The organism is Mycobacterium sp. 236(2023), from assembly GCF_029623955.1.
Taxonomy (GTDB): domain Bacteria; phylum Actinomycetota; class Actinomycetes; order Mycobacteriales; family Mycobacteriaceae; genus Mycobacterium.
This window is the reverse complement of sequence record NZ_JARSBP010000003.1, coordinates 904,460-1,133,268: the sequence shown is the minus strand read 5'-3', so window position 1 is coordinate 1,133,268 and position 228,809 is coordinate 904,460. Positions and strand designations below refer to the sequence as shown.

General features: G+C 66.7%; 227 protein-coding genes and 1 pseudogene (2 of these 228 running past the window's edge). 107 read left to right on the top strand and 121 right to left on the bottom strand.

Going from position 1 to position 228,809, the window contains the following annotated elements:
- The 3 genes in view from P9A17_RS16820 to P9A17_RS16810 are tightly spaced (at most 11 nt apart) and all read left to right on the top strand, a layout consistent with a single transcriptional unit that may run on beyond the window.
- Nucleotides 1-112 carry the 3' portion of a heavy-metal-associated domain-containing protein gene (locus tag P9A17_RS16820; protein WP_278039755.1) on the top strand. The gene continues 92 nt to the left of window position 1, outside the view, so the window shows 112 of its 204 coding nt (coding positions 93-204); its start codon lies beyond the left edge, outside the window; it ends in the stop codon at nt 110-112.
- Nucleotides 113-123: 11 nt separating this feature from the next.
- Entirely contained in the window at nt 124-276 is a 153-nt protein-coding gene (locus P9A17_RS16815) for a hypothetical protein (protein WP_278039754.1), read from the top strand.
- Nucleotides 273-2,483 (top strand): heavy metal translocating P-type ATPase, encoded by a 2,211-nt coding sequence (locus P9A17_RS16810; RefSeq protein ID WP_278039753.1) that lies wholly within the window; start codon nt 273-275, stop codon nt 2,481-2,483. Before P9A17_RS16815 ends, P9A17_RS16810 begins: the two co-directional genes overlap by 4 nt.
- Nucleotides 2,484-2,963: 480 nt before the next feature.
- Here the strand turns inward: P9A17_RS16810 and P9A17_RS16805 are convergent, their stop codons facing one another.
- Together P9A17_RS16805 and P9A17_RS16800 are read right to left on the bottom strand one after the other, a co-directional pair.
- Nucleotides 2,964-4,397, bottom strand: coding sequence for an HNH endonuclease signature motif containing protein (locus tag P9A17_RS16805; protein WP_278039752.1), 1,434 nt, complete (start codon nt 4,395-4,397; stop codon nt 2,964-2,966).
- A gap of 378 nt (nt 4,398-4,775) precedes the next feature.
- A complete protein-coding gene (locus tag P9A17_RS16800; protein WP_278039751.1) occupies nt 4,776-5,894 on the bottom strand; it encodes an adenylate/guanylate cyclase domain-containing protein in 1,119 nt (372 codons plus the stop codon).
- 25 nt (nt 5,895-5,919) lie between these two features.
- On the opposite strand from P9A17_RS16800, the gene P9A17_RS16795 reads away from it, so the two are divergent.
- Nucleotides 5,920-6,408: a DNA-deoxyinosine glycosylase gene (locus P9A17_RS16795; protein WP_278039750.1), complete on the top strand. Its 489-nt coding sequence runs from the start codon at nt 5,920-5,922 to the stop codon at nt 6,406-6,408.
- Here the strand turns inward: P9A17_RS16795 and P9A17_RS16790 are convergent.
- On the bottom strand, nt 6,386-7,222 hold the full coding sequence (locus tag P9A17_RS16790; protein ID WP_278039749.1) for a helix-turn-helix domain-containing protein: 837 nt from the start codon (nt 7,220-7,222) through the stop codon (nt 6,386-6,388). The two genes, P9A17_RS16795 and P9A17_RS16790, sit on opposite strands and share 23 nt — an antisense overlap.
- Nucleotides 7,223-7,248: 26 nt before the next feature.
- Between P9A17_RS16790 and P9A17_RS16785 the strand changes: the two genes are divergently transcribed.
- The 3 genes from P9A17_RS16785 to P9A17_RS16775 are packed head-to-tail and all read left to right on the top strand — an operon-like array spanning nt 7,249 to nt 8,632.
- A complete protein-coding gene (locus P9A17_RS16785; protein ID WP_278039748.1) occupies nt 7,249-7,722 on the top strand; it encodes a VOC family protein in 474 nt (157 codons plus the stop codon).
- 9 nt (nt 7,723-7,731) lie between these two features.
- The gene (locus P9A17_RS16780; RefSeq protein WP_278039747.1) at nt 7,732-8,169 is read left to right on the top strand and encodes an HIT family protein; all 438 of its coding nucleotides are present in this window, start codon (nt 7,732-7,734) and stop codon (nt 8,167-8,169) included.
- Nucleotides 8,170-8,173: 4 nt separating this feature from the next.
- Nucleotides 8,174-8,632, top strand: a complete 459-nt coding sequence (locus P9A17_RS16775) for a nitroreductase family deazaflavin-dependent oxidoreductase (RefSeq protein ID WP_278039746.1) — start codon at nt 8,174-8,176, stop codon at nt 8,630-8,632.
- A gap of 10 nt (nt 8,633-8,642) precedes the next feature.
- Here the strand turns inward: P9A17_RS16775 and P9A17_RS16770 are convergent, their stop codons facing one another.
- Together P9A17_RS16770 and P9A17_RS16765 are read right to left on the bottom strand one after the other, a co-directional pair.
- A complete protein-coding gene (locus tag P9A17_RS16770) occupies nt 8,643-9,692 on the bottom strand; it encodes an LLM class flavin-dependent oxidoreductase (RefSeq protein ID WP_278039745.1) in 1,050 nt (349 codons plus the stop codon).
- A gap of 26 nt (nt 9,693-9,718) precedes the next feature.
- The gene (locus P9A17_RS16765; protein WP_278039744.1) at nt 9,719-10,558 is read right to left on the bottom strand and encodes a uracil-DNA glycosylase; all 840 of its coding nucleotides are present in this window, start codon (nt 10,556-10,558) and stop codon (nt 9,719-9,721) included.
- A 112-nt stretch (nt 10,559-10,670) separates the two neighbouring features.
- On the opposite strand from P9A17_RS16765, the gene P9A17_RS16760 reads away from it, so the two are divergent.
- A complete protein-coding gene (locus P9A17_RS16760; protein WP_278039743.1) occupies nt 10,671-11,348 on the top strand; it encodes a sensor domain-containing protein in 678 nt (225 codons plus the stop codon).
- 53 nt (nt 11,349-11,401) lie between these two features.
- Entirely contained in the window at nt 11,402-12,661 is a 1,260-nt protein-coding gene (locus tag P9A17_RS16755) for an MFS transporter (RefSeq protein WP_278039742.1), read from the top strand.
- Here P9A17_RS16755 and P9A17_RS16750 read toward each other — a convergent pair.
- Nucleotides 12,636-12,980 carry a hypothetical protein gene (locus tag P9A17_RS16750; RefSeq protein WP_278039741.1) on the bottom strand — a complete coding sequence of 115 codons (345 nt, stop codon included), beginning with the start codon at nt 12,978-12,980 and terminating at the stop codon, nt 12,636-12,638. The genes P9A17_RS16755 and P9A17_RS16750 overlap by 26 nt on opposite strands.
- Nucleotides 12,981-13,042: 62 nt before the next feature.
- Here P9A17_RS16750 and P9A17_RS16745 point away from each other — a divergent pair, with 62 nt between their 5' ends.
- The 5 genes from P9A17_RS16745 to P9A17_RS16725 all read left to right on the top strand — a co-directional run bounded on the left by P9A17_RS16745 (nt 13,043) and on the right by P9A17_RS16725 (nt 17,505).
- A complete protein-coding gene (locus P9A17_RS16745; protein ID WP_278039740.1) occupies nt 13,043-14,404 on the top strand; it encodes an FAD-linked oxidase C-terminal domain-containing protein in 1,362 nt (453 codons plus the stop codon).
- 39 nt (nt 14,405-14,443) lie between these two features.
- Complete coding sequence (locus P9A17_RS16740) at nt 14,444-14,971, top strand: helix-turn-helix domain-containing protein (RefSeq protein WP_278039739.1); 528 nt, start codon at nt 14,444-14,446, stop codon at nt 14,969-14,971.
- Nucleotides 14,972-15,067: 96 nt separating this feature from the next.
- Nucleotides 15,068-15,586, top strand: coding sequence for a DUF302 domain-containing protein (locus P9A17_RS16735; RefSeq protein WP_278039738.1), 519 nt, complete (start codon nt 15,068-15,070; stop codon nt 15,584-15,586).
- Nucleotides 15,587-15,646: 60 nt separating this feature from the next.
- Nucleotides 15,647-16,885, top strand: a complete 1,239-nt coding sequence (locus tag P9A17_RS16730; protein WP_278039737.1) for a cytochrome P450 — start codon at nt 15,647-15,649, stop codon at nt 16,883-16,885.
- Complete coding sequence (locus tag P9A17_RS16725) at nt 16,885-17,505, top strand: TetR/AcrR family transcriptional regulator (protein WP_278039736.1); 621 nt, start codon at nt 16,885-16,887, stop codon at nt 17,503-17,505. The genes P9A17_RS16730 and P9A17_RS16725 overlap by 1 nt, the downstream gene beginning before the upstream one ends.
- On the opposite strand, the gene P9A17_RS16720 is transcribed toward P9A17_RS16725, so the two are convergent.
- From P9A17_RS16720 to P9A17_RS16710, 3 genes are all read right to left on the bottom strand, one after another.
- On the bottom strand, nt 17,490-18,206 hold the full coding sequence (locus P9A17_RS16720; RefSeq protein ID WP_278039735.1) for a siderophore-interacting protein: 717 nt from the start codon (nt 18,204-18,206) through the stop codon (nt 17,490-17,492). The genes P9A17_RS16725 and P9A17_RS16720 overlap by 16 nt on opposite strands.
- A 72-nt stretch (nt 18,207-18,278) precedes the next feature.
- Entirely contained in the window at nt 18,279-19,379 is a 1,101-nt protein-coding gene (locus tag P9A17_RS16715) for an acyltransferase (RefSeq protein WP_278039893.1), read from the bottom strand.
- 47 nt (nt 19,380-19,426) lie between these two features.
- Nucleotides 19,427-21,115 carry a DEAD/DEAH box helicase gene (locus tag P9A17_RS16710; protein WP_278039734.1) on the bottom strand — a complete coding sequence of 563 codons (1,689 nt, stop codon included), beginning with the start codon at nt 21,113-21,115 and terminating at the stop codon, nt 19,427-19,429.
- 108 nt (nt 21,116-21,223) lie between these two features.
- Between P9A17_RS16710 and P9A17_RS16705 the strand changes: the two genes are divergently transcribed.
- The 3 genes from P9A17_RS16705 (at nt 21,224) to P9A17_RS16695 (ending at nt 26,709) form a co-directional block, all read left to right on the top strand.
- Nucleotides 21,224-21,784, top strand: coding sequence for an LppP/LprE family lipoprotein (locus tag P9A17_RS16705; protein ID WP_278039733.1), 561 nt, complete (start codon nt 21,224-21,226; stop codon nt 21,782-21,784).
- A 104-nt stretch (nt 21,785-21,888) separates the two neighbouring features.
- Nucleotides 21,889-25,299 carry a TM0106 family RecB-like putative nuclease gene (locus P9A17_RS16700; protein WP_278039732.1) on the top strand — a complete coding sequence of 1,137 codons (3,411 nt, stop codon included), beginning with the start codon at nt 21,889-21,891 and terminating at the stop codon, nt 25,297-25,299.
- 18 nt (nt 25,300-25,317) lie between these two features.
- Nucleotides 25,318-26,709: an FAD/NAD(P)-binding protein gene (locus P9A17_RS16695; protein WP_278039731.1), complete on the top strand. Its 1,392-nt coding sequence runs from the start codon at nt 25,318-25,320 to the stop codon at nt 26,707-26,709.
- A 44-nt stretch (nt 26,710-26,753) separates the two neighbouring features.
- Here the strand turns inward: P9A17_RS16695 and P9A17_RS16690 are convergent, their stop codons facing one another.
- Together P9A17_RS16690 and P9A17_RS16685 are read right to left on the bottom strand one after the other, a co-directional pair.
- A complete protein-coding gene (locus tag P9A17_RS16690) occupies nt 26,754-28,481 on the bottom strand; it encodes an MFS transporter (protein ID WP_278039730.1) in 1,728 nt (575 codons plus the stop codon).
- Nucleotides 28,482-28,571: 90 nt separating this feature from the next.
- A complete protein-coding gene (locus tag P9A17_RS16685; protein WP_278039892.1) occupies nt 28,572-29,783 on the bottom strand; it encodes a multidrug effflux MFS transporter in 1,212 nt (403 codons plus the stop codon).
- Between the two features lie 216 nt (nt 29,784-29,999).
- Between P9A17_RS16685 and P9A17_RS16680 the strand changes: the two genes are divergently transcribed.
- Both P9A17_RS16680 and P9A17_RS16675 read left to right on the top strand, forming a co-directional pair.
- On the top strand, nt 30,000-30,743 hold the full coding sequence (locus tag P9A17_RS16680) for a hypothetical protein (protein ID WP_278039729.1): 744 nt from the start codon (nt 30,000-30,002) through the stop codon (nt 30,741-30,743).
- A gap of 210 nt (nt 30,744-30,953) precedes the next feature.
- Nucleotides 30,954-34,733 carry a multifunctional oxoglutarate decarboxylase/oxoglutarate dehydrogenase thiamine pyrophosphate-binding subunit/dihydrolipoyllysine-residue succinyltransferase subunit gene (locus tag P9A17_RS16675; RefSeq protein WP_278039891.1) on the top strand — a complete coding sequence of 1,260 codons (3,780 nt, stop codon included), beginning with the start codon at nt 30,954-30,956 and terminating at the stop codon, nt 34,731-34,733.
- A 67-nt stretch (nt 34,734-34,800) separates the two neighbouring features.
- Here the strand turns inward: P9A17_RS16675 and P9A17_RS16670 are convergent, their stop codons facing one another.
- Nucleotides 34,801-35,205, bottom strand: coding sequence for a hypothetical protein (locus P9A17_RS16670; protein WP_278039728.1), 405 nt, complete (start codon nt 35,203-35,205; stop codon nt 34,801-34,803).
- 111 nt (nt 35,206-35,316) lie between these two features.
- Here P9A17_RS16670 and P9A17_RS16665 point away from each other — a divergent pair, with 111 nt between their 5' ends.
- The gene (locus tag P9A17_RS16665; protein ID WP_278039727.1) at nt 35,317-35,739 is read left to right on the top strand and encodes a DUF4188 domain-containing protein; all 423 of its coding nucleotides are present in this window, start codon (nt 35,317-35,319) and stop codon (nt 35,737-35,739) included.
- Between the two features lie 10 nt (nt 35,740-35,749).
- Here the strand turns inward: P9A17_RS16665 and P9A17_RS16660 are convergent, their stop codons facing one another.
- Nucleotides 35,750-36,103 (bottom strand): DUF732 domain-containing protein, encoded by a 354-nt coding sequence (locus P9A17_RS16660; protein WP_278039726.1) that lies wholly within the window; start codon nt 36,101-36,103, stop codon nt 35,750-35,752.
- A 172-nt stretch (nt 36,104-36,275) separates the two neighbouring features.
- Here P9A17_RS16660 and P9A17_RS16655 point away from each other — a divergent pair, with 172 nt between their 5' ends.
- Nucleotides 36,276-37,853 carry a PE family protein gene (locus P9A17_RS16655; RefSeq protein WP_278039725.1) on the top strand — a complete coding sequence of 526 codons (1,578 nt, stop codon included), beginning with the start codon at nt 36,276-36,278 and terminating at the stop codon, nt 37,851-37,853.
- Between the two features lie 140 nt (nt 37,854-37,993).
- Entirely contained in the window at nt 37,994-38,824 is an 831-nt protein-coding gene (locus tag P9A17_RS16650; protein WP_278039724.1) for an SDR family oxidoreductase, read from the top strand.
- 89 nt (nt 38,825-38,913) lie between these two features.
- On the opposite strand, the gene P9A17_RS16645 is transcribed toward P9A17_RS16650, so the two are convergent.
- Together P9A17_RS16645 and P9A17_RS16640 are read right to left on the bottom strand one after the other, a co-directional pair.
- Complete coding sequence (locus P9A17_RS16645) at nt 38,914-39,771, bottom strand: glycine betaine ABC transporter substrate-binding protein (RefSeq protein WP_278039890.1); 858 nt, start codon at nt 39,769-39,771, stop codon at nt 38,914-38,916.
- Nucleotides 39,768-40,937, bottom strand: a complete 1,170-nt coding sequence (locus tag P9A17_RS16640) for an NADP-dependent malic enzyme (protein ID WP_278039723.1) — start codon at nt 40,935-40,937, stop codon at nt 39,768-39,770. Before P9A17_RS16640 ends, P9A17_RS16645 begins: the two co-directional genes overlap by 4 nt.
- Before the next feature lie 146 nt (nt 40,938-41,083).
- On the opposite strand from P9A17_RS16640, the gene corA reads away from it, so the two are divergent.
- Nucleotides 41,084-42,208 carry a magnesium/cobalt transporter CorA gene (gene corA, locus P9A17_RS16635; protein WP_278039722.1) on the top strand — a complete coding sequence of 375 codons (1,125 nt, stop codon included), beginning with the start codon at nt 41,084-41,086 and terminating at the stop codon, nt 42,206-42,208.
- Here corA and P9A17_RS16630 read toward each other — a convergent pair.
- The 3 genes from P9A17_RS16630 to P9A17_RS16620 form a co-directional block, all read right to left on the bottom strand.
- Nucleotides 42,205-42,798, bottom strand: coding sequence for a suppressor of fused domain protein (locus tag P9A17_RS16630; protein WP_278039721.1), 594 nt, complete (start codon nt 42,796-42,798; stop codon nt 42,205-42,207). The two genes, corA and P9A17_RS16630, sit on opposite strands and share 4 nt — an antisense overlap.
- Nucleotides 42,795-43,967 carry a sn-glycerol-3-phosphate ABC transporter ATP-binding protein UgpC gene (gene ugpC / locus P9A17_RS16625; RefSeq protein ID WP_278039720.1) on the bottom strand — a complete coding sequence of 391 codons (1,173 nt, stop codon included), beginning with the start codon at nt 43,965-43,967 and terminating at the stop codon, nt 42,795-42,797. The genes P9A17_RS16630 and ugpC overlap by 4 nt, the downstream gene beginning before the upstream one ends.
- An 86-nt stretch (nt 43,968-44,053) precedes the next feature.
- Nucleotides 44,054-44,584, bottom strand: coding sequence for a general stress protein (locus P9A17_RS16620; protein WP_278039719.1), 531 nt, complete (start codon nt 44,582-44,584; stop codon nt 44,054-44,056).
- A 124-nt stretch (nt 44,585-44,708) separates the two neighbouring features.
- On the opposite strand from P9A17_RS16620, the gene P9A17_RS16615 reads away from it, so the two are divergent.
- On the top strand, nt 44,709-45,461 hold the full coding sequence (locus tag P9A17_RS16615; RefSeq protein WP_278039718.1) for a DUF4190 domain-containing protein: 753 nt from the start codon (nt 44,709-44,711) through the stop codon (nt 45,459-45,461).
- A 7-nt stretch (nt 45,462-45,468) separates the two neighbouring features.
- Here P9A17_RS16615 and P9A17_RS16610 read toward each other — a convergent pair whose 3' ends face one another.
- Nucleotides 45,469-46,425, bottom strand: a complete 957-nt coding sequence (locus P9A17_RS16610; protein WP_278039717.1) for a CoA ester lyase — start codon at nt 46,423-46,425, stop codon at nt 45,469-45,471.
- A gap of 38 nt (nt 46,426-46,463) precedes the next feature.
- On the opposite strand from P9A17_RS16610, the gene P9A17_RS16605 reads away from it, so the two are divergent.
- The 4 genes from P9A17_RS16605 to P9A17_RS16590 all read left to right on the top strand — a co-directional run bounded on the left by P9A17_RS16605 (nt 46,464) and on the right by P9A17_RS16590 (nt 50,932).
- Entirely contained in the window at nt 46,464-47,762 is a 1,299-nt protein-coding gene (locus P9A17_RS16605; RefSeq protein WP_278039716.1) for a CBS domain-containing protein, read from the top strand.
- Nucleotides 47,759-48,292, top strand: coding sequence for a DUF1003 domain-containing protein (locus P9A17_RS16600; RefSeq protein WP_278039715.1), 534 nt, complete (start codon nt 47,759-47,761; stop codon nt 48,290-48,292). The genes P9A17_RS16605 and P9A17_RS16600 overlap by 4 nt, the downstream gene beginning before the upstream one ends.
- Nucleotides 48,293-48,379: 87 nt before the next feature.
- Nucleotides 48,380-49,753 carry a lytic murein transglycosylase gene (locus tag P9A17_RS16595; protein ID WP_278039714.1) on the top strand — a complete coding sequence of 458 codons (1,374 nt, stop codon included), beginning with the start codon at nt 48,380-48,382 and terminating at the stop codon, nt 49,751-49,753.
- A gap of 51 nt (nt 49,754-49,804) precedes the next feature.
- Nucleotides 49,805-50,932, top strand: coding sequence for an Mrp/NBP35 family ATP-binding protein (locus P9A17_RS16590; protein ID WP_278039713.1), 1,128 nt, complete (start codon nt 49,805-49,807; stop codon nt 50,930-50,932).
- Here P9A17_RS16590 and tatB read toward each other — a convergent pair.
- The 4 genes from tatB to sigE form a co-directional block, all read right to left on the bottom strand.
- The gene (gene tatB / locus P9A17_RS16585) at nt 50,929-51,348 is read right to left on the bottom strand and encodes a Sec-independent protein translocase protein TatB (protein WP_278039712.1); all 420 of its coding nucleotides are present in this window, start codon (nt 51,346-51,348) and stop codon (nt 50,929-50,931) included. The genes P9A17_RS16590 and tatB overlap by 4 nt on opposite strands.
- A gap of 2 nt (nt 51,349-51,350) precedes the next feature.
- On the bottom strand, nt 51,351-52,841 hold the full coding sequence (locus P9A17_RS16580) for a trypsin-like peptidase domain-containing protein (protein WP_278039711.1): 1,491 nt from the start codon (nt 52,839-52,841) through the stop codon (nt 51,351-51,353).
- 89 nt (nt 52,842-52,930) lie between these two features.
- On the bottom strand, nt 52,931-53,326 hold the full coding sequence (rseA, locus tag P9A17_RS16575; RefSeq protein WP_278039889.1) for an anti-sigma E factor RseA: 396 nt from the start codon (nt 53,324-53,326) through the stop codon (nt 52,931-52,933).
- Between the two features lie 97 nt (nt 53,327-53,423).
- Nucleotides 53,424-54,158, bottom strand: coding sequence for an RNA polymerase sigma factor SigE (gene sigE / locus P9A17_RS16570; protein ID WP_278039888.1), 735 nt, complete (start codon nt 54,156-54,158; stop codon nt 53,424-53,426).
- Between the two features lie 257 nt (nt 54,159-54,415).
- Here sigE and P9A17_RS16565 point away from each other — a divergent pair, with 257 nt between their 5' ends.
- The 7 genes from P9A17_RS16565 (at nt 54,416) to P9A17_RS16535 (ending at nt 60,307) form a co-directional block, all read left to right on the top strand.
- Nucleotides 54,416-55,096, top strand: coding sequence for an O-methyltransferase (locus P9A17_RS16565; RefSeq protein ID WP_278039710.1), 681 nt, complete (start codon nt 54,416-54,418; stop codon nt 55,094-55,096).
- Nucleotides 55,097-55,284: 188 nt separating this feature from the next.
- On the top strand, nt 55,285-55,944 hold the full coding sequence (locus P9A17_RS16560) for a TetR family transcriptional regulator (protein WP_278039709.1): 660 nt from the start codon (nt 55,285-55,287) through the stop codon (nt 55,942-55,944).
- A complete protein-coding gene (locus P9A17_RS16555; RefSeq protein ID WP_278039708.1) occupies nt 55,937-56,839 on the top strand; it encodes an ABC transporter ATP-binding protein in 903 nt (300 codons plus the stop codon). The genes P9A17_RS16560 and P9A17_RS16555 overlap by 8 nt, the downstream gene beginning before the upstream one ends.
- Nucleotides 56,836-58,455, top strand: a complete 1,620-nt coding sequence (locus P9A17_RS16550; RefSeq protein ID WP_278039707.1) for an ABC transporter — start codon at nt 56,836-56,838, stop codon at nt 58,453-58,455. Before P9A17_RS16555 ends, P9A17_RS16550 begins: the two co-directional genes overlap by 4 nt.
- Nucleotides 58,456-58,463: 8 nt before the next feature.
- Nucleotides 58,464-59,138: an isoprenylcysteine carboxylmethyltransferase family protein gene (locus tag P9A17_RS16545; RefSeq protein ID WP_278039706.1), complete on the top strand. Its 675-nt coding sequence runs from the start codon at nt 58,464-58,466 to the stop codon at nt 59,136-59,138.
- 36 nt (nt 59,139-59,174) lie between these two features.
- Nucleotides 59,175-59,789 carry a DUF4126 domain-containing protein gene (locus P9A17_RS16540; protein WP_278039705.1) on the top strand — a complete coding sequence of 205 codons (615 nt, stop codon included), beginning with the start codon at nt 59,175-59,177 and terminating at the stop codon, nt 59,787-59,789.
- A gap of 35 nt (nt 59,790-59,824) precedes the next feature.
- Nucleotides 59,825-60,307: an MSMEG_6728 family protein gene (locus P9A17_RS16535; protein ID WP_278039704.1), complete on the top strand. Its 483-nt coding sequence runs from the start codon at nt 59,825-59,827 to the stop codon at nt 60,305-60,307.
- On the opposite strand, the gene P9A17_RS16530 is transcribed toward P9A17_RS16535, so the two are convergent.
- Nucleotides 60,300-61,487 carry a sensor domain-containing diguanylate cyclase gene (locus P9A17_RS16530; RefSeq protein WP_278039703.1) on the bottom strand — a complete coding sequence of 396 codons (1,188 nt, stop codon included), beginning with the start codon at nt 61,485-61,487 and terminating at the stop codon, nt 60,300-60,302. The genes P9A17_RS16535 and P9A17_RS16530 overlap by 8 nt on opposite strands.
- 38 nt (nt 61,488-61,525) lie before the next feature.
- The gene (gene glgC / locus P9A17_RS16525) at nt 61,526-62,740 is read right to left on the bottom strand and encodes a glucose-1-phosphate adenylyltransferase (RefSeq protein ID WP_278039702.1); all 1,215 of its coding nucleotides are present in this window, start codon (nt 62,738-62,740) and stop codon (nt 61,526-61,528) included.
- 128 nt (nt 62,741-62,868) lie between these two features.
- Here glgC and glgA point away from each other — a divergent pair, with 128 nt between their 5' ends.
- Nucleotides 62,869-64,032: a glycogen synthase gene (gene glgA / locus P9A17_RS16520; RefSeq protein ID WP_278039701.1), complete on the top strand. Its 1,164-nt coding sequence runs from the start codon at nt 62,869-62,871 to the stop codon at nt 64,030-64,032.
- Between the two features lie 13 nt (nt 64,033-64,045).
- Here the strand turns inward: glgA and P9A17_RS16515 are convergent, their stop codons facing one another.
- From P9A17_RS16515 to P9A17_RS16480, 8 genes and pseudogenes are all read right to left on the bottom strand, one after another.
- Nucleotides 64,046-64,213, bottom strand: a complete 168-nt coding sequence (locus tag P9A17_RS16515; protein ID WP_003406247.1) for a DUF3117 domain-containing protein — start codon at nt 64,211-64,213, stop codon at nt 64,046-64,048.
- A gap of 313 nt (nt 64,214-64,526) precedes the next feature.
- Nucleotides 64,527-64,643 (bottom strand): annotated as a pseudogene (locus P9A17_RS16510) (SAM-dependent methyltransferase); the annotation flags it as partial.
- A gap of 68 nt (nt 64,644-64,711) precedes the next feature.
- Nucleotides 64,712-65,314, bottom strand: coding sequence for a DNA-3-methyladenine glycosylase I (locus tag P9A17_RS16505; protein ID WP_278039700.1), 603 nt, complete (start codon nt 65,312-65,314; stop codon nt 64,712-64,714).
- A complete protein-coding gene (locus tag P9A17_RS16500) occupies nt 65,311-65,673 on the bottom strand; it encodes a DivIVA domain-containing protein (RefSeq protein ID WP_278039699.1) in 363 nt (120 codons plus the stop codon). The genes P9A17_RS16505 and P9A17_RS16500 overlap by 4 nt, the downstream gene beginning before the upstream one ends.
- A 34-nt stretch (nt 65,674-65,707) precedes the next feature.
- On the bottom strand, nt 65,708-66,667 hold the full coding sequence (locus tag P9A17_RS16495; RefSeq protein ID WP_278039698.1) for a glucosyl-3-phosphoglycerate synthase: 960 nt from the start codon (nt 66,665-66,667) through the stop codon (nt 65,708-65,710).
- A complete protein-coding gene (folP, locus tag P9A17_RS16490; RefSeq protein ID WP_278039887.1) occupies nt 66,664-67,488 on the bottom strand; it encodes a dihydropteroate synthase in 825 nt (274 codons plus the stop codon). The genes P9A17_RS16495 and folP overlap by 4 nt, the downstream gene beginning before the upstream one ends.
- A 94-nt stretch (nt 67,489-67,582) precedes the next feature.
- Nucleotides 67,583-69,388, bottom strand: a complete 1,806-nt coding sequence (fadD6, locus tag P9A17_RS16485; protein ID WP_278039697.1) for a long-chain-acyl-CoA synthetase FadD6 — start codon at nt 69,386-69,388, stop codon at nt 67,583-67,585.
- A gap of 34 nt (nt 69,389-69,422) precedes the next feature.
- Nucleotides 69,423-69,986: a TIGR00730 family Rossman fold protein gene (locus P9A17_RS16480; RefSeq protein WP_278039696.1), complete on the bottom strand. Its 564-nt coding sequence runs from the start codon at nt 69,984-69,986 to the stop codon at nt 69,423-69,425.
- 31 nt (nt 69,987-70,017) lie between these two features.
- Here P9A17_RS16480 and P9A17_RS16475 point away from each other — a divergent pair, with 31 nt between their 5' ends.
- Nucleotides 70,018-72,009 carry an AAA family ATPase gene (locus tag P9A17_RS16475; protein ID WP_278039695.1) on the top strand — a complete coding sequence of 664 codons (1,992 nt, stop codon included), beginning with the start codon at nt 70,018-70,020 and terminating at the stop codon, nt 72,007-72,009.
- On the opposite strand, the gene P9A17_RS16470 is transcribed toward P9A17_RS16475, so the two are convergent.
- Nucleotides 72,006-72,206 (bottom strand): hypothetical protein, encoded by a 201-nt coding sequence (locus P9A17_RS16470; RefSeq protein ID WP_278039694.1) that lies wholly within the window; start codon nt 72,204-72,206, stop codon nt 72,006-72,008. The genes P9A17_RS16475 and P9A17_RS16470 overlap by 4 nt on opposite strands.
- Nucleotides 72,207-72,281: 75 nt before the next feature.
- On the opposite strand from P9A17_RS16470, the gene P9A17_RS16465 reads away from it, so the two are divergent.
- Nucleotides 72,282-73,001, top strand: a complete 720-nt coding sequence (locus tag P9A17_RS16465) for a type VII secretion target (protein WP_278039693.1) — start codon at nt 72,282-72,284, stop codon at nt 72,999-73,001.
- Here the strand turns inward: P9A17_RS16465 and P9A17_RS16460 are convergent.
- From P9A17_RS16460 to P9A17_RS16440, 5 genes are all read right to left on the bottom strand, one after another.
- The gene (locus tag P9A17_RS16460) at nt 72,998-74,614 is read right to left on the bottom strand and encodes an ABC-F family ATP-binding cassette domain-containing protein (protein ID WP_278039692.1); all 1,617 of its coding nucleotides are present in this window, start codon (nt 74,612-74,614) and stop codon (nt 72,998-73,000) included. The genes P9A17_RS16465 and P9A17_RS16460 overlap by 4 nt on opposite strands.
- A gap of 77 nt (nt 74,615-74,691) precedes the next feature.
- The gene (dapE, locus tag P9A17_RS16455) at nt 74,692-75,756 is read right to left on the bottom strand and encodes a succinyl-diaminopimelate desuccinylase (protein ID WP_278039691.1); all 1,065 of its coding nucleotides are present in this window, start codon (nt 75,754-75,756) and stop codon (nt 74,692-74,694) included.
- A gap of 224 nt (nt 75,757-75,980) precedes the next feature.
- Complete coding sequence (locus P9A17_RS16450) at nt 75,981-76,988, bottom strand: aminotransferase class IV (protein ID WP_278039690.1); 1,008 nt, start codon at nt 76,986-76,988, stop codon at nt 75,981-75,983.
- A gap of 13 nt (nt 76,989-77,001) precedes the next feature.
- On the bottom strand, nt 77,002-78,504 hold the full coding sequence (locus tag P9A17_RS16445; protein ID WP_278039689.1) for an APC family permease: 1,503 nt from the start codon (nt 78,502-78,504) through the stop codon (nt 77,002-77,004).
- A 105-nt stretch (nt 78,505-78,609) separates the two neighbouring features.
- Nucleotides 78,610-79,503 (bottom strand): LysR family transcriptional regulator, encoded by an 894-nt coding sequence (locus tag P9A17_RS16440; protein ID WP_278039886.1) that lies wholly within the window; start codon nt 79,501-79,503, stop codon nt 78,610-78,612.
- 93 nt (nt 79,504-79,596) lie between these two features.
- On the opposite strand from P9A17_RS16440, the gene dapD reads away from it, so the two are divergent.
- Complete coding sequence (gene dapD, locus P9A17_RS16435) at nt 79,597-80,550, top strand: 2,3,4,5-tetrahydropyridine-2,6-dicarboxylate N-succinyltransferase (RefSeq protein ID WP_278039885.1); 954 nt, start codon at nt 79,597-79,599, stop codon at nt 80,548-80,550.
- Between the two features lie 79 nt (nt 80,551-80,629).
- On the opposite strand, the gene P9A17_RS16430 is transcribed toward dapD, so the two are convergent.
- The 3 genes from P9A17_RS16430 to P9A17_RS16420 all read right to left on the bottom strand — a co-directional run bounded on the left by P9A17_RS16430 (nt 80,630) and on the right by P9A17_RS16420 (nt 83,033).
- Nucleotides 80,630-81,157 (bottom strand): M15 family metallopeptidase, encoded by a 528-nt coding sequence (locus tag P9A17_RS16430; RefSeq protein WP_278039884.1) that lies wholly within the window; start codon nt 81,155-81,157, stop codon nt 80,630-80,632.
- A gap of 116 nt (nt 81,158-81,273) precedes the next feature.
- Nucleotides 81,274-81,624, bottom strand: a complete 351-nt coding sequence (locus P9A17_RS16425) for a VOC family protein (protein WP_278039688.1) — start codon at nt 81,622-81,624, stop codon at nt 81,274-81,276.
- On the bottom strand, nt 81,615-83,033 hold the full coding sequence (locus P9A17_RS16420; RefSeq protein WP_278039687.1) for an acyl-CoA synthetase: 1,419 nt from the start codon (nt 83,031-83,033) through the stop codon (nt 81,615-81,617). Before P9A17_RS16420 ends, P9A17_RS16425 begins: the two co-directional genes overlap by 10 nt.
- 41 nt (nt 83,034-83,074) lie before the next feature.
- Here P9A17_RS16420 and P9A17_RS16415 point away from each other — a divergent pair, with 41 nt between their 5' ends.
- Entirely contained in the window at nt 83,075-83,611 is a 537-nt protein-coding gene (locus tag P9A17_RS16415; protein ID WP_278039686.1) for an NUDIX hydrolase, read from the top strand.
- Here the strand turns inward: P9A17_RS16415 and P9A17_RS16410 are convergent.
- The 6 genes from P9A17_RS16410 to P9A17_RS16385 are packed head-to-tail and all read right to left on the bottom strand — an operon-like array spanning nt 83,608 to nt 89,543.
- Nucleotides 83,608-84,381 (bottom strand): TauD/TfdA family dioxygenase, encoded by a 774-nt coding sequence (locus tag P9A17_RS16410; RefSeq protein ID WP_278039685.1) that lies wholly within the window; start codon nt 84,379-84,381, stop codon nt 83,608-83,610. The genes P9A17_RS16415 and P9A17_RS16410 overlap by 4 nt on opposite strands.
- Nucleotides 84,363-85,424, bottom strand: coding sequence for a D-alanine--D-alanine ligase (locus tag P9A17_RS16405; protein ID WP_278039684.1), 1,062 nt, complete (start codon nt 85,422-85,424; stop codon nt 84,363-84,365). The genes P9A17_RS16410 and P9A17_RS16405 overlap by 19 nt, the downstream gene beginning before the upstream one ends.
- On the bottom strand, nt 85,417-86,769 hold the full coding sequence (locus P9A17_RS16400; RefSeq protein ID WP_278039683.1) for an ATP-grasp enzyme: 1,353 nt from the start codon (nt 86,767-86,769) through the stop codon (nt 85,417-85,419). Before P9A17_RS16400 ends, P9A17_RS16405 begins: the two co-directional genes overlap by 8 nt.
- A complete protein-coding gene (locus P9A17_RS16395; RefSeq protein WP_278039682.1) occupies nt 86,766-87,626 on the bottom strand; it encodes a class I SAM-dependent methyltransferase in 861 nt (286 codons plus the stop codon). The genes P9A17_RS16400 and P9A17_RS16395 overlap by 4 nt, the downstream gene beginning before the upstream one ends.
- A complete protein-coding gene (locus P9A17_RS16390) occupies nt 87,623-88,846 on the bottom strand; it encodes a sedoheptulose 7-phosphate cyclase (protein ID WP_278039681.1) in 1,224 nt (407 codons plus the stop codon). The genes P9A17_RS16395 and P9A17_RS16390 overlap by 4 nt, the downstream gene beginning before the upstream one ends.
- 31 nt (nt 88,847-88,877) lie before the next feature.
- Nucleotides 88,878-89,543, bottom strand: a complete 666-nt coding sequence (locus P9A17_RS16385; RefSeq protein WP_278039680.1) for an HAD-IA family hydrolase — start codon at nt 89,541-89,543, stop codon at nt 88,878-88,880.
- 203 nt (nt 89,544-89,746) lie between these two features.
- On the opposite strand from P9A17_RS16385, the gene P9A17_RS16380 reads away from it, so the two are divergent.
- The 3 genes from P9A17_RS16380 to P9A17_RS16370 all read left to right on the top strand — a co-directional run bounded on the left by P9A17_RS16380 (nt 89,747) and on the right by P9A17_RS16370 (nt 92,766).
- A complete protein-coding gene (locus tag P9A17_RS16380; protein ID WP_278039679.1) occupies nt 89,747-90,322 on the top strand; it encodes a TetR/AcrR family transcriptional regulator in 576 nt (191 codons plus the stop codon).
- 179 nt (nt 90,323-90,501) lie between these two features.
- Nucleotides 90,502-91,002, top strand: a complete 501-nt coding sequence (locus P9A17_RS16375; RefSeq protein WP_278039678.1) for a hypothetical protein — start codon at nt 90,502-90,504, stop codon at nt 91,000-91,002.
- Between the two features lie 102 nt (nt 91,003-91,104).
- The gene (locus tag P9A17_RS16370) at nt 91,105-92,766 is read left to right on the top strand and encodes a nucleobase:cation symporter-2 family protein (RefSeq protein WP_278039677.1); all 1,662 of its coding nucleotides are present in this window, start codon (nt 91,105-91,107) and stop codon (nt 92,764-92,766) included.
- Between the two features lie 2 nt (nt 92,767-92,768).
- On the opposite strand, the gene P9A17_RS16365 is transcribed toward P9A17_RS16370, so the two are convergent.
- Nucleotides 92,769-96,182, bottom strand: a complete 3,414-nt coding sequence (locus tag P9A17_RS16365) for a bifunctional proline dehydrogenase/L-glutamate gamma-semialdehyde dehydrogenase (protein WP_278039676.1) — start codon at nt 96,180-96,182, stop codon at nt 92,769-92,771.
- A gap of 72 nt (nt 96,183-96,254) precedes the next feature.
- Between P9A17_RS16365 and P9A17_RS16360 the strand changes: the two genes are divergently transcribed.
- Together P9A17_RS16360 and P9A17_RS16355 are read left to right on the top strand one after the other, a co-directional pair.
- Nucleotides 96,255-97,178, top strand: coding sequence for a LysR substrate-binding domain-containing protein (locus P9A17_RS16360; RefSeq protein ID WP_278039675.1), 924 nt, complete (start codon nt 96,255-96,257; stop codon nt 97,176-97,178).
- An 84-nt stretch (nt 97,179-97,262) separates the two neighbouring features.
- The gene (locus tag P9A17_RS16355; protein ID WP_278039674.1) at nt 97,263-98,072 is read left to right on the top strand and encodes an endo alpha-1,4 polygalactosaminidase; all 810 of its coding nucleotides are present in this window, start codon (nt 97,263-97,265) and stop codon (nt 98,070-98,072) included.
- A gap of 3 nt (nt 98,073-98,075) precedes the next feature.
- Here the strand turns inward: P9A17_RS16355 and dapC are convergent, their stop codons facing one another.
- The 3 genes from dapC to P9A17_RS16340 all read right to left on the bottom strand — a co-directional run bounded on the left by dapC (nt 98,076) and on the right by P9A17_RS16340 (nt 100,490).
- Complete coding sequence (gene dapC / locus P9A17_RS16350; RefSeq protein WP_278039883.1) at nt 98,076-99,182, bottom strand: succinyldiaminopimelate transaminase; 1,107 nt, start codon at nt 99,180-99,182, stop codon at nt 98,076-98,078.
- Nucleotides 99,183-99,193: 11 nt separating this feature from the next.
- Nucleotides 99,194-99,517 carry a ferredoxin gene (gene fdxA / locus P9A17_RS16345; protein ID WP_278039673.1) on the bottom strand — a complete coding sequence of 108 codons (324 nt, stop codon included), beginning with the start codon at nt 99,515-99,517 and terminating at the stop codon, nt 99,194-99,196.
- Nucleotides 99,518-99,737: 220 nt separating this feature from the next.
- Nucleotides 99,738-100,490, bottom strand: coding sequence for a glycoside hydrolase family 16 protein (locus P9A17_RS16340; RefSeq protein WP_278039672.1), 753 nt, complete (start codon nt 100,488-100,490; stop codon nt 99,738-99,740).
- Nucleotides 100,491-100,576: 86 nt separating this feature from the next.
- Between P9A17_RS16340 and P9A17_RS16335 the strand changes: the two genes are divergently transcribed.
- Complete coding sequence (locus P9A17_RS16335) at nt 100,577-101,122, top strand: YceI family protein (RefSeq protein ID WP_278039671.1); 546 nt, start codon at nt 100,577-100,579, stop codon at nt 101,120-101,122.
- Between the two features lie 42 nt (nt 101,123-101,164).
- Here P9A17_RS16335 and P9A17_RS16330 read toward each other — a convergent pair whose 3' ends face one another.
- The 4 genes from P9A17_RS16330 to mshB all read right to left on the bottom strand — a co-directional run bounded on the left by P9A17_RS16330 (nt 101,165) and on the right by mshB (nt 106,370).
- Nucleotides 101,165-102,073, bottom strand: coding sequence for a fumarylacetoacetate hydrolase family protein (locus P9A17_RS16330; protein ID WP_278039670.1), 909 nt, complete (start codon nt 102,071-102,073; stop codon nt 101,165-101,167).
- A 140-nt stretch (nt 102,074-102,213) separates the two neighbouring features.
- On the bottom strand, nt 102,214-104,793 hold the full coding sequence (locus tag P9A17_RS16325; RefSeq protein ID WP_278039669.1) for a bifunctional FO biosynthesis protein CofGH: 2,580 nt from the start codon (nt 104,791-104,793) through the stop codon (nt 102,214-102,216).
- Between the two features lie 96 nt (nt 104,794-104,889).
- Nucleotides 104,890-105,372, bottom strand: a complete 483-nt coding sequence (locus P9A17_RS16320; protein ID WP_278039668.1) for a hypothetical protein — start codon at nt 105,370-105,372, stop codon at nt 104,890-104,892.
- 143 nt (nt 105,373-105,515) lie between these two features.
- On the bottom strand, nt 105,516-106,370 hold the full coding sequence (gene mshB / locus P9A17_RS16315) for an N-acetyl-1-D-myo-inositol-2-amino-2-deoxy-alpha-D-glucopyranoside deacetylase (protein ID WP_278039667.1): 855 nt from the start codon (nt 106,368-106,370) through the stop codon (nt 105,516-105,518).
- A 61-nt stretch (nt 106,371-106,431) separates the two neighbouring features.
- On the opposite strand from mshB, the gene P9A17_RS16310 reads away from it, so the two are divergent.
- Nucleotides 106,432-107,661: a chloride channel protein gene (locus P9A17_RS16310; protein ID WP_278039666.1), complete on the top strand. Its 1,230-nt coding sequence runs from the start codon at nt 106,432-106,434 to the stop codon at nt 107,659-107,661.
- Here P9A17_RS16310 and P9A17_RS16305 read toward each other — a convergent pair.
- Nucleotides 107,645-109,507 carry an ABC transporter substrate-binding protein gene (locus P9A17_RS16305; protein WP_278039665.1) on the bottom strand — a complete coding sequence of 621 codons (1,863 nt, stop codon included), beginning with the start codon at nt 109,505-109,507 and terminating at the stop codon, nt 107,645-107,647. The genes P9A17_RS16310 and P9A17_RS16305 overlap by 17 nt on opposite strands.
- 107 nt (nt 109,508-109,614) lie before the next feature.
- Nucleotides 109,615-111,522, bottom strand: a complete 1,908-nt coding sequence (gene typA / locus P9A17_RS16300) for a translational GTPase TypA (RefSeq protein ID WP_278039664.1) — start codon at nt 111,520-111,522, stop codon at nt 109,615-109,617.
- A gap of 278 nt (nt 111,523-111,800) precedes the next feature.
- Between typA and P9A17_RS16295 the strand changes: the two genes are divergently transcribed.
- A complete protein-coding gene (locus P9A17_RS16295) occupies nt 111,801-112,073 on the top strand; it encodes a hypothetical protein (RefSeq protein ID WP_278039663.1) in 273 nt (90 codons plus the stop codon).
- Here P9A17_RS16295 and P9A17_RS16290 read toward each other — a convergent pair whose 3' ends face one another.
- From P9A17_RS16290 to P9A17_RS16275, 4 genes are all read right to left on the bottom strand, one after another.
- Nucleotides 112,074-112,358 (bottom strand): hypothetical protein, encoded by a 285-nt coding sequence (locus tag P9A17_RS16290; RefSeq protein ID WP_278039662.1) that lies wholly within the window; start codon nt 112,356-112,358, stop codon nt 112,074-112,076.
- The gene (locus P9A17_RS16285; RefSeq protein ID WP_278039661.1) at nt 112,339-112,644 is read right to left on the bottom strand and encodes a hypothetical protein; all 306 of its coding nucleotides are present in this window, start codon (nt 112,642-112,644) and stop codon (nt 112,339-112,341) included. Before P9A17_RS16285 ends, P9A17_RS16290 begins: the two co-directional genes overlap by 20 nt.
- A 9-nt stretch (nt 112,645-112,653) precedes the next feature.
- Nucleotides 112,654-113,730, bottom strand: a complete 1,077-nt coding sequence (locus tag P9A17_RS16280) for a hypothetical protein (protein ID WP_278039660.1) — start codon at nt 113,728-113,730, stop codon at nt 112,654-112,656.
- Between the two features lie 111 nt (nt 113,731-113,841).
- Nucleotides 113,842-114,234, bottom strand: a complete 393-nt coding sequence (locus P9A17_RS16275) for a (deoxy)nucleoside triphosphate pyrophosphohydrolase (protein ID WP_278039659.1) — start codon at nt 114,232-114,234, stop codon at nt 113,842-113,844.
- Between the two features lie 27 nt (nt 114,235-114,261).
- On the opposite strand from P9A17_RS16275, the gene P9A17_RS16270 reads away from it, so the two are divergent.
- The gene (locus tag P9A17_RS16270) at nt 114,262-114,543 is read left to right on the top strand and encodes a 4a-hydroxytetrahydrobiopterin dehydratase (RefSeq protein WP_278039658.1); all 282 of its coding nucleotides are present in this window, start codon (nt 114,262-114,264) and stop codon (nt 114,541-114,543) included.
- Here the strand turns inward: P9A17_RS16270 and P9A17_RS16265 are convergent.
- Nucleotides 114,491-115,690: a mannosyltransferase gene (locus P9A17_RS16265; protein WP_278039657.1), complete on the bottom strand. Its 1,200-nt coding sequence runs from the start codon at nt 115,688-115,690 to the stop codon at nt 114,491-114,493. The two genes, P9A17_RS16270 and P9A17_RS16265, sit on opposite strands and share 53 nt — an antisense overlap.
- Before the next feature lie 177 nt (nt 115,691-115,867).
- Here P9A17_RS16265 and P9A17_RS16260 point away from each other — a divergent pair, with 177 nt between their 5' ends.
- Together P9A17_RS16260 and P9A17_RS16255 are read left to right on the top strand one after the other, a co-directional pair.
- Entirely contained in the window at nt 115,868-116,479 is a 612-nt protein-coding gene (locus P9A17_RS16260) for a hypothetical protein (RefSeq protein ID WP_278039656.1), read from the top strand.
- A 58-nt stretch (nt 116,480-116,537) separates the two neighbouring features.
- Nucleotides 116,538-117,542, top strand: coding sequence for a hypothetical protein (locus P9A17_RS16255; protein WP_278039655.1), 1,005 nt, complete (start codon nt 116,538-116,540; stop codon nt 117,540-117,542).
- Between the two features lie 81 nt (nt 117,543-117,623).
- Here the strand turns inward: P9A17_RS16255 and P9A17_RS16250 are convergent, their stop codons facing one another.
- Nucleotides 117,624-117,770 carry a DUF1059 domain-containing protein gene (locus tag P9A17_RS16250; protein WP_011893038.1) on the bottom strand — a complete coding sequence of 49 codons (147 nt, stop codon included), beginning with the start codon at nt 117,768-117,770 and terminating at the stop codon, nt 117,624-117,626.
- Nucleotides 117,771-117,820: 50 nt separating this feature from the next.
- On the opposite strand from P9A17_RS16250, the gene P9A17_RS16245 reads away from it, so the two are divergent.
- Complete coding sequence (locus tag P9A17_RS16245) at nt 117,821-118,486, top strand: nitroreductase family protein (RefSeq protein WP_278039882.1); 666 nt, start codon at nt 117,821-117,823, stop codon at nt 118,484-118,486.
- On the opposite strand, the gene P9A17_RS16240 is transcribed toward P9A17_RS16245, so the two are convergent.
- Complete coding sequence (locus P9A17_RS16240; protein WP_278039654.1) at nt 118,446-120,680, bottom strand: glycoside hydrolase family 3 C-terminal domain-containing protein; 2,235 nt, start codon at nt 120,678-120,680, stop codon at nt 118,446-118,448. The genes P9A17_RS16245 and P9A17_RS16240 overlap by 41 nt on opposite strands.
- Nucleotides 120,681-120,765: 85 nt before the next feature.
- On the opposite strand from P9A17_RS16240, the gene P9A17_RS16235 reads away from it, so the two are divergent.
- Nucleotides 120,766-121,158, top strand: a complete 393-nt coding sequence (locus P9A17_RS16235) for a recombinase family protein (RefSeq protein ID WP_278039653.1) — start codon at nt 120,766-120,768, stop codon at nt 121,156-121,158.
- A gap of 44 nt (nt 121,159-121,202) precedes the next feature.
- Here P9A17_RS16235 and P9A17_RS16230 read toward each other — a convergent pair whose 3' ends face one another.
- Nucleotides 121,203-121,787, bottom strand: a complete 585-nt coding sequence (locus P9A17_RS16230) for an HhH-GPD-type base excision DNA repair protein (protein ID WP_278039652.1) — start codon at nt 121,785-121,787, stop codon at nt 121,203-121,205.
- 236 nt (nt 121,788-122,023) lie between these two features.
- On the opposite strand from P9A17_RS16230, the gene P9A17_RS16225 reads away from it, so the two are divergent.
- From P9A17_RS16225 to P9A17_RS16165, 13 genes are all read left to right on the top strand, one after another.
- Complete coding sequence (locus P9A17_RS16225) at nt 122,024-123,238, top strand: histidine kinase (protein ID WP_278039651.1); 1,215 nt, start codon at nt 122,024-122,026, stop codon at nt 123,236-123,238.
- Between the two features lie 7 nt (nt 123,239-123,245).
- Nucleotides 123,246-124,037, top strand: coding sequence for a LytTR family DNA-binding domain-containing protein (locus tag P9A17_RS16220; protein ID WP_278039650.1), 792 nt, complete (start codon nt 123,246-123,248; stop codon nt 124,035-124,037).
- Nucleotides 124,024-124,398 (top strand): hypothetical protein, encoded by a 375-nt coding sequence (locus P9A17_RS16215; RefSeq protein ID WP_278039649.1) that lies wholly within the window; start codon nt 124,024-124,026, stop codon nt 124,396-124,398. Before P9A17_RS16220 ends, P9A17_RS16215 begins: the two co-directional genes overlap by 14 nt.
- Nucleotides 124,395-126,137: a cation acetate symporter gene (locus P9A17_RS16210; protein ID WP_278039648.1), complete on the top strand. Its 1,743-nt coding sequence runs from the start codon at nt 124,395-124,397 to the stop codon at nt 126,135-126,137. Before P9A17_RS16215 ends, P9A17_RS16210 begins: the two co-directional genes overlap by 4 nt.
- A 124-nt stretch (nt 126,138-126,261) precedes the next feature.
- Nucleotides 126,262-126,636: a DUF485 domain-containing protein gene (locus tag P9A17_RS16205; protein WP_278039647.1), complete on the top strand. Its 375-nt coding sequence runs from the start codon at nt 126,262-126,264 to the stop codon at nt 126,634-126,636.
- Nucleotides 126,633-128,264, top strand: coding sequence for a cation acetate symporter (locus P9A17_RS16200; RefSeq protein ID WP_278039646.1), 1,632 nt, complete (start codon nt 126,633-126,635; stop codon nt 128,262-128,264). Before P9A17_RS16205 ends, P9A17_RS16200 begins: the two co-directional genes overlap by 4 nt.
- Before the next feature lie 124 nt (nt 128,265-128,388).
- Nucleotides 128,389-129,708: an acyltransferase gene (locus tag P9A17_RS16195; RefSeq protein ID WP_278039645.1), complete on the top strand. Its 1,320-nt coding sequence runs from the start codon at nt 128,389-128,391 to the stop codon at nt 129,706-129,708.
- 80 nt (nt 129,709-129,788) lie between these two features.
- Entirely contained in the window at nt 129,789-130,805 is a 1,017-nt protein-coding gene (locus P9A17_RS16190) for an amidohydrolase family protein (RefSeq protein ID WP_278039644.1), read from the top strand.
- A complete protein-coding gene (locus P9A17_RS16185; RefSeq protein WP_278039643.1) occupies nt 130,802-131,935 on the top strand; it encodes a Gfo/Idh/MocA family oxidoreductase in 1,134 nt (377 codons plus the stop codon). Before P9A17_RS16190 ends, P9A17_RS16185 begins: the two co-directional genes overlap by 4 nt.
- 12 nt (nt 131,936-131,947) lie before the next feature.
- Nucleotides 131,948-133,024 carry a Gfo/Idh/MocA family oxidoreductase gene (locus tag P9A17_RS16180; protein WP_278039642.1) on the top strand — a complete coding sequence of 359 codons (1,077 nt, stop codon included), beginning with the start codon at nt 131,948-131,950 and terminating at the stop codon, nt 133,022-133,024.
- Nucleotides 133,021-134,094, top strand: coding sequence for an amidohydrolase family protein (locus P9A17_RS16175; RefSeq protein ID WP_278039641.1), 1,074 nt, complete (start codon nt 133,021-133,023; stop codon nt 134,092-134,094). The genes P9A17_RS16180 and P9A17_RS16175 overlap by 4 nt, the downstream gene beginning before the upstream one ends.
- On the top strand, nt 134,091-135,143 hold the full coding sequence (locus tag P9A17_RS16170) for an Ldh family oxidoreductase (RefSeq protein ID WP_278039640.1): 1,053 nt from the start codon (nt 134,091-134,093) through the stop codon (nt 135,141-135,143). The genes P9A17_RS16175 and P9A17_RS16170 overlap by 4 nt, the downstream gene beginning before the upstream one ends.
- On the top strand, nt 135,140-136,012 hold the full coding sequence (locus P9A17_RS16165; RefSeq protein ID WP_278039639.1) for a fumarylacetoacetate hydrolase family protein: 873 nt from the start codon (nt 135,140-135,142) through the stop codon (nt 136,010-136,012). Before P9A17_RS16170 ends, P9A17_RS16165 begins: the two co-directional genes overlap by 4 nt.
- 130 nt (nt 136,013-136,142) lie before the next feature.
- On the opposite strand, the gene P9A17_RS16160 is transcribed toward P9A17_RS16165, so the two are convergent.
- The 4 genes from P9A17_RS16160 to P9A17_RS16145 form a co-directional block, all read right to left on the bottom strand.
- The gene (locus P9A17_RS16160) at nt 136,143-136,886 is read right to left on the bottom strand and encodes an ABC transporter ATP-binding protein (RefSeq protein WP_278039638.1); all 744 of its coding nucleotides are present in this window, start codon (nt 136,884-136,886) and stop codon (nt 136,143-136,145) included.
- The gene (locus tag P9A17_RS16155) at nt 136,879-137,946 is read right to left on the bottom strand and encodes an ABC transporter permease (RefSeq protein WP_278039637.1); all 1,068 of its coding nucleotides are present in this window, start codon (nt 137,944-137,946) and stop codon (nt 136,879-136,881) included. Before P9A17_RS16155 ends, P9A17_RS16160 begins: the two co-directional genes overlap by 8 nt.
- Nucleotides 137,943-138,782, bottom strand: coding sequence for an ABC transporter permease (locus P9A17_RS16150; RefSeq protein WP_278039636.1), 840 nt, complete (start codon nt 138,780-138,782; stop codon nt 137,943-137,945). Before P9A17_RS16150 ends, P9A17_RS16155 begins: the two co-directional genes overlap by 4 nt.
- Before the next feature lie 63 nt (nt 138,783-138,845).
- Nucleotides 138,846-139,901, bottom strand: a complete 1,056-nt coding sequence (locus P9A17_RS16145) for an ABC transporter substrate-binding protein (protein WP_278039635.1) — start codon at nt 139,899-139,901, stop codon at nt 138,846-138,848.
- A gap of 281 nt (nt 139,902-140,182) precedes the next feature.
- On the opposite strand from P9A17_RS16145, the gene P9A17_RS16140 reads away from it, so the two are divergent.
- From P9A17_RS16140 to P9A17_RS16130, 3 genes are read left to right on the top strand one after another with little or no spacing between them, the layout of a single operon-like run.
- Entirely contained in the window at nt 140,183-141,271 is a 1,089-nt protein-coding gene (locus P9A17_RS16140) for an LLM class flavin-dependent oxidoreductase (protein ID WP_278039634.1), read from the top strand.
- Complete coding sequence (locus tag P9A17_RS16135) at nt 141,268-141,816, top strand: carboxymuconolactone decarboxylase family protein (protein WP_278039633.1); 549 nt, start codon at nt 141,268-141,270, stop codon at nt 141,814-141,816. The genes P9A17_RS16140 and P9A17_RS16135 overlap by 4 nt, the downstream gene beginning before the upstream one ends.
- On the top strand, nt 141,813-142,541 hold the full coding sequence (locus tag P9A17_RS16130; RefSeq protein ID WP_278039632.1) for an alpha/beta fold hydrolase: 729 nt from the start codon (nt 141,813-141,815) through the stop codon (nt 142,539-142,541). The genes P9A17_RS16135 and P9A17_RS16130 overlap by 4 nt, the downstream gene beginning before the upstream one ends.
- Here the strand turns inward: P9A17_RS16130 and P9A17_RS16125 are convergent.
- Complete coding sequence (locus P9A17_RS16125) at nt 142,528-143,832, bottom strand: helix-turn-helix domain-containing protein (protein WP_278039631.1); 1,305 nt, start codon at nt 143,830-143,832, stop codon at nt 142,528-142,530. The two genes, P9A17_RS16130 and P9A17_RS16125, sit on opposite strands and share 14 nt — an antisense overlap.
- Before the next feature lie 76 nt (nt 143,833-143,908).
- Nucleotides 143,909-144,910 carry a Gfo/Idh/MocA family oxidoreductase gene (locus P9A17_RS16120; protein WP_278039630.1) on the bottom strand — a complete coding sequence of 334 codons (1,002 nt, stop codon included), beginning with the start codon at nt 144,908-144,910 and terminating at the stop codon, nt 143,909-143,911.
- 138 nt (nt 144,911-145,048) lie between these two features.
- On the opposite strand from P9A17_RS16120, the gene P9A17_RS16115 reads away from it, so the two are divergent.
- Entirely contained in the window at nt 145,049-146,197 is a 1,149-nt protein-coding gene (locus P9A17_RS16115) for a flavin reductase (RefSeq protein WP_278039629.1), read from the top strand.
- Between the two features lies 1 nt (nt 146,198).
- On the opposite strand, the gene P9A17_RS16110 is transcribed toward P9A17_RS16115, so the two are convergent.
- Both P9A17_RS16110 and P9A17_RS16105 read right to left on the bottom strand, forming a co-directional pair.
- Nucleotides 146,199-146,384 (bottom strand): DUF5302 domain-containing protein, encoded by a 186-nt coding sequence (locus P9A17_RS16110; RefSeq protein ID WP_278039628.1) that lies wholly within the window; start codon nt 146,382-146,384, stop codon nt 146,199-146,201.
- A gap of 44 nt (nt 146,385-146,428) precedes the next feature.
- A complete protein-coding gene (locus P9A17_RS16105; protein ID WP_278039627.1) occupies nt 146,429-146,872 on the bottom strand; it encodes a PPOX class F420-dependent oxidoreductase in 444 nt (147 codons plus the stop codon).
- Nucleotides 146,873-146,915: 43 nt separating this feature from the next.
- Here P9A17_RS16105 and P9A17_RS16100 point away from each other — a divergent pair, with 43 nt between their 5' ends.
- Nucleotides 146,916-147,746, top strand: a complete 831-nt coding sequence (locus P9A17_RS16100) for a class I SAM-dependent methyltransferase (protein ID WP_278039626.1) — start codon at nt 146,916-146,918, stop codon at nt 147,744-147,746.
- Between the two features lie 22 nt (nt 147,747-147,768).
- Entirely contained in the window at nt 147,769-148,614 is an 846-nt protein-coding gene (locus P9A17_RS16095; protein ID WP_278039625.1) for a class I SAM-dependent methyltransferase, read from the top strand.
- Nucleotides 148,615-148,662: 48 nt separating this feature from the next.
- Here P9A17_RS16095 and P9A17_RS16090 read toward each other — a convergent pair whose 3' ends face one another.
- On the bottom strand, nt 148,663-149,028 hold the full coding sequence (locus P9A17_RS16090) for a GntR family transcriptional regulator (RefSeq protein WP_278039624.1): 366 nt from the start codon (nt 149,026-149,028) through the stop codon (nt 148,663-148,665).
- 36 nt (nt 149,029-149,064) lie between these two features.
- Here P9A17_RS16090 and P9A17_RS16085 point away from each other — a divergent pair, with 36 nt between their 5' ends.
- Entirely contained in the window at nt 149,065-149,781 is a 717-nt protein-coding gene (locus P9A17_RS16085) for an NAD-dependent deacylase (protein ID WP_278039623.1), read from the top strand.
- 250 nt (nt 149,782-150,031) lie between these two features.
- Nucleotides 150,032-150,955: a DUF4436 family protein gene (locus P9A17_RS16080; RefSeq protein ID WP_278039622.1), complete on the top strand. Its 924-nt coding sequence runs from the start codon at nt 150,032-150,034 to the stop codon at nt 150,953-150,955.
- A 1-nt stretch (nt 150,956) separates the two neighbouring features.
- On the opposite strand, the gene P9A17_RS16075 is transcribed toward P9A17_RS16080, so the two are convergent.
- From P9A17_RS16075 to P9A17_RS16065, 3 genes are read right to left on the bottom strand one after another with little or no spacing between them, the layout of a single operon-like run.
- Complete coding sequence (locus P9A17_RS16075) at nt 150,957-151,598, bottom strand: class I SAM-dependent methyltransferase (protein WP_278039621.1); 642 nt, start codon at nt 151,596-151,598, stop codon at nt 150,957-150,959.
- A complete protein-coding gene (locus tag P9A17_RS16070; protein ID WP_278039881.1) occupies nt 151,579-152,259 on the bottom strand; it encodes a TetR/AcrR family transcriptional regulator in 681 nt (226 codons plus the stop codon). The genes P9A17_RS16075 and P9A17_RS16070 overlap by 20 nt, the downstream gene beginning before the upstream one ends.
- A gap of 2 nt (nt 152,260-152,261) precedes the next feature.
- Entirely contained in the window at nt 152,262-154,523 is a 2,262-nt protein-coding gene (locus P9A17_RS16065) for an MMPL family transporter (RefSeq protein WP_278039620.1), read from the bottom strand.
- An 82-nt stretch (nt 154,524-154,605) separates the two neighbouring features.
- Here P9A17_RS16065 and P9A17_RS16060 point away from each other — a divergent pair, with 82 nt between their 5' ends.
- Together P9A17_RS16060 and P9A17_RS16055 are read left to right on the top strand one after the other, a co-directional pair.
- Entirely contained in the window at nt 154,606-155,160 is a 555-nt protein-coding gene (locus P9A17_RS16060) for a DoxX family protein (protein WP_278039619.1), read from the top strand.
- 107 nt (nt 155,161-155,267) lie between these two features.
- The gene (locus P9A17_RS16055) at nt 155,268-155,399 is read left to right on the top strand and encodes a hypothetical protein (RefSeq protein WP_104863957.1); all 132 of its coding nucleotides are present in this window, start codon (nt 155,268-155,270) and stop codon (nt 155,397-155,399) included.
- A 68-nt stretch (nt 155,400-155,467) separates the two neighbouring features.
- On the opposite strand, the gene P9A17_RS16050 is transcribed toward P9A17_RS16055, so the two are convergent.
- Genes P9A17_RS16050 through P9A17_RS16040 form a run of 3 tightly spaced genes read right to left on the bottom strand, consistent with a single transcriptional unit; the run spans nt 155,468 to nt 158,325 of the window.
- On the bottom strand, nt 155,468-156,460 hold the full coding sequence (locus P9A17_RS16050) for a nitronate monooxygenase family protein (protein ID WP_278039618.1): 993 nt from the start codon (nt 156,458-156,460) through the stop codon (nt 155,468-155,470).
- Complete coding sequence (locus tag P9A17_RS16045) at nt 156,457-157,209, bottom strand: 3-hydroxyacyl-CoA dehydrogenase (protein WP_278039617.1); 753 nt, start codon at nt 157,207-157,209, stop codon at nt 156,457-156,459. Before P9A17_RS16045 ends, P9A17_RS16050 begins: the two co-directional genes overlap by 4 nt.
- Nucleotides 157,210-157,230: 21 nt before the next feature.
- A complete protein-coding gene (locus P9A17_RS16040) occupies nt 157,231-158,325 on the bottom strand; it encodes a CaiB/BaiF CoA-transferase family protein (protein WP_278039616.1) in 1,095 nt (364 codons plus the stop codon).
- A gap of 123 nt (nt 158,326-158,448) precedes the next feature.
- Between P9A17_RS16040 and P9A17_RS16035 the strand changes: the two genes are divergently transcribed.
- Both P9A17_RS16035 and tet(V) read left to right on the top strand, forming a co-directional pair.
- Nucleotides 158,449-159,267 (top strand): enoyl-CoA hydratase, encoded by an 819-nt coding sequence (locus P9A17_RS16035; RefSeq protein WP_278039615.1) that lies wholly within the window; start codon nt 158,449-158,451, stop codon nt 159,265-159,267.
- Between the two features lie 109 nt (nt 159,268-159,376).
- Nucleotides 159,377-160,642: a tetracycline efflux MFS transporter Tet(V) gene (gene tet(V), locus P9A17_RS16030; RefSeq protein ID WP_278039880.1), complete on the top strand. Its 1,266-nt coding sequence runs from the start codon at nt 159,377-159,379 to the stop codon at nt 160,640-160,642.
- Here tet(V) and P9A17_RS16025 read toward each other — a convergent pair.
- The 3 genes from P9A17_RS16025 to P9A17_RS16015 are packed head-to-tail and all read right to left on the bottom strand — an operon-like array spanning nt 160,639 to nt 163,058.
- The gene (locus P9A17_RS16025) at nt 160,639-161,349 is read right to left on the bottom strand and encodes a type II CAAX endopeptidase family protein (protein ID WP_278039614.1); all 711 of its coding nucleotides are present in this window, start codon (nt 161,347-161,349) and stop codon (nt 160,639-160,641) included. The genes tet(V) and P9A17_RS16025 overlap by 4 nt on opposite strands.
- Complete coding sequence (locus tag P9A17_RS16020; protein WP_278039613.1) at nt 161,346-162,491, bottom strand: NAD(P)H-binding protein; 1,146 nt, start codon at nt 162,489-162,491, stop codon at nt 161,346-161,348. The genes P9A17_RS16025 and P9A17_RS16020 overlap by 4 nt, the downstream gene beginning before the upstream one ends.
- 39 nt (nt 162,492-162,530) lie before the next feature.
- Nucleotides 162,531-163,058, bottom strand: coding sequence for a gamma carbonic anhydrase family protein (locus P9A17_RS16015; protein WP_278039612.1), 528 nt, complete (start codon nt 163,056-163,058; stop codon nt 162,531-162,533).
- A gap of 78 nt (nt 163,059-163,136) precedes the next feature.
- Here P9A17_RS16015 and P9A17_RS16010 point away from each other — a divergent pair, with 78 nt between their 5' ends.
- The 3 genes from P9A17_RS16010 (at nt 163,137) to P9A17_RS16000 (ending at nt 165,579) form a co-directional block, all read left to right on the top strand.
- Complete coding sequence (locus P9A17_RS16010; protein WP_278039611.1) at nt 163,137-164,093, top strand: SDR family NAD(P)-dependent oxidoreductase; 957 nt, start codon at nt 163,137-163,139, stop codon at nt 164,091-164,093.
- The gene (locus P9A17_RS16005; RefSeq protein ID WP_278039610.1) at nt 164,090-164,680 is read left to right on the top strand and encodes a TetR/AcrR family transcriptional regulator; all 591 of its coding nucleotides are present in this window, start codon (nt 164,090-164,092) and stop codon (nt 164,678-164,680) included. The genes P9A17_RS16010 and P9A17_RS16005 overlap by 4 nt, the downstream gene beginning before the upstream one ends.
- A gap of 158 nt (nt 164,681-164,838) precedes the next feature.
- On the top strand, nt 164,839-165,579 hold the full coding sequence (locus tag P9A17_RS16000) for a fasciclin domain-containing protein (protein ID WP_278039609.1): 741 nt from the start codon (nt 164,839-164,841) through the stop codon (nt 165,577-165,579).
- Between the two features lie 65 nt (nt 165,580-165,644).
- Here P9A17_RS16000 and P9A17_RS15995 read toward each other — a convergent pair whose 3' ends face one another.
- From P9A17_RS15995 to P9A17_RS15980, 4 genes are all read right to left on the bottom strand, one after another.
- Entirely contained in the window at nt 165,645-166,787 is a 1,143-nt protein-coding gene (locus P9A17_RS15995) for an acyl-CoA dehydrogenase family protein (RefSeq protein WP_278039608.1), read from the bottom strand.
- Nucleotides 166,788-166,809: 22 nt separating this feature from the next.
- Entirely contained in the window at nt 166,810-167,556 is a 747-nt protein-coding gene (locus tag P9A17_RS15990; RefSeq protein WP_278039879.1) for a crotonase/enoyl-CoA hydratase family protein, read from the bottom strand.
- Between the two features lie 47 nt (nt 167,557-167,603).
- Nucleotides 167,604-168,749 carry a thiolase family protein gene (locus tag P9A17_RS15985; protein WP_278039607.1) on the bottom strand — a complete coding sequence of 382 codons (1,146 nt, stop codon included), beginning with the start codon at nt 168,747-168,749 and terminating at the stop codon, nt 167,604-167,606.
- Between the two features lie 94 nt (nt 168,750-168,843).
- On the bottom strand, nt 168,844-170,160 hold the full coding sequence (locus P9A17_RS15980) for an acetyl-CoA hydrolase/transferase C-terminal domain-containing protein (protein WP_278039606.1): 1,317 nt from the start codon (nt 170,158-170,160) through the stop codon (nt 168,844-168,846).
- Nucleotides 170,161-170,239: 79 nt separating this feature from the next.
- On the opposite strand from P9A17_RS15980, the gene P9A17_RS15975 reads away from it, so the two are divergent.
- The 4 genes from P9A17_RS15975 to P9A17_RS15960 all read left to right on the top strand — a co-directional run bounded on the left by P9A17_RS15975 (nt 170,240) and on the right by P9A17_RS15960 (nt 175,439).
- Entirely contained in the window at nt 170,240-171,337 is a 1,098-nt protein-coding gene (locus P9A17_RS15975) for an AMP-binding protein (protein WP_278039605.1), read from the top strand.
- 14 nt (nt 171,338-171,351) lie between these two features.
- The gene (locus P9A17_RS15970; RefSeq protein ID WP_278039878.1) at nt 171,352-172,713 is read left to right on the top strand and encodes an aldehyde dehydrogenase family protein; all 1,362 of its coding nucleotides are present in this window, start codon (nt 171,352-171,354) and stop codon (nt 172,711-172,713) included.
- 280 nt (nt 172,714-172,993) lie between these two features.
- Entirely contained in the window at nt 172,994-174,475 is a 1,482-nt protein-coding gene (locus P9A17_RS15965) for a hypothetical protein (RefSeq protein ID WP_278039604.1), read from the top strand.
- Nucleotides 174,476-174,647: 172 nt separating this feature from the next.
- Complete coding sequence (locus tag P9A17_RS15960) at nt 174,648-175,439, top strand: GntR family transcriptional regulator (RefSeq protein ID WP_278039603.1); 792 nt, start codon at nt 174,648-174,650, stop codon at nt 175,437-175,439.
- 66 nt (nt 175,440-175,505) lie between these two features.
- Here P9A17_RS15960 and P9A17_RS15955 read toward each other — a convergent pair whose 3' ends face one another.
- Genes P9A17_RS15955 through P9A17_RS15945 form a run of 3 tightly spaced genes read right to left on the bottom strand, consistent with a single transcriptional unit; the run spans nt 175,506 to nt 179,356 of the window.
- On the bottom strand, nt 175,506-177,263 hold the full coding sequence (locus tag P9A17_RS15955) for a DUF3556 domain-containing protein (protein WP_278039602.1): 1,758 nt from the start codon (nt 177,261-177,263) through the stop codon (nt 175,506-175,508).
- 56 nt (nt 177,264-177,319) lie between these two features.
- A complete protein-coding gene (locus tag P9A17_RS15950; protein ID WP_278039601.1) occupies nt 177,320-177,853 on the bottom strand; it encodes a DoxX family protein in 534 nt (177 codons plus the stop codon).
- Nucleotides 177,854-177,904: 51 nt separating this feature from the next.
- Nucleotides 177,905-179,356, bottom strand: coding sequence for a carotenoid oxygenase family protein (locus P9A17_RS15945; protein ID WP_278039600.1), 1,452 nt, complete (start codon nt 179,354-179,356; stop codon nt 177,905-177,907).
- Nucleotides 179,357-179,425: 69 nt separating this feature from the next.
- Between P9A17_RS15945 and P9A17_RS15940 the strand changes: the two genes are divergently transcribed.
- Entirely contained in the window at nt 179,426-180,091 is a 666-nt protein-coding gene (locus P9A17_RS15940) for a TetR/AcrR family transcriptional regulator (RefSeq protein ID WP_278039599.1), read from the top strand.
- On the opposite strand, the gene P9A17_RS15935 is transcribed toward P9A17_RS15940, so the two are convergent.
- A complete protein-coding gene (locus P9A17_RS15935; protein ID WP_278039598.1) occupies nt 180,088-181,350 on the bottom strand; it encodes a WS/DGAT domain-containing protein in 1,263 nt (420 codons plus the stop codon). The genes P9A17_RS15940 and P9A17_RS15935 overlap by 4 nt on opposite strands.
- A 24-nt stretch (nt 181,351-181,374) precedes the next feature.
- Between P9A17_RS15935 and P9A17_RS15930 the strand changes: the two genes are divergently transcribed.
- Nucleotides 181,375-182,184: an SDR family oxidoreductase gene (locus P9A17_RS15930; protein WP_278039597.1), complete on the top strand. Its 810-nt coding sequence runs from the start codon at nt 181,375-181,377 to the stop codon at nt 182,182-182,184.
- Between the two features lie 53 nt (nt 182,185-182,237).
- On the opposite strand, the gene P9A17_RS15925 is transcribed toward P9A17_RS15930, so the two are convergent.
- From P9A17_RS15925 to P9A17_RS15870, 12 genes are all read right to left on the bottom strand, one after another.
- Entirely contained in the window at nt 182,238-182,891 is a 654-nt protein-coding gene (locus P9A17_RS15925; protein WP_278039596.1) for a hypothetical protein, read from the bottom strand.
- A complete protein-coding gene (locus P9A17_RS15920) occupies nt 182,888-183,502 on the bottom strand; it encodes an Mce protein (RefSeq protein ID WP_278039595.1) in 615 nt (204 codons plus the stop codon). The genes P9A17_RS15925 and P9A17_RS15920 overlap by 4 nt, the downstream gene beginning before the upstream one ends.
- On the bottom strand, nt 183,466-184,926 hold the full coding sequence (locus P9A17_RS15915) for an MlaD family protein (protein WP_278039594.1): 1,461 nt from the start codon (nt 184,924-184,926) through the stop codon (nt 183,466-183,468). The genes P9A17_RS15920 and P9A17_RS15915 overlap by 37 nt, the downstream gene beginning before the upstream one ends.
- A 1-nt stretch (nt 184,927) precedes the next feature.
- Nucleotides 184,928-186,073, bottom strand: coding sequence for an MCE family protein (locus P9A17_RS15910; protein WP_278039593.1), 1,146 nt, complete (start codon nt 186,071-186,073; stop codon nt 184,928-184,930).
- Nucleotides 186,070-187,428 (bottom strand): MCE family protein, encoded by a 1,359-nt coding sequence (locus P9A17_RS15905; RefSeq protein WP_278039592.1) that lies wholly within the window; start codon nt 187,426-187,428, stop codon nt 186,070-186,072. Before P9A17_RS15905 ends, P9A17_RS15910 begins: the two co-directional genes overlap by 4 nt.
- Nucleotides 187,425-188,795 carry an MCE family protein gene (locus P9A17_RS15900; protein ID WP_278039591.1) on the bottom strand — a complete coding sequence of 457 codons (1,371 nt, stop codon included), beginning with the start codon at nt 188,793-188,795 and terminating at the stop codon, nt 187,425-187,427. The genes P9A17_RS15905 and P9A17_RS15900 overlap by 4 nt, the downstream gene beginning before the upstream one ends.
- Nucleotides 188,792-189,823 (bottom strand): virulence factor Mce family protein, encoded by a 1,032-nt coding sequence (locus P9A17_RS15895; protein WP_278039590.1) that lies wholly within the window; start codon nt 189,821-189,823, stop codon nt 188,792-188,794. The genes P9A17_RS15900 and P9A17_RS15895 overlap by 4 nt, the downstream gene beginning before the upstream one ends.
- 36 nt (nt 189,824-189,859) lie before the next feature.
- Nucleotides 189,860-191,326 carry an MCE family protein gene (locus tag P9A17_RS15890; protein WP_278039589.1) on the bottom strand — a complete coding sequence of 489 codons (1,467 nt, stop codon included), beginning with the start codon at nt 191,324-191,326 and terminating at the stop codon, nt 189,860-189,862.
- Nucleotides 191,327-191,329: 3 nt separating this feature from the next.
- Nucleotides 191,330-192,184, bottom strand: a complete 855-nt coding sequence (locus P9A17_RS15885) for an ABC transporter permease (protein ID WP_278039588.1) — start codon at nt 192,182-192,184, stop codon at nt 191,330-191,332.
- Nucleotides 192,181-192,948: an ABC transporter permease gene (locus P9A17_RS15880; protein WP_278039587.1), complete on the bottom strand. Its 768-nt coding sequence runs from the start codon at nt 192,946-192,948 to the stop codon at nt 192,181-192,183. The genes P9A17_RS15885 and P9A17_RS15880 overlap by 4 nt, the downstream gene beginning before the upstream one ends.
- 157 nt (nt 192,949-193,105) lie before the next feature.
- Nucleotides 193,106-193,579, bottom strand: a complete 474-nt coding sequence (locus tag P9A17_RS15875; RefSeq protein ID WP_278039586.1) for a VOC family protein — start codon at nt 193,577-193,579, stop codon at nt 193,106-193,108.
- Between the two features lie 58 nt (nt 193,580-193,637).
- Complete coding sequence (locus tag P9A17_RS15870) at nt 193,638-194,204, bottom strand: TetR/AcrR family transcriptional regulator (protein ID WP_278039877.1); 567 nt, start codon at nt 194,202-194,204, stop codon at nt 193,638-193,640.
- Nucleotides 194,205-194,344: 140 nt separating this feature from the next.
- On the opposite strand from P9A17_RS15870, the gene P9A17_RS15865 reads away from it, so the two are divergent.
- On the top strand, nt 194,345-195,208 hold the full coding sequence (locus tag P9A17_RS15865; RefSeq protein ID WP_278039585.1) for an alpha/beta hydrolase: 864 nt from the start codon (nt 194,345-194,347) through the stop codon (nt 195,206-195,208).
- Complete coding sequence (locus tag P9A17_RS15860; protein WP_278039584.1) at nt 195,205-198,135, top strand: aminotransferase; 2,931 nt, start codon at nt 195,205-195,207, stop codon at nt 198,133-198,135. Before P9A17_RS15865 ends, P9A17_RS15860 begins: the two co-directional genes overlap by 4 nt.
- A 16-nt stretch (nt 198,136-198,151) precedes the next feature.
- Here the strand turns inward: P9A17_RS15860 and P9A17_RS15855 are convergent, their stop codons facing one another.
- A complete protein-coding gene (locus tag P9A17_RS15855; RefSeq protein ID WP_278039583.1) occupies nt 198,152-198,793 on the bottom strand; it encodes a TetR family transcriptional regulator C-terminal domain-containing protein in 642 nt (213 codons plus the stop codon).
- 87 nt (nt 198,794-198,880) lie between these two features.
- Here P9A17_RS15855 and P9A17_RS15850 point away from each other — a divergent pair, with 87 nt between their 5' ends.
- Both P9A17_RS15850 and P9A17_RS15845 read left to right on the top strand, forming a co-directional pair.
- Nucleotides 198,881-200,302, top strand: coding sequence for a cytosine permease (locus P9A17_RS15850; protein WP_278039582.1), 1,422 nt, complete (start codon nt 198,881-198,883; stop codon nt 200,300-200,302).
- Nucleotides 200,299-200,673, top strand: coding sequence for a limonene-1,2-epoxide hydrolase family protein (locus tag P9A17_RS15845; protein WP_278039581.1), 375 nt, complete (start codon nt 200,299-200,301; stop codon nt 200,671-200,673). Before P9A17_RS15850 ends, P9A17_RS15845 begins: the two co-directional genes overlap by 4 nt.
- A 2-nt stretch (nt 200,674-200,675) precedes the next feature.
- On the opposite strand, the gene P9A17_RS15840 is transcribed toward P9A17_RS15845, so the two are convergent.
- Entirely contained in the window at nt 200,676-201,611 is a 936-nt protein-coding gene (locus tag P9A17_RS15840) for a hypothetical protein (protein ID WP_278039580.1), read from the bottom strand.
- A gap of 25 nt (nt 201,612-201,636) precedes the next feature.
- On the opposite strand from P9A17_RS15840, the gene P9A17_RS15835 reads away from it, so the two are divergent.
- Entirely contained in the window at nt 201,637-202,437 is an 801-nt protein-coding gene (locus P9A17_RS15835) for an adenylate/guanylate cyclase domain-containing protein (protein WP_278039579.1), read from the top strand.
- Here P9A17_RS15835 and P9A17_RS15830 read toward each other — a convergent pair.
- Nucleotides 202,404-202,565, bottom strand: a complete 162-nt coding sequence (locus P9A17_RS15830) for a hypothetical protein (protein ID WP_278039578.1) — start codon at nt 202,563-202,565, stop codon at nt 202,404-202,406. The two genes, P9A17_RS15835 and P9A17_RS15830, sit on opposite strands and share 34 nt — an antisense overlap.
- 42 nt (nt 202,566-202,607) lie before the next feature.
- Between P9A17_RS15830 and P9A17_RS15825 the strand changes: the two genes are divergently transcribed.
- Both P9A17_RS15825 and P9A17_RS15820 read left to right on the top strand, forming a co-directional pair.
- Nucleotides 202,608-203,285 (top strand): guanylate cyclase, encoded by a 678-nt coding sequence (locus P9A17_RS15825; RefSeq protein WP_278039876.1) that lies wholly within the window; start codon nt 202,608-202,610, stop codon nt 203,283-203,285.
- Nucleotides 203,286-203,387: 102 nt separating this feature from the next.
- Nucleotides 203,388-204,026: a hypothetical protein gene (locus P9A17_RS15820; protein WP_278039577.1), complete on the top strand. Its 639-nt coding sequence runs from the start codon at nt 203,388-203,390 to the stop codon at nt 204,024-204,026.
- A 3-nt stretch (nt 204,027-204,029) separates the two neighbouring features.
- Here P9A17_RS15820 and P9A17_RS15815 read toward each other — a convergent pair whose 3' ends face one another.
- Both P9A17_RS15815 and P9A17_RS15810 read right to left on the bottom strand, forming a co-directional pair.
- Complete coding sequence (locus tag P9A17_RS15815; RefSeq protein ID WP_278039576.1) at nt 204,030-204,500, bottom strand: SRPBCC family protein; 471 nt, start codon at nt 204,498-204,500, stop codon at nt 204,030-204,032.
- A gap of 2 nt (nt 204,501-204,502) precedes the next feature.
- Nucleotides 204,503-204,910 carry a hypothetical protein gene (locus P9A17_RS15810; RefSeq protein ID WP_278039575.1) on the bottom strand — a complete coding sequence of 136 codons (408 nt, stop codon included), beginning with the start codon at nt 204,908-204,910 and terminating at the stop codon, nt 204,503-204,505.
- Between the two features lie 453 nt (nt 204,911-205,363).
- On the opposite strand from P9A17_RS15810, the gene P9A17_RS15805 reads away from it, so the two are divergent.
- Both P9A17_RS15805 and P9A17_RS15800 read left to right on the top strand, forming a co-directional pair.
- Nucleotides 205,364-205,594 (top strand): hypothetical protein, encoded by a 231-nt coding sequence (locus tag P9A17_RS15805; protein ID WP_278039574.1) that lies wholly within the window; start codon nt 205,364-205,366, stop codon nt 205,592-205,594.
- 29 nt (nt 205,595-205,623) lie between these two features.
- Nucleotides 205,624-206,118 (top strand): nitroreductase family deazaflavin-dependent oxidoreductase, encoded by a 495-nt coding sequence (locus tag P9A17_RS15800; protein WP_278039573.1) that lies wholly within the window; start codon nt 205,624-205,626, stop codon nt 206,116-206,118.
- On the opposite strand, the gene P9A17_RS15795 is transcribed toward P9A17_RS15800, so the two are convergent.
- Together P9A17_RS15795 and P9A17_RS15790 are read right to left on the bottom strand one after the other, a co-directional pair.
- Entirely contained in the window at nt 206,119-206,973 is an 855-nt protein-coding gene (locus tag P9A17_RS15795) for a DUF4344 domain-containing metallopeptidase (RefSeq protein WP_278039572.1), read from the bottom strand. It abuts the gene before it with no gap.
- 32 nt (nt 206,974-207,005) lie between these two features.
- Nucleotides 207,006-207,140, bottom strand: a complete 135-nt coding sequence (locus tag P9A17_RS15790) for a hypothetical protein (RefSeq protein WP_278039571.1) — start codon at nt 207,138-207,140, stop codon at nt 207,006-207,008.
- A gap of 133 nt (nt 207,141-207,273) precedes the next feature.
- Here P9A17_RS15790 and P9A17_RS15785 point away from each other — a divergent pair, with 133 nt between their 5' ends.
- Nucleotides 207,274-207,531: a dihydrofolate reductase family protein gene (locus tag P9A17_RS15785; protein WP_278039570.1), complete on the top strand. Its 258-nt coding sequence runs from the start codon at nt 207,274-207,276 to the stop codon at nt 207,529-207,531.
- Between the two features lie 95 nt (nt 207,532-207,626).
- Here the strand turns inward: P9A17_RS15785 and P9A17_RS15780 are convergent, their stop codons facing one another.
- From P9A17_RS15780 to P9A17_RS15760, 5 genes are all read right to left on the bottom strand, one after another.
- On the bottom strand, nt 207,627-208,136 hold the full coding sequence (locus P9A17_RS15780; protein ID WP_278039569.1) for a hypothetical protein: 510 nt from the start codon (nt 208,134-208,136) through the stop codon (nt 207,627-207,629).
- Nucleotides 208,137-208,229: 93 nt separating this feature from the next.
- Nucleotides 208,230-208,736: a hypothetical protein gene (locus P9A17_RS15775; protein WP_278039568.1), complete on the bottom strand. Its 507-nt coding sequence runs from the start codon at nt 208,734-208,736 to the stop codon at nt 208,230-208,232.
- Nucleotides 208,737-209,384: 648 nt separating this feature from the next.
- Nucleotides 209,385-210,047 (bottom strand): hypothetical protein, encoded by a 663-nt coding sequence (locus P9A17_RS15770; protein WP_278039567.1) that lies wholly within the window; start codon nt 210,045-210,047, stop codon nt 209,385-209,387.
- Between the two features lie 2 nt (nt 210,048-210,049).
- Nucleotides 210,050-210,703, bottom strand: a complete 654-nt coding sequence (locus P9A17_RS15765) for a transcriptional regulator (RefSeq protein ID WP_278039566.1) — start codon at nt 210,701-210,703, stop codon at nt 210,050-210,052.
- Nucleotides 210,704-210,710: 7 nt separating this feature from the next.
- A complete protein-coding gene (locus P9A17_RS15760; protein WP_278039565.1) occupies nt 210,711-211,628 on the bottom strand; it encodes a TIGR04255 family protein in 918 nt (305 codons plus the stop codon).
- A gap of 286 nt (nt 211,629-211,914) precedes the next feature.
- Here P9A17_RS15760 and P9A17_RS15755 point away from each other — a divergent pair, with 286 nt between their 5' ends.
- Nucleotides 211,915-212,643: a hypothetical protein gene (locus P9A17_RS15755; protein ID WP_278039564.1), complete on the top strand. Its 729-nt coding sequence runs from the start codon at nt 211,915-211,917 to the stop codon at nt 212,641-212,643.
- A 987-nt stretch (nt 212,644-213,630) separates the two neighbouring features.
- Here P9A17_RS15755 and P9A17_RS15745 read toward each other — a convergent pair.
- Both P9A17_RS15745 and ychF read right to left on the bottom strand, forming a co-directional pair.
- On the bottom strand, nt 213,631-214,080 hold the full coding sequence (locus P9A17_RS15745) for a hypothetical protein (protein WP_278039563.1): 450 nt from the start codon (nt 214,078-214,080) through the stop codon (nt 213,631-213,633).
- Between the two features lie 70 nt (nt 214,081-214,150).
- Entirely contained in the window at nt 214,151-215,224 is a 1,074-nt protein-coding gene (gene ychF / locus P9A17_RS15740) for a redox-regulated ATPase YchF (protein ID WP_278039562.1), read from the bottom strand.
- Nucleotides 215,225-215,306: 82 nt separating this feature from the next.
- On the opposite strand from ychF, the gene P9A17_RS15735 reads away from it, so the two are divergent.
- The gene (locus tag P9A17_RS15735; protein ID WP_278039561.1) at nt 215,307-216,383 is read left to right on the top strand and encodes a DUF6542 domain-containing protein; all 1,077 of its coding nucleotides are present in this window, start codon (nt 215,307-215,309) and stop codon (nt 216,381-216,383) included.
- A 75-nt stretch (nt 216,384-216,458) separates the two neighbouring features.
- Here P9A17_RS15735 and P9A17_RS15730 read toward each other — a convergent pair whose 3' ends face one another.
- Together P9A17_RS15730 and P9A17_RS15725 are read right to left on the bottom strand one after the other, a co-directional pair.
- Complete coding sequence (locus P9A17_RS15730) at nt 216,459-218,225, bottom strand: penicillin-binding transpeptidase domain-containing protein (protein WP_278039560.1); 1,767 nt, start codon at nt 218,223-218,225, stop codon at nt 216,459-216,461.
- 18 nt (nt 218,226-218,243) lie between these two features.
- Nucleotides 218,244-219,245 (bottom strand): 4-hydroxy-3-methylbut-2-enyl diphosphate reductase, encoded by a 1,002-nt coding sequence (locus P9A17_RS15725; RefSeq protein ID WP_278039559.1) that lies wholly within the window; start codon nt 219,243-219,245, stop codon nt 218,244-218,246.
- 52 nt (nt 219,246-219,297) lie between these two features.
- Here P9A17_RS15725 and P9A17_RS15720 point away from each other — a divergent pair, with 52 nt between their 5' ends.
- The 8 genes from P9A17_RS15720 to P9A17_RS15685 all read left to right on the top strand — a co-directional run bounded on the left by P9A17_RS15720 (nt 219,298) and on the right by P9A17_RS15685 (nt 226,672).
- Nucleotides 219,298-219,882 carry a lipid droplet-associated protein gene (locus P9A17_RS15720; RefSeq protein WP_278039558.1) on the top strand — a complete coding sequence of 195 codons (585 nt, stop codon included), beginning with the start codon at nt 219,298-219,300 and terminating at the stop codon, nt 219,880-219,882.
- Entirely contained in the window at nt 219,879-221,138 is a 1,260-nt protein-coding gene (gene xseA, locus P9A17_RS15715; protein WP_278039557.1) for an exodeoxyribonuclease VII large subunit, read from the top strand. Before P9A17_RS15720 ends, xseA begins: the two co-directional genes overlap by 4 nt.
- The gene (locus P9A17_RS15710) at nt 221,125-221,337 is read left to right on the top strand and encodes an exodeoxyribonuclease VII small subunit (RefSeq protein WP_278039874.1); all 213 of its coding nucleotides are present in this window, start codon (nt 221,125-221,127) and stop codon (nt 221,335-221,337) included. The genes xseA and P9A17_RS15710 overlap by 14 nt, the downstream gene beginning before the upstream one ends.
- 51 nt (nt 221,338-221,388) lie before the next feature.
- Nucleotides 221,389-222,513 carry an NAD-dependent epimerase/dehydratase family protein gene (locus P9A17_RS15705; RefSeq protein ID WP_278039873.1) on the top strand — a complete coding sequence of 375 codons (1,125 nt, stop codon included), beginning with the start codon at nt 221,389-221,391 and terminating at the stop codon, nt 222,511-222,513.
- A gap of 45 nt (nt 222,514-222,558) precedes the next feature.
- Entirely contained in the window at nt 222,559-223,269 is a 711-nt protein-coding gene (locus tag P9A17_RS15700; RefSeq protein ID WP_278039556.1) for an alpha/beta fold hydrolase, read from the top strand.
- Nucleotides 223,270-223,356: 87 nt separating this feature from the next.
- Nucleotides 223,357-224,907, top strand: a complete 1,551-nt coding sequence (locus P9A17_RS15695) for an arylsulfatase (protein ID WP_278039555.1) — start codon at nt 223,357-223,359, stop codon at nt 224,905-224,907.
- A complete protein-coding gene (locus P9A17_RS15690) occupies nt 224,908-225,801 on the top strand; it encodes an HAD family hydrolase (protein WP_278039554.1) in 894 nt (297 codons plus the stop codon).
- A complete protein-coding gene (locus P9A17_RS15685) occupies nt 225,794-226,672 on the top strand; it encodes a formylglycine-generating enzyme family protein (protein ID WP_278039553.1) in 879 nt (292 codons plus the stop codon). The genes P9A17_RS15690 and P9A17_RS15685 overlap by 8 nt, the downstream gene beginning before the upstream one ends.
- Nucleotides 226,673-226,677: 5 nt before the next feature.
- On the opposite strand, the gene P9A17_RS15680 is transcribed toward P9A17_RS15685, so the two are convergent.
- Nucleotides 226,678-228,809 carry the 3' portion of an arylsulfatase gene (locus P9A17_RS15680; protein WP_278039552.1) on the bottom strand. It continues 229 nt past the right edge of the window, so only the last 2,132 of its 2,361 coding nucleotides appear in the window; its start codon lies off the right edge, out of view; the stop codon is at nt 226,678-226,680.

The following is a 228,809-nucleotide window of genomic DNA, read 5'->3' as shown; positions in this document are numbered from 1 at the left end:
CGTCGATGTGGACGTGTCCAGCGGCACGGTCACGATCGCCAGCGAAACCCCCGTCGACGACGATGCGATCCGGGCGGCCGTCGAAGAGGCCGGCTACACGCTGGCGGGCTGAGGCGTCACGCCATGACCGCTCCTGCCAAGATCGCCGCGTTCGTCGCGCTGCTCGTCGTCGTGTTCGCCGCGTCGCTGTGGGTCGGCAACGCGGTCGGCCCCGGCCCCGATGTCGCCGTGCCCCATCCGACGGGAGTTCATCCCCACGAGGGTGACGGGCAATGAACACCGTCGAACTGACCATCGGCGGTATGACGTGTGCGTCGTGCGCCGCCCGGGTCGAGAAGAAGCTCAACAAGCTCGACGGTGTCGCCGCGACGGTCAACTTCGCGACCGAGAAGGCGCGCGTGGAATTCGGTGACAGCATCTCCCCCGACGAATTGGTCTCGGCCGTCGAATCGGCGGGCTATCAGGCGGCACTCCCCGCGGTCGTCGACGAGCCTGACGACGCGCCCGATCCCACCGCGGCGCTGCGGCAGCGGCTGCTGATCTGCGTGGCGCTGTCCGTCCCGGTGATCGCGATGGCGATGGTGCCCGCGTGGCAGTTCCCATACTGGCAGTGGCTGTCGCTGACTTTGGCTGCACCGGTGGTGGTTTGGGGTGCGCTGCCGTTCCACCAGGCCGCATGGGCCAACCTGCGGCACGGCGCTGCGACGATGGACACGCTGATCTCGGTCGGCACGCTGGCGGCGTTCGGCTGGTCGATCTACGCCTTGTTCTGGGGCACCGCGGGCGTGCCGGGGATGGTGCACGCCTTCGAGCTGACGATCGCCCGGACCGACGGCAGCGGCAACATCTATCTCGAAGCGGCGGCCGGGGTGACGACGTTCATCCTGGCGGGCCGGTACTTCGAAGCACGAGCCAAACGCCGCGCCGGTGCGGCGCTGCGGGCATTGCTCGATATGGGCGCCAAAGACGTCACTGTTCGCAGAGATGGTGTAGAGCAACGCATTCCGATCGACCAGCTGGCGATCGGGGACGAGTTCGTGGTGCGTCCCGGCGAGAAGATCGCCGCCGACGGCGTGGTCGTCGAGGGCGCATCGGCGGTCGATGCGTCGATGCTGACGGGTGAGTCGGTGCCGGTCGAGGTGGCCGCGGGCTCCCAGGTCGTCGGCGCGACGGTCAACGTCGATGGCAGGCTCGTGGTGCGTGCCGAGCGCGTCGGCGCCGATTCTCAGCTCGCACAGATGGCGCGGCTGGTCGAGGACGCCCAGAACGGAAAAGCTCAGGCGCAGCGGCTTGCCGACCGGATTTCCGGGATCTTTGTGCCGATCGTCCTTGCGCTCTCGGTGGCCACGCTGGGGTTCTGGATCGGCAGTGGAGTTTCTGTCGCGGCGGCGTTCACCGCGGCGGTGGCGGTGCTGATCATCGCGTGCCCGTGCGCGCTGGGCCTCGCGACGCCGATGGCGCTGATGGTCGGCACCGGACGCGGAGCTCAGCTCGGCATCCTGATCAAGGGGCCTGAGGTGCTGGAGTCGACACGGCGGGTGGACACCGTCATCGTCGACAAGACGGGCACGGTCACCACGGGAAGCATGACGCTGGTCGACGTGTTCGCCGCCGACGGCGAGCAGCCCGACGAGGTGTTGCGGTCGGCGGGCGCGGTGGAGAGTCCGTCGGAGCACCCGATCGCGGCGGCGATCACAGCTGGTGCGCGCGAGAAGCTCGGCGATGTGCCCGCCGTCGGTGGATTCACGAATCTGCGGGGACTTGGCGTCGAGGGTGACGTCGAGGGGCGCCGCGTGGTGCTGGGCCGGCTGCGATTGATGGTGGACCGGTCGTTCGAAGTTTCCGACGAGCTTGCCGATGCCGTCGCGCGGGCCGAATCCGACGGTCGGACTGCAGTCGTGGTGGGCTGGGACGGCCGCGCCCGCGGAGTCCTGATGGTCGCCGATGCGGTCAAACCGACTTCTGCGGAAGCGGTTTCGCTGCTCAAGCGTATCGGGCTGACGCCGATCATGGTGACCGGCGACAACGAGGCAGTGGCACGCACCGTTGCGGCGGAGGTCGGGATCGACGAGGTGGTCGCGGGGGTGCTGCCGCAGGACAAGGTCGACACCGTCACGCGGCTGCAGGCCGAGGGCAAGGTCGTGGCGATGGTCGGCGACGGGGTCAACGATGCGGCCGCGCTGGCGCAGGCGGATCTCGGGTTGGCGATGGGCGGCGGCACCGATGTCGCCATCGAGGCCAGCGACCTGACGCTGGTGAGCAACGACCTGCGGGCGGTACCCGATGCGATTCGCTTGTCCCGCAAGACGTTGAGCACCATCAAGAGCAACTTGTTCTGGGCGTTCGCGTACAACATCGCCGCGCTGCCGCTCGCCGCGGCGGGACTGCTCAACCCGATGATCGCCGGCGCCGCAATGGCTTTCAGTTCGGTCTTCGTGGTGAGCAACAGTCTGCGCCTGCGCGCGTTCACCCCGTCGCGCTGACACCAGTCGAGCCAGCCATCAACAAGCACATCGTTGAACTCGACGGTGAACCGCCGGTCGGGGAAATCGTGAGCAAGCTTCACCTCGTGGATCTCCTTGAGCACTCGGCCGAGATACTGAAGTTGGAGACCGTTCGACTGAGCGCACATGTGGAGGTCACCGAGATGGATGTGGTTGAGCAATGCCTCGACGGACCATCTGGGGTCGGTCTCTTCACGTCACGCAGCAGGTCGAGCGCAAAGTCTTCTCGGACAACATAATCCTCGAACTCGACGAACCGCGGCCAGAAGATGAGGCTGTACCCGAGGGCGAGCTCGTAGCTTCCCACCCCACCGATCACACGTCTGGATCGACGCCGTGATAGCGCGACTCCACCGGAATCAGGCGTGAGAGTTCACCGATGGCCGTCTCGTCCGTGGCTGAAAACGGTAGCGCGACGGTCAGTCTCGCATCAACGGGTTTTTGGCCCGTCACGGGACGTCATCCCTCGGGTGGGTCGCCTTCGGGGAGCAGATATCTCTCGGGGTGGTGATAATTGTTGACGCGATGTTGTCCGGTGTCGAGACCGGGAGGCGGCAGCCATTCGGTCTGGCCTTTCGCATTCTTGCGCGTGCGCCATCCGGTCTTGTCGAGCATGCGGTGATCGGGTCCGCAGGCGAAGGTCAGCTCGTCAATGTTGGTCTGTCCGTCGTCTTTCCAGTCCGCGACCGCATGGTGGACCTGGGCCCAATACCCGGGCACGCTGCAACCAGGCCGTGTGCAGCCACGTTCCTTGCCATGCAGGACGATTCGCTGGGCTGCGTTGGCGAGGCGTTTGGTGCGGCCGAGATACAGCGATTCTTCGGTGTACTTGTCGTAGATGTACAGGTAGTGGAATGCGTTCGCGGCCATTCGGATCAGATCCCGCATCGGCAACAGGCTCCCGCCGCCGGTGACGCCTACCCCGGCGCCCTTCTCGAGCTCCTGCAAGGTCGTCGACACGATCACAGTGACCGGAAGCCCGTTGTGAGTGCCTAGTCCGGTTTCCAGCTGACGACGAGTCAGGGCTTTGAGGGCATCGTGGTTGCGCTGACCTTGAGTCCGCGTGTCCCGGCAAGCCCGCTCGGCGTCCGCGTCAGCGGTCGGCTCAGAGTCAGCAGTTGGCTCGGCATCCGCCGGTTCGGCAGGCGGCTCAAAATCATCCGTCGGCTCAGAATCCGTGGTCGGTTCGTCGGCGGGGTTGTTCATTCCGGGTGCAGCCTCTTTCGCCAGCACCGCCTCCAGGTACGCACCGGTCTCGGCATCGACGCGGCCTCGAAATGACCGCGTCCCATCGCGCTGCTGTGGTCCTAGCGTCAGATAACACTTGCGCGCGACCTCAGCATCGGTCGGCTCGGGTCCGTCCTGATCGATCGTGTTCACCAGCCGGGTAGCGGCCTGACGCAACGCTTCAGGCCCCAACCCCGCACCGGCAGCAGCCAGTTCGCGATCGGCATCGTCGCGGGTACCGGGATCGACCCATGACGGCAGCGCCTTGTGAAAGTCTGCGATGACCTTCACATGCTCCTCACCCAGTACACCGCGGGCTTGCGCGGCGGCGGTCCAGGCATACTGCGGCGGCAACGGTTCCCCGGTCATCGCCCTTCGTGGGCCCAGTTCCTCGGCCCTTCGCAACCGGCGGGAGGCGTCTGTCTCACTACACCGCAGCGCCGTGGTCAGCACCTTCTTCCACGACGCCTCCCCCAACCGATGCGGCTCAGTCTCGTCAGTCAACCGTGCCAGAATCTGATGCTCCAGCGTCGGCACCGTGCGCAGCACCGTCGTCAGGTCAGAAAGCAAACGGACCAACTCGCGGTGGGACAACTCGTCGCACGCCTTGGCCAAGATGGTGATCTGCTCACCCATCCCCGCCAGCGCGTCTGCGACCACATCCATTTTTCGAACACTAGTTCGACACACCGACAAGTCGGACCCGGGATGTGACCACAGAAACCCAAGTGACAGAAGAAATTTCTGAGCAACGGCCGCTACTGTGAATTGATGGCCGATCGTGGTGAATACATCAGCCGTTGGCCACAATTTGGCCTCTTCATCGCCCTCGATGGAGCGCATCGCGCAGCCCCTGGGCACTTCAAGACAACGCGAGCAGCCATGCCGTCTCAGCCAGGCTGGGCTACCGTCAGATCGACCGTCACACCCTCGTCGAAGATGGACGCGAGTTCGTCGAGACGGTCTGGGAGATCGCCAGTCAGCGCTGGCTCAATTCAGTAGCGCGACAACACTTTGGGCCGATAATCACCGGTGCGGAGAAGATCAAGACTCCGCGCGACGCGCCCTGAAGGTCTTCACGTCCGGCTTGATCCCCTTGAGGTGCTTCGCGCCGGCGAACGACCACGAGAAGCGGTCATCGTCGCCGATCGCCTCCCGCGCGGATTCAGCGACCAGCACCGTCCCGGGCCGGGCTGCGCTCGTGACCCGCGCCGCGAGATTGACCGGGCTGCCGAACCAATCCCCTTCGCGGCTCACCGCCATGCCGGTCGCGATCCCGGCCCGCAACCGAGGGAAGTCGTCATCGCCTTCTGTCGCGTCGACCAGGTGCAGGAGCGCCTCCAGCAGCGGTGCCGGCTCGGTGCTGACAAGCATCACCTCGTCGCCGATCGTCTTGATGAATCGCACTGGTGCGACGGCGATTTCGCGGGTCAGGTCCGCGAGATGCTGGGCAAGGCGTTCGAGCTCCTCTGGCGGCAACGCCTCGCCGAGACTGGTGAAGCCGACCAGATCGGCGAACCCTATCGTCACCATGCGCGCTCCAGGCAGGTGCTGCCCCTCGGCGCGCTCTATCGCATTCACGGCTTCCGTCTCGATCGCGTGGCGCAGTTGCAGCAGCAGCACCTCGTGGATCATCGGCCCCAGGATCGGAGCGACACTGCCCACCAACTTCTCCGATGCCTGGGCGACCTCCAATTCCGTTGCGCCCGGGCGTAGCACGGCGGCGAGCGCGGTGTATCGCATCGCCTCCGCCGCCCGTGACAACCCGTCGCTGAGAAGTCGGGTGGTCTGCACGAGCTCGTCGGGATCGATGCCCACGTCCAGGAAGTCACGGGTGAACTTGGCCGCTTCGGCGTCGGCACGCAGGAGAACGTCCGCGTCCGGATCGTCGACCCGCGGCAGCCCCATGGCCCGCTGTATCCGTTCGAACAGCTCGAGTTCGACGCCGGCCTTCTCCGCCGCCTGACGCGCCGACACGTACTGACCGTCGTCGCCGATCACCCGCCGCGCACCCAACAGAATCGGCGCGGGATTGCTGCGGATCTGGTTCACGGAGACACCGCGCTCCATCAGCCAGCGGATCAACTCGGCACGTTCGGCGCGCGCATCTCCCTCGAGCCCGTCGAGCAGCCCTGCTGAATCCAGATCGAAGTCTTCGGCCACGTTCCCAACGTATACGGTCGGAACCATGACGCTGCAGGGCTTCCCGCCGCTGAGGGCACCCGGAGTGCGGGTGCTCATCCTCGGGAACATGCCCGGTGTTGCGTCACTGCAGGCCCACCAGTACTACGCGCATCCGCGCAACGCGTTCTGGCCCATCACCGGCACGCTCTTCGGGTTCGACCCCGCCGCACCGTACGAGGACCGGGTGACCGCGTTGACGGCGGCCGGCGTCGCCGTCTGGGATGTCCTCAAGCACTGCCGCAGAGTCGGCAGCCTCGACTCGGCCGTCGAACCAGACAGTATGGTGGCCAACGATTTCGGCACATTCTTCACCGAGCACCCGACGATCACGCAGGTGTACTTCAACGGCGCAGCGGCAGAGAAGAACTACCTGCGTCTCGTCGGGAAGCCGACATCCGCAACCAGGCTTCCATCGACCAGCCCCGCCCACACGTTGTCCTTCGCCGCGAAACTGGCGGCCTGGGGCCAGATCACGGCCGCGGCCCGTACCTAGCCGCATACCCCCCCGGCGTCGCGCCGAGCATCGCGCGGAAGTCGTTGATGAAATGCGCCTGGTCATACCATCCGAGCCGGACCGCCAGGTCCGCGAAGTCGACACCGGGGTCGGTCTCGATCGCCAGTGCGGCGTTCTGCAGCCGGTACCGGCACAGCACCCACTTCACCGGGACGCCGACGTAGCGGCGGAACACCCTCTGGGTGGTGCGCTCGCTCCAGGGCGAGTGGCTCATCGCCTGCTCCACGCGGTGAATTTTGGTGTCGTCCCTGATCCGGTCGACGAGCGCCGTCAACACCGGGTACGTGGAATCCGGTTCGACAGGCTGGGCGATAAGACGGTCCAGATGCACTCCGGCGGCGTCGACGTCGTCCTCCAGACGGGCCGACGCCCCGAACAGATCGTCGGGCACCGGTTGCACACGCCCCGTCATCGTCGACGCGTCACCACCGAAGCGGGCCGTGAACCCCCCGGGTCGAAAACGTGCGCCGACGACCCACCCCTGCTGGCTGATCGTCGTGTGGAAGACACGCTCGACGACGCCGTGCACCAGCGTATTCGGCAGCGAGAAGCCGTGTCGCGCACCATCGGTTCCCCACTCGTGGGTGATATGCATCGACGGAAAAGTGATGACGGAGCTGTCGAACGGGTCCGCCCCGCGCAGATCCCATGTCACGGACCACAAATGCTCGACATAGCGTTCCGTCGCTGCGCTGGGCGCCCACCGCTGCAGGTCGAACACCGACGAACTGGCCGGGCGCCCGACCACGCCGCGCAGCGGCTGCCCGGATGTCGGATTTTTCCAAGCACCCACGGCTACGACACTACGAAACTCGGGACATGTCTGTTGAACCGATTCCTGCGGGATACACCAGCCTTACCCCATTCCTGTGCGTTGCCGGCGCGTCTGCGGCCATCGACTTCTACACCGAGGTCTTCGGCGCGACGCTCGTCGAGAAGATGGACGGCCCCGACGGCACCATCGCGCACGCCGAGCTCGACTTCGGTAACGGCCGTCTGCAGCTCGGCGACCCCGCGGACGCCTACGGAATAGCCGCACCGGCACCGAACGCCGACGTCGTCACCTATTCGCTCGCGCACTACTGCCCGGACGTCGACGGCGTCGTCACCCGGGCCGAGAAGGCCGGCGCGACGATCCGGGAGGCGCCCCAGGACTTCGCGACCGGCGACCGGTTCGCGTCGATCAGAGACCCGTTCGGTGTCCGCTGGACCGTGATGACGCGAGTCGAGGACGTCTCCGCGGAGGAGCGGGACCGCCGACTGGGCGAATGGGCGGCCACGAACGTGAACTAGCGTGGCGTGATGTCCTGCGTGTTCTGTGCCATCGTCGACGGTGAGGCTCCTGCCATCACGATCTACGAGGACGACGACTACCTCGCCATCCTCGACATCCGGCCGTTCACCCGGGGCCACACGCTGGTGATCCCCAAGATCCACACCGTCGACCTGACCGACACCCCGGCCGAGACGCTGGGCCGCATGACGGCCATCGGTCAGCGCATCGCCAAAGCCGCACGAACCTCCGGGCTCCACGCCGACGGCAACAACATCGCCATCAACGACGGCAAGGCGGCCTTCCAGACCGTCTTCCACATTCACCTGCACGTTGTGCCGCGCCGCGACGGCGACAAGCTGTCCTTCGCCAAGGGCATGCTCGTCCGCAAGGACTCCGACCGCGAGGAAACGGGACGCCTGCTGCGCGAAGCACTGGCGCAACTCGACGCCGCCGAGAAGGATTGACCCCATGGGCATCGCACTCTGGCTCGAGCAGAACGTCGGATACCGGATCCTGATGCTGCACGACAAGTTGTACAAGAGCACCGACGGCCGTATCGGGCACAAGATCCCGCTGCCCGGTGTCGCACCGTCGCTGCTCCTGCACACCGTCGGCGCGAAAACCGGCAAGCAGCGCACCAACACGCTGTCCTACTTTCCGGACGGCGGCAGCTATTACGTCGTCGCCTCCAAGGGCGGCGACCCGAAGGCGCCCGGCTGGTACCACAACCTCAAAGCCAACCCCGACGTCGAGATCAACGTCGGCCCACAGCGATTCGCCGTCACGGCGACACCGCTGCTACCCGAGGACGCGGACTATGCCCGCATGTGGAAGGTCGTCAACGACGGCAATTCCAACCGCTACAACGGCTATCAGAAGCGCACGACGCGACCGATTCCTATTGTTCGACTCACACCGTGCGGCTGACGCCGAAGGTCTAGAAGAGCTCCTTGGCCAGCAGTTCCAGCGTGGCCTCGCGGGCCGGCGCCGTCGCGGGGTTCACGCCGCGGTAGGCCGACGCGACCGGGTGCACCATCACTTCGTCGACGCCGAACTTGTCGGCCAGCGCACGGACCTGATCCGCGGCTTCGGACGGTGACCCGACCACGGCCTGTCGAAGTCCTCCCTCGATCACCTGCTGCGCCCGCGGGCCGAGGTCTGTCGCTTCGGCATCCTCGACGAGGTCGATCGGGATGAGCGGTTGGCCGGTCCGCAGCCGGCCCATCATCTGCAGGTTGGGCAGAAGCAAACGCAGTGCCTCGTCCCGGGTTTCGGCGACAACGGCGTTGACCGTCAGGAACGTCACCGGTTCGGGCGTCAGCTCGCTGGGCCGGAAGTTGGCGCGGTAGAGCTGCAGCGCCTCGATGGTGCCCTGGCCCGCGAAATGGTGGGCGAACACATACGGCAGACCTTTCGCCGCCGCCAGACGCGCCGAGTACATCGAGGAGCCCAACAACCACAACCGCGGCTCGGTGACCGCGGCCGGGGTGGCCTTGAGGATGTAGTTGTCCCGCATCAGGTCACGCGGCAGCGGCACCCGCACACCCTTGCTGCTCATCAGCTTGACGACGTCGTCGAGGTATTCGGGGAACGCCTCGATGTCGGTGTCGTCGCGGCCCGCGGCACCGCGCAGCGCCATCGACGTCACCGGATCGGAGCCCGGTGCGCGCCCGATGCCCAGGTCGATACGGCCCGGGTGGGCGGCCTCCAGCAAGGCGAACTGCTCGGCGACGGCCAGCGGCGCATGGTTGGGCAGCATCACGCCGCCCGAACCCAGCCGCAGCGACGTCGTGTGTGCGGCCAGGTGCGCGATCAGCACCGGCGGGCTGGTCGCCGCGACGGCGGGCATGTTGTGGTGCTCAGCGACCCAGTAGCGCGTGTATCCGAGCCGGTCAGCGGCCTGCGCCAGCAGCGTCGACGCAGCAATCGCATCGGAGGTGCTCTGGTCGGAGCGCACGGGGACGAGGTCGAGGACAGAGAGACGCATTGAACGTGCAACGCCGCCAGGCGGCATTACGTTCCCGCGCGGGCGCGGGCCGTGGAGAACACCTCGTCCATCATCGCGGGAGTGAGCCGACCGGTGAAGGTGTTCTGCTGGCTGGGATGGAAGCAGCCGAGAAGCTGAACGGAGCCTCGAGGCGTGCCCAGCGTCGCCGTCACGCCGTGACCGAACTTCGGCGCCGGCGTGGGAACCGCCCCGCCGGTGCGGCGGATCAGCGCCAGCACGGACTGCCACGCGAACCCGCCCAGCGCGACGATCACGCGCACGCCGGCACCCGTGAGCCGCCACTCGGCGTCCAGCCACGGCGCGCAGGTCGTCCGTTCATCGGGTAGTGGCGCATTGTCGGGCGGGGCGCAGCGCACCGCCGCGACAACGCGAATATCGTTGAGCTGCAATCCATCTGCACTGTCGGTGCAGGACTCCTGATTCGCCAGCCCGTTGCGGTACAGCGACCCGAACAGGAAGTCTCCCGAGCGGTCACCGGTGAACACGCGTCCGGTGCGGTTCGCGCCGTGCGCCGCCGGCGCCAGGCCGACGACGAGGATCCGGGGCCGCGCAGCACCGAAGCCCGGCGCCGGACGGCCCCAATACGGTTGATCGGCATAGGACTTGCGTTTCACCGCCGCCGCCTCTTCGCGCCACGTCACGAGCCGAGGGCACGCCCGGCACACCGAGACCCCGGCGTCGACCTGCTTGAGATTCCTGGCCGCCGTCGCCATCGCCGTCACGTCCGCGGGCGTGTGCGCCACCGGGGTGCGCAAGGTCGCCGGATCACCCGGCCAACCACGGCCCGGTCGCACCGGGGTCTCGAAAAGATCACCGGTTCGTGGATGCGGCAGAGGTATCACCATTCGTTACCAAGAAGCACAGTTCATCGTTACCACGAAACACCCTCTCCCTGGCCAAAAGACCGGTGCCGCGGGCTCACCATTGAACGCTGAGCGCTTCGATTGGGGAGGACATATGCGACGACGAGCAGCAGCGATCGCGGGGATAGCCATCTTGGTCACCGGATGCGCGAGCACCAGTAGCGCCGAGTCCGCCACCCCGACGCGGACCATGATCCCCCGGCCCCTGGTGGAACGGGAACTGGGCGACGTCCTACTGAGTCCGGAAGAGACCGCTGCCGCGATGGGCGTGCCGGCGATGACCGTCATCGAGGCGCAGACGGCCATGTCCGATCACAGCGACATCATGGAACCCATCGAATGCCTAGCCGTCGACGGAGCCGGCGAACTGCAGGTTTACGCCAACAGCGGCTTCCGCGCGGAACGCGATCAGAGCCTCAACGACGGCGATGGCTGGAAAACCTACGTCAAGCAGGCCGTCGTGCTGTTCCCGTACCTGGAGAAGGCCGGCGAGTTCTTCGAGGCGTCGGTCGGCCAGTGGCCCGCCTGCCACCAGTACAGCCACACCCAGAGCGGATCACGGTGGACGCGCGGCGAAATCGTCGCCGAGGACAACCGGTTGAGCACCGTCGCCATGCAGCAGGATGCGGCGGCGCCGGGCTGGGGCTGCGGCCGTGCGCTGGTACACCGCAACAACGTCATCGTCGACGTCAACACCTGCAGCGCGGCGCCGGGCGACTCCGCATTGCGCATCGCCGAGCAGATCGCCGCCAAGGTCGACGCACAGTGGTGAAAATCCGGTAGTCGGGCGGGGATCGGCACTGCTACATTCCCCGGCGATATCCCATGACGACCGAAACCACCTCAGGTAAGCGCGTCCCACTGCTGCTGATCCTGTTCGCCGCACTGATGGCGGGCGCGGGCAACGGCATCTCCATCGTCGCCTTCCCCTGGCTGGTGCTGCAGCGCAACGGATCTGCGCTCGACGCGTCGATCGTCGCGATGGCGGGGACGCTGCCGCTACTCGTCGCGACCCTGATCGCCGGGGCCGCCGTCGACAAGCTGGGCCGCCGGCTCGTGTCGATGATCGCCGACGCACTCTCAGGGCTGTCGGTGGCGGCGGTCCCCGTGCTGGCGTTGGCGTTCGGGGTCGACGTCATCAACGTCGCCGTCCTCGCCGGGCTGGCCGCGCTGGGCGCGTTCTTCGACCCGGCCGGGATGACGGCGCGCGAGACGATGCTGCCCGAGGCCGCGACGAAGGCGGGGTGGACGCTCGACCACGCCAACTCCGTGTACGAAGCGGTGTTCAACCTGGCCTACATCGTCGGCCCCGGCATCGGCGGCCTGCTGATCGCGACGCTGGGCGGCATCAACACGATGTGGGTCACCGCGACCGCGTTCGTGCTGTCGATCCTCGCGATCGGCGTGCTGCGGCTCGAAGGGGCGGGACGGCCGGACCCGTCGGCGATGGCAGACGGCGTGTGGGCCGGGATCGTCGAAGGCCTGCGGTTCGTGTGGAACAACAAGGTGCTGCGCACGCTGGCGTTCGTCGACCTCGCCGCCACCGGGCTGTACATGCCGATGGAGAGCGTGCTGTTCCCGAAGTACTTCACCGACCGCAACGAGCCGGCGCAGCTGGGTTGGGTGCTGATGGCGCTGAGCATCGGCGGGCTCATCGGCGCCCTCGGCTATGCCGTGATGTCGAAATACATGAAGCGGCGCACCGTCATGCTGACCGCCGTGCTGACGCTGGGCGTCGCGATGACCGTCATCGCGTTCTTGCCGCCACTGCCCGTCGTCCTCGTGCTGTGCGCGGTCGTCGGCTTTGTCTACGGGCCGATAGCGCCGATCTATAACTACGTGATGCAGACACGCGCACCGCAGCATCTGCGCGGCCGCGTGGTCGGCGTCATGGGATCGCTGGCCTACGCCGCGGGCCCGCTGGGGCTGATCCTGGCCGGGCCGCTGGCGGATGCCACCGGCCTGCACGCCACGTTCCTGGCGTTGTCGCTACCGATGCTGGCGCTGGGTGTCGCCGCGGTGTTCCTGCCCGGGCTCCGGGGTCTTGATGAACCGGCACCTACACCGGACTCAGGTATTCCCTGAGAAACCGGCCGAACGCCCGCATCCAGCGGAGCCGCACCGGCTGGCCGAGATGCTCGATGAGATCGAGGTCGGCGACGACATAGCCGTCCGAAGCCCGGTACCACATGCCGGCCATGCACAACTCGATCGCCGCCATCGTGGTGACCCGACCCGACGCGATCGCATCGAGGCGTTCGTCGGGAACGAACGCCGGGTACGAAGACCCGATCCGGTCCGCCACGGCCCGCACGTGGATCTCCAACGCGCTCGCCGAAACCTGCGCCGTCCGGCGCATGCCCTGCAACGTCTTCACCTGGGCGAAGACCACACTGTCCCGCATGCGTCGAAGAATAGCCGTAACACGGTCGTAACATCACATCGCCCGCCCCTAGACTGGCGGCTGTGGATGCTCTGACCAGCCTGATCGCCGATCTTCCCGAGGGCTCGGTCGTCACCGATCCCGACATCGTGGCGTCCTACCGTCACGATCGCGCCGCGGATCCCTCCGCGGGAACGGCGGTGGCAGTGGTCCGGCCGCAGCGCACCGAAGAGGTGCAGACCGTCCTGCGGTGGGCCACCACCCACCGCGTCGCGGTCGTCCCGCGCGGCATGGGCACCGGATTGTCAGGCGGCGCAACAGCTCTCGACGGTGGCATCGTGCTGAGCACCGAGAAGATGCGCGACATCGCGATCGACCCGGTGACCCGCACCGCCGTCGTGCAACCCGGACTGCTCAACGCCGAAGTCAAGAAGGCGGTCGCCGAGTACGGCCTCTGGTATCCGCCCGACCCGTCGTCGTACGAGATCTGCAGCATCGGCGGCAATGTCGCGACCAACGCCGGTGGGTTGTGCTGCGTGAAGTACGGCGTGACCACCGACTACGTGCTCGGCCTGCAGGTGGTGCTGGCCGACGGCACGGCGGTGCGACTCGGTGGCCCGCGCCTCAAGGACGTCGCAGGGTTGTCGCTGACGAAACTGTTCGTCGGCAGCGAGGGCACGCTCGGCATCGTCACCGAGGTGACGTTGAAGCTGCTGCCCGCCCAGAACGCGGCCTGCACCGTCGTCGCGACGTTCGATTCCGTGGAAAGCGCCGCGAACGCGGTCGTGGAGATCACCGGCAGGATCCGGCCGTCGATGCTGGAGTTCATGGACTCGGCGGCGATCAACGCCGTCGAGGACAAGCTGAAGATGGGGCTCGACCGCGAAGCCGGCGCAATGATGGTCGCCGCCAGCGACGACCGCGGGCCGTCCGGCGCGCAGGACGCCGAGTACATGGCCGAGGTGTTCACCAAACACGGTGCCAGAGAAGTGTTTTCGACGTCGGACCCCGACGAGGGCGAAGCGTTCGTCGCCGCCCGCCGGTTTGCGATCCCCGCGGTGGAGGCCAAAGGCTCCCTGTTACTCGAGGACGTCGGCGTCCCCCTTCCCGCCCTGGCCGACCTCGTCAGCGGCGTCGAGAAGATCGCCGCCGACCGCGACCTGATGATCTCGGTGATCGCGCACGCAGGCGACGGGAACACCCATCCGCTGATCGTGTTCGATCCGGCCGACGCCGCGATGGAACGGCGGGCGCAGCAGGCGTTCGGCGAAATCATGGACCTGGCAGTCGGGCTCGGCGGCACCATCACCGGCGAGCACGGAGTCGGCCGCCTCAAGCGGCCGTGGCTTGCGGGCCAACTCGGACCCGAGGCGATGGAACTGAACCGCAGGATCAAGCAGGCACTCGATCCCGACGGCATCCTCAACCCCGGCGCGGCGATCTGACGTAGTTCACTCAATGTACTAGTTGGGTAGGATCGCCGCATGGCGTTGCGGCGGGAGTACGACAATGAGCTGTGCCCGGTGGCCCGTTCCCTCGAGGTGATCGGCGAGCGGTGGACTCTGTTGATCATCCGTGATGCATTCTTCGGCGTCACCCGGTTCACCGACTTCCGAGAACACCTGGGCCTTCCGCCTGCGGTACTGACCGAACGTCTCAAACTGCTGGTCGAGCACGGGATCATGACCACATCGGTCGCTGTGAGCGGCCGCAGCGAATACACACTGACCCCCAAGGGCGAGCTGCTCTGGCCAGTCCTATGGTCAATGACCAACTGGGGCAACGAGTTCTACGTCGATACCGACCTTCGCCGGCCCATCGTCCACTTCGGTTGCGGTGGCCGGCTCACACCCCTGGGAAACTGCAGCAGGTGCGGAGTCATCCCCCCGCCCCGCGATCTCGAAGTTCACCCGCGCCGCTCGAAATCGCGCGACGCCGACCGCACAGATCGAATCAGCCGCCTGCTGACGAAACCCCACCGCCTGCTCGAACCGTTCGAGGACGTGGCCTAGCGCCTCACACCGTCGGCCCCGGCATGGCATGACGATCACGCTGTGAGTGGTCTGTAGATCATTGAACTTCATTCATTGAACTTCTACTGTCGAGGCATGACCACAGCACTCGACATCACGGCGACCGAGCACACGATCCGACGGTTGACCGTCCCACTGGGCATGCCCTACGGCGCGGCCGTCACGGAATTCGAAAGGGTCGTACCGCCGATCGACTCGCAACGCTTCCAGGCACTCGAGACCTGGGAGGAGAACCTGGCTCTGGCCGAAGAGGTCGCGCCATTGGGCCTCATGCGCTTCGTCGGCCTCGACGTCCAAGCGCTGATGCGCACCTCGAACACCCATCGGTACGGAACCGAGTACCTCGCGGGCAATCACACGATCGCCGAGCAGATGTACCGCCACGAACCGGCTGCCATGCTGTACGCGCCTCTTCGCCTGTTCCTCTACGCCGACGACGACGGCCAGGGCACGCTCGTGTTCGACCAGCCCAGCACGCTGTTCGGGAGTTTGGGCACCAACCCCGAGGTCGCCGCCGTCGGCCGGAGCCTCGACCGGAAACTGGCCGATGTGCTCGGCGCGATGGGGGTCCAGGCCCCCAGCGCGCTGCTCTGACCAACGCTCTACACAACCCCAAGGATTGACATCTGAGAGTCATTGTTTTACGAATAAGACATGACTGCGACTTTGTCTCACAGTTCTCCGCGGTTCGAACTGGCCGATGCAACGACCTGGCGCGAACCGTGGGCGATGTACCGGGCTCTGCGCGACCACGATCCCGTGCACCATGTCATTCCCGACGACCACCCAGAGCGTGACTACTACGTGCTGTCCCGGCACGCTGACATCTGGGCCAGTGCCCGCGATCATGAGACGTTCTCGTCGGCGCAGGGGCTGACCGTCAACTACGGCGAGCTCGACCTCATCGGTCTGGCGGACAACCCGCCCATGGTCATGCAGGACCCGCCGGTGCACACCGAGTTCCGCAAGCTCGTCGCGCGCGGCTTCACCCCGCGACAGGTCGAAGCCGTGGAGCCCAAGGTCCGCGAGTACGTCGTCAGCCGCATCGAGCGCATCAAAGCCGACGGCGGCGGCGACATCGTCGCCGAGCTCTTCAAGCCGCTGCCGTCGATGGTGGTGGCGCACTACTTGGGGGTGCCCGACGAGGATCAGGGCAAGTTCGACGCCTGGACCGACGCGATCGTCGCCGCCAACACGAGCGAGGCCGGAATCGGCGGTGCGCTGGAGACGCTCGGGGACGCCCTCGGCGAGATGATGGGCTACTTCACGTCACTGATCGAACGCCGCCGAATCGAACCTGAAGACGATACGGTCTCCCACCTCGTCGCGGCCGGTGTCGGTGCGGACGGCGACATCTCCGGCGTGCTGTCAATCCTGGCGTTCACCTTCACGATGGTGACGGGCGGTAACGACACCACCACCGGAATGCTCGGCGGCTCAGTGCAACTGCTGCATCAACGGCCCGACCAGCGCCGGCTGCTGGCCGACGACCCGGAGCTGATTCCAGACGCGGTCGACGAATTCCTTCGGCTGACCTCGCCCGTGCAGATGCTGGGCCGCACCGTGACGCGCGACGTCACGATCGGTGACGTGACCATCCCCGAGGGCCGCCGCGCAATGTTCCTCTACGGCTCCGGAAACCGTGACGAGCGCCAGTTCGGCGACGACGCAGGCGAACTCGACGTCACACGCAGGCCGCGCAACATCCTGACCTTCAGCCACGGTGCGCACCACTGCCTCGGCGCGGCCGCCGCGCGCATGCAATCGCGGGTCGCGCTGACCGAACTGCTGACGCGCATCCCGGATTTCGAGGTCGACGAGTCCGGAATCGTCTGGGCCGGTGGTAGTTACGTCCGGCGGCCGGTGTCATTGCCGTTCACGGTGGTGCGCTGATGGCCGGCGACTGGCTGGCGGGACGGCGCACCGAAGTGGCGGCCGACCGGATCCTCGACGCCGCCGGTGAACTGTTCGCCGGCCAGGCGGCGGCCACCGTGGGAATGAACGAGATCGCTTCGGCCGCAGGGTGTTCACGGGCGACCCTGTACCGGTACTTCGAGAACCGCGAAGCCCTCTACACCGCATACGTGCACCGGGAGAGCTATCGGCTCTACCGCGAGATGACCGACCAGATCATGTCCATCAGCGACCCGCGGGAACGCCTGATCGAGGGGTTGCTCGCGTCACTGCGCAACGTGCGCGAAAGCCCTGCCCTGTCATCGTGGTTCGCCACCACCCAGCGCCCGATCGGCGCCGAGATGGCCGAAGAGTCCGAAGTGATCAAGGCGTTGACCGAGGCGTTCGTCATCTCTCTGGGACCCGAGGACGCCGACGTCGGGGCGAGCGGAGCGACCGGAAATGGATCTGTCGCCCACCGCGCCCGCTGGCTGGTGCGGGTGATGACATCGCTGATGCTGTTCCCCGGCCACGACGAAGCCGACGAGCGCACCATGCTCGAGGAGTTCGTCGTCCCGACCGTCCTCCCGAAAAGCCAGGTGGATCAAGCCACCCAGTAGGCCTGCGCCTTGATGGACTTGCGCGGGATCTTGAAGTCCTCGCGCAGGAGTTTGGCCACGGCGCGCGTGGTTCGGTTGTCGCACGCGACCCAGCCGAAGTAATCCGACGCGTCGAACGCCGCCGACGTCACGGCCGCGACCAACGGGTCCCCGGATCCGTCGCGATCCACCCACGTCACGCCTGCGACCCGACGCACCGGCAGCTGCCTGTCGTCGTCGTGGGCGGCCTCAAGGAAAATCTGCGCCGGCGCATCGCCGATGGCGTCGAGCAGCGAGTTGATCGCAGGCAGAGACGCCGTGTCGCCGACGATCACGTAGCCGGCAGGCGCCGGTTCCGGCAGGGCGAAGTTGCTGCCCAGCACCGTCGCCTCGATCGTGTCGCCAGGCTGGGCCGCTTCGGCCCAGTGGGACGCGACGCCGTCGTGCAGCGCGAACTCGATGTCAACGGTGTCGTTGGCCGGGTCGGGATTGACCAGCGTGTAGCCCCGCTGATGGAGTTTGTCTCCGTCGGAGAACCACATCCTGATCCACTGGGTGGGATGCAGAGACCGGTCCGCCAGCAGGCCGCCGGCCTGGAAGCTCAGCCGCAGGTAATGGGGGCTGACCTCGGTGCGTCCGGTGACCGTGAGCTCGTAATCACCCGCACGCAGCAGTTTGAGCACCGCGCCGGCGAACCCGCGCGACAACTTGGTGTCCGTCATGGACTCATCACCCCTTGTTGCGAATTAGTTAGGTCAGCTTAACCTAACTATCTCGCGGGTCGGAGTGGCCGCTCAGCTGCGCACCCGCGTGAGCCGGTGCAGTAGCCAGGCCAGCGGAATCGTGATCACGAGCGTGCCGGAAAACAGCATCCACACCGACCCCGTATAGATCGGATACCGCACGATCTCGACCATCACCAGTTCCATCGTGACGAGATGGATCAGGAAGATCTCATACGAGATCTCCCCCAGGAACACCATCGGCCGGCTGGCCATCAACCGCGAATACACGCCTCTGTCGCCCAATGCCAGCGGCGCCACCACCAGCGTCGCGATCGCGGCGTAGAAGGCCGTCTTCACCAAGGCCTCACGCAATTCGGCAGGCGAAGTCGTCGGCTCCCCCGCGATCGGCGTCGACACGATGACATAGCTCACCAGGGCCAGTGGGACGCACACCAACGCATACGCGCGCACTCCCATCGGTTGCAGCGCCGCGAGCAACATCCCGCCGACGAACCACGCCAGGTACCCGGGCAGCCACAGCTTCCCGCCATCGGGGAGGAAATCGGTGGTGTGCACCAACCACATCCACGCCGGAGACACCGCCGCCAGCACGACCAGCCCGGCCAGCAGAAGACCCGGCCGCCACTGCCGCCGGCACAACACGACGAGCAACAGATAGGCGAGCAGCGGGAGCGCGACGTAGAACGCGACCTCGACCGCGAGGCTCCACATCTGGGTAAGTCCCTGGTGCAGAAACGAATACAGGTAGTTGTCGGTGTAGATCTGAGTCAGCGTGAGGTTGCGGAACAACCCCTCCCACGTGTGCCCGGGATTGGGCCCCGCAGTGCGGAAGTGGTAGACGAGATACGCCGCGACGACGGTGACCGCATACGCCGGCATGATCCGCCGAACCCGATGCCAGGCATAGCGGGTCACCGACGGCGCCGGAGTGCCGGCATGTGCGGCCTTCACCCACGGCAGGAACAGCAGGAAACCCGAGAGCACGAAGAAGATCGGCACACCGATCTCCATCCGCGAATACACCAGTCCCACATAGCCTTGCGGGTACTTGCCGGTCGTGTACGCGGCGTGGGTGAGCACGACGAGCAGTGCCGCGACCGCACGGATGCCGGTGAGCGACGCGACGCGTCCGGTGGTCACCGACTCCAGTCCGCCGGCGGTGTCGACGTCCGGGCCTGGCGAGCGCCGGAACACCGTCACTTGGACTTGGGCTTCCCCCGATGCGGTTTCGGCCCGCGATCGGGTTGGAGCTGGATCAACTGACCCTGAATTCTGGTGTTCTCCAACGCCTTCAGGGTCTTGCCCGGCAGCTTGGCCGGCAGCTCCACCAGCGAGTGGTCGATCTTGATGGTGATGTGGCCGAAGTCGCTGCGATGCAGCCCGCCCTCGTTGGCAATGGCGCCCACGATCGCTCCGGGAGCAACCTTGTGCCGCTTGCCGACCGCGATGCGGTACGTCGCGAGATCGCTGCGACGCTCACGGGGCTTGCGCGGCGGCCCGTCGCCCCGGTCGGCACGGTCCGGCCGTTCGCGGCGCTTCTCCGGAGGCGGCTCCGTCATCAGGAATTCCGCCCCGTCGCGGCTCTGTAACGCCAACGCCGCAGCGATGTCGGCCATCGGGACGTCGTGGTCGCGTTCGTAGCTCTCGATCAGCGTGCGGAACAGATCGATCCCCGGCTTGGCGAGGGCGTCGGTGATCGAATCGCTGAACTTCGCGACGCGTTTCTCGTTGACGTCGTCGACCGACGGGAGCTCGGACTCGACCAGCTTCTGCCGCGTCACCCGCTCGATCGCATTCAGCAGATGGCGTTCGCGCGGCGTCACGAACAGCAGCGCCGTCCCCGACCGGCCGGCCCGCCCGGTACGCCCGATGCGGTGCACATAGGACTCCGGGTCGTGGGGAATGTCGAAGTTCACCACGTGGGAGATGCGCTCGACGTCCAGACCGCGGGCCGCGACGTCCGTCGCGACCAGGATGTCGATCGAACCGTCCTTGAGTGCGGAGATGGTGCGCTCACGCACTGCCTGCGCGATGTCGCCGTTGATCGCCGCCGCGGCGAACCCGCGCGCCTTCAGCTTCTCGGCGACCTCCTCGGTGGCCTGCTTGGTGCGGACGAACACGATCATCGCGTCACCCTGCTCGACCTCAAGCAGTCGCGTGAGCGCGTCCATCTTGCGCGGATAGGACACCAGGAAATAGCGCTGCGTGATGTTCTCGGCGGTCTGCGTCTTGGACTTGACCGTCACCTCGACAGGATCGTGAAGGTACTTGGCGGTGATCTTCTTGATCGCCGGCGGCATCGTCGCCGAGAACAAGGCCACCTGCTTGTACTCCGGGGTGTCGGCGAGAATGCGCTCGACATCCTCGGCGAAACCCATCTGCAGCATCTCGTCGGCCTCGTCGAGCACCAGATAGTCCAGGTGCGAGAGGTCGAGGCTGCCCTTTTCCAGATGGTCGATCACGCGGCCGGGGGTGCCCACGACGACCTGCGCCCCGCGCTTGAGCCCCGCCAGCTGCGGCACGTAGGACGAGCCGCCGTAAACGGGCAGCACGTTGACGCGCAGGTGGGCGCCGTAACGGCCGAAAGCCTCGGCGACCTGCAACGCAAGCTCACGAGTCGGCGCCAGCACCAGAGCCTGCGTGTTACGGCTTTCGATGTCGATCTTCGACAGGATCGGGATCGCGAAGGCCGCGGTCTTGCCGGTTCCGGTCTGAGCGAGCCCGACGACATCGGAGCCCTCGAGTATCGCCGGGATGGTCGCCGCCTGGATCGGTGACGGCGACTCGTACCCGACGTCGGAAACTGCCTGCAGCACCGCTGGGTGTATCTGCAGGTCAGCAAAGGTCAGATCTGCGGGCTCTGGCTCCGCATTTGAGGACGTCATCGTCGTTGAAGTCTAGTGCCAATCGACGCGTCGTCCCGCCGCGCTTCCTCAGGTGCCCGTTGCGCGCCTAGCTGCGATGCCCGCGCGCGGCCGGTACGGTGCCCAACTGTGAAATGGGCGGCGGTGATCGGCTCCTTCCTGGGAGCTGTCGTGTTGACCACCACGGCGTGCAGCTCGGGCGATTCGACGGCGTCCAAGACCCCGGACCAGACGACCCCCGCGGCGGCCGCGCCCGCTGACCCGCAGGCCCCGACGCTGGGACCTCCGCCAGGCCCAGCCCCCGCCGAAGACCCGTGCGCCACCGACCTGGCGGCCCCGGAGATCTCGAAGGCGGTGTCGTCGCTGCCCCGCGATCCGCGCAGCAGCCAGGGCTGGAATCCCGAACCGCTGGCCGGCAACTACAACGTGTGTGCGCAGCTGTCTGCCGTCATCATCAAGGCCAACAGCAATGCCGAGAACGCGAACACCCGCGCGGTGCTGTTCCACCAGGGCAAGTTCATCCCTACCGGAGTGCCCGACACCTACGGCTTCAACGGCCTCGACACCACGCAGACCACCGGCGACACCGTCGCACTGAAGTATTCCGGCGACGTGCCGGGCCTGGACAGCATCGTGAAATTCCGCTGGAACGGCAGCGGCGTGGAGTTGATCGGCAACACGCCCGGCTAGCTTCTCGCGGAATAGGATTCCAGGTCGTCGTCGCGCCCGGAGTCGCAGCCGGGAATCCTATTCCGCGGTGCGGGGGTGTCGGTGAGTTCGCTTACAGTGGCAGCGTGTTCGTCGCCTCCCAAGATGGCGAAACCAGGGTCATCTACAGCGCCTCCGACCTCGCCGCCGCCGCGCGATGCGAGTACGCACTGCTGCGCTCGTTCGATGCCCGGCTCGGCTGGGGCCCCGACGTCTCCGGCGACGACGAACTGCTTGCCCGCACGGCGACGCTCGGCGACGAGCACGAGCAGCGCCACCTCGACGAGCTGAAGCTGACCTCCGACGTCGCGATCATCGGCCGGCCCCCGTACACCGTCGCCGGGCTGACGGCGGCCGCCGAACAGACGCGGCGCGCCGTCGAGAACCGCGCCCCGATCGTCTACCAGGCGGCGATGTTCGACGGACGGTTCGCCGGCTTTGCCGATTTCCTTGTTCTTGAAGGCGGCCCCGACGACCAGCGCTACCGGTTGCGCGACACCAAGCTCGCCCGCTCAGTCAAGGTCGAGGCGTTGCTGCAGATGGCCGCCTACATCGAAACCCTCACCGCCGCAGGTGTTCCGGTCGCTCCCGAGGTTGATCTGGTCCTCGGCGACAGCACCGTCGTGAGCTATCCCGTCGCCGAGTTGTTGCCCGTCTACCGCCCACGGCGCGACGCGCTGCAGCATCTGCTCGACAGCCACCTCGCCGGAGGCCGCGCGGTCGCGTGGGAGGACGAGCACATCCGGGCCTGCTTCCGGTGTGCCGAATGCGAGACCCAGGTCCGCGCGCACGACGATCTGCTGCTCGTCGCGGGCATGCGGGTCAGCCAGCGGGCACGGCTGATCGACGCCGGCATCACCACGGTGCAGGAGCTCGCCGCCCATCGAGGCCCGGTGCCGGAGCTGTCCACACGTAGCGTCACCGCGCTGACCTCGCAGGCCCGGCTGCAGATCGCGGATCGGGTCGACGGGAAGCCGCCCTACGAACTCGTCGATACGCAGCCGTTGATGGTGTTGCCCGATGCCGACAAGGGCGACCTGTTCTTCGACTTCGAGGGTGACCCGCTGTGGACCACCGACGGCCGGGACTGGGGCCTCGAATACCTGTGGGGCGTGCTGACCGTCGCGGACGAGTTCCTGCCGTTCTGGGCACATGACCGCGCCGACGAGCGGAAAGCGTTGAAGGACTTCCTGTCCTATGTGCGCAAGCGCCGCAAGCGTTATCCCGGCCTGCACATCTACCACTACGCCGCATACGAGAAGAGCACGCTGCTGCGGTTGGCGGGACGCTACGGCGAGGGTGAACACGAGATCGACGAGCTGCTGCGCGACGGCGTGCTCGTCGACCTGTATCCGTTGGTGCGCAAGAGCATCCGGGTCGGGACCGAGAACTACAGCATCAAATCGCTCGAACCGCTGTACATGGGCAACGAGCTGCGCGACGGGGACGTCACGACAGCCACGGCGTCGATCACCGAGTATGCGCACTTCTGCGAGCTGCGTGACGCCGGTCGCCCGGACGACGCCGCGACCGTGCTTAAAGGGATCGAGGAGTACAACCACTACGACTGCCGCTCGACTCGGCGGCTGCGGGACTGGTTGATGGCCCGCGCGATCGAATCCGGCGTCCCGCCGCGCGGACCCGTCCCGGTGACCACTGCGAGGGAAGCAGCGCAGATCGACGACGTGAAACGCGCGCTGCTCAAGTTCGCCGGCGACAGCATCGACGACCGCACCCCCGAGCAGGTCGCCGTCGCAATGATGGCCGCCGCCAAAGGCTTTCACAAGCGGGAAGACAAACCCTTCTGGTGGGGCCACTTCGACCGGATCAACAACCCCGTCGACGAATGGGCCGACGACACCAATGTGTTCATCGCCGAGGACCACGAGATCGTCGCCGACTGGCACACCCCGCCGCGGGCGCGGAAACCGCAACGCCATCTCAAGCTGTTCGGCGAAATCGCCGCGGGTGACCTCGCGCGGGACATGTATGCGCTCTACGACCCGCCGTCACCGACCGGGCTAGCCGACGATCCGGACCGGCGAGGCTTCGCGTCGGTGATGGTCACCGAGTGCGACGACCCTGACGCGCCAACCGAAGTCGTCATCGTGGAGCGGCAACCCAAAGGCGGAGAAGTCTTCAGCCAGGTGCCGTTCGCTCTGACCCCGGGCCCGCCGATCAGCACCGCGATGCTGCAGGATGCCGTCGCCGACACCGCCGGCCTGGTCGCGGCGGGGCTGCCGAACCTGCCCGCCGACGGGCTCACCGACATCCTGCTGCGGCGCCCGCCGCGCACCCGAAGCGCCACCCCGTTACCGCGTACCGGTGACGCCGTCGCCGACATCACCGGTGCGCTACTGGATCTCGACTCGTCCTACCTCGCCGTGCACGGCCCGCCCGGCACCGGGAAGACCTACACCTCAGCACAGGTGATCGCCGCACTCGTCACCGAACACCGGTGGAAGATCGGGGTCGTCGCGCAGTCGCACGCCGTGGTCGAGAACCTGTTCGGCGACATCATGAAGGCCGGGGTCGACGGCGCACGGGTCGGCAAGAAGCTGCACACCGTGAGCACCGGATGGACCGAGCTCGACCGTGACGACTACGCCGAATTCATCTGCCAGGACGGCTGCGTGGTGGGCGGCACCGCGTGGGACTTCGCCAATGCCAACAAGTTCGGACGAGACAGCCTGGATCTCCTGGTCATCGAGGAGGCTGGCCAGTTCAGCCTCGCCAACACCGTCTCGGTATCGCGCGCCGCACGGAATCTGCTGCTGCTCGGCGATCCGCAGCAGCTCCCCCAGGTCAGCCAGGGCACCCATCCCGAACCCGTCGACGGCTCCGCACTCGGCTGGCTCGTCGCCGGACACAACACCTTGCCACCGGAGCGTGGATACTTCCTGGACCGCTCCTACCGCATGCATCCCGACGTGTGCAGCGCCGTGTCGAGGCTGTCCTATGACGGCCGGCTGCGCTCCCACGAGGCCGTCACCGCGGCGCGCACACTCGACGGTGTCAGCCCGGGCGTCCGGACGCTCGCCGTCCACCATCTCGGCAACGCCAACGAAAGCCCCGAGGAGGCCGACGCGATCGTCACCGAGATCGAGGCGCTCCTTTCCACGTCGTGGACCGACGAGAAGGGCAGCCGACCGCTTGGCCAGGGCGATTTTCTCGTCGTGACGCCGTACAACGCGCAGGTGGTGCTGATGCGTCGTCGACTCGACGCGGCCGGGCTGACCGACGTGCGCGCCGGCACCGTCGACAAATTCCAGGGCCAGCAGGCACCAGTCGTGTTCGTGTCGATGACGGCATCCTCGATCGACGACGTACCCCGCGGAATCGCGTTCCTGCTCAACAGGAATCGTCTCAACGTCGCGGTCAGTCGGGCGAAGTACCTCGCGGTGATCGTGCGCTCCGACCAGCTGACCGAGTACCTGCCGGGCACCCCCGACCGGCTGGTCGAGTTGGGGTCGTTCCTGTGTCTGTCCGCGGGTTGACGGGTACCGTGGCGCGAGATGACCCGCATCGAAGCTGACTACCTCGTCGTCGGGGCAGGTGCGATGGGCATGGCGTTCGTCGACACCCTGCTCGCCGAAACGGACGCCACGATCGTCCTCGTCGACGAGAACCACCAGCCCGGCGGGCACTGGAACTCCGTATACCCGTTCGTCCGGCTGCATCAGCCGTCGGCGTATTACGGGGTGAACTCGCACGCCCTGGGCAACGAAGACATGATCGACCAGAGTGGCTACAACGAAGGGTTTTTCGAGCTAGCCACGGGACACGAGGTCTGCGCCTACTACGACCAGGTGATGCGCAACCACATGCTGCCCACCGGCCGTGTCGCCTACTACCCGATGACGCGATACCTGGGCGACAACAGGATTCGCACCCTCGACGGCCAGGTGCACACGGTCTCCGTCCGGCGCCGCACCGTCGACGCGACCTATCTGCTGACGATCGTGCAGTCGATGCGACCGGCACCGTTCTCCGTGGCCGACGGCATCGACGTCGTCGCACCCAACGACCTTCCGCGCCGCGCGGCGGGCCATGAACATTTCACGATCGTCGGTGGTGGCAAGACGGGCATGGACTGCTGTCTGTGGCTGCTGCGCAACGGGGTTGCGGCGACCGCCGTGCGGTGGGTGATGCCGCGCGACTCGTGGCTTCTCAATCGCGCCAACATCCAACCCGGACAAGAGTCTGTCGCACCGCTGCGTGCGTCGATCGACGCACGCATGAAAGCGATTTCGGCAGCGACGTCACGCGAGGACCTCTTCGCTCGGTTGGAGGCCGCGCAGATCCTGTTCCGCCTCGACCCGTCGGTGCAGCCCACCATGTACCACTGCGCGATCGTGTCGCAACGCGAACTTGAGCATCTGCGGCTCATCGAGGACGTGGTGCGACTCGGCCACGTCGAGCACGTCGACCACGATCGCGTCGCGCTGCGCAGCGGACACGTGGCGGCGCGGCCGTCGCTGTACATCGACTGCACCACCCAAGGCCTGCCGCGTCCGCCGTCGGTGCCTGTGTTCGACGGCGACCGGATCACGCTGCAGAGCGTGCGCAGCTGTCAGCAGGTGTTCAGCTCGGCGTTCATCGCGCACGTCGAGGCTGCCTACGACGACGACGCCACCCGTAACGGGCTGTGCGCGCCGATCACGCACCCCGACGCACCGATCGACTGGCTGCGGCACACGTTGGAGGACAACGTCGCAACGCTCGCGTGGGTCCGCGACCCGGATCTGATGGCGTGGCTGAAGTCGTCTCGCCTGAACGCGGCGCGCGACCTGTTCCCCGTCTTCCCGCCGGGCAAGGAGCGCGTGCGGGACAAGGCGCACGGCGCGCTCGCCGTGGCGCTGAAGAAATCCAACGAGCAGCTGGCGGCGCTGATGGAGAACGGCTGACGCGAGCGTGGGGCTTATGCACGCGATTCGGCTCGAATGCGTACTTAGGGCCCACGCTCGGTGTTGTGCGCGCGGCCGTTCGGCTCGTCGAGCAACTGGTCGAGGATGCTGCGCCACTCGCGCTGGGACTCCGGTTCGGTGACGGGATCGAGGACGTCAGTGTCGGCCAGCGCGTTGGCAGGCGGCGGTTGATGGGGCCCGACGCCATCGTCGTCCCACGGCACCTCGTACTCGATGTACTCGTCCTCGCCGTCGTGCCAGTACAACTCGTGGTCGGGGTCGAAGGGCTCAAGCGGCTCGTGCGCTGACGGTGCAGGCCCGTCGAGAAACGACAGCAGAAACAGCGCGGCGATGACACCGAAGAGCGCGACGAACGCCGGGAGCAGCATCGCCTGCGACATCGCCGACGCGAACGGCGCCTGCAGGAATTCGGGCAGCTGCGCGACCTGCCCCTCGGCTTGCGACGCCCCGTCCGCCGAACCCGGAATCTTCGCCGACAACTCCGACGCCATCAATGCCGCCATGCCCGCACTGCCGAGCACCGAACCGACCTGACGAGTCGTGTTGTAGACCCCGGAACCGGCACCCGCCAGTTGCGGTGGAAGATTTCGCGTCGCGGTCGCGGCCAGCGGCGACCAGATGAACGCCATCGCCGCACCCATCGCGGTCAACGGGATGACGAGCCGCCAGATCGGGGTGTCCGGCGTCATCTCGATCGACAGCCACGTGACGCCGATCGCCATCAACGAGAAACCGAAACCGACCACCGACCGGGGATGCGACCGGTCGACCAGACGACCGACGAACGGAGCGAGCACCCCGGTCGCGACGGCCATCGGCGCCGTCAACAGCGCCGCCTGCGTCGGAGTCAGCCCGCACACCGCCTGGGCGTAGAACATCAGCGGCAGGATCATGCCGGTGACGACGAAGCCGATCGTCGCCACCCCGAGGTTCGACATCGAGAAGTTGCGGTCGCGGAAGATCACCAGCGGGATCAACGGCTCACCGGTGTTCACCGACTGCCAGTACAGGAACGCCGCCATCACCGCGACACCGGCGGCGATCGTCGCCCAGATCCACCATCCCCAGTCGTGCGTCTGGCCCTCCTGCAGCCCGAACACGACGAGGAACAATCCGACCCCCGACAACACCACACCGGGCAGGTCGAAGCGCTGCCGGTTCTGTGTCGGCAGCGACGGCACCAGCCACACCGCCATCGCCAGGCCGATGACGCCGACAGGCACGTTGACGATGAAGATCCACTGCCAGCCGAGGTGGTCGACGAGGATGCCGCCGGCCAGCGGACCGACGAGGGTCGCGACGCCGGCGGTGGCACCCCACACGCTCATCGCCACACCGCGGCGCTCCGGGGGGAACGTCCTGGTGATCACCGTCATCGTCTGCGGGGTCAGCAGGGCCGCGCCGATGCCCTGCACGACGCGGGCGGCGATCAACGTGCCGATGGAGTCGGCCAGACCGCACCACAGCGACGCCGCCGTGAACACCGCGAGGCCCAGCAGATACATGTTCTTGGGCCCGTATCGGTCCCCGAGCCTGCCCGCGACCAGCAACGGGACCGCGTACGCCAGCAGGTAGGCACTCGTCACCCAGATCACCGCGTCGTAGCCGGCACTCAGGTTGGCCATGATTGCCGGGTTGGCGACGGCGACGATGGTGGCGTCGACCAGGATCATGAAGAACCCGATCAACAGCGCCCAGAGCGCATGCCAGGGGTTCGCACCTTGGGCGCGCGGCGTCACGGATTCGAACATGTGGAAGTCAGCTGAATTTGTATCGGGAGACGGACATTTCGGCCCGACGCTACGGTCCGGCGGTTATCCCGACAAGTCAGCGACGGCGCCTCACAGCGTTTGCGCAGGCTCGGCGACGGCTTCACCAGGCGCGCCGTCGGCAGCGGGCGCGCGGTGCACGCCCGTCAGCAACAGCGCCGCCAACGCGATGATCACGCCGGCGGCCATGACCACCGCCATCGCGAGTTCGTCGTTGCCCAGCACGCCGACAACGGGTGCGATGGCCGCTCCCCCGCCGAACTGCACGGCGCCGAGCAGAGCGGCCGCGGTACCGGCAGCGTCAGGGTGACGCGTCAGCGCCACCGCCGGTGCGTTCGGGATCACCAGACCCATGGCGGCGAGAATCGCCCACACCGGGATCACGAAGCCGTAGATGCCGCCGACGTGCGCGGCGGCCAAGGCCACGAAGACCACTCCGAACACGGCCGACGCGACGAGCGCCCACACCATGATCTGCTGCGGCGTGAACCGCTTCAGCAGCACGACGTTGAACTGCGTCGTGCCGATCAGCGCGATCGCGCCGGCGCCGAACACCAGCGCGAAGGCGGTCTGGTCGAGACCGAAGCGCCCCTGCAATACGAAGGACGCACCCGCGATGTAGGCGAACAGGCCCGACATACCGAGCGCGGCGACGAGCACAAGGATGACGAACCGGACGTCGCGCAGCAGCTCGAGGTAAGTCGACACGATGCCCTTGGCGTTGAGCGGGCGACGGTGATCGGGAGGCAGGGTCTCGGGCAGCGCCAACACCGCCATGATCAGCAGCGCGCCGGCGGCCACGACGAGCGCCGCGAACACCCAGTGCCACGACCCGTGCAACAGCACGGCCGCGCCCAGCGACGGCGCCAGGACCGGCGCGACACCGAGCACCAGCATCAGCCGCGACATCACCGTCGCTGCCGCGTTGTCCTTGTAGAGATCACCGACGACCGCGATCGCGACGACCATTCCGGCTGCCGCACCCATGCCCTGCAGACCGCGGGCAATGCCCAGCGTCGCGATGTTCGGCGCGAAGAGGCACAGCAGCGACGCGAGCATGTGGAGCACGATCCCGGCGAACAGCGGCTTGCGGCGACCCAGAGAGTCCGACAGCGGGCCGATGACCAACTGACCGATCGCCAGGCCCGCCAGCGTGCCGGTCAGCGTCAGCTGCGCGATGGAGGAGGAGACGTTCAATTCCTCGGCGATCTTGGGCAGCGCGGGCAGATACATGTCGATCGTCAGCGGCCCGAGCGCCACCAGCAGCCCGAGGACGATGATCATCCGGATTCGCGACGGCGCCTTGACCGGCGACTCGGATTCCTGCTGCCTCACTTCCACACCCCGGGATACTGCCACGAGTTTGATTAGCGACGCTTCCCAATATTTTCTTCCCCATTTCGCAAAGAGTGACTGCGATCACGTCCGGGCACCCTTTATCGGCTGCCGTTCGTTTGACAGGCGTTAGCCTGAAAACAGGTTCACAGGGAGGTCGCGCTCATGAATGCCAGGTCACGAGCCAAGAGTCAGTTACCTGCGGTGCCCGACGAAGATCCGGGCGTCGCCGCCAAAGCGCTTTCCCAAATCCTCGAACGTGGTGCCCGCGTCCAGGGTCCCGCCGTCAAGGCATACGTCGAACGGCTTCGCGCCCACAATCCCGACGCCTCGCCCTCGGAGATTCTGATCAAGCTCGACAAGCAGTACATGGCCACCGTCATGGCCAGCGGTGCCGCCGTCGGATCGGCCGCCGCCTACCCCGGCATCGGCACGCTCGTCGCGATGTCGGCCGTCGCCGGGGAGACCGTCATGTTCCTCGAAGCGACCGCCTTGTACGTTCTCGCCATGGCCGAGGTGCATGGCATTCCCGCCGAGCACCGCGAACGGCGCCGGGCCCTCGTGCTGTCCGTTCTCGTCGGCGAGGACAGCAAGCGCGCCGTCGCCGATCTGCTCGGCCCCGGACGCACCAGCGGCGCCTGGGTGTCCGACGGCGCGGCAACGCTGCCGCTGCCCGCGCTGTCACAGCTGAACTCCCGCCTGCTGCGCTTCTTCGTCAAGAAGTACGCGCTCAAGCGCGGCGCACTCGCCTTCGGAAAACTGCTGCCTGTGGGCGTCGGGGCCGTCGTCGGTGGCGTCGGCAACCGACTCATGGGCCGCAAGATCGTGGCCAACGCACACAAGGCGTTCGGCAACCCTCCGCCGCGGTGGCCGTCGACGTTGCACGTGCTGCCCGCGCCCCGCTCCTGATCGGTGTTCAGCGACCGTTAAACGGCCGTTCACGACCGCTCGGCGACAGCAGCGCTGTGACCGATATGACCATAAGTACGTTGCGTGGTCTGCGCCCTAACAGAAGCGCTAGCCTTGATGCGGCGGAAACAGCGGGGTAACCGCATACCGGGTTGAAAAAAGGGGGCCGGCTGCCGCGGGGCGCTGGCCCGAAGCGAAGAATTGAGGCGAATAGCAGCCGTGAGCTCACCTTCACCATTCGGTCAGAACGAGTGGTTGGTCGAAGAGATGTACCGCAAGTTCCGTGAGGATCCCTCCTCGGTCGATCCGAGTTGGCACGAGTTCCTCGTCGACTACTCCCCGGAACCCACGAACTCCCCCGAACCGCCGAGTGAGGCCTCCGCCGCAAGTTCGTCCCCGAGTTCGAACGGCAAACCGAAGTCCCCGCCAGAGCCCGCGCCGGCGCCCAAGCCCGCGAGCAACGGCGCATCGAAGGCGGCCAAGCCGTCCGAGAAAGTTTCCGAGAAAGCTCCAGCGAAAGAGCCGGAGAAGGCGGCGGACAAACCCGAGAAGAGCGCGGCGCCCGCACCGGCCAAGAGCAAGCCCGCCTCGACGGTCACCGTCGCCGAGGGCGACGAGACGCAGGTGCTGCGTGGCGCCGCGGCGGCCGTCGTCAAGAACATGTCCGCCTCGCTGGACGTGCCGACCGCGACGAGCGTGCGCGCCATCCCGGCCAAGGCGATGATCGACAACCGCATCGTCATCAACAACCACCTCAAGCGCACGCGCGGCGGCAAGATCTCGTTCACCCACCTGCTGGGCTACGCGATCGTGCAGGCCGTCAAGAAGTTCCCGAACATGAATCGGCACTTCGCGGAGGTCGACGGCAAGCCGGTCGCTGTCACGCCGGCCCACACGAATCTCGGCCTGGCGATCGACCTGCCCGGCAAGGACGGCAAGCGCTCCCTGGTCGTCGCCGCGATCAAGGGCACCGAAGCCATGCACTTCGGGGCCTTCATCGCCGCCTACGAAGACATCGTCCGCCGTGCCCGCGACGGCAAGCTGACCGCGGAAGATTTTGCGGGCGTGACGATTTCGCTCACCAACCCCGGCACGATCGGCACCGTGCACTCGGTGCCGCGCCTGATGCAAGGCCAAGGCGCGATCATCGGCGCCGGCGCGATGGAGTACCCCGCGGAGTTCCAGGGCGCGAGCGAGGAACGCATCAACGAGGTCGGTGTCGGCAAGCTGATGACGCTGACATCGACCTACGACCACCGCCTCATCCAGGGCGCGGAGTCGGGCGACTTCCTGCGAACCATCCACACCCTGCTGCTCGACGACGACTTCTACGACGAGATCTTCCGCGAGCTCGGCATCCCGTACGAGCCGGTGCGCTGGCGCATCGACAACCCGGACTCCATCGAGGACAAGAACGCCCGCGTCATCGAGCTGATCGCGGCCTACCGCAACCGCGGTCACCTGATGGCCGACATCGACCCGCTGCGCCTGGACAAGACGCGGTTCCGCAGCCACCCCGACCTCGACATCAACACCCACGGGCTGACGCTGTGGGACCTCGACCGCGAGTTCAAGGTCAACGGTTTCGCCGGGCAGTCACACAAGAAGCTGCGCGACATCCTCGGCCTGCTGCGTGATGCGTACTGCCGCCACATCGGGGTGGAGTACACGCACATCCTCGAGCCCGAGCAGCAGCAGTGGCTGCAGGAGCGCATCGAGGTCAAGCACGAGAAGCCGACCGTCGCCGAGCAGAAGTACGTGCTGTCCAAGCTCAACGCCGCCGAGGCATTCGAGACCTTCCTGCAGACCAAATACGTTGGGCAGAAACGCTTCTCACTGGAGGGTGCCGAGACCGTCATCCCGATGATGGACGCCGCGATCGACCAGGCCGCCGAGCACAGCCTCGACGAGGTCGTCATCGGCATGCCGCACCGCGGGCGTCTCAACGTGCTCGCCAACATCGTCGGTAAGCCCTACAGCCAGATCTTCACCGAGTTCGAGGGCAACCTGAACCCCTCACAGGCGCACGGGTCCGGCGACGTGAAGTACCACCTCGGCGCCAATGGCACCTATCTGCAGATGTTCGGCGACAACGACATCGCGGTGTCTCTGGTGGCCAACCCCAGCCACCTCGAAGCCGTCGACCCGGTGCTCGAAGGTCTGGTGCGCGCCAAGCAGGACATGCTCGACAAGGGCAACGGCCCCGACGGCTTCACCGTCGTGCCGATGATGCTGCACGGCGATGCGGCGTTCGCCGGTCAGGGTGTGGTCGCCGAAACGCTGAACCTGGCCCTGCTGCGCGGCTACCGTACCGGCGGCACCATCCACATCATCGTCAACAACCAGATCGGCTTCACCACTTCACCTTTCGACTCCCGAAGCTCGGAGTACTGCACGGACGTCGCCAAGATGATCGGCGCGCCGATCTTCCACGTCAACGGCGACGACCCGGAGGCCGCGGTGTGGGTGGCCAAGCTGGCCGTCGACTTCCGGCAGCAGTTCAAGAAGGACGTCGTCATCGACATGCTGTGCTACCGCCGCCGCGGACACAACGAGGGCGACGACCCGTCGATGACACAGCCCTACATGTACGACGTCATCGACACCAAGCGCGGCGTCCGCAAGACCTACACCGAGGCGCTGATCGGCCGCGGTGACATCTCGATGAAGGAAGCCGAGGACGCCCTGCGCGACTATCAGGGCCAGCTCGAGCGGGTGTTCAACGAGGTGCGCGAGTTGGAGAAACACGCCATCGAACCGAGCTCGTCGGTCGAATCCGACCAGATGGTCCCCGCGGGCATGAGCACCGCGGTCGACAAGTCGCTGCTGGCACGCATCGGCGATGCGCACCTGGCGTTCGGCGATGACTTCAACGTCCACCCGCGCGTCAAGCCGGTGCTGGAGAAGCGTCGCGAGATGGCCTACGAGGGCAAGGTCGACTGGGCCTTCGCGGAGCTGTTGGCGCTGGGCACGTTCCTCGCCGAGGGCAAGACCATCCGGTTCTCCGGCCAGGACACCCGGCGCGGCACGTTCACGCAGCGCCACGCGGTGGTCATCGACCGGCAGACCGGCCGCGAGTTCACCCCGCTGGACCTGCTGACCGTCGACTCCGACGGCAACCCGACCGGCGGCAAGCTGATGATCTACGACTCGGCGCTGTCGGAGTACGCGGCCGTCGGCTTCGAGTACGGCTACTCCGTCGGCAACCCGGACGCACTCGTGTTGTGGGAGGCGCAGTTCGGCGACTTCGTCAACGGCGCCCAGTCGATCATCGACGAGTTCATCAGCTCCGGTGAGGCCAAGTGGGGCCAGCTCTCCGACGTCGTGCTGCTGCTGCCGCACGGCCACGAGGGCCAGGGCCCCGACCACACGTCGGCCCGCATCGAACGGTTCCTGTTGCTGTGGGCCGAGGGTTCGATGACCATCGCGATGCCGTCGACGCCGGCGAACTATTTCCACCTGCTGCGCCGGCACGGTCTCGACGGCATCCACCGACCGCTGATCGTGGCCACACCGAAGTCGATGTTGCGCAACAAGGCTGCGGTGAGCGATCTGAAGGACTTCACCGAGATGAAGTTCCGGTCGGTGCTTGAGGAGCCCACCTATGACGAGGGCGACGGCGACCGATCGAAAGTCACGCGAATCCTGCTGACCAGCGGCAAGCTCTACTACGAGTTGGTGGCGCGCAAGAACAAGGACAAGCGCGAGGACGTGGCGATCGTGCGCCTCGAGCAGCTCGCCCCGCTGCCCAAGCGCCGGCTGGCCGAGACGCTGGACCGCTACCCCAACGCCGAAGAATTCTTCTGGGTTCAGGAGGAGCCTGCGAACCAGGGGGCGTGGCCGACGATGGGGCTGACCATGCCCGAGGTGCTGCCGAAGCTCGTCGGGATCAAGCGGATCTCGCGGCGTGCGATGTCGGCGCCGTCATCGGGTTCGTCGAAGGTGCACGCGGTCGAACAGCAGGAGATCATCGACACCGCGTTCGGCTGACGTTCGCACCGCGAGCGCGCATGTCTGCACGCCGACGCGCCGTGAACCGCGGGCATTTTGCGCGCGGTCACGGGCGTCGAGCGATACCCGACGCCCGTTGCGCGCTGTGATGTGCGTGCGCCAGCCGGCGAAGGCTGAGCACGAGCTCGCCGAAGACGACCTGGCCGACAACCATCCGCCTCAGCAGAACGTCGCGGTCCGCGGCGGGATCTTCAGGATGCAGCCGGTTCACCTCGAAGGCCCCCAGAGAGTCGACGAGGTCGAGGTACCTGCGCCAGTCCTGGGGATCGAGGTGGGCGCCCAGATCGGAGATTGCCCCAAGCAGATAGGCGAGCCGTTCGCGCTCGGGCGAATCGGAGCGCACCGCCGCCCATCCGGCCTCGTCGACGAGTTGGTCCGCGCGTTGCCGCGACGACGAATCTGCAACGCGCTCAGGCATTTTCGTCAGCACGTCGAAGGCGGCTCCGAACATTTGGTGAACCGAGCGCGATCGATCGTCGACCGCAGCCACAATTCCTTTGAGGTCGGCGACCGGTATGTCGCCGACCTCTCGCAGGACACGCAGCAACCGCAGCCTTGCAACATGGGGCTCCCCATAGTCGGCGCGGCGCTCACCTCTTTTCTCGCCTGGCGGCAAGAGACCCTCGCGCAGGTAGTACTTGATCCAGACCTCGGGCTGTTGGCGGCCCATCCCTATTACTCGGGCCGCGACGTCATCGTGGTGCAGTACTGGAAAAGCGTGGAGCATCTCGGCCGGTTTGCGAAGGATCCCACCCTTGCCCATGCACCTGCGTGGGCGGAGTTCAACGCGGCCGCAGCCGGCAGTGGCGACGTCGGAATCTGGCACGAGACCTACCGAGTCGGCGCCGACGACATCGAGACCCGCTACGCCAACATGGCGCCGTTCGGCTTGGCCAAGGCACTGGGCGTGCGCGAACGCCTCGGATCACCTCGCACGAGCACTCACGAACGAATGAACGAGACCGACACCGAGTACGTCGGCTGACTGCCGCGACTCAGCGGAAGAACGAGAACGGGACCCCGTCCGTCATCGCGTTGACGGCGCGCGGGCAGAAGATCGAGATCGCCAGTCCGGTGAACATCGTCGCCGGTCCGAGCGGACGGCCGAGGTCGTCGGAGATGTCGGCGGCGACGTTCGCGACGTTCTGACCGGGTTCTGACAGCATCGGGCACACCGCCTGCCCGACACGCACGGCGGTCGCCGGGTCGATGTCGCCGAGCCGGTAGTGCTGCAGCGTGGACACGAAGGCATCGGTCGTGGGGTCGGCCTGAGCCGGGGCTGCGGACATCGTCGCGGCGATGGCCGCGGATGCCACGAGCGTCGCGACGGCGGGGTACTTCAACGTCATGTCTTGATTGTCGCCAGTCGGGTTACCAGCATTACGCAGCCGTCGGAAGCCGTACCTGTGAGCCGTCCTGTCGCTCGATCGAAATTGGGGTAGTGCACTACGCAATCTATTCATTGCGAACGCACCTAGCTTTGGCGTTGACACTCGTCTTCGACCATTTCTGGGGGTTGCCATGTCCATTCCTACACGCGATTCGCACTGTGCAGAGCACCGAAAAGGTACGACGAAGGCGTCGCTGACGGCGGCGGTGGCCGTCGGAGCACTCGCCTTCGGTGGTGCGATCACCTCACTTGCCGAGGTGCCGCCGACGCCGGCGCAGGCGCAGGCGCAGGCCCCGGTGGTTCGCGATGCGTCCCGCGCGCCTGCCGCACCGTTCCTGCTCACGGCTCTGGGCGTCCCGGTAGGCCCGTCGACCGTCCACGGCCTGTCGGCAACGAACTCGCAAGCTCCGGAGTCGGCCCCTGCGCTCGTGTCGGCCCCCACGACTCCCGTCGCGTCGGGCACGTCGCTGTCCATCGAGGACGCGGGCGCGCTTCTGCGCCTCAGCGACCCCACGACCTTCACCACGCGGGCTACGCAAGCGACGGTGCTCAACCTCAGCGGGAGCGAGGCCCCGGAATCCTCTGCGGCGGCACCATCGGCCACCCCGATGCGCCCCATGTTCGGTGACGGCGGCTGGCTCATCGGTAACGGCCTCGACGGTGCACCCGGGGAGGACGGCGGCGACGGCGGCATCCTCTGGGGCAACGGTGGCCGTGGAGGCGACGGTCTTGCCGGGCAGGCCGGCGGGGACGGCGGACGCGGCGGCCTGTGGGGCGGCAACGGCGGCGACGGCGGAAACGGCGGTTTTGGCGGCGGCGCGGGCGGAAACGGTGGCAGCGCGCAACTGTTCGGCAACGGTGGAGCGGGAGGCGCAGGTGGAGCCGGAACGACCGGCGCTGCGGGCGTCAACCCCATTCCCATTACCCTGCTGCCCGCCGCCGGCAAGGGCGCGGACGGGCAAGGTAGCTCGCAGGGCACCCCGAATCTCAGCGCGTACGGCGGCGACGGCTCGCCCGGGCAGAACGGCGTCGCTGGTCAGCCTGGAGGTGCCGGGGGTGACGGTGGCACCGCCGTCGGTGCGGGAGGTGCAGACGGTGGCGACGGAGGCCAAGGGGGCGTCGGCGGGGCCGGAGCGCCGGGCGGCGACGGCGGCAACGGGGGCCAGGCCTGGAGCGACAGCTTTCAAGGTGCCGGCGCCGGTGGAAATGGCGGTCTCGGCGGAACCGGTGCACGCGGCGGTGACGGCGGAAATGGCGGCGCCGTTTTTGGCCAAGGTAGCGAATCGCCAGCAGACGGCGGCTCGGGTGGCAATGGGGGCGAAGGCGCTGCCGGCGGCGCGGGCGACACTGGCGGATTTGGCGGCTCGGGCGGTAGAGGTGGCGCAATCAGCGGCAACGGGGGCGATGGCGGCGTCGGCGGCAGCGGCGGCAAGGGCGGCACGGGAGCTCGCGGCGGCGACGGCGGAGATGGTGGCGACAGCGCTAGGTCCGGCGGCGATTACAACGGCGCCGGCGGTGCCGCAGGCAAAGGCGGCGCCGGCGGTGCCGGAGGCGCAGGGGGCGCCGGTAACCAGGGCGGCGCCGGCGGTAAAGGTGGCGTCTTCGGAAGCAACGGATCACGCGGTTCCGCTGGGGACGCGGGCGAAAAGGGTTCACAGGGCGAAACGGGTACCGACGGCAAAGCCGGCACGGGCGGCTCGCCGGTCTGATCGCTAAACCGAGTGGGCCGGTGGGCGCTGGGGGGTGCTCACCGGCCCTTCTCGTCGCGGACCCCTGACTTATCCAGGGACCGCGGGTACCGGGTACGCTCGCACTCACTCAACACGCGTAGAACAACCGAGGAGTGCGGATGCAGGGCTTCGCCGGGAAAGTAGCCGTCGTGACCGGAGCAGGTTCGGGTATCGGGCAGGCGCTCGCCGTCGAACTGGGCCGCTCCGGTGCCAGCGTCGCCATCAGCGATGTCGACACCGAAGGCCTGGCCATCACCGAGGAGCGCCTCAAGGCCATCGGTGCGAAGGTGAAATCCGACCGCATCAACGTGGTCGAGCGCGAGGCGTTCCTGCTGTACGCCGACGCCGTCGCCGACCACTTCGGCAAGGTCAACCAGATCTACAACAACGCGGGTATCGCGTTCACCGGCGACATCGAGGTCAGCCAGTTCAAGGACATCGAGCGCGTCATGGACGTCGACTTCTGGGGAGTCGTCAACGGCACCAAAGCTTTCCTCCCCCACCTCATCGCCTCCGGCGACGGGCACGTCGTCAACGTCTCCAGCGTCTTCGGTCTGTTCTCCGTCCCCGGCCAGGCCGCCTACAACTCCGCGAAGTTCGCGGTGCGCGGCTTCACCGAGGCGCTTCGCCAGGAGATGGGGCTGGCCGGGCACCCGGTCAAGGTGTCCTGCGTGCATCCCGGCGGCATCAAGACCGCCATCGCACGCAACGCCACCGCCGCCGAGGGGCTCGACGCCGACGAACTCGCCAAGACCTTCGACAAGAAACTCGCCAGCACGACACCGGAGAAGGCCGCGCAGGTCATCCTCGACGGCGTGCGAAAGAACAAGGCGCGCATCCTCATCGGCAACGACGCGAAGATGTTCGAAATCGCCATCCGCGCTCTCGGCGCCAATTACCAGAGCGTCTTCCCGAAGGTGGTCGCACGGCTGACGCCGAAGGCGAAATAGCGTCTGTCGCGGCCGTCGAGCGCGCGCCGACTGCCAAGAATTGCGGCGCGTCGGCGTGCAGACGCGCGCGCTCGCGGTGCAAACGGAACCTAGTTGCCGACGCCGAGGGGATGCTCTTCGAGCCACTGGCCGGCCACCAACCCGGGGTCGGTGCCCTCGGCGACCTGGCGGCGCATGTCGGCCAACGACCCGGTGTCCAGCACACCCGCAATCTCGTTGAGGGCCAGCACCTGAGACTCGGTCAACTCGTTGCGCCGATACAGCGGCACCAGGTTCTCGGCACGGATCAGCGCCGTCTTGTCCGACAGCACCACCGCTTCCGACGGCACATCCGGTGCCGCGGTCGTCGTCCACGCGATGTCGATCTCGCCCGCCCGCAGCGCATCGAACATCGCGTCGTCATCACCGAACTCCCGGGCCTTCGCCAACGTGCAGGTGCCGATCGACGACGGGTGACGCCCGTCCGCGATCGCGCCGACCGCGACGTCTTCACACCGGCGAGCCAGCACCGACACATCGCGTCCGCCCCACGCGTCGGCGGTCCGCTCGGTCACTGCAACAGCGGGCTTGTCCTCCGCCGACGTGGTGTAGTCGCCGGCCGCGATGCCCTCGGGCAGGGCCGACAGCAGCGTGCGGTACACCTGCACATCCGACCGCGCCGCCGAATCGGGCGCGAATCGCGTCAGCAACTCACCGGTGAAGCCCGGCACGACTTGGACCTCGCCACCGTCCAGCCCACCGAGAGGATCCTCGGACTCCCGCACGTGCGCGGGATTGCCGTAGAAGCGCAGCGCCGACGCATACAGATGAGCGATCAGTTGCGACTCGGGATCGGCAGCTGCACCGATCGGGATCGACGGCGGCGCCGATTGACCACCGCAACCCGCCGCGACCAGAGCCGCGACGATCAGACTGATGACGCTGCGGACGCGACTCAGCCGACTCAGTCCTCGGATGCCGCGGCGACCGCTGCCGCGACCGCAGGTCCGACCCGCGGATCGAGCGCGCTGGGGACAATGTGGTCGACTGCCAGATCATCGCCAACCACCGAGAAGATCGCTTCTGCCGCAGCGACTTTCATCTTCTCGGTGATGCGGCGGGCACCTGCGTCGAGGGCTCCCCGGAACACGCCGGGGAACGCCAGCACATTGTTGATCTGGTTCGGGAAGTCGCTGCGGCCCGTCGCGACGACGGACGCATACTTGCGCGCCGCATCGGGATGGATCTCGGGATCCGGATTGGACAGCGCGAACACAATGCCGTTGGGTGCCATCGTCGCGATGATCTCCTCCGGCACCACGCCCGCCGACAACCCGAGGAACATGTCGGCGCCGTCGAGCGCTTCGGCGATACCACCGGTGCGGCCCGCAGGGTTGGTGCGTCCGGCCAGCTCGGCCTTGAACGGATTCAGGTCGTCGCGACCCGATTCGACGATGCCCTTGGAATCGAGCACCGTGACGTCGTTGATGCCCTTCGCGAGCAGGATGTTCGCGCAGGCTACGCCCGCCGCACCGGCACCGGAGATCACGACACGCAGCGTGTGCATGTCGCGGTCGAGCACCTTCGCCGCACCGTGCAGCGCGGCGAGCACCACGATCGCGGTGCCGTGTTGATCGTCGTGCATGACCGGGCAGTCCAGCGCCTCGATCGCGCGGCGCTCGATCTCGAAGCATCGCGGTGCCGAGATGTCTTCGAGGTTGACCGCGCCGAAACTCGGACGCAGCCGGATCAAGGTCTCGATGATCTCGTCAGGGTCCTTGGTGTCGAGGACGATCGGGATCGAGTCGAGGCCGCCGAACGTCTTGAACAGCGCGCTCTTGCCCTCCATCACCGGAAGCGACGCCGAGGCGCCGATGTCACCGAGGCCGAGCACCGCGCTGCCGTCACTGACGACGGCGACGAGCCGGTTGGCCCACGTGTACTTCTTGGCCAGCGTCTTGTCTGCCGCGATCGCCCGGCTGACCTGTGCAACACCGGGGGTGTACGCAATGGACAGCGCCCGCTGGGTGTCCAGGGGTGATTTCAGCTCGACGGAGAGCTTTCCGCCCTCGTGCGCATCAAAGATCTCGTTGTCTTCGATGACAACCTGCGGAGTGCGTGTCAGTTCGGCCACGTTCTGCAGCGTAGCCCCGGCCACAATCTCACAGGAATGGGTTCCCCCTCGGTGAGAAGATCCAGCCACCTTCGGCGCGTACGATTTTTCGGGGTCCCCGGGCCGGCACGACGGGGCCCGCACCTGCAGATGACCGGAGGTGGGCGATGCCCTCGTTTCGCGCGTTACCGCCCTCATTGGCGAAACAAGCCTCGAAGGCCCGCACGCTGGGCCAAGGCCATATCGACGACCCCGACGCGCGCCGCATCCACGTCCCGGTGTCTCAGGCGATGGTCGATTGCGGCGTGTACTGCGACGGCAACCGGCTCCCCGGCAAGTACACCCACGCCGCGGCGTTGAACAAAGTGCACGAGATCGAGGCCGAAGGCAGGAGCGCGTTCGTCTGGATCGGCCTGCACGAACCCGACGAACATCAGATGCAGGCCGTCGCGGACGTGTTCGGCCTGCACGAGCTGGCTGTCGAAGATGCGGTGCACGCCCATCAGCGACCGAAGCTCGAGCGCTACGACAAGACGCTGTTCCTCGTTCTCAAGACCGTCACCTACGTCGAGCACGAGTCGATGGCCAAAGCCAGAGAGATCGTCGAGACCGGCGAGATCATGATCTTCGTCGGCAGCGACTTCGTCGTCACAGTCCGCCACGGCGAACACGGCGGCCTCGCAGGCGTTCGCAAGCACCTCGAAGCCTCGCCCGACAACCTCCAACTCGGGCCGTACTCCGTCATGCACGCCATCGCCGACCACGTCGTCGACACCTACCTCGACGTCACCGACCTGATCGAGCACGACATCGACGCGATGGAAGAAGACATCTTCTCCCCGCTGCAACAAACCAACATCGAATGCATCTACCTGCTCAAGCGCGAGGTGGTCGAACTCCGCAGGGCCATCAGCCCCCTGACCACAGACCTGCAACGCATCGGCACCGACCACGACGACCTCATCAACGTCGAGATCCGTCGGTACATGCGCGACGTCCTCGACCACACCATCAAGGCCTCAGAACGCATCGCCAGCTACGACGAACTGCTCAGCTCACTCGTGCAGGCCGCGCTCGGCAAGGTCGCGATGCAGCAGAACGTCGACATGCGCAAGATCTCGGCGTGGGTCGCCATCGCCGCGGTACCCACCGCGCTGGCAGGCATCTACGGGATGAACTTCGACCACATGCCCGAATTGCATTGGACTTTCGGCTATCCCATGGCTCTTCTGGTGATGGCCACGGTGTGCTTCGTGCTGTACCGCAACTTCCGCCGCAACAACTGGCTCTAGGTGGGGTTGGCGGCTCTGCGAGCGGGATTCGTGGTGTCGACCCCATCCTGCTCCCACGCCTGCCTCATCGCCTCGGCGCCTTTGAGCCGCACCCACGCCGCCTCCGTCGCGGTGATCGGCACCGCGGAGAGAACCGCCACGGGCGACATCGGCTCTGGGAGTTCCACATCGTCGATAGCGCTGTGCCCCAACAGGAACGCCGTGAACGGGGCCGCTTCCCACAGTGGCATCTCCAGGTCGATCAGCGCGTCGGGCGCCAGGATCAAACCTTCGACGGCGGGAGCAGCAGCCACCACCGCCAACGACCGCGTCAGACCAGCCGGCGACGCGCCACGCAGCGCCACCACGATCTCGGCGCGCGGCCCCGCAACGGGATCGGCCACCATCTCCGCAGGATCGACCATCGGGTGCGTCGAGCAGCCGAGCGAAACATAATGCACCGCACCATCACCCGGACCGGCGAAGCGCAGGACGTCGATGCGGCCGGTGCCGAGGAACGTCACGCTGGCTTCCGCAGGATCCGCCGTGATGCCGTTGCGCGCGAAGTGATCCCGCAGATGGGCCCGCACCAGGCCGGAGATGTCGCTCATCTGTCGACCGGCAGCGAAAGATTGGCACCCGTACGTGGGTCGAAGATCGCCACGTCGCCGGGATTCAGCGCCAACTGCAGCGTCTGCCCCACCGCCGCAGCTGACTGCACAGGAACGCGGGCGACGAACTCGTTCTCGCCGATCGCCGATTCCGCCGCGACCTCGGCGAGTTGCACCGCCTGCGCAGTGGGTCCGTCGACGCCGAAATACACGTACTTGTCGGCGCCGAGAGACTCCACCATCTCGACCGTGACGTCGAAGACCAGCGCGCTGATCCTGGCGTAGGCGTCGATCACCGCGGCATCCGCGAGGTGCTCCGGCCGGATTCCCGCGATCAGATCGCCGGGCGTCCGGTGATCCCTGAGGCGGTCGTAAACCTCACCCGTGAGCGGTATCTCACCGAACGGAAGGCGGACCCCGATCTCGGTCAGCGCGGCGGGAAAGAAGTTCATGGCCGGCGACCCGATGAACCCGGCGACGAAAAGGTTGACGGGGCTGCGGTAGAGCTCGTCGGGCGTACCGATCTGCTGAACGGAACCCGCCAGCATCACCACCACCCGGTCGCCGAGCGTCATCGCCTCCGTCTGGTCGTGCGTGACATAGATGGTGGTGGTCCCGAGACGCTTGTGCAGCCGCGCGATCTCCGTGCGCATCTGGACACGCAGCTTGGCGTCGAGGTTCGACAGCGGCTCGTCCATGAGGAACGCCTTCGGGTTTCGCACGATGGCACGTCCCATCGCGACCCGCTGCCGCTGCCCACCGGACAGCTGGCTGGGAGTACGGTCCAGAAGATCGGTCAGGTCAAGGGTTTTCGCGGCCTGTTCGACCTTGTGCGCGATCTCGTCCTTGCCCGCCTTGGCGAGAGTCAAAGGAAAGGCGATGTTCTGCCGGACCGTCATGTGCGGATACAGCGCATAGGACTGGAACACCATCGCGATGTCGCGGTGCTTGGGCGACCGCTCGTTGACGCGCTCACCGGCGATACGCACCTCGCCGGACGAAATCTCCTCCAGCCCGGCGATCATGTTCAGCGTCGTCGATTTCCCACAGCCCGACGGGCCCACCAAGATCACGAACTCACCGTCGGCGATGTCGATCGACGCGTCCTTCACCGCCGCCGTGCCGTCAGGAAAACTCTTCGTCACCTTGTCCAGAACGATCTCAGCCATCGAGCTCCCTTTCACCGCACAGGCATTGGTCGTGCCCGCGGGGCAAAACTAGGGCCAAAGGTGCACGACGCGCAACATTGCCCCAGCTAGATGGCCAAGCGCCCCAGCAGATCCCGACCCTTCTCGGCGCTCTGCGGGTCGCACAGTACGTCGTAGCGTCCCGCGACCAGTTGCATGGTCGAGCTGAAATCTCTTGTGCCACGCGCCATCGCATACGGGATGGCGGAGGTGATCAACCCGAAGAACACACCGGCGACGAGGCCGGTGACGAGTGCACTCCACGGATTGGGGCTGAAGAAGCCCAAGATGAGGCCGATGAACAGGCCGAGCCAGGCACCGGTGAGCACGCCGCCACCGAGGACTTTCGGCCACGACAGCCGTCCCGTCACGCGCTCCACCTGCATCAGGTCGACGCCGACGATCGTCACGTGTTCCACCGGAAACTGCTGATCGGACAGGTAATCCACGGCGCGCTGCGCCTCGGCATACGTGGGATAGGAACCGATCGGCCACCCCTTGGGTGGGGTCGGCAACCCGACTGCGCGGCCACGTCCGGAGGCAGCGCCGCCCGCGGCAGGCGCACCGGGATTCTGTCCTGGCTGAAACGGGCTGGTCATGGTCTCTCACTCCTTCGATAGCGCACATTTCACGCTAGTCCCTCGACAACGACTGGCACACCCCAAAAGGTGCCCCGATGCACGCTCACCTCGGTTTACCTGGCCTTAGGCTAGGTTGATCATCATGACAAGTCCGGACAACGATCCCGAACGGGCCGCATCGTCCGACCCTGTCGCCGGCGGGACCGAACCGTCCGCAGCGGGCTACGAGGCACCCCCGATCGAGGACACCTCCGGCGCGCCGGACCCGACGCTGGACGACACACCGCCGCAGGGCTACACGCCGCCCCCGGCCTACAACCCGCCGCCGTCCGCCAGCGCCCCGAACTACGTTCCGCCCGCCGGATATGACCCGCCGCCCGCCTACACGCCGGTGACCGGGTACCCCCCGTCCGGCGATTTTTCCAATCCGCCCTATCCTCCGCCGCCGCCCGGATTCGCACCGCCCTATCCCGACGCGGGATCGCCGCCGCCCTATCCGACACCGGGGTACGGAGCACCCGGTTACGGGTCACCGGGGTACGGCACACCCGGATATGGGGCGCCCGGTTATGGAGCCCCGGGTTACCTGCCACCGTCGCCGTACGGCGGCGGCTATCCCGGCGCCGAGTACGGCTACGGCGCCCCGCCGCAATCGGGTTCGAACAGCCTTGCCATCGGATCGTTGGTCGCGTCGCTGCTCGCGATCCCGCTGAACCTTCTGTGCTTCACGGGCACCATCGCCTCGATCGTCGCTGTGGTGCTCGGCATCGTCGCCCTCAACCAGATCAAGAAGAGCGGCCAGGGCGGCAAGGAGATGGCGATCGCCGGCACCGTGATCGGCGCCCTCGGGTTGATCGGCGCATTCATCCTCGTGGTGCTCGTCGCGGCCGCTTAGCGCTCAGCTATGCGGGTGGCTCGAACCGCTCACCGGTGCGCTGCATGCCCGCGGCGCGGCCCTTGCCCGCGACGACGAGTGCCATCTTGCGACTGGCCTCGTCGATCATCTCGTCGCCCAGCATCACCGCGCCCCGTGCCCCACCCGCGCGGGAGGTGTGCCACTCGTAGGCCTCCAGGATCAGCTCGGCGTGGTCGTAGGCCTCCTGCCTGGGGCTGAAGATCTCGTTGCCGGCGGTGATCTGGTCGGGATGCAGCACCCACTTGCCGTCGTAGCCCAGCGCGGCGGACCGCCCGGCCACGCGGCGGAACGACTCGACGTCGCGGACCTTCAGGTAGGGCCCGTCGATCGCCGCGATGCCGTTGGCGCGCGCCGCGACCAGAATCCGCATCAGCACGTGGTGGTAGGCGTCGCCGACGTCATAGCCCTCCGGCTGCTCACCGACCTCGAGCGTGCGCATGTTCAGGCTGGCCATCATGTCCGCCGGCCCGAGCACCAGCGCGTGCACCCGCGGCGCCGAGGCGATCGCGTCGATGTTGGTCAGTCCCTTGGCGTCCTCGATCTGTGCCTCGATGCCGATGTGTCCCGGAGGTAGATCGTGGATGGCCTCGAGTTGGCTGAGCAACAGATCCAGCGCGATGACATGAGAGACATCGGTCACCTTCGGGAGCACCACGAGATCGAGCGACGCGCCCGCGCGGGAGACGACTTCGATGATGTCGGCGTGCGTCCACGGAGTGGTCCAGTCGTTGACCCTCACCCCGCGCAACTGTCCCGACCAGCCCGGTTCCGCCAGAGCTGCCGCAACCTGTGCGCGCGCTTGGGCTTTCGCATCGGCGGCGACCGCGTCCTCGAGGTCCAGGAACACCTCGTCGGCGGCGAGTGTCTTGGCCTTCTGGATCATTTTCTCGCTGCTGCCCGGCACGGACAGACAGGTTCGGCGGGGCCGATACCGGTTTTCCATTTCATGCACCTCCGGACACTCTTCTACCCTTTACAACCATGGCGTCGGTCAACAGGGTCTTTGCGGCTCGTCTCGCGGGGATGGTGGTACTAGGACCCGACGGAGAATCCATCGGCCGTGTCCGTGATGTCGTCATCGGGCTCAGCCTGGTGCGCCAGCAGCCGCGCGTCCTCGGGCTTGTCATCGAGTTGCTCAGCCGCAGAAGAATTTTCGTGCCGATCCTGCGGGTCACCGCGATCGAGCCCGGAGCTGTGACGCTGTCGACCGGGAGCGTGTCGCTGCGCCGCTTCTCGCAACGCCCCGGTGAGGTGCTGGTTCTGGGACAGGTCATCGAGACGCGGGTGCGCGTCGACGACCCCGACCTGCAGAACCTGGCGGGCCTCGACGTCGTCGTGGTCGATCTCGCCATCGAGCAGCAGACCCGCACGCGCGACTGGCTGGTGACGCGCGTCGCGGTGCGTCCGCAGCGCCGCCTCGGCCGTCGAAGCAACGTCTACGCGACCGACTGGTCACACGTCCACGGCCTGACGCCGTCCGGGCTTGCGATGCCGGACCAGGGCGTGGCGCAGCTGCTCGAACAGTTCCAGGGCCAACGCGCCGTCGAGGTCGCCGACGCCATCCGGGACCTGCCCGACAAACGCCGCCACGAAGTGGTCAACGCCCTCGACGACGAACGACTCGCCGACGTGCTGCAGGAGATGGCCGAAGAGGAACAGGTCGCGCTACTGCGCGCGCTGGAGACCGACCGCGCCGCCGACGTGCTCGAGGCGATGGATCCCGATGACGCGGCCGACCTGCTCGGCACGATGACACCCGCCGACGCCGAACAGTTCCTGCGTCGCATGGACCCCGAGGACTCCGAGGACGTGCGCCGTCTGCTCAGTCACTCCCCGAACACGGCGGGCGGTCTGATGACGTCCGAACCGGTGGTGCTCGCACCTGACACCACCGTCGCCGAAGCCCTTGCCCGCGTTCGCGATCCGGACCTCACGCCGGCGCTGGCGTCGCTGGTGTTCGTCGTGCGCCCGCCGACCGCCACCCCGACGGGCCGATACCTGGGCTGCGTGCACCTGCAGCGGCTCCTGCGGGAACCGCCGGCCTCTCTGGTCAGCGGCATCGTCGACAGCGACCTGCCCAAGCTGGCGCCGGAGGATTCGCTCGGCTCGCTGACGCGGTACTTCGCCGCCTACAACCTGGTGTGCGGACCGGTCGTCGACGAACAGAACCACCTGCTCGGCGCCGTGTCCGTCGACGACGTCCTGGACCATCTGCTGCCCGACGACTGGCGTGAACACGAGGTCGAACCCGTCATCGTCACCGCCGAGAGGACGACATGAGCGAATCGACGGCCCGTCAGCGTCTCGACACGCCGAGGACGTCGCGCTCTTTCGGCCCCCGTCTGAACATCGAGGCAGTCGGCCAGTTCAGCGAACGGATCGCGCGGTTCCTCGGGACCGGCCGCTACCTGGCGATCCAGACGATCGTCGTCATCGTCTGGATCCTGCTCAATATGGGCGCCTTCGCCTGGCAATGGGACCCGTACCCGTTCATCCTGCTCAACCTCGCGTTCTCGACGCAGGCGGCCTACGCGGCGCCACTGATCCTGCTTGCGCAGAACCGGCAGGAGAACCGCGACCGGGTCTCGCTGGAAGAGGACCGCAGGCGTGCACAGCAGACGAAGGCGGACACGGAGTTCCTGGCCCGCGAACTGGCCGCGCTGCGGCTCGCGGTCGGCGAAGTCGCCACCCGCGACTATCTGCGCCGCGAGCTGGACGAGATCCGCGAACTGATCGAGGAACTGCACACGCACCCGGCAAAACCGAGCAAACACGACTCCGGAGAGCGCAAGTCCAAGAAATCCAGCTGAGACAGCTGAGCCATTGCTGTCACGCCGACGTAGTCAACTAGGTATGGTGACGGGGTTCACAGGCGATCACACAGCTAGGACGGTTGAGTGCACATAGGGGGAGGATCTGCCCTCGGAGCAGCGCGACGGCGGGCAGGTCAATTTGTCCGCACGCCGGCCGTCGGGGTGGCCGCCGTCCTGACGCCGCTGGTCCTGGCCGGCGCCGTCGGTGCGTCCGCACCGACCACCAATGTCCCTACGCGTGATTCGGCGGTCATGCCGCTGGCCGCCGTCGCACCCGCCCCCGATGCGAACGCAGGCGTGTCCGTCGTGGCCGTCGCGAAAGCCCCCGCCCCGTTCCGCACCGTCGCGAGCACCGCCTCCGCGCCTCCGCCGCCGGTTGTGGTCAATGCCCCTGGCACACTTCGCATTCCGTCGGTGAACCTGGCGGCCTACCGCAACGCCGAGACCATGATGGCGGCCGCCTATCCCGGATGCGGTGTCAGCTGGAACCTGCTGGCGGGCATCGGGCGCATCGAGTCGATGCACTCCTACGGCGGAGCGACGGACACCCGCGGCAACGCGGTCCGCCCGATCTACGGCCCCGCGCTCGACGGCACGCTGCCCGGCAACGAGGTCATCGTGGAGGGCCGGGCGGACAACCGGGTCGTGTACGCGCGGGCGATGGGCCCGATGCAGTTCCTGCCCGGTACGTGGTCGCGCTACGCCTCCGACGGCGACGGCGACGGCAAGGCCGATGTCCAGAACGTCTACGACGCCTCGCTGGCAGCGGCGCGCTACCTGTGCAGCGGAAACATGAACCTGCGCAATCAGGCCGATGTCATGGCGGCGATCCTGCGCTACAACAACTCGATGGCCTACGCCCAGAACGTGCTCAGCTGGGCCGCGGCGTACGCCACCGGGGTGGTGCCCCTCGACCTGCCGCCGATCACCGGTTCGGTGCCCGAACTGTCCTCGGCGACAACCGATGACCTGATCACCCACCTCGACCGCCGGGCCGGGCTCGGCCCGGGGCTACCGATCAACGCTGCCGGCCTGCCCGCCACCGACCCGTTGTCGCTGATCCCGATCATGGAACGCACCGACGTGGCCAGCCAGATCAACCCGGCGGTGCCCGGTTTCGCGGCCGGACAATCGCTGGGCCCGCTGCCGGGGCCCATGCCCGCGGCGATGCCTCAGCCCGTCGCTCCCCCGCCTCCGGCGTGGGTGCCGCCGTGGATGCAGCAGCCGCCGCCGAAGCCGGCGCAGTGCGCGGTGTTCTGCATCCAGGACCTACCTGCAGCACCAGCTCCGGTGCCGCCGCCGGCCGGGCCCCTCGGCATCCTGCCGCCGGCACCCGCCGCGCCGCCGCCGCCTGGACCGTTCCCCGCACCGATGGCGCCTGCACTGCCCGGCCTGCCCCCGGCACCCGGGCCGGCCCCCGGCCCAGCTCCGGGCCCCGCGCCCGGCCCTGTCGCCTGACATCCGACCGAATTCGGGTCCTGGGGACCACGCCGCCTAGACTCGCAGGTGATGTCTTCAACACCGACCGACCTGGAAGCAGCCGTCCGCGCTGCCCTGACCAAGGTGGTCGACCCCGAACTGCGGCGGCCGATCACCGAAGTCGGCATGGTCAAGAACGTCACCGTCGAAACCGACTCCTCAGTGCATGTCGAGGTGTATCTGACCACCTCGGCATGTCCGAAGAAAACCGAGATCTCCGATCGCGTGACGCGGGCCGTCCAGGACGTGCCGGGTACCGGGTCGGTCAAGGTCACCCTCGACGTCATGAACGACGAGCAACGCACTGAACTTCGCAAGCTGTTGCGCGGCGATTCCCGCGAACCTGTCATCCCGTTCGCCCAGCCCGGGTCGCTGACCCGGGTGTACGCCGTTGCGTCGGGCAAGGGCGGTGTCGGCAAGTCCAGCGTCACCGTGAACCTGGCCGCCGCGATGGCGGCGCGCGGACTGTCCGTCGGGCTCCTCGATGCCGACATCTATGGCCACTCCGTGCCCAGGATGATGGGCACGACCGACCGGCCGACGCAGGTCGATTCGATGATCCTGCCGCCGGTCTCACACGACGTGCGGGTCATCTCGATCGCGATGTTCACGCAGGGCAACACGCCCGTCGTGTGGCGCGGTCCGATGCTGCACCGCGCGTTGCAGCAGTTCCTGGCCGATGTGTACTGGGGCGACCTCGACGTGCTGCTGCTCGACCTTCCCCCGGGCACGGGTGACATCGCGATCTCGGTGGCACAGCTGATCCCCGGCGCCGAGATCCTCGTCGTGACCACCCCGCAGCTGGCCGCCGCCGAGGTGGCCGAGCGGGCGGGCGCGATCGCGTTGCAGACCCGCCAGCGCATCGCGGGTGTCGTCGAGAACATGGTCGACGGACCCGTCATCAAGATGTTCGGCGAGGGCGGCGGACGCCATGTCGCAGAAAGCCTTTCGCGCTCTGTCGGCGCCGACGTGCCGCTGCTGGGCCAGGTCCCGCTGGACCCCGAACTGGTCGCAGCCGGCGACTCCGGTGTGCCGCTGGTGCTCAGCGCTCCCGATTCGGCGGCAGGCAAGGAACTCCGCAAGATCGCCGACGCACTGTCGAGCCGCAAGCGCGGCCTCGCCGGGATGTCGCTCGGGCTGGACCCCGCCGGACGTTAAGTCGCGTCGGTATCGAACGGCGTCGAGCCGGTCGCTTCCGACTGTTTGACCGGAGGAGGAGTCGCCGCCGGGCCCGGCCCGGACTGCGGCTTCTCGGGCGCGCTCTGACCGTTGGTCTTCGCATCGAACTTCCCGGTGAAGATCGAGTCGTCACCGTCGAGCAGATGCTTGGTCAGCGCCGCACGCGGCGTCATCCCCCGCAGCTTCTGCAGCTCCGACAGCGGCTCCCGCAGATCGTCGAAGTCAGGGCCGAGGTCCTCGCGCAACTGACTGGTCGCACCGGTCACGTAATCCCGCGCTTGACGCACCGCGCCCGCGGTCCAGCGGATGGCACCGGGCAGCCGCTCCGGTCCGAGGATCACCAACCCGGCGATCACCAGGACCAGCATCTCGCCCCAGCCGACGTTGGCGAACATCGTTACGTGCTGTCGTCGCCGTTGGGCGTCACCGTCAGCGTCACGTTGCGACCGTCGCGCACGACCTCGATGGGCGCCGGCTGTCCGATCTTGAGCTGACGGACCGCGACGATGAACTCGTCGGCGTCGGCGACCTCGCGGTCACCGACCTTGACGACGACATCGTTCTCCAGCAGACCGGCCTGCTCGGCGGGGCTGCCCGGCTTCACGTCGGCGATCTGCGCGCCCTTGGACACATCGTTGCTCACCGAACGCGCCGTCAGGCCCAACGTCGGATGCGCGATCTTGCCGTTCTGGATCAGCGTCTCGATAACCTGCTTGACCTCGTTGACCGGAATCGCGAACCCGAGGCCGCTGGCGCTGTCGGACAACGACTTTCCGGCGGTGTTGATGCCGATGACTTCGGCGTTCATGTTGATCAGCGGGCCACCGGAGTTGCCGTGGTTGATCGACGCGTCGGTCTGGACACCGTCGATGACGGTGTCGGTGTCCGAGCCGTCGCCCGACAGCGGCACGGGCCGGTGCAGCGCGCTGATGATGCCGTGCGTGACGGTGCTGCGCAGACCGAGCGGAGCTCCAGCGGCGATGACTTCTTCACCCACCTGCAACTTCTCGGAGTCCCCCATCCGGGCGACCGACAGGTTGTCGACGTTGTCGACCTTGAGGACGGCGAGGTCCGTTTTCGGATCGCGACCGACCAGGTTGGCCGGGACCTCGGAGCCGTCGTTGAACACGACCGACATCTTGAAATCGCTGGGATTGGTGGCGGCCTCGGAGATCACGTGGTTGTTCGTCACGATGTAGCCGCGGCCGTCGACGACGACGCCGGACCCCTGGGAGCCCTCGGTCTCGCTGGTCGCCTCGATCGTGACCACCGAATCGGCAACGGCGGCAGCAACTTTGGCGAACTGCCCTTCGGGTTCACCCTCGCCGCTCGCTCCGGTCTCCAACGTGACCTTCGACGTCGTGAACGCACTGACCACCTCGGCGGTCTTGCGGCCGACGACGCCTCCGACGACGCCGATGACGAGCGCGAAGATGCCGAGGATCACCAGCGCGACGATGGAAACCCTGCCGCCGAACAGCACGTCACGGACACCGAGTTTCCCCACGGGACCCGCGACGGCCACAGGCGCGCTCTGCGCGACGGCGGGGGTGCCGAGCGCCGCCGCAGCCCCCGGATCACGCCATGGATCGGCAGGCTCGTCGGCATCGCCCTGGCGCTCGGCGTCGAGAGCGCCGGCGTCGGTCGGGTGCCGTTGCAGCGAGTCGCCGCCGGCGTACGGCCTGCCGAACGCCTCGGCCAGCACGGGGTCGGGGGGCGCATCCTTCGGTGTGTACTCACCCTGGTCGCGATACTTGTCGGTGCCCTGGAAAGAGCCGTCGACGCCGGAGGGCCTACCGAACGCGCGCTGCGACGCCGGATCGACAGGCGGCCGCGACACCGGTCGCGGCGCAAGACGTTCCCGGCCGGTCTCGTCCAGATTGGTCACCCGTTCATCGCCCTTCCGTTACTTCTGCCACCCTCAGTCGAGGTGCCAGCAATTGCCGACGCACACCGCAGGTCAGCGCTGCATCCACCCTACCGGCGCTTGCGGCGAGCACGCTGCGCGCCATCAGCTAACTGCGGCGATTCGGCTGGTTCCTGGGTCTCGGCCGGGGTGTGGTTCGGAATCTGGGACAGCAAGCCCAGCAAAGAACTTGGCATGGCTACGGGGCACGAATCCCGCAAGGCCTCACGCGCTTGGCGCTGAGCGTCGACCTCCATCGCACACTCGGGACACAACGACAGGTGGTGGGCGGCGCGCAGGTGCGCGGTCATGCGGAGCTCGCCGTCGGCGAACGCGGCGATAGCCTCGATCGACAGGTGCTCGGTGGAGCCGAACTGGCGCGGACCTACCGGCGCATCACTTTGCGAAGCAAACTGCGACGGGAGCCAGGAGAACGCTCGGCGGAATGCATGTCCGGGATCGAACACCACCCAGCTCCTCTCTCACTCGGGGTCGCGCAGCCTGCCCTGTCGAAAGTCGTCCCCTCGAATGTAGCGCGGCATGCTGGAAGACAGCGCGCGAACGTCAGGCGGATTTCGCGACGTCGCGAGCGCTGCCGACGTCGGAGTGCCTGGCGAGGTACTCGCGCAGAGCCTGGCGACCGCGGTGGATGCGGCTGCGGACGGTGCCGAGCTTGACGCCCAACGTCGCCCCGATCTCCTCGTAGGACAGCCCTTCGATGTCGCACAGGACCACGGCGGCACGGAACTCGGGGGCCAGCGAGTCGAGGGCGGCCTGCAGATCCGGACCCAGGCGTGAGTCGTGGTAGATCTGCTCGGGGTTCGGCTCGTCGGCGGGCACCCGGTCGTAATCCTCGGGCAGCGCCTCCATGCGGATGCGGCCACGACGACGAACCATGTCGAGGAACAAGTTGGTCGTGATGCGGTGCAGCCAGCCCTCGAAGGTGCCCGGCTGGTAGTTCTGCACCGACCGGAAGACGCGGATGAACGTCTCTTGGGTCAGGTCTTCGGCATCGTGCTGGTTGCCCGACAGTCGGTACGCCAGACGGTAAACCCGGTCGGCGTGCTGACGGACGAGTTCGTCCCAGCTCGGCATGGCCGCGACATCACCGGTCGCGTCGAACACCGCGGTGCCGGTCAGCTCGTCGGCCGGTTCGACCCATTCGGCGTCGGTGAACTGTTCGAGGTGCGCCATGGAGACAGGAGACGCACCAGGCGAAGAAACAGGAGAAGCAACGGACGCGGAGCCGTTAGGGGTGATCGTCGGATCCTCCAGATCGTGATGGCCACGGTCACAAATAGACCGTTCACAGGCGACAACGCGGCTTGCTTCGGTGTTGTTCCCAGGGTCCGGGATGCCGAAGCGTCCGTCGGGTGCGCCGTCTGTCATGCGATCACCGTCTCCTGTGCTCGTGAGGCAGGCATATGAGCAAACTGAACATTTACTGAGAAACAGCGCTACCCCTTTTTTCACCAGCGGAAACGATAGTGGTTGCGGCTGAGACGACCGGGCGTGTCGCTACCGCGACCGGCGGGGCTTGGCTCTACGCTGCGGGCATGGCCAGCACCGACGAGCCGGGCCCAGGTACCGGCGATTCCACCGCGCGGGCCAGCCAGGCCGAAGCGATCGTCAACCACGCCGAACACTCGATCTCCGAGGATGCGATCGTCGCCGCCGCCCGCGAGCGCGCCGTCGACATCGGCGCGGGCGCGGTGACCCCCGCCGTGGGCGCACTGCTGTGCGTTCTGGCGAAGCTGACCGGAGCGAAGGCCGTCGTCGAGGTGGGCACAGGGGCCGGAGTCAGCGGGCTGTGGCTGCTGTCGGGCATGCGCGACGACGGCGTGCTGACGACGATCGACGTCGAGCCCGAACACCAGCGCATCGCCAAGCAGGCGTTCAGCGAGGCGGGCGTCGGCCCGGGCCGGACCCGGTTGATCAGCGGGCGCGCTCAGGAAGTGCTGACCAGACTGGCCGACGAGTCCTACGACCTCGTCTTCATCGATGCCGATCCCGCCGACCAGCCGCAGTTCGTGGTCGAGGGTGTGCGTCTGCTCCGCCAGGGCGGGGCGATCGTCGTGCACCGTGCGGCGCTGGGCGGCCGGGCGGGCGATGCGACCGCCAAGGACAACGAGGTGGCCGCCGTCCGCGAGGCGGCCCGGCTGATCGCCGAGGACGAGCGCCTCACGCCCGTGCTGATTCCCCTCGGCGACGGATTGCTCGCCGCCGCGCGCGACTAGCTCGTTCGCGCCGCGAGCGCGCGGGTCTATACGCAGACACGCCGGCCCCGCTGACATTTTCCGCGCGCTTGTCGGACGCGACGGTCCCTGAAATCCCGCAGATTGCGGCGCGTCGCTGTGCAGACACGCTCGCTCGCGGTGCAACGTGCCCTTGACGTCGCGCTGAACGTGCGTTTAGCCTACTAAACATGCGTTCAGCGGACGATCTCACAGCGCCGGCCCGGATCCGGGATGCGGCCATCGAGTTGTTCGGCCGTGACGGCTTCACAGTCGGCGTCCGCGCAATCGCGACCGCCGCCGGCGTGAGCCCCGGCCTGGTGATCCACCACTTCGGGTCCAAGGACGGGCTGCGCAAAGCGTGCGACGACTTCGTCACCGAGACGGTCTACGAGAGCAAGAGCGAGTCGATCCAGACGTCGGATCCCGCGGTGTGGCTCGCGCAGATGGCGGAGATCGAGGAGTACGCGCCACTGATGGCGTATCTGGTGCGCAGCCTCCAGACAGGCGGAGACTTCGCAAAGAAGCTGTGGCACAACATGATCGAAAACGTCGAGAAGTATCTCCAGGAGGGCGTCGAGGCCGGCACCGTCAAAGCCAGTGTCGATCCGAAGGCCAGAGCCCGCTTCCTCGCCATGGGCAACGGCGGCGGGTTTCTGCTCTATCTCCAGCTGCACGAGAGCCCCGACCTCCGCGTGGTTCTCCGTGATTACAGCGAGGACATGGTGCTTCCCGCGCTCGAGCTCTACACCAACGGCCTCATGGCGGACTCGACGATGTACGACGCATTCCTCGCCCAACGCGCACACGGTATTCCGTTCGCATCGACAGAAGGAGCACACGATGACTGACACCTCGTGGTCGGTGGAGATCAGCGGGTTGCAGAAATCGTTCGGCCGCACCCGGGCCCTCGACGGTCTCGACCTCACCGTCGCACCCGGCGAGGTGGCCGGATTCCTCGGACCCAACGGCGCCGGAAAGTCCACCACCATCCGCGTTCTCCTCGGCCTGCTGCGCGCCGACGGCGGTACCGCCCGTCTGCTCGGTGGCGACCCGTGGCGCGACGCCGTCCCGCTGCACCGCCGGATCGCCTACGTACCCGGCGATGTCACGCTGTGGCCCAATTTGACCGGCATGCAGGCCATCGACTTCCTCACCGCCCTGCGCGGGGACGGTGTCGACGCGAAACGCCGAGACCAGCTCATCGAGCGCTTCGAACTTGACCCACACAAGAAGGCACGCACGTACTCGAAGGGCAACCGACAAAAGGTCGCGATCGTTGCCGCGTTCAGCACCCGCAGCGAACTGTTCGTCCTCGACGAACCCACCTCCGGCCTGGATCCGTTGATGGAGCAGGCATTCCAGCAGTGCGTGCGCGAAGTCGCCGAGCAGGGCGCGGCGGTGCTGCTGTCGAGCCACATCCTCGCCGAAGTCGAAAAGCTTTGCGACACAGTCACCATCGTGCGTGCTGGACGCACGGTGCGGTCGGGGACTCTCACCGAGATGCGGCACCTGATGCGCACGACCGTCACAGCGCGCACCCGCGGCCACAGCCACGATCTCGAGCGCGCGCCCTACGTCCACGACCTGCGAGCCGACGACGGAGCGGTGCGGTTCTCGGTTGACCGTGATGATCTCGACCGCACGATGGCCGATCTGGCCGCGCTCGGCATCGACGAACTCACCGTCGCACCCGCATCGCTGGAAGACCTGTTCCTACGCGAATATCAGGTGACGAGCCGATGAGGACCACCACCGCCGCCGGTCCCGCCCGACATGCTGCATCAGCGTCCGCATCATCGTGGACGGGAACCGGCCGCCTCGTCCGTCTGGCTGTCAGACGCGACCGCGTCCGTCTCTCCGTCTGGATCGCGGCCCTGACGCTGACGATGGTGTACGCGCCCAATGCGGTCAAACTCGCCTACCCCGAAGAAGCGCAGCGCCAGGCCCGCGTCGAACTGCTCAAGACACCCGCCGGAATGATGCTGGGTGGCCCCATGTTCGGCGGTAACGAGACAGACCTCGGCGCCATGATGGCCAACGAGTTGATGCTGACGCTCATCGTGGCCGCGTCGATTCTGGCGATCCTGACCGTGATTCGGCACACCCGCGCCGAAGAGGAGAGCGGCGCAGCCGAGCTCGTGCTCGCGTCGGTCGTCGGTCGGTATGCGCGCACCACCGCGGCGCTGATAGTCATGGCCGGCGTCAATGCCGTTCTGGCCGTCACGATGACGGCTGCGATGGCGGCCACCGGGTTCGCGGTCGCCGACACCGCGGCAATGTGTTTCGGTGTGACCGCGGTGGCGACGGTGTTCGGCGCTGCCGCCGCGGTGACAGCGCAGTTGTGGCGCGTCGCCCGCGCGGCCACGGGTGCGGCGATGGGCAGCCTTGCGCTGGCAGCCCTCATCCGGGGCGTCGGCGACGTGATCGACAACTCGGGCAGCGTCTTGAGCTGGTTCTCCCCCATCGCCTGGGCCCAGCAGGTGCGGCCGTTCGTCGACCTGCGCTGGTGGCCGCTGCTACTTCTGGTCGCACTGACAGCGGGGCTGGTCGCGCTGGCCGCAATCCTGGAGAGTCGTCGCCAATACGATGACGGCACCATCGCCTCCAGTGGAGAGAAACCCGATGCCCGCCCGATCCGCGGGGTCCTCGGCCTCCACATGAGCCTCCAGCGTGGACAGACCGTCGGCTGGGCGGTCGGCCTCTTTGTGGCGGGCCTGGCGTTCGGGTCGATGACGCAGTCCCTGCTCGACGCCGCGCAAGGCAACGAGTTGATCGCCCAGATCATCTCGGCACCGGGCACCGACGGTGTGTACACCACCATGTCGCAGTTCCTCGCGGCCGCGGCCAGCGCCTATGTGGTGTCCGCCGTGCTGCGGGTGCACACCGATGAGCAGTCGGGCCTGGGTGAGGCGGTACTCGCGGGTGCGGTGTCGAGGTGGCGGTGGCTGCTGTCAGCCGTCATGTCGGCGACGCTGGGCGCCGCGGCGCTGATGTTCTGCGCCGGACTCGGTAACGGCCTGGGCGCCGCGGTGACGCTCGGTGAACCTGCGACAGTGCTGCGGCTGACCCTTGCGGCCCTGGCCTTCGTCCCGGCTCTGGCCGTGATCGCCGGTGTCGCGGCGCTCGCCGTCGCCCTGCGTCAAACCTGGATCGGTTGGCTGGCAGTCGCTTTCGTCGCGCTGACCTTGTACCTGGGCGCGCTGTTGCGGCTGCCAACCTGGCTGATCGACCTGTCCCCGATCGGACGCACGACGGCTCCTAGCGAGGTGTCGGTGACCACCCTGATCGTGATGGCCTTGGCGGCAACGGTTTTGACCGCCGCGGCCGGAATTCTCTACCGGCGACGCGACGCGGCATAGGAGGCACCATGAGAACGGCTCTGCAGACAGCGGCATCGTCGGTCATCGGCATCGCTTTGCTCGTCGCCTCGCTGTTCCTGCCGGCCGGCACGTTCGATTACTGGCAGGCGTGGGTGTTCCTCGTGGTGTTCACGCTGACGACGATCGTGCCGACCGCGGTCCTCGCGGTCCGTTACCCGGATGCTCTCGCCCGCCGGGCAAAGGCCGGCCCGATGGCGGAAAGCCGCCCGGCGCAACGGATCATCATCTCCCTGACCGTGGTGCTGGTGTTCGCGACGTTCGTGCTGTCGGCGCTGGACCACCGGTTCGGGTGGTCGCACGTGCCGGTGTGGCTCGTCGTCGTCGGCAACATCTTGGTCGGCGTCGGACTCGCCATTGCGCAACTGGTGATCGTGCAGAACAACTACGCCGGCGCCACGATAACCGTCGAGTCCGGTCAGCCGCTGGTATCGACGGGCCTGTACGGGTTCGTACGCCACCCGATGTACTTCGGCACTGTGGTCATGATGGTCGGCACGCCTCTGGCGCTGGATTCCCTGTGGGGCCTGCTCGGAGTGCTGGCGTCGGTCCCGGTGCTCGCGGCGCGCATCCTCGACGAGGAGAAGATGCTCAACGACCAACTCGCCGGCTATCGCGAATACGTCCAGCAGGTGCGTCACCGGCTGATTCCCGGGTTGTGGTGATCGCAGGCAGGGCCGAGCCCGCCGCATACTGATGTCATGGAGCTGCTCACCGGGTTCGGCCTGGCGACGGCTGCGGGCCTCAACGCCTACATCCCGCTGCTGGCGCTCGGACTGCTGGCCCGATTCACCGACCTCGTGACGTTGCCTGCAGGCTGGGCGTGGTTGGAGAACGGCTGGGTGATGGCGATCGTCGCCGTCCTGCTCGTCATCGAAATCGTCGCCGACAAGGTGCCCGCACTCGACAGCATCAACGACGTCGTCCAGACCTTCGTGCGCCCGACCGCTGGCGGCATCGTCTTCGGTTCCGGGACGGCGGCCCAGACGGCGACGGTCACCGACCCCGGTGCCTTCGCGCAGTCGGGCCAATGGATCCCGGTGGCCATCGGCGTCGCGATCGCGTTGGTGGTGTCGTTGACGAAGTCGACCGTGCGGCCGGCGGCGAACGTCGCGACCGCCGGGATGGCCGCCCCCGTCTTGAGCACGGTCGAGGACATCGTCAGCGTCGCGTTGGTGTTCCTCGCGATCCTGGTGCCCGTGCTCGTCCTGATCGCCGTGATCGCGCTCGCGTGGGCGGCGGTCCGGCTGATCCGCAGGCGCCGCTCCAGACAACGCAACAACCAGTCCTCCTCCCGGCCCCCGCTCGAGCGCTGATCCTTGGCCGCCGGCCGAACGGGTACTCATGCGTGATGCAGACGTTTCTGCCGTGCCCGGACTTCACCGATTCTGCGGGTGTGCTGGACACCCGGCGGTTGGGTAAGCAGCGGGTCGAGACCATCCAGGTCCTGCGGGCGCTCACCGTCCCGGGTTACGGCTGGCGTCGCCACCCCGCCGCCGCCATGTGGGCCGGCTACGAGGAGGCGCTCGTGCGCTACGGACTCGACGTCTGCGCGGTCTGGTGCGGCCTGGGTCGCAGCGACACATGCGCCGCGACGCTGCACACCGACCTTCTCGCCACCACCGGGCAGTCGGAGATTCGAGCCCAAGCCGACTTGCAGGCAGCTGGTGAACTTCCACCGTGGCTCGGCGACAGCACTTTTCACGTCAGTCACCAATCGGCGCTGATCCGCAAAGACCCCGGACACTACGGGGCGCTGTTTCCCGGCGTACCCGACGATCTGCCCTACGTGTGGCCCGCCTCAGACCGGCCCCGGCGCGTGCCGGTCAGCTGACCGTGTCGGCGACGCGATATCCGTTGCGGCCGGCGGCCTTCGCCTCGTACATCGCACGGTCGGCGGCACGCAGTAGGTCGTCACCGTCGACGACCGGGCCCGAGTGGAGCGCGATACCGACGCTCAACCCGACGCTTCCCGACCATTCACCGATCGTCAGCGGCGTGGCAGCCGCCGCGATGAGGCGCTGCGCGAGTGCCTCCGCCGACCCGAGCAACGCCGCGTCGGCGACGTGGATGATGACGAACTCATCGCCGCCGCGGCGCGCGACGATGTCACCGTCCGGCACGCAGGCGACCAACCGCTCGCCCACCGCTGCGAGCACCGAATCGCCTGCACTGTGGCCCAGTTCGTCGTTGACCTGCTTGAACCCGTCCAGATCCACGCACAACACTGCGAAACCGGTTCCGTCACTGGCCGACCGTTCGATTTCACGCTGAAGCCGCTCATACAACAGCGCCCGGTTCGGCAACCCGGTCAGGAGATCGTGAGATGCGTTGTGTGCCAGGACCGTCTCGAGCTCTTTGCGACGCGAGGTGTCGCGCACCGAGACAACGTAGCCGTCACGCTCACCCGTCGCCGCATCGTGGGTGACCTTGACGAAGGCTTCGATCCACACCCAGGTGCCATCCTTGTGCCTCATGCGGTGTTCAGTCGTGAAGCCATCGATCTCACCTTCGGACATGGCGTGCATATGCCGTCCGAAATCAGCGAGATCGTCAGGATGGGTGATGTCACGGGCCCGCTGACCGACCAGTTCCTCGGCCTCGTAACCGAGCAACGTCCTGATCGACGGCGAGACGTAGCGCCGGATACCGTCGAGGCTGCCCCGGATCAGCGTGTCCGCGGAGTTCTCCGCGACCAGCTTGAACAGCGCCGCATCGTCCGCTTGTTGGATGTGCAGAGACGCTAGACGACCGAAATTCTCCAGCTGGCCGACGAAATCGGCAGCGACGTCGCGGGGCGCATCGTCTGCCACCCAGAGCACGCCTGCACCTCCGGCGATCGACACCGCGGCGATGAACGCCGAATCCGGGAAGTAGTCGGACACCGGATGAGGTGTCAGCCGCGCGTCCGTGACGATCAACGGCCGGCGCGGCGCGGGCCACAGATGGCGCGGCACCCCGGTGTCATCGAGACTGATCAGCGCCTCGCGGCAGCCGAACGCGCCACGGGCCACGCGGCACAGGGCGTCGAAGAACGGTGACGCGCTCGCCGTCAGATCCAGACGCCCTTGCCGACGGCGACCACGCCGCCGGCGCTGACCGTGAACCGTTCCCGGTCCTTGTCCAGGTCGACCCCGACCATCTCGCCCGGACCGACGACGACGTTCTTGTCGAGGATCGCGTGGCGCACCACCGCCCCGCGGCCGATCCGGACGCCGGGCATGATCACACTGCCCTCGACGATCGCCCCGTCGTCGATCGCGACGTTGGACGACAGAACCGAATTGCGCACCGAGGCAGCCGAAATGATGCTGCCGGCACCGACGACCGATTCCTGGGCGGATCCGCCGTTGACGAACTTGGCGGGCGCCAGGTTCTCCGCGCCGCCGCGGATCGGCCAGCGCTTGTTGTACAGGTTGAAGATCGGGTGCACCGACACCAAATCCATGTGCGCGTCGTAGAACGCGTCGAGCGTTCCGACGTCGCGCCAGTAGCCGTGGTCACGCTCGGTCGCGCCTGGCACCTCATTGTTGTTGAAGTCGTAGACGGCGGCCATGCCATCGGCCACCAACCTCGGGATGATGTCGCCGCCCATGTCATGGTCGGAGTCGTCGTCCTCGGCGTCCGCGCGGATGGCATCGATCAACACCTTGGTGGTGAAGATGTAGTTGCCCATCGACGCGAATGTCATCTCGGGATCGTCGGGGGTGCCCGGGGGATCCGCGGGCTTCTCCACCCAGCCCCGGATGCGGCCGGTGTCGTCGGCGTCGATGCAACCGAACGCGCTGGCCTCGGAGCGCGGCACCCGGATGCCCGCGACCGTCGCGCCGGCACCGCTCTCGATGTGCTGCTGGACCATCTGCTCGGGGTCCATCCGGTAGACGTGGTCCGCGCCGAAGATCACGATGTAGTCGGGATCCTCGTCGTAGATCAGGTTCATCGACTGGTAGATCGCGTCAGCCGAACCCGTGTACCAGCGCGGGCCCAGACGTTGCTGCGCCGGCACCGGCGTGATGTATTCGCCTGCAAGGCCGGAAAGCCGCCAGTTCTGCGAAATGTGGCGGTCCAGCGAATGCGACTTGTATTGCGTCAGCACACAAATTCGCAAGAAGCGCGCGTTGACGAGGTTCGAGAGCACGAAGTCGATGAGCCGGTAGCCACCGCCGAAGGGCACCGCGGGTTTGGCGCGGTCGGCCGTCAGCGGATACAGCCGTTTGCCTTCTCCGCCGGCGAGGACGATGCCCAACACATGTGGCGCTTCCCTCATGATGCCAACCTATCCGCAGGTACGGACAGGGGCCAGCCATTCGTGCTTTTGTGGCGAGTTCTCGGGCTGTCCGTCAAGACAATTGGTGATGCCACGCAACCCATCGCGAAGTTGGATACGGTCACATCATGCGGGTGGCGATGATGACTCGGGAGTATCCACCCGAGGTGTACGGCGGGGCAGGCGTTCACGTCACAGAACTCGTCGCGCAGCTGCGGCGGTTGTGCGAGGTCGACGTGCATTGCATGGGGGAACCGCGACCGGGCGCGACGGTCGCGCAGCCCGACCCGGCGCTTGCCGGCGCCAACGCGGCACTGGCGACGCTGTCCGCAGACCTCACCATGGTCAATTCCGCCTCACAAGCTTCGGTCGCGCACTCCCACACCTGGTACGCCGGGATGGCAGGCCACCTGTCGGCGATGCTGTACGGCATACCCCACGTACTCACCGCCCATTCACTGGAGCCGATGCGGCCGTGGAAGGCCGAACAGCTCGGCGGCGGCTACCGCATCTCGTCGTGGGTGGAGAAGACGGCGGTCGAGGCCGCCGACGCGGTGATCGCGGTGAGCTCGGGGATGCGCGAAGACGTGCTGCGCACCTATCCGGCGCTGGATCCCGAACGGGTGCATGTGGTGCTCAACGGCATCGACACCGACAAATGGCGTCCCGTCGTTCCCGGTGGCGAAGGGTCGGTGCTGACAGAACTCGGGGTGGATCTGGGGCGTCCGATCGTCGCGTTCGTCGGGCGGATCACCCGGCAGAAGGGCGTGGCCCATCTCATCGCCGCTGCCCACCATTTCGCCCCCGACGTGCAGCTGGTCCTGTGCGCCGGGGCCCCTGACACCCCGGAGATCGCCGAGGAGGTGGCCTCGGCGGTACAGGCGCTGTCACAGGCCCGCAGTGGGGTGTTCTGGGTCCGCGAGATGCTGCCGCAGCCGAAGATCGATGAAATCCTCTCCGCAGCAACCGTTTTCGTGTGCCCGTCGGTCTACGAGCCGCTGGGCATCGTCAATCTCGAGGCGATGGCATGCGGGACGGCAGTGGTCGCCTCCGACGTCGGCGGCATCCCGGAGGTGGTCGCCGACGAGAGGACAGGACTGCTCGTGCACTACAGCTCGGCCGACACCGAGTCGTTCGAGCGTGAATTGGCAGCCGCGGTCAATGCTTTGGTCGCGGACCCGGACAGGGCCCGCCAATTCGGCCTCGCCGGACGCCAACGCTGCATCGACGAATTCTCGTGGGCGCAGATCGCCGAGCAGACCCTGGAGATCTACCGGAAAGTGTCGGCGTAGCCGAGCGACAGCGCTAGCTGGTCACGCCCTTCAACTCATCGCCGAGTGCCGCTGCCTCGTCCGGCGTGAGTTCGACGACAAGGCGGCCACCACCTTCCAGTGGAACCCGCATCACGATGCCTCGCCCCTCCTTGGTTGCTTCCAGTGGACCGTCTCCGGTCCGGGGCTTCATCGCCGCCATCGAGTGCTCCCTCCACCATCGGCCGCCCGTCAGGGCCTTGGTCTTTCCACGAACGGGTCTTACAACGATCCGGTCTGTTCACGACTCGGGCTCGGCATCGCGACATGCGCTGACAGCACCCGACTCTGAACTGCTACAGACCTCCATTGTTCCCTATCCAGGCCAGGTCGTGTGCGAAGACCCGGCTATAGCTGCCCGGATGGCGCTTTCTTGATCTCCGAAACAGTGGTCTTGATCGCCTCGACGAAGTAGCCACGAGGCGCATCCGGCACGTCCTCGGGGGCGACGGGAGCCTGCCACCGCCCCCACCTGTGGCCAATCGCTCGGCGCACGGGTCGGTGAACAGACCACCTTCACGCGCCGTCTCGCGAGCACGGATAGCGGCCACGAGGATTCCGGTGTCCGCGACTGCCTTCAGGTTGTCGTCCATTCCCCGATCCTCTCGGCGGCGCAGCCTTCTGTCGGTCGAAACATGGTCGCTGTCAACAACTTCACAGCTCAGCTGCCGGGGCGCGGGACCCAGCAGTCGGCCGTGTGGTCGTCGACCATCCCGGTTGCCTGCATCAGCGCGTACGCCGTCGTCGGCCCGACGAAGCGGAAGCCACGCTTCTTGAGATCTTTGGCCATCGCCGTGGATTCGGGCGTGACCGCCGCGACGTCCGACAAGCTGGCGGGACGCGCCCGCGTCGCCCTGTCAGAAGGAGCGAACGACCACAACAACTCCCCCAGGTCGGCGCCGTTGTCGGCCATATCGGCGACGACGCGCGCGTTGGCGATCGTCGCGTCGATCTTGGCGCGGTTGCGCACGATGCCGGCATCGCCCATCAGACGTTCCACGTCGCGGTCCCCGAAACGGGCGACGCGTTCGACGTCGAACCCGTCGAACGCGGCGCGGAAGTTGTTTCGCTTGCGCAAGATGATGAGCCACGACAACCCACTCTGGAACGCCTCCAGGCTCACCCGTTCGAACAACGCTCCCGAGTCACGAAGGGGGCGCCCCCATTCGTTGTCGTGGTAGTCGCGGTACATCTCGAAGTCGGGTGCCGACAGCCGCGACTGGTCGATCCACCCACACCGGATCCGGACGTCGGCGTCGCTCACGTGTCATCACCGAACTCGGGCGGCAGGGCGTGCGCGGGTTCGTGGACCTCGTCGGCCGGATCGGGGATGCCGTGCGCCGCGCGCACCGCCGCGAGTTCGCCGCGCAGCGCGTCGACTTCCTGCCCCAACCGGTCGAGCACCCAGTCGACCTCGCTGGTCTTATAGCCCCGCAAGGTCTGGGTGAACTTGACCGCGTCGACGTCGGCACCGGTGACACCGGACGCGGGCAGCACCGTGGCGGTGGTTCCGCGCGGCAGCGGCGGCAACACCTCGCCGCGGCCGAAGAGCGCGCTGCCGACAGCGAACAGGACGATGCCGACAAGAACGAGCACGACGAGGTAGAGCAGGACGAGTGTCACGCCTCGATAGTGCCCGAAGGCGGTGACACGTGGGTCAGCGAGGGCGCAGCGTGATCATCGGCGGGCGGTCGTCGAGCGACACCGTCGACGTCCTCGGCGTGTAGTCCTGGCCGTCGGCGAAGAACTGCGTCAGGCCGACACCCGAGTCCGGGACACCGCACCGCGACAGCAGCGTCGCGATGACCTGCCTGCTCATCGACGCAAGCTCGGTCAGCGGCCGGTTGCGGTGCGTGCGGACACCGAGGTTGACCTGGGCGATGCCGTCGAGCCCCAGCCGGTCGTAGGTGTCGACGAGAAGGCCGATCTCCACGCCGTAGCCCGGGGCGAACGGCACCGCCGTCAACAGCTCGCGGGTGCCCGCGTACTCACCGCCCAGCGGCTGGTACAGGCACATCAGCTCCGGGCGCAGCGCGGCGAGCAGTGGACGTGCCACCAACTCGGTGACCCGGCCGCCGCCGTTGGCGTCCTCCTTGCCGCTGACCTTGAGCGGGCGGCGGTAGAAGCCCTTGACCAGGTGCACGCCGTCGGCGGTCAGAAGGGGGCCGAGCAGCTTGGGCACGAACATCGGATCGGGGTCGATCAGGTCGGAGTCGACGAATGCGATGACATCGCCGGTGGTCGCGGCCAGAGAACGCCACAGCACTTCGCCCTTGCCCGGCTGCGGCGCCACCTCGGGCAGCGCGACCTCACGGCTCACCACCCTGGCCCCGGCGGCCACCGCGCGGATCTCGGTGTCATCGGTGGACCCGGAGTCGAGGACGATCAGTTCATCGACGAGCCCGCCCAGCAGCGGCGTGATCGTCTCGACGACGCTGGCGACGGTCTCCTCTTCGTTGAGCGCGGGAAGCACCACCGACACCGTGCGGCCTCGTTTGGCGGCTTCCAGCTCGGCAATGGTCCAGTTCGGACGCCTCCAGCTGTGGTCCTTGAGCCAGCGGTGTTCGGCCACCCCGTGCGTGGTCAACTCGTCCACGCGATCAGACAGAACAGTCATGCCAGTCCCCTCACCGTGCGTTTCGGCGGACGGGCGCCTTGGATTGACGCAACCATCTCCAGTACCCGACGTGTGGGCCCCACCTCGTGTACCCGGAACATCGCGGCTCCGTCGGCGGCCGCCAGGGCGGTCGCTGCCAGGGTGCCCTCCAGGCGTTCAGTGAGGCTCACACCCAGAGTTTCCCCGACGAAATCTTTGTTGCTGAGCGCCATCAGGACCGGCCATCCAGTGTTTACAAGGTCTTTTACATGGCGCAACAAACTAAGACCGTGGTAAGTGTTTTTCCCGAAATCGTGGGTCGGATCGATGAGAATCCCGTCCCGTCGCACGCCGATAGCCACCGCACGTTCGGCCGCAGCCGTCACCTCGGCGATGACGTCGTCGACGACGCCGCGCTCGGACAGCCCGTAGTTCACCCGGAACGGGCGCGTTCGGGGCACCGCGCCGCCGGTGTGTGAGCACACCAGGCCGGCGTTGAATTCGGCCGCGACCTGCGCCAGGTTCGGATCGGCACCGCCCCAGGTGTCGTTGATCAGGTCCGCCCCGGCCGCGCACGCCTGCTTGGCGACCTCGGCCCGCCAGGTGTCGACGCTGATCAACGTGTCAGGGAACGCGTCGCGCAACCATTCGATGAACGGCACGACACGCGCGATCTCCTCGCCCTCGTCGACCGTCACTCCCGGCCCCGCCTTCACCCCTCCGACGTCGACGATGTTGGCACCGTCCTCGACGACGCGGTGCGCAGCGTCCTTGGCGGCGTCGTCGCTGAAGGTGGCGCCGCGGTCGTAGAACGAATCCGGTGTGCGGTTCACGATCGCCATGATCAGCGCGCGATCGCCCGCCACCGGGCGCCCCAGAAACGTCGACTGCACGCCTACCAGGCTACGGGCCGGTGAGAGGCCCGCGTTTCGGCCGCTACTTGGGCTTCTTGCCGTCCTTGACCTCGGCGAGGTACTCCTCGTAGAACTCGACGTAGCCTTCGTCGCGTCCGGACAGCACGTAGATCGGGTCCTCGACCTTCACATCGTCGTCGTCGCCCTCGCCGCTGGAGCCGCCGTAACCCTCCTTGCGGAGGTCGCCCTTCTGGCTCTTGAACGTCGATGTGTGCGCGAGCTCCTTGACGACGCGGACGAACAGCGGCACCGCGTAGCCGGGCAGCTTGTCGTAGGCGGCCTTGGCCAGCGCCTTGCCGTCGAACTCCTGGCCGTCCTTGAGCTGGATTGCGACCATGCCGGCCCGGCCGCCGGTGTCGGGCACCTCGACGCCGAACACCGTGGCCTCCTCGATCTGCGGATCGGTGGACACCGCGGCCTCGACCTCGGTGGTGGCGACGTTCTCCCCCTTCCAGCGGAAGGTGTCGCCGAGCCGGTCGGTGAAAGCGGCGTGGCCCATGCCCTGCGCGCGCATCAGGTCACCGGTGTTGAACCAGACGTCGCCATCCTTGAACGCGTCGCGGACGAGCTTCTTCTCCGACTCCTTCTTGTCGGTGTAGCCGTCGAACGGCTGGAAGTTGCTGACCTTCGACAGCAGTAGCCCCGGCTCACCCGTCTTGACCTTGCGGACCCGGCCGTCGTCACCGCGCTTCGGGTCGCCGGAGGCCTCGTCGTATTCGACGAACACGATCGGGCTCGGGCAGATGCCGGTGGTCTTGTCGATGTTGAGGACGTTGACGAAAGCGGTGTTGCCCTCGCTGGCGGCGTAGAACTCGCACACCCTCTTGATGCCGAACCGCTTCGTGAAGTCGTCCCAGATCGCCGGGCGCAGACCGTTGCCGCAGATCACCCTGACCTTGTGCTTGCGGTCGGTCGGCTTCTCAGGCTGGTTGAGCAGATAGGTGCAGATCTCGCCGATGTAGACGAACGCGGTGGCGTCGTAGCGGATCACGTCGTCCCAGAACTTCGATGCCGAGAACGACTTGCCCAGCGCCAGCGTCGAACCCGAGTTCAGCACCGACGACAGCGCCACCGTCAGCGCGTTGTTGTGATAGAGCGGCAGGCAGCAGTACAGCGTGTCGCTGGAGTTCAGGCGCATCCCGAGACCGCCGAACCCGGCGAGTGCGCGCAGCCAGCGGTAGTGCGTCATGACGCTGGCCTTCGGCATGCCGGTGGTGCCCGAGGTGAAGATGTAGAACGCTTTGTCCTTCGCCAGTACCGCCGCGGTGGTCGCCGGGTTGGTGGACGGCGCGGTCTCGGCGAGCTGCTTGAGTTCGTCGAGGGTCACCAGGCCGTCGGTGTTGGCGCCGGACTCGGTGATGGGTTCGACGAACTCGGTGGCGGCGACGACGACCGAGGCGTCGAGCAACCCGAGGCTGTGCTTGAGCACCTCGTCACGCTGGTGGTAGTTGAGCATGCCCGACACCGCGCCGCACTTGACCACGGCCAGCATCAGCAGCACCGGGTCCGGGGAGTTGCGCAGCATGATGCCGACGACATCGCCGTGGCCGACACCTTTGGCGGCCAGGACGGCCGCGTAGCGGTTGACGGTCTCGTTGGCCTCGCCGTAGGTGATCTCTTGGTCCTCGAACTTGAGGAACACCTTGTCGGCGTAGCGCGCGGCACGGTCCTGGAAGACCTTGCCGATGGACGTCTTGGCGGTGGGGCGGGCGCCGAACCCGGTCACCACGCCGCGCACGATCGTCGGGGTGTCCTTCAGCAGTCCCGGTATCTGGCTGGCGATATCGAGCAGTCCGACGCTGCTGCGGGTCCCCGACTTGGTGCTCACTGTGCCTCCGCTATCTCCGCTGATGATGTGTGCGTCAACCTAGCTGTGGCGCGCAGGCGGTCAGAGCGGCGTCGACGTCGCCGACGACGGTGAGGCACCGCATCGCTTCCTCGGCGACGAATCCCGTTCGGACCAACCCCCGCAGCCAGGCCAGGAGACCGTCGTAGTGCCCCACGTTGTCGAGCATCACGATCGGTTTGGTGTGCATACCCAAATAGCCCGCTGTCCAGGCTTCGAAGAACTCCTCGAGGGTGCCGATGCCGCCGGGCAGCGCGATGAACGCGTCGGCGCGGTCCTCCATCACCTGTTTGCGTTCGCGCATCGTGTCGGTGACCACCAGCTCGTCTGCTTCGGTGTCGGCCACCTCTTTGTGCACGAGCGCTTTGGGGATCACCCCGACGGTGTATCCGCCGTGCGAGCGCGCGGCGGCGGCGACCGCTCCCATCGCCGAGACGTTGCCGCCCCCAGACACGAGCGTCCAACCCCGGTCGGCGATTCCCTTGCCGACTTTGCGGGCGAGCTCCAACAATTCGGGGTGCACCGGGCCCGAGGCGCAGTAGACGCACACCGCCCATTCGCGGTCCGGATCTCGGGACACACCACCAACCTAGCGACATAGACTCCGGCTTGTGCCTTCGCCTCTACCGCTCGGATGGGTGATTGTGCCCGCCGAACCCGCTCTCGACCAGCTCGAATTCGGGGTCCGTACACGCGCGGGCGCAGTGCTGATCGGCCCGGCCGGAGTGGGCAAGACGTCGTTGGTGCGGATGGCGGCCGAACGGATCGGCGCCGGGTTCTCGCGGGTGGACTGGGTTCGCGCGACGGCGTCGCGGCAAGCGGTTCCGTTCGCCGCCTTCGAAGGTCTTCTCGACGTCCCCGAGACGGGGACGACGACGACGGTATTGCGTACGGCCCGGGAGTCGCTCGGTGACGAACGACTGCTGATCGTCGACGATGCGCATCTGCTGGACCCGCTGTCGGCGGCTCTGGTCTACCAATTGGCGCTCGCAGGCACGGTGCGGCTGCTCGTCACCGCGACGATGGGCGACGGGCCGGTGCCGGCCGAGGTGACCGCGCTGTGGCGCGACGGTCTGGTGACGCGCATCGACCTCCAGCCCCCGGGCCACGACGACGCTCGCCTGATGGCTCAGGTCGGCGAGTTCGTCGAGACCCTGCCCGCCGAGGTCGGCCGGGTGCTGGAATTCCTCTCCGTCACGGATCCGCTGCGCACAGGCGACGCCGAGGCGCTGGCGGGTGCCGACGCGGTGGACGCGGCCGTCGCGTGCGGGGCGGTCGTCGTCGAAGACGGTGAGCTGCGCCCGGCGCATCCGCTCCTGCTCGATGCGGTCCGCAGCGCGATGGGAGGCCCGGACCTGAGGCGCCTGCGCACGGCGATGGCCGAGCGGCTGTCGGTGGGCAGCGTGGGCGTTGTGGGTCGACTCCGGATGGCGCACCTGGCGATCGGCAGTGACCGCCCCCAGTCCACGTCCGAGGTCTGCGCCGCGGCCCGCGAGGCGTTACGGCTGGGCGATCTGGAACTCAGCGAACGGCTCGGGCGCGCCGCCCTCGGACAGTCCGCCGACCTCGATGCGCGCCTGACGGTCGGCTATGCGCTCGCCTGGCAGGGCCGCGGCCGGGAAGCGGATTCCGTGCTCGCGGAGATCGATCCGGGGGCCCTGAGCGAGGCCGAGTTGATGGCGTGGGCGCTGCCGACGGCGGCCAATCAGTTCTGGATGTTGTCCGAGCCGGAGCGTGCGACGGCGTTCCTGCGTGCCACCCGAGGCAAGGTGTCGTCGCCCTCGGCGCGCGTGACGTTGGACGCGCTGTCGGCCACCTTCACGATGAATGCCGGAAATGTCGGCCGTGCCATGGAGATCGCCGACGAAGTGCTGGCTTCACCGGACGCCGACGAGACAGCCGTGGGCTGGGCGGCGTCGGCGGCGGCGCTCAGCTCGGCGCGGACGGGCAGGTTCACCGACGTCGACGCCCTGGCCGAGCGTGCGTTGTCGGCGGGCCAGCCGGGGCTGTTGCGGTTCACGAGCGGGCTCGGCCAGACGACGGCGCTGGTCATGTCCGGGGATCCGGGAGCCGCGCAGGCGTTGGCTCAGCGGCTGACCGACTTCGCGCAGCGGCGTCAGCCCGGGCGCGCGATCGGCGAGGTGTTGATCGCCGATGCGCTGATCGCTTCCGGAGATCTGGCACAGGCGGTGTCGCTGTTGCGGGACTCGGCGGCGACGCTGGCACCGACCGGCTATTCGTGGGGTCCGTTGGCCTGGATGCTGCTGGCGCAGGCGCTGGGGCAGCTCGGCCAGACCGTTGAGGCCGGAAAAGCGTTGTCCCGGGCGGAGTCTCGGCACGGCCTGAAGTCGATGCTGTTCGCTCCCGAACTGGCGCTGGCGCGGGCCTGGACGATGGCGGCCAGGCGCGACGATCACGGTGCCGTGGCGGCGTCACGCGAGGCCGTGAAGGCGGCCGAGCGAGGTGGGCAGATGGCTGTCGCCCTTCGCGCATCGCTCGACGGGGTCCGCCTCGGGGACCCGCGGGCCGTCGAGACATTGAGGCGGTTGGCGGGTGTTGTCGACTGTGCGTTCGGGCGTGCCGCCCTGGCTCAGGCGCGTTAGCGGGACTCGCCGTCACGCTCCTCGGCCCACGGCGGCTTGGGGGTCGGCGGCATTGCGCCGTAACTGATCTGGTCGAAGTGGCTCGACGATTCCCGGGTGGGAAAGCCCTTCGACAGGATGCCGCGCACGAACACCACGATGACGGTCAGAACGGCCAGGGCCAGGAAGACGACCAGGGCGATCTTGAGGGCATCCATCCGTCCACGGTAATTGGTGCGCCGGGGCCCCGGAGCGCGGCAATAAAATCGGATCCGACGATTCTGGAGGATGTGATGACCGACTCGCTCTCAGTGGACGTCGCCGGTGTGCACGGTCTCGGCGATATCCATTCAGGCGTCTCCGCGGGCCTCGGGTCGCTGGCGGCCGCTCCCCCGGGATCTCTCGGTGCTTCTCACGGTGCCATCGCCGCCGGGGTCGACACCGCCCTGGCAGGCACGCTGGGTAGCAGGTCCGGCGCGATGACCGATACGCAGGCTGCGGGCTCGCTCATCTCGGAGCTGTTGCACCAGTCGGCGATTGCCTACGAGCGCGGAGACCAGGCCGGTGGCGATGCGATTCGCGCCGCGGCCGACCAGATCTCTCAAGGCGGGGCAGCCACTGAATCCGTGGCATCGTCCGGCGGTGGGGCGGACGCGCTCGGTCAGGCGATGGGCCAGGTCGGCCAGCTCGCACAAATGGGTCAGCTGCTCGGCGCACCGCTGGCTGCACTGGCCCAGCCGCTCACGCAATTGCCGCAGGCGCTGATGCAAGGTCTGCAACAGATGTCCCAAAGCGCTTCGGCTGCAGAGCCTTCGGTGACCTCCGAGGCGCCGGATGCGGAGGTTGAGATCCCGTTACCCGACGAGAAGCCCGAGGAGGACTCCGACGAGGAATCCGAGGAGTCCGCCCGCGATGAGCAGGCGGATCCCGGGGTGGACGCCGAACCTGAGCCCGCTCCGCTTCCCCCGCCCGCCCCGGAGCGTCCTGCGCCCACCCGTCCTTCTTTCGGCTAGATCTCGGCGAGCCGGGAATCTGCCAGGTGCAGAACGCGATTCACGCCGATCCGATCGAGGAACGACGCATCGTGGCTGACCACGACGAACGCACCCTGGTAAGCAACCAACGCGTTCTCCAGCTGTTCGACGCTGGTGAGGTCGAGGTTGTTGGTCGGCTCGTCGAGGAGCAGTAGTTGCGGCGCGGGCTCGGCGTAAAGCACGCAGGCCAGCGTCGCGCGCAGCCGCTCACCACCGGAGAGCCAGCGCACCGGCCGGTCTACCGCGTCGCCGCGAAACAGGAACTGTGACAACAGGTGTCTGCGGCGGGTGACCGACAGGCCCGGGGCGGACGCGGCGAGGTTCTCGGCGACCGTCCGGTCGTCGTCGAGCACGTCCAGACGCTGCGACAGGTAGGCGGCTCGCCCGTCGACCACCTGGATGGTCCCGGAATCAGGTTTGATCTCGCCGGTCAACGATCTGAGCAAGGTGGTTTTCCCGGCCCCGTTGGGCCCCGTGAGTGCGATGCGTTCGGGTCCGCAGACCAGAAGGTCGACACTGTCGAGGATCGTCCTGCGGTCTCGGGTGACCCGTAAGCCGTTGACTGCCAGCACCATCCGGCCTGACGGGACAGCGGTGTCGGGCAAGTCGAGGACGAGCGCGTCGTCGTCACGCAGCGCACGCTCGGCATCGTCGAGACGCGACCTGGCGTCGTCGATGCGCTTGGCGTGGACGTCGTCGGAGCGGCCGGCCGTCTCCTGGGCCCGGCGTTTCATGGCGCCGGCGATGATCTTCGGAAGCCCGGCGTCCTTGATGGTGCGTTGGGCGGTCCCCGATTTCCGGTCGGACCGTTCGCGGGCCTGCTGACGTTGCCGCTTCTCGCGCTTGAGTAGTTGCTCAGCGTTGCGTACCGACTCTTCGGCCGCCTTCCGCGAGTCGTCGAGGACCTGCCGGTAGTCGGTGAAATTCCCGCCATAGGAGATCATGTCGCCGCGATAGAGCTCGGCGATGCGGTCCATCCGGTCGAGGAGCACACGGTCGTGACTGACAAGGAGGAGACATCCGGTGAACTCGTCGAGCGCGTCGTACAGGCGGTGCTTGCCGGCGGCGTCGAGGTTGTTGGTGGGTTCGTCGAGGAGCAGTATGTCGGGGCGCCGCAACAGTTCCCGCGCCAGTCCGAGGGTGACCACTTCGCCGCCGGACAGCGACCGCAGCGACCGGTCGAGACCGATGTCCCCGAGACCCAGCCGCGCCAGTTGGGCGTGGGCGCGCTCTTCGACATCCCAGTCGTCGCCGATCGTGGCGAACACGTCGTCGCTGGAATCGCCTGCGGCCAACGCGTTGAGTGCGTGGATCACCGGCGCAACGCCGAGCACCTCGGCGACGGTGCGGTCGTCGAGCAGCGGCAGTGTCTGCGGCAGATAGCCGACGATCCCGTCGGCGGCGAGCGTGCCTGTGGTGGGCCGTAACTCACCGGCGATCAGGCGCAGCAGCGTGCTTTTTCCCGCGCCGTTGGCGGCAACGAGTCCGGTGCGTCCCGGGCCGACGGTAAAGGACAGATCGTCGAACAGCGGGGTTTCGGCGAGCCCGTCGGGCCAGGAGAACGAAAGGTGGGTGCAGATTACTGAAGGCATGCAGAAGCTCTCATGATGGTGCGAACAGAGACCGGGGGCCGTCAGCGCGAGAGCATGAATTCAGGGTATCGGCACGGTCAACCGATTAAGTAACTCCGCAGCGTGTCGGTGACCGCGGTGATCTGCTGGACGTCGACGTGCTCGTCGACCCGGTGCGCCAGATTCGGGTCTCCCGGGCCGTAGTTGACGGCGGGAATGCCCAGCGCAGCGAAGCGCGCCACATCCGTCCAGCCGTATTTGGCCCGCACCTGCCCGCCGGCAGCTGCGACGAGCGCTGCCGCGGCGGGCCGGGTCAGGCCGGGGAGAGCTCCCGAGGCGGAGTCGGTGAGCTCCATCGACACGTCGAGACCGTCGAACACCTCTTGAACGTGCACGAAGGCCTGCTCCACGCTGCGGTCCGGCGCGAAGCGGAAGTTGACGGTCGCAGTGGCTGAGTCCGGGATGACATTGCCGGCGATGCCGCCGTCGATGCGCACCGCGGACAGGCCCTCGCGGTAGACGCAGCCGTCGATGTCGACGTTGCGCGCCTCGTAGGTGTCGAGCCGCTCGAGCACCTTGCCGAGTTTGTGAATCGCGTTGTCGCCCAGCCACGACCGTGCTGAATGCGCTCGTGTCCCCGTCGCGCGCAGCACCACCCGCAGGGTGCCCTGGCAGCCCGCTTCGATGTAGCCGCCGGACGGTTCCCCGAGGATCGCGACGTCGGCGGCCAGCCATTCGGGCAACTCGCGCTCGATGCGGCCGAGGCCGTTGGCGGATGCCTCGATCTCCTCGCAGTCGTACATGACGAGGGTGATGTCGTGTGCGGGTTCGGCGACGGTGGCCGCCAGGTGCAGGAACACCGCGTCGCCGGACTTCATGTCCGACGTCCCGCAGCCGTGCAGGATGCCACCGTCGCGCCTGCTGGGCACGTTGTCCGCGGCGGGGACGGTGTCGGTGTGCCCGGCCAGCAGCACGCGTGACGGTTTGCCGAAATTCGTGCGGGCCAGCACGGCATCGCCGTTGCGGATGACCTCGAAGCCCGCGGCCTGCTCGCGCAGCGCGGCCTCGATCTCGTCGGCGATACGCGTCTCATGCCGCGACTCGCTGGGAATGTCCACGAGCGCAGCGGTCAGCGCGATCGGATCACCGTGTAGATCAAGCACACGACCACGTTAGCCGGGCGGCAGCCGTCTCAAGCTTTCCGATGCCCGTTTCCGGACGCTGTACACCGATTCGACGCCACGGCTGCCAAGGGAGGCGGCGTTTAGCCAATCGCAACCGTGGTGTCGGCGTCGGCCCAACTCGACACCACGGCCGTCATCCCGGCAATCCATCGGTGAAGCACGACCGTAGCGTCGATCTCGGCTCGAGTGTGCAGCGAAGCCCCTCAGTACTGGATGGCTTCGATCAGCGGTGACGGCTCGTCCATCAACGCCCAAAAACGATCACGGATGGCGACGGTCATCGGGCCGGGTTCACCGTTGCCGATGGCTTCCCCGTCGAGCGTGTTGATGGGCGTCACGCCGCCTGCGGTGGTGACGGCCATGATCTCGTCGGCGTCGTAGAGCTCGTGGCTCGTGACATCGCGCAGCGTCGCCTCGATGCCCATCTGGTCGGCGAGCTCGAACACGGTCTTACGGGTGATGCCAGGCAACGCATTTCGCGACGGCGAGGACAGCTTGCCGTCCTTGACGATGCAGACGTTGAAACCGGGCCCTTCGGCGACGCAGTTGTCGGCGTCCATCAGGATCGCGGTGCGGGCGCCGCGGTCCTTGGCCTCGAAGCTGGCCGCGGTCAGGTCTCCCCACTGGTAGTTCTTGATGGTCGGGTCGACGGTGTTGCGGCCGGCACGCCGCACGTGGCGCGGCACGACGGCGGTGGTGCCGAAGATCTGCTCGGCGGGCGGGAACGCCCACAGGTACGGGATCGCGTAGATGTACACCTGATGGGTCAGCTTGGTGAGGTCCTTCTCGCCCTTGCGCTTTCCGTAGCCGCGCGTCACGGTCAGGTTCACGAACGACTCCCGCAGCTGCGACATGCTGACGCACTGCTTGGTGATGTCGGCCAGTTCGTCCTTCGTGTAGCCGGCGTCCAGACGCAGCTTTCGCGCGCCGTCGAGCAGCCGGTCCAGGTGATCACCGAGCCGGAAGATGTTGCCGTGCCACACATGTGCCACGGTGTACGTCAGGTCGGAGTGGCCGAACCCGGTGTCGAAGATCGAGATCTTGGCGTCCTCGGCGGGGAGGAACTCCCCCTCGATCCAGGCGACGCCGCCGGCGTACGGGCTGGAGTAGTCGAGTTCGTAGTCGCTGTACTGGATCACCGATCCGGGCGGGGTATCCTCGCGGATGGCTCCGGGTTCGACGGCGACGAGGTTAGAGGTTCCAACACTCATTTCGAGATTCCTTTCAGAGGTTATGTGTCTTGGCGTAATCGGCGCCGGCGTCGCCCTTGGCGAGCCGCGATTTGAGGCCGGTGGCCCACCAGATCGCGGCGAGCACGACGATGCCGAGGAAGACCCACTTGTTGCTGGTGAACTGCGGGAGGAAGAGCAGGGCGACGGCGACCCCGAGGAACACGACCAGCGCGGTCACATACAGCGGCAGCCGGAACTTCCCGAGGTCGAACGTGCCCGGCTCAGGAGCGGGGATCGTGCCGCGTTTGTAGCCGACGAGCAGGCCGATGGTCTGCAGGATGTAGACGAAGAAGAACAGCAGCGACGCGATGCCGATGATGTAATTGAAGGCCTTCTCGTTGACCAGGGCCGACAACAACAGAACCGTTGACAGGCAACCCAATCCGAGGACGGCGAACGTCGGGGCCTTGCTCTTCGGGGACACATGCCGCCACACGTGGGAGAAGGGCAGCATGTTGTCGCGGGCCATCGAGTACGTCAGCCGGGTGGCGACCAGGATGTTGGCGAGCAGGCACGCGAGGATGTTCGTCAGCGCGATCGCGACCACGATCTTCGTGACGGTGGGGCCGGCCTGCTGGGTGATGATCTCCTCGATGGGCGCGGCCGAGTTGGCCTCCACCGCAACGGGATCCTTGATGGCCAGCACGTAGACCACGTACATCAGGAACTCGATGACGATCGACGTGATCAGCGCATAGAACATCGTCTTCGGCACGACGCGGCGGGCGTCCTTGGTCTCCTCGGCCACATCGGCACCGGATTCCACGCCGATCAGGCCGAAGAACGGGCCCAGGGCCGCTGCCAGCCAGGCCAGCATGTAGGAGTCCTTGTCGCCGGATTCGCCGCCGGTGAACAGCGTCGAGATCGGTTGGTGGTTCTCGGGTGCGGAGAACGCGATGATCGCGATCAAAGCGGTGGCACCGACGGTGATCACCAGCTCCAGGCTGACACCGATGTTGTTGACCATCGTCGCGAAGCGCACGCCGTAGATGTTGATCAGCACGCAGACGAACACCACGGCGATGGCGAGCAGGATCTGGGTGGTCTGCGTCATGCTCCAGCCCAGAAGTCCGCCGAGGTAGCCGGACAGGATGAAGCCGACGCCGGTCATCCCACAGACCCAGCCCATCAGCGCGATGAAGCCGGTGAACCACGCGAGGTTGGGGCCGTTGATCCGGCTGATCCACTGGTACGAGTAGCCGGCCAGGGGCAGCTTGGCGGTCAGGTCGGCGGCGATGAACGTCCACAACGCGAACACGGCGCCGGCGAGCAGCAGCGTCCACACGAACGGGGCGCCCGCGGTGAAGTAGCCGGCGCCGAAGCCGGTGAAGACGGCGGTGGTCGCGCTGATCGTCGCGAAACCGATCGCGAACGATGCGAGCTTGCCGACCGAGCGGTCCAGCTTCTGCGTGTAGCCGAGTTCGGCGAGCTTCGCGTCCTCGGCGCTGAGGCCGTGCTGCGGTGAATGAGTGGGTGGTGCGATGGATTCGGTCATGGTCACTCCAGGTCAAACGAGTGGGAAGAACACCTGGAGACAGGAAACCGTCATCCGAGGGACACCGGAAGTTTCATGTTTTGATCTGCTCATAACCTGCGCTTATCAGTGGTGGTCCGGGTTATCGGAGTCGCCGAAACTCCACTGCGACTGCACGTGCCTGACCAGCGCATCCGCCTGCGGGGTGAGGTCGGCCGGGTTCCACGCCAGCGCCGTATGACTGAGCGGTCGATCGCTGATCGGCACATAGACGATGCCCGGCCGGTCGTAGAACCGAGCCACCGACGACGTCGTGAAACTGATCCCCAGCCCGCGGGCGATCGCCGTCGTCTCGGCCTCGTACGTCGCCGCCACCGCGGCGATCGTCGGCGGCCGGTTGCCGCGGACGTCCATCGCGAGCCAGTAGTCGCGCCAGGTGCCCGCCGTCAGCGGGGCACACACGATGGGGTCGTCGAGAAGTTCGGCGATCTGCACTTCGCTGCGCTCCGCGAGCCGGTGATCGCGGGGCAGACACGCCACCCACGATTCCGAGTCGAGGATCAGCATGCGGTGGTCGGGCAGGTCGACCGGCGGCCGGATGATGGCGACCTCGGTGGCGCCGTCGGCCAGACCCGCCGTCGGGTCGGAGAAGTCGAACTCGATCGGCTCGACCGTGACGTCGGGATACGCCGCGCCGAAATGGCGGACGAGCCGGAACAACAGGTCCGCACCGGTGCCGATGAGGTAGCCCACACGAAGGACGCCCCGGCGGGTGCCCGACAGCATGATCAGGTTGTCCACGACGGCGTCGACGCCAGAGATCGCCTGGTGCACCTGCGGCAGCCACGCGGCTCCGAGGTCGGTCAGCGCGACCTCGCGGGTGTTGCGATGGAACAGCACGACACCGAACTGGTGCTCGAGTTGCTTGATCGCGGTGGACAGCGCCGGCTGCGTGATGAACAGCTTCTCGGCCGCGCGGCGGTAGTTGAGCTCCTCGCCGAGAACGGCGAAGTACCGCAGCTGTCGCAGGGTGACGGCGTGAGTTCCGGCGGTCGTGCGCTTGCCTCCTCGCTGGTGGGGACGCGTCCAACGATGCTAGGCGCACCGGTAGCCTTGAGCACCGTGACTGGAGCTTCTGGAATTGGTGTGGCGACGATCGCGGCGGACGGTTCGGTACTCGACACCTGGTTCCCCGCGCCCGAACTCGCAGGTGACGGCGAGACCGGAACGGTGCGGCTGTCGGTCGCCGAGGTTCCCGAAGAGCTCGCGGCACTCGAAGGCCGGGACGACGATCGTGACGTCGATGTCGTCATCGTCCGCACGGTCATCGCGTCGCTGGAAGACAAGGCCGTCGACGCCTACGACGCGTATCTGCGGCTGCACCTGCTCTCACACCGTCTGGTGGCACCGCACGGGCTCAACGCCGACGGCCTGTTCGGTGTGCTGACCAATGTCGTCTGGACCAACCACGGCCCGTGCGCGGTCGACGGCTTCGAGACCGTGCGCGCGCGGCTGCGCCGACGCGGGTCGGTCACCGTGTACGGCGTCGACAAGTTCCCGCGGATGGTCGACTACGTGCTGCCGTCGGGGGTGCGGATCGCCGACGCAGACCGCGTCCGGCTGGGCGCGCATCTGGCGGCCGGCACCACGGTGATGCACGAGGGCTTCGTCAACTTCAATGCGGGCACGTTGGGCACGTCGATGGTCGAGGGCCGCATCTCGGCGGGTGTCGTCGTCGGCGACGGCTCCGACATCGGTGGCGGCGCGTCGATCATGGGCACGCTGTCGGGTGGCGGCAAGCAGGTGATCTCGGTCGGCAAGGGCTGCCTGCTGGGCGCCAACGCCGGGTTGGGCATCTCGCTCGGTGACGACTGCGTCGTCGAGGCCGGGCTGTACGTCACCGCGGGGACCAAGGTGAGCACCTCCGACGGGCAGGTCGTGAAGGCGGGCGAGCTCTCGGGCGCGAACAACCTTCTGTTCCGGCGCAATTCGGTGACCGGCGCGGTCGAGGTGGTCAAGCGCGACGGCACGGGCGTCACGCTGAACGAGGCCCTGCACGCCAACTGACGTTCCCGCGAGCGTGCGTGTCTGCACGCCGACGCGCCGCTATTTCTGGCAGTTCGCGCGCGCTCGGCGCCGACGAGCGCTACCCCGCAGCGTTGGGTTTCAGCGGCGGACAGTTACCCTGCGCGTCGACGGCCAACTCGAAATGCCAGATCTCGTTGGCGTAGATCTGGCAGAGCCCGAACTGGCGGCCGTTGGCGATCAGCCAGTAGTCCGCTTCGGGCGGGCCGATGTCGATCGCCTGACCCATGACGTGTTTGGACACCTCAGGCGTGGCGACGAACTCCGCAGCCTTGCCGACGCTGCCGTAGGTGATGACGCCGTTGTCGAAAAGCCTCTGCTGAAAGCCTTTTGAGCGCCAGCCCGAGGTGACCATGAACGGGACACCGGCCGCTTCGGCAGCCCGGGCGGCGTCCTGCACGGCTGCGAGCAAAGCCGGATCGAGCTGCGACAGAATGGGATTGGCCGATTCGAAGGGCGAGAGCATGGCGCCGTCTGGCAATGAGCCGCCGGTGGTGTCGACGGCGGCCGACCCGATCGACAGCGTGTCGGACGGCGGTGCCGGCGGGATCGGCGCGGGCGGGACGGTGATGCTGGTCTGGACGAGCATCACCTCGGGTGCGTGGCCGCAAGCTGACAGCAAGGCGACACCGAGCGCGCACGAAATGCCAGAAACTGCGGCGCGCCGACGTGCAGACACGCGCGCTCGCGGTGCGGGCCGCCGTGTCACCCCTCGGCCGCCAGAATGCAGAATTCGTTGCCTTCGGGGTCGGCGAGCACCACCCAACTCTGCTCGCCCTGGCCGATGTCCACCCTGCGAGCGCCGAGGCCGAGCACGCGGTCGACTTCAGCCTGTTGATCGTCAGGGGTGAAGTCGAAGTGAAGACGGTTCTTGACCGCCTTGCCCTCCGGCACCGCCAGGAAAAGCCAGTCCGGCCCTGCGCCATCGGGCGCACGCAACGCGACATCCCCGTCGTCGGTGTCCTCGGCGGGCCAGCCCAGCACTGTCGACCACCACGATGCGAGCGCATGGGTGTCGGCGGCGTCGACGCAGACCTCGCTGAACCTCAGACCCATTGCGCCAGTTCCTTCTTCAGCACCTTGCCCATCGCGTTACGGGGCAGGCTGTCGACGATGCGGACCTCCCGTGGCCGCTTGTGGACCGAGAGTTGCTGCGCGACATAGTCGATCAACTCGTCAGGCTTGGCGTCGCCGACCACGAACGCGACGATGCGCTGACCCAGATCCTCGTCCGGCGCGCCGATCACGGCAACCTCGCGCACGCCGGGATGGTCCAGCAGCACCGTCTCGATCTCACCGGCCCCGATGCGGAATCCGCCGCTCTTGATCAGGTCGACCGACTCACGACCGACGATGCGGTGCATCCCGTCACCCTCGATGACGGCGACGTCGCCGGTGCGGTACCAACCGTCCTCGCCGAGTACCTCCGCGGTCGCGTCGGCACGGTTGAGGTAGCCGTCGAAAAGCGTCGGGCTCTGCACATGCAGCTGGCCGATCGACTCGCCGTCGTGCGGCACCGGCGTGCCGTCCTCAGTGACCAGTCGCGTCTGAACTCCGTTGAGCGGCAACCCGACCCAGCCCGGCCTGCGCTCCCCCGAAGCCAACGTGCTCAACGTGATCAGCGTCTCGGTGCTGCCGTACCGCTCGATCGGCTGATGCCCGGTGAGCGCGGACAGCCCGTCGAACACCGGCACCGGAAGCGCCGCGCTCCCGGACACCAGCAGGCGCGCCGGAGCGAGCGCGCGCGCCGCGTCACCGTCCTCGACAATCCTCGACCACACCGTCGGCACCGCGAACAACAGCGTCCCGCCGTACTCGCTGACCGCCTGCGCGTAGAGCTCCGGCTTCGGTTTCCCGGTGTGCACGAAGCGATTTCCGATGCGCAGCGATCCGAGCAACCCGAGGACGAGACCGTGGATGTGATACATCGGGAGTCCGTGCACCAGGGTGTCGGCGGCCGTCCACTGCCAGGCCTGCGCCAGCATGTCGATGTCGGCGGCGATCGCGCGTCGGCTCACCACCACACCCTTGGGCAGGCCCGTCGTGCCGGAGGTGTAGATGATCATCGCGGTCGCGTCCGGCGGCGGCTCCATGTAGCGGTGCCACGACCGCGCATGCAGCCGGACCGGGATGTGAGCCAGCCCGCCGGTGTCGTCGGGCAACTCGCCGAGCCACGCCTGCGCACCCGAGTCGGTGAGGATGTGGCGCCGTTCGGCGATTCCGACGTCGGCGGGCACCGGAACGACCGGCACGCCGGCGATCAGGCAGCCGGCGACGGCGAGCACCGTCGTGGCGGTGGGTTTGGCCAGGACAGCGACGCGGGCGGCGCCTCCGACCCGTTCGGCGACCGAGGTCGCCGCCCCGACGAGATCACTTCGACTCAACGACACCCCGTCGATGCGCACCGCATCGTCGAGGTCTGCCCCCGCCGCCACGGCCGCGGGGTTCAACGACGCCAGCAACACAGAATGTGAGGCTACCCCCTACGCACGGCCATACTGTGGGAGTGGATTACATCAAGGCGGTCGGTTCGCGGGAGGTATACCGAAATCCCTGGATGACGGTCCGCGAGGACGACATCCGCAGGGGCGATGGCAGCACCGGGATCTACGGTGTGGTCGACAGGCCCACGTTCGCGTTGGTCATCCCCCGCGACGGCGACCGTTTCCACCTGGTCGAACAATTTCGCTACCCCCTCGGGCTGCGGCGCTGGGAGTTCCCGCAGGGCACCGCCCCGGATCTGGCCGAGGTCGACGTCGCCGAACTGGCCGCCCGAGAGTTGCGCGAGGAGACGGGGCTGATCGCCGCGGCCATGACCGAGATCGGTCTGATCGACGTCGCGCCGGGGATCAGCAGCCAGCGGGGGCGTGTTTTTCTGGCCACGGAGCTCACCGAGGGGCCGCACGACCGCGAGCACGAGGAGCAGGACATGCGTAGCGCCTGGTTCACCCGAGCGGAGGTCGAGAAGATGATGCGCGAGGGCGTCATCACCGACGCGCAGTCGATGGCCGCGTGGACGTTGATGGTGCTCCGGAGCGACTAGCTCGCGGCGTCGCTGACCATCCCCCGATGCAGGACGCGGTCACCGAGCACACCGGAATGATCGGCGCGATGCATCACACATCGGTTGTCCCACACGACGACGTCTCCGGGAGCCCACCGATGGCGTAGGACGTTGTCGGCGCGTGTCGAGAATGCGAACAGGTAGCCCAGAGTCTGCTCGGAGTCTCGCGGGTGCATGCCACTGATGGATACGCAGCGTTCGAGCGCCGAAAGATAGAGCGAGGGCCGACCGTTGACGGGATGCGTGCTCAGCACCGGATGTTCGGCGGAGTGTTCGTCCCCGTCGGCGAGGGTGACGCCGGTCGCGGCGTGGGTGATGACGCGTCCGGCGAGACCTTCTCGAAGACTGTCGGGCAGCGTGTCGTGGGCGCGGTACTGGTCGCTGAACAGGGTGTGTCCGCCCTCCTCCGGAATGGCGACGGAGCGCAACGCCGTGTACGCGGGTGGCGTGCGTACGTAGCTGGTATCGACGTGGAAGGTCGACCGCGGCGGACGGGTGCGCCCGACATTGCTCACCACGTTCAGATCGGGGTGTGTGGGTACCGGCGTCTCGCCGGAGGTGAACTGGATTTCGCCGAAGCTTCGCAGGAACCGCAGCAGCGCATCGTCGTCGATGTGCTGGTCCCGCAGAATCGCGACCCCGTGGTCGGCCAGCACCCGTCTCATCCAGTCCACCTGTGCCGCGTCCAGAGCGTCGACGCGCATCCCGGTGACGTCAGCACCCAACGGCGTCAACGGTGTGGCGCGCATGCGACCGCCTTTCCCAACCGTTCAGCCAGCGAGTCGTCGAACAACTGCGGCAAGGTGATTCCCGCCGCCTCGGCCATCGTGGCGATGACGCTGCTCGGCGCGAACGAGCAGTACAGGCTGGCTTCCAGAAACCAGGGCCGGCCCGACGCATCGATCCGGAAGTCGAACAGGCTGTAGTCGGCACATCCGAGTGCCAGGTGACATGCGCGCGCCGCCGCCCACACCGGTTGCGTCACAGGGTCGTTGACCGGCACAGTCCACGACCGGCCCGCAGACTTCGCGACGAGGTAGAGCTCACCGCCCTCGGTGCGGTCGAGTTTGTCCTCCCGCGTCCGGATCGGCTTGGTGGCCGCATCGACGTCGTACTCCTCCAGCGGCAGGCAGACCAGGTCTCCGCGGCGAACGACGATGCCGCACCGCACTTCTCGGCCCAGCGGAATGAAATTTTCGACCAACGCCGCGCCGCCGTGGCTCAGCGCGTCGTCGACGGCGCGATCGTACTGGTCGTCGCGCGTCACCAGCGTGACCCCGACCGAGTTGTCCGATGACACCGGCTTGACGACCACGGGATACGTCAGGCCGGTGCGTGTGCGGTCGTGCACCACCCGGCCCGTCGGCACTCTGACGCCTGCGGCCTCCACCACTGCCCTGGCCCTGGCCTTGTTCGCGCCGACGGCCATCACGTCACCGGCACTGCCCAGATACGGGATGCCGAGAACGTCGAACAACGACCGGTAGGCGGTCATCCCCGGGACGCAGAACATCTGCGGCACCATGACGTCCGGTGACCACCGTTCGATCTCAGAGATCGCCTGCGACAACGACATTGGAGCTGCCTTCGCCAGCGACGACGGCGACAGGTCCACGGGGAACGACCACGCTCCGCCGGGGGCGACATAGGCCACGAGTATGCGCAGGTGCAGCAAATCGCTCAGCGCTGTGATGCTGGCCTGCGCATACAGCCTGGACAGCTCCGCGAAGAACTCGTCGACCGGAGAGCCCACGAGGTAGAGAACCGTGCGGATCGGCGCGGCGTCAGTCACCACCGGTCTCCACGAGCTTGCCGATGTTGAAGTCGATACGGCTCCAGCCTCGCCTGCGACGGAGGTTGTGCATCAGCAGTGACGGGATCTGCAGGTGGTGCACCAGCAGGTAGGGCAGCGGGTCATTGCGGTCGAAGATGGCGTCCTTGCCGGAGAGTATGGTACGCAATCGCTTTCGGCGGTCCTTCTGGGTGAGAAGGCGCCAGACTTCATGGTAGATCCAGTACGTCGCGCGCGCGTCCGCATCAGGCACGATACGTGGATGCCCCGCCTCAAGGTAGGCAGGCGCCACCCGACCGTCGTCGTAGAACATCGTGATCGCCGAGTGCGTGCGCGGATTGCACTCGATCGCGTAGGCGTCTCCGTCCGCGTCCTCGATGAAATCGAAGGACACCTGGCCGGTGAGGCCCAGTCCGGCCACGAAAGTGTTCACCCAGGACTGGATCTCGGGCTTGTCCACGTGTGCGTAGTTGACCTGGAACGCCGAGGACTCGCAGCATCCATACACCTGAACCGCACCGTCGCGAACCGTGCTGTGCGTGCAGAACTCCTGCCCTGCCACGAACTCCTGCAATATCCAGGGATCGTCGTCGGAGATCGCCAGCGAGCGGGCGAATTCGATGTTCCTGTCGGGATGCTCGGCGGACAACCGGGTGAGGTCCATGCGGCCGACGGGGTTGTAGGCGATGCGCTTGAGGATGTATTCACGGCCGGGTGGGAACTCGAAGTCCTCGATCTGTCGAGCGTCGGTGATCCGATGCGCGTCCGGCACCCTCAGCCCCAACGATAGTGCCAGGGAACTGAATTCGACCTTGTCGTCCAGGAGTCGCACCGTGTCGGCGTCCGCATGGAGCACGTCGCAGAAGTCGCGGAGCACATCGCCCACCTCGGCTTCGCGAACACTGGATGCCGGGCTCGAGACCGGCACGAAGACATCGACACCTTCACGGCGCACGATGTCGCAGAGCGCGCGAATGTACCCGGAGTCGGTGTGTTCGGGGACGGTGTAGAACGTGTCGACGGCCCGGGAGAAGCGGTGGCCGGTGAAGCGGTACTTGGCCGATTCCACCAGCACGACACGGTGCCCGGCAGTATGGAACGATCTGGCCAGCTGCAGAGCCTTGGTCATCTTGCCGCCGGTGATCAGCACCGTTCTCGCGGCACCGTCGGGGAGTTGCCGCCGCGACCCCGCTCCGCCACGCGCCAGCGCCACACCCACCACCACGGCGTCGAGGGGCAGTGTGAGGCACAGGCCGGCCAGGGTGAGCACCGTGCGCGCGACGTTGGCCGACCCAACGGTCGCTTCCGCGACGTCGCCACGGAATTCGGCGGCGACGCTGGTCATTTCGAGATCCGACGGATCAGCGTCACCCCGTCACGCAGTGGGATGAGCACCTGTTCCACGCGCGGGTCATCCGCGATGGCCTGGTTGAAAGCGGTGATGGCCTCACCGTTGGTCGAGCGCGGATGCCCTGTGTACGGCTGCCCCTGCATCAGCGTGTTGTCGACGACGATCACCGCCGTCGGGGTCAGCAACGGGCCGTCGAGGAGGAAGTTGACGTAGTCGAGGTATCCGGCTTTGTCGGCGTCGATGAAGACGAAGTCGAACGGGGAACCGTCGAACGACTGCGACAGCGTTCGCAACGTCTCCATCGCCGGCCCGACGGCCACCGTGATGCGCGCGCCCGCCGCGGAGGACGCGAAGGCATCCTGGGCGAATCGGGCGGCCTGCGCGTCGACCTCGCAGGCCAGCAGAGATCCGTGCTCGGGCAGCGCCTCTGCCATCGCCAATGCCGAGTACCCGGTGAACATCCCGATCTCCAGGACGCGTTGCGCCCTACTGAGCCGGATCAGGAACTTCAGCGCCTGCCCCTCGACGTGGCCCGAGAGCATCTCCTGCTCAAGAAACACCGCTCCGTCGGGGGCGGCGCGGTTGGCCCAATCGGTCTCCGAGGTCCGCCGCGCGAGGCGGGCCAGGTCTGCGGATTCGGCGGTGGTGCACTGTCCGACGTACGGATCAAGCCCGCCGGCCAGGTCGCGCGCGCGACGCAACCGGTCGGCGAAATCGGCGGGGACGCCACCGGCGATGCTGCCGAGTTCGTCGACCAGAGCACCGAGTTCGGCGGCCAGGATCGTCGTCGGTGTGACAGGCCGTGCGCCAGAGACCGGGACTGCCATCGGAGCGGACACCGGGACGCTCACCGGTCGTCCTCCGAGTCGACCGGGGCGAACATGTCCACTCCCGCGCCGGAGCGGTCGAATTCCAGGCACAGCTTTTTGTGCAGGGTCAGCGTCTCGGCCAATTCGTCTGCCGTGACGTCGTTGAGGAATCGGCACGTTCCGATCGGGTCCGGCACCGCGGCTCGCAACAGTCCGTCGCGCGTCTTGAGGATCGACTCGGTCGCAGCAGTCAGCAGATCGGGTGTCATGTAGTCACTGTCGAGTGCGAGCCCCAGCGCACTCATGACTCCGAGCACCCGGTCACGGTCCGCGGTCGAAATGTGGCCTCGCAGTTCGGCCAGCGTCGTCGACAGTGCCATGTCGATGTTGATCGCATGGCCGTGGAAGAACGGCCGGTCCGGAGTCAGTTCGAGGGTCGGACTCCAGGTGTGCCCGAAGGCGATCACCCGGTCGAGGTCGATCTCGTGCAGGTTGGGCGCCTCGAGGTCGAGCATGGTGGCGATGGCCTGGAAGGTCAGACGGTCACCGGCGCGGCGCAACTGTTCAGTGCCGTCGAGGTAGCCGAATCGCGTACGGAGCAGGTCCGGCCCGTACGCCTCCAGGAGATCGAAGATCTCGCGGTTGCCCACCACTGCGATCTTGATCAGCTCGGCCATGCCGTTGCGGACCTGGTCCTCGGGAAGCGTTCGCAGGAAGGAGAAGTCGAGAAAGACCTTCTGCGACGCGTGGTAGGCGCCGAGGCGATTCTTGTGCTTGCCGTGGTTGACGGCCACCTTGATGGAAACGCTGGCGTCGATGAGGCCGATGAGCGTGGTGGGGATCCGGATGTAGGGCGTGTTACGCCGATAGCTGGCGCACGCGAAACCGGCCACGTCGGTGGTCAGCCCGCCGCCGACGACCAGGACGGGCTCGGTGCGCACCAGCCCGTAGGCATCGAACTCGCCGACGATCTGCTCGAAGGTCTCCAGCGATTTCGCGGTCTCTCTGATCTGGATCGGGATCACCGTGAGTGCGATCCCGTGATGCCGGAAGTAGGCGTCGATCTTCTCCTGATAGATCGCGTAGACCGACTCGTCGATGACCATCAACACGCGGCCGTAGGGCAGGTAGCACTCGGCAAGTGCGGGTTGATCGGCGTCGAAGATGCCGTTCACGTAGTGCAGGTCGTACTCGATCTTCTCGTAGCCCACGACATGAAACGCGCTGTCCGACACGTTCACTCGGGCGCTCATGGTGCTCATCTCGTTCTCCTGGAGAGTGTTTCGGCGGTGGTCAGGGCCGGATCAGGGCGACGGCTTCATCGGCGTCGAGGGCATCCACGGTCGTCTCCGCCGCGCTGAAGTCGGCATCGGCGGTGTTCTGGTTCGGGAAGGCGATGCAGGCGACCCCGGCGTCCTTGGCGGCGCGAACACCGCCGACGTTGTCCTCGACGGCGACGGCGTCAGAGGCGTCCACTCCGAGCTGCGCGAGCGCGTGGCGATAGACCTCGGGATCGGGTTTGCCTGCGCTGACGGCGGAGCCGTCGATGACGATGTCGAATGACTCTTCGCTGATCTGCGGGGCGAGCGCCGTCAGCAGCGCGCGAATGTTGTCCGCTGATGTCGTCGTCACGAAGCCCACCTGCAGTCCGTCCTGCTTGGCGCGCTGGATCGTCTCCACGACGCCCGGGCGTGCGGACACCGCGGACGAGGACAGAAGTTCTTGGAAGATCGACGATTTGGTCGCGTGGACGGACTCGGCGTCGACCTCTTGGCCGCGGTCGCGGGCGAACGCGGCGACGCGGTCCTTGCCTCCGTTGCTGCCGAGCATGGCCACGTAGTCGTCTCGTGACCAGTTCCAGTCGAGTCCGTGTGCCTCGAACGCCTCGTTGAAGGCGCGGCGCTGCAATTCGGAGGTGTCGGCGAGGGTGCTGATGGAGCCGAACAGAAGTGCGGGCATGGGAAACCTTCCGGTAGGTGCGCGACCCCGGGTCTGGAATCCACGCTGCGAGCTCGATGGCGAGGAATGCCTCTTGCGATCAATGAACCAGCGGTACAGTACTGATCCAAACGTTCATTCCTGACTTTGTCTACCACTAATGAACAAAATGTCCATTAGGTAACTTTTGCGGACTGGTAGCGCGACGCGGCAGGGAGGTGACGGTGACACCGGCCGACGGCGCGTCGTCAGAAAGCCAGACCCAAGATGCCCGCGTCGCGCGCACTCGGGCCGATATCAGCCGCGCCGCTCTCTCAGTGCTCATCGACGAAGGCTGCGAAGCCTTGTCGCATGCGCACGTCGCCGAGATCGCCGGCTACTCGAAGACGACCCTGTACACACACTGGCCGGCGCGCCTCGACCTGATCATGTTGGCGCTCGACGCACTCGGCGAGATGCCCCACCTGGACCGCACCGGGGACCTCCGCGCCGATCTGGCCGGTGAACTGCGCGTGTTCCGGCAGGCGGTCCTCGACCTGCGACTCGATCACATCCTGTCGGTCATGGCCCAGTGGGCGTCCGTCGACGAGATGGCGCGAGTCCGCGACCGGATCAACGCCGACGGCCAACGTCCGTTGCGGCAGATGCTCTCCGAGGTGCTCGACGGCGCCGAGCTCGAGGCGGCGGTGTCCATGCTCACCGGTGTGGTCGCCTGCCCGACCCTGATGTTCGGCACACTGCCCGACGACGCGGTGATCGAGGCTGCCGTCGGCCTGGTCCTGACGGCTGCGAAGACTTAGTGCCTTCGAGGTCCGTTCCGCACGAACATTTTTCGGCGTCAACCCCTGAAACACGGTCCGATACCAAGCCGTGATCCAACTGTTCCCGAACGCTGCCCAAAAATGATGTGTCGGTCAGGCACCTTGACGGATAGGGCAATTACGTTGCTCTTGCCACCCTTGAAACCGAGCGAGGAACCATGTCTGCCCGACGGGCCCGCAACGCACTTGCCTCCGCGACTCTCGTTGCGGCCGCGTGTGTTTGCGGTCAGGCGACAGCCACGGCGGCGCCGGCGGACTGGAGCGGCCGTTATACGGTGGTGACGTTCGCGTCCCAGAAGCTCGGCACCAGCGTCGCCACCCAGCAACGGGAACCGGACTTCAGCGCCCAGTACACCTTCAGTACGTCGTGCGCCGGGCAGTGCGTGGCCACCGCATCCGACGGGCCTGTGCCCACCAACCCGACGATCCCCCAGCCGACGCGCTACACGTGGGACGGCAGGCAGTGGATCTTCAACTACAACTGGCAGTGGGAGTGCTACCGGGGCGATGACGTACCCCGCGAATACGCCGCCGCCCGGTCGCTGGTCTTCTACGCGCCCACCCTCGACGGCTCCATGTACGGGACTTGGCGCACCGAGATCCTGGAGGGTGTCTGCAAAGGCAGCGTGGTGATGCCCGTCGCCGCCTATCCGGTGTAACGCAGGGGACACAGCGCCGGAAAGCGCCCGAAACTGGCGCCTTCGAGGATTGGTCGACCAGCCCGGGCGCAACCCGCCCGGGCCGCACAGAGGCGGGAGCTGATGGCCACAATCACCAAGATCCTCACCGAGGGTAGAACGACCGCGCGACCCGTCGACGAGATCCCGCCGCTGAAACGGCTGCTTCCCCTTGGCATCCAGCACGTGCTCGCGATGTATGCGGGCGCCGTCGCGGTGCCGTTGATCGTCGGCGGCGCGATGGTCGGCGCGGGTCAGCTCGAGCAGACCGACATCGTCCACCTCATCATGGCCGACCTGTTCGTCGCCGGCATCGCGACGATCATCCAGGCCGTCGGGTTCTGGCGTTTCGGGGTTCGGCTGCCGTTGATGCAGGGCGTGACGTTCGCCGCGGTCGGCCCGATGATCACGATCGGCGTCAACCACGGCATCACGACGATCTACGGCTCGGTGATCGCCTGCGGTCTGTTCATGATGCTGTTGGCGCCGGTGTTCGGGAAGCTGATCCGTTTCTTCCCGCCGCTGGTGACCGGCACGATCATCTTGGTCATCGGGGTGTCGCTGATGCGGGTGGCGGCCGGATGGTTCGGCGGCGGCACCGCCGCGGGGGCCGACTTCGGCTCCCCGGCGGCGATCGGCATGGGCTTCTTCACGCTCGCCGTCATCGTCGCCATCGAACGCTTCGCGCCCGAGGCGCTGCGGCGAGTGTCGATCCTGTTGGGGCTCATCATCGGAACGGCGGTCGCCGTTCCGCTGGGCATGGCCGACTGGAGTCACATGGGCGACTACGGCTGGATCGGCTTCGTCACACCGTTCCAGTTCGGGCTGCCCGCGTTCGAGATCAGCTCCATCATCGCGCTGATCATCGTGGCGATCGTCATCATGACGGAGACGACAGGCGACATCGTGGCCGTCGGCGAGATCGTCGAGGAGAAGATCACCCCGCAGAAGCTGGCCGACGGTCTGCGCGCCGACGGGCTCGGCACTGTCATCGGCGGCGTGTTCAACACGTTCCCGTACACGGCGTTCGCGCAGAACGTCGGCCTCGTCGCGATCACGGGGGTGCGCTCCCGCCACGTCGCGACCGTCGCGGGCATCATCCTGGTACTGCTCGGATTGCTGCCGAAAATGGCCGCCATCGTCGAGGGCATCCCATTGCCGGTGCTCGGCGGTGCGGGCGTCGCACTGTTCGGCATGGTCGCGGCCAGCGGTGTGCGCACGCTGACGAAGGTGAAGTTCACCAACACCAACATCCTGGTGGTGGCGATCTCGGTCGGCGTCGCGATGCTCTCCGAGGCCAAGCTGTACCACACCGACCGCACGCTGGGCGACACCCCGGTGAACGTCGTGCTCGATCTGTACACGCAGTTCCCCGACTGGTTCCAGACCATCTTCCATTCCGGCATCTCGGCGGGCGCCATCACCGCCATCCTGCTGAACCTGTTGCTCAACACGGGTTCTCGCGCCGACGACGACAGTGACCTGGCCGCGCACGACGCGCCGCGCGGCGCCTTGCCAGACCCGCTGGACGCCCTGCGGGCCGCGGATCCGTCGACATCACCCGACGAGTTGGAGAGGCTGGCACAGGAACGGCCGGAGCTGCACACGATCATCGTCACCAACCCGTCGACGTACGTGTCCACCTGCGAGTGGATCAGGGGGCGGGGCAATCCACAGGTCGATCAGGTCTACGAGAAATGGGACGAGGTCACCGACGGCCGGTTCTCGAAACGCAGCCGCGAGTAGCGCTAGAACAGCCCATCGACGAGTTTGGTGGGTGAGCCGAATCGGTGCGCCGTCACAGAGATTGCCTGCTCGCGCACAAAGGTGAGCAGTTCGATCCGCCCGGCCTCGACGACGGGCTGTGCGTAGAGCGCGATATCTGCCCTGCCCTCGCTGTCGGAGGCGAAGGCCTCACGAGAGCCGCCGAGTAGCCGGACGCGACCGGGTGCTTTGCGCCGCAACACGTTCCGCCACGCGTCCGCATCCTGCACCCGGCAGGTGACGCCGACCGAGCGCAGTTGGTCGACGATTGCGGATTCCAACGGTACGAGCGTCGACACCATGACATCGGAGCCGGCGAGGAGTCCGGCACCGACCACCCGGAGCAGCGATGCGGCATCGCTGACTTCAGCCCGCACAGTCACGGGCACCGGCCGGTAGCGCAGGACGTTCTTCTCCGCTTCCAGCCCCGTGACATCGCGCGCGACACCGAACTCCTGCTCCCAGGCCAACGCGTCGGATGCCAGCGCCCGGTCGAGGAACTCCAGATCCGTCGATGCAAGTCCGAGAACTGCTGCGGCATCGCGGAATCTGCGTAGCGCAGGGGTCAGGGTTCCCGCTTTGGCCGCGGGTGCGGCGCGCCAGTCGCTGAGTCCGATCAGGTAGTTGGGGCCGCCGGCCTTGGTGCCCGCACCGACCGAAGACTTCTTCCATCCGCCGAACGGCTGGCGCCGCACGATCGCGCCGACAGTCGACCGGTTCACGTACGCGTTGCCGGCCTCGACCCGCTCGATCCAGCGGTCGATCTCTTCGCGGTCGAGGGTGTGCAGTCCCGCCGTGAGCCCGTAGTCGACCTGGTTCTGGATGGCGATCGCCTCGTCGAGGTCCCCGGCTTCGATGAGCCCGAGGACGGGTCCGAAGTACTCGGTGAGGTGGAATTCAGAACCGCGACCGAGACCGGTCTTGACGCCGGGAGACCAGAGCCGGCCGGTGTCGTCGAGCTGGCGGGGTTCGACCAGCCACCGCTCCCCCGGTTCCAGTGTGGTCAAGGCCCGCAACAGTTTCCCATCAGCGGGTCCGATGATCGGCCCCATCTGGACGGTCGGATCGGACGGGTAGCCGACGATGAGTGACGTGACGGCGTCGACCAGCTGGTCGTGAAAACGCTTGGATCGCGCCACCGAACCGACCAGGATTCCCAGCGACGCCGCGGAGCATTTCTGCCCGGCGTGGCCGAAGGCCGAATACACGAGGTCTTTGACCGCGAGGTCGATGTCGGCGTGCGGGGTGATGACGATGGCGTTCTTGCCGCTGGTCTCGGCGAGCAGCGGCAGGTCGGGCCGGAAGCTGCGGAACAACGCCGCGGTGTCGAAGGCGCCGGTGAGGATGAGCCGGTCGACACGCGGATCGGAGACCAGCCGGGTGCCGAGATCGCTCTCGTCGACGTGCACGAGTTGCAGTGCGTCACGCGGGATTCCGGCGTCCCACAGCGCCTGCACCATCACCGAGCCGGACCGTCTGGCCTGGGTGGCGGGTTTGATGATGACGGCGCTGCCGGCAGCCAGCGCGGCGAGTGTGGAGCCGGCGGGGATGGCGACCGGGAAATTCCACGGCAGGGTGACGACGGTCAGATCGACCGGCACCGCCGTCGCACCGTCGACGTCATCGAGCTTCTCGGCAAGGCTCGCATAGTAATTCGCGAAGTCGATCGCCTCGGACACCTCGGGGTCACCCTGATCCAAGGTCTTGCCGGTCTCGGCGGCCATCACTTCGAGCAGCGTCGCGCGGGCGGCCTCCAGCGTTCCCGCCGCGCGGCGCAGGACAGCGGCGCGCTCGGCGGCCGGCAATTCCGACCACGCCGCGGACACGCCGCGGGCGATGATCGAGTCGAGCTCGCCGGCGTCGGTGATGGTGTGGTCGTCGACCAGGGCGAGACCGGCCGTCGACCCCGGGATGCGCTCGGTGATCGCCCGGCCCCATTCCCGGTTGCCCGGCAGGGACGGATCGGTGTCGGGGACGTTCGAAAACACCTGCCGCACCGATTCGTTCGGATCATCGGTGCGCCGGTCCTGGCGACGGTTGGGCAGCGGTGTGGCCGTATCCACCGCGTCGAGGGATGCGACGAACCGTTCCTTCTCCCGGTGATACAGCGCGTGATCGCTGTGCAGTTCGAAGACGGCAGACATGAAGTTCTCCTGGCTGGCGCCCTCCTCGAGCCGGCGCACCAGGTAGGCGATCGCGACGTCGAAGTCCTTGGGGTGCACCACGGGTACGTAGAGAAGCAGTCCGCCCACCGTGCGGCGTACGGCCTCGGCCTGCGCCTCGGCCATGCCCAGCAGCATCTCGAAATCGACGCGGTCGCGGACGCCACGGCGACCCGCCAGCGTCCAGGCGTAAGCGATGTCGAACAAGTTGTGGCCGGCAACGCCGATCCGCACGTGCTCGGTGCGCTCAGGTTCGAACGCGTAGTTCAGCACCCGCTTGTAGTTGGTGTCGGTGTCCTGCTTGGTCGGCCACGTGGCCACCGGCCAGCCGTGCAGTGTGGCCTCCACGTGTTCCATCGGCAGGTTGGCGCCTTTGACCAGACGGACTTTGATGCCGGCGCCGCCGCGCTCCGTGCGGGCGCGGGCCCAGTCCTGCAGCCGCATCATCGCGCTCAGCGCGTCGGGAAGGTAGGCCTGCAGCACGATTCCGGCTTCCAGGCCAAGCAGTTCTGGGCGATCGAGGAGGCGGGTGAAGACCGCGGTCGTCATCTCCAGATCCCGGTACTCCTCCATGTCGAGGTTGATGAACTTCGACGTCGGTGCCTCGGCCGCGAGCGTGAACAGCGGCAGCAGACTCTGCACGACGTGGTCGACTGCTTCGTCGAACGCCCACGGCGAATGCGGCGGTACGGTCGCCGACACCTTGATCGACACGTAGTCGACATCGGGACGCGCGAGCAGTCGTTCGGTGCCTTCGAGCCGCCGGGCCGCTTCGCGCCGGCCGAGCACGGCCTCGCCGAGGAGGTTGATGTTGAGGCCCACGCCGCGTTCGCGGATGCGGGCGATCGACCGTCCGAGTCGGGCGTCGGTGGCGTCGACCAGGAGGTGGCCGACCATCTCGCGCAGCGCCCACCGGGCGATCGGGATGACGATGCCGGGCGCGACGACCGACATGACCGCGCCGAGCCGGATCAGCACGCGCAGATGCCAGGGCAGAAATCCCGGGGCGCGGCGGGCGAGGTCACGAAGGTTGGCGGCTGCGACACCGTGGTCCTGCGGACGAATCACGCGGTCGACGAAGCCGACGGTGAAGTCGAGTCCCGCCGGGTCGCGCAGGACGTCAGCCAGTCGGCGCGCGGCGGGCGCGACCGGCTGTCCCGCCGCGTCGTCGAGCCACTGCCGGACCAGCGATTCGACGTCCGTCAGCAGGTCGCGGTCGGTGCCCATAAGCGTCATTTACTCATGATGAGCCGAGCTGAACCCTAGAATAAAGCGATGAATTATGACGGTAAAGCATAAGAAGAACCGATGAATAAGCGGCCGGATCTCCTCGATACCCGGCGGTTGCGCTTGCTGCACGAACTGAGCCTGCGCGGCACGTTGGCCGAGGTCGCCGACGCACTGCATCAAAGCCCGTCCTCGGTGTCTCAGGCGCTGACCCAGCTGGAGCGCGACGTGGGCGTGCCGCTACTGCAGAAGGCGGGCCGCCGCGTCCGCCTCACCCCCGCCGCCGAGGTTCTGGTCGAACACACCGCGGCGATCCTGGAGCGGCTTGAGCTGGCCGCCTCCGAGGTGGCCGCGCAGAGCGAAGCGGCATCAGGCACCGTCCGGCTCGCCGTCTTCCAGTCGGCCGCCTCGGCCTTCATGCCGCAGATGCTGACAGAGTTGGCGGCTCGGCATCCCCGGCTGCGGGTGACGATGTCGCAGCGCGAACCGGAGCAGGCGCTCTACGAGACCTGGATGCGCGAGTTCGATCTGGTGATCGCCGAGGAGTATCCGGGGCATGCGGCCCGCGTGTTCCCGGGCCTGGACCGTCAACCGCTGACCACCGATCTGTTGCGGCTGGCGGTCCCGCCGAGCGGCGATCCGTGGGATCGCATCGCCTCGGTCGAGGACGCTGTCGATCTGCCCTGGACGATGGAGCCTGTCGGCACCGCATCGCGCCACTGGGCCGAACAGCTGTGCCGGCGCGCCGGTTTCGAGCCTGATGTCCGGTTCGAGACCGATGATCTGGAGGCGCAGATCGCGCTCATCGAAAGCGGCAATGCCGTCGCGATCCTCCCGGACCTGATGCGGGTGCGGCGACGTCCCGCCGTGCGCGTCGTCGACGTCGATCCGCGACGCCGCTCCGTGTTCACGGCCACCCGGGCCGCGCTCAGTCAGACCCCCGCGATCCGGGCGTGCCGCGACGCGCTCGCCCTCGTCGCACCGAAAGACCTTGCGGTGCCCTGAATCCACCCGCGAGCAGACACAAACTCACATGAATTGGCCTCGAAACACGCGAGTTTGTGTCTGCTCGCGCCAGATAATCGAGCCATGGTGTTCCGATCGGCAATCGTGTCGGCCTGCGTCGCAGCGATCGTCGCGACGACGCCCCTCCCCCTGGCGACGGCGGCGCCCGTCGCGCTCCCACCCACGACCGGTGGGTTCGACTATCAACTGGGCGGCGCGGCCGATACGCCGGGACTGGCGGTCGTAGCTCGCGATTCCACTGCCGCGCCGATGCCAGGCGCCTACAACGTCTGCTACGTCAACGGCTATCAGACGCAGCCGGGCAGCGGTCAGGAGTGGCTCGCCCGGCATCCGGACGCGGTCCTGCGCGGCGACTCCGGCGAACCCCTCGTCGACCCCGACTGGCCCGACGAGTACCTGCTCGACCCGTCGACGCCCGAACAACGGACGGCGATTCTGCAGATGCTCGGGCCCAGCATCAACCTCTGTGCGAGTTCAGGTTTCGACGCCGTCGAGATCGACAACCTGGACACGTTCACGCGGACGCCCGCAATCGACCGGGCGGGCGCGCTCGAGCTGGCGCGCGCCTTCGTCGAGCTCGCCCACGGCAACGGCTTGGCGATCGGCCAGAAGAACGCCGCCGAGATCACCGACATCGGCCGCGGCGACATCGGTTTCGACTTCGCGGTCGCCGAGGAGTGCGCGGCCTACGACGAGTGCGATGCCTACACCAGGGCGTATGGCAGCCACGTGCTGCAGATCGAATACGCCGACAACCTGCCCCGACCATTCGCGTCGGTCTGCGCGTCCGAACGAGCGCCGCTGACGATCCTGCGCGACCGCGGACTCACAGCCCCGGGCACCCCAGGCCACGTCTACGAGCAGTGCCGATGACGCCTACGCAGCGAGCCGCTGCACCGCAGCGGTAATGCGCTCGTCCGTCGCCGTCAGCGCGACGCGGACGTGTGACGCTCCGCGCGGCCCGTAGAACTCGCCCGGTGCAACGAGTATGCCGCGCTGAGCCAGCCACGCGGCCGTGTCGCGACATGGTTCGCCGCGCGTCGCCCACAGGTACAGGCCGGCTTCGGAGTTGTCGACGGTGAAGCCCGCTGCCACCAGCGCGGGCAGGAGGGCGTAGCGGCGGCGCTCATACCGGGCTCGCTGCTCGGCTTCGTGGGCGTCGTCGGTCAGTGCCGCCACCATCGCACCCTGGATTGGGGTCGGCATCATCATGCCTGCGTGTTTACGCACGGCGAGAAGCTCGGCCACCAGCGTGGGATCGCCGGCAACGAAGCCCGCCCGATAGCCGGCGAGCGAGGACGTCTTCGACAGCGAGTGCAGGGCGAGCAATCCGGTGTGGTCGCCGTCGCAGACGTCGGGGTGCAGTACCGACACCGGTGCGGCGTCCCAGCCGAGGCCGAGGTAGCACTCGTCGGAGGCCACGATGACACCGCGTTCCCGGGCCCAGCCGACCACCTTGCGCAGATGCTCGACGCCGAGGACCTTGCCCGTCGGGTTACTCGGCGAGTTGAGATACACCAGCGCCGGATGCTGCGGGCCGAGCTGGGTCAGTGAATCGGCGCGCACCACGGCGGCCCCGGCGAGCAGCGCCCCGACCTCGTAGGTGGGGTAGGCCAGCTCGGGCACAACGACGGTGTCGCCGGCGCCCAGCCCCAGCAGTGTGGGCAGCCAGGCAATCAGTTCCTTGGTTCCGATCGACGGCAACACCGCTGCGGGGTCGACACCGGTGATCCCGTAGCGGCGATGCAACGCGGCGGCAGCGGCCTCCCGCAATGCGGGGGTGCCGTGGGTCGTCGGATAGCCGGGTGCCGAACTGGCCGCGGCGAGCGCGTCGCGGATCACCGGGGCGACGTCGTCGACCGGTGTTCCCACCGACAGGTCGACGATGCCGTCCTCGTGAGCACGGGCGGCGGCGGTCACGTCGGCAAGGGTGTCCCACGGGAACACCGGCAGCGACGCCGACTTGAGCGGCCGACGACTCAGTTCAGACGTACTCAGTCCTCACCCTGGGGCGGCATGTCCTTGACGGCCTGCGGGTCGTTGTCGGTCTGGCCGACCTTCGATGCACCGCCCGGCGAACCCAGCTCGGAGAAGAAATCCGCGTTGTTCTGGGTGTAGCCACTCCACTGGTCGGGGACGTCGTCCTCGTAGTAGATGGCTTCGACGGGGCACACCGGTTCGCAGGCGCCGCAGTCGACGCACTCGTCCGGGTGGATGTACAGCATGCGAGCGCCCTCGTAGATGCAGTCGACAGGGCACTCCTCGATGCACGCCTTGTCCTTGACGTCGACGCAGGGCTCGGCAATGACGTACGTCACGTACTTCTCCTCAAGTCCTCTCGAACTACCTGTCCAGTGGGCTGCTGTCTAGGCAGGGCACGATGATCGCGCAACCAATTTCAGCAAGTATCCCTGCCGTTAGTTGGACGCGTGTCTCAGTGTGCCCTAACTTCCGCGCAAACCCGCGTTTAGGGTTGCGCGTGGTTACAGATACTAAACGTCTCATTTACTGCTCGCCTAGTACCCACGCCGCTGTGCCCTACGCAGGCGCCGTGTAGGCGACCCGGGTGACGCGCATGTGCGGTACATGATCGGCGGGCCCGTCGCGGTCGGGAAAGTCGAAGACGCCGAGGAAGAGGAACATCGGATAGCCGGGCGCTTGATCCGCGGTGCGGGTGACCACCCCGTCGATGGAGAACTCGATCGATCCGGGCCGCCAGTCCACCGCGAACGTGTGCTGCTGTTCCAGGTCGATGTCGCGCGGTTCGGCCGAGAAGTCTTCGCGCAGTGCGGGGTCACGGAACTTGTGCACACCCTGGCCCACCGCGGCACGCCCGTCGGCCACGGTGTCGCCGAACACCTCCATGACGCAGATCTCGCCGCACCGATCAGGCTCGTCCTCCAACCCGACCATCCACGCCGAGAACATCGACCGCGGGCTCAGATGCGCCGAGCAGGTGACCGCGACGGTGCCGAAGTGCGGTACGAAGCCGAGTACCGTCGGCTGCTCCTCACGCACCACGAGACCCTCGCGAAAAGGCTGGGGTGCATCCGGCGACCCGAGCGGTCCGGACCGGTTCGCGCTCTGGATCGCCGACACGCGCAGCGGTCCGTCATGCAGGTCCGGACACCAGTGGGCCTGCGATACCGGAATCGACAGGTCGAGTCCGTCGGCTCCGACGGTGAACGTCGCGGCCGATTCGCGGCGTGAGCTCCACGCGGGCAGGTAGGACGTGGTCCAGATATCCGGGTCGATCTCGGTGAAGCGCTCGTCGAAGTCTTCTGTCGCCATCCCCGGAATCTAGCCGGGAATGAATGCGGACTACAGTCCGTTTAGTTGACAGAACTGCCCCCTTCCACCCCGAGAAATGAGACGCCATGACCACCGCAACCACCGCCCTGCCCGTCGGCACTTGGGCCATCGACCCCGTGCACTCCTCCGTCGGGTTCTCGGTACGCCACCTCGTCGTGAGCAAGGTCCGCGGCGGGTTCGACACCTTCAGCGGTGCGATCACCGTCGCCGAGGACGGCACGCCGTCGGTGAGCGCCGAGATCGCGATCGACTCGATCAACACGCGCAACGAGCAGCGCGACGCCCACCTCAAGGCCGCCGACTTCTTCGACGCCGAGGCTCACCCGGTCGCGACGTTCGTGTCCACCGGTGTGCGGGCCGACGGCGACAACTACGTCGTCGACGGCGATTTCACCCTGAAGGGTGTGACGCGCCCGATCGCACTGGCGCTGGAGTTCAACGGCGTCAACCCCGGCATGGGACACGGCGAGGTGGCCGGTTTCGAAGCGTCAGTCGTGCTGAACCGCAAGGACTTCGGCATCGACTTCGACGCACCGCTGGAAACCGGCGGCGCCGTGGTCGGCGACAAGGTGACGATCACCCTCGAGATCGAGGCCCTCAAGCAGGCGTAACCGCGACGTCGTGGAGCCGCTGGGGCGCATGCCGCAGCGGCTTCACTGCGTGATCGTGTGGGTGATCTCGCCGATACGGTCGACGGTCAGCGTGAGCTCGTCTCCTGGGCGGAGCCAGTTACCGGTCTCCATCCCGCTTCCGCCAGGCAGCGTACCTGTGGCGAAAAGCTCACCCGGATAGAGCTTTTCACTGCGCGACGCATGGGCGAGCATGTCGCCGATCCCCCACTGGGGTCCGCTGCTCGACACCGTGCTGACGGTGCGTCCGTTGATCGCGACCGTCCCCGCCAGATCGTCGATGTGCGGCAGTATCTCGTCGGCCGTGACGGCCACCGCCGACATCGAGGACGCGAAGTGTTTGGCCTTCTGCGGTCCGAGTCCCGTGACCATCTCGGCCCGTTGAACGTCGCGGGCGCTCAGATCGTTGACGACGACGAAGGCGCCGATTGCCTCAAGCGCTTCCTGGGGTGTCGCGTCGAACAGCGGCGTGCGCAGCACGAAACCGATCTCCAGCTCGTAGTCCAAGGCCTCCGAGTACGACGGGAACGCGACGGGAGTGCCGCTCGGTACGAAGCTCAGGTGGTTGGACATGTAGTAGATCGGCTGCCGGTAAAACAGCGGCTTCGGCTTGAACGGCGGGAACGTCGTCTTCGACAGCTTCTCGAAGGCGGACGCGACGGGAGCGGCGGCGGGCATGAAACGGCTCACCAGACCGCGTGCGGCGGCGACGGCGTGCTTCTCGAAGACCATGAAATCGCGGAACGACGCAGGTTGAAACGGCAGGACGTTGCCCGACAAGTCTTGGTGGCGTTGCGCGTTGGCCAGCTCCCAGTCGGGCGCGAACACGGCCCCGCCCAATGCCGAGGCGTCAGTCTGGGGTGCCCAGGATCCGTCAGGTCCCTCGGATTGCAGTTCCAGGCGACCGGCGGCGATCACCCTGCGCAGCTTCATGTTTCCGTCCTACCAGTCGTGCGGCACGTAGGGCGCGCTCGGTCGCCGCGAGGGTGCGCAGATTGCCAGTATTCGCGGCGCGTCGACGTGCAGACACGCGCGCTCGCGGTGCAAGGGAACCGCGGCGCAACGAGACCGACCTAGGCCGCCAGCGGCGTGTAGTCCGTCGACCGCTGGCGTGCCGGACGGCCGATGCCCTCGGCGATGGCGACCAGCTCGGCGACGGTCTTGGCGGAGCCGTTCTCGGAGCCGGCCATCCGGGAGATGGTCTCCTCCATCAGCGTGCCGCCGAGGTCGTTGGCCCCGCCCTGGAGCATGACCTGGGTGCGTTCGATGCCGAGCTTGACCCAGCTGGTCTGAATCGACGGGATGCGACCGTGCAGCATGATCCGCGCCAGCGCGTGCACGGCCCGGTTGTCCCGATGCGTGGGCCCCGGCCGCGCCCCGCCTGCCAGGTACAGCGGTGAGGACTGGTGCACGAACGGCAGCGGTACGAATTCGGTGAAACCGCCTGTCTGGTCCTGGATTCCGCGTAGCACGTTCAGGTGGCCCACCCAGTGCTTGGGGGTGTCGACGTGCCCGTACATCATCGTCGACGACGACCTCAGCCCCACCTCGTGCGCGGTGCTGACGACCTCGATCCACAGCGACGTGGGCAGCTTGCCCTTCGTGAGCACCCAGCGGACCTCGTCGTCGAGGATCTCGGCCGCCGTGCCGGGAATGGACCCCAACCCGGCCTCCCGCAGCGACGTCAGCCATTCGCGAATACTCAAGCCGCTCTTGGTGACACCGTTGGCGATCTCCATCGGCGAGAACGCGTGCACATGCATCGACGGCACGCGCGCCTTCACCGCACGCACGAGGTCGGCGTAGCCGGTGACGGGCAGTTCGGGATCGATACCGCCCTGCATGCACACCTCGGTGGCTCCGGCGACGTGGGCCTCCCACGCCCGGTCGGCGACCTCGGCGGTGGACAGCGAGTAGGCGTCGGCGTCGCCCTTGCGCTGCGCGAACGCGCAGAACCGGCAGCCGGTGTAGCAGATGTTGGTGAAGTTGATGTTGCGGTTCACCACGAAGGTCACGTCGTCACCCACGACGTCGCGGCGCAGCGAATCCGCCAGCGCGGCAACAGCATCGAGAGCGGGGCCGTCCGCGGTCGCCAGGGCCAGATACTCGTCGTCGGAACATCCCGCCGGGTCGCGTTCCGCCGAGCGCAATGCGGCCAACACGTCGGTGTCGATGCGCTCGGGGGCCCGCGCCGCGAGTTCTTCCACCTTGGCCCGGATCGACTCCCAGTCACCGAACGCCGACCCCAGATCCGACCGGGTCTCGGTCAGGCGACCCTCGGAGTCGATCGCTGAATGCAGATCGACGCGGCCCAGCGACTCGGTGGCCTCGTCGGGCTCCTGCCACGGCCGTCCCGACGGGTTCACCTCCAGCGCGTAACCGGTGTCCGGGTCGGCCAGCGCGGTGACGTGCCCCATCACACGGGGGTCGATCCACGCCGCACCCGCGGTCACGTACTGCGGTTGCGCGGTCAGCCGCTGCACCAGGTCGTAGCCGGCTTCACCGGTCACATCGGCAAGCTCGTCCAGCCCCGGCCACGGCCGTTCGGGATTCACATGGTCGGGGGTCAGCGGTGACACGCCACCCCAGTCGTCGACGCCGGCGCCGATCAGTGCCAGGCATTCCTCGCGGGACACCAGATTCGGCGGGGCCTGAATGCGGACTTTGGGCCCCATCACCAAGCGTGTGACGGCGATCGTGGCCAGGAAATCGTCCAACCCGGCATCCGGGGTCGCCGCCATCGCGGTGTGGTCCTTGGCGCGGAAGTTCTGGACGATCACTTCCTGCACATGCCCGAACGCCTTGTGCGAGGCCCGAATCGCGTGCACTGTCTCCGCGCGCTCGGTCAGCGTCTCCCCGATGCCGACCAGCAGGCCGGTGGTGAACGGAATCGACAGCCGGCCCGCGTCGTCGAGGGTGCGCAGCCGCACGGCCGGATCTTTGTCCGGAGACCCGTAGTGCGCCTCACCCTTGACCTCGAACAGGCGGCGCGAGGTGGTCTCCAGCATCATGCCCATCGACGGGGCGACCGGCTTCAGCCGCGACAGCTCCGACCACGACATCACCCCGGGGTTCAGGTGCGGCAGCAACCCGGTCTCCTCCAGGACCCGGATCGCCATCGCCCGCACGTAATCCAGCGTCGAGTCATAGCCACGCTCGTCGAGCCACTGCTTGGCCTCGTCCCAGCGGGCCTCGGGCCGATCGCCCAGTGTGAACAACGCTTCTTTGCAGCCCAGCTCGGCGCCGCGGCGGGCCACCTCGAGGATTTCGTCGGGCTCCATGAACATGCCCTTGCCCTCGGCGCGCAGCTTCCCGGGCACCGTCACGAACGTGCAGTAGTGGCATTTGTCGCGGCACAGGTGCGTCACCGGGATGAAGACCTTGCGCGAATAGGAGACGGGCAAGCGGCCCGACGCGCCACGACGCCCGGCGGCCTCCAGGCCGGCGTCACGCACCCGCGCCGCCGATGCGCACAAATCCGCCAAGTCAGAGCCGCGCGCGGTCATCGCGATCGCGGCCTCGTCAACATTCAGCGCCACCCCGTCGCGCGCGCGCCGCAACACTCGCCGCAGGGCGGCGGGACTGGGCGCGTCGGACTTCGGGGGAACCACCGGGCTGGGCAGGTCGGCGCCACGCTGGGAGTTCAGAGCCACTCCTCTGTAACCCCGGCGTTGTCGTGGATCATCCTCGCGTCTCACTATCTGAAACAGGATGCGCCTGCCATCCGCATGACATAGGGGTCACAGTAGTCATCGGGCGCGGCCGCTGGCGTCCGCCCCGGCATTGGGACCCGGCGCGCGCATGATGATCCACGCCGCCGGCAGTGCCCCCAGCGCGACGAGCAGCACCGGACCGAACTCCATCACGCCGCTGCCGCCGAACACGATGTCGTCTCCGGGGTTGACGAGGGTGAACATCACGACTGTCGCCAGCCACGTCCACAGCGGCAGCGCGGCCAGCCGCGGCACCGAGGTCCATTGGAAGGCGATCCACACCAGCGCGGCGTTCAGGACACCGCTGAGCAGGGCGCTGATCGGGAACGGGACCGAGCCGATCCGGATCGGCAGAAAGAAGACGGCCATCAGGGCCGAGAGGACGCCGTCGACGGCGAGCAGTGTCAGAACAGCGAAACGCAGCCGGGGTAGTCGGCGTTTTTGGTCGATGGCCGTCGTGACCGGCGCCGTCAGGTCGGGATGCTGTCGAGCAGCGAGACGAGCGAGCCGACGACCCATTGGAAGTTGTCGAGACGGTCCTGCCAGTGCTGCAGGTTGGGATCCAGGTCCGGGTCCATGTCTTGCCCTTCCGTGCGCGGTCGGTTCCGGGCAGCTTATACCCGGCCGGGGTGCCGCGGACGCAAGGAGCACATTCAGGACCGTCAACCCAGGGTCAGCCCGGACAGCAGATCACTTTCCCAGCCGCGGTCATCCCGGTCCCCCGCTGTCCCCGCTGCCAGCACGTAGTACTCCGTCGAGTCGATGGGCAGCGCCAGGTTGTTCGACAGCGCGAAGCTCCGCGCGTCGGGGGCGACGGTCATCTGCGTGGCGTGGGCGCGCAGCGCCGCGACGCGCGCGTCCGAATGGGCGGCCAGATCGAGTGCCGCATCGATCTTGTCGTCGGCGAATCCGAACTGCGGCAGGTCGGTGGCCGACACCGTGATCCACCCGTCGGGCACGTCCCCCATGTCGCTCAGGCCCGAGACCAGCGCCGTCTGCGACGTCACCGTCCAATAGAACTTGGGCACGCGCCAGGTCGCCGCCTCCACGGCCGCCGTCGTCACCCGGTGCGTGTGGATGTGGTCGGGGTGCCCGTAGCCGCCGTTGGGGTCGTACGTGACGACGACGTGAGGACGCAGCTCGTCGATCGCGGCCGCCAAAACCGTTGTCTGCTCGGCGAAGTCGCCGTCGACGAACCGTTCCCGATGCCGGGCGGGGGTGCCGTCCATGCCGGAGTCACGCCAGCGTCCGGCACCGCCCAGGTAGCGCGGGCCGTCGACGCCGAGCGCGGACAGTGCCGCGGTCAGCTCGCCGATGCGGTAACCGCCGAGCTGGTCGGCGTGATCCACGGCCAGTTGCGCCCACTGCTCGCCGACAACCTCACCCTCTTCGCCGAGCGTGCAGGTGATGACCTGCACCTGGGCACCGCGCGCGACGTAGTGCGCGATCGTGGCGCCGGTCGTGATGGTCTCGTCGTCGGGGTGGGCGTGGACGAACAGCAGCCGCGGGGTCTCCATTCCGACCAGCTTGCCTGCTCGTTGCCCGTCGCCGCAGCCCGCCCTGGCATAGATTCCCCTCGTGAACCGCCGCGCCGTGCACTTCGGGTGCGCGGTCGTCGTCATCGGTCTGCTCGCGGGAGTCGGCGGCGCCGCCACCACGCTGCTGCTGCACGGGATCGAACACCTCACCTATCAGTACGATTTCGGCTCGCTGCTCGACGGCGTCGAGAGCAGCAATCCCGTCCGTCGCGCCGTCGGCCCGATGGTGGGCGGGGCGCTGGCCGGATGCGGCTGGTGGGCGCTGCGGCGGCGCTATGCCCAGCCGTCGCTGTCCGCGACGCTGGCCGGTGAGCGGCCCGTCCCCCGGATGTTGATGACGGTCGACGCCGGACTCCAGGTCTTGGTGGTCGGGTCGGGCGCCTCACTGGGGCGGGAGGGCGCGCCGCGTCAACTCGCCGCGGCGTGGGGCGATTTCGGTGTCTCGCGGCTCGCGCTGACCGAAGCGGACCGCGCGATCCTGCTGGCGTGCGCGGCTGGCGCAGGCCTGGGCGCGGTGTACAGCGTGCCGCTGGGTGGCGCGGTGTTCGCCGCCCGGATCCTGCTCGGCACGTGGCAGCCGCGGGCGCTCGGCACGGCGTTGATCACGTCGAGCATCGCGGTGGCCGTCGCCGCACCGGTCACCCATCTCGAGCATCCGCTGTCATGGCCGGACGCCCGGCTGTCGTATCTGCTCGCCTTCCTGGCGCTGGCGCTGGCGCCGTTGGCCGTCGCGGTGGGGCTCGCGTTCGAGCGCGTGATGGATTCTCTGCCGAACCTGAAACTCGACTCATGGCTGGCGATTCCGGGCATCGCGATCGCCGGGCTGCTGACGGGCGTCTGCTCGATTTGGCTGCCGGAACTGCCGGGCAACGGGCGCAGCATTCTCGAGGTCAGCATGAACAGCGGCCTGACCCTGACGTCGGCGGCGCTGATCCTGCTCCTCAAGCCGCTGCTGACGACGCTGTTCCTGCGGGCGGGCGCGGTCGGCGGGCTGCTCACGCCGGCGCTGGCCACCGGAGCGGCCGCCGGCGCGCTGGTCACACTCGCGCTGAACCAGTGGGCGGGAACGGATCTGCACGTCGCGGCGGTGTCGCTGAGTTGCGCGGCAGGCGTGCTGGCCATCACCCAGCGGTCGCCGTTGTTCGCGGCGCTGTTCGTGTGGGAGCTGGCCCGTCCGCCGGTGTGGCTGCTGATCGTGTTCGCCGTCGGCGCGTATGCGTCGTACGGGATCGCCGTCCTGAGGCGCAGGAGAACTACTGCGGAAGCTTGACCCAGGTTCCGGCGTCGCCGACGATGCCGACCGGTACCGCCCCGGTCAGGCTGACGTGCTGAACGCTGGGGCCCGCGGCGACAATCGTCGTGTCCTGCAGGATCGGCAGCACCGTCGACATCTCCCACAACCGGGGCTCGATGTCATCGATGACGTCGGCGATGTCGGCGGTGCCGTGCAGCGCCGCGTCGATGCGGGGCTGGATGCTGCGGTCACAGATGCCGGTGATGTTGCTCGGCGCCTGCACGAGTTCGCCGGCTTCCGGGGCCGGGGCGGGTGGCGTCTGCGTCGCCGTGGTCCGCGGCGGTTCGGGGCTGGGCTCCCCCGGCTTCCCAGGGTCGTCGGGCTCCGACGTCGGCGACGGCGCGCCGGGGGTGGTCGGGACGGCGGTGGCCTGCAGGGCGGGACAGCCGTAGCGCGACGCGAGCGACGTCGCGAGGTCACCACCGGCGGGGTGCCAGCCGATCACCGCGTCGACGGTGTTGTTGACGAGCGCATCGCTGTACAGCGTCACCGGGTCCAGCGCCGACACCGACGCCGCGACGCCCACGCTGCGTAACTGGTCCGCCGCGGTGTTCGCGACGGCCACCGACGTCGGATCGTTGGCGGCGACGCCGAGGACGAGCGTGAGCGGCTGGCCGTCTTTGACGAGCCGGCCGCGGTCGTTGTCCGGCGGCGCCGACGGATCGGGCGACTCGACGGATTCGATCTGGTAGCCGGCGGTGCCGAGCAGCGACATCGCCTCGTCGCGGGTCATCGCCGGCGGGGCGGTGGGCACGTAGCCGGGGTCCGACGGCGAGCGCACCTGCGCCTGGGCCAGCGTGACGGTGTTGTCGTCGCCCGCGCCGACGGCGGCGAGCAGGTCGACATCGAGCAGGCCGAGGACCGCCTTGCGGACCTGCGTGTCGGTCAGCGCGGGCTGCTGCGCGCGCAGCGTCAGCTGCATGACGCGGGGCGTCACGATCCGCGCGGTCCGCACGTCGGGGATGGCCGACAGCTGCGCGAACACCGCGGACCCGCCGTGTACCTGCGCGACCTGCGTGTCGCCGTTGCGGATTGAATCCGCCAGTGCCGCAGGGGTGCCCGCGCGGCGGAACAGGATCAGGTCGGGCGTCGCGGGTTCGCCCCAGTACCGGTCGTTGCGGGCCAGGAGAATCTCGTCGCGCTGCGGGTCGATGGTGTCGACGCGGAACTGGCCGCCGGTCACGGGCAGCGCCTGCGCGAGTCCGGCCGGAAAGCCGCCGGGGATGTCCTTGACGATGTGGGCGGGAAGGATGTCATTGAACAGTTCGCGCCACGCCGGGTAGGGCTTGGCGAACGTCACGACGGCCGTCTTGCCGCCTTCGACGGACTGCACACCGGTGATCAGGTCGTAGCCGGCGGGGTCGACGGCGCCCGGCTGGCCGACCATCTGCCGCCACAGGTACCAGAAGTCGTCGGCGGCGATCGGGGCGTTGTCGGTCCATTGCGCTTCGGGACGGATCTTGTACGTCACCGTGAATGGGTCCTGGCTGGTGACCTCAGCTGATTCCAGCAGCGACGTGTCCATCTCCCACGTCGAGCCCGTCGGCGTCCGCGAATCGGGGACGGGCCGGAACGAGCTGGGCAGCACCAGAGAGCTGATGGCCGCGTTGACCGGGGACTGATCGGACAGCAGATGCGAGTTGAAGCCGGGCCCGATCGAGTCGATCGCCATGATGATCTGCGTCGCCTTCATCGGCGGCGGCGGCGTGGACTCGGTGGTGTCGGTGCTCTGCGGAGCGGGCGGCGGGCTGACGGTGCAACCGGCGGTGAACAGCACGCTCGACACGACCGCACAGGTCAGGAGGCGTCGGGCGGTCGGCACGCACCAAGCGTATCGACGGAGGTTTCCCTCACGGGCCGGGGCGCCCGCCGAGTGTGCGGCCAGGGCGGCCGCTGACCGAGTTCTCCGCCATGTGCGCACGCTCGCGGCTACGACTGGGATTGCTGCTTCGCCCTGGCCTTGGCACGCATCCGCAGCGACGCGACGAGCTCGACCTTTCGCACGCGCACGATCTCGGGGGTGACCTCGACGCACTCGTCCTCGGCGCAGAACTCCATCGCCTTCTCCAGGTCGAGTTCCAGCGGGCGGGCCAGCGTCTCCATCACGTCCGCGGTGGACGACCGCATGTTGGTCAGCTTCTTCTCACGGGTGATGTTGATGTCGAGATCCTCGGCGCGCGGGTTGATGCCGACGACCTGACCTTCGTAGGTCTCCTGGCCCGGCTCCACGAAGAACTGGCCGCGATCGGCCAGCTGGATCATCGCGAACGGGGTGATCTGACCGCTGCGGTCACTGACCAGCGAGCCGGTGTGGCGGGCACGGATCTCGCCGGCCCACGGCCGGTAGCCGTCGAACACGGCGTTGGCGATGCCGGTGCCGCGGGTCAGAGTCAGGAAGTCGGTGCGGAACCCGATGAGGCCGCGGCTGGGCACGATGAAGTCCATCCGCACCCATCCGGCGGCGTGGTTGGTCATCTGCTCCATGCGGCCCTTGCGGGCGGCCATCAGCTGGGTGATGGCGCCCAGGTGCTCTTCGGGGCTGTCGATGGTCAGCTCTTCGAACGGCTCGTGCAGCTTGCCGTCGATCATCTGGGTGACCACCTGCGGCTTGCCGACGGTCAGCTCGAAACCTTCGCGGCGCATCTGCTCGACGAGGATGGCCAGCGCGAGCTCGCCGCGGCCCTGGACCTCCCACGCGTCGGGGCGGCCGATGTCGACGACCTTGATGGACACGTTGCCGACGAGCTCGGAATCCAAGCGGGATTTCACCATTCGGGCCGTCAGTTTGTGACCCGACACCTTGCCGGCCAGCGGCGACGTATTCGTGCCGACTGTCACCGAGATGGCGGGTTCGTCGACGGTGATGCGTGGCAGCGCGTGTGCGTGGTCGGGGTCGGCGAGGGTGTCGCCGATCATGATCTCGGGGATGCCGGCGACCGCCACGATGTCACCGGCGACGGCCTCGTCGGTCGGGGTGCGTTCCACACCGACGGTGACGAGGAGTTCGGTGATCTTCGCCGTCGTGATGACGGGGTGGCCGTCCACATCGCGCATCCAGGCGACCTGTTGGCCCTTCTTGATGCGGCCCTTGTAGATGCGGATCAGCGCGAGGCGGCCGAGGAATGCGGACGCGTCGAGGTTGGTGACGAGCGCCTGCAGCGGAGCTTCGGGATCACCCTGCGGCGGCGGGATGTGCTCAAGCAGCACGTCGAACAGCGGGTCGAGGTTCTCACCGTCGGGGTTCTCGCCGTTGGACGGGGCCGTGGTGCTGGCGATGCCCGCACGCCCGGAGGCGTACAGCGTGGGCAGGTCGAGCGCCTTCTCCGCGGCGGCCTGAGCCTCCTCGTCGAGGTCGGAGGCGACATCGAGCAGCAGGTCGTGGCTTTCTTCGACGACCTCGGAGATGCGGGCGTCGGGCCGGTCGGTCTTGTTGACGACCAGGATGACGGGCAGGTGCGCGGCCAGCGCCTTGCGCAGCACGAACCGGGTCTGCGGCAGTGGCCCCTCGGACGCGTCGACGAGCAACACGACGCCGTCGACCATGGACAGGCCGCGTTCCACCTCGCCGCCGAAGTCGGCGTGCCCCGGGGTGTCGATGACGTTGATGACCGTCATACCGCCGTCGGCGTGATGCCGGTGCACGGCGGTGTTCTTGGCCAGGATGGTGATCCCTTTTTCCTTTTCCAGGTCACCGGAATCCATCAGGCGTTCGATCGCGTCGTCACCGCGGTGGCTCAAGGCACCCGACTGGCGCAGCATTGCGTCGACCAGGGTGGTTTTGCCGTGGTCGACGTGGGCAACAATGGCGACGTTGCGGAAATCGGGGCGTGCAGTCACGCCGGTGATTGTCGCAGTGCAGTGCACCGATCGCGAAAACGAGAGATTCCCGTCACTTGAAAATCGAGAAGCTTGCGGCCGCCAAGCCGAAGAAAAAGTGCTGCCGCAGCAAGCCCCGCTGCAAGAAATGTCCTCTGGTCATTCACAAGGTGCACAAGGCCGAGCTCCTCGGCATCCGAGGCAAAGAGTTGGAAAAGGTGTACAAGCGAGCTCGAAAGGCCTGATCCCCGGCGTACCGTGGACTCCATCCGTGTGGCATTTTTCGGAGGTCGGCCACCATGACGGTTTATCCGGTTCTCACCATTGTTCTGATCACAGTCCTTGCCACGCTGACGACGCTGGCGATTTTCCTGGGTCTGGCCAACTGGATCGGCGCGTTCTACGTCGTGCGCTGCGGCGAGTGTCGGCATCTGACGTTCAGCTCGGCCAATCGCGCCCAGGCGTCGTGTCCACAGTGCAGGCATCCGGTCCTGACCCATCCGATCCATGCGATCTCCCATCCGGGCAGCCGTGCGGACGTGCGGGTGGCCGGCGACCGCCTGCGCTACTAGTCAGCCCTGGAAGTTCACGATCGCGCCGAAGGCGAGCGCGATCGACAGTGGCGCGGCGATGCACGAGATGAGCATCCCGCGGCCGATCTGTGCCACCGAGCCAATTTTGGTCAGGCCGTAGGCAATTGCCGCGTTGACGGCGACAATCGGGCCCACGATGAACGGGACGAATACCCACATCGGCATCAGGAACCAGGTGATCAGCTCGAGCACCATCATGTTGACCGCGCACGCGATGAAGCTCGCGGGGCCGAACCGGATCCGGTCAGAAAAATGCGATGGCAATTCCGGCACCTCCGATCAGCACCGTTGCAGCAGATACGAAAACCCCGAGAGCGATGCCCCGCTGCTGCGGATCCGGTCGGGTCAGCAGCAGACCGCCGGTGACCACCGAGACGGCCACGGCGACCGCTGTCGCCGAGAGCAGGACGACCTGCCGGTCACTGTCGTCCTCCGTTCCGAGAACAGAGCCCAAAAGCCATGCGGCTAGGCCGGTTACGGCGATCACCGCCTGGACAGCGAACGGCGTGGACCACGTCGCGGCCTTCCACATTCGTTCGTCTGTCGTCATCTCATCTCCTCAGGGATAGGACAGCAGCACCATCACGCGGCCGTCGGCCGACGCTACCGGGAAGTCGTCGACATCGAAGCCGTAGTACTCGATCTGATCCTCGGTGACCTCGTCGATGACCTTGCCCTGGGTGGCGATCTGCTGCCCGCGGACGTCTTCGATGACACCTCTGAAATCAGCGACTGAGAGGGATTCCGCCAGCAGCAGCGCCTCACCGCCGGACGGAAGATCCACCAGCACACCGGCTCCCGCGTAGTTGTTGCCTCCGCGACCGGTGCCGTTGGGTGCCCAGTAGACGGGCTCACCCACCAATCGTCCTTCGACACGGCGGTATTCGCCCGCATGGGCATCATCGCCGATGGCGACGACCGGCAGCGCGTCGATGGTGCGTGCCTGCTGCCAGAACATCCAACCCAGCGGAATGGCGACAATGCCGTAGATCAGCACCATCAGCATCAGCACCGGTTTCCACGCAACCTCCCACCCGAGCTTGCGCTGTGACACTCCGGCATCGGCGGTCTGCGCGTCGAGGATGCTGCGGCCGAATCGGAAGACGTACCAAGCCAATAGCCGCGCCACGGCCATGAGTCCCAACACGGCGAGGCCGACGAAACCCGCGGCCCGGAAGTAGAAGGTGCTGTCTCCGTTGTTCTCGGTCGCAAGCACCATCGACGCCGGGATCGGCGCGGTCAGCAGAAGCAGCAGCGCATACGAAGGGTGGCTTGTCAGGTAGACGTAATGCGCGGTCCACGAGCGGTTGCCCGCATAGACCGTGAAGTCGCCGACATCGGCTCTGACCATCGGCGTCCACGATCCCTGCACGACGCGGGGACGGACCAGTCCGCGAAAGAAGAAGAATCCCGCCACCAGCGCCACGACCAACGCACCCCAGAAGACGCCGGGCATCGACTCTCCCGTGCCGGGCACGCCGAAGGCACCTCGGATGTCGATGGCCTTCGCGATGAAGAACGTCAGCGGCAGCGCGAAGAACAGTTCCAGCAGCCACATCTGGATCAGTTGCGGGATGCGCGAACCCACGCGGTCGAAGGCGAGCACACCGCGCCAGATGAACTGCAGCACGCGCATAGTCGGGGAGACTAATGTGTGCCGATGGCCGGTGGGGCAAACACGAACGAAGACCTCGACTGGCTGCGCGACGAGTGGTTGGGCGACGGCCTGCCGGCTTGCCCTCGGCGATCAGCCCCCACCCAGGACCGCCGCCAGGTCGGGCAGCCACGCCCGGTCCGCGGGCACCCAGGCGAGCGCGTCGAGTTCGTCGGCGCGCACCCACCGCAGCGCGCGGTGGTCGTGGGGCGTCACCTCGCCCGCGACGCGGGTGACGACGTAGGCGCGTAACGTCGTCGTCGGACTGAGCGCGACGTCGGCGCCCAGGCGCGCGCCGACGGTCACGTGTACGCCGAGTTCCTCGTGGAGTTCCCGCGTCAGGGCCGTTTCGTCGCTCTCCCCCGGCGCGACCTTGCCGCCGGGCAGTTCCCACAACCCGGCGAGCTCCGGCGGGCGGTTGCGCTGCGCGACGAGCAGCGCACCGCTCTCGATCAGCGCACCCGCGACCACGATCAGGTTTGACATCCGGCCAGACGGTATACCTTCAAGACCATGGCTGTGTTAACGGATGAACAAGTGGACGCCGCACTGCCGGATCTCGATGGCTGGGAGCGCAAAGACGGGGCGATACGCCGATCGGTCGAATTCCCGGCGTTCCTCGACGGCATCGACGCGGTGCGCCGCGTCGGCGAGCACGCCGAGAGCAAAGACCATCACCCGGATATCGATATCCGTTGGCGGACAGTGACTTTCGCTCTGGTGACGCACTCCGAGGACGGGATCACGGAGAAGGACGTGGAGATGGCTCGCGATATCGACGGGATCCTCGGATAGCGATCCACGCGAGCGTCGCCAACGTGGCGACGATGTAGATCAGACCTGCCCACGCGAGATACCAGGGCCGCGGGATCACCCATATCGTCGGCTGGGCGAAGCTGAGCAGCCACGGCACCCCGACGAGCACGAGCAGCAACCAGCCCCATCCCAGCACCCGCGCCCCCACCTCGGCCCGCAGCGGACCGTGCAGCAGCCAGATCATCAGCGGGATCAGCCACACCCAGTGATGCGTCCAGGAGATCGGGGACAGCAACAGCCCGAACAGTTGCACCACGACGATCCCGCCGAGGCGGTCCTCGGCGCCATCGATGGCGCGCCAGGCCAGCACGGCGAGCACGGCCGTCGCCGCGATCCCGATCAGCACGGCCGGGCCCAGCCCCGCGTCGTGGCCCAGGATTCGCGAGATGCCGCCGCGCCACGATTGATTGAACGACGTGCCCACCGGGCCGACGCGGTCGGCGTCGCCCAGTAGCTCGGTGAAGTAGTACCGCGTCTGTCCGCTGACAAAAATGGCCGACACGCCGATCGTCAGGATTAAAACGGCGGCGGAGAACAACACCGCGGCCCAGCGGCGTGCCCCGACGAAATAGAGGCCCGCGACGGCGGGTGTGAGCTTGACGCCGGCGGCGAGCCCGACGAGCAGACCCGACAACCACCACTTCGACGTGTAGACCGCGTACAGGATCGCGAGCACCAGGAGGACGTTGATCTGGCCGTAGTCGAAGGTGCTGCGCAGCGGTTCGGTCCAGATGCCGACGGCCGTCCACAGCATCGCGACACGCCGGTCGTCCTGACCGAGTAGCCGCTGACTCATCCGCACCACGCCGTACAGCGCGGCGATGATGCCGACCTGCCAGGCGAACGCCACCACGCCGAACGGCAGGAGATGCAGCGGGAAGAACACCACAGCGGCGAACGGTGGATAGGTGAACGGCAGGGGGAAGTCGGGGGTCTGCTCGCCGTAGACGTATTCGTAGAGCGTGCCGGGACCGTCGAGTTCGGCGGCGCCGCCGACGTAGACGTGCAGGTCGACGAAGTTCGCACCGTTGGGCACCAGGTACGTCCATGCCAGACGGGCGGCAATGCTGAGGATCAGGAGCGCGGGCGCGATGCGCGCCAGACGGGCTCCCCTTGTCGGCGGCACAGATTCGGTGGTGTCTATTCGCCTGACTCTAGCGAGCGGTCACCATCTGCCTTCACCTCAGTAACGGTTCCATAAATGCCACAAGTGTCACTTGAGTAACTCTAGTAACAGGCTAGCTTCGGGTTCAGGCATGACATCGATGTCATTTCAGGCCGACCGACGATTGGGAGTTCTCTGATGCACCGCACCCGGAAACTGTTCGCAACAACCATGATCGCCGCGGCTGGGGCGGTGTCTGCGGCGGTGGCGTTCAGCGCCACGGCGTCCGCACAGCCTGCTCCGGCTCCCGCCCCCACGCCGGAAATTCCGGGGCTGCCCTTCCTTCAGCAGCTGGCCAACCCGGCTGCCGCCACGCAGTTGATGCAGGGCTTCGCCAACATGATGGGCAACGCCACCACGACTCCGCCGGCCACGGCGAGCACCACGCCGGCAACCCCGGTCTCGGGCCCGGGCGCCACCGCGTCGATCAACTTGCCCGCAGACATGCTTCCCGCGGGCGTCGTGCCCGCGTCGACCGTGCCCGGCTCGACACTTCCCGGGGCGACTCCGATCGGCGGCGGAAACGTCACCACGGTGCCCGTCGCCAACACCACGTCGACCGCGGCCACGTCACCGCTGGCCAGCCTGACCGATCAGCTCGGACTCGCGGGCTTGATGCCTGCCGGCAACCCGCTGGCGGGTCTGCTGCCCACCGCAGCGACGGCACCGGTCGCCGCAGCGCCGGCCGCCGCTCCCGCCGCGCCGCTGGCGGTCCCGCCGGTGTTCACCCCGCTTGCGGCTCTTCCGTGACGCGTTAACCGACCCCGACCAACTGAATTCCACTGAACCACCGACGTATTGGGGGATCATGTCAACGACCCGGCTCAAGACTGCACTGGCGGTGTGCACATCCGCTGCGTTGCTCACGGTCGGCGTGACCGGAGTTGCTCACGCCGAACCGGCAGCGCCGCTGCCCGCACCGCTGCCGCTCGACGGCGCAATGGCTCCCGGCCTGCCCGCGATGCAGAGCCTGGGTCCGGTGATCCAGCAGGCGGCATCCGATCCCACCAATGCGGCATCGATGTTGATGGCCGCCGCCGCGGCATTCGCGGGAAACATGGCTGCACCGCAGCCCTCCCGTGATGTCGCGTCGGCGGTCAACACGTTCGTCGCGCAGCCCGTCGCGCATGTCCCAGCCGCCGGTGCGGTACCTGGGACGGAGGCCCACTTGCCTGCCGGCATCAACCCCGCAAACGCCGTCGGCCCCGTGCCGGAGGCGCTGCCGTTGGAGCATGCCCCCGCGGCTGTCGTCCCGGCTCCCGGCACCGGTCCGGCGCCCGGTCCGGAAGCGTCGCCCGAGGTCGCCACGCCGGTGACCCCTGTTGCGGCGCCGGTCGCTCCGGTTGATCCCGCCGCGGCTCCCGCTCCGGCTCCCGCGGCCGCCCCGGGCGGTCTCGGCCCCGATGCTCCCGTTACGCAGGACTTCCTGTATCCGTCGATCAGCAACGGCTGCCTGCCCGACGGCGGCAACGTTCTTGCGGCCGCGATCTCGGTGGCGGGTCCGGCGACGATCCCGCTGCCGGGCCCCGGCCCCGGCCAGACCGCCTATGTGTTCACGGCGATGGGCACGCCCGGCCCCGCGGCGGAGCAGAAGCTCCCGCTCAACGCCACGTGGGTGAACCTGACGACGGGTAAGTCGGGCAGCGTCACGCTCAAGCCGCGCCCCGACCTGAACCCGAACGGTCCGACGACACTGACCGCGATCGCCGACACGGGATCGGGCAGCATCATGTCGACGATCTTCGGGCAGGTCACCACGACCGAGAAGCAATGCCAGTTCATGCCGACGATCGGCTCGACCGTCGTCCCCTGACCCTGCTTGACGCCGAACTGGGATTCCCGGTTGTGAATCAGTGGCGATTCACGACCGGGAATCCCAGTTCGGCGAATGGGGTCAGTAGGCCATGAACAGGATGGCGTCGCGGTCGTAGTCGCGGCCGGGGTGCACCTCGGACAGGTGCGCCTGAGCCTTCTCGACGAGGTCTTCCTCGTCCTTGCCGGTGATCGCTTCGCCGCAGGGGCAGTTGAGATGAGTCTTCATAAGTTCACTCTGGCACAGCGCCCGCCGTGCCATGGGACAAGATCGTCAACATGGACATCTACGACGTGATGCGGACGACCGGCGCGGTCCGGCGGTTCACCGCCGACCCGCTGCCCGACGACGTCCTCGAGCGCATCCTCGACAACGCCCGGTTCGCGCCCAGCGGCGGCAATCGCCAGGGTGTGCACGTCATCGCGGTGCGTGACCACGGGACGCGAGAAGCCCTCGGCGCGCTGTGCACGACGGGTGCACGCCGCTACATCGCCCAGAAGCGCAACGGCGAGGGGCCGTGGAATCCGGTGCAGCCCATGCGGGTAACGCCCGACGAGCTGGCCGCCACCGAGGTGCCCGCGGAGTTGTCGACCCCGCTGCTGACGTCGGCCGTCGTCCTCGTGGTGTGCGTGGACCTCAATGTGGTGGCCGCATTCGATCAGGATCTCGACCGCATCGGCGTCATTGCCGGCGCGTCGGTGTATCCGTTCGTGTGGAACGTGCTGCTCGCCGCGCGCAACGAAGGGTTCGGCGGGGTGCTGACCACGATGGCGGTTGCCGAGGAGCCACGGGTGAAGGCTCTGCTCGGCATCCCCGACGACTTCGCCGTCGCGGCGGTGCTGCCGCTGGGCAAACCCCAGCATCAGGTCGGCACGTTGACCCGCAAACCGGTCTCGGAGTTCGTCACCCGGGAGAAGTTCGACGGCGAGTCTCTCGGCGACTGAGTTCGGCCATCCGCTCCAGCTTGGCAACCGGAGCCGCATCCCCGAGCATGCCGACGACCGTTCTCATCGGCATGGACCCGACCATTCGGAGCATGTCGGGCGCCTGCTCTGAGGCGTCGGCCCCGGGGGCGAACTCGGCGAGCAACGCGGGGCCGACGACGGGGTGGCTGAACCACTGTTCGACCGTCGATTCCATGGTGAGCGCGTCGACCAGGTGATCACCGTGGAGCGTGACCGTTTCTTCAACGGTCACGGTCGCGGCGTTCTCACACACCTGCACGGTGTACTCACCGGGCGCGACGACCCACCCGTTGCGTTGGACGTCCCAGTAGGCGAACGCCTGTCGATCCAATTCTATTGTCGCAGTTTGCTTTTCACCGTATTCAAAGTGCAGCTTCGCGAAGGCGCGCAACTCGCGCCGCGGCCGGCGAACGGGGCCGGCCGACGTCGACACATAGACCTGGACGACGTGGCGTCCCGCACGGCCGCCTGTGTTGGCGACGGTCACCGACGCGCGCACGGTGTCCGCACCGGTGACCTCCACGCGGAGCGCATCGACGTCGAACGTGCTGTAGGACAACCCGTGTCCGAAGGGGTAACGCGCCGGCAGACCGACGGTCTCGTGCCACCGGTAGCCCACCATCACACCCTCGCCGTAGCGGACATGCCCCTGCTCGCCGGGGAAGTTCACATAGCTGGCGGTGTCGGCCAGCCGCACCGGAATGGCCTCGGCGAGCCGCCCGGACGGATTGGCCACGCCGAACAGCAGATCGGCCAGCGCACTGCCGCCCGCCTGGCCGAGCAGGAACCCTTCGAGTATCGAGTCGACGTCGTCATGCCAGGGTTCCAGCGAGACCACGCCACCGTTGGACAGCACCACCACAGTTCGCGGCGCGACGGCGGCGACGGCGCGGATCAGCGCGATCTGGTTGTCCGGCAACGAGATCCCGTCGCGGTCGAAGCCCTCGGACTCATCGGTCTCTGCCAGCCCGGCGAACACGACAGCGACGTCGGCGCGGCGAGCGACCGCCACTGCGTCGTCGACCATCGCGTCCGCGTCGCCGGACCCGTCCAAGGTGAAGCCGGGCGCGAATTCGACGCTCCCCGACGACAATTCACGGATCGCATCGAGAGCCGCGTCGATCTGTGTGGCGTTGATGTGTGAACTGCCGCCGCCCTGGAATCGCGGCGTCCGGGCGAACTCCCCGACCACCGCGATACGCACGTCGACGGCGAGCGGCAACGTGTCGTCGTCGTTCTTGAGCAGGACCGCACACTCGGCAGCAAGTTCGCGGGCCAACGCGTGGTCGGCGTCGAAATCGACCTCGACACCAGCGGCGCCCGCCAAGGCCGTCAGCGTCAAGAGCCGCTCGACAGCTGTATCGACGACCGACTCGTCGAGGTCACCTGCCTGCACGGCGGCGACGATGCGCCGCGCGCTCGCTCCGCCCGTCGCAGGCATCTGCAGATCCAGTCCGGCGCGCAGCGCGGCGACCGGGTCACGCACAGCTCCCCAGTCCGAGACCACCGCTCCGGCGAACCCCCACTGATCGCGCAGCACGTCGGTGAGCAGCCAACGATTCTCGGACGCGAGGACGCCGTTGACCTTGTTGTAGGAACACATCACCGTCGCAGGTCGCGCGTCGGCGACAACGCGCTCGAAGGCAGGAAAGTAGATTTCCCGCAACGTGCGCTCGTCGACGTCGGCGCTGACGCGCATGCGGTCGGTCTCCTGGTTGTTGGCGGCGAAATGTTTCACCGATGCGCCGACACCGTGTTGCTGCTGTCCCCGGACATGTGCGGCGGCGAGCACTCCGGTCAGCAGCGGATCCTCCGAGTAATACTCGAAATTGCGTCCACACAGGGGCGAGCGTTTGATGTTCACCCCCGGTCCCAGCGCCACGTGTACGCCCAGCGCCCGGGCCTGCCTGCCGACCGCCGACCCGACACGTTCTGCGACGTCGGGATTCCAGCTGCTGCCCACCGCGACGGCTGGTGGGAAGCACGTTGCGGGGCGGCTGTCGTGCAGGCCGAGATGGTCCGGCGAACCGTCTTGCAGACGGACCCCGTGCGGCCCGTCGGTCAGAACGATCGATGGCACACCGACGCGTTCGACGAGGGCGGTGCTCCAGAAATCGCGGCCGCACAACAGTGCTGCTTTTTCCTCGAGCGTCAGCTGGTCCGTCGTCGGCACGGCGCCTCCCTTGGTTACCTACTACCTATAACTTTCGACGGCGAGTCTCTGTGACGGCACCCCGGTCGCGTGAGACCTTGAAGAGGTGACGGTGACGTTGGGTTACGCGACGGCCGTCGGCGGCTGCGGAGACCTCGACGAGCAACTCACCGAACTGGCCGCCGCGGGCGTCGATCCGCGACGGATCTTCACCGACAAGACAGCGGGCTCGGCGGATAAGATGCGTGCCGGCCTCGTGGCCCTGCTCAGCTATGCCCGCTCGGGCGACGTCGTCGTGGTGGTGGCGCTGGAGCGGTTGGGCCGGTCCGTGTCCGAGGTGACACAGACCGTGGCCGACCTCACGACCCGCGGAATCACGCTGCGCTGCCTGCAGAACGGCCTCGACACCGCGACGTCGACGGGCCGCGTCGTCGCAAAGGTGCTGACCGACCTGGCGTCGCTCGACAAGGGCCACACCGAGAGTGCGCACAGAGCGTGACGCGGACGCTTTCGGCGATCTGACCGCACTCTCGTCGCATCGGCTCAGGCCTTGGCGGCTTTGGCGGCTTTGGCGGCCGCCTTTGCTTCCTTCTTGTACGTCCGCACCTTTTGCAGCGAGCCCGGATCCTTCACGTCGGCCACCGACATGTGCGTGCCGGCCTTGCCGTAGTCGCCGGCCGCGGCACGCCAGCCCTTCGGGGTGACGCCGTACTGCTTGCCGAGCAGCGCGAGGAAGATCTTGGCCTTCTGCTCACCGAAACCGGGCAGCGCCTTGAGGCGGCGCAACACCTCGGCACCGTCGGCGCCGTCGGTCCACAACGCGGTCACGTCTCCGTCGTACTCGTCGACGATCACCTGAGCCAGGGCCTGCACCCGCTTGGCCATCGAGCCCGGAAAGCGGTGCACCGCAGGCGTTTGCGCGAACAACTCGGCGAACGCGTCGGCGTCGTAGTCGGCGATCACCGCGGCGTCGCAGCTGCCGATGCGGTCGGCGATCTTCTTCGGCCCGCCGAAGGCGACTTCCATGGGGATCTGCTGATCGAGAAGCATGCCCGTCAGCAGTGCGAACGGGTTTGCCTCCAGCAGCGCGTCTGCCGCAGGTTCCTGAACTAACTGAAGTTTCGCCACGAGGTCAGTTTAGGACGGCCGACCACCGTCGACGTCGACGGTTTTGACAGTGGCTGCCCCCTCGATGTGCGACCGTGAAGACCTTGACGATGGAGATGTCCTGGGGGGATGGATCTATGAGACGTGTGATTGCGCCGCTCGTTGCGGTTGTGGCTACAACCTGCCCGATCCAGTAGCAGAAAGCTCCTCATTCACGCCGTAGGGTAGGGCCACCCGCACGCGAGGAGCAGAAACAGATGTCCGGCGAGCTCGCGATCGCTCTGACCGCCGCCCTGATCCTCCTTGCCGTCGCCGCCGTCGTCCTCGCCGTGCGCACCCGGCGCGTCGTCGCGACCCCCACCGAACGCGCCGTGCACACCGCGCTGCACACCGCGTCGCTCGCGGCCCGCGAACTGCGCCAGGGCCTCAACACCGATTCGGCGCACACGTCCGCGCCGTTCCTGCGCGGACTGACCGGCAGCGACGGCCTGGCGGTGTTCGACGGCGACGGTCAACTGCTGGCGCGGGATCCGGGCGGCGACGACGTGTGGACCGACGACCTGCTCGACGCCTGCGGTCATGCCGCGCGTCAGTCGATCTCCGGGGAGCGGCGGGTGATGACGCACGCCAGGACGTCCGTGGTCGTCGGTCAGCCCATGCTCAACGAGGCCGGCGACATGCTCGGTGTCCTCGTCATCGTCACCACCCGCTCCCCCGGCCCCGGAATGCTCGGCGCCGTCGGCGAAGTCGCGCGGTACGCCGCCAGCCAGATCGAACTCGCCGAACTCGACGCGTCCCGGGCGCGCCTCGACCGCGCCGAAGTCCTCGCGTTGCGCGCTCAGATCAGCCCGCACTTCATCTACAACGCGCTCAACACCATCGCGTCGTTCGTGCGCACCGATCCCGACCGGGCCCGCGAGCTCATCCTCGAATTCGCCGACTTCACCCGCTACTCGTTCCGCGCCGCAGGGCAATTCACCACGCTGGCCGACGAACTGCGCAACATCGACCGCTATCTGACGCTGGAGCGCGCCCGATTCGGGACGGCGCTGAAGGTGACGCTGCGGGTCGCGCCTGAGGTGCTCAACGTCGTCGTCCCGTTCCTCGCGCTGCAGCCCCTCGTCGAGAACGCGGTGCGCCACGGGTTCGCCGGCCGCGGCAGCGGTTCGATCGAACTGATCGCCCGCGACGAAGGGTCCGACTGCGTCATCACCGTCGAGGACGACGGTGTGGGAATGGATCCCGACGCGCTGCGGTCCGGACCCAGCGACGCACTGTCCGACGGCGCACCCGTGCCCGACGGCGCCGGTGCGCACGTCGGGCTGACGAATGTCGACCATCGGCTGCGCGCGGCATTCGGCAACAATTACGGTCTGGTGGTCGAGACCGCGATCGGAGCCGGCACCAAGGTCGTCATGCGGGTGCCGAAATTCCGGTCGGGTGTGCGGGCAAGCGGAGGTGGGTTCGGGTGAGCGAGCAGTGACGAAGCTGCTGACGGTGCTCGCCGTGGACGACGAGGCGCCTGCTCTCGACGAGCTCGCTTATCTTCTCGGCAGGCATCCGTGCATCGGCGACGTGTTTCGCGCCGGCGACGCGACTTCGGCACTGCGAGAACTCAATCTGCGCACTATCGACGCGGTGTTCCTCGACATCAACATGCCTGGCCTGTCCGGGATCGAGCTGGCCGGCGTACTCGCGAACTACGCCCACCGACCCGCGATCGTGTTCGTCACCGCCCACGACGACAAGGCCGTCGCCGCGTTCGACGTCGGCGCGGTCGACTATCTGCTCAAGCCGATCCGCGAGCATCGTCTCGACGAGGCGATCCGCCGCGTCGTCACGACCCAGGTGGCACCGGCGCCCACCGAAGAGCAGGAACCGGAGTCCGACGTCGTCCCGGCCGAACTCGGCGGCGTCACCCACCTCGTGCCACGCGACAGCATCGGTTGGATCGAAGCCGAAGGAGACTACGCCCGGCTTCATTCCGCATCTGGCTCGCACCTGGTGCGCATCCCGCTCAGCACGCTCGAAACCCGCTGGCGCGACCACGGTTTCCAGCGCGTGCACCGCTCGTATCTGGTGGCGCTGCGACTCGTCACCGGGTTGCGCACCGCCGAAGGTGCGGTGCTGGTGCGGCTGCGGGCCAACGGCTCGTCCCCGGCGGTCGAACTTCCCGTGAGCCGGCGGCAGGCGCGGGAGCTGCGAGACCGCTTGGTGCGCAACCCGATGCGCAGTCTGCGGCCGGCGGGGAGCGCCGATGACGAGCGGTGAACGTCCGCAACGTCAGCGGGTGGTCCTGGCCCACCGGCGCGGTGCTCGGATCGTCCGCACCCGCGTCGAGGTGCAGGAGCAGACTCAGGTGGGCGATGCGCTGGTGCGTGGCCTGGTGCGCGCGCAGCTCGGTCTGGCGTTGCGGCTCGCGGCTGTGGTCGTCGTGTTGATCGGCGCCATCCCGCTGTTGAACGCGGTGTTCCCGGACCTCGCCGCGATCACCCTGTTCGGCATCCGGCTGAACTGGCTTGTCCTCGCCGGGCTGGTGTATCCGTTGCTGTACGGCATCGGTTGGTTCTACGTTCGGCTGGCCGAGCAGGGTGAGCGCGATTTCGTCGGCGTCGTCGACGCCGAACCATGACAGGCTCCCCGTTGACGGCCGCCGCGTTGATCGCGGCTGCTGTCGCCACTGTCGCGATCGGCGCCTACGGTGTCCGGTTCTCCCGCACCACATCTGACTTCCTGGTCGCGTCACGCACCGTTGGCTCACAGTGGAACGCGGCCGCGATCTCCGGCGAATACCTCTCGGCAGCATCGTTTCTCGGGGTGGCCGGGCTGATCGCCAAGTACGGAGCGGACGCACTGTGGTATCCGGTGGGCTTCACCGCGGGCTATCTCGGGCTGCTGTTGTTCGTGGCCGCGCCGCTGCGGCGTTCGGGCGCCTACACCGTCCCCGATTTCGCCGAGTTCCGCCTCGGCTCCGCACGGTTACGCAAGGTCGCGATGATCGTCGTCGTGGTGGTGTGCATCTTCTACCTGGTGCCGCAATACCAGGGGGCGGGGCTGGCGCTGAAAACCCTTCTGGGCACGCCGGTCTGGCTGGGTCCGCTCGCTGTCGGCGCGATCGTTATCACCAACGTCGTGGCGGGAGGCATGCGCTCCATCACGTTCGTGCAGGCGTTCCAGTACTGGTTGAAGCTGACCGCGGTCGCGATCCCCGCGCTCGCGCTGGCCGGCCTCTTCCTGACCGACCGCGGCGGTGAACTCGGCGGGCCGCTGCCGCCCACCGTGCAGCAGGACACGACGGTGGCGATCGAGACCGACGTCGTCGTCCAGGTCGCCGAACCGGCCGGGATCACGGTGACGGGGACGCTCGACGACCGGCCCGTCGACAATGCAGCGATCGGTCCCGCGGGCGAGCACACGCTCGGCGCGGGCAGCACCCTGTCCCTCGCCTCCGGGGCAGCCACTCCCGTGGTCGCGGGAACGCCGAGCGCAGGCGGTGATTGGATCGCGTCGGGCGGTGGGCTCGGCGGCGGTCATCCCTTGTTCCAAGTGTTGTCCATCATGGTGGCGACGTTCCTGGGGACGATGGGGCTGCCGCATGTCCTCGTCCGCTTCTACACCAATCCGGACGGCCGGGCGGCCCGGCGAACCGCCCTGGCGGTCATCGCACTGCTGTCGCTGTTCTACCTGTTTCCGACGCTGCTGGGGGTCTTCTCGAGGCTCTACGTGCCGCAGTTGCTGATCACCGGAACCGCCGACGCCGCTGTGCTGTTGGCGCCGGGATCGGCGATCGCCGGACCGGTCGGGCAGTTGCTCGCCGCACTGGTGGCGGCCGGCGCGATCGCCGCCTTCCTGGCCACCTCGTCGGGGCTTCTGGTGAGTTTCGCCGGGGCGCTGGCCACTGACGTCCTTCCGGGCCGGGTGCGGGACTTCCGGGTGGCGGCGGTGGTCGGCGGATTGATTCCAATTCCGTTGGCGCTGGCAGCCTCTGGCGGCCTGGAGTTGTCCCGCAGCGTCGGCCTCGCGTTCGCCGTCGCCGCATCGACGCTGTGCCCGTTGCTGGTGCTGGGCATCTGGTGGCGCGGCCTGACCGCCAAGGGTGCCATGTGGGGGCTCGCCGTCGGAGGGCTGCTGTCCGGTGTGGCGGTCACCGTAGCGGTCGCGGGGGGCGTCTCGGAGGACGTGCTCGGCGGCTGGCCGGCGGTGTTGATCGGCTATCCCGCGGCGGTCAGTGTGCCGCTGGCCTTCGCGACGATGATCGTCGTCAGCCGGTTGACGCGCGCGACGGTGCCTGCCGATGTAGCGCAGACGTTCGCGCGCATGCATGTACCGGAGAATCTCGGCATGGTCATCGAGCGCATGCCGCGCGCGTAAGCCCGCCGCTCGTCGTCGCCCACCGACCGTTCACCGCACGCTCCCCCGGGTTCACCGTGTGACCTGCGCTGACGCGGGGTATGTGACCTGTATCTCAACTACGTTTCCCCGAGAGCCGGTTCACATGAGTCAGGAGCGTGAGATCAAGGTGTCCGAGACAGAACTTCCGGTCAACCCGGAAGCCATCAGCGGCGAACGCTATCTAGAAGTCCAAGCCAGTCCCGAGTTCCAGGAGCTGCGAAGCAGGCTGCGCCGCTTCGTTTTCCCCATGACCGCCATCTTCCTCGTCTGGTACGGCATCTACGTGGCCCTGGGCGCCTTCGCCCACGACTTCATGGCCACCAAAGTCTGGGGCGACGTCAACGTCGGCCTGATCATCGGCCTGGGGCAGTTCCTGTCGACGTTCGTCATCACGGGTCTCTACGTCCGGTTCGCCAACCGCGAGCTCGACCCGCGCGCCGAGGCGCTGCGCACCCAACTGGAGAGTGAAATCAAATGACCACCACCATTTTTGCCGCCGAGACAGTCGGCAATCCGGCGGCCAACATCGGCATCTTCAGCCTCTTCGTCGTCGTGACGATGATCGTCGTCATCCGGGCGAGCAAGAAGAACGCCACGGCTGACGAGTTCTTCACCGGTGGCCGCGGCTTCTCCGGCCCGCAGAACGGTATCGCGATCGCCGGCGACTATCTGTCCGCCGCAAGCTTCCTCGGAATCGCGGGCGCCATCGCCGTCTACGGATACGACGGCTTCCTGTACTCGATCGGCTTCCTGGTCGCCTGGCTCGTCGCCTTGCTGCTCGTCGCCGAATTGCTGCGCAACACAGGCAAATTCACGATGGCCGACGTGCTGAGCTTCCGGCTCAAGCAGCGTCCGGTCCGCCTCGCCGCGGCCACGAGCACGCTGACGGTGTCGCTGTTCTACCTGCTGGCGCAGATGGCCGGCGCCGGCGGCCTCGTCGCGCTGCTGCTCGACGTCACCAGCAAGAGCGGCCAGGCGATCGTCATCGCCGTGGTCGGCATCCTGATGATCGTCTACGTCCTCGTCGGCGGCATGAAGGGCACCACCTGGGTGCAGATCATCAAGGCCGTCCTGCTGATCGCGGGCGCGGGCCTCATGACGATCATGGTGCTCGCCAAGTTCGGCCTGAACTTCTCCGAGATCCTCGGCTCGGCGCAGTCGGCGATCAGCGGTGCCACCACCGAAGGCGTCGCCGCGCGCGACGTCCTGGCCCCCGGCGCGCAGTACGGCGGATCGCTGACGTCGCAGATCAACTTCATCTCGCTGGCGCTGGCGCTGGTGCTTGGCACCGCGGGCCTGCCGCACGTGCTGATGCGCTTCTACACGGTGCCCACTGCCAAGGAAGCCCGCCGCTCGGTGGTGTGGGCGATCGCGCTGATCGGCGCCTTCTACCTGTTCACGCTGGTGCTCGGCTACGGCGCGGCTGCCCTGGTCGGCCCGGACCGCATCCTCGGCGCGGCAGGTGGGGTGAACTCGGCGGCCCCGCTGCTGGCGTTCGAACTGGGCGGCGTGATCCTGCTCGGCATCATCTCGGCGGTCGCGTTCGCGACGATCCTCGCCGTCGTCGCCGGTCTGACGATCACGGCGTCGGCGTCGTTCGCGCACGACATCTACGCGTCGGTCCTGAAGTCCCACAAGGTCACCGAGGCTGAGCAGGTGCGGGTTTCGCGCATCACCGCCGTCGTGCTCGGCGTCCTGGCGATCGGCCTCGGCATCCTGGCCAACGGCCAGAACGTCGCCTTCCTGGTGGCGCTCGCGTTCGCGGTCGCCGCGTCGGCCAACCTGCCGACGATCATCTACTCGCTGTACTGGAAGCGGTTCAACACCCGCGGCGCGCTGTGGAGCATGTACGGCGGGCTGATCTCGTGCATCGTGCTGATCGTCTTCTCCCCCGCGGTGTCGGGCAGCAAGACCGCGATGATCCCGGGTGCGGACTTCGCGTGGTTCCCGCTGGCCAATCCCGGCATCGTGTCGATCCCGCTGGCATTCATCCTCGGCATCGTCGGAACGCTCACCTCGCCGGACCGCGGCGACCCGAAGATCAACGCGGAGATGGAGGTCCGTTCGCTGACCGGCATCGGCGCCGAGAAGGCGGTCGCGCACTAGTCAGTTCCCGCCGAAACGGAATTCCAGCAGGCAAAAGTCGAGAAGACACCTGCTGGAATTCCGTTTCGGGCAGTAGGTGGTTTTACTCAGCCGCGACGCAGCGGACCGCGTCGAGAATTGAGGCATGAGCGCAGCCACGCTGTTCCCACGCCCGGCCGAGGTCGAGGCCAACACCCCGGCCGACCGTGACCGGGCCATCGACGTCATCCGGATCACCGCGCTGGTCGCGGTCGTCGCCGGCCACACCGTGATGGCGACCAGCATCATCCGCGACGACGTGTTCATCTGGAGCAATCTGCTGACCGCAGTGCCGGTGTTCCAGGCGCTGACGTGGGTGTTCCAGATCATGCCGCTCTTCTTCTTCGCCGGCGTCGCGGCCTCGGTGCAGTCCTGGCAGGCCGGCAGCAGCTGGGGCAACTGGCTGATGCGCCGGTGTACCCGGCTGTATCGGCCGGTGTTCTACTACCTCGCGTTCTGGGCCGCGGCCCTGTCGGTACTGCGCTTCTTCCTGCCCGTCCACGTCTACGAACCGATCGCGGGGATCGCCACCCAGCTGTTGTGGTTTCTGGGGGCGTACGTTCTTGTTCTCGCCGCGGTGCCGGCGTTGGCCCGCATCACGACGACGAGCCGCTTTGTCACGGCAGTCGTGGCCGCCTATGGCGCCGTCGCGTTCGTCGACGTCATCCGGATCAACACCGAGACGCCGACGATCTTCGGCTATCTGAACCTGTCGATGTGGTTGATCCCCGGCATGTTCGGCGTCGCGTACCGGCGCGGACTGCTTCAGCCGAAGGCCGCCCTGGCCGTCGGTGCCGCCATGTTCGCCGTCAACGTGGCGCTCGTCGCGTACGGACCCTACGAGCTGAGTCTCGTCGGCATCGAGAGCCAGCAGCTGAAAAACATGTCGCCGCCGTCCCTTCTCCTGGCCGGGCACGCAATCATGATGTGCGCGTTGGCAATCGCTGCAGCGCCGGCGATCACCCGGTGGGCGCAGAGGCCGCGGGTGTGGTGGTTGACGGTGATCGGCAACTCGGGCGCGATGACGCTGTATCTCTGGCACATCCCGCTGCTGCTGGGCATGCACCTGGTGTTCGACTACCTCGGCTTCCCGCGCTTCGACCCGTCCGCAGCCGATTTCGTGACGTTGTCGCTGGTGCAGATGATGGTGATGCTGGTGGCGGTCGGCACCGCGTTCGTGGTGCTCCGTCCCCTGGAGAACGACCCGCTCCCGTTCTGGGAAGGCGGTTTCGTCGGTGGGCCCGGTCCGCGCAGCGCCGCCGTCGGAACGCTGCTGTGCGTCGCTGGGGCGGCGACGCTGGCGTCGGTCGGCTGGGGGTTGAAGGACCTCGGCGTGTACCTGACCGCGGCGATGGTCATCGCGCTGGTCGCGGCGAGGGCGCTGGCGACAGATGCGATGTCGGGTCGCGCGATATCGGCCGGGTGACTTTCACGCCGAACGGCAGTGTGCATCCCTACTAGGCGAAATAGTGTCGATGTCAACGGCAGAGGCGGCGAGAGGACAGCATGGCACGCGCGATGCGCAGCGACGGACCGGTTATCGACATTCACTGCCACCGCGAATGCGGCCCCGCCAACGACCTGATGGCCGAGGCTGCCCGCGCCGCGGGGAAAGTGGCGCTGGGGCACGGCAACCCCGTCACGAAGGCGGTGAACCGCCGCCAGCTCGAAACGATCCGGCCGAAGATGGACCTGCTCGATGTTCGGATCGAGGACATGGACCGGATGGGCGTCGACATCCAGGCCGTCGCGGTCGCTGTCTACCAGTACTACTACTGGGCGGACCCGGAGCTGGGCGCCAAGGTCTCCCGCATCGTCAACGAGGAGTTCGTCGAATCGACCTCCGCGTACGAAGGCAGGTTCCTCCCGTTCGGTACCGTGCCGCTGCAGGACACCGAGGCGGCGATTCAGGAATTGCGCTATCTCGCAGGCGAACTCGGGATGCGCGGCATCGAAATCGGCACACACGTCGAAGGCGAGGAGATTTCCAGCGAACGGCTCGCGCCGTTCTGGGCCGAGGTCGAGAAGCTGGGCCTCGTCGTCGTCATCCACACCCAGGGCGCCACCCACGCGCAGCGTCTCTCAGACCACAACTTCGTCAACATCATCGGCCACGCCTTCGAGGCGACACTGGCCACCGCGCATCTGATCTTCGATGGTGTCGTCGAGAAGCACCCGAATCTCAAGATCGTCGTCGTGCACGGCGGCGGGTACCTGCCCGCCTACGCGGGCCGGATCGACCACGGCTGGCGGGCGCGTGAAGACGTCGCCGAGAACGTTCCGCAGCTGCCGACGAGCTATCTGAAGAAGTTCTTTTTCGACACCATGGTTTTCGAACCCGGCCAGGTCGAATACCTCTCGGCGCTGTACGGCGCCGACCACGTCGTCCTCGGGACCGATTACCCGTACGACATGGGCGACGACGACCCGCTCGCGTTGTTGGGTGCGTGCACCGGGCTCAAGCAGGAAGAGATCGATCTCATCGCCGGCGGCAACGCGGCCCGACTGCTAGGACTCGCATGACCCTCAAGGCACATGGCACCGTCGGCCTCGCGATCATCGGCTGCGGCACCGTCGGCCGCATCCGTGCGGTGCTGGCCCGCGAGTATCCCGGCATCGGCTGGCTCGGGCTCTGTGATGTCAACGAGCAGACGCTGAAGAACCTCGCGGCCGACACCAACGCCGACTTCGCCACCACCAACCTCGCCGAACTGCTGGCGCGGCCCGAGGTGGGCGCGGTCATCGTCGCCACCGACGAGCAGGAGCATGTCGACCCGATCCTGCGGTCGGTCGAACTCGGCGTCCCGATGTTCATCGAGAAGCCGCTGGCGACCGACCCCGCCGACTCCGCGCGGGTGCTGGCGGCGATCGCGGACGCCGGGGTGGACGCCGTCGTCGGCTATACCCAGCGGTTCCGCCGACGGTTCCAGACAGTCAAGCAGCGCTTGCGCGACGGCCAGATCGGCGACGTGACGACGGTGGTGACACGGGCATTCATGAATCGGATGGTGCCCGAGGCGACGATCCGCAAGGTCAGCGATCCGACCGGCCTGACACCGATGGTGGTGTCGGGAACACACAGCCTCGACATGAGCATGTGGCTGATGGAGGGCACCAAACCCGTCGAGGTGTATGCCCGTTCGACCGATCGCACGCTCGGCCCGATCGGCACGAAAGACGGCACGTCGGGCATCTTCACGATGGACAACGGGATCGTGTTCAGCATGAACATCAACTGGGCGCTGCCGACGCAGTGGCCCGGTGCGGTGTACGGGCTGGAGGTCGGTATCGTCGGCACCCGCGGCGTCATCGACATCGAGGACACCCACCGCGACGTCATCCTCGCCTCCGAGATCGGCCAGCCCGCCGGCTACAACAGCCGGGGCTTCGAGCCGCCCGCGCCGCGTCACGTCGACTTCGTCGGCAGCTACCCACCCGGTGACGTCTCCGACGGCATGCTGTGGGGACCGATGCGCGAGGAGACCACCACGTGGTACGCCCGCGTGTGCCGTGGCGTCGAAACCCCGCATGCCACCGCCGCCGACGGGCACTCAAATCTGTTGAACACCATGGCGATGGACCTCTCCGCGAAGACCGGCAAACCTGTGTCGCTGCCTGTCACACCGGACGAGCTCATCGCCGGACTCTCCTGAAAGGACCCCCACATGCGTCAGATCAACCTCGGGATCATCGGCACCGGCTGGTGCGGCGGCATCCGGGCGGCCGCCGCGTCGCGCCATGCCCTCGTCGGCGAACTGCACGTCGCCGAGATCAATTCCGAACGTCTGAACGAGATCTCGGCACTGACCAACCCAGCGGTCGCGACCCGCCGCTGGGAAGACATCATCGAGAACCCCGGGATCGACGCGGTCGTCGTGTCGGCCACACCTGAGCATCTGCACCATCCGATGACGAAGGCAGCGCTGGAGGCGGGAAAGCATGTGCTGCTGGAGAAGCCGATCGCAGTGACGCTCGACGAGGCCGACGAACTCATCGACCTCGCCGACTCCCGCGGCCTCAAGCTCACCATCGGCTATTCGCAGCGGTTCAACTCCAAGCAGGCGATGATCAAACGGTCCATCAACCAGGGCTCGCTCGGCGATGTCACCAGCATCCTGTTGTCCCGGCACATCACTCGTTCACTCGGTGCGAAGATCTCGTCGCGCACCAAGCTCTCCCCCGCCGCGATGGAGGCCACCCACGACCTCGACTTCGCGTTCTGGTGCTTGGAGCCGCGCCGGCCGGTGCGGGTGTACTCACAGAACGCGTGGGGCGTGCGCAAGGACACCCTCGGCTGCCCCGACACGCAGTACATCGTCGTCACGATGGACGACGGCGTCGTCGTCACCGTCGGGGCCGGAATGTCCTTGCCACCAGGCTATCCCAACGCGTCGACGACGTGGATGGAGGTGATCGGCACCGAGGGCGCGATCCTCGCCGACGCGAGCCACCGCGACATCGTCCTCAATACGGTGTCCGACGGCGTGCAGTTCCCGCTGTCGACGATGCCCGGCGAGTTCGTCGACCACGTCTACGCCGGGCCGATGGAACGGGAGACCACCCATTTCATCGAGGCCGTCGCGCTGGACCGGCCGGTGATGGTCGACGCGCACCTGGCCCGCGTCACGATGGAGGTCTATCTGGCGGCCGACCTGTCGGCGGAGCGCAACCAGGTCGTGGAACTGCCCCTGTCCCGAGAGGACGTGAACGAGGCACTGGGCGCGGCACTCTCGGGCGCATGAGCCAGGAGTGGTGGCCCGAGCTCGCGCCCCGGGTCGAGGCATCGCGTGCCCCGAAGCCGTCGACCCTGTGCGTCGACGCGCACACCCACCTGTCCGTCAAACCCGCTGCTGCCCTGGCGAAGCCGTTCTTCAAGCCGGAGTTCGAGCCGCGCTCGCTGTTCTCGTCGGACGAGACGATGCGCTACAACACCGAATACCGGGCCAGCGAGCTGAACACCGCTCAGTTCGAGGACGCCGAGCAACGGCTTTCCGACATGGACGCCCAAGGCGTCGACGTCCAGGTGCTGTCCGTCCCGCCGACGGAGTACTTTTACTGGCTGCCGCCTGACGACGCGCGCCGGGCCAATAGGATTCAGCATGAGCGCTTCGCGGAGGTCGTTGCGAAGTGGCCGGACCGCTTCGCCGCCGTCGCGAACGTACCGATGGAGCACCCGGAGCTCGCCGTCGAGGTGTTGCGGGAGGCTCACCGCGACTTCGGTTTCCGCGGTGTGGAGATCAGCGCAGACGTGCTCGGCAAGGACCTCGACGATCGGCGGTACGACCCGGTGTGGGAGGCCGTCGTCGAACTCGGGATGACCGTCATTCTGCATCCGCAGGGCTTCACGCACGGCCAGCGGTTCTCCGACTACTACCTTGTCAACGTCATGTGCATGCCGCTGGCGTCCACCGTCGCCGTCACGAAGATGATTCTCGGCGGCGTGTGGAACCGGCATCCGGACCTACGACTGCTGGTCGTGCATGGCGGCGGGTACCTTCCGTTCTACGTCGCCCGCACCGACCATGCGTGGCGGGTGCGGCCCGAATTGCGCCATCACCTCGCGGTGCCGCCGAGCGAAGTGCTACGGCGAATCTACGTCGACACCAATGTCTTCGACACCGGCATGGTCGAACACCTGGTTGCCACCTTGGGCGCCGGGCATGTGCTGATGGGCACCGACTACCCGTTCGACATGGGTACCGTCGACCCCGTCGGGTTCCTCGCCGACGTCGCGCTGTCCGAGGACGACAGGGCGTTGATACTCGGCGGAAATGCCTCGCGGCTGTTCGGAATCGACACGGTCAGAACATGACTCGTCTCGGCGTGGACACACTGACGGAGTTCGCCGCCGCAGTGCTGTGCGCCGTCGACGTTCTGCCCGAGCACGCTGCCGTCACCGCGACCCGCCTCGTCGAGGCCGATGTCCGCGGGCGCACCGGTCATGGCCTGATCCGGCTTCCGTCCTACGTCGCGCGGGTCAGAGCCGGCGGAGTGAACATCCGACCCGACATCGTCATCCGCCACCAGACATCGGTGTCGGCACTCGTCGACGGGGACAACGGACTCGGGCAGGTCGTGATGACGCGGGCCACCGAACTCGCGATCAGCAAGGCCGGCGAATCCGGGCTTGCGTGGGTGGGCACCGTGCATTCCAACCACGCAGGCGCGGCAGGGCTCTACGCGCAGATGGCCGCCGACGCGGGCATGATCGGCATGTACTTCGCCGTCGCCAACGCCAACGGCATGCCGCCGTGGGGCGGCACCAACCCCCTTCTCGGCACCAACCCGATTGCGATAGCGATTCCCGCGCAACCGAATCCGTTCGTCCTCGACATCGCCACCACTGCGGCGTCGCACGGCACCATCAAGGTCGCGGCGCAGAGCGGCTCCCCTATGCCCGTCGGCTGGGTCAACGACGCGCAGGGCAACCCGATCACCGACCCGGCACGCGCCCACGAGGGATTCCTGCTGCCGATGGGCGGCTACAAGGGTGCGGGCCTCACCATCGCGATCGGCCTGCTGGCCGGCGTGCTGAACGGAGCGGCGTTCGGCGAAGCCGTCGTCGACCACCGCCAGGACAGCGTCACGCCGACCAACACCGGCCAGGCGATCCTCGTGTTGCGCGCCGACCTGTTCCGCCCTCAGGGCGAGGTGCTGGCCGACCTGAGCCACCACCTCGACGCGCTGAGGACGTCCGGAACGATCGACGGTGGCCTGGTTCGTCTGCCCGGCGACGCATCGGCGACCACCCGCGCCACCAACGAAGAACGTGGGATCGAGCTACCCCCGACTCTTGCCGACGATCTCGACCGACTCGGCCTCGACCTCGGCGTCGGACCGCTCATGAAGGAGAACGCATGAAACTGGTCACCTTTCGCAGGGACGGCCTCACCGCGATCGGCGTCGTCGACGGCGACGAAGTCGTTCCGTTGGCCGTCGATCCTGAGCTGCCTACGACGATGGTCGACTTCGTCGCGCTCGGCGCGGAAGGCCTGCGACGGGCCGGCGATCTCGTAGCGACTGCGCCTCGCCTGCTGCTGTCCGACGTGCACATCGCCGCGCCGATCCGCCCGCGCAACAACGTGATGTGCGTCGGCAAGAACTACTACGAGCATGCGGCCGAGTTCGCGGGCAGCGGCTTCGACGCGTCGCAGAAGCAGGTCGTCCCCGACGAACCGGTGATCTTCACCAAGGCGCTGTCGTCGCTGGCCGACCCCGGCGACCCCGTCACCGTCAGCAAGGACCCGACCGGAACCAGTGACTACGAAGGCGAGCTCGGCGTCGTCATCGGCCCCGGTGGCCGCCACATCAGCGAGGCCGACGCATTCGACCACGTGTATGGCTACACCATCGTCAACGACGTCACGATCCGCGAACTGCAGAAGAAGCATGTGCAGTTCTTCATCGGCAAGAGCGCGCACACCTATTGCCCGATGGGGCCCTACATCGTCACCGCCGACGAGGTCGACGACGTCGGCGCGCTGCGGCTGCAGACGCGCGTCAACGGCGAATTGCGCCAGGACACGACGATCAAGCACCTGATCTTCGATATCCCGCGGCTCATCTCGGCGATCTCGGTGGCTGTCGCGTTGGAGCCCGGCGACGTCATCGCGACAGGAACACCCGTCGGCGTGGGGCTCGGCTTCACACCACCGAAGTTCCTGGTGCCCGGTGACCTGATGGAGGTCACGATCGACGGCGTGGGCACCCTGCGCAACCCCACGGCCTAGCCGCGAATCTGAAGATATTCACGCGTTCTGCCCCGGAATGCGTGTATATCTTCAGTTTCGGCGCCGGCATATCAGAGATGGAAAGTGCGCGGGACCCTCTCCGGTCCCGCGCACTTTCCACATCAGCGGGTTAGGAGACCGCCAAAGCTCCGATGTTCTCGAAAGTCTTGAACACGTCTGCCTTCGTGACGGCCACGTCGGCGTCGGACACGTCGCGCGGGAACGGCAGCGACACCTTGATGTCGTCGGCGAGTCGGCCGCCCTTGGCGAACACCAGGATCCGGTCGGAGAGCTCCACGGCCTCGCCGACGTCGTGCGTCACGAACACGACGGTCTTTCCGGTCGACGCCCAGATGGTGTGCAGCTCGGCGCGCAGGGTCCGGGACGTGATCGCATCGAGGTGCGAGAATGGCTCGTCCATGAACAGCACGTCGGGTTCGGTGGCGAATGCCCTGGCGATGCCGACACGCTGCTGCATACCGCCCGATAGCTCACCGGGATACTTGTCGCCCTTGTCGCCCAGTTGCACCATCTCCAGATACCGCTGGCAGCGCTTGCGGGTCTCCTCGGAGCGGTCCTTCTGCACGAACAGCATGTTGTCCATCACCGACCGCCACGGCAGCAGCCGCGCGGCCTGGAACACGTACCCGGCGCGTGCCGGTTTGCCGTTTTGCGTGATGCTGACCCGACCGCTGGTCGGGGTGTCGATGCCGGACAGGATGTTCAGCAGCGTCGACTTGCCGCAGCCCGAGGCGCCGACGATGGAGACAAACGCGTGCCCGCTGATCTCCAGGTTGACGTTCTCCAGCGCGATCACCTTGTCGGCACCAAGGCCGAATTCCTTATGCAGGTCGGAGACGACGATGTCAGCCATTGGGGTTCCTCCGCGGATCGTTGTGGTCGGGTTTGGTTGCCTTATCGGTTGTTTCGTCCGGCAGCCCCTTCGGGCCCTCGGTGGCCAGCGTGATACTGCCGAGCGCGGCCCCAGTGGCGGTGCCTGCCGATTCAGCGGCCTTGACGGCGACCTTGGCCGGCCCGTCGAAGCGTTCCTCGACGACCTCGGCGGAATCGACTGCGGGCCGCCACTTGAAGAGGCGCTTGGAGAGCTGGTCGAACATGAACTTCTCGAAGACCAGCGCGAAAACGACGAACAGCAGCGCGTAGCCGATCACGCCGTAGGCGCGGTGGGCGTCGTACCAGAACTTGATCGTCCACCCGGCACCGTCCTGGCCGCCGAACACCTCGGCGACAACGAGGCCCTTCCACCCCAGCGCGAAGCAGTAGCGGGCCGCGGCGAACAGGAACGGCATCAGCGACGGGATCAGCACCTGGCGGATCACCCGGTCACGGGGCACGCCGAACGCCCGCGCCATGTCGAACAGATCGGTCGGTGTGTTCCGCACGCCCTCACGGACGTTGATGATGACGAACGGCACGCCGGTCAGCACCACGGTGATGATCGGTCCCATGTCGCCGAAGCCGAAAGCCAGGCTGCAGAACAGCGCCCATGCCAGGTTCGGCATCGCCAGGATGGCGACCACCCAGTCGTTGAAGAACGCGTCGACGGCCTTCGACAGACCCATCGCGATGCCGATGACCGTTCCGATGATCAGCGCGATCACCATACCGATTGCCAAACGTTGCAATGAGATACCGAACGTGACGTACATGTTGTGCGGAGCGAGCGTGTCGCCCCGGATCTCGTCGGCCATGAAGCTGAACACCTGGCCCGGGGTGGGCAGCACGTCGACGGCGAATGGCCAGATCGTCGTGACGATCTTGATGGCCACGAGCCAGAACACGAGACAGACGATCGGGAACAGGATGCGGCCGGTGAGCGAGCTGCGCTTGAGCTTGCGCCAGGCCTTCGCCAGCGGTGACGGCGGCGGCGGGCCGACGTACTTGGAGGCGGGTGCACTGTCGATGACACTCATGACTTGAGCTCACCTCTCCACGAGAAGAACCGGCGTTCAATGGATTCGAGGACGACTTTGTCCAAGAACAGCGCCACGAAGTAGAAGGCGAGAATCCAGGTCAGGAACTCGTCAAGCCGGAACAGCTGTGTAGCCGTGCGCATCTCGAACCCGATACCCTGGGATGCTGAGAACACCTCGGTCAGCACCGTGACCTTCCACGCGATCGAGAAGCCGAACCGAACCGCGGTGAACGTGAACGGGGCCAGGTGGGGAAGGACGATGTGCCGGTTGCGTTTCACCACACCGACGTCGAACGCCTTACCCATGTCGTTGAGGTCCTTGGGCAGTGACTTGATGCCCTCGGAGATGTTGACGGTGATGATGGCGAACGTCGTCAGCACGATCGCGATGATCGGGCCGGCCGTGCGGTTGCCGAAGATGATCGCCGTGATCAGTGCCCAAATGAGGCCGGGTGTCGTCACGCCGATGGTGACCGCGTCCCGGAAGAATCCGTTGAGGAAGCGGTTCTGCATCAGGACACCGATGCCGATGCCGACGAAGAATGCGATCGTGAAGCCGATTCCGATGCGGGTCAGCGTCGTCGCGAAGGCGCCGGGCACTTCGCCGGAAGCCCATAGCCTGCCGAAGGTTTCGAACACGGTCGAGGGGCCGGGCAGCAGGCGCTCGTCCATCAGGTTTCCGGACGCGAGCTCCCAGATCCCCAGGAAGAACACGTAACCGGCAAGCCGCCAGCCCCATGTCGTGATTCTCGCTTTGCGTTTGGCCGCACGAACGATGTCCTCTTCGCTCGTCCGCGTCGGCGGCTTAGGTGGTGACTCCAACGTCGTGGACACTGTCGCCTCTCGTATCGGGGGGTGGTGCCGGAGCCGGCCGAAGAGCCGGCCCCGGCGGAGGGGTCACTGCGTCTTGACGGCCTCGAAGCGTGGCGTCGGCGCATCGGCGGGCAGGTAGTTGGCGTTCTCGGGATTGAGTTCCTTCATCAGGTTCCAGATCTCGGTCTCGACGGGAATCCAGTCCTTCTCCATCGCGACGGTTTCGACGAACCAATCGTTGTCACCGGAGATGAAGTTGGTGATCCAGTCGATGTCCTCTTGCGACTCGACGGAGAAGTGCTGCGGGTACTTCTTCACCACGTCGGCCTTCTGTTCCTGGAACATGTCGATGCCGCGTTGCCAGAGGTCGAGGAATTTCACCGCAAGGTCCTTGTTGGCGTCGTACCACTCCGCGGTCGCGGTGAAGTTGTTGCCGAGCACGTGCTTCTGGTCGTCGCTGTTAGGTGCGAACTCCTTGTAGAGCTGGAACGGCAACTGGCCGCCGTACATGATCTCGAGCTCACCCTTGCGCAGCTGCGGAACCGCTGCCTCGGGGATCACGGCAGCTGCCTCGCAGTCGCCACGCAGAAGGTTGGTCGGGTTGACGAAGTGGTCGTTGACGATCAGCTGGAAGTCGCCGCCACCGACGCGGTAGTCCAGGTTGTGCATCTGCTTGGCCAGCACGGTCCAGAACGCGGTGTTCGACGTGGGACCCGACACGCAGATCTTGGAGCCCTTCGGGATGTCCTCGAGCGTCTCGTACGGATCGCCTGCCCGCTTGAGCAACGGCACGCGCTGGTAGTTGTACTTGCCGAACGTGACGGTCTTGATGCCGGTCTCCTGCTCCAGCACCGGGGTCTCCTGGGTGGACATCGACACGATGTCGCCGTGGCCGCCTGCGAAGTAGGTGAACTCGTCCCACGTCGTGCTGGTCTCGATCTTGACGTTGTTCTCCTCCTCCCACTTGGCGAGCTCTCCGGAGTCGGTGAGCAGATCCCACACGGGGTCGGGGGCGAACGCGAAGCGGATCACCTGCCCATCACCGCTTTGCGCCGAATCGCCGCCGCCACCGCAGCCGACGACTAGCGACAGCGCCAAGCCGGCGGCCGCCGCTGCGCGAAATTTCTTCTTGACGGTCACTGGCGCTCCTCCTGCTGTCGTGCACATCCGCCGTCTTTGGCAGATGCCAACTGTGACATGTGCCACTCAGTACAGTGCCACCCCGCGGCAGGGCCTATGTCGTCGCACGTGAATTTCTCGTCAACTCGTTGTCGCGGCCTGTGACGTCGTCATCCAGTGCCCATGCGGGCTGACGTATCGCGTGATCCCGGCAGCCGGGATATCGCGTCGCACGCCACTGATCTGGGGTGGGTGCCGGCCGTCTACTGGACTCACCTATCCGTCGCGATCTGGAGGAATTCATGCGACTCGGCTACTTCTCGATGCCGCTCCATCCCGCGGGCCGCAGCTGGTCTGAAACCCTGCGCGAAGATCGGGAGGCGGTGATCCTCGCCGACAGACTGGGCTTCCACGATGCATTCATCGGCGAGCACCTCACCGACCGGCACGAGAACATCACCAACAGCCTCGTTTTCCTGGCCACGCTGATCACCGACACCGAACAGATCCGCCTCGGCACCGGCACCACCAACCTGTCCCAGCAGCATCCTGTTCTGGTGGCGGCGAACTCCGCGATGTTCGACCACCTCTCGGACGGCCGCTTCATCCTCGGGGTAAGCCCGGGCGCGCTGCCCTCGGATGCCGAGGTGCTGGGCATCCTCGACCAGGACCGCAACGAGATGTTCGCCGAGTCGATCGACATCATCACCGCGATCTGGGAGAGCGAGCCGCCGTACGCGCTCGTCAAACCCGGTGGCCGGTGGCCGGTGACGACCGAGAAGACCTACGACGACGAGATGGGGGTCGGCATGCTGCCCAAACCCCTGCAGCAGCCGCGCCCGGAGATCGTGGGGACGGTCGTCGCCCCGTTCTCGAAGGGTGTCATCGCGATGGGGGCCAGGAACTTTCACCCACTGTCGGCGAATTTTCTTCTGCCGCAATGGGTTGCCACGCACTGGCCGAACTACCTGCAGGGCAAGGAATCGGTCGGCGAGACTGCTGACGTCTCGGACTGGCGGGTCGCCAGGACGGTGTTCGTGGCCGACGATGAGGCGACGGCCACGGCCTATGGCGGTGACGACGCGAACAGCCCCTACCGCTACTACTACTCGAAGATGTTGTTCAAGATGCGCAAGATCGGGCGCCTCGAGCTGTTCAAGTCACGCCGCGATCAGCCGGACGACGAGGTGACGCTCGACAGTGTCCTCGACCAGCTGGTGATCACCGGAACCCCGGAATCGGTGGCGGAGCAAATCCTTGAGTTCCGCTCGCAGACAGGCGACTTCGGTGAGCTCGTCTATGCCGGCCTGGACTGGGTGGACCCGGATCTCGCGCGACGGTCGATGGAGCTGATGGCCGAGAAGGTCATGCCCATGGTCTCAGCGGGATGACCTCGGAGGCCGAACGCCTTCCGCTGCCCGCCACGCTGACGCCGGCCCAACAGGAGGCCGTCGATCAGATCACGGCGGGGCCGCGGGGAGCGCTGATCGGGCCGTTCGTACCGCTGCTGCGGGCACCGGAGTTGATGACTCGGCTGCAGCTCGTCGGCGAGTACCTGCGCTACCGGTCCGTGACGCCGCCCGCGTTGCGCGAGATGGTGATCTTGCTGGTGGCCCGGGACTGGGACCAGGAATACGAATGGGGTCACCATGTCGGGATCGCCCGCGCCGCGGGCCTGGACGACGATGTCATCGACGCGATCGCCCACCGCTCCGGACCCTGCGGCCCTGCCGCCGAGGTGGCCGTGTGGCGCTTTGTCGACGAGCTCGTGCGCTATCACCGTGTCGACAACGCCACGTACCAGAGCGTACTCGCCGTTCTCGGCGAGGAGGCACTCGTGGAAGTCCTTGTCACCGTGGGCTACTACACCACCCTCGCGATCACGATGAACACCGCCCAGACCGCGGTACCCGCCGAGTACGAAAGGCTGCCATGAGCACCAGCACTCCCTATGTGTTTCTTCACCCCCTCGGCGCAGACAGACACTTCTGGGATCCGGTGCGCGCCGAACTCGACGGACCGTCGGTGGCGCTGGACCTGCCGGGACACGGGCAGGCATCGCCTCCGCCGCTCGGTGCCGACATCACCGCCTACACGGAATGTGTTGTGCAGCAGATCAAACAGGTCGGAGAGCCGGTCCATCTGGCCGGCATGTCGCTGGGTGGGCTGGTGGCGATCGAGATCGTGTCGAAACACCGGGAGCTCGTCGCGTCGCTGGCATTCGTCGATGCCGTTGCCGTCTACCCGGAAGCCATGCAGTCGATGTGGCGGGATCGGGCTCGCACGGCCCGCGAGGGCGCACTCGAGACTCTCGTCGATCCGATGGTCGCGATGTGGTTCACCCCGGAGTTGGCGGCGTCAGGCGACGCCAGGGTCGAGCAGGCCCGCGCGACGTTCGCGGCCACCGACCCCGAGGGTTACGCACGATCATGCGACCTGTTGGCGACAACAGATCTCAGCGATCAGATCCCCACTCTGGACGTCCCGGCGATCGCGGTGTGCGGAACCGACGATGCGCCGCCGTTCCTCGCCGCGGCCACGTGGTTCGGCGAGGTGACCGGCGCACCGGTGCATCTGATCCCGGGCAAGCACGCCTGCGTGGTCGAAGCACCCGAACAATTCGCCGCGGTGCTGAGGTCGACCGCGCTCAATCCTCGGTGACGACGGGCAACAGCCTCATGAGCCGCGCCGCGACCTGAAGTTCAGTGCGGCGTTCGCTCATCGAATGCCCAAGCAGCTCTTCAGCTTTGTGCAGCCGGTTTCGCACTGTGTGCTCGTGCAGTTGCAGGTGTTCGGCGGCCGCGACGTGCGATCCGAACCGGAACGATGCCTCCAACGTCTCCCGCAGCCGGGCCGCCTCGACGCTGTCGAGCGCCAGCGGGCCCAGCTCGCGCTCCACGAACAGGCGGGCCTGCCGGGGATCTCGCATCAGCAGGATCTCCAGGCCGACGTCGTGGTGGTGCACAACCGACGGCGACCCAGGCCGATCCCAGGCAGCGCGGATCCGTTCGGCGTCCAGCGCCTCCGTCAGCGTCGCACGGAAACCCTCGACGCCGACGTGGGCTTCGGAGATCGAGGCGGGGACACTCGCTTCGACCAGCACGCCATCGAGCGCCTCAAGTGCAGAACGCTTCCACTCCCCGATCCGTCCCAGCCACACGACTGTCGAGCTGAGCGTCATCGGGTAGACGAGCGAGGACTGACAGCTCACGGCCGCACGCATGCCGACCGCCAGCTGCGCGGCCGCCCCTTCCGCGACTGTCGGCAACAGCACGGCGATGTGCCGGCCGGTCAGGTCGTAGGTCAGGATCGCGGCGTCGGATCCCGACAGCGCGTCCCCTTCGCCTCGCAGGATGTCCCTGACCAGGCTGCGGCGCATGTGTGCACGAGACCTGTTGAGCGCCTCGTAATCTCGCGTGTAGGTCTCGGCGACCTGGGAGGCCACGAAATCCTGATATCCGAGCACCGTCTGGGTGAGCAGCTGGTGGGCCAGCGTCGCGTCGTCGCGGCCGATGTCCCGCGCGACGATGAGGTCGCGCAGATAGGCATCCCACGCCTCCCACATCGTGAAGAAGCTGATGCGGTAGGACCGTTGCATCGACTTCTGCGGAATACGCAGCTGCGCCTGCACTTTCGCAAACGACAGCACCTGTTCGAGGTAGACGTCCTCGAGCGCGATCTCGCCGGCGATCACCGACCGCAGGCACCGCGCGTTGGCGCGGGTGCTGGCCGTCAGATGCTCACGGAATTCCTCGTCCTGAGCGTGGTTCGGGAAGGCGATCGCCACGCACCTGCCGATGATGCCCTCGACAAGGCGGTCGACGTCGAATTCGTTCGCCACCGCACGCAACCAGTCCGGTAGCGGGCGGTCGTCGCGCCACAGACGCAACGGCTCTGGCATCGGCACCTCGGGCGCCGACCCCTCCTGACTTTGCTCTACAGCCATGGACATCGTTGTTCACCTTGAGCTGGTCGAGTGGACTGCCGTCGATCCTAGTCCGCGCACGGCCCCTGATGGCCGGTCGACTTCAGACGTCCTCGACACGGCCGCTCATCGCCGACCGCGTGATCGCCTCGAATGTGCGGGCATTCCCGACCATCTCCTCGTAGGGCACTGGGTATTCGATCTCACGCCGGGCAGCTCTGGCGAAGGTCTCGATGTTCTCTCGGACCGACGAGTGCGGAGGGTAGAACTCCGATTTCGGGCTCTGGCCGCGGCGTTGCTGCACCACATCCCACCCCTGCGGATCCTCGGGGTGGTTGCGGTCGCGGATCTCCATCCAACCCTCCGAGCCGAGCAGCGTCACCCGGCCGACAAACGGAGTCGTCAAGATCGCGGTGATGAGCGCGGTCTGCCCCTTCTCGAAGGCGAGGGTGATGGCGAGGGTGTCGCCGTTGGCGAACGCCGTCGCCTGCGTGGACAGCCGGGCCCACACCTGCGTGGGCGTGCCGAAAATTCCGATTGCCAAGTCCACCAGATGGATTCCGGTCGCCGATAACGGGCCGACCGGCGCGTCGACGGCCGAGAGACGCCAGTTGTCGGGCGCCAGGTCGAGGAACTTGTCCTGGCTGAAGTTGCCTTCGAAGACCAGCGGTGCGCCGAGGTCGCCCTCGGCGACACTGCGCCGCAGCGCGACGACGGCGGGTTCGAAACGGCGCTCGTGCCCGATGCCGAGCTGCACACCCGCCGCGGTCACTGCATCGACGGCCCGCACGGCGTCGGCTCCCGACACACTCAGCGGCTTCTCGCAGAACACGTGCTTACCGTGGGCTGCGGCCGCGATGATCTGGTCGGTGTGGAACTTGTGCGGACTGCACAAGATCACCGCCTCGACCGACTCGTCCGCCAGGACGTCACCGAAGTCCGACCTCACCTCGGTGAGCCAGGGCCGCACTGCTTTTCGCGCATCCGCATCGACATCGACACCGACGACGACGTCGACGACCTCGCTGTCGGCGAGGTCGGCAACCATCTTGCGTCCCCACCATCCGAGCCCGACGACCGCTGCTCTGACCGCATTCTCGACCACGTCATCAGTCAAGGGGAGCCGGCAACACCGCGCATTGTCTGCCGACGTGAACTTCGCAGGCATACCTGCCGCATTCCGTGAGTGATTGTGGCGGGCCATCGACGTTGAATTGGCAGACAACCCAGATGGGAGCAAGGCATGACGCAGGATTTCGTGACGGCGGCCGAAGCGGTCGACGTGGAGGAGTTCCGTCACGTCGTCGGGCATCTGGCCAGCGGCGTGACGATCGTGACGACGCGGGTCGACGAGCGCGACCACGGGATGACCGCGAGTTCGGTGACCTCGCTGTCGATGGACCCGCCGATGATGCTGGCCTGCGTCAACAATGCCGTGCCCACCGCGACCGCGATCGAGCGCAGCGGGCGCTACACCGTCAACGTGCTCGGTCAGGCCCACGGCGACCTCGCCTACCAGTTCGCGTCACCACGCCAGGACAAATTCGCCGGAGTCCGGGTCGAAAGAGGCACCGCAGGGGTCCCGATGCTGTCCGATGCGATCGCGTCGCTGGAGTGCGAAGTCACCGAACAAGTCGTCGGCGGAACGCATTCCGTGTTTCTTGGCCACGTGATCTCCGCTATCGCGCGCGATGGGGCACCACTGACGTACTTCCGCGGCGGGTTCGGCCGCTTCGAGTTCGAACGCAACGACCGGGCCTATGAGAAAGCCCGCGACATGGTGCTCAGCCGGGTCTTCGCCGCAGGCCAGGTCATCTCGGTCGACGAGATGGCCGACAACCTCGACGGCGACCGGTCCAGGGCGTTCTATGCGCTTACCAGGCTGGCCGCCGACGGGCTGGTGCGCAGAGACCCGGAGCGCGGCTACGTCATCGCCCCGTTCGACGTGCGGACATCGGACGCCACCTTTGAAGCCCGTCTGATGATCGAGTTGGGAGTCATAGACTGCGTGATCGGTCGTGCCGATCCCGCGCTGCTGGCGGTGTCCCGCAGGCACCTCGACACCATGTCCCAGCATCTCGTCGACGACCATTTCGAGGATTTCCACGCGTATCTGGACGCCAACTACGCCTTCCACGAGTCAATCGTGGCGCTGTCGGCCAACCCATTGCTCATAGCGTCGTTCAGCTCGCTGAGCATCAAGAACGTGATGGCGCGCAGCTTCGGCAACACCGCGCAATCGTCGGCGGCGTTCCTGCGGGTGCAACGGGACCTGCTAGAAGCACTCGAGCGCAACGACGCGCCGGGCGCCCGCGCGGCGGCGCGCGAATACTGCGACATGGCCAAGGCCCGCACCCGACAACTGCTGACGCTGACCGGCGGGCAGGTCTGACCTAGCCGCTCTTGCGGCGGAACTCCCGGCGGTTCTCGACGGGGCCGTGGGCGCCCTTCGACTGCTTGGATCCGCCATCCTTGTGCGCGGACCCTTTCGCCGCATTGGCATTCTTACGCTCAAGAGCCTCGCGGAACTTGCGCTTGTTGTCGTCCTCGGCGGGCTCTGCGGACTCATTCGATGCCATGCCCGCAGCGTAGTCCCGCGGGGCCGAATTCGAGCGCTTCGCGCTCAGCGCTTCCCCGGGGGCATGCCATACACATGGGCGATCGGCAGTGTCATGAGCACCCGGCGATCGTCGACCATCGCCCTGCGGTAGTCGTCCCAGTCCGGGTGCTCGCCGGAGAGCTTGCGGTACAGCTCGACAAGACCTGCGACGGTGTCGTCGTCGGGGTTGGCCGCCGGCGGCGTGAGGACGGCGTCGCCCTCGGCGACGACGTAGGCCCAACCGTCGTCGGAGCTGACGTGGATCGCCGCGCGCGGGTCCCGGCGCAGATTGCGCGTCTTGGCTCTCGGTTCGGTGACCGACACCGAGATCGTCAGGCTGCGCGCGTCGAAGTGATAGGCGACGTTCGACAGCTGGGGTCTGCCGTCGCGTTTGACCGTGGCCAGCACCCCCAGCGTGTTACCCGCGAGCAGCGCCAGCAGCTTGTCGTCGAAGACATCGCGCGTCATGCAACGAGCCTACGACTTTCGCAGGTCTGGAAGGATCGATGGAGTGGGCCGATTCACCTCGATCGACGGCAACGTCCTGGACGGCGTCTCTGCCACCACGCTGTGGACTCTGCGCAATCGCGCCGAGGAGGCGAAACGCTCCGACGGGGTGATCCGCGACCCGTGGGCGATCACCCTCTTGGACGCCATCGACTACGACTACGACAGGTTCGGTCGGGCGGGCCAACCGCATGGTCTGCGCGCTCTGGCGTTCGATGCCGCCACCCGCGATTACCTGGCGCAACATCCGAAGGCATCTGTGGTGGCACTCGCCGAGGGGCTGCAGACCAGTTTCTGGCGCCTCGACCGCGACGGCGTTGTCACCGACTCTCACTGGTACTCCATCGACTTGCCTCCCGTCATGAAGCTGCGTGCCGAACTCCTTCCCGGCGACGAGCGCATCGCCTCGTTGGCCCAGTCGGCGCTCGACCTCAGCTGGATGGACCAGGTGGACTCGACCGACGGTGTGTTCATCACCGCCGAGGGGCTGCTGATGTACCTGCCGCCCGACGAGGCGCTCGGGTTGATCCGCGCGTGCGCCCAGCGCTTCCCCGGCGGCGCGATGATGTTCGATTCGATCCCGCCCTGGTTCAGCCGGCGCACATTGCGCGGTATGAAGCTGTCCGGCCGCTACACCGCGCCGCCGATGCCGTTTGGGCTGACGGCCGACGAGGCGCTGGCACTCGCCGGGCGTATCCCCGGGGTGACGTCCGCCCGGGACGTCATGATGCCGCCTGGCCGTGGGCTGTTCAAGCTGGCAGCATTGCCGCAGCTGGATCGGGGACTCGTGCACCGGACCCGCCCGAGCATCACTGTGCTGCAGTTCGGGTCATGACGAGCATCAGGAGGCGATACCGATGACGGAGATCGACAAACACACTGCCGACCTCACCGGGGTGCCGGAGACCGCGTTGATGACACTTCAGGTCCGGGCCACCGAGGCCCGCAGGCCCGATTCGATCATCGACGACCCGCTGTCGATCCACCTGATGGACTCCATCGATTTCGACTTCGGCAAGTTCGGCATGCCGCGTCGCCAAGATATGGCGTTGCGCGCGTTGATGTTCGACAAGTGGACACGGCGCTATCTGCGTGACCACCCGAAGGCGACCGTCGTCGCGCTGGCCGAGGGACTGCAGACCAGCTTCTACCGCCTCGACGCCGACAGCCCGCAGAATTCCGGCATCGGCCACGACTTCGCCTGGGTCACCGTCGACCTGCCGCCGATGATCGACCTGCGCCGCAAACTGCTGCCGGCCTCGGACCGCGTCAAGCTGATCGCACAGTCGGCGCTGGACTTCAGCTGGATGGACCACATTGACACCGGCGACGGTGTTTTCATCACCGCCGAGGGCTTATTGATGTATCTGCAGCCCAAGGAAGCGATGGCGCTGATCACCGAATGCGCCGCGCGATTCCCCGGCGGGCAGATGATGTTCGACCTGACGCCGCCTGCGTTCTTCCCGCTGGCCCGCCGCGGCATGCGCACCTCGCGGCGCTACCGTGTTCCGCCGATGCCGTTCACGTTGTCGGTCGCCCAGGCCGCGGACCTCGTCAACACGGTGCCCGGGGTGCGCGCGGTCCACGACCTTCCGGCCGAGCGCGCCCGCGGCTGGCTGATCAACAGCCTGCTGTGGACGACCCAACGCATCCCGTTGCTCGACCCGCTCCGGCCGTCGACCACGCTGCTCGAGTTCGGCTGAGCCGAACATCAGGCTTGCGCGGCTGAGCCGAACATCAGGCCTGCGCGGCTAGCCGAAGGCCGACTCCACGTACCTCAGCGCATCCCCCTTGGCCACACCGAGTGCCCGCGCCGCGGACACATAGGTGTTGGCGGCGGTCGCCATCGCGGCGTCCGCCGGATCGGCTCGTGCCACGTATGTTCCGAAACGTCCCCTCGTCTCCAGAATCCCGGCGGCTTCCAACTCTCGGTACGCACGCGCCACGGTGTTCACTGCCAGGTTGATCTGACCAGCCAGTTCGCGGACCGTCGGAAGTCGGGTTCCCGGGGCGAGCTGCCCGTCCCGAACCCCCGCGATGATCTGCATCCTGAGCTGGTCGAAAAGCGGCCTGGCAGCGTGCGGATCTACGCGTACCCAATCCCCCAACTCGGCCACGTGCCCAGTATCACCCAAAGCCGCTAATTTAGTGGAGTGCAGGTGACGGTATTCAGTGGCGCGGGCATTTCCGCCGAAAGCGGCGTGCCGACGTTCCGCGACGTGGAGACCGGGTTGTGGGCCAAAGTCGATCCGTACGAAATCTCCAGCTCGCACGGCTGGCAGGCTCACCCCGACCGGGTGTGGGCGTGGTATCTGTGGCGCCACCACATGATGAGCGCCGTCGCCCCCAATAACGGTCATCGCGCCGTCGCCGCGTGGGAGGACTACGCCGACGTGCACGTCGTCACCCAGAATGTCGACAACCTGCACGAGCGTGCCGGCAGCAACCGGGTCTACCACGTTCACGGCAGCCTGTTCGAATTCCATTGTGACCAGTGCCGATCCGCGTTCCGCGGGCCCGTCCCGGACATGCCGGAGCCTGTCGAGTCGATCGATCCGCCGAGCTGCGACGTGTGCGGCGGGCTGATCCGGCCCAACGTGGTTTGGTTCGGTGAGCCGCTGCCCGACGACGCATGGCAACAGTCGGTCGATGCCGTCGTGGGCGCCGACCTCGTCGTGGTGGTGGGAACATCGTCGGTGGTCTATCCTGCGGCGGGCCTGCCGGAGTTGGCCGTCGCCAACGGGACGCCGGTCATCGAGGTCAATCCGGAGCCGACGCCGCTCACCCCGAGTGCCACCGTCAGCCTGCGAGAGACCGCAGCCACTGCTCTGCCGGGGTTGTTACAGCGCCTCCCCGCGCTGCTCGGCTAGCTGTCCACTGCCGAGCCCCTGCCGCGATGCTCCACACCAAATCGCCGAGAGGGCGGCGATATCCGCCACATTCCCGAGACACGCAGCCGCAGCGTCCAACTCGGCGAGTTGGACACGACGGCTGGCGTGTCGACCGCTTGAGCAGTACTCGACGACCGTGACGACACACTGGGCTCGAGCGTGCGCGGACCGCTTTCACCGGACGCCGCCTTAGACTCGCTTCACAGCGTTGCGAGAGGGCGGATTTCACGTGAACACGATTGGCCGGCGATGGAACGCCCTGACGCCGGGGTATCGAGTCGTCCTGACTGTCGTTGCCGGACTGGTTGCGCTCGCCGTCGTCATCTCGGCGAGCCTCGCCATGTATGCCATCGCTCGGACCAACGCCGACTATGCCGAGGTGTTCGGCGACGACTCCAATCCTGACCGGATCGACATCACCGCGGCCATCAATCGCGCGGACACATCCGCGCAGATTCTCGTCGTGACGTTGAGCAACATTCAGGCCCTCGGTGCGCTCGCTGACGAAGGAGGGAACTACGTCAGCGACATGCGGATCCTGACGACGTCGACCACCAACGACGCGATCGAACTGAAGAAGAGTCAGTGGCCCGCGGACGTCGAACAGCGATTCGCCTTGTACGGCACGGTAACCGACTATCCGTTCGATCGATACTCCGCGTTGATGGAGCTCCGGGTCGTCACGCCCGACGGGGACATCGTTCCCACCAGCGTGACGGTCTACAACAACGACGCCTTCGTCCACGTGGACGCCATCGAGGACCCGACGCTGGGTCCGATCGAGGGCACCGGCATCGACGTGGCCCTGCAGGTCAAGCGCAGCACGCCGATGGTCGTCTTCGCCGTGTTCATCATGGTCTTGATGCTGGGTCTCGCTCTGGCTGCCGTTACCGCCGCGTATTTCGTCCTTCGCTGGCGCAAAGGCCTGGTCTTCGGAGCCTGCTCGATGATGGCCGGCATCCTGTTCGCCCTCATCCCGTTGCGCAACGCCGTGCCAGGAAGCCCGCCGATCGGGTCGGTGATCGACTTCGCGGCCTTCTTCATCGCCGAGATCATCATCTCGATCTCGCTGATCTCCAGCGTGGTCTTCGGTTATCGAATCCACATGGCGAAGGCTCGCGTCGTCCACGACGGGCGCGCGCAGCAGCCCTGAATTACCCTGTGGCGCTGGGCCGTACGGCTACACCGATGGCGAACTCGGAGACCGGAACGGGCACCCATCGCGGCATCGCCCATTCGCGGCGGGCGTTCGTCACGTCGAATCCCGCACCGGCGATGGTTTCCTCGGTGTGCCGGTGCGTGTGGCAATTGCCGAGCAGCCGCGGCCACACGGTCGCGTCGGCGAGACGCTGAAGCCGCGCTCGGGCGCCGGAGCCGGCCACATGCTCGAGATACCGCAGCTGCCCGCCGGGCTTCAACCGGTCAAGCAATTGCCCGACAACAGCTTCGGGGTCATCGATCGAGCACAGCACCAGCGAGCAGACCACGGCGTCGAAAGGTTCGGCGTCGGCGAACTGTTCGACGGTGTCGGTGCTGACGGTCACCGGGATGCTTGCTCGTTGCGCGGCGTCTGCTGCGAGCATCGCGAGGCGACGTTCCGGTTCGACGGCCACCACCTCGGTCACCGTCGCCGGGTAGAACTCGAAGTTCGTGCCGGTCCCCGCGCCGACCTCGAGGACGCGGCCCGTCAACCCGGCCAAGTTCTCCCGACGCAGCCGCCGCAGCGATTCCGGCTCCCTGGACGACATCGCCGTCCACAGCCGCGCGAAGAACGGATTATCGACGCTGTCGCTCATCGACGGCCTCCTTCAGCCACATCACGGTGTCCTGTGGATTCTCTGTCTCGCCGATAGCGGCCGACACGATGTGCCCGATGCAGACCGCCCGCAGCACGCGGCCCGCGAACTCCTCGGCGTCCCCCCAAGGGAGGTAGGGCCGCGAGATCAGCTGTGCGGCAACGCCATGGGCGGCTGTCCACAGCTCGAGCGCCAGCTCGGTCGGGTCTCCCGCCGGATAGATGCCTTCGGCGATCAGCGCTTCCACCGTCGCCCTCATGTGCACGAATGCCGAACTGTTCAGCGTCACGTCGACACCGCTGCCGGGTTCGCCATGACCCATCGTCGCAATCCGGTACATCTCAGGGGTTTTCACCGCGAACCGGACATAGGCCAGGCCCTGCGCCCGCAGCACTTCGATCGACGAGGTCAACGTGGCCGCGACGGCCTGCATCTCCTCGTCGAGTTTCTCGAAGTAGCGGCAGCACACGGCGTCGAGCAAAGCGTTCTTGTCCGCGAAATGCAGGTAGAGCGACGGCGGCGTGACCCCGACCTTCTGCGCGACGGACCGGATCGACACGGCCTTCTCGTCACCCGTGTCGATCAGGAGATCGGTTGCTGCATCGATGATCTCGTCCCGGAGCAGCTCGCCGGCCCCGCGGGGGGCGCGGCGACGGCGAATGGTCACGACGTGACCCGCTCGGGAGGTCGCACCGGTAGGTCCTTGTCGGCGAGGGTCTCGCTGAACCCGATCCGTTCGTGCAGCTTGGCCAACGGTTTCGGGGCCCACCAGTTCCACCGGCCGAGCACATGCATGAACGCGGGAACGAGCAGCATCCGCACCAGGGTAGCGTCGGCGAGCACGGCGAGGGTCAGACCCACGCCGAACATGCGCATGAATGCGACTTGTGCAGCGATCAGCGCCGCGAACGAGATCGACATCAGCAGGGCGGCGGCGGTGACGACACGTCCGGTGCGGGCCAGACCCAAGGCGACGCTCTCGTCATTCGCGGCGGTGCTCTTATCGGAGGCCAGCCAGTACTCGCGGATGCGTGAGACGAGGAACACCTCGTAGTCCATCGACAGGCCGAAGGCGATGCAGAAGAGCAAGACCGGCATGTTCGCGACCAGCGTGCCCGTCGGCGTGGTGCCGAGCGCGCCGAGATGCCCGTCCTGGAAGATCCACACCAGCGCGCCGAACGCCGCGGTCAGCGATAAAACGTTGAGCACCAATGCTTTCAGCGGCAGCACGACACTGCCGGTCAGCAGGAAGAGAAGGATGAACGTGATCGCCGCGATGATCCCGAGGACCATCGGCAGCCGTGAGGTGATGGCGTCGGCGCTGTCGCGGTTGATCTGCGCCAGGCCCGTCAGCGCGACGTCGCGCCCGTCGGGCGGTGCGACGGCATGCAACGCGTCGAGTTGCGCCTCCGAGGCGTCGGTGAAGAGCGCGGCGCTGCTACCGATGGTGAGGAACGCGCTGCCGTCGGCGATTCCCGTTGCGGCAGAGGGCGGTCCGACCTTGGCGCCGTCGACGAAGGTGCCGTCGGGCGCGGAGACCGACGAGACGTCCCCGACCCGGGACAGCTCGGCGGCGTAGTTGTCGAGCGCGGCGGGGGTGACCCCGCCGGCGTTGGGGAGCACGACGACGACGTTGGTGGACGAATCGACCGCGAAGTCGTCGCGCAGTTCGTCACCGACCTGGCGCGCCGAACTGGAGTCCGGGAGAACGCGGTCGTCGGGGAACCCCCACTTCGCGCCCAGGAACGGCGCACCGAGCGCGAGGAGCAAGGTGACGACGACGATGCCGATCGGAATCGAGCGTCGCATCACGAATTTCGTGGACCGGTACCAGAACATCTGCTCGACCGGCTTCACCACCGGCTCGGGCCTGCCGGTGATCCGGCGGACCAGTCGGCGCACGTCCAGCGAGTCGAGCCGGTCACCGAGCAGGGCGATCGCCGCGGGTGCGACCACAACGGCCGCCAGCGCGGCGAAGCCGACGACGGCGATGCCGGCGTAGGCGAACGACTTCAGGAAGTACATCGGGAACAGCACCATCGCGATCATCGACAGCGCCACCGTCATCGCGGAGAACAGCACGGTCCGGCCGGCGGTGGCCATGGTGCGGATCAGTGCGGTGTCGCGATCGTGGCCGCCGGCCAACTCGTCGCGGTAGCGGCTGATGATGAGCAGGGTGTAGTCGATCGCGAGCGCCAGCCCCATGGCGATCGACAGGTTCAGCGCGAAGATGGACACATCGGTGACGAGCGTGACGGCGCGCAGCACCGCCATCGACCCGAGGATCGCGAAGGCGCCGACGGCCAGGGGCAGCGAGGCGGCGAGAAGCCCACCGAAGATCCACACCAGCACGACGAAACTCAGTGGAATCGCAATGGATTCCATCAACAGCAGGTCTCTTTCACTCTGCGCATTGATCTGCACGTACGTCATCGCCACACCGCCTGCGCGCACCGTGACGCCGTCGCGGTCGTGCACGAGCTCGTCGGTGATCGCCTTGGCGTGCTTCTGCGCCCCGCTTTCCCCGCCCGTGATGCCCGCGACGATCAGCCCTGTCTTCCCGTCCTCGCTGACGAGGGCTGATGGAGCCTGCCGCGGCGCGGTCCACGCCGACGTCACGGCGCCGACATGCGGCGACTCGGCAAGCCGGGCGGTCAGGTCCGTCCCGGCCTCGCGCGCGGCCGGGCTGTCGAACCCGTCATCCGAGGTGACACTGATGACAAGGTCCATGTCGCCTTGGTCGAACTTGTCGACGAGCAGCGCAGTGGCGCGCGCGGATTCCGACGTCGGGTCCTGGAAACCACCTGCGGACAGATGGGTGGCGACCGGGATACCGAAGATGCCGCAGCCGACCATGATCAGCAGCGCGACGGCAAGGACGCGGCGCGGAGCGGCAAGGGCGAGCAGGGCGATGCGGTGCAACATATCGGCGCTAAGTTATCAGCGATAACTTAGGAGCGCCAGGGGTTCGCGATGAGTTTCGTGGACCGCCGAGGTCGATCCGGTCATGACCGACTCCCCCACACGAGCGTCCGCAGACTCCACCGTGAGCGCGGGCCTGCTGATCCTGCGCCTCGGGATCGGCGCGGCCCTGCTGCAAGCCGGCCTGATCAAGGCGTCCGACTTCTCGATGACCGTGCAATTCATGACCGATGCGGGGTGGCGCCTCCCGGCGTTCGCGGCGTTCATGGTGACCGCCACTGAGACCGTGGCCGGAATCGCCTTGATCTTGGGCATCCTGACGCCTCTGGCGGGGTCCGCAACCCTGGGAGCGATGCTGTGCGCGTGGGCGGTCAACGTCTCCGCGGCCGTCTTCTGGTCCGACCCGTTCAACGTGCCGTTCCTGATCGGACTCGGTGGGGCGGCTCTTCTCTTCACCGGAGCGGGCGCATACTCCGCCGATGCCCGCTTCCTGGCACGTATTACCTGGTCAAAGGGCCTAAAAGTGGGCCTGCTGGGGCTTGCGTGCGTGGCCGCGGTGGTGACATGGATAGCGCTGTACGGGATCAACCCCATCCACTTCAGTGCACCACCGGCCCCACCTGCCCCGACAGCATCATGATTGCTACTCGCCGGTAGAACCGCGACCCTACCCAGCGGTAAGAATTGCCACAGTTTTCCGAAACGAGGCTCAAAGAATCCTTAATGCCCGTGGTTACTGTTCAGTACATGTGGATCGACGACACCAACGCTGATGTCATCAAGGTTGACTTCGAAGCTCTCTACCACGGCGATTTTCTCGTCGAGGGGCTGACCTCGGAGCAACTCGACGACGAACAGGCCCTCCCCACCGCAGTATGAAAGAACGCGCGCCCATCGGGCGCGCGTTCTGCCATGTTTCGGTTTGCCTGACGCCTTGAGCGTCCCGTCTAGACCCTTTGCGCCACCGGCGTGACCATCCCCGCCAACCGGCCATTGATGATCTCTTCTGCCTCGCCGACAATCCGCGCGACCAAGTCTGCGACCGTAGGGATGTCGTTGATCAAACCCATAGCCGTCCCGACCGTCCAGATGCCGGCATCGATGTCGCCGTCATCGAAGACCTTGCGGCCCCGCACACCGGCCACCAGATCCTTGACGTCCTCGAACTGACCGCCGCCCTTGAGGATGTCGACGACCTCACGCGACACCACGTTGGACGCCACCCGCGCCGTGTTGTGCAGGCTGCGGAAGATCAGTTCCGTGCCGCGCTCGTCACCGGCGACGATGGCTTCCTTGACGTTCTGATGAATGCAGGACTCCACGGTGCACATGAAACGCGACCCCATGTTGATGCCGTCGGCGCCCAGCGCCAGCGCCGCGACCAAACCGCGGCTGTCGGCGAACCCGCCCGAGGCGATCATCGGGATCTCTATCTTGTCGGCCGCCGCCGGGATCAGCACCAGGCCGGGAACGTCGTCCTCACCCGGATGACCCGCACACTCGAAGCCGTCGATGCTGATGCCGTCCACACCCAGGCTCTGCGCCTTGACCGCGTGACGCACCGAGGTGCACTTGTGCAGCACCTTGATTCCGTTGTCGTGGAACATCGGAAGGTGCGGCGCCGGGTTGGAGCCCGCTGTCTCGACGATCTTGATGCCGGCATCGACGATCACCTGGCGGTACTCGTCATAGGGCGGCGGGTTGATCGCGGGCAGGATCGTCAGGTTCACGCCGAACGGCTTGTCCGTCAGGTCCCGCGTCTTGGCAATCTCGTTGGCCAGATCCGCAGGCGTCGGCTGGGTCAGCGCGGTAATAAAACCCAATGCACCCGTATTCGCCACGGCCGCAACGAGTTCCGCGCGACCCACCCACTGCATGCCGCCCTGGGCGATCGGGTGCTCGACACCGAACGTCTCCGTGAACTTCGTGTTGATCGTCATCGCGGTGCCATCCGGATTGCACCATCGAGGCGGATCGTCTCACCGTTGAGCATCGGGTTCTCGACGATGTGCACGGCCAGCGCGCCATACTCGTCGGGGTCACCGAGACGCGCCGGGTGCGGCACCTGCTTGCCGAGCGAGGCCTGCGCCTCCTCGGGCAGCGAGCCCAGCAGCGGGGTCTTGAACAGACCCGGCGCGATGGTGCAGACGCGGATGAACTCGCGCGACAGATCACGGGCGACCGGCAAGGTCATGCCGACGACGCCGCCCTTGGACGCCGAGTACGCAGCCTGCCCGATCTGACCTTCGAACGCGGCGACCGAGGCGGTGTTGATGATGACGCCGCGCTCCCCGTTGATCGGTTCGGTTTTGGCGATCCGCTCGGCGCTCAGGCGCAGCACGTTGAACGTACCGATCAGGTTGACCTGAATCACCTTGGTGAAGCCGTCGAGCGGGAACGGGCCGTCCTTGCTCAGCGTCTTGATCGCGTTACCGATGCCCGCGCAGTTGACGTTGATGCGCAGCGGGCCGAACTCCTCGGCGGCGTCCAACGCAGCCGAAACCTGTTCAGGGTCAGTGACATTGGCCTCGACGAACTTGGCACGCGGGCCCAGTTCTTCGACCACGTCAGCACCCTTGAGGTCGATGACGACGACCGAGGCACCCCGGTCGAGCAGGCGCTTGGTCGTCGCGAGACCGAGGCCGGAAGCACCTCCGGTCACGACGGCGGCGGCGTCTTTGATCTCCACAGATTGTTCCTTTCTGTTGAACTAAACCCATTCCTGCAGAACAGCTTCGGTGTCCGCGCCCGGCACTCCGGGCGCCTTCGGAGCATCCGGTGCACTGCGCGAGAAGCGCGGCGCCGGAGCCGGATACAGCGAGCCGTTCTCGCTGTAGAAGGTGTCGCGTTCGGTGTTGTGCGGCTCCGACTCGACCTCGGCGAATGACAGCACCGGCGTCACGCACGCGTCCGTGCCGGCGAAAACCGTGGCCCAGTGGTCACGGTCGTGGGCCGCGAACGCCTGGGTGAACGCCGCCCTCAACTCGGGCCAGCGACCCATGTCGTTCTGGTCGGGCAGATCGGCACCGTCGAGCCCGATTCCCTTGAGAAGCTCGGCGTAGAACTGCGGTTCGATCGCGCCGACGGCGACATGGCGGCCGTCGGCGCAGGTGTAGGTGTCGTAGTAGGGGGCACCGGTGTCGAGCATGTTGACACCACGCTCGTCGCTCCACATGCCCATGCCGCGGAACGCCCACATCATCATCGACAGCACGCTCGACCCGTCGACCATCGCGGCGTCGACCACCTGGCCCTTACCGGAGCGCTCGCGCTCCCACAGCGCCGACAGCACGCCGACGAGAAGGAACATCGAGCCGCCGCCGAAGTCACCGACCAGGTTCAGCGGCGGAACCGGCCGCTCACCGGCCCGGCCGATCGCGTGCAGCGCACCGTTGAGGGAGATGTAGTTGATGTCGTGACCGGCCTGCTGGGACCGGGGACCCTCCTGGCCCCACCCGGTCATCCGCGCGTAGATCAGTTTCTCGTTGACCTTGGCGCAGTCCTCGGGGCCGAGGCCCAGCCGTTCGGTAACGCCGGGCCGGAAGCCCTCGATCAGCACGTCGGCCTTCGAGATGAGGCGCAGGACCATGTCGCGGTCCTCGTCGCTCTTCAGGTTCGCCGCCACCGATCGGCGATTGCGCAGCAGATAGTCGCCGCCAGGTTTGGTGGCGGGGCCCGGCCCCTTGCCCGGGCGCTCGATCCGCACGACGTCAGCTCCGAGATCGCCGAGGATCATCGCAGCGTGCGGACCTGGGCCGATACCGGCCAGTTCCACAACCCGAAGTCCTTGCAGAGGTCCAGCCATGCCTAACCGCCCTTCGTCAGAATCGCTCGGTTGACCGCCGACATAGCTTACTTGTATAACCAAGTCGGACCGGCCACGGGTCATCGGGGTCCCGGGAGGTCCGCCAAACCGAAGGGTGCGTGCATGACCATCGACTCCGGCACCGACGTCTATGAAGGCATCGCGGACCTCACCGTCAGCCTCGACGACGGCGTCCTGTCCGTGACGCTGAACCGCCCGGACAGCCTGAATTCACTGACGGCGCCGATGCTCAAGACGTATGCCGACACCCTCGAACGCGCCGCTACCGACCCGCGCGTGCGCATCGTCCGCATCGGCGGCGCCGGACGCGGCTTCTCCTCCGGCGCGGGAATCAGCGAGGAAGACCACGCGAACCCGGGCGCTGCAGGGACGCCCGCCGACGTTCTCGACGCAGCCAACCGCTGCATCCGCGCGACGGTCGCCCTTCCGCAGCCGGCCGTGGCCGTCGTACACGGTGCGGCCGCGGGTGTCGGCGCCTCCCTCGCGCTGGCCTGCGACGTCGTATTGGCCTCGGAGAAGGCCTTTTTCATGTTGGCTTTCACCAAGATCGGGCTGATGCCCGATGGCGGCGCGTCCGCCCTGATCGCCGCCGCGGCCGGCCGCATCCGGGCGATGCGGATGGCGCTGCTGGCCGAGCGCATCTCGGCGAACGAGGCGTACGGCTGGGGTCTGGTGAGTGCGGTCTACCCGGCCGACGAGTTCGACGCCGAGGTGGACAAGGTGATCGGCACGCTGGTCTCCGGCCCGGCGATCGCCCTGCGCAAGACGAAGGACGCGATCAACGCCGCGACGCTGACAGAGCTCGAAGGCGCCCTCGAACGTGAGAAGACCGGCCAGCTGCAGCTACTGGACTCCCACGACTTCCGCGAGGGCACCAAAGCTTTCCAGCAGCGCAGGCCCGCGAAGTTCACCGACTCCTGACGGTGATTTCGGCGTAGTCGGTCAACGCCTGGTTGTCCAGGTACGCCCGAATCACAGAAAATGAGTTGCGCCCGTCGGCGAAAATCGAAGGGTGAGCACTCAACTCGACATCCAACAGCCGGTGGCCCCCGGCCGCTGGCGCGTGCTCGCACCGTTCCGGTTCCGTGAGTACCGTCTCCTCATCGCGGCGGTCGCGCTGTCGATCTTCGCCGAAGGTATGTGGGCCGTCGTGATGGCGTTGCAGGTCATCGAGCTGTCCAACGATCCTGCAGCGCTTTCTCTGGTCGCGACATGCCTCGGCGCCGGCCTGGTCGCGTTCGTATTGGTGGGCGGCCTGGCCGCCGACCGGCTCAATCAGCGCGGCATCATCATCGTCGTCGAGGCTGTCAACACGGCCGTCGTCACCGTCGTCGCCATCCTCGGAATGACTGGCGCACTGCGTATCTGGCATATGGCTGTCGCCGCGGCTCTGCTGGGCATAGCGGCGGCGTTCTTCTTCCCCGCCTACAGCGCGATCCTGCCGCGCATCCTGCCCGCCGAGCAGTTGCTGGCGGCCAACGGCGTCGAAGGCATGGTGCGGCCGGTGTTCCAGCGCGCCGTCGGTCCGGCCGTCGCGGGACTGCTCATCGGTGCAACGTTCCCGTCGGCCGGTGCCGTCGTGGTGGCGGTGCTGTTCGGCATCGGACTGGTCCTACTGGTGGCGACCCGGACGCCAACCGTCAAAGAGGCTGCCGCACACCAGGAACCGAAACCCCACCTGGTGCAGGACCTCAAAGACGGCTTCAGCTTCGTCCGCAGAACACCGTGGCTGCTGTGGACGCTGCTGTTCGCCAGCATCTTCGTGCTCGTCGTCCTCGGCCCGATCGAGGTACTTCTGCCGTTCATCGCGCAGGACCGCTTCACCCATGGCGCACAGATGTACGGTTTCGTCCTGGCATTTTTCGGATTGGGCAGTGCGCTCGGCGCTTTGGCGGTGTCGTCGCGGCGGATGCCCCGCCGCTACCTGACGATGATGATGGCGATGTGGAGCGTCGGCTCGATACCGCTGGTCATCGTCGGCGTCACGTCGTCATTCCCGCTGATGGCGTTGGCCACCTTCGTCATCGGGGTCACCGACGGTGCGGCAATGGTCATCTGGGGCACGCTGCTGCAACGGCGGGTTCCGCCGGAGATGCTGGGCCGGGTGTCGAGCCTGGACTTCTTCGTGTCGCTGGCCTTCATGCCGGTGTCGTTCGCGATCGTCGGGCCGCTGTCGAAGGTCGTGTCGATGGAGGCGATCTTCCTCGCCGCGGGCCTCGTGCCGGTGCTCCTTGCCGGCGTTGCGATCTGGGCGGCCAAGATGCACCGCGACGAGATCGCGCACCCTCTCAGTTAGACGCCGAACATCGGAGGCAGTGCGAGCACCAGGACCAGACCCCAGAAGAAATGGGTCAGCATCGGTGCGAGCACTCCCCCGGTGGCGCGGCGCAACTGGGCACAGATGACGCCGAGAATGATTGCGGCGAAGCCAAGCATCGGGTTGCCCGTGGTCGCGGCCGTCGCGATCACGTAGAGGACGGTCGACACGATCACCGGGTGGAATTTCAGAAGTGCGGTGTAGACGGCTCCGCGGAAGAACATCTCCTCGGCCAAACCGTTGATCACGGTGATGAACACGATGAGGTACAGGGGTCCGGCGTTCGAGTACTGCAGGACCTCACGGATGTAGTCGTTGACCCCCGGGATCTCCCGCGCCACCAATCCGCCGACGACGAAGACGGCGCCCAGCCCCAACCCGACTGCCGTCCCGGTGATGACGGGACGCTGGTTGCGGCCGCGGAAACAGATGTAACCCATGTGCAGGGGTCCCGAAGCGAAGGCCCCCGCGGCCCAGACGCCGGCCAGTGCGAGCGTGAGCCAGACGAACGTCTCGTCCCCGGGAGGTCGGCTCAGCGAATAACCGAGCAACGCGGCGCCGATGAGGAGGACGACGGAGACGATGATTTTGCGTCTGCTGATCACCGACGGCGGCTCGTTGTAGGGCGGGGCTTTGGCGCGCGCGATGTTGCGCAGCTCGCCGGCCCAACCGGTGGGCGCGCTCACGCGGGAATCACCCTGGGCACCAATCCAAGTACATGGTCGAGCCCGGTTCTCACAGCGGCGGCGACAGGTCGCGGGACGAACCCGAGCAGTCCGAGCACGGGACGCACGACCGGTGGGGTCACCGCGCTCGCCAACTGCTTCAGCCGCAGCGTGTCACCGCCCGCCCACACGGGGTCGGTGTCGGCGAGGTGGTGGGGGTCCCCGAGTTCGTCGACCGGTCGGCGCGGCGGGCTGGTGACGGCACGGCGGATCGCATCCTCGATGCCGACAGACCCGCCGGGCGGTTCGCCGACGAGATCACGCAGGCCGTCGGCCGACGCCATCATCGGATAGTCAAGCGACTCAACGAGATCCGCCGCCAAGCCGCCCGGGACCGGCAACACGAGGCCCGTCACCTTGGACACCAGCCCGGTGTCGACGCCGTACACCGGCAGCGGCGCCCGCCAGATCCCCGCGATCCGGGCGTAGGTGCGCAACAGGTCGCCGTAGGTGGTGGTCTCGGGGCCGCGGATGTCGTACGCCCCGGCGGGGACCTTCGGATCGGCCGCCGCCACGAGGTAGTGCAGGACATCGGTGACCGCGATCGGGTCGATCGGGTTGCTCGACCATTCCGGCATCGGCAGCACCAGGAACCGGTCGCTGACGTAGCGCAGCATCTCGAACGACGTGGAGCCGGCACCGATCACGATCGCGGCACCGAGCCACACCACGTCCGGCCCGCCGTCGATGGTGAGCGCGGCGGCGACCTCGGCGCGGCTGGTCAGATGCTCGGACAGCGAATCGTCGTCCGGAACGAAGCCACCGAGATAGACGATCCGCCGCACGCCTGCCGCCTTGGCCGCGGTCGCGACGTTGGCGGCGGCCCTGTTGTCGGCTTCGCGGAAGCCCGGCTGACCGATTCCGTGGACGAGGTAGTAGAGGACGTCGATCGGGCCGGCATCGGTGAGCGCCTGCTGCGCAGAGATCTCGTCGTGCGCGTCGAGCGTCACCTTCTCGACGTCGTCATACCAGCCGAACGCCGCGAGACGGTCGGGGTCTCGGCTGGCCGCGACGACCTGGTGGCCATCCTTGAGCAATGTGGCGACCAGGCGAGAACCGATGTAGCCGGTGGCGCCGGTCACGAAGGTGCGCACGGAATTCACCTTTCCGCTGTACCCCGCGGTTCTGATTCGGAACCCAGATCAGGCGTTGCCTGCGTCACGATGGACTTTGACCAGCTCCTGGTACAGCGTCGCGTTGGTGCGGATCCCGGCGATCTCGTCGTCGCTGAGCTGCCTGCGCACCTTGCCGGGCACCCCGGCGACCATCGAGCCGGGCGGGATGACCGCCCCCTGCGGCACCACCGCACCCGCAGCGATCAACGAACCGGACCCGACGACGGCACCGTTGAGGACCACCGCGCCCATACCGACGAGCGAGTCGTCCTCGATGGTGCATCCGTGCAGCACCGCGTTGTGGCCGACACTGACGCCGGCACCGATCCGCGCGGGGAACCCCGGATCGACGTGGATCGTCACGCCGTCCTGAATGTTGGTGCCCGCGCCGATCTCGATGGGCTCGACCTCCGCGCGCAGGATCGCGCCGTACCAGAGGCTCGCGCCGGCGGCGAGGACGACCTGTCCGATCACCGTGGCATTGGGCGCGACCCAGCTCTGCGGATGCAGTTCGGGCGCGCGTCCGGCAATGGACAGAATCAGTGGCTCGGCCATGCGGGTCATCGTAGGACGGACCGGGCCGCGGGAGCCCCGGGTGTGCGATGCGTCCGCGATCCGTGCAATCCTCACGACGTGACATCGACGTCAAACCCGACCGCCCTCGACATCGTCGACGGGGTCGACCTCAGCGGCAAAACCTGCGTCATCACCGGCGCCTCGTCTGGCCTCGGCCGGGAGTCGGCCAAAGCGCTCGCCAGCACCGGCGCGCACGTCATCCTCGCGGCCCGCAACGCCGAAGCACTCGCCGAGACCGAGGCGTGGATCCGGGCCGACGTGCGTGACGCGCAGCTGTCGCGCGTACATCTGGACCTGACATCGCTGGCGTCCGTCGCCACCGCTGCCGCGGAGATCAGCGAGATCACCCCGGCCGTCCACGTGTTGATGAACAACGCAGGCGTCATGTTCACGCCGTTCGGGCGAACCACCGAGGGCTTCGAAACCCAGTTCGGCACAAACCATCTGGGCCATTTCGAGCTGACGAGGCTGCTGTTCCCGGCACTGGTCGCGGCCGACGGGGCGCGCGTGGTCGTCCTGTCGTCGGAGGGCCACCGGATGAGTGACGTCGACTTCGAGGACCCCAACTGGGAGCGCCGCGACTACGACAAGTTCGCCGCGTACGGCGCTTCCAAGACGGCCAACGTGCTGCATGCTGTCGAACTCGACCGCAGGCTGCGCGACAGCAGCGTGCGTGCGTTCGCGGTGCACCCCGGGATCGTCGCGACGTCGCTGGCGCGCCACATGACCGGTGACGATTTCGAGAGCCTCAACAAGTCGAGCTCGTCCCGCAATCCGGACAAGGCGCCGACGGACTTCCGGCAGCAGTTCACGACCCCCGACCACGGCGCGGCCACCCAGGTGTGGGCGGCGGTCAGCGAAGAACTCGACGGCGAGGGCGGTGTGTACCTGTCGGACTGCACGATCCGGACCGCCGCCCCCTACGCGATGGATGAATCGCGGGCGCTGGAGCTGTGGGGCCTCTCGGAACACCTCTGCACACCGAGCGCGACGAGCCTAGGCTCGAGTGCGTGACTTCCACGGCGAAGGTCATCTTCCTTCGCTCCTACGGTGACCGCGACCGCGACGACCACGACGTGGTGCGTGTCGTTCTCGACGCCACCGTCGAGTTGTTGCGCGACGTCGCCTACGACGATCTGACCACGCGGCGCATCGCCGAGAAGGCAGGCGTTTCCCACAGCGATCTGTGCGTCTATTTCCGTTCGAAGGATGCGATCGTCGCCGAGGTGTATCTGGGCCTGCTGCGCGACGCCCCGCTCGGAGTCGACGTCGACGAGTCCGCGCAGACGCGGGTCGGCGCGCTGTTCCATCAGTTGGTGATGCTGGTCGCCGATCAGCCAGGGCTTGCTGCGGCGTGTGCGAGCGCGATGATCTCGCAGGAGACGTCGGTGCACGCGATCCGCAAACGCATCCACGCCGAACTGCAACGCCGAGTCCGCACCGTCTTGCGGTCGGCGGCGTGGCCGGAGGTCGCCGAGACGCTCGAATTCGGGCTGATGGGCGCGATGGTGCAAGCCAGTTCGGGGTCGGCGACGTTCGAGGATGCCGCAGACGATCTGGCCCGGATGGTGGCCACGCTGCTGCCCGAAGAATCCCGGTGACGTCCCAGCCAATCCTCCACCTGCTGTAGGCCGTCATATGCCCAGCTCAGACCGTTATTGACGCTCTGATACGCGGCGTTGATGCGGGTTCTCGACTTTGCCGTTACCAATGTGTGCACATACCATCCTTGCGACTTGACATATGTAAGGAGCACACCGTGAAGACCCGCACCAGCAAGGCCTTCGGCGTCGCGCTGAGCACCGCCGCGATCGCCCTGTCTGTTCCGCTGGCCGTCAACGCCTACGCACAGCCGACCCCCACCAACACGGTGGAGACCCCGATCCCCGATCCACAGGGTCCCGACTGCGGCGCCTTCAAGGAAGCCCTGCCCAACTGGAAGGGCCTGGCGAGCATGCCCGTCAGCACAGTGCTGGCGAGCATCCCGTCCATCTCCACGTTCAACTCGGCGGTGTCCGGAGGGCTGAACCCGGCCGTCAACATCACGAGCGTGCTCGACAACGGCCCGTACGTCGTCTTCGCGCCGACCGACGAGGCGTTCGCGGCGCTTCCGCCGGAGCAGCTCGAGGTCCTCAAGACCGACCCGGCGGCGTTGACCAGCCTGGTGTACTACCATGCGTTCCTCGGCCTGCTTGGCCCCGATGACGTCAAGGGCCAGCGCCCGACGCAGGAGGGCACCGAGCTCGAGGTGACCGGTTCGGGTGGCGACATCCAGGTCAACGAGACGGTCAAGGTCGTCTGCGGCGGGATCCAGGCGCAGAACGCGCGGATCTACATCGTCGACGCTGTGCTCAACCCGGCCGACGCTCCCGCGCCGATCACGCCGACGAGCACCAGCACCAGCGAGACGACCACCACCACGACCACGACGACGACGACGCCGTCCACTCCGATGCCCGCCGAGGCACCGGCACCGGCCGCCGAAGCACCGATCGGCTAACTCTCTCAACGACTTCGGCGTGTTCAGTCGCGGCTATCGCAACTGAACACGCCGAATTCGTTTGTCTACAAGCCCAGATCGCGGCCGATGATCTCCTTCATGATCTCGGTGGTGCCACCGAAGATCGTCTGGATACGCCCGTCCACGTAGTCGCGAGCGACGCGGTACTCCAGCATGTAGCCGTAGCCGCCGTGCAGCTGCACGCACTGGTCGACGACCTTCTTGGCCGTCTCGGTGGCCCACCACTTCGCCTTCGCCGCCTCGACCGCCGTCAGCTCACCGTCGACGACACCCTGCAGGCACCGGTCGATGTATTGCTCGGTGACTTCGAGCTCGGTGTCCATCTCGGCCAGCAGGAACCGGTTGTGCTGGAAGCTGCCGATCGGCTGCCCGAACGCCTTGCGGTCCTTGGCGTACTGCAGTGTCTGGCGCCAGGTTTCGCGTGCGCCGGCGATCGCGGAGATGGCGATCGACAGACGCTCCGACGGCAGGTTGGTCATCAGGTGGTAGAAGCCGCGACCCTCCTTGCCCAGCAGGTTGGCGCCGGGGACGCGGACGTTCTCGAAGTGCAGCTCCGAGGTGTCCTGCGCGTGCAGACCCATCTTCTCGAGCTTGCGGCCGCGGGTGAAACCCTCCATGCCGCGCTCGACGACGAGGAGGCTGAAGCCCTTGTGGCCGGCTTCGGGATCGGTGCGGGCGACGACGACACACAGGTCGCAGTTGATACCGGATGAGATGAATGTCTTGGAGCCGTTGACAATCCAGTCGTCACCGTCACGGACCGCGGACGTCTTGATGCCGGCCAGGTCGCTGCCCGCGCCGGGCTCGGTCATCGCGATGGCGATGACGAGTTCGCCGCTGGTGATGCCCGGCAGCCAGCGCTGCTTCTGCTCGTCGTTGGCCAGGTCCTTGAAATACGGGCCGACGACATCGTTGTGCAGGCTCAGCGCGGGAGCGGGAACGCCTGCTTTGCTGATCTCTTCGTCGATGATCGCGTTGAAGCGGAAGTCGTCGGTGCCGCCGCCGCCGAACTCCTCGGGCATGTTGAACCCGATCAGTCCGTGCTTGCCCGCCGCCACGTAGGCGGACCGGTCGACGATGCGCTCGGCTTCCCACTTCTCGGCGTTGGGGACGAGCTCACTCTCGATGTAGCCGCGCACGGTGTCGCGGAAGGCCTCGTGCTCTTCGTCGTAAATCGTTCGCTTCATCATTGATTCCTCACGTGTTGCTCTACTTGGCTTTCCAGACAGGCTCGCGCTTCTGCGCGAACGCCAGCGGACCTTCTTTGGCGTCCTCGGAGCTGAAGACGACCGCCACTTCGCGCCTCGTGCGCTTCCACCCGGGTTCGTCATCGGTGACGACACCGTCGTCGGAACCGACGGCGACGCGCTTGCTCGCCTGCACGGCCAGCGGCGCGTTGACGGTGATCCGCTCGGCCAGCTTCAACGCCGCCTCCAGCTCGGTGCCGTCGGGAACCACCTCGTTGATGAGGCCCCACTTCAACGCCTCGGCCGAGGTGATCGGTTCGCCGGTGAACATCATCTCCAGCGCCACCTTGCGCGGGATCTGGTCGACGAGCCGGAAGACACCGCCGGCTGCGGCGATCAGCCCCCGCTTCACTTCGGGCAGACCGAATTTCGCGCCCTCTCCGGCTACGACGAGGTCGCTGGCGAGGGCGAGCTCGGTGCCGCCACCCAGGGCGGTGCCGTTGACCGCCGCGATGGTCGGCTTGTCGATGAAGTGGCGCACGTAGCCGGCGAAGCCCCACTTGGGCTGATCCGGGTGGCCGATGTTCTCACCTTTGGACAGTGCTTTGAGATCCGCTCCGGCGCAGAAGGATTTGTCTCCCGAACCGGTGACGACGACCACCCAGACATCCGGGTCCTGCTGCGCCTCTTCCAGCGCGTCGCCGAGCGCGATCGACACGGCCGAGTTGATGGCGTTGCGCGCCTCGGGCCGGTTGATCGTGATGACCATGACGTTGCCCCGGCGCTCGACGAGAGCGCCGGGCCCGGCTGCTTCCGTCACAGCAGCTCGAGAATGGTGGCGTTGGCCTGGCCGCCGCCCTCGCACATGGTCTGCAGGCCGTACTGAATTCCGTTGTCGCGCATGTGGTACAGCAGCGTGGTCATGATGCGGGCACCGGATCCGCCGAGCGGGTGGCCGAGCGCGATGGCGCCGCCGTTCGGGTTCAGCTTCTTCTCGTCAGCGCCGATGTCCTTCAGCCAGGCCATCGGCACAGGCGCGAACGCCTCGTTGACCTCGAACGCACCGATCTGGTCGATCGACAGGCCGGACCGCTGGAGCGCCTTCTGCGTGGCCGGGATCGGCGCGGTCAGCATGATGACCGGGTCGGCGCCGGCGAGCACGGCGGTGTGCACCTTCGCCAGCGGCTTGAGGCCGAGTTCCTTGGCCTTCTCCGCAGACATGAACAGCAGCGCGGCGGAGCCGTCGGAGATCTGAGAGCTGTTGCCGGCGTGGATGACACCGTCCTCACGGAAGGCGGGCTTGAGCTGACCCATCTTCTCCAGCGTGGTGCCGCGACGGATGCCCTCGTCCTTGAGTACGGGGTTGCCATCCTGGTCCTTGATGGCCACGATCTGGTCGTCGAACGCACCGGAATCCTGTGCCGCAGCGGCCTTCTCGTGCGAGTCGAGCGAGAACTGGTCGAGCTGGGTGCGCGACAGTCCCCACTGATCGGCGATCATCTCCGCGCCGATGCCCTGGTTCGGGGTCTGGTTGTAGCGGTCCTTGAACCCGCCGGGGTACGGGTTGCCGCCGCTGGCCAGCGACGAACCCATGGGGGTGCGCGACATGGACTCGACACCGCCTGCGACGACGACGTCGTAATGGCCGGCGACGACACCGGCGGCGGCGAAGTGCACCGACTGCTGGCTCGAGCCGCACTGGCGGTCGACGGTCACGCCGGGCACCGACTCAGGCCATCCGGCGGTCAACAGAGCGGTGCGGCCGATGTCGAGAGCCTGCTCGCCGGCCTGCATCACGCAGCCCCAGATGACGTCGTCGACGAGGGCGGGATCGACCCCGGCACGCTGGACGAGGCCGTTGAGGACCTGGGCGGAGAGTTCGGCCGGGTGCACGCCGGAGAGCCCTCCGTTGCGCTTACCGACGGGTGACCGTACGGCCTCGACGATGACGGCTTCAGCCATGGCGATACTCCTTCATTGGATCGGCTTTACATCGAACGTAAACGAACAAGGTTTACTAGGTCAACCTACTGGTTGGTAGGTGGTTTATGCCAGCTCAAACGACCGGCGATCTCCCGCCCGCTGTCCGCTCCGCGGCGGCCACCAGCTCATCACGGAACTGCGGGTGCGCGATCGCGGCGAGCGCCCGACCCCGCTCGGCGACGGTCCTGCCCTCCAACTCGGCGGCGCCGAACTCCGTGACGATGACGTCGACGTGGTGGCGCGGCGTCGTGATGACCGCGCCAGGCCCGAACCACGGCACGATGCGCGACTGCAGTTCCCCGTCCTTCTCGTAGGTCGACGGCAGACAGATCAGGGACCGGTCCGACAGTTCGAGCCCGGCACCGGCCACGAAGTCCTCGGCGCCGCCGATCCCGCTGAACTGGTTGCCGTTGATGGTGTCGGCGACGACCTGCCCCTGGATGTCGACCGCGAGCGCACCGTTGATCGACACCATGTTCCGGTTCGCCGCGATCACCTCCGGCGAGTTGACGATGTCGACGGGCAGGAACGCCACGTCGGCGTTCCCGTCGAGCCAGGTGTAGAGGTCCGTCGTCCCGAACGCGAACGTCGTCACACTCACACCGTCGTACAAGCCTTTCGCCGCGTTGGTGACCTTGCCCGCGCGGTGCAGTTGCATGCAGCCGTCGGTGAACATCTCGCTGTGCAGCCCGTAATCGCCGCCGTCGCCCTCGGCCAGCAGCGTGGCGATCTGGCTTGGAATGGAACCGATCCCGGTCTGCAGTGTCGCCCCCGGCTGGATGAACGAGACGGCGTGCTCTGCAATCGCCTTGTCGGCATCGGTCGGCGGCGGGCTGGGCAATGCCAGTGGCTCATCCTCCGAACGGATCAGGATGTCGATCTCGTCGACGTGCAGGGCGTGGCGGTACTGCTCGCCCAGACCGAAGGTTCGCGGATACGCCTCGGACACCTCGACGACGAGCAGTCGTTGCGGATCGGCCGCCGCGCGGCGCAGTTCGTCGACGGTGCCACCGGCGTGCAGCGACAGCGAGCACCAGCCGTCGGCGTCGGGAGGGGTGGCGACCGTCGTCATGACGCGCGGGGCCTGCCGTTCGAGGAGCGGACCGAACCGGCGGAAGTCGGCGGGCGTGAACTGGATGTCGGCGCCCGAGCCGGCCAGCGCGCGCTCCAGCGGCCCGAAGAAGCCCGACAGGTAGTGCACACCGGATCGCGAGAACAGCTCGGTCATCGCGGCGAGCAGCGCACCGTAGACCCGTAGATCCGTCCAGTCCGTGCGCTCGCCGAGGGCGCGCATGAAAGCCGGCGGCTGCCCCGGGCCGAGCGGGATCCCGAGGGTGTCGGAGGGGTCGAGGCGGGCGGCGGCCTCGTCGGCGGTGAGCTCGGTGGGCATGGGCGCTACCCTGCCACGCCCATCCGGTTCGTCCCCGCGAATTCACCGAGCGGCCAACTCGCGCTGTCAGGATGCCCCGATGGGTTCACCCGACTTCGCGCTCCTCGACGTTCCGCGGGAGACGCCGCCGGATCCCGAGGAGTATCTGCGTGCGGCGATCGCCTGGCATTTCGGCGCGGACACCGGCTCGCCGTTCTGGCTGCGCGCCGCCCGACGTCTCGACTTCAACCCGGTGTGCGAGGTACGCACCCACGACGATCTTCGACTGTTCCCCAACCTCGTCGACGAGCTTCGCGACGTCGCTGTCGAAGATCTGATCCCGCGCGGTTACGGCACCCCACTGCCCATCCCCCGGGTATTCGAATCCGGCGGCACCACGGGCGCGCCGAAGCGCACGGCCCAACTGCCGGATTGGATCGAGCAGGTAACCCGTTGGCAGGTCGATGATTTCAGCGCGGGCGGGTTCATCCGAGATGCGGGATTGGTGTGCATGATGCCCAGCGGACCGCACGGGGTGGGCCATTTCGACCGCGTGGTGGCCGAACGACTCGGCGGGGTGTTTCATTCGATCGATCTCGACCCGCGGTGGGTGAAAAAGACAGCAGCCCGGGGGGATTCGCGGGCTTCAGCCGAGGTCGCGCGCTACCTCGACCATGTCCTCGAACAGACCCGCCACATTCTGGCGACACAGCACGTGGCGAATCTGCATGCGACACCGCCCCTTTTGGAGGCCATCGCCAATGATGGCCGACTGACCGACCTCGTCAACGACAAGATCCGCTACATCCTGCTCAGTGGGGCGCACGTCGACGTCGACACCATGGCGTTGTTCCGCGGCATCTTCCCCGAGGCCGCGATCTCGATTGCGTTCGGCAGCACCATGATCCTGTCGCAGGCTGCGACCCGCACCGACGGTGACACGTCCGTCTTCGACCCGCGCTGCCCCTACGTCGTCTTCTGGGTAGTAGACCCCGATACCGGCGCGCAGGTCCCCTACGGCGAACGCGGGCAGGTCGTCATGAACCACATCAGCAAGGGCATGTTCATCCCCAACAATCTGGAGCGCGACACCGCAATCCGGTGGCCCGGCCCCCGCGGACAGGTCGGCGACTCCGTCAGCGACATCGCACCGGTGGCCGTGTTCGGCGGCGTGCCGGTCATCGAAGGCGTGTACTGATCGTGGGCGGCAATCTGACGACACTCGAAGCACTGGGACCCGACGGCGAATATCACACGCACAAGCGCGAAATCATCACCGACACCCGCGGCTGCGCAGTGCTCGACCTGGCGGTGGTACCCCGCCTCTACGTCACGAGAACGATTACACAACAACGTTACTCACCACCGTTGAAGGTCACTGAGCGACCCGCGGCACTCGACCGGGCGGCTGAGATCTTCATGTCGGCGACGATCGCGGGCCTGAACTTCGCCGACTACGTCGACCTCACCTGCCGGATCTCCGGGCTGCCGGTGACGGTCGCCAGGGCAGGGGCCGACGTGGTGGCGGGGTCCTTGACGACGGCGTTCGACGCGGTGCGCGCGGCGCAGCCCGCCGGCGCGACGATGGACTGGCGCGACCAACCTGCCGGCGCCGTGTGGGCGCGTCGCGGCGAGGTGCTCGCCGTACACGCGCCGGGCAATGCCCCCGGGGTGCACGGCCTCTGGCCGCAGGCGCTCGCGCTGGGCTACCGCGTCGCGGTGCGGCCGTCGCGTCGCGAGCCACTGACCGCACACCGCGTCGTCTCAGCACTGCGTCGCGCCGGCTTCGCCGACACCGACGCGTCGTACCTGCCGACCGATCACGCCGTGGCCGACGACATCGTCCGCGCCGCGGACCTCGCGCTGGTGTACGGCGGACAGGACGTCGCCGATCGCTACGACGGTGACCCGACGGTCTTCGTCAACGGACCGGGCCGCACGAAAATCCTCATCACCGCCGAGCAGGATTGGCGAGACTGCATCGACGTCGTGGTGGATTCGATTGCCGCCCTGGGCGGGATGGCATGTGTGAACACGACCGCCGTCCTCTATGAGGGCGATCCGGCGCCGCTGGCGCACGCGATCGCCGAGCGGTTGGCATTGATGCGTCCGCTCCCGAACACCGACCCGCAGGCGGCGCTCCCCACGCCGCCGATCGACGACGCCCGCGCCCTGGCGCGACATCTGGCCGGCAAGGCCGCCGCCGCCGCCGCCGATGCGATCCTGGGCGCCGACCAGGTGGTCGCCGATCTCGGCGACGGGTTTGCCGCGCTTCGGCCCGCCGTCCACCTGCTGTCCGCGCCGAACCCCGACACTCTCGGCGTGGAGTTGCCCTTCCCCTGCGTCTGGTTTGCACCGTGGTCGCGCGCCGATGGCACTGTGCCACTGCGCCACTCGCTGATGGTCACTGCGATCACGTCGGACGACGCCCTGCTCGACGACGTCGTGAACGAGCCGACGATCGTCAACGTGTACCGGGGTCGCGTCCCAACTCACCACGGCTCACCCCGGATCCCGCACGACGGATTCCTGGCCGATTTCCTGATGCGTAACAAGGGATTCGTCGCACGTTAGCCAAAATCGGGCTGACTTCGTGCCGTCCGGAAATAAATTTTCACAGGCTTTCACCAGGTTCCCTGTGCGAGCCGCCGAACCCGTGACCTGCAGTTTTTTACGGCGCCGTCAGCGTAAGCGCCCCGATTTCGCTGAGAAACTTCCCTGGAGGCGCCGGACGTAGGTCTTGACCGGCGGGAGGGGCCACCCCATTCTGACGCTGCATTTGCTTAGGCAAAGCGAAGCATCCACGCCTGCCATAGTGGCCAGGCCCTTCAACCATGGGGGTTGTATGTACGTTATGTCCTCGCGCCACAACGTGATTCCGGGTTCCGTGCCCAAGCACGTGGCCACCGGCATCGCAGGCGCGGCGATGGTCGGACTCGGCGCTCTGGTGGTCGCTGCAGCGGCCGCCACCGACGAGCCGACGATGGTCTCGGCCCAGACCGCAGACATCAAGCTGGTTGCCAGTGAAGAGTGCGTTCCCGGCGGGCTGATCGGCTGCGCCGGCGCCGCAAGCAGCGCCTCGGCCAGCCCGACGGCACTGCTGGCCGCCACCGCCACTCCGTCCGCCTTCCGCCCTATGATCGGCGACGGCGGCTGGCTGATCGGCAACGGCCTCGACGCCGCAGCTGACTGCACCGGCGACGCCTGCAACGGCGGCAACGGCGGTCTGCTGTGGGGCAGCGGTGGAGCCGGCGCGGCCGGTAAGGACGCGGTCTACGCCGCCGACGGCACCCTGGTCTCGGCCGCGACCGCGGGCGGCCGTGGCGGCAACGCCGGCCTGTTCGGTGGCGACGGCGGCGCCGGCGGTGCCGGCGGTAACGACACCAACACCAGCGCTGCGGGCGTGAATGCCGACGCGTTCGGCGGTGCCGGCGGTGCCGGCGGCAGCGGCGCGACGTTGTGGTCGGGCCGCGGCGGCGCGGGCGGTGCCGGCGGCAGCGCGTCCTCGCTGAACGGCAACGCGACCGGCGGCGCCGGAGGCGTCGGCGGCAGCACCAACATCGGCAACCCGCCTCCGGGCCAGGGTGAGCCCGACCCGGATGCTGAGCCTGTGGCCAACTACGGCCCCGGTGCCGGCGGCGCGGGCGGCTCGGCAACGGTCGGCGCCCCGGGCGCCTCGGGCGGCACCGGCACCGGCACCTCCGGCCAGACCGCCACCGGCGGCAGCGGCGGCGCGGGCGGCTACGGCCTCATCTCCGGTGGTGCCACGCCTGACCTGACCGGTAACGGCGGCAAGGGTGGCAGCGGCACCGCTTACGGCGCGGGCAAGGCCGTCGGCGGCGACGGCGGCGACGGCGGCGGCCGCCTGGCCTCGCGTAGCTCGAATGCGGGAAGCGGCGGCAACGCCAACTCCCAGACGGGCACTGCCACAGGCGGTTCCGGCGGCACCGGCGGTACCTCGGAGCTGACCGGCCTCGGTGGTCGCGGTGGCAACGGTGGTAGTGCTACGTCCTCCGCGGGTGGCAACACCACGGGTGGCCGCGGCGGCAACGGCGGCGACGGCGGCAAGCTCGGCGGCAACGGTGGCGTTGGTCGCAACGGCGGCAACGCTTCCGGCGGCACCGCTCGCGGCGGCAACGGCGGTACCGGTGGCGACGGTGGCTCGACCACGGCCGAAGGCACCGGCATCGGCGGCAACGGCGGCAACGGCGGCAACGCCACGCCGGGTGCAGGCAAGGCCGGCACGGGTGGCAACGGTGGCGCCGGCGGTTCCGGCAGCTCCGCCAATGGCAACCAGGGCAATGACGGCAACGACGGTGGCGCCAACGCCGCGTAGTCTGCTCGTCCCCAGCAGTTAGGGCGGGTACGGGAGTCGACAGGCTCCCGTACCCGCTCTTTGCTGTCTGGCACAATCACCGATTACCTGCACAGACACCATCTGATCAGTCACCGGTTACCTCACATGGTTTACTGAGTTGCACAGCTGAGTCGACCGTCGAGGAGGTGCAGTGGCTCGCAGTACCCCCTTGGCACCGATGATCGGGCCGGACGCCGTCGCGTCCCGCGCCGCCGTCCGCTCCCCCAAGACCGCTGAGCTCGTGGCCGGAACGTTGCGGCGGATGGTCGTCGAAGGACAGCTCAAAGACGGCGACTTCCTGCCCAACGAGGCCGAGCTGATGGCGCATTTCGGCGTCAGCCGGCCGACCCTGCGCGAAGCCGTGCGGGTACTTGAATCCGAACGTCTGGTCGAGGTGCGCCGCGGTTCACGTACCGGCGCGCGCGTCCGGGTTCCCGGCCCCGAGGTCGTCGCCCGCCCCGCCGGTCTCCTGCTGGAACTCTCCGGCGCGACGATCGCCGACCTGCTCACCGCGAAGTCGGGTATCGAACCGATGGCCGCGCGCCTGCTCGCCGAATCCGGCTCGGAGGAAGCCTTCGACGAGCTGGAGCAGATGCTCGAAGGACTGGTTGCCGAGGGCTTTCAATCCGGCCGGCTGGCCGAGATCACCGGAGCGTTCCACCTGCGGGTGGTGCAGTTGTCGGGCAACGCCACGCTGGGCATCGTCGCCGGCATGCTGCACGAGATCACGGTCAGGCACACGGCTTTCGTGTTCAACGAGCGCCGCCCGGTGTCGAAGGCCGACTACGACAAGCTGGTGCGGTCCTACCGCAAGCTCATGCAGTTCCTGCGTGCCGGGGACGCCGCCGGGGCGGAAGCGCACTGGCGCAAACACCTCGACGTATCCCGCGAGCTGTTGCTGACCGGCTTGGAGAGTGTGCCGATCCGCGACGTCATGGGCTGATAAGTCGAGACCTGACTTTTGCAGAAGAAGTGCGAGTAGACGTCTGCAAAAGTCGCGTCTCGACACCTACCCGGCGCCGGCCGCGTTTTTCTGCCACGTCACGTGGGCCGGCACGGTGTCGTCCCACGGCTGGCGGGTGACCATGTCGGCGACCATGACATAGCCGCGCTCGAACTCGCCGGTTGCGGCGTCGACGAGGCGGTACTCCTGGCGCTGCTTGTGAATGGGCTGCGCGTCGAGCAGCAGCACCCGGACCTCGCCCGGCTCGAAGTGGCACCGTTTCTGCAGTGCGGCGATCAACTGCTCGTTGTGCATGTGCCCGTCGCCGAAGTTCCACCCGATCGCGGTGCTGCAGATCCGTTCCCCGTCGGTCAACACGTAATCGGCTTCGTTGCCGTCGGCCATCAGCCGGTGCGCCAGCGTGAACATCGCGCGGCCGTGGGTGTTGAACGACCGGAACGCGTATCCCATGTACTGGTACATCTCCGCGGTTTCCGGGCTGCCGTAGAACTTCTCCATCTGCGCGGCGGGCATGCTCGCGATCGCGACGATGCCGTTGGTGATCTTCTCCGACGCCGAGGGCTTCACACACCACAGCGACGTGTCCCAGTTGCCCGCGTAGTACCGCATGCCCGGCAGGAAGGACACCTTGCGGGGGAAGAGGTTTCCGATCGCCACGGTGCCTGCGACGGCCACGAACAGCAGGATCGGCAGCGGGCTGTTCAGGTCCGCCAGACCGATACCCGCGTTGCCGACGAACAGCGCCAGCACGCTGAACATCATGAAGACGTTCCACTCCAGCGGCACCCCCATCGGAATGGCCGACAGGATGCCGAAGTGGAAGACGAGCATGACGAACGCGGCGACCGCGGTGACCCAGCCGCCGTGGGAGAAGAACAGCACCAGCGGCACCAGGCCCTCGATCACGGTCGAGAAGTGGGCCAGTACCCGTGACGCCCGGCCGGGGCGCAGGTCGTCGGGGAAGTGCTCGAAGAACTTTCGCTTGATCCAGCGCGGGCGCATCACCGGGTTGTTGCTCATCATCGTGGAGATGACGAACGGGAAATGCTTGTTGAGTTTCGACGTGGCGGCCCCGATCCAGATGACCAGGCACACCAGTTTGGCCGCGATGATGATGTCGGCGCCGCTGAACAGGAAGCACACCGCCAGCGAGCCGTACACCTCACCGCGCGCGGCCAGGAAGATGACCTTGTCCCGCAGGCCGGCGACGACGAGCAGACCGACGATCGCCGCCGTCTGCCACACCGGGAGCACGCCCACCTCGGAACCGATCTCGGGGATGGGCCCGGTGCCGTCCGAGAACAGTGCGACGACGAGCATCACGAGGAGTGCGGCGTAGAGCGCGACGTCGAGGGGGGTCCGCGAGTCGCCTGCGGTCAGCGGTACCCGGTTGGGCCATGGTGGCAGGCGAATCGTCCTGGGGCGCAGCCAGTACAGGATCGAGCCCATCGGCGGGAAGAACCGGTTGTTGAGCGGCCCGAAGCCGCAGCCGAGGCCGACGACCTCGAACAGCATCGTGTAGAAGACGACCTTCTGATAGACGATCGGTTCGTGGTACCAGGCGGTGACGTTGGTGAAGCCCCCCGGTCCGTCACCGACGCCGGTGGTGGTGGCGACGACGATCACCCACGCGACGAGCACGTACAGCAGGATCTTCACGACGTAGAAGAGGTGCATGACGACGGGCGTGCCGAATCCGACCTCGGCCCAGTGTTTGGCCATCGGCACGATCCGCTCCGCGCGGGTGCCCTTGCTCCATTCGGCGTAATCGACGACGGGCGCGTCCTGCTTGAGAAAACCCATTCGCTCAGACTAGAACGTGTTCCAGTTCGCCTGAGCGGTTCGGGTGTAGTTGGCTTCTACGACGCGGTCTTGGCGGGCGGGCGGTAGAAGATGACCAGCTGACCGATACCACCGGCGAGGCCGAGGACGAGCGCGATGAGCAGCCCCCACCAGCCGTGCAGGTACTCGTACACGCCGGATGTGCCGAAGAGGGCGTAGTCGAGGCTGAGCTTGCCGGCGCCGATGGTGGCGATGCCGACGGCCGAGGCGGCCAGCACCAGGTTGTACTCCCAGCCTTCCTTGACGATGAAGAAGCCGTTCTCCTTGTGCACCGTCCAGGCCGCGACGAACATCAGCGCCACGAATCCGGCGGCCGGGATCGGGGTGAGCAGACCGACCGCAAGGCCCAGGCCGGCCGCCATCTCGGTGGTGGCGGCGACGCGGGCGTGGAACATGCCCGGCTTCATCCCCATGCTGTCGAACCAGCCGGCGGTGCCCTTGAGCCCACCCTTGCCGAAGAACTTGTTGTAGCCGTGGGCGGCCATGGTCAGGCCGAGGACGACACGCAAGATCAGGAGTCCGACGTCCATGGAACTGTCGTAGGCAGTCATGTAACAAAACTTAGAACATCTGTCACGCCGCCGCCCACCCCACCCCTGGGCCTACCCCGTGTTCGAGGGCACCCAGTTTCCGTGGAATCCGGCGGGCACGCGGTGCGGGAGCTTGACGCTCGCAACGTCCTCGAGGGTGGCCGCGTCGAGAATCGCGAGCTCACTGCGGTCGGTTGCGTGGTCGTAGACATAACCCATGAGCACGCCGTCGTCCTCGGCGGCACCCGGGCTCGACGGATGGAACACGAACTCGCCCACGCTCTTACCCGCTCCAAAGGATCGCGTCGCGCTTCCGCCACCCACGAAGTCGTGCTTGAGCAGGACACCGTCCGCGACGGCCCCTTCGGTGACGTGCGGCGCGTAACCGTAGCGATGCTTCTTGCCGACGCGCCGCTCGTCGACACGGGGGAACTCCTGTCCGCGGTCGTCGAGGCGGGATTCGCGCACCTTGCCGTCGGCGAGGTCGACGGTCCAGCGGTCGAGCGTAGGCGAGCCCTCGTTGGGGCCGAGGTGGTCGGTGGCGAACATCTTCGGGTGTCGCACGACGTCGAGGACGATCGTGTTGTCCTCGGGCGAGTCATAGGCGTTCATCGGGTGGAAGACGTAGCAGGGTTCGACGTCGAACCACCGGACGTCGGCATTGGTGCCTTCGCGTGGCATGACGCCGACCCGCGCGGGATAGCGCGGGTTCCACGAGTACGGAAAGCCCTTGTCCGACGTTTGGCTCCGGGGTATGCGTGCCGTCACCGGATCGGGAATGCGCACGCGACCGATCAACGCGGACAACACCAGTCGTGCGGGCAGCCGCAGGTTCCGCGGCACGGTGATCGCGGCGGCCTTGCGGGCGTCGAAGGTCACCGGCAGGTCGTAGATGACGACGTGGCGCTCCGTCAGCGAGAAGTCGTGCATCATAGGGCTGCCGGCGACCTCGATGTCGACGGTCCGCCTGGCGCGGCCGTCGGTCCCGATGAGCGAGTACTGCACTGCGTTTCCGTTCAGGAAGTTGTACGACATCGCGTGCAGCTCACCGGTGTCGGGATCACGTTTGGGATGGGCGGTGTAGCCGCCACTCAGGGTGCCGTCGAAATCGCAGACGCCGACGGTGTCGAGTTCTTCCGTGAGCTCGTAGTTCGCTGCGCCGGACTCGATGAGCGCCAATGTCTTTCCCGCGTGCCCGATGACGTTGGTGTTCGCTCCGACCGAGGCGAGGCCGACATGCCCCTCACGCTTGGGCTCACCGAGCAGACGCGTCGCCTGCGGGCCGCGCACCCACCGGTTCCGGTACCACTCGGCCTTTCCGGCACGCATCCGGATGCCGTGGACCATGCCGTCTCCGACGAACCAGTGGTAGAGGTCGGGATCGATCTCGCCGATCGGGTTGGGCCCGTTGCGCAGGTAACGGCCGTCCAGATACTCGGGAATAGCGCCCGTGACCTCGAGATCGGTCAGCGTCAACTCCTCGGAGATCGGCGCCAACGCGCCTTCCAGATATGCGTTCCCCATCGCGACACCTCTCCTATAACAGCGTTATAAGTCCCTTGTGTATAACACCGTTATGGCAGCATGGCAACCATGAGTTCGCCGCGCGAAGCCTTGCCCGACAAGCTCGTCGCAGCCGGGATCGAACTGATGGAACGCGATGGCCTCTCCGCGTTGAGTGCGCGCAGTGTCACCACCCGGGCGGGCACGTCGACGATGGCGCTCTACACCCACTTCGGCGGCATGTCCGGGCTGCTGGACGCGATCGCCGTGCAGGTTTTCCTCCGATTCACCGAAGTCCTCACCGACATACCCGAAACCGACGACCCGGTCGCCGACTTCCTGTCGATGGGGCTGGCCTACCACCAGTTCGCGCTCGCCAATCCCCAGCGCTACCAACTGATCTTCGGCGCAACGTCCCCGGCGTCGATCTCCAAGTTCCGCAGCGACATCACGGTCTCCGAGAGCGCGACCAACCGTGCCGAGTGGACGGCGTCGTTCGGGGCCTTGCACAACGCAGTCCACCGGATGATCGATGCCGGCCGGATCCGCGACGACGACGAGCTCGCCGTGGCCGGCCGATTGTGGAGTATCAACCACGGTGCCGTCATGCTCGAGCTGGCCGGCTTCTTCGGCCACGAAGGGCACGGCCTGGTCCAGATCCTCGGCCCGCTGATCATCGACACGCTGGTCGGAATGGGCGACGACCGCGACGCCGCAACACAATCCATGGAGAAGGTCGTCGCGACGCTGGCCTAGGACCCGCGAAGCTCCGACTCCAGCCGGTCCACGTACGCGTCGACATCTCCGATTGACGACTCAGCCGCGTGCACGCTGATGGTGATCGTCTCGCCGATTCCGTTGACACCGTGCGTCAATCCCATCATCGGGGACAGAGCCGGAAAGCTCGCGGCCAGCAGAACAGGAGCATCGCCGAACCGGAGGTCCTTCGCCCCGCGATCGACGCTGGACACCACCGTGTTGCCGTTCACCGTGGGCGAGCGAACATCCGGGTCGAACATGCTTACCCCCCAACGTAATACGGGAGCCGGCACCGCTGCGAGCGCTTCCGCCTCAGCGCGCATCGCCGGATGGCTCCGGCGGCGGCGACGCTGATACAGGTCCGCGGCGATTCGCCGGGCTCGCTGCCCCGCTTCGACGTCCGGATACAGCCCGATCCCGACGTTGCCGTAGTGGTTGTTCGCCAGGCGTGGCCCCACCTTCGCCATCGGGACCTCAGCTCCGAGCAGCGAAGGGTCGTCGCCGAGCTCACGCAGGTGTCCGGCCAGCGCCGCCGACACCGCCGTCAGCACCCCGACGGTCACCGTCGGCCCCGGCAGTTCCGCCCGGTCGCGGATCACGGTCCGGATGTCTCTGGCGCCGGCGGGTCGCGTGTTGGTGCGCATCGCCGGCCGTGAATCTGCTTGCGCAGGAACCAGACCCGCGGCCGTGTCGCGGACCAGTCTGCGATGGGTCAACGCCGCCGCGATCGAGCGTCGCGGAAATGCGAGGACGCTACGCGATGGCACCGTGACAGCAGGTACCTCCCCCTCTCGGCCGAACAGGTACCCCGCCAGCGCCGCGGACCGCTTGCCGTCGGCGAACGCATGCGAGGCCTGCAGGACCGCGACCGTGCCGCGTCCCGTGCCCGGCACCCCGTCGATCGCCGGGTACACATGCAACCGCCAGGACATCACCCGCTGATCGAGCTGATCGTCGGTCAGGCTGCGCACCGCCGCCAAACATGCCGCCCAAATACGGTCGGCCAACTCATGGACGACGAACTGACCCTCTCCGACCTCACACGGGTCCCACACCGGGTAGGTCCAGAAGCCGGTGTCGGCGATGCGGATTCGCAGCGCGGAACACGCGCGTGCTCTGTCCCGGATCTCCTGCAATGCGGGTTCCAGTCCGCTCTGCGGCTCTCCGAACGCATACAGCGCGTAGTGGTCGTTGGGAATCGCACCCGATGTCCACAAGCTCTGGGCGTCCACCGCGGCAAGTCGGCTCACGGTCATGTGCCCCAGGCTAGGCTGTGCCGCATGCCGCCGCTGCCGAGCCCGTCCCGTACCGGCGCGGCTCTGGTCACCGGCGCATCGTCGGGAATCGGCGAGGAGATCGCCCGCGAACTGATGGGGCGCGGATATCAGGTGATCCTGGTTGCGCGGCGTGCCGATCGTCTTCGGTCGCTGGCCGACTCACTCGGCCCTGGCGCGTACGTCGTCCCGGTCGATCTCGCGAATCCGGACGATCGTGCGTCGCTGCCGGGCCAGGTCGCCGCCCTCGGGCTGACCGTCGACATCCTCGTCAACAACGCCGGGATGTCCAACCTGGGTGCGGTCACCGCCGTCGACGTCGCCGCGGAACTGCGGCTCGTCGAGGTCGACGTCGCCGCCGTCGTCGACTTGTGCACCCGGTTCGTCCCCGGCATGGTGGCCCGCGGCGGTGGCGCGGTGCTCAACGTCGCGTCCGTCGGCGCGTTCGGGCCGGTGCCCTGGCAGGCGTCCTACGGCGCGGCCAAAGCGTTCGTGCTGTCCTACACGGAGGCGATGAGCGAGGAGCTCAAGGGCACCGGGGTGACGGCCGCTGTCGTGTGCCCGGGCCCGGTGCGCACCGGATTCGGCGAGGCCGCAGGCATTCCCGACGAGGAGGCCGAGAAGCTGCTGCCGAAGTTCCTCTGGGAAGAGGCCGATGCCGTGGCCAAGACCGCGATCGACGGTCTCGCGCGTGGCCGGCGGGTCATCGTGCCCGGCGCTCCCAATCGTGCCGCGGCGATGCTGAACCGGCTCGCCCCGCGATGGATGCTATTGCCGATGCTGGCGCGCAGCCACCCCGGCGGCCGGAAGAAGTGATTTCGGCGTAGTTGGTCAATCTGACGTTGACCAACTGCGCCCGTATCGCGCGTCTACACCGGGTCGAACTGCGAGATCAGCCAGCGGTCGTCGTGTTTCTCCAGCGTCACCCGCACGCTGGACGCGGTGTCGGTCGGCGGATCGGAGCCGACCGTCACCGTCTGGTTCACGAACAACAGCACGACCGCTTTGTCACGATCCACCGACACCGATGCCGCCGCCGGCACCGACGCGAGCGCCGAGATCTGCTTCTCTTTCGCACCCGGGATCACGACATCGCTGGTCAGCGAGGTGTAGGAGTCCCGGAACTCACCGGTCAGCAGCTCGCGCGCCGCGCCGAGCTGCTCCTCGACCTTGTCGGGCGTGTACGACAACAACGCGATCGTGCTGTCGCGGGCCGCCTGCACGGCGACCTCGGCCGGTGACCGCGATCCGGAGACGTCGACCTGAATGACGCCGTCGCTGTTGGTGTCGTCCTGCCACTTGAGGTAACCGGCACCGGCCGCGAGGACGAGCGCCAGCGCGGGCAGCACGACGAACGCGACGACGCGCTTCCAGTCGAGGCCTTTCTTCGCGGTACCCGACTCCGCCGGTTCCTCGGTGCCCACGGACTCCTCGACCGCCGTCGACTCCTCGATCTCTTCGGCTGTGGTCTCGTCGTCTGCCACGGTCTTGGTCGCCTCGTCGTCCTTCACGTCTTCGGTCACGGCACGAACTCCACGTTCGACACCTTGGCCTGTCCGTCGATGTCCTGCACCGAGATCCGCATCCGCCACGCCCGCGGTTGGGGTTCGGGGGCGCCGGCGTTCGTCGTCTGGACGTTGACCGCGACGAGAACTTGGGCCTCGTCGTCGCCGGCGGACTCCAGGCCTGCCTCGGAGATGGTGCCGACGGACTTCGACTGGGCCTGCTTGACCACCTGGACGAACGGTTCCGCGCGCTGCTGGAAATCATCGTAGAAGGTGCCCGTCGCCGAATCGAGGATGCGCTGGACGTCGGCTTCGGCACTCTCGTAGTTGATCGTCGTCAGGTTCAGCGCACCCTGCCGGCCGACCTGGAGGAAGAGGCTGCGCTGCTCCTCGGCGCGGTGCGACTCGTAGGTCTGATAGCCCAGCCACCCCGTGAGACCCGCGAGCGCCAGCACACCGACAAGGCCTGCGATGAGGGCGAGGGAGACGTGCGACATCGGCGCCTTCGCCGGAGCCTCTTCTTCGGTCTCGTCGGTGTCGTCGAGCTCGGCATCCTCAGGTTCGGCGGCTGCCGTCTGCTCCTCGGCGTCGGTCAGTTCCCCGTCGGGGGCAGCAGCATCGTCTGCCATGTTCGCTCCTCTGTGGCACCCTGGGCCAGGTTGGACTGTGTGTGCACACGTCCGTCCGGTCCAACGTACGTGCCGTTCGCGGGATCATATTCGGCGGCCGCGATCGGTGGCGGCGCCGGGCCCGGCGGAGGAGGCACTTCTGCTGGTTGTTCACCAGGAGGCAGCTGCGGGACGGCCTGACCGGACAACGTCGCGTTCGGGTCGCCCTTCCAGTTGTATCCGTCGTTCAGCGGCACGTAGTTCTCGCTGCTCTCACACATCTTGGCGGTCGGTGCGCGTTTGCCCGGCACCGTGACGCAGGGGATGTTGCGAGCTCCTCGGACGTTGAAGGCGCCGTCCTGCGGCACGCGGCAGTACACGTCACCTGCCGGCCGGTCGGGATAGTCCTCGAACGTCGGCGGCCGCTGCTGCTGGGGCGGCAAGAAGCCGGTGTTGCAGGGCGGCGGGATGTTGAGGTTGAGATTGAGGGTGAGGTAGTCACCCATGTAGTCCTGCTTGGTGCCGTTCTTGGCGACGCCGACCGCCTGGGTCACGGCGGTGCCCTGCGGCAGCAGCACGAGCAGCTGCTCGAGGTTGGGCTGATAGGTGACGGCGACTTCACCGACGTTCACCAGGTTGGCCAACACGATCGGCAGCGTCGGTTGCAGCTGATCGAACAGCGCACGCACCTCTTCGGCCGCGCCGGGCCCGTTCCTGAGCACGCCCGACACCGAGGCGTCCTCGCGCTGCAGCTGACCGGTGATGTCCGCCAGGTTCGCCGCCCATGCCTGAATGGCGCCCGACGTGTCGGTCTGGGAATCGAGCACCGGTTGCACGTCGTCGATCACCGTCGTCAGCGAATCCAGGTTCGCCCTGGCGTCGATCGCCAGCTGCGTCGACCCGCTGACGAGACGCCGCAGTTCGGGGCCGAGCCCTCCGACTGCCAGGTAGGACTCGTCGATGACCGTCCTGAGGTTCTCCTGCGGGATCGCTTGGAGCCCTTCGTTGGTCAGCTCAAGAACCGTGTTCACGTCCGGTGGCACCGTGGCACGGTCCCGCGGAATGACGTCACCGTCGCTGAGAACCGGCCCGTCGGCGCTCTGCGGGACGAGCTCGACGAACTGTTCGCCGACCGCCGACTGGCTGCGCACCGATGCGATCAGGTCGGCGGGGATGTCGACACCCGAATCGAGCGACAACTGCGCCGCCACTCCGCTGTCGGTAAGACCGACGCTGTCCACGATGCCGACCTGCGAGCCGCGGTAGGTGACGTTGCTCCGCTCATAGAGACCACCCGTCTCCGGCAGCTCGAGGGTCACCTTGTACTGGCCGATGCCCATCATCGCCGGCAGCCGCATGTATCCGAAAACCATGATGCCCAAAGCGGTTACGGCCAGCAGCAGGAAGATCGCGAGCTGGATGAGCATCTGTCGGGTCAGTCTCATGTCAGCGCCCCTGATCCCAGCGGTACGGCGCAACCAGCGGGTTGCCACCGGGGTACGGGACGTTGTGGTTGCAGGGGCTCGGCATCTGCCCGATGGTGCGACCCCACTGCAACTCCAGCCAAGTCAGGTTGCACTCGAACCGGGTTCCGGTGAAGAAGCCCTGGTCGATCCGGCTCAGCGTCAGGTCGACGATCAGCGTCAGGTTGGCGTAATCGCCACGCAGCCAGTTGGTCAGCGTTTCTTTCGGGAACGGGAACGTCGGCAGGAAGCTCAGCGACCGCGTCAGCGCGGGCCCGGCGTCGGCCAGCGACTGCAGTACGGGGCCGATGTCCTTGAGTTCCTGAACGAGCGCTTCCTGAGTCTGGTTGACCGAATCCGCTGCCAGCGCACTGAATCTGCCGAGCTGCACCAGGGCTTCGGACAACTGGTCTCGTTGATCGCGCAACACCGCCAGCGCATCCGGGATGGTCTTCAACGCCCTGTCGACGACGGGCTTCTGTTCGGCGATCTGCCCGACCAAGTTGTCGAGGCTCTCCGAGGTGGCGATGATGTCGTTCTTCTGATCGTCGAGATGGCCGACAGCGATGTCGAGTTGTTCGATCAGGCTGCGCAGGTCGTTTTCCCGGCCGGTGAACGCGACGCTGAGCGCCTCGGTGATGTCCTGAATCTGGCCCAGCCCACCGCCGTTGAGCAGAAGCGCGACCGCGGCCAGCGCCTGCTCGGTGGTCGGGAAGGCGCCCGCGTTCTCCAGCGGGATCAGCGTGCCTTCTTTGAGTCGGCCTTCCGGCGGCGTGTTCGGCGGCGGCGACAACTCGATGTGCTGCGAGCCCAGCAGGCTGGTCTGGCCGATCTTGGCGGTCGCGTTGGCGGGCAGGTTCACGTCGCCGTCGATCGTCATGGTGACCAACGCGTTCCAGCCTTGGCGCTCGATCTTGCTGACAGTGCCGACGTTGACGTCACCGACGCGGACGCGGGAGTTCTGCTCGACGTTGTCGACATCGGGCATCTGCGCCTGGATCGTGAACGAGTCCGGCCCGTGGCCCTGGGTACCCGGCAGCGGGACGGAGTTCAGTCCCCGCCAACCACATCCGGATGCGGCTACGGCGACAGCGAGGACGGCCGTCGCCGTCTTTACCGCCGGTCTCATGACCCGCCTCCCGGCACCATCATGCCCTGCAGGCCCGCGTTCGGATCCGTGGGAACCGGCACCTCGGCCGCCCCCGGCGGGGCGTTGAGCATCAGCGGTCCCTGGCCGGGCGGAAGTGTCGCCGGGTCGGCGGCCGGCGGCGCGGCAATACCCGGCGGCGGCGGACCGACAGGCGCAGGACCACCCGGCGGGATGTAGTCGGGGCGCAGCCAATCTTCGCTGTAGGTCAGCTCGTTGGGCCGTGTGGTGGCACCGATGAGCTGGTTGAGACCCAGCGGCGGGTAGTTGTACTGGCGGTTCTTCATGATCGGTGCGAGGTATTGCACGCACAGCTTGGCCGATTCTTCGGCGCCCAGGCGGGATGCGGCTTGCACTGCGCCGCACAGGAACTGGATCGGGTTGGCGAAGTTGTTGACCGCCAGGATGGCGCTCGCGCCACCCTGGGCCGGCTGCCAGATGTTGACGTAGTTCTGGAAGGTGTTCGGCGAGCTGTGCAGGAACTGCTCGACATCGTCGAGGCTCTCGTTGAGCGCCGTGGTGACACCCGCCAGCTTCTCCGAGGTGGTCCCCAGGGCGTCGCGATTCTCCGCGACGAAAGCCTGCACCTCGGGGACGACCGCGTTGAGATCCCTGATCGCGCTGGCCACTTCGTCGGGACCGTCGGCCAGCAGCCCGGTGACCGAGGCCAGGTTCTGGTTCAGCTGCCGCATCAGGTCCGTGCTGTCCTGCAGTGCCGACACCAGGATCGCGAGGTTCTTGATCGTCGAGAAGATGTCGGTGCTGTGATCGCCCAGCGCCGAAAACGCCTGCGACAGCTTGACGACGGTCTCGCGGATGCTGGCGCCCTGGCCCCGCAGGTTGTCGGCGGTCGTGTTGATCACCGATCCGAGCGGGCTCACCCCGCCGGGTTCGGTCGGCTGCAACGTCTCGCTGAGACGTTCCAGCTGTCCCCGCACCTGATCCCATTCGACGGGCACGACGGTCCGCTCCTCGGGGATGACCGTGTTGTCGCCCATTACCGGCCCACCGGTGTAGACGGGCGTGAGCTGGATCGCGCGGGAGGTGACCAGCGCCGGTGACAGGATCGCGGCGCTCGCCTCGGCGGGCACGTCGTAACGGCTGTCGTACCAGAACGAGATCTTGACCCGTTCGGGTTCGGGTTCGATCGAGGTGATGCTGCCGACCGGCACGCCGAGGATGCGGACGTCGTCACCGACGTAGATGCCGTTGCTGTTGTCGAAGTAGCCGACGACGTTAATGCGGTTCACTTTGTCCGTCGTTCTCACCAGGATTGCGACGCCGACGACCAGCAGCGCGACCAGGACGAGACCGACCCAGGTTCTGGGGTTCTTCATGGCGTGCCCTCCCCGGGAACGGGAACGAGCGGGGGCGCTTCACCGGGAGCGGGAACGAAGAGCCCGGTGTTCGGGGTCGGAATGGATCCCGTTCCGTGCGGTGCCAACGCGGGCGGTCCCGGCGGCGGTCCGCCCGGCGGCGGCGCGGGCAGCGGTTCGCGATACGGGTAGCACCCCGTCGGGCCCGGCGCGGGCAGGCCACCAGGACCGCCAGGGCCGCACCCCGCATCCCCGGGGTTGCCGGTGATGGCATCGGGAATCGTCATGCGTGGTTCGCCGCCCTGGCCGGTCCGCGGGAACGGCACCGGCATCGCGGGCGTGCCGGGCTGGCCGACCTGCGGGTCGAAACGCTGCGACGGCAGAAGCACATTCGGGTCCAGGCCGAGATCGGAGAAGGCCACGTCGATGAACGGCTGCAGGAACTGGCCGGGCAGCAGATTGGAGATGTAGTTCTTGAAGAACGGGCCCGATGACACCGACTCGCCCAGCGACAGCGAGTACTGGTTCAGCAGTTTCAGCGACTCCTGAAGGCGTTCCTTGCGGTTGTCGAGGATCGTCAGCACCCCGTTGAGTTTGTCCAGCGCGGGCTTCATCGTGGCGCGGTTCTCGCCGATGAAACCCTGCAGCTGCTGGCTCAGTGCGGAGATGCTGCCGGAGATCTGATCCAATGCCGCACTCTGACTCTGCAATTCGGCCAGCAGCGCGTTGGTGTTCGACACCAGGCTGACGACCTGATCGCTGCGCTCAGCCAGGACGGTGGTGGCCTTGTTCGCGTTGGCGAGCAGACCGCGCAGTTCGGCGTCGCGCTCGTTGAGGGTGTCGGAGAACCGTGCCACCCCTTCCACCGCGATCTTGAGCTGAGGCGGGGTGTCGGCGAACGTGGCCGAGAGCACCCGGAGCGACTCGGACAGCTGATCGGTGTTCAGTCCGCTGATCGTGGTCGCCAACTCTCCGAGCGCATCGGGGAGCTGATACGGCGACGTCGTGCGGTCGAGCGGGATCGTGCCGTCCTGCTGGCCTTCACCGCGAGCGACGACCTCGAGGATCTTGGTGCCCAGCAGCCCCTTGGTCTTGATCGCGGCCTCGGTGCGATCGCCGAGCCGGATGTCCTTGTCGACGGTGAACGTCACGAGCACCTGCGGGCCGTCAAGCTCGATGTGCTTGACCTGGCCGACCTTGAAACCCGAAACCTGCACGGCCGCATCGGTGGTCAGCCCGCCTGCCTCGGCGAAATGTGCGGTGTACTCGCGGCCCGGATCGAAGAACGGCAACTTGTCGTAGTTCACCGCGCCGAGCACGATGGCCGCCGTGATCCCGACGCCGACCGCGCCGATGATGAACTGGTTGCGCTCGCTGAACGGCTTCATCGAGGTGCGCACCTCCCGCTGGACTGGCCCGCGACCTTGATGTAAACCGGTTGTCCGCCTTTGCCGTTGGTCTTCAGGACGAGGTCGCACAGGTAGAAGCTGAAGAAGTCGCCGTAGATACCCTGCCGGGCCAGCGCCTTGTAGGCGTCCGGCAGTGTGTTGATGACGTTGTCGAAGTACTCGTGATCGGCGACGACGATCCCGGCGCTGCGGTCGGTCTCGGTGATCACCTTCTGCAGCGGGGGCCGGGCCTCCGACAGCAGGTCGGTGATGCTTCCCGCGGCGGCGTTCGTGTACGCCAGCCCGTCGCTGATGTCCTGCCCGCGGGACTCAAGCCCCTCCACGAGTTCGGACAATGAGGTGACCGCCTTGTCGAACTGGTCGCTCTGATCACCCAGCGACCCCAGCACCGTGTTCAGGTTGACGATGACGTCGCCGATCAGCTGATCGCGGTCAGCCAGCGTGCTCGTCAGCGCAGCCGTCTGCGCCAGGAACGAGTTCACGGTGCCACCCTGGCCCTGCAGCGCGGTGATGAGCTGGCCCGACAAAGCGTTGATCTGTTCGGGATTGAGCGCCTGGAACAGCGGCCGGAACCCACCGATCAGTGCATCGAGGTCCAACGCCGGTGAGGTCCGGGCCAACGGGATGGTCTCGCCGGCGTTGAGCTTCTGCGTACCGCCCGCGCCTTCCTCCAACGCGAGATACCGGCCGCCGATCAGATCGTCGTACCGGATGACGGCGCGGCTTCCCTCGGTGAGCACCACCGAGTCGTCGGCGGAGAACTCCACCAGAGCCGTGGTGTCGGGCTGGATCTCGACGTTCGTGACCTTGCCGACCTCGACTCCGGCGATGCGAACGAAATCGTTGGTCTCCAAGCCCGTCACGTTGATGAACTCGGCGCGGTAATCGTGCGACTTCTCCCCGAAGCGCATCTGGCCGAACACCGCGAACAGACCGAACACACCGAGCAGGCACACAGCCAGGAACACGCCGAGGCGCGTGGCGTCTCGGCGGACACTGACTGCCATCGCTTGCCTTTCTGTGCGTTCTGGTCGGTGTGAGTTCTAGCGGGGCGGTCCGGGAAGCGCCGGAACCGGGGGCGGGACGAACGGATACGGAACAGCGGTCGGCTGCAGCTGGGCCGGATTCGGAACGACGAACGGCTCAGATCCGGGGCGCGGGCCGGGATCCCGCGGAGCTCCCGGCGGCGGCGCGGGCGGCAGCCCGGGCCACAGCGGCGTGCCGTCGGGCGCGTACAGCTGCGCTCCGTAGGCGGGAGCACCGGGGTATGGAACCGGTCCGATGGCGGGCCCGCCGAAGTTGTTGCGGATGCTCGGGGGCTCCGGCACGGCGCGCGTCACCGGGAAGTAGTTGGCATAGATCGGGAAGGCGATGCCCGGGTTGGGCCGCCAGTCCAGACCTGAGCCGAAACCGGTGTTGGTGACCAGGTTTCGCACCGGCCAGTTCTTCGACACGTCCGGCAGGGAGCCGCAGCCGGGCTTGCCGCCCGGACCACCCTTGGCACCGATGATCGGCAGGTGCTGCGGGTACTTGTAGGGGTCGTCACCGAAGGCCAACCCGGCGTCAAGCACCAGCGAACGGCCGTTGCCGCCGGGGCTTTCATACCCACCGTTGTCGAGCAGGTGCTTGACGCCCAACAGCAGACAGGTGTACTCGGGGTTGTACTTGAGGAGCAGGTTGGTCGTCGGCGCCAGCACGTTGACGGCCTTGATCAGGTTCGCCTGGCTGGGCGCGAGCAGGTTGATGCCGCTGTTCGACAGCCCGACGGTGGACAGCAGCAACGCATCCAGCTCCTTGGACTGGTTGACCACGGTGGTGCTGGTCGTGCTCGCAGCGTCCAACGTCGTCAGGATGTCCTGTGCCGCAGCGCTGTAGGTCTGGTTGAACGCGTCCAGCGACCGCAGGTCGGCGGTGATGGTCTCGTTGCGCGGATTGAGCGCCAGCAGAACCTGATTGGCGTCCGTGGTGGCCTGGCCGATCCGTTCGCCCTGTCCGCGAACACCATCCGCGAGGGCCGACAGCGTGCTGTTCAGCTTCGCCGCGTCGACCTGATCCAGCACCTCCACCAGATTCTGGAAGACCGTGTTCACCTCGGTGGTGACGTTGCGCGACACCAGCACCTGGCCGGATTCGAGGCGCTGGTTGCTCGGGTCGTCAGGGAAGACGAGGTCCACGAACTTCGCGCCGAAGATCGTGGTGGCCCGGATCTGGGCCTCGACGTTCGACGGAATGTACTGCACCTGATCGGGATCGATCTCCAGCTGCAGGGCCACGGCAGGCTCGGTCTGACCCGTCACCGCGATGTTCGACACCCGGCCCACCTGCACGCCGCGCAGCTTGACCTTGGCGTTGGTCTCCATGACCAGGCCCGCCCGATCGGACGTCAACGTCACCGGCACCGTGCTTTTCAGCGACCCGGTGAATAGCGCGTACGTCACGTAGATGGCCACGACGAACAGCACAACCAGGATGAGCGTCCACCATCCCGGCTTGAGTCCTTCGTCGTCCATCGCTCAGCCCGCCAAGTTGAAATTGCCGGATTGCCCGTACACCGCAAGGGAGATCATCACGAGTACGAACGCGGACAGGATCAGCGACGTGCGCACGGCACGTCCCACGGCCTCACCGACGCCGGCGGGTCCGCCGCTGGCGCTGAAGCCGTAATAGGTGTGCACCAGCATGATCACAACGGCCAGCACGATGCACTGGGCGAAGGACCAGACGAGGTCCGTCGGGTTCAGGAACGTCCGGAAGTAGTGGTCGTAGACACCGGTCGACTGGCCGTAGATCACTGTGGTGCCGAAGCGGGCCGCCCAGAAGGAGGCGAGCACCCCGACGCAGTACAGCGGAATGACCACCAGCAGACCGGCGATGACCCGGGTCGACGCCAGATAGGCGACGCTGCGGATGCCCATCACCTCGAGCGCGTCGATCTCCTCGTTGATGCGCATCGCACCCAGTTGAGCGGTGGCGCCCGCGCCGATCGTCGCCGCCAGCGCGACGGCCGTCGTCGCCGGTGCGATCAGCCGCACGTTGAAGAACGCCGACGCAAATCCGGTCAGCGCCTCGACGCCGATCTCCGCGAAGTCCGTGTAGCCCTGCACCGCGACTAGCGCTCCGGTGGTGACCGTCAGGAATCCGACGATCGCGACGGTGCCGCCGATGACGATCAACGCCCCTGCACCCAAACCCATCTGGGCGATCTGCCGGATCAGCTCGATGCGGTACCGGGTGACGGCAATGACGACCGAACGCAGCGTGCGGCCGTAGAACTTCGTCTGAACCCCAACCTGATTCCACGGTCCCGCGATGGAGCGGTACCGGGCTTTGAGCCACGGGAACTGGGAGTGGGGCCGCGAGACGGTCACATCGTCACCTTCACCGCGACGGCTGTGGCGACGATGTTGATGGCGAACAGCGCCATGAACGTGAACACGACGGTCTCGTTGACGGCATTGCCGACCCCGGCGGGTCCGCCGCCGACCGAAATGCCCTTGTAGCAAGCGATCATTCCGGCCGACAGACCGAACAGCGCCGCCTTGACGAGGGCGATGATGACGTCGGGGGCGCCGATGATCAGCGTCAGCCCGGAGGCGAAGGCGCCCGGCGACACGTTCTGGATGTAGACGCAGAAGAAGTACGCACCGGCCAGGCCGACCAGGATCACCGTCGCCGACAGGGCCAGCGACACCAGCGTCGCGGCCAGCACCCGTGGAACGACAAGCGCCTGAATGGGATTGACCCCCATCACGCGCAACGCGTCGAGTTCCTCGCGGATCGTTCTGGCGCCGAGGTCGGCACACATCGCCGTCGCACCCGCGCCCGCGACCACCAGAACCGTGACGATGGGCCCGATTTGGCGGACGGTGCCGAGCGCGGCACCGGTGCCGGAGAAGTCGGCAGCGCCGAACTCGGTGAGCAGGATGTTGAACGTGAAGGTCAGCAGCACCGTGTACGGAATGGTGAGCATCAGCGTCGGGATGATCGACACGCGCGCGACAAACCAGGACTGACTGATGAACTCGCGCCAGGCGAACGGCGGCTTGAACATCACGGCGAAGGTGTCCAGCGCCATCGAGAAGAACCCGCCGAAGGCGCGCATGGGTTTGGAGATCACGCCAGAAGCGACCATTTAACCGGTCCCTCCTCGTGTAACCCTCACCGCCATAGGTCCCCCCAACAACCGGCCTGGACCCAGTTTGGGTGCCGCTGAGGTTACACAGGTGAGGACGCTGGAGAACCGTATATCAACAAATTCTGGCCGGGCAACACGAGCTCCGGATCGCGGCTTAAAGCCCTGCTACAGCGTCTTCCAGCTCGGCGATGACGATGCGGTGCATGCCGAGCATGGCCCTGGTGGCTGCCGCCGCCTTTGCCGGGTCAGCATCGGTGGTGAGTTCGGTCAGCCGGTCGGGCACGATCTGCCAACTCAGCCCGTAGCGGTCCTTGAGCCATCCGCACTGCGATTCCTCGCCCCCGTCGACCAGTCGATCCCAGTAGTGGTCGACCTCGGCCTGGTCTCGGCAGGCCACCGTGAACGAGACCGCCTCGGTGAACGGGAACATCGGCCCGCCATTGATCCCGATGAACCGCTGCCCGTCCAGCGTGAACGTCGCTGACACCACCTCGCCCGGAGTCCCCGGACCGGCTTCGGTGTAGCGCTCGATCGATTCGACCGACGAGTTCGGGAAGATCGAGCTGTAGAACGCGATGGCGTCCTCCAGGTCGTTGTCGAACCAGAGCGAGGGTGTGATGGCGGGCATGGCGGTCTCCTGTCGGTCGAATTCTCGATACCGTTGGGACCTCGCGAATGCCGACAACTCATCGCCGGTCGGCGGGAACCCCCACGACTCGTAGCGCGAAATCGACGACAGCCACCTGTGCCTGCTTGTAGACCTCCGGGTCGTCGGAGGTCTGAGCTCCGAGGACGCGGCTGACGGTGGCATTGATCGCTACGGCGTCGGTGTCGGGGTCGGTCACCGGAAAAGACCCGTCGGCCTGACCCCGGCGCAGGATCTCGGCGAGAGAACGCTCACGCTCGGTGTGCAGCCACTCCCGCACTTCGCGGTAGCCCTTGGCCACCCGGACCTCCTCGGAGTCGATGACGATCAGCCGCATCCGCTGGCCCGGGTCGACCACGATGTCGAACATCGCCCCGATCCACGCCGCGAGCTGTTCGACCGGAGAACCGGAGGCCTCGTCGGCGATGCGCTCAACTTGGTCGACGACGGCCCGACACTCCTGTTCGAGCAGGGCCAGATACAGGTCGTGCTTGGAGACGAAATGCCGGTAGAACGCTCGGCTGGACACTCCTGCGCTGCGCAGCAGCGCCGCCATCGGCACCGGCCCGGACTGGGAGTCCGCGAGGAACCGACAGGCGGCAGCCATGATCTTTCGGCGGTCGTCGTCGCGAGCATCGGGTTGCACGACCGTAAATATTAGGGAAAGTGGAGCCTCACCGGACCCAAGATGGCCGCAACACGCGCGCTGAGTAACGTGATCGTCCGGGGTTAGCCGAGAGGACGCCTGTGAGCGATTCGAAGACCGCGACGTTCCGGGGCGCAGACGATCTCGCTCTCGTCGCCGACGAGTGGAACAACCCAGAGCAGACGGTCAGCTTTGACGAGTCCCGCCCGTCGGTTCTGATGTTGCACGGCGGCGGCCAGAACCGCTTCTCGTGGAAGAAGACCGGGGACATTCTCGCGTCGCAGGGTTTGCACGTCGTGGCCCTGGACAGCCGCGGGCACGGCGACAGCGACCGCTCCCCCGACGCCAGGTACACCGTCGAGGCACTGTGCGAGGACACGCTGCGTGTGCTCGACGCGATCGGACGGCCCACCGTGCTGATCGGCGCGAGCATGGGCGGGCTGACGGGCATCCTGGCGGCTCGGCAGGCCGGCCCGGACATGGTGTCCCGCCTCGTCCTCGTCGATGTGGTGCCGCGGTACGAAAAGGACGGCAGCGCGCGTATCCGCGATTTCATGTTCAGCCACGTGCACGGTTTCGACTCGCTCGAGCAGGCCGCCGACGCCGTCGCCGCGTATCTGCCGCACCGCTCGAAACCCCGTAGCCCCGAAGGCCTCAAGAAGAACCTGCGCCAGCGCAACGGCCGCTGGTACTGGCACTGGGATCCCGCGTTCCTGACCAAGCCGAACGAGGATCCGTTCGTCCGTGTCGAATTGCTCGAGCAGGCCGCGATCGAGCTGACCGTTCCGATTTTGCTGATCCGAGGAAAACTCTCCGATGTGGTGAGCGAAGAAGCGGTCCAGGATTTCCTGGCCAAGGTGCCGGGCACCGAATTCGCCGAACTGTCCGGGGCGGGCCACACCGCCGCGGGCGATGACAACGACGCCTTCTCCGAAGTCGTCAGCGAGTTCGTGTTGCGGCCGTGAGCACGCCGTCGTGCGCCGGCTTCAATTTCCTGGAGCAGCGCGAGTTGCCTGCGCCTCAGGTGAGTGAGGCTGCGGCACAAGAGATCCTGGCCTCCCATTACGGACTCACTGCCCGTGTCACGTCGCTGGGTAGTCAGCAGGACAAGAACTTCATCGTCCACGGCGACGACGGCGGCGCGCTCGGCGTCCTGAAGATCGCGAACCCGGCATTCACCGCCGACGAGATCGCCGCCCAGGATGTCGCGGCCGAGCTGATCGCCGACACCGAACCGGGCCTTCGGGTGGCGGTCCCGCTGCCCAACTCCGCGGGCGAGAACTGCACCGCAGTCACGGGTCTGGTCGAGGGAACCGCGTATGTCCGGCTGCTGAAGTACCTGCCCGGCGGAACGCTGATCGAGTCGGGTTACCTCACGCCGGCGAGGGTCGCCGGACTCGGTGATGTTGCCGGCCGGGTGAGCCGGGCGCTGCGGGACTTCAACCATCCGGGCCTCGACCGGATCCTGCAGTGGGACTTGAGGTTCGGGATGGCGGTCGTGGACGAGCTCAGCTCGCATGTCGCTGACCTGGATCTGCGGGGCCGCTTGCAGACGGCGGCACGAGACGCATGGTCGCGGATCACGGTGCTCGATGAGGCGTTACCCCGGCAGGCCGCGCATATCGACCTGACCGATGCCAACGTCGTGGTTTCCGCTGCCGGAACCCCGGACGGCGTCATCGATTTCGGCGACCTCTCGCACACGTGGGCGGTGTCCGAGCTGGCGATCGCCGCGTCGTCGGTGCTGGGGCATGCCGGCGCGGAGCCGACTTCGGTGCTTCCGGCGATCAAGGCTTTTCACGCCGTGCGCCCGTTGGCGGCCGCCGAGATCGATGCGCTGTGGCCGATGCTGGTGTTGCGCACCGCGGTTCTCATCGTCAGCGGAGCCCAACAGGCCGTACTCGACCCCGACAACGACTACGTCACCGGCCAGACCGACGGTGAGATGAGGATGTTCGAGCTCGCCACGTCGATCCCGATGGATGTGATGACGGCGACGATCCGAGCACATCTCGGGTTGGCCGAGGCGCCCCATCCGGTCCGGGTGCAGGCACAGATCATCGCTGTCGAGCGAGCGGCTGCGGTGACGTTGGACCTGTCGACCGCATCAGACATCTACGACGACGCGTTCGACGATGCCGGCGCGCTGTCCGATGACTTCGTGAGCGAATCCGCTTGGGCTGCATTGCAGAAGGGCGCCCCGCTCGTCGTCACCCGTTACGGCGAGGCCCGGCTGTGCAATGCAGCGCGCCTGAGTCAGGAGGCTCCTGACGTCGTCGCCACCAGTATCGACCTGTGGGCGGCCGCCGACACGGATCTCGCGGCACCGTGGGACGGCGACGTGACGGCGGACGCGTCGGGGCGGGTCACGTTGCGCGGCGAGCATTTCGAGCTGACGGTCGACGGTGTGGCCGATGCCGCGGAGGGCCCGACGATCGCGGGTGAGGTGTTGGGCCGATTCTCGGCGAGGCAACGCGTCGGGCTCTCGGTGCGCCCGGTGGGCGCAACCCCGGCGCCGCCGTTCGCACGTGCCGACGTGGCCGCCGGTTGGCTGGCGCACACCTGCGATCCGCGGCCGCTGCTCGGGCTTGCGCCGCTGACGCGGGGCGACGGTGGTGATCTGCTGGCGCGGCGAGACGCGAGTTTCGCTCCCGTGCAGGAGTTCTACTACCGCACACCGCCGCAGATCGAGCGGGGCAGAAGGCATTTCCTGATGTCCACCGAGGGGCGCAGCTACCTCGACATGGTCAACAACGTCACGGTCCTCGGCCACGCTCACCCGCGGATCGCGGGCACGGCGTCTCGGCAGCTGCGCAAGCTGAACACCAACTCGCGATTCAACTATTCGGCGGTCGTCGAGTTCAGCGAGCGATTGGCGGCGCTCCTTCCCGACCCCCTGGACACCGTGTTCCTGGTGAATTCCGGTTCGGAGGCCAGCGATCTGGCGATCCGGTTGGCGACTGCCGCAACTGGCCGTCGCGACGTGGTCGCCGTGCGGGAGGCCTACCACGGCTGGACGTACGGTACCGACGCGGTCTCGACGTCGACGGCCGACAACCCCAATGCTCTTGCCACCCGCCCGGATTGGGTCCACACCGTCGAGTCCCCGAACAGTTTTCGCGGCAAGTACCGGGGGGCCGACGCGTCCCGGTACGCAGGCGACGCGGTCGCGCAGATCGAGGAGTTGATCGCCTCGGGGCGGGCTCCCGCGGCGTTCATCTGCGAGAGCGTTTACGGCAACGCCGGCGGCATGGCGCTGCCCGATGGCTACCTTCAGCAGGTGTACGCCGCGATCCGGGGCGGGGGCGGCCTGGCGGTCTCGGATGAGGTTCAGGTCGGCTACGGCCGCTTGGGTCAATGGTTCTGGGGGTTCGAGCAGCAGCACGCCGTGCCCGACATCGTGTCGGTGGCGAAGTCGGTGGGCAACGGGTATCCGGTGGGCGCGGTCATCACGACACGCGCGGTAGCTGACGCGTTCTCCAGCCAGGGTTACTTCTTCTCGTCCACGGGCGGCAGCCCATTGTCGTGTGCAGTCGGACTGACGGTGCTCGACGTGTTGCGCGATGAAGGTTTGCAGGACAACGCTCTTCACGTCGGCGGTTACCTCAAGGCCAGGCTGGAAGGATTGCGCGACAGGCACCCATTGGTCGGAACCGTTCACGGCTTCGGCCTGTACCTGGGCGTCGAGATGATCCGCGACCCGCAGACGCTCGAGCCTGCGGTCGAGGAGACGTCGGCCATCTGCGATCGGATGCTCGAACTCGGCGTCGTCATCCAACCGACCGGCGACCACCAGAACATCCTCAAGACCAAGCCGCCGCTGTGCCTGGACATCGAGGCCGCCGACTTCTACGTCGACACCCTCGACCGGGTTCTCATGGAGGGCTGGTAGGGCGCCGAACGTGAAGCTATGCGCGAGATTTCGTCTCGATCTCGGGCGTTTCTTCACGTTGGGCCACCAACTCCGATGCGACGTACGCCCGGGCGATGTGTTGGGCGTCCGCGGCGGGCACGGAGCGCACGACCTTCTGTGACCCCAACCCGTCGATCAGCGTCAACAGCCGGCGCGCGGCCGCATCGACGTCGCTGACCGTGAACTCGCCAGTGCGCTCCCCCAGCGCGACAATTTCGGCGATCGTGTCCTGCCACTGGCCGGTCAGGTCGTCGGCGGCGTCAGCCAGCACGGCATTGCGGCGGCTCAGCGTCCAGGTCTCCAGCCACAGCGCGCTGCCCTCGTCGCCGTCGTCGGCCAGCACATAGTCGATCAACGCGGTCATCATGTCCGCGGCACCGTCGGCCGCGGCGATTCGCGATCGGGCGCTGTCCAGGTCTGCTTGCGCAGCGGACCGGAACGCTGCGGCGATCAGCTGCTCGGCCGCCGAGAAGTAATGACTGACCAGGCCTGCCGTGACGCCCATGTCGGATGCGACGCGGCGCAGGGTCACCGCCGACAACCCTTCGGCGTGGGCGATGTCGACGGCCTTGGCCAGCAGTTCGCCGTGCCGTTCAGCGGGCAGCTTGCGCTTGGCGTCGCGGATTGCGTCGGGCACGGACGGTCCTTCCTGTTGACGAAACCGAAACCTTGTTGAACACTACATCAACACTATTGATGAGCCCATCAACAAAGCGAGTACGTCATGGCCCTCACGACAGAAGAACTGCGCATCACCAATGACCGCGTCGGGGCCGTCGAAGCCGCTGGCGTGGAGTACCTGCCCGAAGATGCGCGCGACTCCCACCCCCGCAACCTGGGCGCGGTGTTCCTCGGGGCGAACCTGACCTGGACGAACGTCGTGTTCGGTGCGTTCGCGATCCTGTTCGGGCTGTCCTTCTGGGAGACGGTCACCTCGATGGTCGTCGGCACCGCGCTAGGCACGCTGGCGGTACTGCCGACGGCGACGATCGGGCCGCGCACCGGTACGAACATGACGGTCTCCAGCGGCGCCTTCTTCGGCATCCGGGGCAGGTTCATCGGGTCGGGGATCGCGTTGCTGATCGCCCTGGGATTCGCGGCGGTGACGGTGTGGACGAGCGGTGACGCGATCGTCGCCGCGGCGCACCGCCTCCTCGGCACGCCGGAAACCGATATGGCCCGCGGCCTCGCGTACGGCGCCGTTGCGGCGCTGATGGTGACGGTCGCGCTGTACGGCCACGCCACGATCGTCGCGATGCAGAAGATCGTCGTCCCCGTCGTCGGCGTATTGATGGCACTCGGCGTCGTCGCCTTCGCCGGCAGCTTCGACCCGTCCACCGCCGGTGGCGACTACGCGCTCGGCGGCTTCTGGCAGACGTGGACGCTGTCGGCAGTGCTGTTCGCCGCGGCGCCGATCTCCTACGGTCCGACGATCGGCGACTACACCCGGCGGATCTCGTCGCAGCGATTCGGCAACGGCACCATCTGCGCGGCGCTGGGGATCGGCATGTTCGTCGGCGTCCTGCTGCCCAGCCTGTTCGGCGCGTTCACCGCGCTGTCCTTCACCGACGTGACCGACTCCTACCTGCACGACCTGGTCGCCGCGGCACCGGGCTGGTACGTGGTCCCGATCGTCGTCATCTCCCTTCTCGGCGGACTGAGCCAGGGCGTGCTGTGCGTGTACGCGAGCGGGCTGGACCTGGAAGGGCTTGCGCCACAGCTGAAGCGGACCCAGACGACGATCATTACCGCCGGCGTCGCGATCGCGTTGCTCTACGTCGGCGTCTTCGTGTTCGACGCGGTCGAGTCGGTCACCGCGATGACGGTGGCGCTCAACGCCGTCATCACCCCATGGGTCGTGATCCTGGCGATCGGCGCGCTGCGCACCAAGACCTACGACACGACCGATCTGCAAGCCTTCGCCGACGGGCGTCAGGGTGGTCGCTATTGGTTCTGCGGCGGCTGGAACATTCCCGCGGTGATCGCGTGGTCGGCCGGTGCGCTCTTCGGAGTGCTGGCCGTCAACACGACCCTCTACATCGGACCGCTGGCCGACATCGCCGGCGGTGTGGACCTGAGCACCGCCGGGTCGGCGGTGCTCGCAGGGTTGATTTACGCGGCGACAGTCGGTTTCATCGAGGAATGACACGTTCCCCCGACGATGTGGTGACCGAGTTCTGCGCCGAGTGGACGGATCCCGATCCGGCGGCTCTCGCCAAACATTTCACCGAAGACGGCGTCTATCACAACATTCCGATGGACCCAATGGTCGGCCGGGAAGCGATCAAGGATTTCATCGCGGAGTTCACGAGCATGGTCGACGGCATCGACTTCCAGGTGCATCGCCAGGTCAGCTCGGGCAACCTCGTGTTCAACGAGCGCACCGATGTCATGCGGTTCAAGGACGGTCGCGAACTCGCGCTGCCCGTCGCGGGCGTCTTCGAGATCGTCGACGGCCAGATCGCTTCGTGGCGCGACTATTTCGACATGGCAACCGTCACCTCTGCCTGGCAGTAGAGCTACACCAGCAACGGCACCGCCTCCAGGCGCTCGTCGGTCAGGATCTCGAACATCGCGCGCCGGCTGACCAGTTCGGTGCGGTTGAAGGCTTTGCCCGCCACCTGGATTCGGCAGTTGGCGATCGCTGAGTTGTAGCAGTACTTCACGCCGCCGTGGGTGTCGGCGTACGTCAGCCCGATGACATCGCCGGGCACCGTGGTGATCTCGCCCTCGATCATCTGCTCCCCCACGCGCGCTCCGAAGGTCCACGTGAACGGCGAGTACCGGCCGTGGGTCTTGAGGCTGCCGCGGATAGCACGCACCGCGAATTCCTGCCCGCCGTGCCGGAACACGAACAACGTGACACCGGGCAGCAGCACGGACCCGAGTGCGGCACGCGCGGTGACGATCTCGAGCGTCGACTCCGGCGCGTTGTCGAATCCGCACACCTGCCCGTACGCATACGCCGGGGTGTGCCGGGTGCCCCAGTTGTGATTGATGCTGCCGACCCAACCGTCGACGTCGACGCCACGACCCGCGATCTCCAGGCGTCCGTCGAACTGCGCCAGCGGGTGACGCACCGTCGTCTTCGCGGCCGGGAACTTCCGCTCGTAGGCGCGGTCGGTGAGCACCCGGACCGGCTCCGCCGCGCCCGGTGTGATGGCGAGGTCCCAGCGGGCCTCGGGCAGAGTCCCCGTCGCCGCGGCGTCGGTCAGAATCGTCGTGGCGATGCGGGCCGTCCACTCGCCGTCTTCGAAGTCGGCGTCGTCGATCGCATACTGGCGTTTGACCGCCCGGTGGCCCGATCGGTCGAACAACATCACCCACACGTCGGCAACCGGTTCACCCACGGTGGGCAGCAGCAATGTCTCGCGAAGCCACAGCGCGCGGTCGCCATCGGGGTCGTTGGCGCGGATGAAACGACTCTCGTAATAGGGGGCCTTCGCGATCCTCACTTCACCAGCATCCAATACTGGACGGGTGACGGGAACGCTGATCGCAGTGTGCGTGCTCGCGCTGCTGGCTGCAGGCCTCGGCGTTGCGTTGGCGATCCAGACCAGAAATCTCAGGACCGCCCGAGAGGAGACCGAGGAGCTGCGGAGACGCCTCGATACCCGCCAGCTTCTGGTGTCGGGTGGGACGAAGGCCGTGAAGACGGTCTGGCAGACCGCCAACATCCTGCGCCGGGACGGGTTCGGCGCAGCGGTGCGGTCCTCGATCGAGGAGCTCGCCGACTGGGCCGAGGTCGAGCGGCCCGATCTTGCGCGGCTGGCCCCCAGCGGCCGGGTCGCGATCATGTTCTCCGACATCGAGGAGTCGACGGCACTCAACGAGCGCATCGGCGACCGGGCCTACGTCCGGATGATCGGCAAGCACGACAAGTCCGTCCGCAGGTACGTGGACAAGCACGACGGGTACGTCGTCAAGAGTCAGGGCGACGGGTTCATGGTGGCGTTCGCCCAGCCTGAACAGGCGGTCCGCTGCAGCATCGAGATCCAGCAATCACTCCACAAGCGCCCCAACGATATTCGCGTCAGGATTGGCATTCACGCCGGGAAATCGGTGCTGCGCGGCGACGACCTGTTCGGCCGTAACGTCGCGATGGCGGCGCGGGTGGCCGGTCAGGCCGACGGCGGCGAGATTCTCGTCAGCTCCACTGTGTTCGACGCGATCACCGACTGCGAGGACATCGTCGTCGACGGAGAACGCGATGCGCAGCTCAAGGGCTTCACCGGGTCACACACGCTCTATGCGGTGCGGTCGGCTTCGGCGAGTCGTTGATGCAGGCGAGCCCGGATGTCGTCCGGCGTATAGGCCTTGCGACGCCGCTGATCACGCGCGACCAATGCCCCACCTGCGACGACGCCGGCGACACCGGCAAGCCCGACCCACTTCCAGATCCCACGCATACCCACCAGTCTGCATAAGCTGCGGGGGTGAATCCAAGCACCGTGTCTTTGGAGCGCACGCTGGATGAAACCCGAACGGGCGATATCTGGCTGTTCCGCGGACATTCTGGGCCTGATCGGGCCATCCAGTCGATGACCAACAGTCCGGTCAATCATGTCGGCGTCACCCTCGCGATCGACGACATGCCGCCGCTGATCTGGCATGCCGAGCTCGGCGACAAACTGCTGGATCTGTGGACCGGCACCAACCACCGCGGCGTTCAGCTCAACGACCTGCGGCAGGCCGTCGAACGCTGGATCAACACCTACGACCAGCGCTGTTGGCTGCGGCAGCTCACGCCGTACGCGACCCGCGAGCAGGAAGACCGCATGCTGCGGGTGATCGCCCGGATGGACGGTACCGCGTTCCCGACGACGGCCCGGCTGACCGGTCGCTGGATGCGCGGACGGCTTCCGAACGTCAGCGACTTCACGCGCGGAATTCCGTTCGTGCATCGCAAGGTTCGCGAGTCCGCCGAACGTCGCAAGGCCGAGAAGACCAAAGTCGGACTGGAGACCGCGTACTGCGCCGAAACCGTCGCCATCACCTACGAGGAGATGGGCCTGTTGACGACCGAGAAGCACTACAACTGGTTCGACCCCGGCTCCTTCTGGAGTGGGGATGCGTTGCCGTTGGCCGAGGGATACCGCCTCGGCGACGAGATCTCCGTCGTTCTCTAGGCCAGACGCTCGGCGAAACGCCGACTGAGATCACGCGTTTCCTGACGGTCAGATGTTTTGCTGTTGCCCAGCAGAACCATTCGGCACCAAGGGAGCGCAGGTATGCCGACCACGACGGATCACCCCGCCCCCGCACTCGACGTGCCCGGCCGCCGCGGTCGCCTCAGCTCGCGCGCATCCGCTCTTGCCGTCGTCGTCGCGTCGATCGCGACGTTCGGCGTCCTCTATCTGGTGCTGTCCTCGCAAGATCCCGTCCAGCAGGTGCAATCGATTCCCGCGCAACCGAATACGGTGTCACAGCGGGTTGCCGAGCCACTCCCACCTGCGCCACTCCCGCCTGCGCCGCTTCCGCCGGCCCAGAGCACCGCAACGCCGCGGCCTGCGCAGCCGCAGCCCCAAGCGCAACCGCAACCCCAGACACCGGCTTTCGAGATCGACGCTCAGGGCTACGTCGACTCGGCACGCTGCGATCCGAGCCAGCGGGCGGTGGCGATCGCCCGTACCGAGCGCGCGACGATGGTCATCTGCGAGAGCTCCGACGGGACCTACCAGTATCAGGGCGTGCGTCTTCGTGACGGGGCGGAACTGGAGCTCGATGACGTGCGCCCGATGGCGGCCGGCTTCGAGGCCCGTAACGAGGGAACCACCTACCGGCTCTCCCCGACCGAGCTCGTCGTCCTCTCCGGCGAGTCGCTGCAGAGCCGAGACGCCGTCCTCGATTACCGGGTGGGCAGCGCTTAAACGTCACGGCCTCTGCTGCGCCAGAAATCGCGCGAGGTTGTCCAGCGAGGAGTTCATCCCGGCCGCGTGGTCTGTAGCCGAAATGCCTTCTGGCACATCGTCGGCACGGATCTCGACGCGCGTCCCGTCACCGGCGTCGGTAACGGTCCACGTCATCGTCATTGTGCCGGCGAACGCGGGATCGTCGGAGGTGAAATCGGCCTCCTGAACCACGCGCTCGCCGGACACGATATCGGTGAAGCGGCCCTCGACGATGTCGGTGTCCGACGACGACTTCCCGCCGTCAGACGGCGGGTCGTCGTACGTCAGCGTCATCCGGTAGGAACCGCCCGGACGGACGTCGACGTGCTCGAAGCGACCTGTCATGCCTTCCGGTGGCAGCCATGCGGCGAGCGCGGTCGGATCGACGAGCGCTTCGAAGACGCGCTCACGCGACGCGTCGATGACCCTCGAAACAGTGTCCGTTCGTGCCACACCTAGCCAAGGTACTCAAACGCCTCCCCTCCGGGCCGCCAGATCATCGAGCCGGAATCACCGAAGTCGGACAACATCGCGATCACCGGTCCGTGCAGGTCGACTGCGGTGGGCCGCAGGGTCAGCACCGTCTCGGCGAATTCGATCCGAAGGCCCTCGTGTGGTGCCTCGGCAGTGCCGACGACGTGGTGCCCGATCAGCGCTCGGAGGACGTCGGCGTAACCCGCTTGCCCGCTGACCAGAGTTCCGGCAGGTGTGTCCACCACAGGCATCACCTCGCAGGTGAGCACAGGTTCGTCGGTTGAGTTCAACGATGCGAATTCAAGTTGGAGATATCCGCCGCTGAAGTGGACCGATTGCAGGTGGTAGCCGTTGATGCGGGAAAGCAACGCGTTGTATTCGTATGTCATGGCGAATCAGGCGCTGGCTCGGTCACCTGATTTCGATGGTTGCGTTCCCGAACTGTCTGCCGTCGCGTGTCTCACTGACAACCTCTCTGTGGTGAATGGATGCAGTAATCGCGTCGCGGCTCGCGAATCCAGCTGTGGTACCCGTGCAGGTTAACTTTTTCTGCTGACGTTTGCCATCTGCTGCAGCGAAATTTTCCGGACGGCATCGTCTGCGAGGAATCCTCGTACTACGGAGGTCTGAAAAGGGCGCCTGAGGCCCGCTTTTCGGAGGAATGTCGACGACGGGTGGCAGTTGGACGTGATCGGGTGGCCGAATCGGCGAAAGTTTCGGACTGCCATTGGTTTGCCCCACCCGTTCGGGTGGGTGATGTGACCACCCCGACGAACTCGGTGTCGATGAGGTGTGCCCGCTTTGTGACCTCGTCGCGACCGCCATCGTGAAGGCTCGACCCCGTGACTGCGCTCGGGATACTCGTGGCATTGACGGCGGCGCTGTGCATCGGTTACGCCGTCGGCTACCGACGCGGGTCACGGACGCCGACGTGGCGGCAGCGCACCAGCCGTGCAGCGCTGGGTCGACAGGCCGTGGGGCTGATCGCCATGGTGGCAGCGAGCCAACTCCAGCGCGCCGCGAGGCGCAAACTTCCCGTCACCCGCCGACTGCCGTCGCTCTTCGGTCGTTGACGTCTCGGGCGTCGGGGTAGGTTGCGTCAATGCCGTTGCGCTACGTCGACCCTCATCGCCGACGCGGATCCGGGTACGACCAAGGAGTTCACTTCGGTCGCTCCAAGATCGGCCAGTTCCTCGCCCGTCATGTCGCTCGCCGCACCGACCCCTATCTGTTCCGTCTCACCAAGGGGCGCGTCAACATGGGCCCGATCGTCAACGCCCCGCTGCGTTCGACCGGCGCCAAGTCGGGGAAGCCGCGCGAGGTGCAGCTCACCTACTTCCACGATGGCGCGGACGTCATTCTGGTCGCCTCGAACTTCGGTGGAGACAAGCACCCACAGTGGTACTACAACCTGAAGGCCAACCCCGACTGCACGTTCGGCCAGGAACCGTTCACCGCCACGCAGGTCAGCGATCCCGACGAGTACGAGCGGCTGTACGGGTTGGCCAAGCGCGTGTACGCCGGCTACGGCGACTACCGCGAGAAGACAGCCGAATCCGGCCGGGAGATACCGATTTTCCGGCTCACCCCGAGATAGTCACTTGACGTAGGGGTCCAGCAGCGAGGACCACCCGTACTGCATCTTCTCGTACTCGTCCTCGCACAGCTCGGCGCGCTCGGGCGGCAGATCACCGTCGTCGACGATGGCGGCGTTGCCTTCGGGATCGGCGCCGTACGCCCAGCAGAGCAGGTTGTACGCGCGGGTCTGGTTCAGTGAATGTCCGGCCGAGAACTGGGCTTCGCCGACCTCGCCCTCCTCGTCGGCGAAGGCACGGAACTCGCCGGCGAAATCGCGAACGACCTTGACGGAGTGCGGATCGAAGGTGCCGTCGTCGTCCTCGGCGAGCATGACGTAGGCCGCGAGCTGATCGGCGACGTCCTCTTCACGGCCTGTGATCGGGAGGTCGTAGATGTCGACCATCATGTGCCCGACCTCGTGGTAGAAACTGCCGATCTCGGCGTTGAGCGCCGAATCGACGGGGTCGGGGTCGCCGTTCTGGGCGAACACCGTCTCGGCGAAATCGGCGTCCTCGTAGCAGAGGACGACGGCCTGCTCGCTGGGATCCCAGAACGCATTCGGGTCGCCGCACTGCTGCCCGAGGAGGCGGATGTCGTTGGGGAGGTTGAACGTCTCGTTGACCGACGTGGCCAAGTTCTCCAGGAGCTGCGCGGACTCCATGAGCTGACGCCCGTTCTGCGCCTCCGGGGTGGTGGCGTCTTCGTAGACGGCCGTCATCTCGCCGTCGTCGGGCGCATCGTCGGCGGCCGCGGTTTCCGCTTGGGCGGCTGTCTCGGATTGCGTTGGCGCAGAGGCATTTTCCTGAGCTCCGCCGCAGCCGGCGACCAGTAGGAAGGCGGCAGCAACCACCGATGTCATGCGCCACGCGATCACGAATGTTCCTCCCCCAGACTTGCCCGCCGCCCCTACGGTATTCCATCAACGTCACTCTGGATGGTTGCTGCGATCACCGTGTCATCCCCGCGGATAAGGAGCTGCATCAGCGCGCCGCGGACAATCTCGCGCGGGCCGATGGCCTGGTCTTCGGCCGGTTCACTCACGAGATGATGGAATCCGCGTTCCGAATGTCCTACCCGACAACGGTCGACGGATCCGTTCGCTCAGATGATCGATGCGGCGAGGAAGTACGTGGTGTCAAGCACTCTGGACGGGGTCGATTGAAACGCCGAACTCGTGCGCGGAAATGTGGTTGCGGTAGTTCAGCGGCTCAAGGAGGAGTCCGGCGATGGATTGTTCGTGGGCGGCGTGCAGCTTCCGATGGCGCTGGCCGAGGCGGGGCTGACCGACGAGTACGAATTCGTCGTGCACCCCCGGATTGCGGGCCACGGGCCTGCGTTGTTCGCGGCTGTCGAAGCATGTGGAGCTGACGCCTATCGACCGGCTGAGTTCAGTTCAGGCGCGGTCGCGCTGCGGTACGCGCCCGCACGCTGAGCCGACCGTCGGCCCTATGCACGGAAAACGCGTCTATTGCGTGCATATCCCCCACGGTCGATTCGTCAGACGTTGAATCTGAACTCCACGACGCGTCAGTAGGACCTGTAGTTTTCCCGGACTTTGCCTGCCCAATGCTTCACTACAATTCCTATCTGAATTGCGGTGTCCGGGTCAGGCGCACTGTCGGGAAGAGCCTGGATGAACACATCGCTCACCCCATTGTCGAATACGCCTCCATGGATGCCCTTCTGCCGGAAGACCAACAGCGGAAGCCGCAATCCGAAGAGAATTCCTGCCTCAAGATTGTTCCAGGGAGTAGGGAATGAGACGTTCCTCAGCGTCTTTGACGACGCCGTGCCGGGCTTCGACTCCACCCGAGCGGCACGCATCTGCTCGAACCCGAGTATCACTCCGCCTGAACAATGCCGAGCGATTGAGAAGACCTCTTTCAGCGGGAAATCAACGCCATAGTCGGTCCGCCCAAGAGCTCGATGCTCGAAGTGCTCGCTCGCTAGGAGACCAACTATGAAGTCGTAGGAAGCCTGTTGATCGGCCGACAACGCCGAAGGAGCCGATACAAATACCGGGATTCGGGCCGCCACGAACGGCAGCCTATACGGCGACGCGCTAGTTGTATTTGTTGTACAGATGTTGCTTGGAAGCTGAACACCACCACGTCACCGCCGATGAACAGCTCAGCGAACCGGCGGCGGGCCATCGTTAGGGAATGCGTCGGAGCCGGGCTTCGGCGTCGGGAGTCCGCGTCGCCGACTTGCTAGTTTCCGAATTTCCTCGTGCAGTTCGTCGCCCAACTGGACCAGCCGAATTGCATAAGTGTTCGGATCCCTCTCTGAAGCCTCTAGATAAAAATTGCAAGCTTGGGTCATTCGCTTCAACGGGAGCTGAAGTGAGGGCTCCTCCCGCACCAGTCCACGCGCCCGCCGGATTTCTTCCCGCGCGGCAATCACGCTGTCATTGCATCTACGGTAGTCCCCAGTCTCCTGCGCATCGGGAATCGTCACAGCTTGCCCTGTGAACACCCGGCGGTGCGACAGATCAAGAATCAGGGCCTTCAAAGCTCGGCCTTCGTTGCGCAGCCGGTTCAAAACATAAGTTACAACCGCGATGGCGACTGTCAACGCTGCGCCTATCGCTGCAACGATCACGTCAGGCCAGAACGTTGTCCACACCGGCAAAACCATGTCAGATTAACCCGCTGACCTCTAGGCCTGCCATCGTTGAGCTGTTGTCCGACTCCGTAGCGGCTACGCCTGCGGCCTGATCGCCGCGCCCAGATACGCAGCCAGCACCCTGGCACTCATCGCAGACGTGAGCGAGCGACTGGCCTCAGAGCAATGTCACGCACGCCGCGCCGTAGAGCTGGCAATCAGCGTCGGCGCGACTGAAAGAGCGGTCGAGAGCTTCGCCCCGCCACAACGTATCCGCCGTGGTTGCGCGACACCCTCAAGCGCATGCGACCGGGTTACCCGACCCGCGTAACCTCCTGGCCTCCCCCAGGATCGAGGCGCGGACGCGGCGACGGCGAAGGTCGCTCCGCTTCGCTGCGCCAAGCCCTCGAAGTCGCCGCATCGCCGGGCATCTAGCCCGACTTCGAAGCGCAAGCCGTCGCCTGGCAACCCGGCCAGCACCAACCGGACAGCCTCGCCGCCGCCGTCGCTCACGACGTGCTGACGGCAGCTGCGGGCACCATGCACGTCGTCGTCCCGATGGGACGTTTCGGCGAGCACGGACGTCAGCAGGCACCAGGAGCGAACAGTGGCGGGGTGAACCGTTTCAACCCCTGGGCGCGCCGCCTGGGTGGCTGAGCATAGCTGCCCTATAAGCCGTAGCTACTCGACCGCAAGCTTTTCGGACTTCCGGTATTGGCGTGCGTCTCGCCGCACTGCGCTTGCGTACTGAGGATCGCTAAGCATCGCCCTTCTGATCTTGCCGTTCTCTTTCTTGTCTAGCCACGCCGAACACTCATGCTCCGCGGCTGTTGATGTTGATCCGCTTTCAACCCTGTCCTGCGTCCACTCCTCAAGGAGATCAGCCTCATCGAATGGGCCGAGTGCGACGTCGGAATACAAATGGGTGGGCACCACCAGCCGAGTGCTGTGATGCGACCACCTTTGCATCAGCAGGTTCACTCCTGACTGACTCATTACCGCGATTCGCTCAGACGCAACGAGAGTGGGCGAGTCTGGCAATTCGGGCGTTACGAAGTCTGCCGAGTGATCTTTGCCGTCAATTAGTCTTGGCAACGGCATCTTCGTGTAAGCGGCTTTTGCCCAGTCGGAGCGGAGGGTATCCGGTTGTACAGGGGCAACGAGAGTTTTCGGATAAAGGTCAACCCCGCGGCGCAGCGCACAGGGATGCTGGAGCACCATGACAAGGTGACCATCGCTCATGCGATATACGTCACCCGTGAACAAAGGCCGATGCTCACTCACCTCATCGAAACGAGCGAGATAAATCGACTCAAGTTCGTCGGGCGTCTCCAGCTCTGCCATTTTTACCCTTTATGTCGTATCGAAATCGCGCCATCCTCGGCTACGAAAGACTCAAAGTTGCTTTCGACGAGGCTGTCGCGCCAGTTGGTATCGACTTCTTTCATTACCGTCTCTACGGTGCCGTCTCCTGTGTGCTCACTAGCCAGCGCCAGGACCAGGTCGAAGCGCCCCTGCTGCAACAGGTCCAGCCGATTCAGTCCAACTCCCTCTGCAATGGGCATTTCTAACCACGACGCCGGCTCATCAATGAAACGGTCCGCCAGCATGTCGATCAGCGCCAACAGGCGAGCAATTTTGAGACGATTTTCACCTGTGATTCCCGTGCCCTTACGCCACTTGTTCAGAGCCGGGACACTTACACCGATGACACGAGCAACATCTCGCCATGCGAATCCGTAATCAGACAACTGCTCAAGCGCTTGAATCGGTGCACTCTTGGCCCGCTCGACAGTCTTATCATCCAACTCGACTAAGTGAAGATGTCGGCGCGTTTCGCAAACTTCACCGTGCAAGTCCGTGGAGTCACGATCGATAACGTCGACACGATCATATACCGAGGTCGACGGCGTAGTTTCGGGCAACTTACCTAAACGATAATCTCCGTTTCCAGAAGTGGTTTCATCGCGAAGGTTGGAACCCGAATACGAAATTGTCACATTTCCCCTAACTTTCTTTCTCCAGCACGGTGGTGCGGAGGTCGTCTGTGATAAGTGATTCGAAAAGCGGGTTGATCGGCTCGTGAAGTCTTTCGGCCACCTCTTCAATCAGGTTGATTTCGAATGCAGGAATGCCATTCTTTGGGTCGCTCCACGCACTATCGATATCCAAGAGAAAGAAATGCCCATTCTCAGGCGGCTCTTTCAATCGCTGGAGGATTGGTGTCGACTGGATTACGGAACCGCGCGCTGCGCCGTAACGCAGCGTGAGCGAAGCCCCAGGTCCGGGACCATCGCATTGAACGACGTGCTGCTGTGCCGTAATGGCCAGCTTGAGGTCAGACAGTTCGGATCCCGGACCAAGGAGACTATTCGAGACCCACTTCGACCAGGTGGACGAGTTATCCAATGGTGCGCGGATCTCATTGATGTAGCGCAGCCCGATCCGGAGGCAGCCATCGACAGGAGAGACATCTTGGCGTGCAGCTACCGTTGCGCGAACGATCGGCCAAAATTTGGCCCAACCCGGATAGTCAGTAACTTCGACCGTCATGGCATCGTGGCGAAACGTGATCGCGGTATGTCGATCTCGCGCGACCAGCTTCTTGTTGGTGAACACGGTCTGAGCGCCCGTGTTCATGTCTATCTGCCGCATCTCTTCTTGCTCAATGATCGGAGTCCACTCCGAAAGCTGATCTCTCAAGAAAGTAAGAGCGGCGCGCACAGGAGGGTCGGTGACAGGGTGGCGAAGTTCGACTAGAACTAGGGCTAACGCGTCAGTCGGGTAGGTCGGATGGGCGGTCACCACCCCAGTGTAACCAAAACTGTAACTAAAACTAATACCCAATTGCCTGGGTGTGTTCTGGCGATGGTCTCGAACTGGCCGCCCACTGTCGATGCTGGCCAGCCCCGCCAGCAGGCCCAAGGGCGTCACCGTGGGCTCGCTCGAATAGCCACCACGTCGACGGTCATTCGCTATGCTTCCTAACGCGTGCGGGTGCGCCCCGGCTGGGCGTAGACCTCCAGGAATAGAGCGGCTTGTCCGTCGGAAGCTTGGTCGGTTTGTGGCAGTCAGCTGCCATCTCGGGTTCGACTCCCGAGCACGAGAGGTTACGGACACTTCGCCGCCGCCTCTCGTGCTCGTGAGTACGGAATTGGCGACACGTCGCATACCGCGAACGCTGGATCGCGGCTAAAACTACGATTTGACCATGGTTCGGGTGACGCAGCGCTTTCCCAGCACTCCAGAGTTCGAGAAGCACGCCGACAACCTTGCCGAGATCCGGAAGTTTCGAATCCAAATCGAACGCCTGCACAAGAGCGCAATTCGTCGCAACGCCGCACCGGAGATTTCCGCCCTATCCCGTACTCAGTACTTGACTATCGGCATTGAGGCTGAGGCGATCCTTCGGAAGATCGTGGCCGACCCCACCGGATTCAACGATGTTGAGCGTGAGGTGATTTGGAGCGTCAGATCAAAGGTGGACCAATGGCTACAGGTTCTAGACCTTGCATTCAGACGGCATTACCAGATACTGCTCCACCGCCCGCTAGACAGCGCGTTGGCGGCAATTCCATTGACCCGATACGAGGAGCTTCATGCGGTCGTCGATGATGACCTCCGACCAATAGTCGAGCAGCGCAATAAGATCGCACACGGACAGTGGGTGTGGCAGCTCAAGAGCCGTAAGGAAAACGAGTTCATAAGCGGTGGCCCCCAAAGCTCAACCCCCGATTATCTGACCCTCAGCCTCTACTCGAAGATGCTGGATGAGATAGCAAGCCTGGTACTTGATCTGGTTGTCTCGCGGCCAACATTCGAGCGCGAGTTCAATAGTGGATATGCCAGGTTCGATGCTCACCGGCTCGCAATTGCTGGAAACGCTAACGGGCAACAGTACCGGGCCTTCGTCGCTCGGCTAATGGCGACTAAGCGGTAGATCGACCGACCCGCACTAGCTCGGAGTTCAGAGACACTCCCCCTGGTGCACCAAAAAGCAGTCTGGACAGGGATTCTCCTGCTGCGGAGGCCGGGAAGTGCTGTTGGAACCGAGCCGGACGTCTCCCAGAGGCGTCAGCCTGACATTCGGGCCGACAGCGCGCAGTTGCGCCAATCGTGTAGCGACTAGTTGGCGCAGCCCTGGCGACAGTCGGTAATTCAACAATTCGCGGTATATGTTCGACTGTTCCTCTGCCTCCGACGGTGCCGTGACAAGTCGGTCACCGAGAGTCAGGCTCACGATCCTGCGCACTGCAGCGATGCTGTCGGCCCGAACGGGTTCGCCCGCCGAATCGGCCTCCTGCGCCATTTCGACATCTGTAAGTCCTCGTTTCATTCCGAGCAGGACCTTGGCGAAGCGTGTTCGCGGGTGGTTCATCAGGGTCTGTTCGATTTCGGCCCGGAATCCGCCGCAGTCAGTCACTTGCCCAACCACTTTCGGATAGTCATTCGATTCACGCCGAGGTGCTGCGCCAGGTCAACTTCAGTCATACCTTCCGCATGAGCTGCGATGGCGGCGTCAGCTGCGGAACTCATCGCCTCCGCGAGTCGCGCGCGTGCATTAGTCAGATCTCTGGCGGCTCGTTTCAACTCATTAATGTATACGACTATACACTCGAAATGTATAGCAGTAAACAGCAAAAGATGTATAGGCGTCGACATCCCCGCCGCATTCATCCACCCGGCTCGGGTGCAGCCGGCAGCACACCGCAACCTACAGGGGCCCTTGGGCCTCAGTCGTTTCGCTGCCGCGCTCGAAAGTCAGGATCTCCCCCAGTGCAATGTAGGTCTGAAGAAAAACGAATGGAGCTTCATTTACGGTGACTTCCTCGTGGGTCCCCGCCGAGCACCGCTCGTAGAGATCTTTGAGGGTGTGTCGGAGTCGGTCTCGGCGACTCGTGGTGATACCGCATTGGTACGTGTACGCCTACAAACGGTTAAGGACTTGCTGCTGTCCGACTTTCAGCGGGACTCCGACACCGATCAGGTACTGGTCGGCCTGCGCGGGAAAAAGATGATCAGCGCACGAGTCGATCAGCCGCCGACACGTCGTGAGGGCCTGGCTGACGGACTCCGGGTCACCATCGCGAAGCCGATCTGAAACACGCTCGATCTCGTCGAGGGCGGATCCGCTCGCAGCCGAAAGCGACCCGTCCACTCTTATCTGGGTGTCGGCAAACAGAGTCGCCTGGAGTTCGCTAAACAGCAGTGCGTGGTAAATCTCCATCACCATGTCGTAGATCGTCGCAACGACCTGTCCGCAGATTCCAGACCACGTCGCGACCGTCAGACCCTCGTGACCCACGAGTCGAGCCACCCGGCTCGCCTTCAGTGCAATCTCCGAGGCCTTGAGGCGCTTGAGCTCGACGTCCGCCAAAAGTTCCTCGGCTACGCGCAGCGCCTCCTCCTTGCCTCCCCACAGTTGTACCTACGCCTTCTTCGGCGACCTACACGTTGAAGCGGAACTCCACGACATCGCCGTCGGCCATCACGTAGTCCTTGCCTTCGATGCGAACCTTGCCCGCGGCCTTCGCCGCCGCCATCGAACCGGCTTCGACGAGGTCGTCGAACGACACGATCTCGGCCTTGATGAAGCCCTTCTCGAAGTCGGTGTGGATGACGCCGGCCGCCTTGGGCGCCGTGTCGCCCTGGTGGATCGTCCACGCCCGCGCCTCCTTGGGCCCGGCCGTCAAGTAGGTCTGCAGCTTCAGCGTGTGAAAACCGGCCCGCGCCAACGCATCCAGGCCACGCTCCGTCTGGCCGATCGACTCGAGCAGCTCGGCGGCCGACTCGTCGTCGAGTTCCTGGAGTTCCGCCTCGATCTTGGCGTCCAGGAACACCGCGTCGGCCGGCGCCACCAACTCGCGCAGCGACGCCACCTTCGCCTCGTCGGTGAGCACCGACTCGTCGGCGTTGAACACATACAGAAAAGGCTTGATGGTCAACAGGTTCAGCTCGCGCAGCAGTGAAACGTCCGCGCCCGCAGAGAAGAGAGTCTTGCCCGTGTCGAGCACCTCGCTGGCCGCCTTCGCCGCATCGAAGACGGGCCGGCGATCCTTGTTCGTCCGGGCTTCCTTCTCCAACCGCGGCAGCGCCCGCTCGAGTGTCTGCATGTCGGCCAGGATCAACTCGGTCTCGATCACCTCGATGTCGGACTTCGGGTCGACGCGGCCGTCGACGTGCACGACGTCGTCGTCGGCGAACACCCGCACCACCTGGCAGATGGCGTCGCTCTCGCGGATATTGGCGAGGAACTTGTTGCCCAGCCCGGCGCCTTCGGACGCGCCCTTCACGATTCCGGCGATGTCGACGAACGTGACCGGCGCGGGCACGATCTTCTCCGAGCCGAACATCTTGGCCAGTTCGGTCAGCCGCTCGTCCGGGAGCGCGACGACGCCCTCGTTCGGTTCGATCGTCGCGAACGGGTAGTTGGCGGCGAGCACGTCGTTACGTGTCAGCGCGTTGAAAAGAGTCGACTTACCGACGTTCGGCAGTCCGACGATTCCGAGATTGAGGCCCACGGAGACCACAGTGTAGGCAATGTGGCCGCCACGCCACCGAGCGCTGGCGACGCGCAGTTGCTTGAGCCGGTAAGTTCGACGTGTGTCAGGACAGCGCGCCCGGTCGGCAGTGGCCGCCGATCACCGCTCCGCGCACCCCAATATCGCAGGGATTCCGTGGTGGGGTGCGGTTCTGACCGCTGTTGTCGCATCCGCGATCGGCTTCGCTTTCGACGCCGGCTCCGGTGGCGGTCAGCTCACCGCCGCGTTCGCGTCCCTGTATGTCATCGGCTGTCTCATCGCGGTCCTCGCTGTCCAGCAGTCGGGTTTGTTCACCGCGGTGATCCAGCCGCCGCTGGTGCTGTTCGTCACAGTGCCCGGCGCGTACTTCCTGATGCACAGCAGCCAGATCGAAGGCGTCAAGGACATCCTGATCAACTGCGGCTACCCGCTGATCGAGCGTTTCCCGCTGATGTTCTTCACCTCGGCCGTCGTGCTGCTGATCGGCCTCGCGCGCTGGTACTTCGGCAAGTCGGCCCGCCCGGGCCCCGCCGAGGAGGCGTCCGACGCGCCATCGGGTGGGCTGTCGTCGAAGCTGTCGGCCCTGTTCGCGGGACGGCGGTCCGGCGCCGTCGAGGACGAGCCACGCCCGCGTCGCGCATCGGATCGGCAACGCTCCCGCGAGCGGAAGCCGGCAGGTGACCGGGCAGCCCGCGGTGAGCGGCCGACCAAGCGCTCCGCACCCCGGTCGAGGCCTTCCCGCGCCGCCGAGACCGAGATCATCGAGCCTGTCCGTGACGGCCGTGACGATGAACGGCCGCGCCGGCGCAGAGAACGTCCGAGCGACCAGCCGGAGCCGCGTCGTCGTCCCCGCTCGTCGTCGCGGCAGCCGCGCGACTCCGCCGCCCGCGACCGCGATGCGATGCCGCCGCGCGAGCGCCGGGCCCGTTATGACCGCGACGACCGGTACGAGAGGCCGCAACGTGAGCGGCCGCAGCGACGCAGCCGCTACGACGACCAGGAACCGTCAGACCTGTACGGTTCCAACGGCTCGAGCTCGCACCACCCGGTCTCGCGGGTGCGCTACCGCGGCGAGGATTCCGACGACCGCTCCGAGTACCGGCCCCGCCGGCGCGCATCGCGTGAGGCCGAAGCCGACCGCTGGGAATACGACATCTGAGCGGTCCCGAGACTGAAACCTCGCAGGCCTCATCTCGAACTTTCGCTGCTGGAATTCCGTTTCGCCGCAGGGGTGTCAGGGGACTGCCCGCAGGAAGCGGCCCGCGGCGTCGACGGCGGGAGCGGAACTGCCCGCATCACTGACGAAGACGGCCAGCGCCAGGTCTCCGCGGATGCCGACGAACCAGCCGTGGGCGTGGGTGTCGTCGATATATTCGGCTGTGCCCGTCTTGCCGAGCATCCCCGGAATGTCCTGCAGCTGGGTGGCGGTGCCGTCGGTGATGGTCTCGCGCATCATCGCCTGCACCTGCTGATCCACCCCCGCGGGTAGCGGGTCGGGAGCGCGGTCGGGCACACCGGGCTCGCCTTCGACGATGGCGGGTGCAGGCACCGAACCGTGCGCCAGCGTCGCGGCGACGAGCGCCATGCCGAACGGCGACGCGGTCACCTTGCCCTGGCCGATGCCTTCCTCGACGCGCAGCGCGGACGTGTCGGCCACAGGCACCGAACCGGTCACCGTCGTCATACCGGGGGCGACGTAGTCGATGCCGAGGCCGAGCTGCGCAGCGGCTTTCGTGAGACCGTCGGGCGGCAGATTCACCGCAAGCCGGCCCATCGTGGTGTTGCACGATTTCGCGAACGCCGTGTGCAGCGGCACGTCGCCCAGCTCGAAGTTGTCGTCGTTGGGGATCTGCCTGCCCTCGATGTTCTCGGTGCCCGGGCAGCCGACGATGCTGTCGGGCGTGACCTGCCCGGCCTGCAGCGCGGCCGACACGGTCACCGTCTTGAAGGTCGACCCCGGCGGATACAGGCCGGTCAGTGCGATCGGGCCCTGCGCGTCGGCGGGTGCGTTCTGCGCGACGGCGAGCACACTGCCGGTCGACGGCTGAATGGCCACGATCGCGGCGGGCGTCGTCAGCGGCGCCAGCGCGGCCTCTCCCGCGAGCTGCATGCCGATGTCGAGCGTGCTGGCGATGTCGCCGACGGGTTTGGCGTCCTCGCCGCCGACCCGCTGGGGACCGGTGGCGGTCTCCGCCGTGACGGCCCAGCCGGCGGCGGCGTCGGTGCGTTGTTGCCACAGATCGGACAGGCCGCTCAGGGTCGGTGACGTCAACGTCCTGTCGGTTGCCAGCAGCCGGGTCTGCGGCCGCAGCGTGACGTTCGGCAGCGCCGACAACGGTTCCTGGATGGGCGCGAGGTCTTCCTCGCGCAGCGTGATCGCGGTGACGGGTTTACCTGCCGCCAGATCACTGCTCAGCGATTGCGGTGTGATGGTCGGCGCAATCGGATTGAGCAGTGCGGCAACGGCATTCACGTCAGCACCGGGGGAGACATCGACGAGCGTGACGATGTGTTGGGTGAGCAGTTCGGCGCCGGTGCGGTCCAGCACCCGGGCGGCGGGGATCGGGACGAGCGTGCTGTATGACAGCGGGCCCTCGTCGAGACCGGGCGCGACGGTGGCGGCGTTCCACTGGATCTTCCAGTCGTCGCCGTCGGCATTCGCGGCGCCCTGGGTGGTGTAGGTCCACTCGGTCTGCTTCTCGGGTCCGAATTTCCACGTGGCCGCCAAGGCGAAGGTCGCCGCATTCTCCTCGTGCGCCACCGAGGACACGTCGACGTGGACTTCGGTGCCCAGGCTGGCGAAAAGCTTGCCGAGGGTGTCGGACGCGGCGGCCTGGTCGCTGGTCATTGCCGCGGCGGCTGCGACGTCACCGCGACTGAGCGCATCGGCGAAGCCGCTGACGGTGCTGTTGAGCCTGTCCTCGGCGTCACTGCAGCCGGAGACCAGCAGCAGATGTAGGACGACGAAAAGGACCGAGAAACCGCGTCGTAGGGACCTCACGGTCCCCGAAGGTACCCGCTAGTTGCGCGCAGGCCTGATCTCTCGCGGCAGCGCGAAGACGAGTGTCTCGTTGGCGGTGGTGACGGGCTGCACGGTGCCGTAGCCGTATTCGGCGAGGCGATCCAGCACTCCGCGCACCAGAATCTCGGGAACCGACGCGCCGGAGGTGACACCGACCGTCGTGACACCGGACAACCACGCAGGGTCGATGTCGTCGGCGTAGTCGACCAGGTGCGAAGCATTCGAGCCCGCGCCCAGCGCCACCTCGACGAGGCGAACGGAGTTCGACGAGTTCTTCGATCCGACGACGATCACCAGTTCACACTCGGGCGCCATCGCCTTGACCGCCACCTGACGGTTCTGGGTGGCGTAGCAGATGTCGTCACTGGGCGGATCCTGCAGCGTCGGGAACTTCTCCCGTAAGCGGCGCACGGTCTCCATCGTCTCGTCGACGCTCAGCGTCGTCTGCGACAGCCAGATCACCTTGTTCGGGTCCCGCACCGTGACCTTGTCGACCGCATCGGGGTTGTCGACGACCTGCACGTGGTCGGGTGCTTCGCCGGCGGTGCCGACGACCTCTTCATGGCCTTCGTGGCCGACGAGCAGGATGTCGAAGTCGTCGCGGGCGAACCGCTTGGCCTCGTTGTGCACCTTCGTCACGAGGGGGCACGTCGCGTCGATGGTCTTCAGATTGCGGGCCGCGGCCTCGACGTGGACGGTCGGCGCGACGCCGTGCGCGGAGAACACGACGATGGCGCCCTCGGGCACCTCATCGGTCTGCTCGACGAAGATCGCCCCGGCCTTGGCCAGCGTGTCGACGACGTAGCGGTTGTGCACGATTTCGTGGCGAACGTAGATCGGGGCGCCGTGCTTTTCCAGGGCGCGCTCCACGGTCTCGACGGCGCGATCGACGCCGGCGCAGTAACCGCGCGGCTCGGCCAGCAGAACGCGTTTGCCGGTCGGCCGGTCGGCGACCGAGCTCGCGGCGCCCGGAATCCCCATGTTGACAGTCGGCGGCATGACTCCAGGGTACTTACCTGCCCCTCGAACCGCCCAGCCGTAGGCTGTGACCATGTCAACTGCACCGTATGGGGTCCGCCTGCTCGTGGGCGCGGCGGTGACCGCCATCGAGGAGACCCGCAAGCTCCCCCAGACGATCCTGATGTACCCGATGACCATCGCGAGCCAGATCGCGCAGATGGTGATGAAGATGCAGCAGGACGTCGCCGTCCTCGTCATCAAGGGCGACGAGACGCTCGAGTCGATCTTCCCGCCGAAGGACGAACAACCCGAGTGGGCAACCTTCGACGAGGACGTGACCGTCGTCGAGGGCGACGACTCCCTCGGTGACGTCGTCGAACTGCCGGTGCGTGACGGTGAGCGGCTGACCGAAGGGCGTTTTGCGCTCTTCAGCGGAGACGCCGAGGCTGCGAAATCCGCCGATACGCCGGCGGAAAGCGACGGCTCCGCCGACGCCCCCGGGATCGTCGCCGAGATCGACTACGAGTCGCTGACGCTGGCCCAGTTGCGTGCCCGGCTGACGTCGCTGCGCCTGCCCGACCTGGAGGCGCTCCTCGAATTCGAGGAGTCGAACAAGGCGCGCGCCCCTTACCAGACGCTGCTGGCCAACAGGATCACCCGCGCATCGGCGAAGTGACGCCGGCGGACGGGACGCAGAGCCCGCCAGGCCAGTCGCCGGACAACCCGTTCCCCGTCCGTGGCGTGGCGATTCGCGTCGCGGGCTGGATCGACAAGCTGGGCGCCGTCTGGGTCGAGGGGCAGATCGCGCAGCTGACGCTGCGCCCGAACTCCAACACCGCGTTCATCACACTGCGCGACCCGGCGGCCGACATGTCGCTGTCGCTGACGTGTCCGCGGGACCTGGTCGTCAACGCACCGGTCAAGATGTCGGACGGCACGCAGGTGATCGTCTACGGCAAGCCCAGTTTCTACACCGGCCGCGGCACATTCTCGCTGCGCGTGACGGAGATCCGCGCCGTCGGCATCGGTGAGCTGCTGGCCCGCATCGACCGGCTGAGACGGCTGCTCGACGCCGAAGGGCTGTTCGATCCGCGCCTGAAGCGGCCACTCCCGTTTCTGCCCGGCACCATCGGGCTGATCACCGGCCGGGCTTCGGCCGCCGAGCACGACATCACCGCCGTCGCGTCCAGCCGGTGGCCCGCGGTCCGGTTCGCCGTCCGCAACACGGTGGTGCAGGGTCCCAACGCAGTGCCCCAGATCGTGGAGGCCCTGCGCGCACTCGATGCCGACCCCGAGGTCGATGTCATCGTGCTGGCCCGCGGCGGCGGCAGCGTCGAGGACCTGCTGCCGTTCTCCGACGAGACGCTGTGCCGCGAGATCTCGCGCTGCACGACGCCGGTGGTCAGCGCCATCGGCCACGAACCGGACAACCCGCTGTGCGACCTCGTCGCCGACCTGCGCGCCGCCACCCCGACCGACGCCGCCAAGCGGATCGTGCCCGACGCCGCCGCGGAGCAGGCGCTCGTCACGGACCTCCGCCGGCGCAGCGCCCGCGCGTTGCGCAACTGGGTGAACCGGGAGGCGCACACCGTCGCGCAGCTGCGCAGCAGGCCGGTGCTTGCGCGGCCGCTGGCTGCGATCGACGCACGTGCCGACGAGATCACCCGGGCCCGCAGCGCGGCCCGCCGCGACATCACCCGGCTGATCGCCGGCGAATCCGAGCGGATAGGCCACCTGTCGGCGCGCCTGACGACACTGGGACCGGCGGCGACGTTGGCGCGGGGTTATGCGGTGGTTCAGGCCGTCCCGTCGGATGGCGAGCCGCACGTGTTGCACTCCGTGACGGAAGCGCCCGAAGGGACGCGACTGCGGGTGCGCGTGGCCGACGGCGCGATCTTGGCGACAAGCGAAGGTGAAAATGAAGCCTATTAGTGAACTGGGATATGAAGAGGCCCGCGACGAGCTGATCGATGTCGTGGAGCATCTCGAGCACGGCGGACTCGACCTGGATGCATCGCTGAAACTGTGGGAAAGAGGCGAGCAACTCGCAAAACGTTGCGAAGAACACTTAGCTGGCGCACGAGAAAGAGTGGAGAAGGCGCTGTCCGCCGACAGCGACGGAGACGATTGAGTCCGAAAACATCTCTGGCACGAGATCTCGAAATTGGAACACGTTTCAGTTATTCTTCCCGGCATGGGTGATGCAACGCTGCAGACAGAACTCGGCCGGGTCCTGGTTACCGGAGGTTCAGGCTTCGTCGGGGCCAACCTCGTCACCGAGCTTCTCGACCGCGGCCTGGAGGTGCGGTCGTTCGACCGCGTGCCGTCCCCGCTGCCCGCTCACCCTCGCCTCGTGGTGTTCGAGGGCGACATCACCAACGTCGACGACGTGAGTGCCGCGGTCGACGGTATCGACACCGTCTTCCACACCGCGGCCATCATCGACCTGATGGGCGGCGCGTCCGTCACCGCGGAGTACCGCCAGCGCAGCTTCGCCGTGAACGTCGAGGGCACCAAGAACCTCGTACACGCCGCACAGAAGGCCGGCACGAAGCGGTTTGTCTACACCGCCTCCAACAGTGTGGTGATGGGCGGGCAGCGCATCGCCGGCGGTGATGAAACCCTGCCCTACACCAAACGTTTCAACGACCTCTACACCGAGACCAAGGTCGTCGCCGAGAAGTTCGTCCTCGGCCAGAACGGCGTCTCGGGCATGCTGACGTGTTCGATCCGCCCCAGCGGCATCTGGGGCCGGGGCGATCAGACGATGTTCCGCAAGGTGTTCGAAAGCGTGCTCGCCGGACATGTCAAGGTGCTCGTCGGCAGCAAGGACGTCAAGCTCGACAACTCCTACGTGCACAACCTCGTGCACGGTTTCATCCTCGCCGCCGAACATCTCGTCGACGGCGGCACGGCGCCGGGCCAGGCGTACTTCATCAACGACGGCGAGCCGATCAACATGTTCGAGTTCTCCCGGCCCGTGGTGCAGGCGTGCGGCGAACCGTGGCCGACGTTCCGGGTGCCCGGCCGGCTGGTGTGGTTCGCCATGACGATCTGGCAGTTCCTCCACTTCAAGTTCGGGCTTCCCAAGCCACTGCTCGAACCGCTTGCGGTGGAACGGATTTACCTCGACAACTACTTCTCGATCGCCAAGGCCCGCCGCGACCTGGGATACGTTCCGCTCTTCACCACCGAGCAGGCGCTCGAGCAGTGCACGCCTTACTACGTCGAACTGTTCGGCCGCATGAAATCCGAGAACGGCCAGCCCGTGGTCCAGGCCGCGGCGCCCGTCCCGCCGAAGGGCTGAACCACCCGGGTCGTCATCATGTGATGACGACCTTTTGGGAGGAACATGCCGCAGTACCACGTCGCCGACAGCGGTGACGCGCAGATCCGTTATCTCGACTCCGGGGGCGACGACCGCGGTGCACCCATCGTGTTCGTGCCCGGGTTCACCTGTGTCGCCGACGACTACGTCGAGATCCTGCCGCTGCTCGGACGCCGGACCATCGTCGTGGAGTTGCGCGGTCACGGTGAAAGCAGCGCTCCCCCAGCCGGTTACGATTCCGAGGCACTGAGCCGTGACGTCGGAGCGGCGGTCGATGCGGTCACCGACGGCCCCGTGCATCTGATGACGTTCTCGCGCGGGACTCCGTACGCGTTGCTGTGGGCACTGGCCCACCGCGATCGGGTTCGGTCCGTGTCCATCGGCGACTACGTGCCCGAGGAGATCGAACTCCCCGACGACGTCATCTTCGGTCTGCTCGACGGACGCTGGCGCGGAACACCCGTCAGTGAGCGCGTCGACCGCGAGGCGGGAATCGCCACCCTGCGTTCAGCGCGGTCCCAGCTGTTGTGGGAGCCACTGGCGCAATGGCAACCACCGCTGCTCGTCGTGCGCAGCCCCAAGACACCGGTGATCGACGCCGACGCGTGGGCGCGGTACCGGACTCTGTTCCCGACGGCACGGTTGCACGAATTCGTGGACTCACCGCACGACATCTTCCGGCCGGAACGCGGACGATACCCGAGGTTGGTGCGCGAACTCGTCGACACCCTCTGAGAACAAGCACCAATCCTCCGGATTCCCTTCAACGCCACTGCCGGCCGTCCTAGGGTCGTCCTGAGTCCATTCGGTGAAGGAGTTGCCATGCCCAACGGAAAGCCCAACATTCTGGTTATCTGGGGCGACGACATCGGCATCAGCAACCTGAGCTGTTATAGCGACGGCCTGATGGGTTATCGCACGCCGAACATCGATCGAATTGCCAAGGAAGGCATGCGATTCACCGACTCCTACGGTGAGCAAAGTTGCACCGCGGGACGCGCAGCTTTCATCAGTGGCCAAAGTGTCTACCGCACCGGTATGAGCAAAGTGGGAGTGCCCGGCGTCGATATCGGTTGGGCCGCCGAAGATCCCACGATCGCCGAACTTCTCAAACCCCTCGGCTATGCCACAGGGCAGTTCGGCAAAAATCACTTCGGTGATCTCAACAAGTACCTGCCGACCGTGCACGGTTTCGACGAGTTCTACGGCAACCTGTACCACCTCAACGCCGAGGAAGAACCCGAGCAATACGACTATCCGCACAAGGATCAGTTCCCACGGTTATACGAACAGGCACTGCCGCGTGGAGTGATGAACTGTAAGGCCACCGCTGAGGTGTCCACCGAACCCGACGACCCGAAGTTCGGTCCCGTCGGCAAGCAGACCATCGAGGACACCGGTCCGCTCACAGCCAAGCGCATGGAGACCATCGACGACGACATCGCCGACCGCACCGTCGACTACATCAAGCGCCAACACGGCGAGGGCAACCCGTTCTTCGTGTGGTGCAACTTCACTCACATGCACCTGTACACACACGTGAAGCCGGAGAGCCGCGGCCAGGCCGGACTGTGGCAGTCCGAGTATCACGACGCGATGATCGACCACGACAAGAACGTGGGCACCGTACTCGACGTCCTCGACGAACTGGGCATCGCCGACGACACCATCGTCATCTACTCGACCGACAACGGGCCGCACCGTAACACCTGGCCGGACGCGGGCACGACGCCGTTCCGCAGCGAGAAGAACACCAACTGGGAGGGCGCCTTCCGCGTGCCGGAACTGATCCGCTGGCCCGGCAGGATCGAAGCGGGCAGTGTCTCCAACGAGATCATCCAGCACCACGACTGGCTACCGACGCTGCTGGCCGCCGCGGGTGACCCCGAGATCAGCGACAAGTTGAAGAAGGGACACAAGGCGGGCGCGGACGGCGAGACCGAGTACAAGGTGCACATCGACGGGTTCAATCTGCTGCCCTACCTGACGGGCGAGGTCGACAGAAGCCCGCGACGTCTCTTCTTCTACTTCAACGACGACGCACAGCTGGTGGCAATGCGCTTCGAGAACTGGAAGATCGTGTTCGCCGAACAACGATGCCAGGGCACCCTGCGCATCTGGGCCGAACCATTCACCGAACTGCGCGTACCGAAGCTTTTCAACCTGCGCACCGACCCGTTCGAGTACGCCGACATCACGTCGAACACCTACTACGAATGGTTCCTGCGCCGCGACTACTTCGCCTTCTACGCCACCGCCGGGGCGGCGGCGTTCCTGGACACGTTCAAGGAATTTCCGCCGCGGCACCCACCGGCCAGCTTCAGCATCGACCAAATCGTCAAGAAACTCGAAGCGTTCCTGGCGTCCGACTAGATGCTGGACACCTGGAACGACGGGCCCGCCAAAACGGCGATCGTCGACTTCGTCAGCCACGCCGTCGCCGAGGTGGCACCCGAAGAACGCGTCGCCGTCTTCGACAACGACGGGACTCTGTGGGTGGAGAAACCCGCATACATCCAACTCGACTTCCTCGTCCGCCGGCTCGCTGAGCAGGCCGCGGCGGATCCGTCGCTGCGCGAGAACCCGCCTTATGACGCAGCGTCCTCAGGCAATCTCGACTGGTTCGGCGACGCCGTCACCAAGCATTACAACGGCGACGACTCTGCGCTGAAACTCCTTGCCGGGGCGATACTGTCGGCCTACGCGGGCCTCAACGTCGAAGACCACGCCGAGAAGGTGAGCACGTTCTTCGCCGACGCGAGCCATCCGACGCTGAACCGCCCGTACACCGCGTGCGGCTACGCGCCGATGGTCGAACTGCTGCGGTACTTGGAAGACAACGGGTTCACGAACTACATCGCCTCCGGCGGTGGACGCGATTTCATGCGGCCCGTCACCGGGTCGATCTACGGAATCCCGCCGGAACGGGTGATCGGCAGTTCTGTCGGACTCGACTTCGTCGACGGGCATCTGGTGACGACGAACCGACCCGAGTTCCTCGACGACGGCCCCGTCAAGCCGGTACGCATCTGGGGCAGGACAGGCAGACGCCCGATCTTCGCCGTAGGAAACTCCAACGGGGACATCGAAATGCTGCAGTTCACCACCGCGGGATCGGGGCCATCGCTCGCCGTGCTCGTGGCACACGACGACGACGAGCGGGAGTTCGACTACGCCGCGGGAGCGGAGAAGGCACTGGACCTCGCTGATACGCACGGGTGGACGGTGGCCAGCATGCGGAACGACTGGACGCGAATCTTTGAGTGACGACCTCGTCTGGATCCCGCCGCAGACCGCAATGCTCGGCTCCGACGTTCACTACGCAGAAGAGGCTCCGGCACGCGCCGTCGACGTCGACGGCTTCTGGATCCAACCCACGCAGGTCACCAACCACGAGTTCGCCGAATTCGTCTCTGCCACTGGCTATGTCACGGTTGCCGAGCGCCCGGTGAATCCCGACGACTATCCCGGCGCCCCGAAGGAGAACCTGCAACCGGGCTCGATGGTCTTCACCAGGACGTCGGGACCCGTCGACCTGCGCCACCTGAACCTGTGGTGGACGTGGACACCGGGAGCTAATTGGCGCCACCCCGTGGGCCCGTCATCGTCGATCGAAAAGCGGGCAGACCACCCCGTGGTACACGTCGCCTTCGAAGATGCCGAGGCCTACGCCGATTGGGCGGCACTGCAATTGCCCACGGAGGCGGAGTGGGAGACCGCCGCGCGGGGCGGCCTCAAAGGCGCAACGTACACCTGGGGCGACGAGCCTGAACAACCCGGGCGGCCACTCGCCAACTACTGGCACGGCGACTTCCCGTGGCGCCCCGAGCGCGGATACGGCCGCACCCGCCCGGTGGGCAACTTCCCGCCGAACGGGTACGGACTCTCCGACATGGCGGGCAACGTCTGGGAGTGGACCACTGACTGGTACTCCGACACGCGCGACGCCGAAACCTGTTGTGAAGCAGACAGCTACGACCCAAAGCAGCCCCAGTTCAGGGTCCCGCGCCGGGTGGTCAAGGGTGGTTCATTCCTCTGCGCCGACAACTACTGCCTGCGCTATCGCCCAGCCGCCCGGCGGCCGCAGCCGGTAGACACGGGCATGAGCCACATCGGTTTCCGCTGCATCAAGCGCTGAGGCGGTCAGTCCATCTTGGTGGCGAGTTCCAACCGCTGCATGCCCGAGGGCTCCACCGCGTCACCGAAATCGAACGTCACCGATTCCAACGTGCCGGTGAACGGGAACGGAGCCCTGTCGCCGTACTCATCGCACACCGGCGACACGCAGTCCATCCCCACATCGAACGTCTCCGTGCCACATCGTTGCGGGACCTGCCGTCCGATCCGCGCCGATGCCACCTCTTCGCCGTTGACCTTCAGCGTGACCGTGGCCGGGCACCCGGGCGTCGCCGTGTCTGGCGTGAAATCAGCGACGATGACGTGCTTTCCCGACGCCAAAGGCTTTTCGGCGGTGGCGTCGTAGCGCTCGAGCCCGAAGAAGTTGTAGTGGTAGCGGACCTTGCCCTCCCAGAGGAACAAGGCAAACCCTGCCGCGTCACCGCCGAGCGCGCACAACACGCCCTCTGCCCCGCCGTCGGGGATGTCGACAGGCACGGTGATGGTGTGCGGTACGCCGATCATCTTCGGCGCGGATCCCTCGGGCAATCGCACCATTCCCGGATAGAACGTGACGCTCTTGCGTCCACTGAAGAAGCTGGGACGCAACGTCACATCGAGACGTTCGGCGAACCTGTCGTCGAGCGGAAGCACGTTGTACTTGGCTGCCTCAGCAAGGAACATGTCCTGCAGCTCGGCCAGTTTCGCGGGTTCACGCTGCGCGAGGTCGACCGATTCGCTGAAATCGTCGGCGATGTTGTAGAGCTCCCAGCGGTCCTCGTCGTAGGACGCTGTCCCTGATGTCTCCCACGGCAGCCGGCCGTGCCGACAGCACGCGATCCACCCGTCGTGATACATCGCGCGGTTGCCCATCATCTCGAAGTACTGCTTGTCGCGTGCGCTCTTCCTGGTGCCGTCGGCGAACGAGTACGCGAGGCTGACGCCCTCGATGGGCCGCTGGATATATCCGTTGACCTCAACGGGTTCCCGGATGCCGACGACCTCGAGCAAGGTGGGCAGCACGTCGATGACGTGATGGAACTGCGAACGCACCGCCCCGTGCTCGGTGATGCGCTGCGGCCACGACACGATCATGCTGTTGCGGGTGCCGCCGAAGTGGGACGCCACCTGCTTGGTCCACTGGAACGGTGTGTCGCCAGCATGTGCCCACCCCACCGCATAGTGCGGTGATGTTCCCGGTAAGCCCCACGTGTCCTTGAACCGCAAGGACTCCTTGATGGTCGGCTGCTGCCCGTTCAAGCTCATGATCTCGTTCGGCGTTCCGATCAACGATCCTTCGCCGGATGATCCGTTGTCGCCGATGATGTAGAGGACGATCGTGTTGTCGAGCTGGCCGATCTCGTCGATCGCATCGACGACACGCCCGACTTCGTAGTCGGTGTGCTCGAGGAAGTCGGCGAAATTCTCGGCCTGACGGGCGAACAACTGCTGGTGTTCGGCGGCCTGACTGTTCCAGGACGGAATCTGTTCGGGCCGCTCGGTCAACCGGGTGCCCGGCGGCACTATCCCCATGTCGAGCTGGTTCTGATGCACCGTCACTCGGTACTGGTCCCAGCCCATGTCGAAGCGGCCTGCGTTGCGACCACGCCAGTCCAGCGGCGGCTGGTGCGGTGCATGCGCGGCACCGGTGGAGAAGTAGCCGAAGAAGGGCCGGTCGGGAGCGATCGCCTTCTGCATACGGATCCACCCGATGGCGTCATCCGCGAGGTCGCGCGTCAGGTGGTAGCCATCTTCCGGGCGAAACGGAGGTTCCACCGGAGTGGTGTTGCGAATCAGCGACGGGAAGAACTGGTCGGTCTCGCCGGAGATGAAGCCGTAGAAGTAATCGAAGCCCTGGTTGGTCGGCCAGTTGTCGAAAGGCCCCGCCGGACTGGTCTGGTTGTCGGGAACATTGTGGTTCTTTCCCCACCACGCGCATGTGTAGCCGGCCTGCTTGAGCAATTCACCCATCGTGGCGCAGCTTTTCGGGATGATCCCGCAATAGCCCGGGTAGCCGGTCGCCATCTCCTGGATCACCCCGGTCGCCACCGAATGATGATTGCGGCCGGTGAGAAGAGCGGCGCGGGTGGGCGAGCACAGCGCTGTGGTGTGGAACTGGTTGTAGAACAGCCCCCGCTTGTGGAGACGTTCCGCGGTGG

Coding starts and splice junctions, on each gene's coding strand:
- P9A17_RS16360 (WP_278039675.1), top strand. CDS start 96,255: ATGAATAAGCGGCCGGATCTCCTCGATACCCGGCGGTTGCGCTTGCTG.
- P9A17_RS16075 (WP_278039621.1), bottom strand. CDS start 151,598: ATGAGCGACAGCGTCGATAATCCGTTCTTCGCGCGGCTGTGGACGGCG.
- P9A17_RS16065 (WP_278039620.1), bottom strand. CDS start 154,523: ATGTTGCACCGCATCGCCCTGCTCGCCCTTGCCGCTCCGCGCCGCGTC.
- P9A17_RS16200 (WP_278039646.1), top strand. CDS start 126,633: ATGACCACCACCATTTTTGCCGCCGAGACAGTCGGCAATCCGGCGGCC.
- P9A17_RS16660 (WP_278039726.1), bottom strand. CDS start 36,103: ATGACGTTGAAGTACCCCGCCGTCGCGACGCTCGTGGCATCCGCGGCC.
- P9A17_RS16050 (WP_278039618.1), bottom strand. CDS start 156,460: ATGACGATCAACACGAAGTTCACGGAGACGTTCGGTGTCGAGCACCCG.
- P9A17_RS16735 (WP_278039738.1), top strand. CDS start 15,068: ATGACCACAGCACTCGACATCACGGCGACCGAGCACACGATCCGACGG.
- P9A17_RS16130 (WP_278039632.1), top strand. CDS start 141,813: ATGAGCACCAGCACTCCCTATGTGTTTCTTCACCCCCTCGGCGCAGAC.
- P9A17_RS15900 (WP_278039591.1), bottom strand. CDS start 188,795: ATGAAGCCGTTCAGCGAGCGCAACCAGTTCATCATCGGCGCGGTCGGC.
- P9A17_RS16225 (WP_278039651.1), top strand. CDS start 122,024: ATGTCCGGCGAGCTCGCGATCGCTCTGACCGCCGCCCTGATCCTCCTT.
- P9A17_RS16175 (WP_278039641.1), top strand. CDS start 133,021: ATGAGCCAGGAGTGGTGGCCCGAGCTCGCGCCCCGGGTCGAGGCATCG.
- folP (WP_278039887.1), bottom strand. CDS start 67,488: ATGGCGATCGTGAACCGCACACCGGATTCGTTCTACGACCGCGGCGCC.
- P9A17_RS16690 (WP_278039730.1), bottom strand. CDS start 28,481: ATGTTCGAATCCGTGACGCCGCGCGCCCAAGGTGCGAACCCCTGGCAT.
- P9A17_RS16730 (WP_278039737.1), top strand. CDS start 15,647: ATGACTGCGACTTTGTCTCACAGTTCTCCGCGGTTCGAACTGGCCGAT.
- P9A17_RS15940 (WP_278039599.1), top strand. CDS start 179,426: ATGAGTTCGCCGCGCGAAGCCTTGCCCGACAAGCTCGTCGCAGCCGGG.
- P9A17_RS16465 (WP_278039693.1), top strand. CDS start 72,282: ATGACCGACTCGCTCTCAGTGGACGTCGCCGGTGTGCACGGTCTCGGC.
- P9A17_RS16445 (WP_278039689.1), bottom strand. CDS start 78,504: ATGACCGAATCCATCGCACCACCCACTCATTCACCGCAGCACGGCCTC.
- P9A17_RS16320 (WP_278039668.1), bottom strand. CDS start 105,372: ATGGGTCGTCGGCTCGCTCGTCTCGCTGCTCGACAGCATCCCGACCTG.
- P9A17_RS16115 (WP_278039629.1), top strand. CDS start 145,049: ATGACGCAGGATTTCGTGACGGCGGCCGAAGCGGTCGACGTGGAGGAG.
- P9A17_RS16720 (WP_278039735.1), bottom strand. CDS start 18,206: ATGACGGACACCAAGTTGTCGCGCGGGTTCGCCGGCGCGGTGCTCAAA.
- P9A17_RS16110 (WP_278039628.1), bottom strand. CDS start 146,384: ATGGCATCGAATGAGTCCGCAGAGCCCGCCGAGGACGACAACAAGCGC.
- P9A17_RS16170 (WP_278039640.1), top strand. CDS start 134,091: ATGACTCGTCTCGGCGTGGACACACTGACGGAGTTCGCCGCCGCAGTG.
- P9A17_RS15690 (WP_278039554.1), top strand. CDS start 224,908: ATGCTGGACACCTGGAACGACGGGCCCGCCAAAACGGCGATCGTCGAC.
- P9A17_RS16670 (WP_278039728.1), bottom strand. CDS start 35,205: ATGTTCGGAGCCGCCTTCGACGTGCTGACGAAAATGCCTGAGCGCGTT.
- P9A17_RS15755 (WP_278039564.1), top strand. CDS start 211,915: ATGGTTCGGGTGACGCAGCGCTTTCCCAGCACTCCAGAGTTCGAGAAG.
- P9A17_RS15920 (WP_278039595.1), bottom strand. CDS start 183,502: ATGGCAGACGATGCTGCTGCCCCCGACGGGGAACTGACCGACGCCGAG.
- P9A17_RS16685 (WP_278039892.1), bottom strand. CDS start 29,783: ATGATCATCGTCCTCGGGCTGCTGGTGGCGCTCGGGCCGCTGACGATC.
- P9A17_RS15850 (WP_278039582.1), top strand. CDS start 198,881: ATGGCCCTCACGACAGAAGAACTGCGCATCACCAATGACCGCGTCGGG.
- glgC (WP_278039702.1), bottom strand. CDS start 62,740: ATGAGGGAAGCGCCACATGTGTTGGGCATCGTCCTCGCCGGCGGAGAA.
- P9A17_RS16740 (WP_278039739.1), top strand. CDS start 14,444: ATGGCGTTGCGGCGGGAGTACGACAATGAGCTGTGCCCGGTGGCCCGT.
- P9A17_RS16015 (WP_278039612.1), bottom strand. CDS start 163,058: ATGGCCGAGCCACTGATTCTGTCCATTGCCGGACGCGCGCCCGAACTG.
- P9A17_RS16390 (WP_278039681.1), bottom strand. CDS start 88,846: ATGAGCACCATGAGCGCCCGAGTGAACGTGTCGGACAGCGCGTTTCAT.
- P9A17_RS16605 (WP_278039716.1), top strand. CDS start 46,464: ATGGCGTCGGTCAACAGGGTCTTTGCGGCTCGTCTCGCGGGGATGGTG.
- P9A17_RS15910 (WP_278039593.1), bottom strand. CDS start 186,073: ATGAGACCGGCGGTAAAGACGGCGACGGCCGTCCTCGCTGTCGCCGTA.
- P9A17_RS16775 (WP_278039746.1), top strand. CDS start 8,174: ATGGGCATCGCACTCTGGCTCGAGCAGAACGTCGGATACCGGATCCTG.
- P9A17_RS16370 (WP_278039677.1), top strand. CDS start 91,105: ATGGCCACAATCACCAAGATCCTCACCGAGGGTAGAACGACCGCGCGA.
- P9A17_RS16245 (WP_278039882.1), top strand. CDS start 117,821: ATGGACATCTACGACGTGATGCGGACGACCGGCGCGGTCCGGCGGTTC.
- P9A17_RS16125 (WP_278039631.1), bottom strand. CDS start 143,832: ATGTCCATGGCTGTAGAGCAAAGTCAGGAGGGGTCGGCGCCCGAGGTG.
- P9A17_RS16725 (WP_278039736.1), top strand. CDS start 16,885: ATGGCCGGCGACTGGCTGGCGGGACGGCGCACCGAAGTGGCGGCCGAC.
- P9A17_RS16385 (WP_278039680.1), bottom strand. CDS start 89,543: ATGCCCGCACTTCTGTTCGGCTCCATCAGCACCCTCGCCGACACCTCC.
- P9A17_RS16665 (WP_278039727.1), top strand. CDS start 35,317: ATGGGGCTCCCCATAGTCGGCGCGGCGCTCACCTCTTTTCTCGCCTGG.
- P9A17_RS16270 (WP_278039658.1), top strand. CDS start 114,262: ATGGCTGTGTTAACGGATGAACAAGTGGACGCCGCACTGCCGGATCTC.
- P9A17_RS16430 (WP_278039884.1), bottom strand. CDS start 81,157: ATGCTCGTCCAGACCAGCATCACCGTCCCGCCCGCGCCGATCCCGCCG.
- P9A17_RS16710 (WP_278039734.1), bottom strand. CDS start 21,115: ATGACGTCCTCAAATGCGGAGCCAGAGCCCGCAGATCTGACCTTTGCT.
- P9A17_RS16400 (WP_278039683.1), bottom strand. CDS start 86,769: ATGACCAGCGTCGCCGCCGAATTCCGTGGCGACGTCGCGGAAGCGACC.
- P9A17_RS16620 (WP_278039719.1), bottom strand. CDS start 44,584: ATGACCAGCCCGTTTCAGCCAGGACAGAATCCCGGTGCGCCTGCCGCG.
- P9A17_RS16335 (WP_278039671.1), top strand. CDS start 100,577: ATGACCACCGCAACCACCGCCCTGCCCGTCGGCACTTGGGCCATCGAC.
- P9A17_RS16630 (WP_278039721.1), bottom strand. CDS start 42,798: ATGAGCGACATCTCCGGCCTGGTGCGGGCCCATCTGCGGGATCACTTC.
- P9A17_RS16805 (WP_278039752.1), bottom strand. CDS start 4,397: ATGGATGTGGTCGCAGACGCGCTGGCGGGGATGGGTGAGCAGATCACC.
- P9A17_RS15720 (WP_278039558.1), top strand. CDS start 219,298: ATGTCAACTGCACCGTATGGGGTCCGCCTGCTCGTGGGCGCGGCGGTG.
- P9A17_RS15985 (WP_278039607.1), bottom strand. CDS start 168,749: ATGGCTGAAGCCGTCATCGTCGAGGCCGTACGGTCACCCGTCGGTAAG.
- P9A17_RS16600 (WP_278039715.1), top strand. CDS start 47,759: ATGAGCGAATCGACGGCCCGTCAGCGTCTCGACACGCCGAGGACGTCG.
- glgA (WP_278039701.1), top strand. CDS start 62,869: ATGCGGGTGGCGATGATGACTCGGGAGTATCCACCCGAGGTGTACGGC.
- P9A17_RS16785 (WP_278039748.1), top strand. CDS start 7,249: ATGTCTGTTGAACCGATTCCTGCGGGATACACCAGCCTTACCCCATTC.
- P9A17_RS16365 (WP_278039676.1), bottom strand. CDS start 96,182: ATGACGCTTATGGGCACCGACCGCGACCTGCTGACGGACGTCGAATCG.
- P9A17_RS16285 (WP_278039661.1), bottom strand. CDS start 112,644: ATGACGACAGACGAACGAATGTGGAAGGCCGCGACGTGGTCCACGCCG.
- P9A17_RS16615 (WP_278039718.1), top strand. CDS start 44,709: ATGACAAGTCCGGACAACGATCCCGAACGGGCCGCATCGTCCGACCCT.
- P9A17_RS16355 (WP_278039674.1), top strand. CDS start 97,263: ATGGTGTTCCGATCGGCAATCGTGTCGGCCTGCGTCGCAGCGATCGTC.
- P9A17_RS16215 (WP_278039649.1), top strand. CDS start 124,024: ATGACGAGCGGTGAACGTCCGCAACGTCAGCGGGTGGTCCTGGCCCAC.
- P9A17_RS16180 (WP_278039642.1), top strand. CDS start 131,948: ATGCGTCAGATCAACCTCGGGATCATCGGCACCGGCTGGTGCGGCGGC.
- P9A17_RS16770 (WP_278039745.1), bottom strand. CDS start 9,692: ATGCGTCTCTCTGTCCTCGACCTCGTCCCCGTGCGCTCCGACCAGAGC.
- P9A17_RS16695 (WP_278039731.1), top strand. CDS start 25,318: ATGACCCGCATCGAAGCTGACTACCTCGTCGTCGGGGCAGGTGCGATG.
- ugpC (WP_278039720.1), bottom strand. CDS start 43,967: ATGGCTGAGATCGTTCTGGACAAGGTGACGAAGAGTTTTCCTGACGGC.
- P9A17_RS15930 (WP_278039597.1), top strand. CDS start 181,375: ATGCCGCCGCTGCCGAGCCCGTCCCGTACCGGCGCGGCTCTGGTCACC.
- P9A17_RS16565 (WP_278039710.1), top strand. CDS start 54,416: ATGGCCAGCACCGACGAGCCGGGCCCAGGTACCGGCGATTCCACCGCG.
- P9A17_RS16035 (WP_278039615.1), top strand. CDS start 158,449: ATGACCATCGACTCCGGCACCGACGTCTATGAAGGCATCGCGGACCTC.
- P9A17_RS15945 (WP_278039600.1), bottom strand. CDS start 179,356: ATGGGGAACGCATATCTGGAAGGCGCGTTGGCGCCGATCTCCGAGGAG.
- P9A17_RS16140 (WP_278039634.1), top strand. CDS start 140,183: ATGCGACTCGGCTACTTCTCGATGCCGCTCCATCCCGCGGGCCGCAGC.
- P9A17_RS16560 (WP_278039709.1), top strand. CDS start 55,285: ATGCGTTCAGCGGACGATCTCACAGCGCCGGCCCGGATCCGGGATGCG.
- P9A17_RS16470 (WP_278039694.1), bottom strand. CDS start 72,206: ATGGATGCCCTCAAGATCGCCCTGGTCGTCTTCCTGGCCCTGGCCGTT.
- P9A17_RS16340 (WP_278039672.1), bottom strand. CDS start 100,490: ATGGCGACAGAAGACTTCGACGAGCGCTTCACCGAGATCGACCCGGAT.
- P9A17_RS16610 (WP_278039717.1), bottom strand. CDS start 46,425: ATGGAAAACCGGTATCGGCCCCGCCGAACCTGTCTGTCCGTGCCGGGC.
- P9A17_RS15875 (WP_278039586.1), bottom strand. CDS start 193,579: ATGCCCGCCATCACACCCTCGCTCTGGTTCGACAACGACCTGGAGGAC.
- P9A17_RS15830 (WP_278039578.1), bottom strand. CDS start 202,565: ATGCGTGGGATCTGGAAGTGGGTCGGGCTTGCCGGTGTCGCCGGCGTC.
- P9A17_RS15935 (WP_278039598.1), bottom strand. CDS start 181,350: ATGACCGTGAGCCGACTTGCCGCGGTGGACGCCCAGAGCTTGTGGACA.
- P9A17_RS15695 (WP_278039555.1), top strand. CDS start 223,357: ATGCCCAACGGAAAGCCCAACATTCTGGTTATCTGGGGCGACGACATC.
- P9A17_RS15905 (WP_278039592.1), bottom strand. CDS start 187,428: ATGAAGAACCCCAGAACCTGGGTCGGTCTCGTCCTGGTCGCGCTGCTG.
- P9A17_RS15770 (WP_278039567.1), bottom strand. CDS start 210,047: ATGGCAGAGCTGGAGACGCCCGACGAACTTGAGTCGATTTATCTCGCT.
- P9A17_RS16795 (WP_278039750.1), top strand. CDS start 5,920: ATGACGCTGCAGGGCTTCCCGCCGCTGAGGGCACCCGGAGTGCGGGTG.
- P9A17_RS16555 (WP_278039708.1), top strand. CDS start 55,937: ATGACTGACACCTCGTGGTCGGTGGAGATCAGCGGGTTGCAGAAATCG.
- P9A17_RS16810 (WP_278039753.1), top strand. CDS start 273: ATGAACACCGTCGAACTGACCATCGGCGGTATGACGTGTGCGTCGTGC.
- P9A17_RS16545 (WP_278039706.1), top strand. CDS start 58,464: ATGAGAACGGCTCTGCAGACAGCGGCATCGTCGGTCATCGGCATCGCT.
- P9A17_RS16105 (WP_278039627.1), bottom strand. CDS start 146,872: ATGACGCGCGATGTCTTCGACGACAAGCTGCTGGCGCTGCTCGCGGGT.
- P9A17_RS15700 (WP_278039556.1), top strand. CDS start 222,559: ATGCCGCAGTACCACGTCGCCGACAGCGGTGACGCGCAGATCCGTTAT.
- P9A17_RS16095 (WP_278039625.1), top strand. CDS start 147,769: ATGACGGAGATCGACAAACACACTGCCGACCTCACCGGGGTGCCGGAG.
- P9A17_RS16410 (WP_278039685.1), bottom strand. CDS start 84,381: ATGCGCGCCACACCGTTGACGCCGTTGGGTGCTGACGTCACCGGGATG.
- P9A17_RS16755 (WP_278039742.1), top strand. CDS start 11,402: ATGACGACCGAAACCACCTCAGGTAAGCGCGTCCCACTGCTGCTGATC.
- P9A17_RS15975 (WP_278039605.1), top strand. CDS start 170,240: ATGGGTTCACCCGACTTCGCGCTCCTCGACGTTCCGCGGGAGACGCCG.
- P9A17_RS15820 (WP_278039577.1), top strand. CDS start 203,388: ATGCCGACCACGACGGATCACCCCGCCCCCGCACTCGACGTGCCCGGC.
- P9A17_RS16750 (WP_278039741.1), bottom strand. CDS start 12,980: ATGCGGGACAGTGTGGTCTTCGCCCAGGTGAAGACGTTGCAGGGCATG.
- P9A17_RS15725 (WP_278039559.1), bottom strand. CDS start 219,245: ATGCCGCCGACTGTCAACATGGGGATTCCGGGCGCCGCGAGCTCGGTC.
- P9A17_RS16550 (WP_278039707.1), top strand. CDS start 56,836: ATGAGGACCACCACCGCCGCCGGTCCCGCCCGACATGCTGCATCAGCG.
- P9A17_RS16135 (WP_278039633.1), top strand. CDS start 141,268: ATGACCTCGGAGGCCGAACGCCTTCCGCTGCCCGCCACGCTGACGCCG.
- P9A17_RS15955 (WP_278039602.1), bottom strand. CDS start 177,263: ATGGGTTTTCTCAAGCAGGACGCGCCCGTCGTCGATTACGCCGAATGG.
- P9A17_RS15995 (WP_278039608.1), bottom strand. CDS start 166,787: ATGAAGCGAACGATTTACGACGAAGAGCACGAGGCCTTCCGCGACACC.
- P9A17_RS15895 (WP_278039590.1), bottom strand. CDS start 189,823: ATGGCAGTCAGTGTCCGCCGAGACGCCACGCGCCTCGGCGTGTTCCTG.
- P9A17_RS16195 (WP_278039645.1), top strand. CDS start 128,389: ATGAGCGCAGCCACGCTGTTCCCACGCCCGGCCGAGGTCGAGGCCAAC.
- P9A17_RS15800 (WP_278039573.1), top strand. CDS start 205,624: ATGCCGTTGCGCTACGTCGACCCTCATCGCCGACGCGGATCCGGGTAC.
- P9A17_RS16250 (WP_011893038.1), bottom strand. CDS start 117,770: ATGAAGACTCATCTCAACTGCCCCTGCGGCGAAGCGATCACCGGCAAG.
- P9A17_RS16760 (WP_278039743.1), top strand. CDS start 10,671: ATGCGACGACGAGCAGCAGCGATCGCGGGGATAGCCATCTTGGTCACC.
- P9A17_RS16275 (WP_278039659.1), bottom strand. CDS start 114,234: ATGTCAAACCTGATCGTGGTCGCGGGTGCGCTGATCGAGAGCGGTGCG.
- tatB (WP_278039712.1), bottom strand. CDS start 51,348: ATGTTCGCCAACGTCGGCTGGGGCGAGATGCTGGTCCTGGTGATCGCC.
- P9A17_RS16190 (WP_278039644.1), top strand. CDS start 129,789: ATGGCACGCGCGATGCGCAGCGACGGACCGGTTATCGACATTCACTGC.
- P9A17_RS16540 (WP_278039705.1), top strand. CDS start 59,175: ATGGAGCTGCTCACCGGGTTCGGCCTGGCGACGGCTGCGGGCCTCAAC.
- P9A17_RS16205 (WP_278039647.1), top strand. CDS start 126,262: ATGAGTCAGGAGCGTGAGATCAAGGTGTCCGAGACAGAACTTCCGGTC.
- corA (WP_278039722.1), top strand. CDS start 41,084: ATGCCCTCGTTTCGCGCGTTACCGCCCTCATTGGCGAAACAAGCCTCG.
- P9A17_RS16375 (WP_278039678.1), top strand. CDS start 90,502: ATGTCTGCCCGACGGGCCCGCAACGCACTTGCCTCCGCGACTCTCGTT.
- P9A17_RS16495 (WP_278039698.1), bottom strand. CDS start 66,667: ATGACTGTTCTGTCTGATCGCGTGGACGAGTTGACCACGCACGGGGTG.
- P9A17_RS15915 (WP_278039594.1), bottom strand. CDS start 184,926: ATGAGACTGACCCGACAGATGCTCATCCAGCTCGCGATCTTCCTGCTG.
- P9A17_RS16535 (WP_278039704.1), top strand. CDS start 59,825: ATGCAGACGTTTCTGCCGTGCCCGGACTTCACCGATTCTGCGGGTGTG.
- P9A17_RS15870 (WP_278039877.1), bottom strand. CDS start 194,204: ATGGCTGCCGCCTGTCGGTTCCTCGCGGACTCCCAGTCCGGGCCGGTG.
- P9A17_RS16210 (WP_278039648.1), top strand. CDS start 124,395: ATGACAGGCTCCCCGTTGACGGCCGCCGCGTTGATCGCGGCTGCTGTC.
- P9A17_RS16515 (WP_003406247.1), bottom strand. CDS start 64,213: ATGGCGGCGATGAAGCCCCGGACCGGAGACGGTCCACTGGAAGCAACC.
- P9A17_RS16060 (WP_278039619.1), top strand. CDS start 154,606: ATGACCGACTCCCCCACACGAGCGTCCGCAGACTCCACCGTGAGCGCG.
- P9A17_RS15990 (WP_278039879.1), bottom strand. CDS start 167,556: ATGGTCATCACGATCAACCGGCCCGAGGCGCGCAACGCCATCAACTCG.
- P9A17_RS15845 (WP_278039581.1), top strand. CDS start 200,299: ATGACACGTTCCCCCGACGATGTGGTGACCGAGTTCTGCGCCGAGTGG.
- mshB (WP_278039667.1), bottom strand. CDS start 106,370: ATGGAGACCCCGCGGCTGCTGTTCGTCCACGCCCACCCCGACGACGAG.
- P9A17_RS15810 (WP_278039575.1), bottom strand. CDS start 204,910: ATGACATACGAATACAACGCGTTGCTTTCCCGCATCAACGGCTACCAC.
- P9A17_RS15950 (WP_278039601.1), bottom strand. CDS start 177,853: ATGACTGCCTACGACAGTTCCATGGACGTCGGACTCCTGATCTTGCGT.
- P9A17_RS16655 (WP_278039725.1), top strand. CDS start 36,276: ATGTCCATTCCTACACGCGATTCGCACTGTGCAGAGCACCGAAAAGGT.
- P9A17_RS15890 (WP_278039589.1), bottom strand. CDS start 191,326: ATGGACGACGAAGGACTCAAGCCGGGATGGTGGACGCTCATCCTGGTT.
- P9A17_RS16295 (WP_278039663.1), top strand. CDS start 111,801: ATGACGGTTTATCCGGTTCTCACCATTGTTCTGATCACAGTCCTTGCC.
- P9A17_RS16680 (WP_278039729.1), top strand. CDS start 30,000: ATGAATGCCAGGTCACGAGCCAAGAGTCAGTTACCTGCGGTGCCCGAC.
- P9A17_RS16815 (WP_278039754.1), top strand. CDS start 124: ATGACCGCTCCTGCCAAGATCGCCGCGTTCGTCGCGCTGCTCGTCGTC.
- P9A17_RS15965 (WP_278039604.1), top strand. CDS start 172,994: ATGTCCTCGCGCCACAACGTGATTCCGGGTTCCGTGCCCAAGCACGTG.
- P9A17_RS16160 (WP_278039638.1), bottom strand. CDS start 136,886: ATGGCTGACATCGTCGTCTCCGACCTGCATAAGGAATTCGGCCTTGGT.
- P9A17_RS16460 (WP_278039692.1), bottom strand. CDS start 74,614: ATGCCTTCAGTAATCTGCACCCACCTTTCGTTCTCCTGGCCCGACGGG.
- P9A17_RS15980 (WP_278039606.1), bottom strand. CDS start 170,160: ATGCCCACCGAGCTCACCGCCGACGAGGCCGCCGCCCGCCTCGACCCC.
- P9A17_RS16165 (WP_278039639.1), top strand. CDS start 135,140: ATGAAACTGGTCACCTTTCGCAGGGACGGCCTCACCGCGATCGGCGTC.
- P9A17_RS16780 (WP_278039747.1), top strand. CDS start 7,732: ATGTCCTGCGTGTTCTGTGCCATCGTCGACGGTGAGGCTCCTGCCATC.
- P9A17_RS16055 (WP_104863957.1), top strand. CDS start 155,268: ATGTGGATCGACGACACCAACGCTGATGTCATCAAGGTTGACTTCGAA.
- P9A17_RS15775 (WP_278039568.1), bottom strand. CDS start 208,736: ATGGTTTTGCCGGTGTGGACAACGTTCTGGCCTGACGTGATCGTTGCA.
- P9A17_RS16650 (WP_278039724.1), top strand. CDS start 37,994: ATGCAGGGCTTCGCCGGGAAAGTAGCCGTCGTGACCGGAGCAGGTTCG.
- P9A17_RS15880 (WP_278039587.1), bottom strand. CDS start 192,948: ATGGTCGCTTCTGGCGTGATCTCCAAACCCATGCGCGCCTTCGGCGGG.
- P9A17_RS16590 (WP_278039713.1), top strand. CDS start 49,805: ATGTCTTCAACACCGACCGACCTGGAAGCAGCCGTCCGCGCTGCCCTG.
- P9A17_RS16040 (WP_278039616.1), bottom strand. CDS start 158,325: ATGGCTGGACCTCTGCAAGGACTTCGGGTTGTGGAACTGGCCGGTATC.
- P9A17_RS16260 (WP_278039656.1), top strand. CDS start 115,868: ATGCACCGCACCCGGAAACTGTTCGCAACAACCATGATCGCCGCGGCT.
- P9A17_RS15710 (WP_278039874.1), top strand. CDS start 221,125: ATGAAGCCTATTAGTGAACTGGGATATGAAGAGGCCCGCGACGAGCTG.
- P9A17_RS16765 (WP_278039744.1), bottom strand. CDS start 10,558: ATGGTGATACCTCTGCCGCATCCACGAACCGGTGATCTTTTCGAGACC.
- P9A17_RS16450 (WP_278039690.1), bottom strand. CDS start 76,988: ATGAGTGTTGGAACCTCTAACCTCGTCGCCGTCGAACCCGGAGCCATC.
- P9A17_RS16425 (WP_278039688.1), bottom strand. CDS start 81,624: ATGGGTCTGAGGTTCAGCGAGGTCTGCGTCGACGCCGCCGACACCCAT.
- P9A17_RS16330 (WP_278039670.1), bottom strand. CDS start 102,073: ATGAAGCTGCGCAGGGTGATCGCCGCCGGTCGCCTGGAACTGCAATCC.
- P9A17_RS16155 (WP_278039637.1), bottom strand. CDS start 137,946: ATGAGTGTCATCGACAGTGCACCCGCCTCCAAGTACGTCGGCCCGCCG.
- P9A17_RS16280 (WP_278039660.1), bottom strand. CDS start 113,730: ATGCGCGTGCTGCAGTTCATCTGGCGCGGTGTGCTCGCCTTCGACCGC.
- P9A17_RS16185 (WP_278039643.1), top strand. CDS start 130,802: ATGACCCTCAAGGCACATGGCACCGTCGGCCTCGCGATCATCGGCTGC.
- P9A17_RS16255 (WP_278039655.1), top strand. CDS start 116,538: ATGTCAACGACCCGGCTCAAGACTGCACTGGCGGTGTGCACATCCGCT.